The organism is Streptomyces sp. NBC_00239 (assembly GCF_036194065.1).
Lineage (GTDB): Bacteria > Actinomycetota > Actinomycetes > Streptomycetales > Streptomycetaceae > Streptomyces.
In genome coordinates this window covers 3,834,955-4,061,511 of record NZ_CP108095.1, presented here as the reverse complement: position 1 = coordinate 4,061,511, position 226,557 = coordinate 3,834,955, and the positions used below count along the sequence as shown (strand labels likewise).

At 71.8% G+C, this 226,557-nt stretch carries 217 protein-coding genes, 3 tRNA genes, 1 pseudogene and 1 riboswitch (2 of these 222 cut by a window edge); of the genes and pseudogenes, 111 read left to right on the top strand and 110 right to left on the bottom strand.

Annotation, left to right across the window (positions count from 1 at the left end; all coding sequences use genetic code 11):
- Window positions 1–194 carry the final stretch of a DUF5994 family protein gene (locus OG764_RS17895; RefSeq protein ID WP_328969422.1) on the top strand. Its footprint begins 310 nt before the window's first position, so only the last 194 of its 504 coding nucleotides appear in the window; its start codon lies beyond the left edge, outside the window; the stop codon is at window positions 192–194.
- A gap of 164 nt (window positions 195–358) precedes the next feature.
- Here OG764_RS17895 and OG764_RS17890 read toward each other — a convergent pair whose 3' ends face one another.
- The 6 genes from OG764_RS17890 to OG764_RS17865 form a co-directional block, all read right to left on the bottom strand.
- A complete protein-coding gene (locus OG764_RS17890; protein WP_328969421.1) occupies window positions 359–559 on the bottom strand; it encodes a hypothetical protein in 201 nt (66 codons plus the stop codon).
- 142 nt (window positions 560–701) lie between these two features.
- Window positions 702–1,907 (bottom strand): NAD(P)/FAD-dependent oxidoreductase, encoded by a 1,206-nt coding sequence (locus OG764_RS17885; protein ID WP_328969420.1) that lies wholly within the window; start codon window positions 1,905–1,907, stop codon window positions 702–704.
- A gap of 161 nt (window positions 1,908–2,068) precedes the next feature.
- Window positions 2,069–3,013, bottom strand: coding sequence for an RNA polymerase sigma-70 factor (locus tag OG764_RS17880; protein ID WP_328969419.1), 945 nt, complete (start codon window positions 3,011–3,013; stop codon window positions 2,069–2,071).
- A 275-nt stretch (window positions 3,014–3,288) separates the two neighbouring features.
- A complete protein-coding gene (locus tag OG764_RS17875) occupies window positions 3,289–3,579 on the bottom strand; it encodes a hypothetical protein (RefSeq protein WP_328969418.1) in 291 nt (96 codons plus the stop codon).
- A gap of 69 nt (window positions 3,580–3,648) precedes the next feature.
- Entirely contained in the window at window positions 3,649–4,725 is a 1,077-nt protein-coding gene (locus tag OG764_RS17870; protein ID WP_328973053.1) for a cobalamin-independent methionine synthase II family protein, read from the bottom strand.
- 526 nt (window positions 4,726–5,251) lie between these two features.
- Entirely contained in the window at window positions 5,252–5,590 is a 339-nt protein-coding gene (locus tag OG764_RS17865) for a MerR family transcriptional regulator (RefSeq protein WP_328969417.1), read from the bottom strand.
- A 935-nt stretch (window positions 5,591–6,525) separates the two neighbouring features.
- Here OG764_RS17865 and OG764_RS17860 point away from each other — a divergent pair.
- Complete coding sequence (locus OG764_RS17860) at window positions 6,526–6,885, top strand: hypothetical protein (protein ID WP_328969416.1); 360 nt, start codon at window positions 6,526–6,528, stop codon at window positions 6,883–6,885.
- A gap of 104 nt (window positions 6,886–6,989) precedes the next feature.
- Here OG764_RS17860 and OG764_RS17855 read toward each other — a convergent pair whose 3' ends face one another.
- From OG764_RS17855 to OG764_RS17840, 4 genes are all read right to left on the bottom strand, one after another.
- The gene (locus OG764_RS17855) at window positions 6,990–7,298 is read right to left on the bottom strand and encodes an SCO5918 family protein (RefSeq protein ID WP_328969415.1); all 309 of its coding nucleotides are present in this window, start codon (window positions 7,296–7,298) and stop codon (window positions 6,990–6,992) included.
- 52 nt (window positions 7,299–7,350) lie between these two features.
- Window positions 7,351–7,755, bottom strand: a complete 405-nt coding sequence (locus OG764_RS17850; protein ID WP_328969414.1) for a CBS domain-containing protein — start codon at window positions 7,753–7,755, stop codon at window positions 7,351–7,353.
- 46 nt (window positions 7,756–7,801) lie between these two features.
- Complete coding sequence (locus OG764_RS17845) at window positions 7,802–9,316, bottom strand: DEAD/DEAH box helicase (RefSeq protein WP_328969413.1); 1,515 nt, start codon at window positions 9,314–9,316, stop codon at window positions 7,802–7,804.
- 308 nt (window positions 9,317–9,624) lie between these two features.
- The gene (locus tag OG764_RS17840) at window positions 9,625–9,828 is read right to left on the bottom strand and encodes a cold-shock protein (protein ID WP_030647895.1); all 204 of its coding nucleotides are present in this window, start codon (window positions 9,826–9,828) and stop codon (window positions 9,625–9,627) included.
- Between the two features lie 638 nt (window positions 9,829–10,466).
- Between OG764_RS17840 and OG764_RS17835 the strand changes: the two genes are divergently transcribed.
- The gene (locus tag OG764_RS17835; RefSeq protein ID WP_328969412.1) at window positions 10,467–10,823 is read left to right on the top strand and encodes a PRC-barrel domain-containing protein; all 357 of its coding nucleotides are present in this window, start codon (window positions 10,467–10,469) and stop codon (window positions 10,821–10,823) included.
- Between the two features lie 31 nt (window positions 10,824–10,854).
- Window positions 10,855–11,022: a hypothetical protein gene (locus OG764_RS17830; protein WP_328969411.1), complete on the top strand. Its 168-nt coding sequence runs from the start codon at window positions 10,855–10,857 to the stop codon at window positions 11,020–11,022.
- Window positions 11,023–11,125: 103 nt separating this feature from the next.
- On the opposite strand, the pseudogene OG764_RS17825 reads toward OG764_RS17830, so the two are convergent.
- Window positions 11,126–11,281: pseudogene (locus OG764_RS17825) on the bottom strand (DUF6131 family protein).
- 127 nt (window positions 11,282–11,408) lie between these two features.
- On the opposite strand from OG764_RS17825, the gene OG764_RS17820 reads away from it, so the two are divergent.
- The 4 genes from OG764_RS17820 (at window position 11,409) to OG764_RS17805 (ending at window position 13,307) form a co-directional block, all read left to right on the top strand.
- Window positions 11,409–11,825: a hypothetical protein gene (locus OG764_RS17820; protein ID WP_328969410.1), complete on the top strand. Its 417-nt coding sequence runs from the start codon at window positions 11,409–11,411 to the stop codon at window positions 11,823–11,825.
- Between the two features lie 85 nt (window positions 11,826–11,910).
- Window positions 11,911–12,084 (top strand): CsbD family protein, encoded by a 174-nt coding sequence (locus tag OG764_RS17815; protein ID WP_328969409.1) that lies wholly within the window; start codon window positions 11,911–11,913, stop codon window positions 12,082–12,084.
- Between the two features lie 50 nt (window positions 12,085–12,134).
- Window positions 12,135–13,049, top strand: a complete 915-nt coding sequence (locus OG764_RS17810; RefSeq protein ID WP_328969408.1) for a DUF1206 domain-containing protein — start codon at window positions 12,135–12,137, stop codon at window positions 13,047–13,049.
- Window positions 13,050–13,079: 30 nt separating this feature from the next.
- Window positions 13,080–13,307, top strand: coding sequence for a hypothetical protein (locus tag OG764_RS17805; protein ID WP_443055967.1), 228 nt, complete (start codon window positions 13,080–13,082; stop codon window positions 13,305–13,307).
- A gap of 229 nt (window positions 13,308–13,536) precedes the next feature.
- Here OG764_RS17805 and OG764_RS17800 read toward each other — a convergent pair whose 3' ends face one another.
- From OG764_RS17800 to OG764_RS17770, 7 genes are all read right to left on the bottom strand, one after another.
- Window positions 13,537–13,929, bottom strand: a complete 393-nt coding sequence (locus tag OG764_RS17800; protein WP_328973052.1) for an STAS domain-containing protein — start codon at window positions 13,927–13,929, stop codon at window positions 13,537–13,539.
- A gap of 406 nt (window positions 13,930–14,335) precedes the next feature.
- A complete protein-coding gene (locus tag OG764_RS17795) occupies window positions 14,336–14,500 on the bottom strand; it encodes a hypothetical protein (protein WP_443055966.1) in 165 nt (54 codons plus the stop codon).
- A 275-nt stretch (window positions 14,501–14,775) separates the two neighbouring features.
- Window positions 14,776–15,336 (bottom strand): DUF7676 family protein, encoded by a 561-nt coding sequence (locus tag OG764_RS17790; RefSeq protein WP_328969407.1) that lies wholly within the window; start codon window positions 15,334–15,336, stop codon window positions 14,776–14,778.
- Window positions 15,333–16,055 (bottom strand): (2Fe-2S)-binding protein, encoded by a 723-nt coding sequence (locus OG764_RS17785; RefSeq protein ID WP_328969406.1) that lies wholly within the window; start codon window positions 16,053–16,055, stop codon window positions 15,333–15,335. Before OG764_RS17785 ends, OG764_RS17790 begins: the two co-directional genes overlap by 4 nt.
- Entirely contained in the window at window positions 16,049–17,119 is a 1,071-nt protein-coding gene (locus OG764_RS17780) for an ABC transporter ATP-binding protein (RefSeq protein WP_328969405.1), read from the bottom strand. The genes OG764_RS17785 and OG764_RS17780 overlap by 7 nt, the downstream gene beginning before the upstream one ends.
- Entirely contained in the window at window positions 17,116–18,228 is a 1,113-nt protein-coding gene (locus OG764_RS17775; protein ID WP_328969404.1) for a FecCD family ABC transporter permease, read from the bottom strand. Before OG764_RS17775 ends, OG764_RS17780 begins: the two co-directional genes overlap by 4 nt.
- The gene (locus tag OG764_RS17770) at window positions 18,225–19,463 is read right to left on the bottom strand and encodes an ABC transporter substrate-binding protein (protein WP_328969403.1); all 1,239 of its coding nucleotides are present in this window, start codon (window positions 19,461–19,463) and stop codon (window positions 18,225–18,227) included. Before OG764_RS17770 ends, OG764_RS17775 begins: the two co-directional genes overlap by 4 nt.
- A gap of 230 nt (window positions 19,464–19,693) precedes the next feature.
- A riboswitch (cobalamin riboswitch) is annotated at window positions 19,694–19,902 on the bottom strand.
- A gap of 201 nt (window positions 19,903–20,103) precedes the next feature.
- On the opposite strand from OG764_RS17770, the gene OG764_RS17765 reads away from it, so the two are divergent.
- Both OG764_RS17765 and cutA read left to right on the top strand, forming a co-directional pair.
- Window positions 20,104–20,580: a cupin domain-containing protein gene (locus OG764_RS17765; RefSeq protein ID WP_328969402.1), complete on the top strand. Its 477-nt coding sequence runs from the start codon at window positions 20,104–20,106 to the stop codon at window positions 20,578–20,580.
- Between the two features lie 1,393 nt (window positions 20,581–21,973).
- A complete protein-coding gene (gene cutA, locus OG764_RS17760; RefSeq protein WP_328969401.1) occupies window positions 21,974–22,291 on the top strand; it encodes a divalent-cation tolerance protein CutA in 318 nt (105 codons plus the stop codon).
- Here cutA and OG764_RS17755 read toward each other — a convergent pair.
- Window positions 22,288–23,571 (bottom strand): helix-turn-helix domain-containing protein, encoded by a 1,284-nt coding sequence (locus tag OG764_RS17755; RefSeq protein WP_328969400.1) that lies wholly within the window; start codon window positions 23,569–23,571, stop codon window positions 22,288–22,290. The two genes, cutA and OG764_RS17755, sit on opposite strands and share 4 nt — an antisense overlap.
- A gap of 237 nt (window positions 23,572–23,808) precedes the next feature.
- On the opposite strand from OG764_RS17755, the gene OG764_RS17750 reads away from it, so the two are divergent.
- The 6 genes from OG764_RS17750 (at window position 23,809) to OG764_RS17725 (ending at window position 27,740) form a co-directional block, all read left to right on the top strand.
- Entirely contained in the window at window positions 23,809–24,036 is a 228-nt protein-coding gene (locus OG764_RS17750; protein WP_037929703.1) for a hypothetical protein, read from the top strand.
- A gap of 201 nt (window positions 24,037–24,237) precedes the next feature.
- Window positions 24,238–24,369, top strand: a complete 132-nt coding sequence (locus OG764_RS17745; RefSeq protein ID WP_258054030.1) for a hypothetical protein — start codon at window positions 24,238–24,240, stop codon at window positions 24,367–24,369.
- Between the two features lie 19 nt (window positions 24,370–24,388).
- On the top strand, window positions 24,389–25,573 hold the full coding sequence (locus OG764_RS17740) for a cupin domain-containing protein (protein WP_328969399.1): 1,185 nt from the start codon (window positions 24,389–24,391) through the stop codon (window positions 25,571–25,573).
- Between the two features lie 29 nt (window positions 25,574–25,602).
- Window positions 25,603–26,463: an aldo/keto reductase gene (locus OG764_RS17735; protein ID WP_328969398.1), complete on the top strand. Its 861-nt coding sequence runs from the start codon at window positions 25,603–25,605 to the stop codon at window positions 26,461–26,463.
- Window positions 26,444–27,274 (top strand): hypothetical protein, encoded by an 831-nt coding sequence (locus OG764_RS17730; protein WP_328969397.1) that lies wholly within the window; start codon window positions 26,444–26,446, stop codon window positions 27,272–27,274. The genes OG764_RS17735 and OG764_RS17730 overlap by 20 nt, the downstream gene beginning before the upstream one ends.
- A gap of 28 nt (window positions 27,275–27,302) precedes the next feature.
- Window positions 27,303–27,740, top strand: a complete 438-nt coding sequence (locus OG764_RS17725; protein WP_328969396.1) for an NUDIX hydrolase — start codon at window positions 27,303–27,305, stop codon at window positions 27,738–27,740.
- 114 nt (window positions 27,741–27,854) lie between these two features.
- Here OG764_RS17725 and OG764_RS17720 read toward each other — a convergent pair whose 3' ends face one another.
- From OG764_RS17720 to OG764_RS17695, 6 genes are all read right to left on the bottom strand, one after another.
- Window positions 27,855–29,024 (bottom strand): helix-turn-helix domain-containing protein, encoded by a 1,170-nt coding sequence (locus OG764_RS17720; protein ID WP_328969395.1) that lies wholly within the window; start codon window positions 29,022–29,024, stop codon window positions 27,855–27,857.
- Window positions 29,011–29,715 carry a hypothetical protein gene (locus OG764_RS17715; RefSeq protein WP_328969394.1) on the bottom strand — a complete coding sequence of 235 codons (705 nt, stop codon included), beginning with the start codon at window positions 29,713–29,715 and terminating at the stop codon, window positions 29,011–29,013. The genes OG764_RS17720 and OG764_RS17715 overlap by 14 nt, the downstream gene beginning before the upstream one ends.
- 308 nt (window positions 29,716–30,023) lie before the next feature.
- Complete coding sequence (locus OG764_RS17710) at window positions 30,024–31,679, bottom strand: relaxase/mobilization nuclease domain-containing protein (protein ID WP_328969393.1); 1,656 nt, start codon at window positions 31,677–31,679, stop codon at window positions 30,024–30,026.
- Window positions 31,680–32,210, bottom strand: a complete 531-nt coding sequence (gene mobC / locus OG764_RS17705) for a plasmid mobilization relaxosome protein MobC (RefSeq protein WP_328969392.1) — start codon at window positions 32,208–32,210, stop codon at window positions 31,680–31,682.
- A gap of 253 nt (window positions 32,211–32,463) precedes the next feature.
- On the bottom strand, window positions 32,464–33,213 hold the full coding sequence (locus tag OG764_RS17700) for a DUF2637 domain-containing protein (RefSeq protein WP_328969391.1): 750 nt from the start codon (window positions 33,211–33,213) through the stop codon (window positions 32,464–32,466).
- 445 nt (window positions 33,214–33,658) lie between these two features.
- A complete protein-coding gene (locus OG764_RS17695) occupies window positions 33,659–34,795 on the bottom strand; it encodes a DUF3631 domain-containing protein (protein ID WP_328973051.1) in 1,137 nt (378 codons plus the stop codon).
- 369 nt (window positions 34,796–35,164) lie between these two features.
- Between OG764_RS17695 and OG764_RS17690 the strand changes: the two genes are divergently transcribed.
- The 3 genes from OG764_RS17690 (at window position 35,165) to OG764_RS17680 (ending at window position 37,099) form a co-directional block, all read left to right on the top strand.
- The gene (locus OG764_RS17690; protein WP_328969390.1) at window positions 35,165–35,449 is read left to right on the top strand and encodes a helix-turn-helix domain-containing protein; all 285 of its coding nucleotides are present in this window, start codon (window positions 35,165–35,167) and stop codon (window positions 35,447–35,449) included.
- Window positions 35,450–35,660: 211 nt separating this feature from the next.
- Window positions 35,661–35,888, top strand: a complete 228-nt coding sequence (locus OG764_RS17685) for an excisionase family DNA-binding protein (protein ID WP_328969389.1) — start codon at window positions 35,661–35,663, stop codon at window positions 35,886–35,888.
- Window positions 35,888–37,099, top strand: coding sequence for a tyrosine-type recombinase/integrase (locus OG764_RS17680; protein ID WP_328969388.1), 1,212 nt, complete (start codon window positions 35,888–35,890; stop codon window positions 37,097–37,099). The genes OG764_RS17685 and OG764_RS17680 overlap by 1 nt, the downstream gene beginning before the upstream one ends.
- 160 nt (window positions 37,100–37,259) lie before the next feature.
- Here OG764_RS17680 and OG764_RS17675 read toward each other — a convergent pair.
- Window positions 37,260–37,330: transfer RNA gene (locus OG764_RS17675), tRNA-Gly, on the bottom strand.
- A gap of 549 nt (window positions 37,331–37,879) precedes the next feature.
- Here OG764_RS17675 and dcd point away from each other — a divergent pair.
- Both dcd and OG764_RS17665 read left to right on the top strand, forming a co-directional pair.
- Window positions 37,880–38,467, top strand: coding sequence for a dCTP deaminase (gene dcd / locus OG764_RS17670; protein WP_328969387.1), 588 nt, complete (start codon window positions 37,880–37,882; stop codon window positions 38,465–38,467).
- On the top strand, window positions 38,464–38,961 hold the full coding sequence (locus OG764_RS17665; RefSeq protein ID WP_328969386.1) for a phosphoribosyltransferase: 498 nt from the start codon (window positions 38,464–38,466) through the stop codon (window positions 38,959–38,961). Before dcd ends, OG764_RS17665 begins: the two co-directional genes overlap by 4 nt.
- 75 nt (window positions 38,962–39,036) lie before the next feature.
- Here OG764_RS17665 and OG764_RS17660 read toward each other — a convergent pair whose 3' ends face one another.
- Complete coding sequence (locus OG764_RS17660) at window positions 39,037–39,978, bottom strand: Yip1 family protein (protein WP_328969385.1); 942 nt, start codon at window positions 39,976–39,978, stop codon at window positions 39,037–39,039.
- 277 nt (window positions 39,979–40,255) lie between these two features.
- Here OG764_RS17660 and OG764_RS17655 point away from each other — a divergent pair, with 277 nt between their 5' ends.
- Entirely contained in the window at window positions 40,256–41,371 is a 1,116-nt protein-coding gene (locus OG764_RS17655; RefSeq protein ID WP_328969384.1) for a hypothetical protein, read from the top strand.
- A 141-nt stretch (window positions 41,372–41,512) separates the two neighbouring features.
- Here the strand turns inward: OG764_RS17655 and OG764_RS17650 are convergent, their stop codons facing one another.
- Window positions 41,513–43,774 carry a (Fe-S)-binding protein gene (locus OG764_RS17650; protein WP_328969383.1) on the bottom strand — a complete coding sequence of 754 codons (2,262 nt, stop codon included), beginning with the start codon at window positions 43,772–43,774 and terminating at the stop codon, window positions 41,513–41,515.
- Between the two features lie 119 nt (window positions 43,775–43,893).
- Window positions 43,894–44,571, bottom strand: coding sequence for a sugar transferase (locus OG764_RS17645; protein ID WP_328969382.1), 678 nt, complete (start codon window positions 44,569–44,571; stop codon window positions 43,894–43,896).
- A gap of 347 nt (window positions 44,572–44,918) precedes the next feature.
- Between OG764_RS17645 and dnaK the strand changes: the two genes are divergently transcribed.
- Genes dnaK through OG764_RS17625 form a run of 4 tightly spaced genes read left to right on the top strand, consistent with a single transcriptional unit; the run spans window position 44,919 to window position 49,083 of the window.
- Window positions 44,919–46,781, top strand: coding sequence for a molecular chaperone DnaK (gene dnaK, locus OG764_RS17640; RefSeq protein ID WP_328969381.1), 1,863 nt, complete (start codon window positions 44,919–44,921; stop codon window positions 46,779–46,781).
- Window positions 46,778–47,413 carry a nucleotide exchange factor GrpE gene (grpE, locus tag OG764_RS17635; RefSeq protein WP_328969380.1) on the top strand — a complete coding sequence of 212 codons (636 nt, stop codon included), beginning with the start codon at window positions 46,778–46,780 and terminating at the stop codon, window positions 47,411–47,413. The genes dnaK and grpE overlap by 4 nt, the downstream gene beginning before the upstream one ends.
- 34 nt (window positions 47,414–47,447) lie before the next feature.
- Window positions 47,448–48,626 carry a molecular chaperone DnaJ gene (dnaJ, locus tag OG764_RS17630; protein WP_328969379.1) on the top strand — a complete coding sequence of 393 codons (1,179 nt, stop codon included), beginning with the start codon at window positions 47,448–47,450 and terminating at the stop codon, window positions 48,624–48,626.
- A gap of 10 nt (window positions 48,627–48,636) precedes the next feature.
- Window positions 48,637–49,083, top strand: coding sequence for a heat shock protein transcriptional repressor HspR (locus tag OG764_RS17625; protein ID WP_328973050.1), 447 nt, complete (start codon window positions 48,637–48,639; stop codon window positions 49,081–49,083).
- Window positions 49,084–49,221: 138 nt separating this feature from the next.
- Here the strand turns inward: OG764_RS17625 and OG764_RS17620 are convergent, their stop codons facing one another.
- Window positions 49,222–50,238 carry a helix-turn-helix transcriptional regulator gene (locus OG764_RS17620; protein ID WP_328969378.1) on the bottom strand — a complete coding sequence of 339 codons (1,017 nt, stop codon included), beginning with the start codon at window positions 50,236–50,238 and terminating at the stop codon, window positions 49,222–49,224.
- 348 nt (window positions 50,239–50,586) lie between these two features.
- Between OG764_RS17620 and OG764_RS17615 the strand changes: the two genes are divergently transcribed.
- Window positions 50,587–50,901 carry a (2Fe-2S)-binding protein gene (locus OG764_RS17615; RefSeq protein WP_226731654.1) on the top strand — a complete coding sequence of 105 codons (315 nt, stop codon included), beginning with the start codon at window positions 50,587–50,589 and terminating at the stop codon, window positions 50,899–50,901.
- Between the two features lie 184 nt (window positions 50,902–51,085).
- Here OG764_RS17615 and OG764_RS17610 read toward each other — a convergent pair whose 3' ends face one another.
- Complete coding sequence (locus tag OG764_RS17610) at window positions 51,086–51,490, bottom strand: pyridoxamine 5'-phosphate oxidase family protein (protein ID WP_328969377.1); 405 nt, start codon at window positions 51,488–51,490, stop codon at window positions 51,086–51,088.
- Between the two features lie 206 nt (window positions 51,491–51,696).
- Here OG764_RS17610 and clpB point away from each other — a divergent pair, with 206 nt between their 5' ends.
- The 3 genes from clpB to OG764_RS17595 all read left to right on the top strand — a co-directional run bounded on the left by clpB (window position 51,697) and on the right by OG764_RS17595 (window position 55,681).
- Window positions 51,697–54,282 (top strand): ATP-dependent chaperone ClpB, encoded by a 2,586-nt coding sequence (gene clpB, locus OG764_RS17605; RefSeq protein WP_328969376.1) that lies wholly within the window; start codon window positions 51,697–51,699, stop codon window positions 54,280–54,282.
- A 138-nt stretch (window positions 54,283–54,420) separates the two neighbouring features.
- Window positions 54,421–54,957 (top strand): YbjN domain-containing protein, encoded by a 537-nt coding sequence (locus OG764_RS17600; protein WP_328969375.1) that lies wholly within the window; start codon window positions 54,421–54,423, stop codon window positions 54,955–54,957.
- Window positions 54,958–55,195: 238 nt separating this feature from the next.
- On the top strand, window positions 55,196–55,681 hold the full coding sequence (locus OG764_RS17595; protein WP_328969374.1) for a prevent-host-death family protein: 486 nt from the start codon (window positions 55,196–55,198) through the stop codon (window positions 55,679–55,681).
- Window positions 55,682–55,999: 318 nt separating this feature from the next.
- On the opposite strand, the gene OG764_RS17590 is transcribed toward OG764_RS17595, so the two are convergent.
- Window positions 56,000–57,211, bottom strand: a complete 1,212-nt coding sequence (locus tag OG764_RS17590; RefSeq protein ID WP_328969373.1) for a pyridoxal phosphate-dependent aminotransferase — start codon at window positions 57,209–57,211, stop codon at window positions 56,000–56,002.
- A 677-nt stretch (window positions 57,212–57,888) separates the two neighbouring features.
- Between OG764_RS17590 and OG764_RS17585 the strand changes: the two genes are divergently transcribed.
- The 7 genes from OG764_RS17585 (at window position 57,889) to OG764_RS17555 (ending at window position 64,958) form a co-directional block, all read left to right on the top strand.
- Window positions 57,889–58,407, top strand: a complete 519-nt coding sequence (locus tag OG764_RS17585) for a DUF2617 family protein (RefSeq protein WP_328969372.1) — start codon at window positions 57,889–57,891, stop codon at window positions 58,405–58,407.
- Window positions 58,408–58,531: 124 nt separating this feature from the next.
- Window positions 58,532–60,289: a polyamine aminopropyltransferase gene (locus tag OG764_RS17580; protein ID WP_328969371.1), complete on the top strand. Its 1,758-nt coding sequence runs from the start codon at window positions 58,532–58,534 to the stop codon at window positions 60,287–60,289.
- Window positions 60,290–60,334: 45 nt separating this feature from the next.
- Window positions 60,335–61,381, top strand: coding sequence for an SRPBCC domain-containing protein (locus tag OG764_RS17575; RefSeq protein WP_328969370.1), 1,047 nt, complete (start codon window positions 60,335–60,337; stop codon window positions 61,379–61,381).
- A gap of 59 nt (window positions 61,382–61,440) precedes the next feature.
- On the top strand, window positions 61,441–62,220 hold the full coding sequence (locus tag OG764_RS17570) for an aldose epimerase family protein (protein WP_328969369.1): 780 nt from the start codon (window positions 61,441–61,443) through the stop codon (window positions 62,218–62,220).
- A 36-nt stretch (window positions 62,221–62,256) separates the two neighbouring features.
- Window positions 62,257–62,796: an orotate phosphoribosyltransferase gene (gene pyrE, locus OG764_RS17565; RefSeq protein WP_328969368.1), complete on the top strand. Its 540-nt coding sequence runs from the start codon at window positions 62,257–62,259 to the stop codon at window positions 62,794–62,796.
- Window positions 62,797–63,091: 295 nt separating this feature from the next.
- Window positions 63,092–64,114 carry a class II fructose-bisphosphate aldolase gene (fbaA, locus tag OG764_RS17560; RefSeq protein ID WP_328969367.1) on the top strand — a complete coding sequence of 341 codons (1,023 nt, stop codon included), beginning with the start codon at window positions 63,092–63,094 and terminating at the stop codon, window positions 64,112–64,114.
- Window positions 64,115–64,544: 430 nt separating this feature from the next.
- On the top strand, window positions 64,545–64,958 hold the full coding sequence (locus tag OG764_RS17555; protein ID WP_328969366.1) for a DUF3151 domain-containing protein: 414 nt from the start codon (window positions 64,545–64,547) through the stop codon (window positions 64,956–64,958).
- A 134-nt stretch (window positions 64,959–65,092) separates the two neighbouring features.
- Here OG764_RS17555 and OG764_RS17550 read toward each other — a convergent pair whose 3' ends face one another.
- The 4 genes from OG764_RS17550 to OG764_RS17535 form a co-directional block, all read right to left on the bottom strand.
- Window positions 65,093–66,364, bottom strand: coding sequence for a cation:proton antiporter domain-containing protein (locus OG764_RS17550; protein ID WP_328969365.1), 1,272 nt, complete (start codon window positions 66,362–66,364; stop codon window positions 65,093–65,095).
- A 134-nt stretch (window positions 66,365–66,498) separates the two neighbouring features.
- The gene (locus tag OG764_RS17545; RefSeq protein WP_328969364.1) at window positions 66,499–66,684 is read right to left on the bottom strand and encodes a hypothetical protein; all 186 of its coding nucleotides are present in this window, start codon (window positions 66,682–66,684) and stop codon (window positions 66,499–66,501) included.
- A 67-nt stretch (window positions 66,685–66,751) separates the two neighbouring features.
- A complete protein-coding gene (locus OG764_RS17540; RefSeq protein ID WP_328969363.1) occupies window positions 66,752–67,591 on the bottom strand; it encodes a methyltransferase domain-containing protein in 840 nt (279 codons plus the stop codon).
- Window positions 67,588–68,931, bottom strand: a complete 1,344-nt coding sequence (locus tag OG764_RS17535; RefSeq protein WP_328969362.1) for a cytochrome P450 — start codon at window positions 68,929–68,931, stop codon at window positions 67,588–67,590. The genes OG764_RS17540 and OG764_RS17535 overlap by 4 nt, the downstream gene beginning before the upstream one ends.
- A gap of 393 nt (window positions 68,932–69,324) precedes the next feature.
- On the opposite strand from OG764_RS17535, the gene OG764_RS17530 reads away from it, so the two are divergent.
- The 10 genes from OG764_RS17530 to OG764_RS17485 all read left to right on the top strand — a co-directional run bounded on the left by OG764_RS17530 (window position 69,325) and on the right by OG764_RS17485 (window position 79,122).
- Window positions 69,325–69,711 carry a hypothetical protein gene (locus OG764_RS17530; protein ID WP_328969361.1) on the top strand — a complete coding sequence of 129 codons (387 nt, stop codon included), beginning with the start codon at window positions 69,325–69,327 and terminating at the stop codon, window positions 69,709–69,711.
- A gap of 39 nt (window positions 69,712–69,750) precedes the next feature.
- Window positions 69,751–70,698: an ABC transporter ATP-binding protein gene (locus OG764_RS17525; RefSeq protein WP_328969360.1), complete on the top strand. Its 948-nt coding sequence runs from the start codon at window positions 69,751–69,753 to the stop codon at window positions 70,696–70,698.
- Window positions 70,695–71,606, top strand: a complete 912-nt coding sequence (locus OG764_RS17520) for an ABC transporter permease (RefSeq protein WP_328969359.1) — start codon at window positions 70,695–70,697, stop codon at window positions 71,604–71,606. Before OG764_RS17525 ends, OG764_RS17520 begins: the two co-directional genes overlap by 4 nt.
- A 61-nt stretch (window positions 71,607–71,667) precedes the next feature.
- Entirely contained in the window at window positions 71,668–72,900 is a 1,233-nt protein-coding gene (locus tag OG764_RS17515) for a cytochrome P450 (RefSeq protein WP_328969358.1), read from the top strand.
- The gene (locus OG764_RS17510; RefSeq protein ID WP_328969357.1) at window positions 72,893–74,116 is read left to right on the top strand and encodes a flavin monoamine oxidase family protein; all 1,224 of its coding nucleotides are present in this window, start codon (window positions 72,893–72,895) and stop codon (window positions 74,114–74,116) included. The genes OG764_RS17515 and OG764_RS17510 overlap by 8 nt, the downstream gene beginning before the upstream one ends.
- Window positions 74,113–75,063 carry a Rieske 2Fe-2S domain-containing protein gene (locus OG764_RS17505; protein ID WP_328969356.1) on the top strand — a complete coding sequence of 317 codons (951 nt, stop codon included), beginning with the start codon at window positions 74,113–74,115 and terminating at the stop codon, window positions 75,061–75,063. The genes OG764_RS17510 and OG764_RS17505 overlap by 4 nt, the downstream gene beginning before the upstream one ends.
- On the top strand, window positions 75,060–75,914 hold the full coding sequence (locus tag OG764_RS17500; RefSeq protein WP_328969355.1) for an alpha/beta fold hydrolase: 855 nt from the start codon (window positions 75,060–75,062) through the stop codon (window positions 75,912–75,914). The genes OG764_RS17505 and OG764_RS17500 overlap by 4 nt, the downstream gene beginning before the upstream one ends.
- A 185-nt stretch (window positions 75,915–76,099) precedes the next feature.
- Window positions 76,100–76,888 (top strand): hypothetical protein, encoded by a 789-nt coding sequence (locus OG764_RS17495; protein WP_328969354.1) that lies wholly within the window; start codon window positions 76,100–76,102, stop codon window positions 76,886–76,888.
- Window positions 76,834–77,496 carry a VOC family protein gene (locus OG764_RS17490; RefSeq protein ID WP_328969353.1) on the top strand — a complete coding sequence of 221 codons (663 nt, stop codon included), beginning with the start codon at window positions 76,834–76,836 and terminating at the stop codon, window positions 77,494–77,496. Before OG764_RS17495 ends, OG764_RS17490 begins: the two co-directional genes overlap by 55 nt.
- A 207-nt stretch (window positions 77,497–77,703) precedes the next feature.
- A complete protein-coding gene (locus OG764_RS17485; protein WP_328969352.1) occupies window positions 77,704–79,122 on the top strand; it encodes an NAD(P)/FAD-dependent oxidoreductase in 1,419 nt (472 codons plus the stop codon).
- 71 nt (window positions 79,123–79,193) lie between these two features.
- On the opposite strand, the gene OG764_RS17480 is transcribed toward OG764_RS17485, so the two are convergent.
- Entirely contained in the window at window positions 79,194–81,716 is a 2,523-nt protein-coding gene (locus OG764_RS17480; RefSeq protein WP_328969351.1) for a helix-turn-helix transcriptional regulator, read from the bottom strand.
- A 290-nt stretch (window positions 81,717–82,006) separates the two neighbouring features.
- On the opposite strand from OG764_RS17480, the gene OG764_RS17475 reads away from it, so the two are divergent.
- From OG764_RS17475 to OG764_RS17425, 11 genes are all read left to right on the top strand, one after another.
- Window positions 82,007–84,259: a TOMM precursor leader peptide-binding protein gene (locus OG764_RS17475; protein ID WP_328969350.1), complete on the top strand. Its 2,253-nt coding sequence runs from the start codon at window positions 82,007–82,009 to the stop codon at window positions 84,257–84,259.
- 115 nt (window positions 84,260–84,374) lie between these two features.
- Entirely contained in the window at window positions 84,375–85,880 is a 1,506-nt protein-coding gene (locus OG764_RS17470; protein WP_328969349.1) for a SagB family peptide dehydrogenase, read from the top strand.
- Window positions 85,881–85,895: 15 nt separating this feature from the next.
- Window positions 85,896–86,714: an HlyD family efflux transporter periplasmic adaptor subunit gene (locus OG764_RS17465; RefSeq protein WP_328969348.1), complete on the top strand. Its 819-nt coding sequence runs from the start codon at window positions 85,896–85,898 to the stop codon at window positions 86,712–86,714.
- Window positions 86,715–86,766: 52 nt separating this feature from the next.
- On the top strand, window positions 86,767–89,073 hold the full coding sequence (locus OG764_RS17460) for an NHLP family bacteriocin export ABC transporter peptidase/permease/ATPase subunit (protein WP_328969347.1): 2,307 nt from the start codon (window positions 86,767–86,769) through the stop codon (window positions 89,071–89,073).
- Window positions 89,070–92,075, top strand: a complete 3,006-nt coding sequence (locus OG764_RS17455) for an NHLP bacteriocin export ABC transporter permease/ATPase subunit (protein WP_328969346.1) — start codon at window positions 89,070–89,072, stop codon at window positions 92,073–92,075. The genes OG764_RS17460 and OG764_RS17455 overlap by 4 nt, the downstream gene beginning before the upstream one ends.
- A gap of 189 nt (window positions 92,076–92,264) precedes the next feature.
- Window positions 92,265–92,450, top strand: coding sequence for a hypothetical protein (locus OG764_RS17450; protein ID WP_328969345.1), 186 nt, complete (start codon window positions 92,265–92,267; stop codon window positions 92,448–92,450).
- A gap of 118 nt (window positions 92,451–92,568) precedes the next feature.
- Window positions 92,569–93,438 (top strand): DUF3152 domain-containing protein, encoded by an 870-nt coding sequence (locus OG764_RS17445; protein ID WP_328969344.1) that lies wholly within the window; start codon window positions 92,569–92,571, stop codon window positions 93,436–93,438.
- A gap of 134 nt (window positions 93,439–93,572) precedes the next feature.
- Entirely contained in the window at window positions 93,573–94,415 is an 843-nt protein-coding gene (locus tag OG764_RS17440; protein WP_328969343.1) for a tryptophan 2,3-dioxygenase family protein, read from the top strand.
- Window positions 94,408–95,613, top strand: coding sequence for a kynureninase (gene kynU, locus OG764_RS17435; protein WP_328969342.1), 1,206 nt, complete (start codon window positions 94,408–94,410; stop codon window positions 95,611–95,613). The genes OG764_RS17440 and kynU overlap by 8 nt, the downstream gene beginning before the upstream one ends.
- A gap of 176 nt (window positions 95,614–95,789) precedes the next feature.
- Window positions 95,790–96,698 (top strand): alpha/beta hydrolase, encoded by a 909-nt coding sequence (locus tag OG764_RS17430; RefSeq protein WP_328969341.1) that lies wholly within the window; start codon window positions 95,790–95,792, stop codon window positions 96,696–96,698.
- 276 nt (window positions 96,699–96,974) lie between these two features.
- On the top strand, window positions 96,975–98,954 hold the full coding sequence (locus OG764_RS17425) for a YncE family protein (protein WP_328969340.1): 1,980 nt from the start codon (window positions 96,975–96,977) through the stop codon (window positions 98,952–98,954).
- A gap of 77 nt (window positions 98,955–99,031) precedes the next feature.
- On the opposite strand, the gene OG764_RS17420 is transcribed toward OG764_RS17425, so the two are convergent.
- A complete protein-coding gene (locus OG764_RS17420) occupies window positions 99,032–100,315 on the bottom strand; it encodes an adenylosuccinate synthase (RefSeq protein WP_328969339.1) in 1,284 nt (427 codons plus the stop codon).
- A gap of 163 nt (window positions 100,316–100,478) precedes the next feature.
- Here OG764_RS17420 and OG764_RS17415 point away from each other — a divergent pair, with 163 nt between their 5' ends.
- Window positions 100,479–101,381, top strand: a complete 903-nt coding sequence (locus OG764_RS17415) for a diacylglycerol kinase (protein WP_443055960.1) — start codon at window positions 100,479–100,481, stop codon at window positions 101,379–101,381.
- 11 nt (window positions 101,382–101,392) lie between these two features.
- Here the strand turns inward: OG764_RS17415 and OG764_RS17410 are convergent, their stop codons facing one another.
- From OG764_RS17410 to OG764_RS17380, 7 genes are all read right to left on the bottom strand, one after another.
- Entirely contained in the window at window positions 101,393–102,610 is a 1,218-nt protein-coding gene (locus OG764_RS17410; protein ID WP_328969338.1) for a cytochrome P450, read from the bottom strand.
- Between the two features lie 27 nt (window positions 102,611–102,637).
- Entirely contained in the window at window positions 102,638–103,297 is a 660-nt protein-coding gene (locus OG764_RS17405; protein WP_328969337.1) for a response regulator transcription factor, read from the bottom strand.
- Window positions 103,294–104,646, bottom strand: coding sequence for a sensor histidine kinase (locus OG764_RS17400; RefSeq protein ID WP_443055959.1), 1,353 nt, complete (start codon window positions 104,644–104,646; stop codon window positions 103,294–103,296). Before OG764_RS17400 ends, OG764_RS17405 begins: the two co-directional genes overlap by 4 nt.
- An 87-nt stretch (window positions 104,647–104,733) precedes the next feature.
- Window positions 104,734–105,423, bottom strand: a complete 690-nt coding sequence (locus OG764_RS17395) for a response regulator transcription factor (protein WP_328969336.1) — start codon at window positions 105,421–105,423, stop codon at window positions 104,734–104,736.
- Window positions 105,420–106,775, bottom strand: a complete 1,356-nt coding sequence (locus tag OG764_RS17390; RefSeq protein ID WP_328969335.1) for a sensor histidine kinase — start codon at window positions 106,773–106,775, stop codon at window positions 105,420–105,422. The genes OG764_RS17395 and OG764_RS17390 overlap by 4 nt, the downstream gene beginning before the upstream one ends.
- A complete protein-coding gene (locus OG764_RS17385) occupies window positions 106,768–107,973 on the bottom strand; it encodes an acyltransferase family protein (protein ID WP_328969334.1) in 1,206 nt (401 codons plus the stop codon). Before OG764_RS17385 ends, OG764_RS17390 begins: the two co-directional genes overlap by 8 nt.
- Window positions 107,966–108,922 carry an alpha/beta hydrolase gene (locus OG764_RS17380; protein ID WP_328969333.1) on the bottom strand — a complete coding sequence of 319 codons (957 nt, stop codon included), beginning with the start codon at window positions 108,920–108,922 and terminating at the stop codon, window positions 107,966–107,968. Before OG764_RS17380 ends, OG764_RS17385 begins: the two co-directional genes overlap by 8 nt.
- Window positions 108,923–109,100: 178 nt before the next feature.
- Between OG764_RS17380 and OG764_RS17375 the strand changes: the two genes are divergently transcribed.
- Entirely contained in the window at window positions 109,101–109,532 is a 432-nt protein-coding gene (locus OG764_RS17375; protein WP_328969332.1) for a GNAT family N-acetyltransferase, read from the top strand.
- A gap of 56 nt (window positions 109,533–109,588) precedes the next feature.
- On the opposite strand, the gene OG764_RS17370 is transcribed toward OG764_RS17375, so the two are convergent.
- The gene (locus OG764_RS17370; protein ID WP_328969331.1) at window positions 109,589–111,442 is read right to left on the bottom strand and encodes a serine/threonine-protein kinase; all 1,854 of its coding nucleotides are present in this window, start codon (window positions 111,440–111,442) and stop codon (window positions 109,589–109,591) included.
- Between the two features lie 249 nt (window positions 111,443–111,691).
- Between OG764_RS17370 and OG764_RS17365 the strand changes: the two genes are divergently transcribed.
- The 4 genes from OG764_RS17365 to OG764_RS17350 all read left to right on the top strand — a co-directional run bounded on the left by OG764_RS17365 (window position 111,692) and on the right by OG764_RS17350 (window position 117,214).
- The gene (locus OG764_RS17365; RefSeq protein ID WP_328969330.1) at window positions 111,692–113,053 is read left to right on the top strand and encodes an aspartate aminotransferase family protein; all 1,362 of its coding nucleotides are present in this window, start codon (window positions 111,692–111,694) and stop codon (window positions 113,051–113,053) included.
- A 136-nt stretch (window positions 113,054–113,189) separates the two neighbouring features.
- A complete protein-coding gene (locus tag OG764_RS17360) occupies window positions 113,190–113,870 on the top strand; it encodes a GntR family transcriptional regulator (RefSeq protein WP_328969329.1) in 681 nt (226 codons plus the stop codon).
- Between the two features lie 98 nt (window positions 113,871–113,968).
- Window positions 113,969–116,434, top strand: coding sequence for a dolichyl-phosphate beta-glucosyltransferase (locus OG764_RS17355; protein WP_328973047.1), 2,466 nt, complete (start codon window positions 113,969–113,971; stop codon window positions 116,432–116,434).
- A 129-nt stretch (window positions 116,435–116,563) separates the two neighbouring features.
- Window positions 116,564–117,214: a hypothetical protein gene (locus OG764_RS17350; protein WP_328969328.1), complete on the top strand. Its 651-nt coding sequence runs from the start codon at window positions 116,564–116,566 to the stop codon at window positions 117,212–117,214.
- Window positions 117,215–117,300: 86 nt separating this feature from the next.
- On the opposite strand, the gene OG764_RS17345 is transcribed toward OG764_RS17350, so the two are convergent.
- The gene (locus OG764_RS17345) at window positions 117,301–118,023 is read right to left on the bottom strand and encodes an SLATT domain-containing protein (protein WP_328969327.1); all 723 of its coding nucleotides are present in this window, start codon (window positions 118,021–118,023) and stop codon (window positions 117,301–117,303) included.
- Between the two features lie 247 nt (window positions 118,024–118,270).
- Here OG764_RS17345 and OG764_RS17340 point away from each other — a divergent pair, with 247 nt between their 5' ends.
- The 8 genes from OG764_RS17340 to OG764_RS17305 all read left to right on the top strand — a co-directional run bounded on the left by OG764_RS17340 (window position 118,271) and on the right by OG764_RS17305 (window position 125,303).
- Window positions 118,271–118,615 (top strand): YbaB/EbfC family nucleoid-associated protein, encoded by a 345-nt coding sequence (locus tag OG764_RS17340; RefSeq protein WP_328969326.1) that lies wholly within the window; start codon window positions 118,271–118,273, stop codon window positions 118,613–118,615.
- A 54-nt stretch (window positions 118,616–118,669) separates the two neighbouring features.
- Window positions 118,670–119,269, top strand: coding sequence for a recombination mediator RecR (gene recR, locus OG764_RS17335; protein ID WP_328969325.1), 600 nt, complete (start codon window positions 118,670–118,672; stop codon window positions 119,267–119,269).
- Window positions 119,262–119,918: a DUF5063 domain-containing protein gene (locus OG764_RS17330; RefSeq protein ID WP_328969324.1), complete on the top strand. Its 657-nt coding sequence runs from the start codon at window positions 119,262–119,264 to the stop codon at window positions 119,916–119,918. The genes recR and OG764_RS17330 overlap by 8 nt, the downstream gene beginning before the upstream one ends.
- Window positions 119,919–120,080: 162 nt before the next feature.
- Entirely contained in the window at window positions 120,081–121,355 is a 1,275-nt protein-coding gene (locus OG764_RS17325) for an aspartate kinase (RefSeq protein WP_328969323.1), read from the top strand.
- The gene (locus OG764_RS17320; RefSeq protein ID WP_328969322.1) at window positions 121,352–122,428 is read left to right on the top strand and encodes an aspartate-semialdehyde dehydrogenase; all 1,077 of its coding nucleotides are present in this window, start codon (window positions 121,352–121,354) and stop codon (window positions 122,426–122,428) included. The genes OG764_RS17325 and OG764_RS17320 overlap by 4 nt, the downstream gene beginning before the upstream one ends.
- Before the next feature lie 206 nt (window positions 122,429–122,634).
- A complete protein-coding gene (locus OG764_RS17315) occupies window positions 122,635–123,324 on the top strand; it encodes a SigE family RNA polymerase sigma factor (protein WP_328969321.1) in 690 nt (229 codons plus the stop codon).
- Window positions 123,321–124,454 carry a hypothetical protein gene (locus OG764_RS17310; RefSeq protein WP_328969320.1) on the top strand — a complete coding sequence of 378 codons (1,134 nt, stop codon included), beginning with the start codon at window positions 123,321–123,323 and terminating at the stop codon, window positions 124,452–124,454. Before OG764_RS17315 ends, OG764_RS17310 begins: the two co-directional genes overlap by 4 nt.
- Before the next feature lie 30 nt (window positions 124,455–124,484).
- Complete coding sequence (locus OG764_RS17305) at window positions 124,485–125,303, top strand: SURF1 family protein (protein ID WP_328969319.1); 819 nt, start codon at window positions 124,485–124,487, stop codon at window positions 125,301–125,303.
- Here OG764_RS17305 and OG764_RS17300 read toward each other — a convergent pair.
- On the bottom strand, window positions 125,284–127,089 hold the full coding sequence (locus OG764_RS17300; protein ID WP_328969318.1) for a S9 family peptidase: 1,806 nt from the start codon (window positions 127,087–127,089) through the stop codon (window positions 125,284–125,286). The two genes, OG764_RS17305 and OG764_RS17300, sit on opposite strands and share 20 nt — an antisense overlap.
- Window positions 127,090–127,219: 130 nt before the next feature.
- Here OG764_RS17300 and codA point away from each other — a divergent pair, with 130 nt between their 5' ends.
- The 4 genes from codA (at window position 127,220) to corA (ending at window position 131,207) form a co-directional block, all read left to right on the top strand.
- Window positions 127,220–128,554 (top strand): cytosine deaminase, encoded by a 1,335-nt coding sequence (codA, locus tag OG764_RS17295; protein ID WP_328969317.1) that lies wholly within the window; start codon window positions 127,220–127,222, stop codon window positions 128,552–128,554.
- 47 nt (window positions 128,555–128,601) lie between these two features.
- Window positions 128,602–129,222 carry an HD domain-containing protein gene (locus OG764_RS17290; protein ID WP_328969316.1) on the top strand — a complete coding sequence of 207 codons (621 nt, stop codon included), beginning with the start codon at window positions 128,602–128,604 and terminating at the stop codon, window positions 129,220–129,222.
- Between the two features lie 73 nt (window positions 129,223–129,295).
- Window positions 129,296–130,033 (top strand): flavodoxin family protein, encoded by a 738-nt coding sequence (locus OG764_RS17285; protein ID WP_328969315.1) that lies wholly within the window; start codon window positions 129,296–129,298, stop codon window positions 130,031–130,033.
- 91 nt (window positions 130,034–130,124) lie between these two features.
- A complete protein-coding gene (corA, locus tag OG764_RS17280; RefSeq protein ID WP_328973046.1) occupies window positions 130,125–131,207 on the top strand; it encodes a magnesium/cobalt transporter CorA in 1,083 nt (360 codons plus the stop codon).
- A gap of 72 nt (window positions 131,208–131,279) precedes the next feature.
- Here corA and OG764_RS17275 read toward each other — a convergent pair whose 3' ends face one another.
- On the bottom strand, window positions 131,280–131,894 hold the full coding sequence (locus OG764_RS17275) for a hypothetical protein (protein WP_328969314.1): 615 nt from the start codon (window positions 131,892–131,894) through the stop codon (window positions 131,280–131,282).
- Between the two features lie 196 nt (window positions 131,895–132,090).
- Between OG764_RS17275 and OG764_RS17270 the strand changes: the two genes are divergently transcribed.
- The gene (locus tag OG764_RS17270) at window positions 132,091–132,585 is read left to right on the top strand and encodes a DUF6083 domain-containing protein (RefSeq protein ID WP_328969313.1); all 495 of its coding nucleotides are present in this window, start codon (window positions 132,091–132,093) and stop codon (window positions 132,583–132,585) included.
- Window positions 132,586–132,637: 52 nt separating this feature from the next.
- Here OG764_RS17270 and OG764_RS17265 read toward each other — a convergent pair whose 3' ends face one another.
- Window positions 132,638–133,744: a sulfite oxidase gene (locus tag OG764_RS17265; RefSeq protein ID WP_328969312.1), complete on the bottom strand. Its 1,107-nt coding sequence runs from the start codon at window positions 133,742–133,744 to the stop codon at window positions 132,638–132,640.
- A 148-nt stretch (window positions 133,745–133,892) separates the two neighbouring features.
- Here OG764_RS17265 and OG764_RS17260 point away from each other — a divergent pair, with 148 nt between their 5' ends.
- A complete protein-coding gene (locus tag OG764_RS17260) occupies window positions 133,893–134,291 on the top strand; it encodes an SHOCT domain-containing protein (RefSeq protein ID WP_328969311.1) in 399 nt (132 codons plus the stop codon).
- Window positions 134,292–134,396: 105 nt separating this feature from the next.
- On the opposite strand, the gene OG764_RS17255 is transcribed toward OG764_RS17260, so the two are convergent.
- The 3 genes from OG764_RS17255 to OG764_RS17245 all read right to left on the bottom strand — a co-directional run bounded on the left by OG764_RS17255 (window position 134,397) and on the right by OG764_RS17245 (window position 137,207).
- Entirely contained in the window at window positions 134,397–135,830 is a 1,434-nt protein-coding gene (locus OG764_RS17255) for a SulP family inorganic anion transporter (RefSeq protein ID WP_328969310.1), read from the bottom strand.
- Between the two features lie 241 nt (window positions 135,831–136,071).
- Window positions 136,072–136,145, bottom strand: a tRNA-Pro gene (locus OG764_RS17250).
- A 123-nt stretch (window positions 136,146–136,268) separates the two neighbouring features.
- Entirely contained in the window at window positions 136,269–137,207 is a 939-nt protein-coding gene (locus OG764_RS17245) for a metallophosphoesterase (protein ID WP_328969309.1), read from the bottom strand.
- Between the two features lie 68 nt (window positions 137,208–137,275).
- On the opposite strand from OG764_RS17245, the gene OG764_RS17240 reads away from it, so the two are divergent.
- Window positions 137,276–137,737, top strand: a complete 462-nt coding sequence (locus OG764_RS17240) for a GatB/YqeY domain-containing protein (protein ID WP_328969308.1) — start codon at window positions 137,276–137,278, stop codon at window positions 137,735–137,737.
- Between the two features lie 98 nt (window positions 137,738–137,835).
- Here OG764_RS17240 and OG764_RS17235 read toward each other — a convergent pair whose 3' ends face one another.
- Window positions 137,836–140,118, bottom strand: a complete 2,283-nt coding sequence (locus tag OG764_RS17235) for a transglycosylase domain-containing protein (RefSeq protein ID WP_328969307.1) — start codon at window positions 140,116–140,118, stop codon at window positions 137,836–137,838.
- Window positions 140,119–140,769: 651 nt separating this feature from the next.
- Here OG764_RS17235 and OG764_RS17230 point away from each other — a divergent pair.
- Complete coding sequence (locus OG764_RS17230) at window positions 140,770–141,120, top strand: WhiB family transcriptional regulator (RefSeq protein WP_328969306.1); 351 nt, start codon at window positions 140,770–140,772, stop codon at window positions 141,118–141,120.
- A 73-nt stretch (window positions 141,121–141,193) separates the two neighbouring features.
- Here OG764_RS17230 and OG764_RS17225 read toward each other — a convergent pair whose 3' ends face one another.
- On the bottom strand, window positions 141,194–142,543 hold the full coding sequence (locus OG764_RS17225; RefSeq protein ID WP_443056224.1) for an ArsA family ATPase: 1,350 nt from the start codon (window positions 142,541–142,543) through the stop codon (window positions 141,194–141,196).
- Window positions 142,544–142,563: 20 nt separating this feature from the next.
- The gene (locus OG764_RS17220) at window positions 142,564–143,544 is read right to left on the bottom strand and encodes an ArsA family ATPase (RefSeq protein ID WP_328969305.1); all 981 of its coding nucleotides are present in this window, start codon (window positions 143,542–143,544) and stop codon (window positions 142,564–142,566) included.
- Window positions 143,545–143,622: 78 nt separating this feature from the next.
- Between OG764_RS17220 and OG764_RS17215 the strand changes: the two genes are divergently transcribed.
- The 5 genes from OG764_RS17215 (at window position 143,623) to OG764_RS17195 (ending at window position 146,566) form a co-directional block, all read left to right on the top strand.
- Window positions 143,623–143,778, top strand: a complete 156-nt coding sequence (locus tag OG764_RS17215) for a hypothetical protein (protein WP_328969304.1) — start codon at window positions 143,623–143,625, stop codon at window positions 143,776–143,778.
- Window positions 143,775–144,239 carry a RidA family protein gene (locus tag OG764_RS17210; protein ID WP_328969303.1) on the top strand — a complete coding sequence of 155 codons (465 nt, stop codon included), beginning with the start codon at window positions 143,775–143,777 and terminating at the stop codon, window positions 144,237–144,239. The genes OG764_RS17215 and OG764_RS17210 overlap by 4 nt, the downstream gene beginning before the upstream one ends.
- Before the next feature lie 136 nt (window positions 144,240–144,375).
- Window positions 144,376–145,380 carry an NUDIX hydrolase gene (locus tag OG764_RS17205; RefSeq protein WP_328969302.1) on the top strand — a complete coding sequence of 335 codons (1,005 nt, stop codon included), beginning with the start codon at window positions 144,376–144,378 and terminating at the stop codon, window positions 145,378–145,380.
- Window positions 145,377–146,225, top strand: coding sequence for an MBL fold metallo-hydrolase (locus OG764_RS17200; protein WP_328969301.1), 849 nt, complete (start codon window positions 145,377–145,379; stop codon window positions 146,223–146,225). The genes OG764_RS17205 and OG764_RS17200 overlap by 4 nt, the downstream gene beginning before the upstream one ends.
- Before the next feature lie 56 nt (window positions 146,226–146,281).
- Window positions 146,282–146,566 carry a hypothetical protein gene (locus OG764_RS17195; protein ID WP_328969300.1) on the top strand — a complete coding sequence of 95 codons (285 nt, stop codon included), beginning with the start codon at window positions 146,282–146,284 and terminating at the stop codon, window positions 146,564–146,566.
- 142 nt (window positions 146,567–146,708) lie between these two features.
- On the opposite strand, the gene OG764_RS17190 is transcribed toward OG764_RS17195, so the two are convergent.
- Window positions 146,709–147,383 (bottom strand): Crp/Fnr family transcriptional regulator, encoded by a 675-nt coding sequence (locus OG764_RS17190; RefSeq protein ID WP_030027155.1) that lies wholly within the window; start codon window positions 147,381–147,383, stop codon window positions 146,709–146,711.
- A gap of 365 nt (window positions 147,384–147,748) precedes the next feature.
- Between OG764_RS17190 and nth the strand changes: the two genes are divergently transcribed.
- The 3 genes from nth (at window position 147,749) to OG764_RS17175 (ending at window position 150,836) form a co-directional block, all read left to right on the top strand.
- The gene (gene nth / locus OG764_RS17185; RefSeq protein ID WP_443056223.1) at window positions 147,749–148,714 is read left to right on the top strand and encodes an endonuclease III; all 966 of its coding nucleotides are present in this window, start codon (window positions 147,749–147,751) and stop codon (window positions 148,712–148,714) included.
- A 93-nt stretch (window positions 148,715–148,807) separates the two neighbouring features.
- Window positions 148,808–149,623 (top strand): NUDIX hydrolase, encoded by an 816-nt coding sequence (locus tag OG764_RS17180; RefSeq protein WP_328969299.1) that lies wholly within the window; start codon window positions 148,808–148,810, stop codon window positions 149,621–149,623.
- A gap of 13 nt (window positions 149,624–149,636) precedes the next feature.
- Window positions 149,637–150,836, top strand: coding sequence for a MarP family serine protease (locus tag OG764_RS17175; protein ID WP_328969298.1), 1,200 nt, complete (start codon window positions 149,637–149,639; stop codon window positions 150,834–150,836).
- Between the two features lie 78 nt (window positions 150,837–150,914).
- On the opposite strand, the gene OG764_RS17170 is transcribed toward OG764_RS17175, so the two are convergent.
- The 6 genes from OG764_RS17170 to OG764_RS17145 all read right to left on the bottom strand — a co-directional run bounded on the left by OG764_RS17170 (window position 150,915) and on the right by OG764_RS17145 (window position 158,866).
- Window positions 150,915–151,094, bottom strand: coding sequence for a hypothetical protein (locus tag OG764_RS17170; RefSeq protein ID WP_328969297.1), 180 nt, complete (start codon window positions 151,092–151,094; stop codon window positions 150,915–150,917).
- Window positions 151,095–151,254: 160 nt separating this feature from the next.
- Window positions 151,255–152,214, bottom strand: coding sequence for an alpha/beta fold hydrolase (locus OG764_RS17165; RefSeq protein ID WP_328969296.1), 960 nt, complete (start codon window positions 152,212–152,214; stop codon window positions 151,255–151,257).
- Window positions 152,211–152,669 carry a phage holin family protein gene (locus OG764_RS17160; RefSeq protein WP_328969295.1) on the bottom strand — a complete coding sequence of 153 codons (459 nt, stop codon included), beginning with the start codon at window positions 152,667–152,669 and terminating at the stop codon, window positions 152,211–152,213. Before OG764_RS17160 ends, OG764_RS17165 begins: the two co-directional genes overlap by 4 nt.
- Window positions 152,670–152,721: 52 nt before the next feature.
- Window positions 152,722–154,131 carry a Na+/H+ antiporter NhaA gene (gene nhaA / locus OG764_RS17155; RefSeq protein WP_328969294.1) on the bottom strand — a complete coding sequence of 470 codons (1,410 nt, stop codon included), beginning with the start codon at window positions 154,129–154,131 and terminating at the stop codon, window positions 152,722–152,724.
- Between the two features lie 218 nt (window positions 154,132–154,349).
- Complete coding sequence (gene acs, locus OG764_RS17150; RefSeq protein ID WP_328969293.1) at window positions 154,350–156,305, bottom strand: acetate--CoA ligase; 1,956 nt, start codon at window positions 156,303–156,305, stop codon at window positions 154,350–154,352.
- Window positions 156,306–156,499: 194 nt separating this feature from the next.
- The gene (locus tag OG764_RS17145) at window positions 156,500–158,866 is read right to left on the bottom strand and encodes a SulP family inorganic anion transporter (protein ID WP_328969292.1); all 2,367 of its coding nucleotides are present in this window, start codon (window positions 158,864–158,866) and stop codon (window positions 156,500–156,502) included.
- A 249-nt stretch (window positions 158,867–159,115) separates the two neighbouring features.
- Here OG764_RS17145 and OG764_RS17140 point away from each other — a divergent pair, with 249 nt between their 5' ends.
- Entirely contained in the window at window positions 159,116–160,435 is a 1,320-nt protein-coding gene (locus OG764_RS17140) for a hypothetical protein (protein WP_328969291.1), read from the top strand.
- Here the strand turns inward: OG764_RS17140 and OG764_RS17135 are convergent.
- Complete coding sequence (locus OG764_RS17135; RefSeq protein ID WP_328969290.1) at window positions 160,392–161,432, bottom strand: ATP-binding protein; 1,041 nt, start codon at window positions 161,430–161,432, stop codon at window positions 160,392–160,394. The genes OG764_RS17140 and OG764_RS17135 overlap by 44 nt on opposite strands.
- 102 nt (window positions 161,433–161,534) lie before the next feature.
- Here OG764_RS17135 and OG764_RS17130 point away from each other — a divergent pair, with 102 nt between their 5' ends.
- A complete protein-coding gene (locus OG764_RS17130; protein ID WP_328969289.1) occupies window positions 161,535–162,389 on the top strand; it encodes an oxidoreductase in 855 nt (284 codons plus the stop codon).
- Between the two features lie 463 nt (window positions 162,390–162,852).
- On the opposite strand, the gene OG764_RS17125 is transcribed toward OG764_RS17130, so the two are convergent.
- Complete coding sequence (locus tag OG764_RS17125; protein ID WP_328969288.1) at window positions 162,853–163,713, bottom strand: HAD family hydrolase; 861 nt, start codon at window positions 163,711–163,713, stop codon at window positions 162,853–162,855.
- A 455-nt stretch (window positions 163,714–164,168) separates the two neighbouring features.
- On the opposite strand from OG764_RS17125, the gene ssd reads away from it, so the two are divergent.
- The 7 genes from ssd to OG764_RS17090 are packed head-to-tail and all read left to right on the top strand — an operon-like array spanning window position 164,169 to window position 169,474.
- Window positions 164,169–165,413: a septum site-determining protein Ssd gene (gene ssd / locus OG764_RS17120; protein ID WP_443055957.1), complete on the top strand. Its 1,245-nt coding sequence runs from the start codon at window positions 164,169–164,171 to the stop codon at window positions 165,411–165,413.
- Window positions 165,410–166,576: a TadA family conjugal transfer-associated ATPase gene (locus tag OG764_RS17115; RefSeq protein ID WP_328969287.1), complete on the top strand. Its 1,167-nt coding sequence runs from the start codon at window positions 165,410–165,412 to the stop codon at window positions 166,574–166,576. Before ssd ends, OG764_RS17115 begins: the two co-directional genes overlap by 4 nt.
- Window positions 166,573–167,457: a type II secretion system F family protein gene (locus tag OG764_RS17110; protein WP_328969286.1), complete on the top strand. Its 885-nt coding sequence runs from the start codon at window positions 166,573–166,575 to the stop codon at window positions 167,455–167,457. Before OG764_RS17115 ends, OG764_RS17110 begins: the two co-directional genes overlap by 4 nt.
- Window positions 167,454–168,230: a type II secretion system F family protein gene (locus tag OG764_RS17105; RefSeq protein WP_328969285.1), complete on the top strand. Its 777-nt coding sequence runs from the start codon at window positions 167,454–167,456 to the stop codon at window positions 168,228–168,230. Before OG764_RS17110 ends, OG764_RS17105 begins: the two co-directional genes overlap by 4 nt.
- Window positions 168,231–168,274: 44 nt before the next feature.
- Window positions 168,275–168,547: a DUF4244 domain-containing protein gene (locus OG764_RS17100; protein WP_328969284.1), complete on the top strand. Its 273-nt coding sequence runs from the start codon at window positions 168,275–168,277 to the stop codon at window positions 168,545–168,547.
- Window positions 168,534–168,887 (top strand): TadE family type IV pilus minor pilin, encoded by a 354-nt coding sequence (locus OG764_RS17095; protein WP_328969283.1) that lies wholly within the window; start codon window positions 168,534–168,536, stop codon window positions 168,885–168,887. The genes OG764_RS17100 and OG764_RS17095 overlap by 14 nt, the downstream gene beginning before the upstream one ends.
- A complete protein-coding gene (locus OG764_RS17090; protein WP_328969282.1) occupies window positions 168,779–169,474 on the top strand; it encodes an Rv3654c family TadE-like protein in 696 nt (231 codons plus the stop codon). Before OG764_RS17095 ends, OG764_RS17090 begins: the two co-directional genes overlap by 109 nt.
- Here the strand turns inward: OG764_RS17090 and OG764_RS17085 are convergent.
- A complete protein-coding gene (locus tag OG764_RS17085) occupies window positions 169,413–171,893 on the bottom strand; it encodes a DEAD/DEAH box helicase (protein ID WP_328969281.1) in 2,481 nt (826 codons plus the stop codon). The two genes, OG764_RS17090 and OG764_RS17085, sit on opposite strands and share 62 nt — an antisense overlap.
- Before the next feature lie 81 nt (window positions 171,894–171,974).
- Here OG764_RS17085 and bldG point away from each other — a divergent pair, with 81 nt between their 5' ends.
- The 10 genes from bldG to OG764_RS17035 all read left to right on the top strand — a co-directional run bounded on the left by bldG (window position 171,975) and on the right by OG764_RS17035 (window position 187,940).
- Window positions 171,975–172,316, top strand: coding sequence for an anti-sigma factor antagonist BldG (gene bldG / locus OG764_RS17080; RefSeq protein ID WP_328969280.1), 342 nt, complete (start codon window positions 171,975–171,977; stop codon window positions 172,314–172,316).
- A gap of 97 nt (window positions 172,317–172,413) precedes the next feature.
- The gene (locus OG764_RS17075; protein ID WP_328969279.1) at window positions 172,414–172,854 is read left to right on the top strand and encodes an ATP-binding protein; all 441 of its coding nucleotides are present in this window, start codon (window positions 172,414–172,416) and stop codon (window positions 172,852–172,854) included.
- Between the two features lie 314 nt (window positions 172,855–173,168).
- A complete protein-coding gene (locus OG764_RS17070) occupies window positions 173,169–175,568 on the top strand; it encodes a sodium-translocating pyrophosphatase (RefSeq protein ID WP_328969278.1) in 2,400 nt (799 codons plus the stop codon).
- A 138-nt stretch (window positions 175,569–175,706) separates the two neighbouring features.
- Window positions 175,707–176,273, top strand: coding sequence for a small secreted protein (locus OG764_RS17065; protein ID WP_328969277.1), 567 nt, complete (start codon window positions 175,707–175,709; stop codon window positions 176,271–176,273).
- A gap of 108 nt (window positions 176,274–176,381) precedes the next feature.
- Window positions 176,382–177,902, top strand: coding sequence for a DUF7059 domain-containing protein (locus tag OG764_RS17060; protein WP_328969276.1), 1,521 nt, complete (start codon window positions 176,382–176,384; stop codon window positions 177,900–177,902).
- Window positions 177,903–177,992: 90 nt separating this feature from the next.
- On the top strand, window positions 177,993–178,190 hold the full coding sequence (locus OG764_RS17055; protein WP_328969275.1) for a hypothetical protein: 198 nt from the start codon (window positions 177,993–177,995) through the stop codon (window positions 178,188–178,190).
- A 229-nt stretch (window positions 178,191–178,419) separates the two neighbouring features.
- A complete protein-coding gene (gene topA / locus OG764_RS17050) occupies window positions 178,420–181,278 on the top strand; it encodes a type I DNA topoisomerase (protein ID WP_328969274.1) in 2,859 nt (952 codons plus the stop codon).
- Window positions 181,279–181,446: 168 nt separating this feature from the next.
- Window positions 181,447–184,824 (top strand): dTMP kinase, encoded by a 3,378-nt coding sequence (tmk, locus tag OG764_RS17045; protein ID WP_328969273.1) that lies wholly within the window; start codon window positions 181,447–181,449, stop codon window positions 184,822–184,824.
- A gap of 154 nt (window positions 184,825–184,978) precedes the next feature.
- Window positions 184,979–186,190, top strand: coding sequence for a DNA polymerase III subunit delta' (locus OG764_RS17040; RefSeq protein WP_328969272.1), 1,212 nt, complete (start codon window positions 184,979–184,981; stop codon window positions 186,188–186,190).
- 199 nt (window positions 186,191–186,389) lie between these two features.
- Window positions 186,390–187,940, top strand: a complete 1,551-nt coding sequence (locus OG764_RS17035; protein ID WP_328969271.1) for an alpha/beta hydrolase — start codon at window positions 186,390–186,392, stop codon at window positions 187,938–187,940.
- A gap of 74 nt (window positions 187,941–188,014) precedes the next feature.
- Here the strand turns inward: OG764_RS17035 and OG764_RS17030 are convergent, their stop codons facing one another.
- Complete coding sequence (locus tag OG764_RS17030) at window positions 188,015–189,541, bottom strand: MFS transporter (protein ID WP_328969270.1); 1,527 nt, start codon at window positions 189,539–189,541, stop codon at window positions 188,015–188,017.
- Between the two features lie 189 nt (window positions 189,542–189,730).
- On the opposite strand from OG764_RS17030, the gene OG764_RS17025 reads away from it, so the two are divergent.
- A tRNA-Thr gene (locus OG764_RS17025) sits at window positions 189,731–189,804 on the top strand.
- 44 nt (window positions 189,805–189,848) lie between these two features.
- Here the strand turns inward: OG764_RS17025 and OG764_RS17020 are convergent.
- Together OG764_RS17020 and OG764_RS17015 are read right to left on the bottom strand one after the other, a co-directional pair.
- Window positions 189,849–191,411, bottom strand: a complete 1,563-nt coding sequence (locus tag OG764_RS17020) for a site-specific integrase (protein WP_328973042.1) — start codon at window positions 191,409–191,411, stop codon at window positions 189,849–189,851.
- A 131-nt stretch (window positions 191,412–191,542) separates the two neighbouring features.
- Entirely contained in the window at window positions 191,543–192,241 is a 699-nt protein-coding gene (locus OG764_RS17015; RefSeq protein ID WP_328969269.1) for a hypothetical protein, read from the bottom strand.
- 116 nt (window positions 192,242–192,357) lie between these two features.
- Here OG764_RS17015 and OG764_RS17010 point away from each other — a divergent pair, with 116 nt between their 5' ends.
- Window positions 192,358–192,603 (top strand): integrase, encoded by a 246-nt coding sequence (locus OG764_RS17010; RefSeq protein ID WP_328969268.1) that lies wholly within the window; start codon window positions 192,358–192,360, stop codon window positions 192,601–192,603.
- Window positions 192,604–192,823: 220 nt separating this feature from the next.
- On the opposite strand, the gene OG764_RS17005 is transcribed toward OG764_RS17010, so the two are convergent.
- Window positions 192,824–193,207 carry a hypothetical protein gene (locus OG764_RS17005; protein WP_328969267.1) on the bottom strand — a complete coding sequence of 128 codons (384 nt, stop codon included), beginning with the start codon at window positions 193,205–193,207 and terminating at the stop codon, window positions 192,824–192,826.
- Between the two features lie 170 nt (window positions 193,208–193,377).
- Here OG764_RS17005 and OG764_RS17000 point away from each other — a divergent pair, with 170 nt between their 5' ends.
- Window positions 193,378–193,656, top strand: a complete 279-nt coding sequence (locus OG764_RS17000) for a winged helix-turn-helix domain-containing protein (protein WP_328969266.1) — start codon at window positions 193,378–193,380, stop codon at window positions 193,654–193,656.
- A 119-nt stretch (window positions 193,657–193,775) separates the two neighbouring features.
- Here OG764_RS17000 and OG764_RS16995 read toward each other — a convergent pair whose 3' ends face one another.
- The 6 genes from OG764_RS16995 to OG764_RS16970 all read right to left on the bottom strand — a co-directional run bounded on the left by OG764_RS16995 (window position 193,776) and on the right by OG764_RS16970 (window position 200,093).
- Complete coding sequence (locus tag OG764_RS16995; protein ID WP_328969265.1) at window positions 193,776–194,324, bottom strand: NUDIX hydrolase; 549 nt, start codon at window positions 194,322–194,324, stop codon at window positions 193,776–193,778.
- A 14-nt stretch (window positions 194,325–194,338) separates the two neighbouring features.
- Complete coding sequence (locus tag OG764_RS16990) at window positions 194,339–195,466, bottom strand: adenosylhomocysteinase (protein WP_328969264.1); 1,128 nt, start codon at window positions 195,464–195,466, stop codon at window positions 194,339–194,341.
- Between the two features lie 573 nt (window positions 195,467–196,039).
- A complete protein-coding gene (locus tag OG764_RS16985) occupies window positions 196,040–196,477 on the bottom strand; it encodes a hypothetical protein (RefSeq protein WP_328969263.1) in 438 nt (145 codons plus the stop codon).
- A 55-nt stretch (window positions 196,478–196,532) separates the two neighbouring features.
- On the bottom strand, window positions 196,533–197,762 hold the full coding sequence (locus tag OG764_RS16980) for a helix-turn-helix domain-containing protein (RefSeq protein WP_328969262.1): 1,230 nt from the start codon (window positions 197,760–197,762) through the stop codon (window positions 196,533–196,535).
- A gap of 211 nt (window positions 197,763–197,973) precedes the next feature.
- Window positions 197,974–198,696, bottom strand: a complete 723-nt coding sequence (locus OG764_RS16975) for a very short patch repair endonuclease (RefSeq protein ID WP_328969261.1) — start codon at window positions 198,694–198,696, stop codon at window positions 197,974–197,976.
- Window positions 198,697–198,773: 77 nt separating this feature from the next.
- Entirely contained in the window at window positions 198,774–200,093 is a 1,320-nt protein-coding gene (locus OG764_RS16970) for a DNA cytosine methyltransferase (protein ID WP_328969260.1), read from the bottom strand.
- A 118-nt stretch (window positions 200,094–200,211) separates the two neighbouring features.
- Here OG764_RS16970 and OG764_RS16965 point away from each other — a divergent pair, with 118 nt between their 5' ends.
- Complete coding sequence (locus OG764_RS16965) at window positions 200,212–201,015, top strand: GIY-YIG nuclease family protein (protein WP_328969259.1); 804 nt, start codon at window positions 200,212–200,214, stop codon at window positions 201,013–201,015.
- Between the two features lie 114 nt (window positions 201,016–201,129).
- Here the strand turns inward: OG764_RS16965 and OG764_RS16960 are convergent, their stop codons facing one another.
- The 34 genes from OG764_RS16960 to OG764_RS16795 form a co-directional block, all read right to left on the bottom strand.
- The gene (locus tag OG764_RS16960; protein WP_175291938.1) at window positions 201,130–201,381 is read right to left on the bottom strand and encodes a hypothetical protein; all 252 of its coding nucleotides are present in this window, start codon (window positions 201,379–201,381) and stop codon (window positions 201,130–201,132) included.
- The gene (locus OG764_RS16955; RefSeq protein WP_328969258.1) at window positions 201,378–201,641 is read right to left on the bottom strand and encodes a hypothetical protein; all 264 of its coding nucleotides are present in this window, start codon (window positions 201,639–201,641) and stop codon (window positions 201,378–201,380) included. The genes OG764_RS16960 and OG764_RS16955 overlap by 4 nt, the downstream gene beginning before the upstream one ends.
- Before the next feature lie 71 nt (window positions 201,642–201,712).
- Window positions 201,713–202,591 (bottom strand): peptidoglycan-binding protein, encoded by an 879-nt coding sequence (locus OG764_RS16950; RefSeq protein ID WP_328969257.1) that lies wholly within the window; start codon window positions 202,589–202,591, stop codon window positions 201,713–201,715.
- Window positions 202,592–202,662: 71 nt separating this feature from the next.
- Window positions 202,663–204,594, bottom strand: a complete 1,932-nt coding sequence (locus OG764_RS16945) for a hypothetical protein (protein WP_328969256.1) — start codon at window positions 204,592–204,594, stop codon at window positions 202,663–202,665.
- 37 nt (window positions 204,595–204,631) lie between these two features.
- Complete coding sequence (locus OG764_RS16940) at window positions 204,632–205,510, bottom strand: hypothetical protein (RefSeq protein WP_328969255.1); 879 nt, start codon at window positions 205,508–205,510, stop codon at window positions 204,632–204,634.
- Window positions 205,510–206,613: a hypothetical protein gene (locus OG764_RS16935; RefSeq protein ID WP_328973041.1), complete on the bottom strand. Its 1,104-nt coding sequence runs from the start codon at window positions 206,611–206,613 to the stop codon at window positions 205,510–205,512. The genes OG764_RS16940 and OG764_RS16935 overlap by 1 nt, the downstream gene beginning before the upstream one ends.
- Window positions 206,614–206,627: 14 nt before the next feature.
- Complete coding sequence (locus OG764_RS16930) at window positions 206,628–207,611, bottom strand: hypothetical protein (RefSeq protein ID WP_328969254.1); 984 nt, start codon at window positions 207,609–207,611, stop codon at window positions 206,628–206,630.
- A gap of 13 nt (window positions 207,612–207,624) precedes the next feature.
- The gene (locus OG764_RS16925; protein WP_328969253.1) at window positions 207,625–208,530 is read right to left on the bottom strand and encodes a phage distal tail protein; all 906 of its coding nucleotides are present in this window, start codon (window positions 208,528–208,530) and stop codon (window positions 207,625–207,627) included.
- Window positions 208,531–208,533: 3 nt separating this feature from the next.
- A complete protein-coding gene (locus OG764_RS16920) occupies window positions 208,534–210,951 on the bottom strand; it encodes a phage tail tape measure protein (protein WP_328969252.1) in 2,418 nt (805 codons plus the stop codon).
- A 33-nt stretch (window positions 210,952–210,984) separates the two neighbouring features.
- The gene (locus OG764_RS16915) at window positions 210,985–211,185 is read right to left on the bottom strand and encodes a hypothetical protein (RefSeq protein WP_190026906.1); all 201 of its coding nucleotides are present in this window, start codon (window positions 211,183–211,185) and stop codon (window positions 210,985–210,987) included.
- Window positions 211,182–211,664 (bottom strand): DUF7426 family protein, encoded by a 483-nt coding sequence (locus OG764_RS16910; RefSeq protein ID WP_328969251.1) that lies wholly within the window; start codon window positions 211,662–211,664, stop codon window positions 211,182–211,184. The genes OG764_RS16915 and OG764_RS16910 overlap by 4 nt, the downstream gene beginning before the upstream one ends.
- The gene (locus OG764_RS16905) at window positions 211,664–212,197 is read right to left on the bottom strand and encodes a phage tail tube protein (RefSeq protein WP_328969250.1); all 534 of its coding nucleotides are present in this window, start codon (window positions 212,195–212,197) and stop codon (window positions 211,664–211,666) included. The genes OG764_RS16910 and OG764_RS16905 overlap by 1 nt, the downstream gene beginning before the upstream one ends.
- Before the next feature lie 11 nt (window positions 212,198–212,208).
- The gene (locus OG764_RS16900) at window positions 212,209–212,640 is read right to left on the bottom strand and encodes a minor capsid protein (protein ID WP_328969249.1); all 432 of its coding nucleotides are present in this window, start codon (window positions 212,638–212,640) and stop codon (window positions 212,209–212,211) included.
- Complete coding sequence (locus OG764_RS16895; protein WP_328969248.1) at window positions 212,637–212,984, bottom strand: hypothetical protein; 348 nt, start codon at window positions 212,982–212,984, stop codon at window positions 212,637–212,639. The genes OG764_RS16900 and OG764_RS16895 overlap by 4 nt, the downstream gene beginning before the upstream one ends.
- Window positions 212,981–213,301: a hypothetical protein gene (locus OG764_RS16890; RefSeq protein WP_328969247.1), complete on the bottom strand. Its 321-nt coding sequence runs from the start codon at window positions 213,299–213,301 to the stop codon at window positions 212,981–212,983. Before OG764_RS16890 ends, OG764_RS16895 begins: the two co-directional genes overlap by 4 nt.
- The gene (locus OG764_RS16885; protein ID WP_328969246.1) at window positions 213,295–213,693 is read right to left on the bottom strand and encodes a hypothetical protein; all 399 of its coding nucleotides are present in this window, start codon (window positions 213,691–213,693) and stop codon (window positions 213,295–213,297) included. The genes OG764_RS16890 and OG764_RS16885 overlap by 7 nt, the downstream gene beginning before the upstream one ends.
- Window positions 213,694–213,696: 3 nt before the next feature.
- Window positions 213,697–213,915 carry a hypothetical protein gene (locus OG764_RS16880; protein WP_328969245.1) on the bottom strand — a complete coding sequence of 73 codons (219 nt, stop codon included), beginning with the start codon at window positions 213,913–213,915 and terminating at the stop codon, window positions 213,697–213,699.
- Complete coding sequence (locus OG764_RS16875; protein WP_328969244.1) at window positions 213,915–214,925, bottom strand: major capsid protein; 1,011 nt, start codon at window positions 214,923–214,925, stop codon at window positions 213,915–213,917. Before OG764_RS16875 ends, OG764_RS16880 begins: the two co-directional genes overlap by 1 nt.
- A 20-nt stretch (window positions 214,926–214,945) precedes the next feature.
- Complete coding sequence (locus tag OG764_RS16870; protein WP_328969243.1) at window positions 214,946–215,566, bottom strand: hypothetical protein; 621 nt, start codon at window positions 215,564–215,566, stop codon at window positions 214,946–214,948.
- 42 nt (window positions 215,567–215,608) lie between these two features.
- Window positions 215,609–215,764 carry an Rmf/CrpP family protein gene (locus OG764_RS16865; protein ID WP_328969242.1) on the bottom strand — a complete coding sequence of 52 codons (156 nt, stop codon included), beginning with the start codon at window positions 215,762–215,764 and terminating at the stop codon, window positions 215,609–215,611.
- Between the two features lie 12 nt (window positions 215,765–215,776).
- Window positions 215,777–218,029: a phage minor capsid protein gene (locus OG764_RS16860; protein WP_328969241.1), complete on the bottom strand. Its 2,253-nt coding sequence runs from the start codon at window positions 218,027–218,029 to the stop codon at window positions 215,777–215,779.
- A gap of 15 nt (window positions 218,030–218,044) precedes the next feature.
- On the bottom strand, window positions 218,045–219,523 hold the full coding sequence (locus tag OG764_RS16855) for a phage capsid protein (RefSeq protein ID WP_328969240.1): 1,479 nt from the start codon (window positions 219,521–219,523) through the stop codon (window positions 218,045–218,047).
- Window positions 219,510–219,932, bottom strand: coding sequence for an HNH endonuclease signature motif containing protein (locus tag OG764_RS16850; RefSeq protein ID WP_328969239.1), 423 nt, complete (start codon window positions 219,930–219,932; stop codon window positions 219,510–219,512). The genes OG764_RS16855 and OG764_RS16850 overlap by 14 nt, the downstream gene beginning before the upstream one ends.
- Before the next feature lie 73 nt (window positions 219,933–220,005).
- Window positions 220,006–221,235, bottom strand: coding sequence for a PBSX family phage terminase large subunit (locus OG764_RS16845; RefSeq protein WP_328973040.1), 1,230 nt, complete (start codon window positions 221,233–221,235; stop codon window positions 220,006–220,008).
- Window positions 221,235–221,678 carry a helix-turn-helix domain-containing protein gene (locus OG764_RS16840; RefSeq protein ID WP_328969238.1) on the bottom strand — a complete coding sequence of 148 codons (444 nt, stop codon included), beginning with the start codon at window positions 221,676–221,678 and terminating at the stop codon, window positions 221,235–221,237. Before OG764_RS16840 ends, OG764_RS16845 begins: the two co-directional genes overlap by 1 nt.
- A gap of 167 nt (window positions 221,679–221,845) precedes the next feature.
- Window positions 221,846–221,986, bottom strand: coding sequence for a hypothetical protein (locus OG764_RS16835; RefSeq protein ID WP_328969237.1), 141 nt, complete (start codon window positions 221,984–221,986; stop codon window positions 221,846–221,848).
- Between the two features lie 205 nt (window positions 221,987–222,191).
- Window positions 222,192–222,950, bottom strand: coding sequence for a hypothetical protein (locus tag OG764_RS16830; protein WP_328969236.1), 759 nt, complete (start codon window positions 222,948–222,950; stop codon window positions 222,192–222,194).
- 14 nt (window positions 222,951–222,964) lie between these two features.
- Window positions 222,965–223,300 (bottom strand): hypothetical protein, encoded by a 336-nt coding sequence (locus tag OG764_RS16825; protein WP_328969235.1) that lies wholly within the window; start codon window positions 223,298–223,300, stop codon window positions 222,965–222,967.
- A complete protein-coding gene (locus tag OG764_RS16820) occupies window positions 223,297–223,482 on the bottom strand; it encodes a hypothetical protein (protein WP_328969234.1) in 186 nt (61 codons plus the stop codon). The genes OG764_RS16825 and OG764_RS16820 overlap by 4 nt, the downstream gene beginning before the upstream one ends.
- Window positions 223,479–223,769, bottom strand: a complete 291-nt coding sequence (locus OG764_RS16815) for a hypothetical protein (RefSeq protein WP_328969233.1) — start codon at window positions 223,767–223,769, stop codon at window positions 223,479–223,481. The genes OG764_RS16820 and OG764_RS16815 overlap by 4 nt, the downstream gene beginning before the upstream one ends.
- Window positions 223,766–224,587: a zinc finger domain-containing protein gene (locus OG764_RS16810; protein ID WP_328969232.1), complete on the bottom strand. Its 822-nt coding sequence runs from the start codon at window positions 224,585–224,587 to the stop codon at window positions 223,766–223,768. The genes OG764_RS16815 and OG764_RS16810 overlap by 4 nt, the downstream gene beginning before the upstream one ends.
- On the bottom strand, window positions 224,584–225,399 hold the full coding sequence (locus tag OG764_RS16805) for a hypothetical protein (RefSeq protein WP_328969231.1): 816 nt from the start codon (window positions 225,397–225,399) through the stop codon (window positions 224,584–224,586). The genes OG764_RS16810 and OG764_RS16805 overlap by 4 nt, the downstream gene beginning before the upstream one ends.
- A gap of 12 nt (window positions 225,400–225,411) precedes the next feature.
- Window positions 225,412–226,488, bottom strand: a complete 1,077-nt coding sequence (locus tag OG764_RS16800; protein WP_328969230.1) for a DNA cytosine methyltransferase — start codon at window positions 226,486–226,488, stop codon at window positions 225,412–225,414.
- Window positions 226,485–226,557, bottom strand: partial view of a hypothetical protein gene (locus OG764_RS16795; RefSeq protein WP_328969229.1) — the 3' end only. The gene runs 284 nt beyond the window's last position; 73 of the gene's 357 nt are visible here — the last part of the coding sequence; the start codon falls outside the window, past its right edge — the gene reads right to left on this strand; its stop codon occupies window positions 226,485–226,487. The genes OG764_RS16800 and OG764_RS16795 overlap by 4 nt, the downstream gene beginning before the upstream one ends.

Here is a 226,557-nt window from a genome sequence, read left to right as displayed (position 1 = left end):
ACACCGTCCTCGTCACCCGTGGCGACAACGACCACTTCGCCCTGCTGGTGGTCCCCCCGGACACCACCGCGGAGGCCGCCCGCGAGGCGATGGCCCGCGCCGTCCGCGCAGACAACATCACCGAGGCCGCCCAGATCCTCATCGCCGCCACGCCCGACCCCGCAGCCGGCGGGGCCGGCGGCCCGGCGGCCTGACCGGGAGTCCCGGCGGCCGGGGCAGCGCTCGGTGGCCGGATCGTCCTTCACCCGTTCGCCGTCGGACCGGTACGCATTCGGCGTCGGACCCGTACGCAACAGAGCCCGGCCGGGGTCACTGCGGGCCGGCCGGGCTCTGGGCGTGTGGACGAGTGCCGCTCTGCTCAAAGCGACTCGTCGTGCAGGTCCTCTTCGCGCAGCAGGTCGTCCTCGCGGCGGCGCGAGGTCTCCTTCTGACCCTGCTTCTGTTCCCGTTCGCGGGACTGCCTGCCCGGCTGGGGGTGGGCGGGGTCTCCGGGTCGATGGTGACCCTGTGCCTCGCGCCCCTTGCCCGGCTCCTGGTGCTTGTCCTGCGTACCGCCCATGACAGCGACTCCTCTTGATGCGTGGGTACGGATTCCTCTCGGATCACGCTCACACGCACCGTGGCGGTCTGCATCATGTCGACCGCGAAGCGGGGCACACGGGTGACGCCCAGCCGATGGCCGCGGTTCGGCCGCGGCGAGGTCAGGCCGCCGTCGCCGCCGCGCGTGCGCCGCTGCGGGTCTCCTGCCGTACGACGTGCCGGCGCCGGGACGGCATGCCCACGGTCGGGTGGGCGACGCCCCAGGCCGCGCCCTTGCAGATCAGCTCCTTCAGGAGGGTGGCCGCGCGCCCCGTCAGGGCCTTCTCCACCGCCCGGTCGTCGGGGGTGACGGACTGGATCAGGGCCTCCTTGCGGCCGAGGGAGATGCACTGCACGGAGTAGTGGATGGCGATCCGGGGCACCTTGGCGCCGGCGAGCCGGGCGGAGATGGCGTCGGCGGCCTGCCAGGCCATGGGGACGCCCGAGGCGCAGGACATGCGCAGGGGCTTGTCGCCCGGGCCCATCGCCATCGCCGCGTCGCCCACGGCGTACACGTCCGGGTGGGAGACCGAGCGCATCGTGCCGTCGACCACGATCCGGCCGTGATCGGCGAGTTCCAGGGCGGTGGCTCCGGCGATCGGGTGGACGGCGAAGCCGGTGGTCCAGACCGTGACGTCGGCGGGGAGGGTGCGGCCGTCGGCCGTCGTCACGCGGTCCGCCGCCACGTCGGCGACGGCGGTGTGTTCGTGGACCGTGATGCCGAGCTTGTCCACGACCTTCCGCAGGTGGGTGCGGCCCTTCTCGGAGAGCCAGTCGCCGAGGGCGCCGCGGGCGGCCAGGGCGACGTCGAGGTCGGGGCGGGCCTCGGCGATCTCGGTCGCGGCCTCCAAGCCGGTGAGGCCGCCGCCGACCACGACCACGGGCCGGCCGGCGTCCAGGGCGGCCAGGCGGTCGCGAAGACGCAGGGCGCCGGGGCGGCTGGAGACCTCGTGGGCGTGTTCGGCGGCGCCGGGGACGCCCCCGTCGTTCCAGTTGCTGCCGAGGGCGTAGACGAGCGTGTCGTACGCCAGCTCCACCCGCTCGGGGCCGTTCGCGGCGGTGACCGTCACCGTCTTGCGGTCCACGTCCACGGCGGTGACCTTCGCGAGCTTCAGCTCCACACCCGTGCCCGCGAGCATCTCGTCGAACGGGCGGGGCCTGAGCTCCTGCCCGGCCGCGAGCTGGTGCAGCCGGACGCGCTCGACGAAGTCGGGCTCGGGGTTCACGAGGGTGATGGCGACGTCCTCGCGGTGCAGCCGCTTCGCGATGCGGCCGGCGGCGGTGGCTCCGGTGTAGCCGGCTCCGAGGACGACGATGCGGTGCTGCATGTCCGTGCTCCTGTCTGGGAGGGTTCCGCCGCTGTCTTGCGCGGTGTCGTCCCTTGAACCGGACAGCCCGGGGTTTCCTGACAGGACCGGGTGTGAAGCACGTCACACGAAATCGGAGGGGTGGGGGCGGCGGGGCCGGCGAGGCCGGAGGCGTTGAAGGTTCAGAGGGTGTGGAGCGGCGGATTCGGGTGGTCCGCGGCCGCCCACTGCTCGGTCGCGCGGACGAGCTTGTCGGGATTGACCTGGTGGCGGACCGCGGCGATGCCCTCCGCGGTGACCTCCAGGCAGCTGATCCCGACGACCCGGCCGTCCACGACCGCCACGATGGCGGGCCCGCCGTTCGCGGTCGTCGCGTAGATCTCGGCCACGCCGCCGACATGGGCCCGCTTGGCCGGGCCGGGCTTGAACAGACCGCGCAGGAACGTGGCGACGGCGCGCGCGCCCTCGAACGCCTTCGCGCGGGCCAGGACCTTCCCGCCGCCGTCGCCGACCGAGACGGCGTCCTGGGTGAGGAGGCGTACGAGGGGCTCGGTGCGGCCCGTGGTCGCCGCGGCCAGGAACTCCTCGACGATCATCCGGGCGGCGGCCTCGTCGATCTCGGTGCGCGCCTTGCCGTCCGCGATGTGCTTCTTGGCCCGGTGGTAGATCTGCTGGCAGGCGGCCTCGGTGATCTCCAGGATCTCCGCGATCTCCCGGTGCGGATAGGCGAAGGCCTCGCGCAGCACGTACACCGCCCGCTCGCCCGGCGACAGGCGCTCCAGCAGGACGAGGACGGCGTACGACACCGACTCGCGCTGCTCGGCGGTGTCGGCGGGGCCGAGCATCGGGTCCCCGGCGAGCAGCGGCTCGGGCAGCCACCTCCCCACGTACGTCTCACGGCGGGCGCGCGCCGAAGTGAGCATGTTGAGGCACCAGTTGGTGAGGACCTTCGTCAGCCAGGCCTCGGGGACCTCGATCCGCTCGACGTCGGCGGCCTGCCAGCGCAGGAACGTCTCCTGCACGGCGTCCTCCGCCTCGCTCGCCGAACCGAGCATCCGGTAGGCGATGGCCTCCAGCCGGGGCCTGGCGGTCTCGAAGCGCTCCACGTCACTGGTCATCAGGGCCATGTCAGCGATCCTAGTGCGGTCACAGCACTGGGCGCCCGGTTCGCCGGTGAGGTGTCCCGGTGGGAGCCGTCGGCCGTCCTCGGCCGGCAAACGGTCCAGCACGGCGGCCGGTTCGCGGCGTTCGGCTGCGATCGCGGCCCTGATCTCCGCGGGACTCTTCCACCTCAACCGGAACACCAAGCCCTAGCCGGCGAAGAAGGCCCAGGTCGCCGACCTGGGCCTTCTCGTACGAGCTGATGACGGGCGCCCGGCCGTCGGGGGGATGCTCGAAGGCTCTAGCCGGCGCGGAGCGGCCTCGTCAGGAGGGGCAGTACAGCGGGGACTCCGGCGGCGGTCTGCTTGACCGCGGCGCCGAGCGTCTCGCCCTGCCTGTCGACGATGCCGCCGGCCAGCCCGCCGCCCAGTGCCGCGGCGCCGGCGGGGCCTGCCAGGAGCTTCTCGGAGGCGGCGGGGCCCGTCGGGAGCGACCCGTTCTCGGCCGATGCGGCCGATGCGGCCGGAGCGATGGCCAGGGTCATTCCGGCCACGACCACGCCGGTGGTCACGATCTTGTGCAGCATGCCCATCAGAACTACCTGTTCTCTTGCTGGTTCTCGGTCTTCACGGGTTCTCGGCCGCTCGGGGCGGTCTGACGGCTACGCCCCGAGGCGCTGCTCGGCCAGGCGGGTGCCCTCGATTCGCGCCCGGATCTTGGCGAACGCGGTGTCCCGCGGAGTCGACTTGTCGTCGGCGAAGGGAGCGAAGCCGCAGTCGTCGCAGGTGCCGAGCTGCTTGAGCGGGATGAACTCCGCGGCCTCCAGGACCCTGTCGCGTACCTCCTCGGGCGTCTCGACCCGGGGGTTGATGGGGTCCGTCACCCCGATGAAGACACGCTGATTGGGCTTCAGGTGATCCCGTACCAGGGCCAGCACGCTGCGGCGGTCGGGCTCGCTGGCCATCTGGAGGTAGAAGTTCCCCGCGTGCAGGTCGAAGAACCTCGGCAGGAACTTCTTGTAGTCGACGTCCGCGCTGTGCGTGGAGTCCTGGTCTCCGCCGGGGCAGGTGTGCACGCCGATGCGCTGCCGCTCTTCGGGGGAGAAGCGGTCGAGGACCTCGTTGTTCAGGGCGACGAACTGCCGCAGCATCCCTCCGTCCGGGTCGAGCTTGAAGGAGATCCGGCCTTCGGTGAAGTCCATCTGGACCTTGTGGGCGCCCCCTTCGAGGCAGCCGCGCAGGTCTGCCTCCGCCTCGTTCACGAGGTCGTCGTGGAACTGCTCCTTCGAGTACCCGCTGATCCCCAGGGGCGGGTAGAACATGCTCAGCATGGACGGTGCGATCACCGCCTGCTTCACCGGCAGGTCGGTCATCGACCGGATCGTCCGCAGCACCTCGCGGGTCTTCTTCAGGTAGTCCCCGCCGTGCGCCTGGTACCGGAAGTCCCGCTCCGTCAGCAGGGGCAGCTGGCGGGTGTGCCCGTCGGCGAACGGCACGACCTGGCCGCCCGGATTCAGCTTCAGCCCCGCGACCGGATAGGTGGCGAAACTCGGCTTGCTCTGCTCGCCATCGGTGATGACCGGGGAACCGGTCGCGATGAACCTCTCGATCGTGTCGCGTAACGCGCGGTCACGGTGCTTGTCGAGTTCTCGCTGGGTGATCCGTCCCTCGGCGAAGTCCTGGTTCGCCCGGATCAGGTGCGCCGGGCGCGGAATGCTCCCGATCGGCTCGGTCGGCAGGGAGACCTTCGACGGCGAGCCGCCCGCCGTCCTGGTACGGGTTTGCGCGGCGGCCTCGTCTCCTCCGAGCCCGAGCCCACCACCGACCGCCACGGCTCCCGTCGCCACGGCGGCGAAGCCGGCGGACTTGAGGAAACTGCGTCGATCGCTGCCGTTACCGGAGGACGACGGATTCGCCCCGTTCAACGTGCTCACAAGTTGCTCCTTCGCTGAGGTCCTGAGCGGCCCCCGGCGACTGGGGACTGGGGACCGGAACGGCAACGCGCTGGAGCAACTCAAGGAACCGGCCCAGGAGTTGGGCTTCACCCGATGGTGTGGAGAGGTGGCCGAGACCCATGGTGGAACTGGCCGAGACCGTTTGGCGGAAGGTCGCACCCGATGGGTGCCCGATGGGCGCCCAAGGCGGCCTGATGGCGGCCGGCAAGCCGCAGGGGCGGACCTGGCGGAGGGTCCGCGCCCGAATGGCACTCCCGAATCGCACTCTTTCGGCGACCGAGGCCCGCCGATTCCGACGGGCACGCTCGGTTCAGGCCGAGGGCGGCGGCGCGGATGATTCGGCGGCGCGGCGGTACTCGGCGTTGATGCGCTGGGCTTCCTCGAGCTGGTCCTCGAGGATGATGATGCGGCAGGCGGCCTCGATGGGAGTGCCCTGGTCGACGAGTTCCCGGGCGCGGGCTGCGATGCGCAGCTGGTAGCGCGAGTAGCGCCGGTGGCCGCCGTCGGAGCGGAGCGGGGTGATCAGGCGGGCCTCTCCGAGGGCGCGGAGGAAGCCCTGGGTGGTGCCGAGCATGTCTGCCGCCCGGCCCATCGTGTAGGCGGGGTAATCGTCGTCGTCGAGACGGCCGAACGAGTCGTCTGCTGTCATTGAACCTCTCTCATGGAACGCATGGAGGGGCCCTGGTGCCGTACGGCACCAGGGCCCCGAAGGAACTACTACACCATCCGTCGGCCCTGATACTGCGCCGACCCTGTGTTTCCGCCTACCCGGCCGAGATGCTGCCGGGAGTGCGGGGATCGCGGTTGCTTGACCGGAGACCACCTCACTATCGATGTCCTGCGGTACCCGGGCTCAGCCTTTCGGCCCGGGCGATCCTGATGGTGCTCGGCTCCTCCGTTCTTCCCTCGGTGATCAACTGCTTACTGCTGGTACTGCTGGTACTGCTGGTACTGCGTACTGCTGGTGGCCTGCGTCAGCGCCACTCTTCGACAGCCAGCCCCGTCGCCCGTCCTGCGTCTGCTCTGGCTTGGAACCCCACTGCCGAACTTCCCGGTGCGCGCGCCCGCAGCCGACGCCTTCACCGAGGTACCGCTCACTGACTTCACTGCTGGGTACTGCGCACTGCACTTGCGGGTACTGCCACTGCGCTAACTGCTGGTACTGCTCACGGCGGCCCCTGATCACTGCGGGCCACCCGGCCCGGTCGTCAGTCCCGTCGCCGTCCTGCAACAACCCTGGCTTCGGAACTCCACCACCGCGCCGTCCTGCGCACTGCAACTGCGGGTACTGCGGGTACTGCTGCCCGGCAGTTCGTCTCTGCCAGGCCCTTCTGTCTCCCTGGGCTACGAGAGAAACCATAACCACGCCACAGGCCAATGTCTACTCCGGCCGTCATAGATTTTCGTGCGCGTCGAGGAGAGCTAGACCGTCGCGGTCGGCCCGGACGCGCAGAGCGGCCTGCACAGCAGGTCAGGGGCTTCGGGAGACGTGACCGAGCGCGTGGAGCCCCCCGGGGCTCGTCGATCGGCGTCGTGCTCCGCCGGTTGAGAGAACGGGACTACCGGTGCATAAAATCGGCTCCCATGTCGAAGCCTGACGAGCTGCTCGTTGACGTTGCCACCCTGGTGGAGTCCGGGCAGAGCAATCAGATGTCCCTGACCGTGGTCACCGGTGGCGCTGTCATCACCGGTCGGCTGGCACCCGAAGCCGTGTGGAGGCAGCGGGTGTCGGAGGTCCTGACGGATTCCGCCCACCTGGGCGAGTTCGCCGCCATCTTCACCGCCACGACACCCCACGAGGGACCGCCCACTCATCTGCACTTCCATGTGGCCCGCATCCTTCAGGGCACGGTGGGGATCCCGGAGACGGGTGGGATGTACCGCGTCTCGATCGCGGATGTCAGCGCCTGGACCATGGGCGATTTCAGCTACTCCGACCACTGACCCGACATCGCGTAAGAAGTCCTGGTACGCGGGAGGACCCGACCGGCTTGTGCCGGTCGGGTCCTCCTCGCTGTGCGGGTGCCGGCTTGCGCCGGTCCTGTCCGTCAGGCGGTCACCGGGACGCCGAGCATCGCGGAAGCCTGCTGGAGTGGGCTGAGGACGCGCGTGGGCATGGCGGTCCGGGGGCCGCGGCAGGTGAACCCGAGCCGGGTCATGGCCCGGAGGACTTCACCGGCGCTGAAGTCACGGCGGTCCTGCCGAGTGATGACCTGGCCGACCTGCTTGACGGGGTAGGTACGGCGCCCGATGATCACTGACTCGCCGACGACCTGCTCGGGCTTGATGCCCTTCATCGACTCCAGGACACCGGCCTTGGTCAGGTCGAACGGGAAACGGGCGATGACACAGCGCATGTTGCCTCACAGGAAGAAGAAGAGGGGGACGGTCGTGCCGTGGTGAGGCGGTTCAGCGGGCAAGGGCGAGGACGCCCAGAGCACTGCCCTGGTCATTGACGACCGGCAGGGCATTGACTCGGCGGTAGCGCATCGCGTGTTCGGCTTCGGCCATCGTGGTCACGGGTGAGGTGACCGGCCCGCGGTCACCCAGCAGGTCGCGGAGGCGGACCTGGTCGGTGTACGCCGCGCTGTCGCGGATGGCGGCGAGCTGGGCCTGCGTGACCAGCCCGGTGCACAGGCCGTCCTCGTCGCAGACGAGCAGATGACCCGCGCGGGCGCCGGCCATGACGGCCAGGGCCACCTCGACCGTCATGTCGTCACAGACCTGGGGACCGGCCGCCTCCATCGCGTCGCCCACCGTGCGGTGCACGGGGTCGGCGTTCGCCGAGCGGGGCTGCATCTGGATCATCGTCAAAACGTGCCTCCTGCAGAGATGGGTCAGTTTCCTGATCACGTGCTTCTCAGGCCGCCGCATCGAAGGCGGACTGCCGCACGCTCGCGCGCCGGACTGTCGAAGCGGGCCGACGCCTGCCACGGGAGGCCGCACTGCGCTTGGCGCGTTCGACGACCGGCGCGGTGATGACGACGGGGATGCCGGAGGGGGCCTGGGCGCCGGTGATACGGCTCAGGGCCTCTTCGCCGGAGCGCACCTGGGTGGTCTGCGGGGTGATGCCGGCGGCCTGCATGAGGCGGGTCATGTCGCGGCGCTGGTTCGGGGTGACGAGGGTGACGACGCTGCCGGACTCGCCGGCGCGGGCGGTGCGGCCGCCGCGGTGGAGGTAGTCCTTGTGGTCGGTGGGCGGGTCGACGTTGACGACGAGGTCGAGGTTGTCGACGTGGATGCCGCGCGCCGCCACGTTCGTCGCGACCAGCACGGTTACGTGTCCGGTCTTGAACTGGGCGAGGGTGCGGGTGCGTTGGGGCTGCGACTTGCCGCCGTGCAGGGCGGCGGCGCGGACACCGCTGTTGAGCAGGTCCTCGGTCAGCCGGTCCACGGCGTGCTTGGTGTCCAGGAACATGATCACGCGGCCGTCGCGGGCGGCGATCTCGGTCGTGGTGGCGTGCTTGTCGGTGCCGTGGACGTGCAGTACGTGGTGCTCCATCGTCGTGACCGCACCGGCGGACGGGTCGACGGAGTGCACGACCGGGTCGGTCAGGTAGCGGCGCACCAGCCGGTCCACGTTGCGGTCCAGGGTCGCCGAGAACAGCATCCGCTGGCCCTCGGGGCGGACCTGGTCGAGCAGGGCGGTGACCTGCGGCATGAAGCCCATGTCGGCCATCTGGTCGGCCTCGTCGAGGACGGTGATCGCGACCTGGTTCAGCCGGCAGTCGCCCCGGTCGATCAGGTCCTTCAACCGGCCGGGCGTGGCCACGACGACCTCGGCGCCTCCGCGCAGCGCTCCGGCCTGCTTGCCGATGGACATGCCGCCGACGACCGTGGCCAGCCGGAGCTTCACGGCGCGGGCGTACGGGGTGAGCGCGTCGGTGACCTGCTGGGCGAGCTCGCGCGTCGGTACGAGGATCAGCGCGAGCGGCTGCCTCGGCTCGGCGCGCTGTCCGGCCGTACGGGCCAGCAGCGCCAGGCCGAAGGCGAGGGTCTTGCCGGAGCCGGTCCGTCCGCGGCCGAGTACGTCGCGGCCCGCGAGGGTGTTGGGGAGGGTGGCGCCCTGGATCGGGAACGGCACGCTCACGCCCTGCGCGCCCAGGGCCGCCAACAGCTCGGCCGCCATGTCGAGATCGGCGAAGGCCTCGACGGCGGGCAGAGCGGGAGTGATCGTCTTCGGCAGGGCGAACTCGCCTTGGATCGCGGCGGGCCGGCGGCCGTAGCCGCCGGAGCGGCTCGGACCTCCGGAACGGCTCGGGGCCGACGAGCCGAAGCGGCTGCCCCGCTCCGAACCGGCGGCAGCGCCGAAAGCGGGGCCGCCGGTGCGGCTGCGGGTGCGAGAGGAACGGTCGTTCGTACGTGTGCGGTTCATTCAGAACCTTCCTTGATGCGGCACATATCAAGGAATTCCGCAGCGGAAACGCAGTGCGAGGAATCACGAGAACGGGCCGAATGGAATGCGAAAGCGACTCTGCCCTACAGGGATTCTGTACGGGCGCAAGCGCCGAGACGGGATGGCGTCATGCGGACGCGAAACCAAGAAAAATCGAGGGGGTGAAGCGCCGAGCGGGCTGTAACCCAAATGCTTCGTCACGCAGGTGACACCACTGCGGGAAAAGTGTGCAGCTGGGGCCCGCACCCCGAGGGATGCGGGCCCCAGCTACGAAATGCGCGTCAGCGTCAGGCGGGAACGATGTTCTCGGCCGTCGGGCCCTTCTGGCCCTGCGCGATGTCGAAGGTGACCTTCTGGCCTTCCAGCAGCTCGCGGAAGCCCTGGGCGGCGATGTTCGAGAAGTGGGCGAAGACGTCGTCGCCGCCACCGTCCTGCTCGATGAAGCCGAAGCCCTTGGCCGCGTTGAACCACTTCACGGTGCCAGATGCCATGTCATATCTCCTTTGGGGCAGTACACCGGCATCCGCACTGTACGGACACCGTGTCGCCGCGATGATGCCCCGCCGGAAAATGACCCGGAAATATGAAGCACTCGAATGTGGCGCGGAGGCCGACTGGAGCGCTTGAAGTTTGTGGGTACCAAAACTGCAACCGAGATCGACAGTAGCACGCCGCAGCGCTTTTCGTGCGGTAAATTTCTCCACCGTGTGCCGTGCGGAAAAACTCTCCCCGCGGGGTCCGTTAAATTCTCCGACCGCGGGGACAGATATTGATTCCCCCCGAGTGCAGCGTTACGTGAGCAAGGGCGTCCGCCGGGCTGCGACGTGCAGGCCGGGGGACCGCGTCTCGCGGCGCGGGACCGGCGCGAGCCCGGTGGTGCAAGTGGTGCGCGAAGAGCCCTCCGGCCAGGGAGTACCTGCGATTTGGGGCACGCGGAGGGCGCGGCGAGGGCGGTGGGGTCGAGACAACTACGCCGGGTCGTTCGTCTGGCGAGAGTCCCATCGGAGCAGACTCACGGAACCGGTGTGACTGGCGGGGGTGTCGAGCAGCCGAGCTGGTTGCCTCGGTCAGGCGGGGGCAGGCTAAGCAGTGCACCGGCCGTGCTGTGATCGTGCGAAGGGACCTGAGGATGATCCAGGCAGCGGACATTCGCGAGTGGCGTACCCACGAGGTGGTCGACTCGGGCGGGCACAGGATCGGCGCGCTGGAGGCCGTCTACGTGGACACCAGCACGGACGAGCCGGCCATGGCCACCGTGCTGGTGGGGCTGCCCACCCGGCACCGGCTGGTCTTCGTTCCGCTGGACGGCGCGATCGTCGGGCCGGGGTACGTCAAGGTCGACTACGACAAGGCGCTGGTGAAGAAGAGCCCTTCGATCGGCACGGACGACGTCCTGCCCGCCGAGGAAGAGGCGGCCGTCTTCCAGCACTACGGCCTCACCTACCGGCCCGGTGCGGGCGGCGAGCGGCAGCTCGCCCGCCGCTGAGCCCCTACCCACCCGAGGAGGCGTCGGCATCGTGAAGATTTTCTTGATCCTGGTCATCGTGGCGATGGTGCTGGGCATCATCGGCGCTGTCGCCGAAGGCCTGCTCTATCTGCTGTTCATCGGCATCCTGGTCTTCGTGGCGGCCTTGGTGTACCTGGGTATGCACGGGCGTCGCTCCGGACGCCGCCACCTCCGCTGAGAAGGCAGGGTGGGGGCAGGGTGGCGTGACGGCCGTCATGCACACGTCCCCGGTCTCGGAGGTGCGGGAGTGGTCTTCCCCCCCCCCCGCTGGGCCACGGCGGCTACCAGTAGTGCCGTCGACCGCCCCACCTTGTGTCCGACGGATCCCAGGAGCCACAGGATGACGCCGATGACGACCAGATGATCCCGATGGTCCACAGGATGGAGATGCCGACCACGTAGCCGACGACCAGCAGGATGATTCCGAGGACGATCATGATGTGCCTCGATCTCGCGTAGTGACGCAAGCCTCCTGCACCCAGGCTAGATCCGCCCTCGACGGTGGCTTCCCGGACAGCGCGGTCCTACCGTGGAGAGACAGCGAGCGTACCTATGGAGCGCGCCATGCTCGTCATCCTCGGACTCATCCTCTTGATCGCCGCGCTGGTCGTCGGCGTGACCGGCGTCGTCACCAACGACGGCAGCGTCCACGAGCTGACCGGTGCATTCTCCGTATTCGACTACCACGTCACCGGCTCCACCGGCTCACTCTTCCTCTACGGCATCGTCGTCGGGGCAGTGGCCATGCTCGGGCTGAGCCTTCTCCTGGCCGGTGCCCGCCGCACCTCTCGCCGCGGCCACGACGCATACCCCAAACGCACGGCGCGCCGCGAGACGGCCGCTGTCGGCAACGACCGCGAAGACGTCGTAGACCAGCGCGGTATCTCCCGCCCGCAGACGACGAGCGCGCGAGAGCCCAACCCGGAAGGCGAGCGCCGCAGGGGGCTCAACCCGTTCAAGCACCGATCCGAGCCGCGGTAGACCGGCAGGTCGATCGCCGGCCAACCAACCGCGGAGGTGCCCCTGGACGGGGCATCCCCGGCAGAAGAACGAAGGGTGGCGACCCGTGAGTATCGGCAAGAAGATCGCGCACAAGGCCGAGGCGGTCAAGGGCGGCGCCAAGAAGACCGTCGGCCGTGTCACCGGCAGCTGGCACCTGCGGGCCGAAGGCCGTGGTGACCAAATCAGGGGCAACGCCAAGCAGGCTGGGGCGAAGATCAAGGACGCTTTCAAACACTGACCACTGCGCCCGCCCTGTCGACTCACGGCTGGGCCCCGGAGGTGCCAGATATGGCCATAAGGAACGGCAGTGCCGCCCAGGCCGGATCCCGGGGGCGGCGTCTGTCCAACAGCCGTGTCATGGAGGTCCTGTCCAGGGTCGGACTCTGCGCGCGGGGTGTGATCTACGTACTGGTGGGGGCGCTGGCCGTGCAGATGGGGTTCGGCGGCGACAGTGGCAAGGAGGCCGACCGGTCCGGCGCGGTGCGGACCATCGGCGAGCAGCCGTTCGGCCGGGCGCTGCTGTGGGCGCTGGTGGTGGGGCTGGCGGCGATGGCGCTCTGGCGGCTGTCCGAGGCCGCGTTCGGACAGGCGGTGACGGGCGGCGACAAGTGGACCCGGCGCCTGGGCTCTGCAGGGCTGGCGGTCTTCTACGCCGTGATCTGTATCGGGGTGGTGCAGACCGCGCTGGTCGGCGGGTCCGCCGGGGGCCGTCCCGGCGATGAGACGTCGAAGGACTACACCGCGAGGGTGCTGACCTGGCCCTTCGGGCGGGTTCTCGTCGGTGTGGTCGGAGCCGTCCTGGTCATCGTCGGCGTGGTGATCGTGGTCCGGAGCCTGATGCGGAAGTTCGAGCAGAATCTCCGGACGGACGAGATGAGCCCGACGACGCGGCGGGTCGTCGCGGGGCTGGGCATCGTCGGCGGCGTGGCGACCGGCGTGGTCGCGGCGGTGGCCGGGCTGTTCGTCGTGCTGGCCGCGGTGCGGTTCGATCCCGGCGAAGCCAAGGGCATGGACGAGACGCTGCGTTCGTTCGCCGCCACGCCCGCCGGCCCCGTGCTGCTGATCGCCGCGGCGGTGGGCCTCCTGCTTTTCGGGCTCTACTCGTTCTGCGAGGCCCGCTGGCGCAAAGCCCCTGAGCACGGCACCTCGGCAGAGGAGCCGACCGAAGCCCCGGGCTCAAAGACGCGCCCAAGTGCGCCCTAGCGAGGGCATCGCGTCGATGCCGTGGGCCGCTTGACTCCGTTCGGGCGCTTGCGCAGCGCGATCCGCCGCTCGCGGGCCGGGCGCAGGTGGGGGTGGGGCAGCGGCATCGACCTGTCGCGGCGTTCGCTGGGTTTCGCGGCGCTCGGGTTCCTGACACCGGTGCCGCTGCTGATCGTCGTGTCCGCGGTCGATCCGGCGAGCGGTCGGGGCTTCGCGCAGTGGCCGACGACGAGCTCCCCCGTCTGGCACGGGCGCTGAAACGGCGAGGGTGAGGCTCGGATCTCCCGCAATCTTCTCCGCTCAGGGTGGTGCGGACCGTTCCGGACTCCGGTCGTCCCACGGGAGCAACGTGTGCCGCCTGATGTGTCGTCGGGAGACAGCCGTGGAACAGCAACCCGCCTTGGGCAGGGCGCCGGTCAGCCGCTGGATCGCTCTGAGCGATCCCGCCGGGCCAGGGGCTTGGCACGGCTCCGCCCCGGTGTAGTGATCAACACCGACGAGTCGTGACGTCGACGGCGTGTGCGGCTGTATGCCTCAAGGCCGGCGTCGGGAGGCACCCCAACTCCAGGACGACTGGCGGGAAGATGACGTTGCGTGGCGGGGTGCAGCGGAGCTGCAGGTGCTCGCTGGAGGTGAGGGTGAGGAGCCGCGTTGGCTGCCGCTGGAATCCGCTGATGGTCAACGATGCCTGACGCCGCTGGAAGTCGTGCTGGAGGTCGAGCAACAGGTGCAGTGCGAAGACGTCCATGAAGGGCACACCGACGAGGTCCAGGTGTAAGGGGGCGCCATTGGCTGCCGCGGTGGCGGTGGCCTGGTGGAGGGGGCGGGCAGGTGTCCATGTCCAGTTCGCCGGCCACCGTGATGACTGTGCCTTCTGGATCGTGGCTCGTGGTGACGCGGATGCCGTCGTTCATGGTTCGCCCCCGTTCAGGGGTCGAGCCCATCACGGTCGCCCGCAGATGCGGGAGAGAAGGCCGCTGAGCGCGTGGCGTAGGGCCGCGCGCAGCCGAGCGAGACCACCCGTACCAGGCCTTGGCCACTGATATGGCCGTAGGGGCGGCGCGGGGTCTCCCACCAGACCAGGCTGGTTGTCCCCCTTACGGTCCCGAAGCCATGGCCGTAGTCCAGACGACGCCCGGCCGTTCTCAGAGCCCGGCAGGGGCGAGTGTGAACCGGCTGGGCTCTGCGTGCGTGGGTGAGTGGTGCTCTGCAGACGCCGAGGAAGAGTTCCACGCTCCCGCCGGGGCTGGGGTACGGCAGGTCGAGGGCGGTGGCAACGATGGGGTTCACCGGCGGCCTCCGGGGTTCTCCTCGGAGAGGCGGGAGGTCTCGATGCCTTCGCCGGAGCGGTACTTGAGGCCGTGCTGCCGGTAGCTGGCCGGGGCGCCGTGGGTGCGGAGGAAGACGATCTTGCCGAACGTCAGGCGGGAGTTGGGGCATGCGGAGGGCACGGCAGACCCTGAGAGGTCTAGGCGACGCGAAAGCCCCAGGTCGCTGACCTGGGGCTTTGTCGTGGAGCGGATGACGGGAATCGAACCCGCGCTATAAGCTTGGGAATCACCCGGCACTTGGGCCTGCGTATGGCTCCTGACCTGCGGAAACGTTCAACGACGGTCCCGTTGAAAGTGTCTCGAAGGGCTGCTTGTTTACCGCTGCTTACTGCCTCTACTGGCACGTTATGGCACGGCTCCCTGCCCTGCCCGTGGATGCAATGGCTGCCCCTACTTCATGAGCTGTGCCGGAAACCCTTGCCGGTGCAGTCGAGGGGGTCGGGTGAGAGGCCGAGGAAGCGGTCGCGGAGGGCGTCCCAGGCGGCGAGCCGGGTGAAGTCGGGGGCGTCGAGGATGTCCTGGCGGTCGGTGAGGAAGGGGTTCGGCAGGAGGACGGTCATCATCTGCTCGTCGCGGCCGTTGAAGAGGCGGGCTCCCCAGCTGACGGGGGCTCCGTCGGAGCCGATGCTGCGGTAGAGCTCGGCGCGGGAGCAGCGTCGGATGCGGCCGAGTTCGGGGCCGGAGGCGGTGTGCTCGCCGATGCAGAGGTGGAAGTGCCAGGCGCCGAAGTCGACGGTGGCGTAGCCGTCGTTCATGGTGATGGCGGTGGGGGCGCCCGGGGCGCCGACCTCCCAGGCGGCGCCTTCGATGATGGGCCCGAAGTGGATGTGCTGCCAGTGGTCGGTGAAGACGGTGGTGACGAGGTCGAGGAGGGTGGCTTCGTCGACCGGGAGGGGCCAGACGTGCTGGGTGCCGCCGCCGGGGGTCTCGATGACGGTCGGCTCGGTGGTGGTCATGAGGTCTTCTCCTTGGGGTTGAGGACGCAGTCGCCGCAGGTGCCCGCGCCCGGCACGCGGTAGTACAGGCAGCAGTTGCGGCGACGGAAGGCGAGCGGCCCGTCGGGGGTGGCGGTGCGGCAGGTGCCGGTGCCCGCCAGCGGCGGGCGGTCCAGCAGCCCGCGGACGAGGGGTACTGCGGCGTACGGGGCGTGCGGCTCCCTGGCGAGCAGGACGCGGTGGGCTCCGATCAGCGCGGATGCGGCGTTGCCGCCAAGGGTGTGCGGGGAGACGCCGGACACGCGCCGTACGGCCTCGGCCCACGGGGCCAGGTTCTGGACGGCGACGGTGTGGTGCAGGGCCGGGAGCGGCTCCTCGTCCACCTCCCGCGGGTCGGGCAGCCACAGGTCGAGGGGGCCGGAAGCGGGCAGCCGCCACCACAGCCGGTCGGTGCCCAGGTCGGGCACGCGGCCGGTGAGGGCGGCGCAGGCCAGGGCGATCGACCAGAGCCGGGAGGCGGTGCCCAGGTGGAGGGTGGACGCGGCCACCCGGGGCTGGTCGGTGCCCAAGCGGCCGGAGACGACGCGTAGGCACTCCGCCAGTACGTCCGAGTCGCCGTACAGCTCCGCCAGCGGCCGGAAACCGCCGCCCACGGGGCGGGCCCCGGTGGTCACGGCGAAGTACGGTCCGATGCCGGAGACCCGTGCCAGGACGGCGGGGGTGATGACGGAGGTCACCATGTCCGCACCGTCCGTGTCAGCTCGTGGAAGCTGCGGGTGCGGACGACCTGCCCGTCCGGTCCGGTGAGGGTGAGCCGGTCCTCTCCGTCGCAGCTCACCCGTGTGAGCGCGTCCGGGTCGCCCGGGTCCGCGACGGCCAGTCCTTCCCGGGCCAGGGCCCGTTCGAGGAGCGGGAGCACATCGGGTGGCGCGTCCACGGCTACGTCGGCCCGCGCGGTGCGGCGCAGTCCGAAGCTGCCGGAGACCGGATCGAAGGCGAGGTGGTCGGCGTCGAAGGCGCCGGCGACGGCCCCGCTGCGGATCAGGTCCTCGGGTGCTCCCGCGTGGACGCGGGAGCCGCGGTCGACGAGCCAGACGGCGTCGGCCACGCGCAGCGCCAGCTCCAGGTCGTGGGTGCTGACCACGACAGTGAGGCCCTTGTCCCGGGCGAGGTCGCGCAGCAGCACGGTGAGGGCCACGCGTGAGGGCACGTCGAGGAAGGCGGTCGGCTCGTCGAGGAGGACGACCTCGGGCTCCTGGGCCAGTGCCCGGGCGGTCAGGACGCGCTGGCGTTCGCCGTCGGAGAGTTCGGCGGCCGGCCGGTCCGCCAGATGTTCCGCGCCCACCGCCTTCAGCGACCAGTCGACGGCGGCGTGGTCCGCGGCCGTGAGGCGGCCGGTGAACCCGGTGTGCGGGTGGCGGCCGAGCCCGGCCAGTTCGCGTACGGACAGCAGCCCGGGGTCGACGCGGTCGGTCAGGACGACTGCCAGCCGTCGGGCGAGAGCGGCCGGCGGCTGGTGCGCCAGGTCGGCCCCGCCGATGTGTATTCGGCCGTCGAGTGGCGGCAGGAGCCCGCACAGGGTCCGCAGCAGCGTGGACTTGCCCGCGCCGTTGGGCCCGAGCAGTACGGTCAGTTCACCGGCCCGCGCTTCCAGGTCGAGCCCCGACAGCACGGCCCGTCCGGCTCGCCGTCGGCGCGGTGACCGGGTGCGGTAGCCGACGGCGAGCCCCTGGGTGGCCAGGCCGCCGGGGTGGTCCGGTCCGCCGGCCGTGTCCTGGACGGGTTCGGTCATGGTGTCGGTCACGAGGCCACTCCTTGTACGCCGCGGCGGCTGCGGATCAGGAACGCGATGACGACGGGGGCGCCGAACAGTGAGGTGATGGCGTTGAGCGGCAGTACGGAGTCCGTGCCGGGTGGCTGGCTCAGCAGCGCGCACGCCAGGGCGAGGAACGCTCCCGCGAGCATCGACGCCGGGATGAGCGCCCTGTGGTCCGAGGTCCCCAGCGCCACCCGGGTCAGATGCGGCACGGCCAGGCCCAGGAAGGCGACGGGTCCGCAGAACGCGGTCGCCGCGCCCGCCAGCAGCGAGGTGCCGAGCAGCGCCAGATCGCGGCTGCGGCGGACGTTCAGCCCCATGGTGCGGGCGTAGTCCTCGCCCAGCAGCAAGGCGTTGAGACGCTTGGCGGTCAGCAGCGCGGTCAGCAGACCCGCGCCGATGACGGGCAGCATGACGTGGAGGTCGGGCCAGGTCGTGGCGCTGAAGCTGCCCAGGCCCCACATGACGAACTGCTGAGCGCGCTCGGGCCGGGCGTAGACGAGCATCACGCCGACCACCGCGGTGGCCGCCGAGCCGATCATGACGCCGATGACGAGCAGGGTGACGGCCGACTGCACCCACCGAGAGAGGAGCAGGACGAGGGCCAGTACGGCGGCGGCGCCGAGCGAGGCGGCGAGTACGACACCCAGGCGCCCCAGGCCGGCCAGGTTTCCGGTGAAGCTTCCGGCGACGCCGCCCGTGCCGACGACCACTGCGGCGACGCCCATGCTGGCGCCCGAACTCACCCCGAGGGAGAACGGGTCGGCCAGCGCGTTGCGGAACAGGGTCTGCATCTGTACGCCGGCCACCGCGAGGGCGGCGCCGACGGCGGTGGCGGTCAGCGCGCGCGGCAGTCGGACCTGCTCGACGATCACCGTCCATCGCGGGTCCTCGGCGGTGCCGCCGAACAGGACCCGGACCACGTCCGCGACCGGCACCCGGTGGGAGCCGGTCGCGATGGTGAGAACGAACAGCGCGGCGGTGCCGGCGGCGAGGGCGAGGACGACAGCGAGGCGCCGCCGCCCCGGCCGTACCGTCACCGGGGTGTCCGGGGCGTCCGGCGAGGCGGTCGGCGCGGTTGCCATGTGAGTCGTCACGCCTTGGGCACCTGCGTGTAGAAGGTGAAGGCGTGGTCCTTCGCCTGGTCCGGGTGGATGAGCGCGAAGAGGTCGGCGAGGACCAGGTCGGGGCGCAGCACGCCGCGCTCGAAGTAGTCGTTGCCGCCGCCGGGGCCCAGCGCCTTCGTGTTCGTCCAGACCGCACCGCCGGAAAGGGCCTTCAGCTGCCCGTAACGGTTGTCGGCCTTGACCGCGTCTGCGGTGGACGTCCACTTCTGGTCGGCTATCCAGACCGGGGACGCGCCGCCCTTGGCGTACACGGCCTCGAAGTTCAGCTGGAGGTTGCCGGTTCCCGCCTCACCGGCCCAGGGGTACGTGCCGCCCGCATCCTTGATCAGCTGGGCGGCGTAGCTGCCACCGGCTGGCATGTACCAGGTGCCCTGGTACATCGTGCCGGGCAGCACCTCGACGGGCTTGCCCGCCGCGACCGCCTGCGCACCCTTCTCGGCGACCTTCCGGTAGTCGCCCTCGATGGTGTCGAACACCTCGCCGGCGCGCTTCTCCGCTCCGGTGAGCGCGGCCATCGCCTTGACCCACTCGGCGCGTCCGAGCGGACTGGACTCCAGCCACTCGGCGTTGGCGACCACGGCGATGCCGGCCTGACGCAGCTTCGGGTACTGCGGGTCGTCGGTGCCCTGGGTCATCAGCACGTCCGGCTTGGCGCCGATCACTGTCTCGGCGTTGAGGGTGCGGTCCTTGGCGTACTCGGTGACCTTGCCCGCCTTCACCCGCTCGATCACCTGGGCGGAGGAGATGTTCGCGGCGCTCGCGACACCCGTCAGGACGTCCAGGGTGCCGGTCTCGGTGAGCAGCGGCAGGTGGGTGGTGGACGCGGAGTACAGGCTCTTGACCGGAACCGTGACCTGCTGCGCGGACGCCAGCTCACCCGTCAGCTCCGGCTTCGGCGCACCGCACTTGACCAGCACGTACGACTCCGGCTTGCCCTTGGGATAGGGCTCGTTGACCGTGAGGACCTGATAGCTCTTCTCGTACCGGAGCGTGAAGTTCTTGGCGTGCTCCACCGTCGACTTGACCGGGAAGTAGTCCTTGGCCGGGTCGAAGTCCTTGACGCAGCCCTCGCCGGCGGCGGTCTGCGCCTTGGCGTCGGCGGGCGGGCCGGTGTCGCTGCCGCACGCGGTGAGCGTGAGGGCGACCGTGAGGAGGGCTGCCGCGGCGGCCTGACGGCGGCCGGGCGTAACGGATCGTACGGACAAGGTGACTCCTGGTGGCATGCGTGGACAGCGCGCACCGGCACTCCGGGGCGCGCGTGATGCGGCGTACGGGAAGGGACCCGCCGAGGAAGGGGGTCGTCAGAACCTGAGGGAACGGGCCCGTGCGTCAGGCCGGGCAGGCCCGGCCCCACAGGGCCACGAGCAGCGCAGAGCCGCCGTCATTGGTACGCAGGCACACGAGTGCCACCGCCTCTCCTGGGGAAATCCGCCCCGTACTTCGAGGTGCGACGGCGTGAGTCTCCTGACTCGGGATCAACGCTTCTCCGGCCTTCCCACCCCCGGATGGGGCGGTGGCCATGGCGGAGTTACTCCCCCTACACAGTGGCGGTACCGTGCCGGAATCTCACCGGCTTCCTCGTTCCGCCGTCGCTTGTCAGGCGGAAGCATCGCAGAATCGGCCACGGCCACGCCAGACCCACAGCTGTGCGACCAGCCACAGGAGGTCACGCCTTGAGGCGCCCCGCGGTAACGGGATGTGGCGTCCATCCGCTGTCCCGGCGTCACTCGTGTGTGGTAGCGGCTCGTGTGCTTGTGGTCAGAAAGGCCTGGGGCTCTGGGAACGTTGACGCGGGTCGGCGCAGGACCGCCACCGCGTAACGCCTTCGTCGACAGGGAGAGACGGATGACCACCAAGGACATCGGGCCGGAACCTCAAAGCTTCGACCTGGAGAAGGCGACGCTCGAGAACACGCACTACCGCGCGGTCGCCTGGACGGGGAAGTACCTTCAGCTGACCCTCATGTCGATCCCGGTGGGTGAGGACATCGGCTTGGAGGCGCACCCGGAGACCGACCAATTCCTACGACTCGACGCAGGCCGGGGCCGCGTCCAGATGGGCCGTACGGAGGATCGACTCGACTTCGACCGGGAGGTCGAGGACGGCTGGGCCATCTTTGTACCGGCCGGCACTTGGCACAACGTCACCAACATCGGTGACGAGCCCCTGCAGCTCTACGCCGTGTACGCGCCGGTCCACCACGCGTCGGGCAAGATTCATGGGACAGCCGCCGACGCGGAGCGCGATGAGGACTCCGGGGACGACGAGCCGGCAAGCTGGTCGGTCCAGCGCGCCCAGCAGCCGCCGGACGAGCACGCCTGACCGGCGAGGGCGTCTCGCGACACTACTTCCCGGCCCCGACGCGAGCAGCCCGGCGGAGCCGCGCATGGCACGCTGGCCCCGAAAGGTCTGGACAACGAACAAGCCCCAGGTCGTTGACCTGGGGCTTTGTCATGGAGCGGATGACGGGAATCGAACCCGCGCTATAAGCTTGGGAATCTATGGCGCGCAAGACAGCGGTAAGGCGCCTGAACTGCGAAAACGGCCTACCGAGCCAGCTGTCGCGAGGGCCTGCCCATACTCGTATTGACCGCTGTGCACCGCTCCAAAGGGCACGGATGGGGCACGGCTCGGTTGGTGTAGTGGAGCGGAGCGTTCTGGCCCTTCGAACCGCGGAGAGCTCCAAGTCTCGACATCCTGTCCCAGAGCCGACTTCGCGCACGCAAGTGGCTTCTTCCTGAGCCTAGCTCGGAGGGCGACCACGCTGGTGTTTCTCCATCGGATGGCTGTGACAGTCCTTCCGCGTGAGGCCGTGACCCGTTCCACAACCGGTGCTCCGAAAGAAGTACGGCCGGGGGTTCCCAGGTGGAGGTTCCGGAATGTTGGCTTCCTGGTGTCTCAGCGGAGCGGTGGCCGCCGCCGGCGAGGGCGGCGGCCACTGGTTCCCCGCTTCTCTTCCGATGGCGCGCACCGTTGACGGGATGGGGCCGGAAGTGACTGCGGCCGCATCGGCCAGGGCCGTGGCGATCCGTATCCCATTGGCGGTATCGCAGCGAGCGAGGGAGCCGGACGATCGGGGCGCCCTGACGAAACGCCAGGAGAGGACTTGCTTCACGGCCTACGGCATCACTTGGCATAGCTAGGCCGTCACGTACTGCCTTGCGCCGGTGCCCACGGCTTCACTCCCCGTGTCCGCACCATAGCTTGACATAACGAGACCGTCACATACGCCGATTTGTCCCTGCCGCGTACTCGGCTGAGGCCCTACGGTCCAGGAAGCGCAAGAGGGGATCACTGCGGCCGATGTCCTGGACAGATGGCGACCACGGTGAACCCCTCTGCAGCCTCAGTGCCCGATAACAAGCAAGGAGGCTCCGTTGGAGCGTATGACGGTCCCCGCTGGCCACACCACACCACCATGCGATGAGTGCACGAACCGTAATCTTCGGCGGGCTCGAGTGGCCGATACTGTCCGGCTATTCGCGTTGGCCACATCAGTGATCCTCGCAGTGCTCGGAGTCGTCGTCGCTGTCGTGTCCGTCATCCAGGGGGACTCGGACCTGGCAAAGACGACCTGCACGATCGCCGGAGTGGGAGTGGCTGCTGCCGCAGCACTGCACCACACCGGCAGGCAGAGGTGAGGACGCGACGATGAAGTTCGGCGGTCCACATAGTTCCTTCCCAGGTGCGCGGCGGGGGCGGGTACGTTGCCGCCATGGCTGACTTCTTGATCGTGATCACGACCGTGGACAATCAGGACGCCGCGCGGAAGCTGTCGCGCTCGGCGGTGGAGGCGAATCTGGCGGCCTCCGGGCAGGTGACGGGGCCCATCGAGACGACGTACCGCCATCTTGGCGAGGTCTCCGAAGGCGCCGAGTTCCAGGTGGCCTTCCGTACGGCTGGTGACCGGCGCGAAGCGCTGGAGAAGCACTTGGTGGACAACCACCCCTACGACTCGCCGGAGGTCATCGCCTTCACCATCGACGCCGGCCGCGCTGAGTATCTGGACTGGATCACCCGGGCCACCCGTTAGCCCTTCGCCCGTTCCAGCAGCGCACCGACCGGGGCGAGCGACCGGTGGGGCTCCAGCCGCTTGACCATCAGGCGGGCCCGCCCCATCGGTCTGATCGATGCGAGTCCCTCGGAGAGGTCGAACACCCGGGTCGTGATCGCGGTCGCGTGCTCGATCTCGCCGGCGTCTAGATAGGCCGCCGCCAGCCACGACAGGTACAGCGCCTTGTCTCGGGACCGGGAGTCGTCGTACCGGCCCAAGGCGTCCTCCAGTGCCGGGATCGCCCTCAGGGGCCGGTGCAGCTCCGACCAACACCGACCCGTCATGATCGCGATCTCGTCGCGGTCCACCCAGTACGCCCAGTCGGGGCCCGGCTCGTCGCCGGGCTCGTGGATCGCCTCTTCGGCGAGGCCCAGCGCGTAGTCCGCTTCCCGGGCGTTCCCGGAGGTCGCGTGCTGCCAGGCCAGTCGGTCGGCCAGTAGCGCCCGTACGACGGGTGCCGTCCCCGAACCGAGCGCCTCGTACGCGGCCGTGGCGAAGCGGATCCCGGAGTCGCCGCCCACGGTCCATTCCAGGTAGGCGAGGAAGGCCAGCGAGTTGCCTTCCAAAGAGCTGTCCTCGGCGGCGCGTGATGCGGCCAAGGCGGTCATGTAGTGCCCGCGGGCCTCCTCGTACTGGCCCGCGTCGTATGCCGCCCAGCCTGCGAGTTGGGCCTGTTCGGCGATGATTCCCCGCAGCCCCCTGCCGGTCGTCTCGCTGTAGACACCCTCGTCGGCCAGCCGGGTCGTGGTCGCCAGCTCGCGGACGTACATCTGGTAGGTGTCGCCACCGCCCACGAAGTCGTCCAGGCGCCGGAGCCGGGCGGTGCGCTGGCTCAACTGCCTCGGAACGTCTGCTCCGATCCTCTGTCCTGACGAGAGCAGGGAAGAGGGCTGTATGACGGCGATCCCGGCGCCGGCCGAAGCCGTCATGAATCCGCGGCGGTCGAACACTTCGTTCTCCTGGTCGGTCTGGTCCTTCTGCTCCTGTCGGCGAAGGCGACGGGCGAGAGCGACGGCCCGGCGGAGCTCCTCCTCGGGTACGCCGAACTCCGCGGCCAGCAGTGCCCGTGAAGCCGGGTCCGGCAGCCGCTCGTGGGTCTCCCACCTGGAGACCGCGCCCTGCTCTAGCGGGTACCCCCGCCGCGCGGAGAGATCCGCCGCCAGACCCTCCTGTGTGCGTCCGCCGGCCATGCGCAGGCGCCGCAGCAGCGGCCCGATCGGCTCCACGCCGTCGCCCTCGTTCGTGGTCATCATCGCCATCCCCCGACCGTCGGCAGAGCCCTGATCCCAGCCTGGCCATAAAACCTGGCCATGTCCCCGAAATGGCCATGCCTTCTGGCCCATCCATCCAAACGCGTACGGCAGTTGACTGGTCACAGCCGCCCGGAAATGGCGGCCTCCCCCTCGCAGCGGGCCGCAAGGCCGTACCCCATGTCGCACCTGCGGCCCGCTGCGTCCCCCGGAGCGAAGAGCCAGCCCGAGCCCAAGGAGAGAGCCGTGGCCCCTCAGATCCGTCCGCGCCAGCGTCAGACCGTGCCCGGCTGGGTCAGCGAAGGAACGCCGGTCTTCGACCCGCTGGAAAACCGGCGGGGCATCGTCCAGTTCATCGGCGAGTACGAAGACCCGGCCACCCGTGTCTCTTACGCGAACGCGGTCTTCGCCCGGCCCGAAGGCGGCGGCTCGGAGTGGATCGTCAAGGACCCCTCCAGCCTGGAGCGGGGCTGAACCGCAGGGCCCTGCGGGGATGGCGCCAGCAGCTCGCAGTCCTGCTCTACATCGCAGCCACCTGCGTCCTGGTGGTCACTCTCGCCCTCGCCGGCGATACGGGGCGCTGACCCCACAGGTGCACGCGCAGCACCATCCCCACCCCCAGATTTCCCGCAGGAACCCCTGCGGGCCACATCAAGGATCAGGAAGGAGTACGGGATGAACGAGAACGCTCCCACCGAGCAGGCCAGCGGTCTGCTGATCGGTGTCCGCCGGATCAACGCGGCGCGGTCGCGCGCCGAAGAGGCTTCGGACAACACCGGTGGCAAGTCGGACATGAACGACACCTGATCGACCGAGGAGACCCACGGTGATTGATTCCGCATCGTGGGCGCAGCGTCTGGGCGGGGACACGTTCCTCGCCCAGACGTGTTTCCGCGCCCACGCAGTGATCCGTTCAGCCGGCACCACGGTCCCTGATCTCCTGACCTGGGACGACATCAACGAGATCGTCGCCGCGCACCGGCTGGAGCCGCCCCGCATGAGACTCTCCCGCGCGGGGGAGGCCGTCCCCGCGACGGCGTACTCCGTCCTGCGCACGAACCGGCGCGGGGTGTCCTGGTACCAGCCGCAGCCGACGGAGTTCCACGCGCGCCTGGCCGAGGGCGCGTCCCTCGTCATCGACGCGATCGACCAGATCCACCCGCCCGTCCGGGCAGCCGCCGCTGGCCTCGAACGGTTCTTCCGGACCCCCGTCCAGGCCAACGCGTACGCCTCCTGGACGTCCGAAGAGGGCTTCGGTACCCACTGGGACGATCACGACGTCGTGGTCCTCCAACTTGAAGGCTCCAAGCGGTGGAAGATCTACGGACCCACCCGGCAGGCACCAGCCTGGCGCGACGTCGAAGCCCCCGAGGCCCCGACGGGCGAGCCGATCGCGGACATCGTCCTGACGCCCGGCGACCTGCTCTATCTGCCGCGCGGTTGGTGGCACGCGGTGAGCGCCGACCAGGGCACCGCATCGCTCCACCTCACCTTCGGGCTGGCCACGCAGACCGGCGCGGAGTTCCTCGGATGGCTGTGCGACGACCTCCGGACCAGCGCAACCGTCCGCTCCGACGTCCCTCGCTTCAGCACCCCCGAAGAGCGGACGGACTACCTGGGTGCCGTACGCAAGGAGGTGCTGGCCGCTCTGGAGGACCCGGCGGTTCTGGACCGGTGGGAGAAGTCGCTGGCCACCACACACCCGGGGCACCCGCGCCTTTCCCTGCCGCACCTGACGACGGTTTCGCCCGAGCCCGGGATCACCGTCCAGGTCACCGTGCCCCGCGCCCGGGTGGACCAGGACGCCGAGACGGTGACCTTCTCCGGCGCCGGGCGCGAGTGGACCTTCGCACTGCCCGCCGCACCGCTGCTGCACCGCCTGGCCGGCGGGCAGCCTGTCACGCTCGGGGACCTCGCCGCCGCATCCGGTCTCACCGTTGCCCAGAGCGCCGAGGTCGTCTCGGCCCTGGTCGGTGGACAGGCCGCCGCAGTGATCGGGGCGCCCAGGTGACCGCCGCCCTCGGGCTCGGGACGTATCGGGTGCGCGCTGTCGAGGAGCCGGCGCGCACCGCGTGCTCCGACGGGCTGGTCTGGCTGGACACGGCACCCAACTACGCCACGGCCCACCGGACACTTGGCCCGGTCATTGCCGACCACCCCCGCGTGATGGTCGCGACGAAGACCGGGTTCTTCACCCGGCAGGAAGGCGAGGCCGCGGTGGCGGCCGGAGTCCTTACGCCCGAGGAAGCCGCCGTCGGCCACAGCCTCCACCCCGGCTTCGCACGCTGGCAGACCGATCGCTCCCTCGCGGCCCTGGGCCGCGCCGACATCGTGTTCGTGCACAACCCCGAGCACGCTGACCAGGACCGTGCGGTGCTGCACGCGCGGCTGCGCGGTGCGTTCTCCGTGCTGGAGGAGTACGCCACCGCAGGCCGCATCGCCGGATACGGAGTGGCCACCTGGTCCGGCTTCCAGCACGAGGCATTCACTGTCCCCGAACTCCTCGCCCTGGCCAAGGAAGCCGCCGGATCGGGTGAACACCACCTCGGCGCCATCCAGCAGCCGGTCAGTCTCGTCATGGTCCGCCCGATCGCGCTCGCCCTCGGCGGGCGGGGCCCGCTCGTCCAGGCTCGCGCCGCCGGCCTGCTGACCTTCGGCTCCTCTCCCCTGCACGGCGGCGAACTCCTCGACTTGGCCACACCCGAACTCGCCGAGTTCATCCGACCCGGCACCAGCACGGCCGCCGCCTGCCTCCTGGCTGCGGCGTCCTGCCCGAGCCTGGACGTGGTACTGCTGTCCGCCAGTACGCCGCAGCACTGGAAGGCCGCCAAGGAGGCCATCGCCTCCCCCCTCGAACCGGACCAGCTCAGGAGGGTCACCGATGTACTCGCCCAAGGATGAGACCACCAGGGCCCGCATGGAGGACGCCCTTGCCACCGCCTCCTCGCATCTGGCGACCGCTCCGACGGGTCCGCTGTCCTGGGGATGGCTCGGTCGGACCATCGGCTCACGCACCGAGAACGGCCACTGGCTCCGCGTCCACTGCGGTGAAGCTGCCAAGACCCCCACCACCCGGAACGAGGGCATCGCGCTCGCCGAGGAACGGGTCTCGGACAAGGTGTCCCGACCCCACCTCCACGACCTGTACCGATGGCAGGGTGGGGAGTACGTCTTCGAGGCCGAGCTGATCGACTACGTCGCCCAGCCCGTCATCTCCCCGGAAACCCCCGACCTTACGGAGGACCCAGGTCTCCCAGACTCCTGGTGGGCGACGCTGCGGGAGAGCCTGGACGCCCTCAGCGCTGCCGAGCCGCCCCGCGAGACCATCCGCCAGTCCTGGGCGGACCGCGTGTTCCCCGAATTCCTCGGCATCCCCGCGCCGACCATCACCGAGCGCGTCACCGGCCACGCCGATCTCCAGTGGGCCAACCTCACCCACTACCCCCTCGTCATCCTCGACTGGGAACGCTGGGGCGCCGTCCCCGTCGGCTACGACCCGGCCATGCTTTACGTCAACAGCCTCCGGGTCCCCGCCGTCGCCGCACGCATCCGCATCGAATTCGCCGACGTCCTGGACACTCCCGCCGGCCGGATCGGCGAACAGATCGCCCTCGCCGAAATGCTCCAGGCCGTCGGCCGCGGTTGGTACAGGGAGCTGGCTCCACTGTTGCGCCAGCGCGCGGGGGAAGTGACGGGCGTCCTTCCTCGCTGAGCGTCAACAACGAAGGAGACAGACCAACATGATCGAACGAGTCCGAGCCGTCCTCGTCACCGCGGACGACACGATGCTGGTCATCCGCCGCACCAAGCCCGGAACCCCCGTGTACTGGGTGCTGCCCGGTGGAGGGGTCGAGGAGAGCGACGAGTCCCGGGAGGCCGCCCTCCACCGGGAGATCCACGAGGAGATCGCGGGGAAGGCCGACATCGTCCGACTCCTGCACACCATGGAGTCCGACACCGACCGTCAGCTCTTCTACCTCGCCCGCATCGCGACATGGTCCTTCGAAGACCGCACCGGCCCCGAGTTCAGCGCCGAGGGGCGCGGCGAATACGCCCTGGAGGAGATCCCGCTGACCGTGGAGGGGGTCGACAGCATTGACCTCATGCCTGAGGAGATCGCTCACGTCCTGCGGGGTGCCATCAGCTCCGGAAGCCTCGGGGGCGAGGCAACGCGCTGAGCCCTCGACACGTCAACGCATCGCTGGGGCCGGCACTGAGATGAGCCGGCCCTGGCGGCATTGCACATGCGGTGCTCGGCCTCGCCCGCGGCTTCTGAGGCCGAGCAGCGACCGCTACTGGACCAGCCGGAGCACCGGCCTCTGTTCCTGGACGCCCAGCAGGTCCTGCACCCTCTTGCTAGTCCAGGCCAGTTCATGAGCCAGTTGGGCGACGGAAAGTCCCGCTTCCTTCGCAGCCAGGTCGAAGGCCTGTCCGAGCAGCGAAGGTTGTTCACCCGGGAAGCTCGATACCGATTCCGCGGTGAACCCCGGCTGACCGTCGAGAGCGCGTAGGCGCTGGTAGGTCCTGCTGGCCGTGGCGTCGGAGATCAGTCCCAGCTCGCGGCAGCGGTAGACGAGCGAGTGGAGGGAGACTCCCCAGACCTCTCTGAGCTCGGCCAGCCGTGCAAAATCCATTCGCCGTGGCAGGAGCGGCAGGATGCTGTCCTGAGGGGTCAGGAACTCGGCCGCGAAGGCGTCGGCCTCCTTTTCCTGGCGACTGTCACCGGTGGCATCGCCGTGAAGCACCAGGTGGCCCAGTTCATGCGCGGCGGTGAACCGGTGCCGGTAGATGTCGTCTGCCCGGTTGGCCGTTAGTACGACGAGTGGGCGCGCGGCCCGGGTGGAGAAGGCGTCCACGCTCGCCGCGGAAGGATCGCTAGCAGGCGGCATGACCACCACGATCCCGTGGGATTCCATCCGCCGCACGAGGTGCGTGACAGGGCCGTCACCGAGGCCCCAGCGCCTGCGCAGCTCGCGGGCGGCGGACGCGGGGTCGGTGGACAGCTCTTCACCGGGGTGGACCTCCCCGCCGGCGAAACCGGGCAGATCGACGAGAGGCAACTGGATCCGCTGTTCCAGCGCGTACGTGAGCTCCCAGACCTGCTCGGCGAAGGCGAGCGCTCGCTCTCGCTGGGACTTCGGCGTGCTGCGCAGGCTTCGGAAGTGCGCCATGGACGCGTCGAGCCGATTGGCCGGTCGTCCCAGCAGGAAGAACGTCACCGGAACCCCGAGGATCTCGGCGAGACGGGGAACCAAGTCAGGTCGTGGCTTCGACACACCCGTCTCGTACTGACCCACCGCGGCAGGCGTTACCCCGAGCTGTACCGCCACGTCCTTCTTCGTCATCTCCGCCAACCGACGGGCTTGCGTCAGCCGGGTGGGATCGAAGCCGTCGGAGATGGCACGCGGCGTGGCGCCTCGTTCTTCCGTACCGGGAATCAGGTCTTGCTTAGTGAGTCGCATCGTCTTCGCTGGTCTGGTCCTCGACGGGTTCTGCCTCGGTCTGAGCGGGCACCTGCAGGGCCCGGTCCGAGGCGGTACGAGAGGACAGCGTAAGGGTGGGTTCGGTTCCGTCGGCGAAGCTGGTGTGCGCCGTGGCCTGGCTCGGAATGCTGATCGGCTGCGGAGTGTACGAAGTGACCGACTGCGGCAGGTGGAGCGCTTCAGGATCGGTGGCCCACTCCAGCTGCCGGTTCACTCCGAGCGCCGCGATGCCCCAGTACGCCTCGAGGAGCTCGGAGGCGTTGCACGCGAAGGGCACCAGGATCAGCTGGGTGCCCTGAGGGACGGTTGCCAGAGCGCCGCGCGGTTCGGCGGTCGAGACGGTCGGCCCGAAGTCGAGGTCGAACGGGTCCTGAGCATGCTTCGGAGCCGGGGCGAAGGTGAAGAGCTCCTGTACCAGCCGGGACTGGCTAGGGATGCGTGCGCTGCGTACGTCCGACTTGGTCTTGGAGTACCGGAACGGATAGAGCAGTCCGTTGCCGATGAGCATCAGTTCGAAGGGGAAGCCGAAGGGCTGGACCGCGCGGGCACCGGGCAGCTCTTTGAGCTCGTCCTGCAACCGCTCGTACTGGTTCTGCCACCTGGTGGTGCCGAAGGTGTTGTAGGTGCGGGACGCGGCTTGGTCCTGTGCGGCCTGGGCGTTGGCCTGCATGTTGCGAAGACCCTGCCCGACGCCGAGACGGACAGCGGCTGCTTGCTTCCCAAACACGTCAGTCGCCCACGACGACGAAGGCATACTCATGCGGACGACTCCTAGGGTCGGACTACGCATCGAAGCATTCCAGTGCGGCTCTGACTTTAGTTGATGTCGCAGATTTTGCACAACTGCTTCAGAGCTCGGCGTGTTCGCAGCGCTCCAGCCTCTCGGGAACATCCTCTTCTGCTGCTACAGCGCCCTACGGGGCCAACGCCGTGATGCGTTGGCCCCGTAGGGCTCTTCCCTGCGGCGAGGTGTTGGGCTCAGCGAATACGGCGCTGCTGGGTGCGTTCGGCTGACCTGACTGGGGGAGGAGCAGCTATCGACTGCCTTGGGGCGGGTTGCGGTGGCAGGTCGGCGAGGCGGCGCAGGCGCCAGACGAGGACGTCGCTGATGGAGGTGGCGGTGTCGAGTTCCCTTCGGGTAGCGGCCTCGGTGAGGAGGGCGGCTGGGTCGTGGCCGGCAGCCTGGGTGTCGGCGAGGGAGGCTGCGAGGGCGGGCCAGGTGGGCTCGGTCAGGATCTGCTCGGCCAGTTCAGGCAGCGCGTGGCGGAGGATGGCCATCTGCCGCTGCTGAACCCGTACGGCCAGGCGTCGGCCCCGCTGGGCGAGCAGGGCGGTGGGCTGGGATGAGGCTTGCTGGTAGGCGGCGTACAGGTGCTCTGCCGTCTGGCGGGCGGCTTCGGCTTGCTGGTCGTGCTGGCGGACCTGGTGCCAGTGCCGGGCCGCGATGGCCGCGAGGCAGATCACGTCGAGCATGATCGCCAGGGCGGCTGCGTCCTTCGGGGCGGGTTCCCGCACGATCGCCTTGACCGCCCGCCGGGTGGCCTGTGCCTGTTCGTGGCGGGCTCGGATGCGGGATCGGTTGGCGCGCTCGAACGCGGCTGCTGCCTGGAGGAGCTGCGGCTGTAGGTCGACGGGTGCGATCAACGGGAGGGCGTCGAGGGTTTCGGCGAGGACCGCGATGTGTGCCTGCGCTACGCCTTCTTCGCTGCGGTCGAGGAGGTCGGGGAGGCGGTCGGTGGCGTCGGTAACCTGCTGCCACGCCGGACGGCTGTTGTCGCTCTCCGGGCTGGCCGGTGCGAACATGCTGGTGAAGCGCTCTGCGATCTTGGGGTAGGAAAGGTCCGGGGCGAGGGTAGAGCCGGAGAACCACACCGGGTGCCCGTCCTTGTTGGTGTCGCCGTCCAGGGCGACCTTGTAGCCGCGCACGTCCCCCGAAGGGAAGTGCTGGACGTCCACCAGCACCCCGGCGCCGGCTAGGACCTGGAAGAACTCCTCCGTGCTCGTGGCTGCGGAGAGCGCGGTGCGGACGGTGGTGCGCAGCCTTTCCCTGGGCGTGGTGGTGCGGCCGGTGCGGCGGGCCTTCTCCTGCTCGGCGCGTGTGGGCCGCTTGGCGGCGGTCCGGTCGCCGCGTATGACCTGGCGGAGCCCGTACTCCTTCTCGATGGCGGCGAGTTCCTTGTCTGCACGCGCGTAGTCGTTCCAGTGGCGGGGCTCGCGGAGGTCTCCGCGGACCTTGGTGGCGACGATGTGGATGTGGTCGTCGGCGTGGCGGACAGCGACCCACCGGCAGGCGTCGGGGTCGCCGGCCGGGGCGATGCCGGTGGCGTTCAGGACCCGGCGGGCGATCACCGCCCATTCGTCGTCCGTCAGGGTCCGGTCCTCGGGTGCGGCCCGGACCGAGCAGTGCCACACGTGCTTGTCGGGGGCGCGGTCGCCTGCCTGCTTGACGCGAAGGTCGAGAACCGTGGCGAGCTGGGTGCGGGTGGCGGTCTCGTCGCGGCCAGGGTCGGGGGCGAAGCCGTCGAAGGACGCCACGAGGTGGGGGTCGGTGTGTTCGTTGGCACGGCCTTCTCCGTAGAGGTAACGCAGGACACCGCGGGTGTCGGCGCCGGCCTTGCTGATCTTCGCGATCAATCAGGCCGCCCGTTTCGATGTGGCGGCCTTGTCCGCCACGATATCGACTGACGTGGCGGCGTCGCGGGCGAGGGCGAGGACCTGCCGGGCCTCCGTGAGGACGGCGGCGTCCCCAGGGTGTGGATGGTCTCCGGAGTTCAGCCGCTTGGCGATCTGGTTGACGTTGTTGCCGATCGCGGCGATCTCCGTACGCAGGGCGGCTAGCTCGTCGATCAGGTCGTCGTGGCTGGTGCGCTGGGCGGGCAGGGTGAGGTCGCCGTCGAGGTGGGCCATGACGACGGCGCCGACGTAGTGTGCACCGGCCAGGTTGAGTCGGCGGGCTTCGTCGGTGATCGCGGTGTGCTCGGCGAGGCTGTAGCGCACGTCGACGCGCTCCTTGCGCTGCACCTTCTGGCGGGCGCGACGGCGGGCGACGCGGTAAAGCGCGGCCTCGTCGGCTGCCCGTACGGCGACGGGCAGGCCGGCGTCGGCGGCACCGGCCACCTCCTCCTGCCCCGGTGCGCCCTCGCGCCGGGGTTCTGCCTCCGCCACCCCCGGGGCGGAGGCAGCGTTGGACCGGCCCTTGGACGGTCCAACGCCATACCTTGCTGCCTGGTCTGGGGCTGGGGTATGGGCGTTGTGCTCCTGGTGGACAGTGGGGTTGGGGTTGGGGTTGGGGTTGGGGTTGGGGTTGGGTCGGTCGGGCATGCCGGACCTTTCTTCGATGGTGGGGTTGCCTCAGCGAGCGGAGTGCGGGAAGGCCCCTCGGCCCACCCGCGGCGCCAGTGCGGGTGGGCAGGCCGGATCACTGGACGGCGGAGGTGTGCCCGTCCAGTTCGGCCTGGATGATGTCTTTGGCCTTCTCTGCAAGGTCCTTGTTGATGGTGAAGCCCTTGTCGCGGACGGTGTCCTCGATATGACGGCGGGAGGCGTTTCCGGCCCGGCCATGCTGAGCAGTGCGGCCGATCTCGACGGCCTGCTCCAAGGTGGCGCTGGGCTTGCTTCTCGCCAGCTTGGCCGGGGTGTCGATTTCCGCCTCTTGTTTCCGCGGGGGATCGGCCCCATCCAGGCTCGCCGCCAAGGGGGTTGGCGCAGCAGGGGCGGGTGCCGGCGCCTGGCTAGGTTCGGGCACGGGGGCGGACTTGTGGCGCGTGAAGGCTTGCGTGTCCGCGGTGTTGTGGCGGGCGGCGGGTTGGCGTTGGACGAGCAGGTAGAAGTGGACCGCGCCTGCCAGCGCGAGCGGGGCGATGGCGGAGATGGCGCCGACGGTGATGTCGTCCAGTGGGAGCCCGGTGTGGCGGGCTTGCTGGTTGAGGCGGATCGCGTGGAGCACGTTGGCCCAGATGCTGGTGACGGTGGCGAGTGCGACCAGCGTGGCCACGTAGAGGCGGGCGCGCAGGGGGCTGGCGTGCAGGACCAAGAGCGCGCCGATGCCCAGGGCGATGAAGCCGTCCACGAGGAGGGGAAAGACGTAGGTGAGGGCTGGGTGGACGTGGCTGGCGGCGGCCATCTGGCGCAGGGCGTCGTAGGACAGTGCGAAGGCACCGAGAGACATGAGGGCGACCCCGGTACGGATCGCCAGGGCCAGTCGGGGTTGCGCCGGGGATGGGGTGGGGGAGGACGAGATGGCGTGCGAGGGCAAGCGTGAAGCTCCAGGGAGGGTGGCGGGGTTCGCAGGGGTGGTGGCCGTGATGGGTGTGGACTCGTCCCACCCGTCCCCGTGCTGGTCAGGGCAGGTACGGGTTGATCACCTGATGTCGAGTCGACTCGTTGCACGGGTCGGAGACCGTGCACGGGGGCGGTAGGCGAGACGAGTGGGTACGAGTCGGTACGGGTGCCCACCGGTCCCATCACGAGGACCGGTGGGCGGGCAGGCGCGGACTTTGCCTGGGGCGGTTCGGCGAGGTCAGTGGCTGCTGATGTCGAGTCGACTCGTTGCGGCGTCTTGACCCGTCCCCGTGCTGACCTGCGCGGGGACGAGTGGGACGGGACGCGGAGGGTCAGGCGCCGGTAGCGGGTTGGGCCTCGGCTGTGGGCTTGTCTGGAGGGCAGTACCGGCTCCAGGCGTCCGCGAACTGCGTCGGGGCGAAGCCCTTGGCCTGGTTCCCGTCCGGGAAGCGGCGGTTGGCCGAGCGGATGCCGTAATCGTCGAGCAGGATCTGCAGGCCGCGCGGGGTGAGTCCCCTGGGGCTGTGCTCGGACCACGGCGCCTCCGGGTCGGCGTTGAGCAGCTCCAGCAGGCGGCCGGTCCGTAGAGCCGACGGATTGCCTTCGCCAGCGAAGATGCGGCGGATGTCCGTGAGGATGCGGATCTTAAGTCCACCGTCCCCGTCGCGTCCGGACTCGTAGTCGGTCATCACCTTGCACGCGACGCGGGATATCCGGGGCCATTTGCCGCCCGCGAGGTCGGCGACGCTGATCAACGGCTCCCACGTGTCAGCGGCGCGGTCTTCGACGGGAAGCTTGGGTTCAAGGGCCCTGGCCTCCTCGTGCAGGCCGCCCAGCCAGGCCGCGAGCCGCTCGCGAAGTTCCTGGACCACCAAGTCGTCCCGGCCGTTTCGCCAGGGAGCAACCTCCTCGCCGTCGAGGCGGCGGCGCATGCGGATGACCACTGACCGGTCCATGAGCGTGTCGGGCAGGTCCCCGATTCCGGCCAGGGCTGCCATGGCGTAGGTGGAGAACTTCTGCACCTCGTGATTGGGCCCGGACACCCGCAGGGTGGGTCGGTTGCGGCTGTGGCCCGCGTTGAGCAGGCCGCGCATCTCCTCGTTCTTCTCCGCGACCTTCGCCGACCCGAAGATCGTGTCGATCTCGTCGACCATCAGGGTGGGCGGGTTGCTTCCGTCGATCGAGCGGAAGATCGCCGCAGCTGACGCGCTGACGGTGATCAGCGGTTCGTGGACGGACTCGTGCAGGACCTCCAGTAGCCGCGACTTCCCGCATCGCTTCAAAGGTCCCACCACCGCCAGACGTGGGGCGTGCTGCCATGCCGTCTGCAAGTGGGTGGCTGCCGCCCACAAGGTGGCTGCGGTCAGGGCCTCCTCGCTCGGCATGACCACGTAGCGGCGGATCGTGGCCCGCAGCTCGTCCAGGAGTTGTTCCCCGATCGGTGCCTCGTCAGGATCCTGCGCGTCCATCGGCGGATCGTTCGGGCGGCCGGGGACGGCGACGGGCGGCCATATTTCCTTGGACGGCGTCTCAACGAGGGCAGGGGGCGTCGGCTTCAAGAGGGCGGCTCCTTTGCTGGTGGCCGCTTTGCTGGGCCACCTTGTGGAAATTGGGCAGGAAACCCGGCGAGGCCGGGGGTGTGGACAACACAGCCACACCCCATGCGAAAAAGTCCAGGGTTCACTCTGCTTTCTCTCAAAACTTATGCTCGGCACATGGTGGTGGTTCCGGAATACCGGATGAGGAATCGGGCCGCAGAGTCGGTGATGGTCGGCCCATCGCTCACAGCAGACGGGAAACTGTTCCCATATGGCTGCGGGGCAAGCTACAACACACCAATGCCTCCACGCTCACTTGAAATCGGCCCTGCCGGACGGGCCGCGGCCCGCGCCATCGAACGCACCCGCGTCGCCCTCGGCTACTCGCAGCGCCAGCTCGCCGCCCGGGTCGTCGCGCTCGGCCGGCCCATGACCTTCACCGCGCTCTCTCGCATCGAACGCACCGTGCGGCGCTGCGATATCGACGACCTGGTCGCCATAGCCGCCGCCCTCGGAACGCCGCCACAGGCACTCCTCGCCGACTGGCCCACAGACCTCCTGTCGGCTGGCGAGGCCGCAACATAGCCGACGATCCCCGGTCAGCCAAACCGGGGATTCTCCGGACCATTGGTGTTCCCGGTGCACCTTCTCGCTCCGGCCCGAGTCAGAACTCTTTCCACTTTTCGATAGGAAGCTCTTGCGTCGATCTCCGATACCCCCTGCCCGAAAAGACCTCGTTGCCATCCAGGGGATAGGTGAGGTGGGAGGGAATGCCGCGTCCAGTGAAACCCCTACCGTGAAGGGAGCCAATTCCGCCGACCGTCTGCTCACGGTCGACGAGGCCGCGGGGCGCCTTGGAACCGGTGTGCGCTTCATTCGACGCCTCATCTCCGAGCGCCGCATCGAGTACGTCAAATTGGGCAAGCACGTCCGCATAGCCGACAGCGTCCTGACCGCCTACGTGGCGGTGCGCACGGTCGCGCCCGTCCGCACCCGGCGGGTGGGCTACGGGACGGCTGCCTGATGCCTCCTGCCCGCAAACGAGTTCCCCGCCGTAGCTTCGGTGCGATCCGGAAGCTGCCCTCGGGGCGCTACCAGGCCCGCTATCCCGGAGCGACCGGCATCCTCCGTGCGGCCCCTCAGACGTACGAGACCAAGCGCGATGCCGAGGTTTTCCTCGCTCAGATCCAGGCCGACCAGTCACGCGGTGACTGGATCGACCCGACGGCCGGCGAGGTGCTGTTCGCCGAGTACGCCCGGCGCTGGATCGATGAGCGCGGCATCGCCCCGACCACCGATGAGCTGTACCGGCGGCTGCTGCGCCTCCACCTGGAGCCTGCCTTCGGCAGTCAGTACGTCAACACCATCAGCCCTGCCAAGGTGCGGACTTGGCGTGCGGAACGGCGTACGGCGACCGGTGCGACCACCACGGCGAAGTCTTACCGGCTACTGAAGGCGATCATGCAGACCGCCGTCGAGGACGAGTTGATCCGCCGGAACCCCTGCTCCATCCGCGGCGCGGGCCGCGAGGACGCCGACGAGCGGCCAGTCGCCACCATCGACCAGGTCTTCGCGCTCGCCGAAGCCATAGGTATCCGCTGGCGACTGATGGTGCTGCTGGGCGCCTTCGCCTCCATGAGGCCCGAGGAGCTGGCCGAGCTGCGCCGCGGCGACATCGACCTCGACACCGGATCCGTGCGCGTCCGACGTGCGGCTCCGGAGCTGAACACCGGACGCCGGGTGATCGGAGATCCCAAGTCCCGGGCGGGCAAGCGGGAGATCATGCTGCCCGGCTTCGTCCTCCTCGACGTACGCCGGCACCTGGACTGGTACGCCCAGCCCGGACCCGAGGGTCTGGTGTTCGTGGGGGAGAAGGGCGCCGCCCTGCGCGGCACCACCTTCGGCCGCAAGTGGCGCAAGGCCCGGGATGCCGTCGGCATGCCGAAGGAGTTCCGCTTCTACGACCTGCGCCACACCGGAAACACCCTCGCGGCGGACACCGGCGCCAAGCTGAAGGACCTCATGGTCCGCGCGGGCCAGTCGTCCGAGCGGGCCCAGCTGATCTATCAGCACTCCACCAAGGCGCACCAGCGCACGCTCGCAGACAACATCGACGCCGACGTCCGTCGCCAGCGCACGCAGCCGGACCGGCAGAAGGGCGGGACCACGGCAGCCACCGTCCACAAGCTGGTGCCACGACTTCCGGCTCCCGGTGGGGCCGCTCGGAGGAGGTGACGCTCCAGCGTGTGACGTAGGCCCCCATCGCGGGCCGTGGCAGATCAGCGATCAATCTGACGCCCCGTGAGGGGACTTATGGCACGCGAATGGCACGCGGGCTCTTAGAGGTCTAGACAACGAAGAAGGCCCAGGTCGTTGACCTGGGCCTTCTTGTAAGAGCGGATGACGGGAATCGAACCCGCGCTATAAGCTTGGGAAGCTCATGTTCTACCATTAAACTACATCCGCATTGCGGGACAGGTGACTGTGCCGCGTGCTCGGACACTGTACCTCATGATCGGCCCCCGGTGTTTTGCGCCGTGGGGTCGTGCTTGTTTTCGGGGTGGGATACGGGTGCGGGGAGCGGGAGTTGAGGCGTAGCGTGGGTGTTCGGAGCGGCGGATGGAGTGGGCTCCTGTTCATCCCCTAATGTGGCGATTCGTCGCAGCCTGGTTTGTTGGGGAAAGGGACTCGATGGAGCACACCGTCGTCCGTTGTGCCGAAGGGCACGTGTTCAGCACCGCTTCGTTTCCGTTGCAGCACCTCGGTGCCGGCCGGATCGGGCCCGGGAGGCTGCTGCGCTGTCCGCGGTGCGCGCGGCTGCGTCATGCCGTGCCCGTGGGGGCGGTGAAGCGCTAACCGGGTCGGTCTCCTCCTCCGGATCTTGCGCGTCGAGCGGGATCCGGGGGATCCGGGAGGTCCGGAGGATCCGGGTCCGGCCCGGCGTCGGGAGGTCGGCGGGCGCGCGCGGGCGGCTTCGATTGGGGGTGGCCCGCGCGCTCTGCGTATCCTCGGGACGTGCTTCTCTCAGACAAGGACATCCGGGCCGAGATCGACAGCGGACGGGTTCGCATCGACCCGTTCGAGGAATCGATGGTGCAGCCCTCCAGCATCGACGTACGTCTCGACCGGTTCTTCCGGGTGTTCGAGAACCACCGCTACGCGCACATCGACCCCGCCACCGAGCAGCCGGACCTCACCCGGCTGGTCGAGCCGGAGGGGGACGAGGCGTTCATCCTCCACCCGGGCGAGTTCGTTCTCGCCTCGACGTACGAGGTCATCTCGCTCCCCGAGGACATCGCGTCCAGACTGGAGGGGAAGTCCAGCCTGGGCCGCCTCGGTCTGGTGACGCATTCGACCGCCGGCTTCATCGACCCCGGTTTCTCCGGGCACGTGACGCTGGAGCTGTCGAACCTCGCCACCCTGCCGATCAAGCTGTGGCCGGGCATGAAGATCGGGCAGCTGTGCTTGTTCCGCCTCAGCTCGCCCGCCGAGTTCCCGTACGGGAGTGAGCGCTACGAATCGCGGTACCAGGGCCAGCGCGGCCCGACGGCGTCGCGGTCGTTCGTGAACTTCCACCGCACCCAGGTGGGAAGGCCGGAATGACCCAGGTACGCGAATCCCTGACGTACGACGGCTTCGGGCGGGCCGTCCGCGAGCTCGCGCAGACCATCGCCGACGACGGCTACGAGCCCGACATCGTGCTGAGCATCGCGCGCGGCGGCGTCTTCGTCGCCGGCGGCCTCGCCTACGCGCTGGACTGCAAGAACATCCACCTGGTCAACGTGGAGTTCTACACCGGCGTGGGCACCACGCTGGAAATGCCCGTGATGCTGGCTCCCGTCCCCGAGGCGATCGACTTCACCGACAAGAAGGTGCTGATCGCCGACGACGTCGCCGACACCGGCAAGACGCTCAAGCTGGTGCACGACTTCTGCCTCGGCCACGTCGCCGAGGTGCGGTCCGCGGTCGTCTACGAGAAGTCCCACTCGCTCGTGAAGTGCGAGTACGTGTGGAAGCGCACGGACGACTGGATCGAGTTCCCGTGGAGCGTCGAGCCGCCCGTGGTGAAGCGGGCCGGTCAGATCCTCGACGCCTGACGTCCCCGCAGCCGTACGGCGAAGGGCCCCGGTGCGCAGTGCGCGCGCCGGGGCCCTTCCGTATGCGTGTCGGGGCTACAGGGTGCCCAGCTTGATGATCGAGAGCAGGGCGACCAGCTGGATGGCGGAGGCGCCCAGGGCCTTGGGCCACGGCAGGTCGTGGGTCTTGCTGACGAGCGAGGTGAAGAGCGCCCCCGCGGCCAGCCAGGTGATCCAGCCCAACACCTGGACCAGGCCGTTCTCGCCGCCGAGGAAGATCGCGAAGATCAGGCGGGGCGCGTCCGTGACGGACATGACGAGCATGGAGAGGCCCACGGTGGGCTGCCAGGCCCCGTCGCCGCCCAGCTGGCGCGCCAGGGTGTGCGTGACGGCGCCCAGGATCAGCCCGCAGATGACGAAGGCGACACCGGCCGACAGGACGACCGGTACGGCCTTCGAGAGGGTCGCGTTGATCGCGTCCTCACGGGCCTCGTCCAGGCCGAAGACGGCCAGCAGGCCGTAGAGGAACGTCACGACGAGCGCGGGTCCCCAGACGGCGTAGTCGCGCATCTGCTGGAACGTGGGGCCCGGGCGCATCACGATGCCGCTCAGGAGCTCCTTCCAGGGCAGCCGCGGGCCCGCGGGCGCGGCGGCGGGGCCGCCTGCCCGGTACGTCGCGCCGTCGCCGTACGGGTCGTCGCCGATGGAGAACGCCCGGGTGTGCCCCGGATCGTTCGCCTGCCCGCCGAACGGGTCGTGCCCCGCCGGTCCGCCGTACGGCTGCTGCTGAGGCGGGTAGCCGCCCGGCCGTCCCTGCTGCGGGTGCTGCGGGTGCTGTTGCGGGTACGGGTCCGCGAAGTACTCCGGCTCGCCGTGCTGCCCGCCGCCGGTGGCGCCCTGCTGGGGCCACTGCTGCTGCGGGGGGTAGGGCTGCTGACCGTACGGCGGCGGCGACTGCTGCTGTCCGTACGGCTGCTGCCGCGGGGGTTGTTGGGGAGTGCGGTTGTCCCGGCCGCGTCCGATCCTGAATCCAGCCACGTGATCGAACGTACCTGGTCGGGCGGGGGTCGGTGGGCGGGCGGCGGGAACACGCGGGCTTTGCGGCTGACCTGTGACATCCCCTAGGGGAACCCCGGGGGGCTGGCCCCCGGGGCGACCAGTAGTCCGGTTTATGGCTGTTTACTCGGTTGCGTGGCAGTCTGCGGTTGACCGTTACATTGCCTACGGATTACCCACATATGGCACCCGTAGCTTCGTTTCTGCCGCCAGCCAGTACCGACATCCGTCACGCAGCAGGAAGCCACGAGGAACAGTCATGCGCGTCACCCGCCGCACCGCCCGTACCGCCGCCGTCGCCGCCGGAGCCCTCGCCGTCCTGGCCTTCCCGGCCGGCGCCGCCTTCGCGGACTCGACCGGATCCCCCGCCCCGCAGGCCGCCCCCGGCGCCGACCGGCCGGCCCAGCCCGACGAGCAGGGGAACCCCGACGAGCAGGCCAAGCCCGACGAGCAGGCCGAGCCGGACGGGACCGAGCGCGACGAGCAGAACAAGAACACGGACGAGCAGAAGAAGGACGAGTCCGGCCGGAAGGACGAGACCGGTCAGAAGGACAAGTCCACGCTGCGGTCCTTCGTGACCACGGTGAAGCTCGCCGACGGGTCCGTCGCCAAGGTCTACTCCTTCGGCGACGAGCACTTCGAGGCCGAGATCCTCGCCGCCGGCGCCAAGCTGGACACGCTGGTCAGCAAGGGCGGCGAGCCCGCGTACGGGCAGCACAACGGCCTGCACGTGGTCCTCCAGCCGAACGGCACCGTGACCTCCTGGATCGAGGGCGGCGACAAGAAGGACGAGTCCGGGAAGGACGAGTCGAAGAAGCCGCGGCCGAAGCAGGACGAGAACCGCCGCCAGGCGTCCTCGGTACGGATCACCCTGCCGGACGGCCGCATCGCGAAGCTGGTCAAGGGCGGGTCGGCCGGCCCGCGCGTCGAGATCTCCATGCCGAACGGCAGCTTCCTCGGCGCCGTCGACCTGAAGCACCCCAGCACCGTCAACGACGGCTGGACGTACAAGCTCGTCATGGACGGCAAGGTCGCCACGTTCGTCGTCATCGACGGCAAGCACGGCGGCTCCAGCCGCGTCTACGCCTTCGACGGCCGCCTGATCGAGAAGTACGACGTGCAGCGCGACGGCCGCCACCGGGACCACAGGAAGGCCACCGGCGACGCGCGGACCACCGCCAAGGCCGCGGACGGGACCGCCGCCGCGGACCGGCACGTCATGCCCAGGGGCGGCGTGAAGGCCGGGGCCGAGGGCGTCGAGACCGGCTCCTCCGAGGCGCCGGTGCTGCTGGCCGCGGGCGGCGGCATGGCCGCCGTCGGCGCCGCGGGCCTGGGCTTCGCCCTGCTCCGCCGCGGCCGCAACCAGCAGGGCTGACCCGCCCCGCTCCACACACGGCGAACGGCCGGTCTTGCCACGGGGGGCAGGACCGGCCGTTCGTCATGTCGTCAGCCGTACGTCACCGGGCGCGCCGCGCGTCACCGGCGCACGGCTCGACCGTCGGCTCGCGCCGCCCGCTCAGGCGGCCGGCTCCGGCTCGGGCTCCGCGGCCGGCTCGGGCTCCGGGTCGGCCGGGGTCTTGACCGAGTCCAGCAGCAGCTGGGCCACGTCCACGACCTGCACCGACTCCTTCGCCTGGCCGTCGTTCTTCTTGCCGTTGACCGAGTCGGTCAGCATGACCAGGCAGAACGGGCAGGCCGTCGAGACGATGTCGGGGTTGAGGGACAGGGCCTCGTCGACGCGCTCGTTGTTGATGCGCTTGCCGATCCGCTCCTCCATCCACATCCGCGCGCCGCCGGCGCCGCAGCAGAAGCCCCGCTCCTTGTGGCGGTGCATCTCCTGCTGGCGCAGGCCCGGGACGGCCGACATGATCTCGCGCGGCGGCGTGTAGACCTTGTTGTGGCGGCCCAGGTAGCACGGGTCGTGGTAGGTGATCAGCCCGTCGACCGGGGTCACCGGCGTGAGGCGGCCCTCGTCGATGAGGTGCTGGAGCAGCTGCGTGTGGTGGATGACCTCGTACTCGCCGCCGAGCTGCGGGTACTCGTTCGCGATGGTGTTGAAGCAGTGCGGGCAGGTCGAGACGATCTTCTTCGCCGACTTCGGCTTCTTCGTCGACTCGTCCTCGTCGTCCTCGCCGAACGCCATGTTCAGCATGGCCACGTTCTCCTGGGCGAGCTGCTGGAACAGCGGCTCGTTGCCCAGGCGGCGCGGGGAGTCACCCGTGCACTTCTCGTCGCCGCCCATGATCGCGAACTTGACGCCCGCGATGTTCAGCAGCTCCGCGAAGGCCTTCGTGGTCTTCTTCGCCCGGTCCTCCAGCGCGCCGGCGCAGCCGACCCAGTAGAGGTAGTCGAACTCGGAGAGGTCCTCCGCGTCCTTCCCGATGATCGGGACCTCGAAGTCGACCTCCTTCGTCCACTCGACGCGCTGCTTCTTGGCCAGACCCCAGGGGTTGCCCTTCTTCTCCAGGTTCTTGAGCATCGTGCCCGCCTCGGACGGGAACGCGCTCTCGATCATCACCTGGTAGCGGCGCATGTCGACGATGTGGTCGATGTGCTCGATGTCGACCGGGCACTGCTCCACGCACGCACCGCAGCTGGTGCAGGACCACAGCACGTCCGGGTCGATGACGCCGTTCTCCTCGGCGGTGCCGATGAGCGGGCGCTCGGCCTCGGCCAGGGCCGCGGCCGGGACGTTCGCCAGCTGCTCCGGCGTCGCCTTCTCGTTGCCCTCCATGTCCTTGCCGCCGCCGGCCAGCAGGTACGGGGCCTTGGCGTGCGCGTGGTCGCGCAGCGACATGATCAGGAGCTTGGGGGAGAGCGGCTTGCCGGTGTTCCAGGCGGGGCACTGCGACTGGCAGCGGCCGCACTCGGTGCAGGTGGAGAAGTCGAGGATGCCCTTCCAGGAGAACTGCTCGACCTGGGAGACGCCGAAGACGTCGTCCTCGCCCGGCTCCTCGAAGTCGATCTCCTTGCCGCCGCTGGTCATCGGCTGGAGCGCGCCCAGCGCGGTGGACCCGTCGGCGTTCCGCTTGAACCAGATGTTCGGGAAGCCGAGGAAGCGGTGCCAGGCGACACCCATGTTGGTGTTCAGCGAGACCGTGATCATCCAGATCAGCGAGGTGCCGATCTTGATCATCGCGGTGAAGTAGATGGCGTTCTGCAGCGCGCCGAGCGAGAGCCCCTTGAAGGCCAGGACCAGCGGGTACGAGACGAAGTACGCCGGCTCGTACGAGTCCACGTGGTGGATCGCGCCTTCGAGGCCGCGCAGCGCGAGGATCGCCAGGCCGATGGTGAGGATGACGTACTCGACGAAGTACGCCTGCCAGGCCTTGGAGCCGGCGAAGCGGGACTTGCGGCCGGCCCGCGAGGGCAGCGACATCAGGCGGATCGCCATCAGGACCAGGATGCCGAGGACCGTCATCAGGCCGATGAACTCGATGTACAGCTCGAACGGCAGGAAGCCGCCGATGACCGGCAGCGTCCAGTCGGCCTGGAAGAGCTGCCCGTACGCCTGCGCCAGCGTCGGCGGCAGGGTCAGGAAGCCGATGGCGACGAACCAGTGCGCGAAGCCGACGATGCCCCAGCGGTTCATGCGGCTGTGGCCGAGGAACTCCCTCACCAGGGTGAGCGTGCGCTCCTTCGGACGGTCCGTGCGGCTGCCGGCCGGGACGGGCTGGCCGAGCTTCACGAACCGGTAGATCTGCGCCACGGCTCGGGCGAGCAGCGCGACGCCGACCACGGTCAGGACCAGCGACACGATGATCGCGGCGAGTTGCATGCGGGGGCTCCTCGGGCGGGCCTGCGAAGGGATTACTAAGCAGTAACTTATTCAGTCAAGCCTGAGGTTACCCACTTATAGGGCCGCACTGTAGTTGTGCCGGCGGTGATCTGTGTCGCTCAGGCAACCCTTTGCCGCGTGGCCGCCTGCGCGGACGCGGGTGCGGACACCTGCGCGGATGCCTGCGCGGATGCCTGCGCGGGCGCTTGCAGGGGCGGGCGCGCGGTCGCCTGCGCGGATGCCCGCGCGCGCGTGCGGAGGGCCGCCCGGGGGGTCTGCGCGAGGATCGCCAGGTCCATGCCGAGCCAGTGGTGCTCGACGTAGTGAAGGTCCAGCAGGGCCATTTCCTCCCACGGCAGGTCGGAGCGCGCGCTCACCTGCCACAGCCCCGTCATCCCGGGCCGTACGAGCAGCCGGCCGCGGGGCTCGGGGCGGGCGTCGGGGCGCGGCCCGACCAGGGACATCTGGCCGCGTACGACGTTCAACAGCTGCGGGACGCCCTGGAGGCGGTGCTCGCGCAGCCAGCTGCCGGCGGCGCCGTCGGTGCGCAGCAGCCAGCGCCGGTACGGCCGGCCCCCGAGGCCGGCCGCGGGGGTCCGCACGAAGGGGTTCGCCAGGGGGCCGCCGGGTGCGGTCGCGGCGACGGCGGCCGCGGCGAGCAGCAGCGGTACGGCGGCCAGCGCGAGCAGGACGAGTGCCGCGGCGGTGTCGCACACGCGCTTGGCGGACGGGGGGCGCGGGGCTCGGGCGGGCCGGGCGGTGCGGGGGGCTCGGGCGCGGGGGCTGGAGACGGGCATGGCGGAACGATGCAGCCGTGGTCGAGGTCGGCTCGCGCTGGCGCGCGGCACGGTCGCCCGCTCGGGCGGGTTTTCTCCCCCACCCCGCCCCTTCCCGAAACCGGGGCTCCGTCCCCGGCTCCGCCCGAGGGGCCGCCCGCCGAACCCAGCCCCGCCGGCGTTTGAGGCGCGGGGTCCGGGGCGGAGCCCGGGAGGGCGGCCCGCGGGCGCCGGCTGGGCCTCGCCGGGCGGGGTTGCGCGTAAGCCGTACCTAAAGGTTGAGCCGAGCCGACTCAGCTCTGTTGACGCCGGCGCAGCGGTACGGCATCCTTGAGCCTGTTCCACTCAAGTCATATGGAGGCATTGAAATGGCACGTGCGGTCGGCATCGACCTGGGCACGACTAACTCCGTCGTCAGCGTTCTCGAAGGCGGCGAGCCCACCGTCATCACCAACGCAGAGGGCGCCAGGACCACGCCGTCCGTCGTCGCCTTCGCCAAGAACGGCGAGGTTCTGGTCGGCGAGGTCGCCAAGCGCCAGGCGGTCACCAACGTCGACCGGACCATCCGTTCGGTCAAGCGCCACATGGGCACCGACTGGAAGATCGAGCTCGACGGCAAGAGCTTCAACCCGCAGCAGATGAGCGCCTTCATCCTGCAGAAGCTCAAGCGCGACGCGGAGGCCTACCTCGGCGAGAAGGTCACCGACGCGGTCATCACCGTGCCGGCGTACTTCAACGACTCCGAGCGCCAGGCCACCAAGGAGGCCGGTGAGATCGCGGGTCTGAACGTCCTGCGCATCGTCAACGAGCCGACCGCGGCCGCCCTGGCCTACGGCCTCGACAAGGACGACCAGACCATCCTCGTCTTCGACCTCGGCGGCGGCACCTTCGACGTCTCGCTCCTCGAGATCGGTGACGGTGTCGTCGAGGTCAAGGCCACCAACGGTGACAACCACCTCGGTGGCGACGACTGGGACCAGCGCGTCGTCGACTACCTGGTGAAGCAGTTCGCCAACGGCCACGGCGTGGACCTCTCCAAGGACAAGATGGCGCTCCAGCGCCTGCGCGAGGCCGCCGAGAAGGCGAAGATCGAGCTCTCGTCCTCGACCGAGACCACGATCAACCTGCCCTACATCACGGCTTCCGCCGAGGGCCCGCTGCACCTGGACGAGAAGCTCACGCGCTCGCAGTTCCAGCAGCTGACCGCGGACCTCCTGGACCGCTGCAAGACGCCGTTCCACAACGTCATCAAGGACGCGGGCATCAACCTGTCCGAGATCGACCACGTGGTCCTGGTCGGCGGCTCCACCCGCATGCCCGCCGTCGCGGAGCTCGTCAAGGAGCTGACCGGCGGCAAGGACGCCAACAAGGGCGTGAACCCGGACGAGGTCGTCGCCATCGGCGCCACGCTCCAGGCCGGTGTCCTCAAGGGTGAGGTCAAGGACGTCCTGCTCCTCGACGTGACCCCGCTGTCCCTCGGTATCGAAACCAAGGGCGGCATCATGACCAAGCTCATCGAGCGCAACACCACGATCCCGACCAAGCGGTCCGAGATCTTCACGACGGCCGAGGACAACCAGCCGTCCGTGCAGATCCAGGTCTACCAGGGCGAGCGCGAGATCGCGGCGTACAACAAGAAGCTCGGCATGTTCGAGCTGACCGGCCTGCCGCCGGCCCCGCGTGGCGTCCCGCAGATCGAGGTCTCCTTCGACATCGACGCGAACGGCATCATGCACGTGACCGCGAAGGACCTCGGCACGGGCAAGGAGCAGAAGATGACCGTCACCGGCGGCTCTTCGCTCGGCAAGGACGAGGTCGACCGGATGCGTCAGGAGGCCGAGCAGTACGCCGAGGAGGACCACCGCCGCCGCGAGGCCGCCGAGACCCGCAACCAGGGCGAGCAGCTCGTCTACCAGACCGAGAAGTTCCTCAAGGACAACGAGGACAAGGTCCCGGCCGACGTCAAGGCCGAGGTCGAGTCCGCGGTCGCCGAGCTGAAGGACAAGCTCAAGAACGAGTCCGCCGACGGCGACAACTCGGCCGAGATCCGCACCGCGACCGAGAAGGTCGCCGCGGTCAGCCAGAAGCTGGGCCAGGCGATCTACGCGGACGCGCAGGCCGCCCAGGGTGCCGCCGGCGCCGAGGGTGCCCAGCAGGCCGCCGACGCCGCCGACGACGTGGTCGACGCCGAGATCGTCGACGACGAGAAGCCGAAGGGCGGCCAGGCGTGACGGAGGAGACCCCGGGCTTCGAGGAGAAGCCCGAAGTCCCCACCGGCGCCACGCCCGAAGACGCCGAGCCGAAGGCCGCCGAACCCTCCGAGGAGGGCGCGGCGGCCCCGGCCGGGGACGCAGCACAGGATGTCGCTCTGCTGGCGCAGCTGGACCAGGCCCGTACCGCGCTCGGTGAGCGCACCGCGGACCTCCAGCGGCTCCAGGCCGAGTACCAGAACTACCGTCGCCGGGTGGACCGGGACCGCGTCACGGTCAAGGAGATCGCCGTGGCGAGCCTCCTGAGCGAGCTGCTCCCGACCCTCGACGACATCGGCCGCGCCCGCGAACACGGCGAGCTGGTCGGCGGGTTCAAGTCGGTGGCCGAGTCCTTGGAGACGGTCGCCGCCAAGATGGGCCTGCAGCAGTTCGGCAAGGAGGGCGAGCCCTTCGACCCGACGATCCACGAGGCCCTGATGCACTCGTACGCGCCGGACGTCACCGAGACGACCTGCGTGGCGATCCTGCAGCCGGGGTACCGGATCGGTGAGCGTACGATCCGCCCCGCGCGGGTCGCGGTGGCCGAGCCCCAGCCGGGCACGGCCGCCAAGGCGGAGGGCTCCGAGGAGTCCTCCGAGCAGGACGGCGAGTAACGAGTAACACCCGGAAGCGGGAGGAGGGACGTCGATGAGCACGAAGGACTTCGTCGAGAAGGACTACTACAAGGTTCTCGGCGTCCCCAAGGACGCCACCGAGGCCGAGATCAAGAAGGCGTACCGGAAGCTCGCCCGCGAGTTCCACCCGGACGCCAACAAGGGCAACGCCGAGGCCGAGGAGCGCTTCAAGGCGATCTCCGAGGCGAATGACGTCCTCGGCGACCCGAAGAAGCGCAAGGAGTACGACGAGGCCCGCGCGCTGTTCGGCAACGGCGGCTTCCGTCCCGGGCCCGGCGCCGGCGGCGGATCCTTCAACTTCGACCTGGGCGACCTCTTCGGGGGCGCCCAGGGCGGAGCGGGCGGATTCGGCGGCGGCGGGCTGGGCGACGTGTTCGGCGGCCTGTTCAACCGCGGCGGGGCGGGCGGTCCGGGCACCCGGAGCCAGCCGCGCCGCGGCCAGGACATCGAGTCCGAGGTGACGCTCAGCTTCACCGAGGCGGTGGACGGGGCCACGGTCCCGCTGCGGATGTCCTCCCAGGCACCCTGCAAGGCCTGCGCCGGCACCGGCGACCAGAACGGCACCCCCAGGGTGTGCCCGACCTGCGTCGGCACCGGCCAGGTCTCGCGCGGCGGCGGTGGCGGATTCTCGCTCACCGACCCCTGCGTGGACTGCAAGGGCCGCGGCCTGATCGCCGAGACCCCCTGCGAGGTCTGCAAGGGCAGCGGCCGGGCCAAGTCCTCGCGCACCATGCAGGTCCGCATCCCGGCGGGCGTCTCCGACAAGCAGCGGATCCGGCTGCGCGGCAAGGGCGCGCCCGGCGAGCGCGGCGGCCCGGCCGGCGACCTCTACGTGGTGGTCCATGTGGACGGCCACCCGGTCTTCGGCCGCAAGGGCGACAACCTGACCGTCACCGTGCCGGTCTCCTTCGTGGAGGCCGCGCTCGGGGCCGAGGTCCGGGTGCCGACCCTGGGCGGCCCGTCCGTCACCCTCAAGCTGCCCCCGGGCACGCCGAACGGGCGGACGATGCGGGCCCGCGGCAAGGGCGCGGTCCGCAAGGACGGCACCCGCGGCGACCTGCTGGTCACGGTGGACGTGGCGGTGCCGACCGAGCTGTCCGACAAGGCCCGCGAGGCCCTGGAGAACTTCCGCGCCGCCACCGCGGGCGAGGACCCGAGGGAAGAGCTGTTCCAGGCCGCGAAGGGAGCATGACGCCATGACCATGGATGGTCGCCGACGCAATCCGTACGAACTGACCGACGAATCGCCGGTGTACGTCATCTCCGTCGCGGCGCAGCTCTCCGGGCTGCACCCGCAGACCCTGCGCCAGTACGACCGCCTCGGCCTGGTCTCCCCGGACCGTACGGCCGGCCGCGGCCGGCGCTACTCGGCCCGCGACATCGAACTGCTGCGCACGGTGCAGCAGTTGTCGCAGGACGAGGGCATCAATCTGGCCGGAATCAAGCGGATCATCGAACTGGAGAACCAGGTCGCCGCGCTCCAGCAGCGGGTCGCCGAGCTGTCGGCGGCCGTGGATGGCGCCGCCGTCGCGATGCAGCAGCGGGAGGCCCAGGTGCACGCCTCGTACCGGCGCGACCTGGTCCCGTACCAGGACATGCAGCAGACGAGCGCGCTGGTGGTGTGGCGGCCCAAGCGGTCCGCCGACTGACCGCCTCCTGACCGCCGGTCGACCGCCGACCGGACCGGCACCCGTCGGGCCCGTGACCTTCCGGGCCCCTGAGCGGCCGCCTCGCGGCCGTTCGCGTACGGATCTCAAAGGGCCCCGACCGGTTCGCCGGCGGGGCCCTCAGCCGTCCCCGGGGGCTTCGAGGATGCCCGACTGGGCGATCAGGTAGCCGAGTTGGGCGCGGCTGCCGCTCCCGAGGTGAGTGGCCAGCTTGGCGATGTGCGCCCGGCAGGTCCGTACGTTCATGCCGAGCCGGCGCGCGATGGCCTCGTCCACGTGACCCTCCACGAGCAACTGGGCGATCGAGCGCTGCACCCCCGAGATGCCCGACGGGGTGCGGTTGTACGGGATCTGGTCGAGCAGCGGGATGCCCCGCGCCCACAGCTGTTCGAACACCTTGATGAGGTAGGCGACCACGCCCGGGTGCCGCAGCTCCAGCGCCACCTGCCGGTCGTCGCTCGCCGGGATGAAGGCGACGGTCGTGTCGAAGATGATGAGCCGCTCGAACAGCTCCTCCAGCGTGCGGACTTCCACCTTCCCGGCGGAGATGCGCTCCACGTAGGCGAGGGTGCCGCGGCTGTGCCGCGCGGTGTGCTGGTAGAGAGTCCTTATGCTGACCCCGCGGTCGGTGAGCGGCTGGTCGCGCTCCAGTGCCTCGGTGAGGGCGATGACGGGCCGGGCGCCGCCGGGCTGGATCGTCAGCATCTCCGTGTGGCAGTCGGCCGTGGCGAGGTTGAGGGCCGCGTTGATGCGGTCGATGCCCTCCAGGACCGTGATCGCGTGGGTGCTGGCCGGATTCTGGGCGCTGATGGCCAGGAACGGCTCGAAGGCATCGGTGAGCTCCAGCGAATCGCGTCTGCGATCTTGGATCTCTCGCTCGATCGGGTGAAGGCGCTGTGCGAGTGCGACGCTCGGGGGAACCGGACGGAGAGAGTTAACGTCATCCGGGTCAGGCTGCAGTAGGGCGAATTCGAGTAGGCACGGAGCGTTTTTCACGTCCGCACGTGCGATGCGGCCGGTGCGCAGCGCGCTGGCATAGAGGCGCGTCCCCTCGCCGCACAGGGCACTAACAGGGTGGGGATGTGTCGGCTTTGTGCTGTTTATAGGCAAAACTCCACCCCCCAGGGTCCTGAACATGCAAGAACATGATGCATCGTCCCTGTGGCATTGACGTGCCCGAATGAGCCATCGTCTTGTCTCGCGGGGGAGAGGATTTCATCAAGTGAGGACGAAGCCGACCATGAACAAGAGAATGCTTCGCTCGGCGCTTGCCACTGTCATCTTCTCGGCTGTGGCCTGCGGGGGGTTTGTCGAGGCAGCCACCCTGGGTGTGGCTGGAACCCATCATGCCGAGGCAGGTGGCCCTCCGGACAGCGGATGGCACGCGAGCCCTCTGGACAGCGGCTGGCGTCCCGCGGCCCCGGTGGAGGGTTCCGACGGCGCGGCGGACGCGGATGCGGCCACCTCCACCACCGGGATGACGGCATGACTCCTGACGATCGCTCCTTCCGCAGGGAAATGGCTTCCGCGTACCGCTCCGGCTGGCAGTTCGTGGATCTCGTGACGGCGATCCCCCACGCCGGCGACTCCCTGATGGTGACGTTGTTCGGCCAGCCGATCGTCGTCGTCCGCGAGGAGGACGAAGACGTCCGCGCCTACCGGTGCCTGCGCAGGCCCCGCGGCGCACCGCAGCCCGTCCGGTGTGAAATCCGGTACGGAATGGTCTTCGTCAATCTGGATCAGCGTGACCACCAGCTCTTCGAACCCGACATCACCACCGCCACCCCCCGCAGTGCCTGACGCGATTCCCCCGTCGTTCCAGATCGCTCAGGCGCTTCCCCCACACAACGGCGCCATCGTGGACCTGACCACGATGGCGCCGTTGTGATGTCCCCGTCCATGCGCGGACCGGCCATTCTTCCGGCCCGGTAGATCGTCCGGAGGCCGTCGTCGTCCGCTCCGGGCGGCCCTTTGCGTACGGATGTCAGGCGCGGCCCATCGCGCGGTCGAGCGTGATCTCCAGGACCACCCGGTCCGGATTGGGCGAGGGGGTCCGCCCGTACCGCACGGCGTAGCGCGCGACCGCCTCGGCGACCGAGGCCTCGTCCGTACGGATCACCGCGCGGCCCTCCAGGGTCGCCCAGCGCCGCCCCTCCATCTGGCACACCGCGACCCGGGCCGGGCCCGGGTGCGCGGCCAGGACGTTGCGGACCTTCTTGCTGTGCTTGTTGCTGATCACCCGGGCCAGTCCGGCCTCCGGGTCGTACGTCACGCCCACCGGCACCACGTGCGGGGTGCCGTCGGGGCGGGCGGTGGTCAGCGTGCAGACGTGCCGCTCCCGCCAGAAGGCGAGGTACTCGGGCGTCGGGTTGAGTGGATCCAGGGCCATGCGGCCGAGCCTAGTGCCGTGGCCGGGAAGGTCCACCGGCCTTCGCGGCCACGGCACCGGGGCGGTCGCACGGCGTCCGGCGGTCTCCCGCGGATCGGGCCGCCCGCGCGCTCCGATTTCGGCCTTGAGTGGAATAGACTCAACTTTGTGCACGTTGATCTAGTCAGTTTTGTCTTGCTGATCGTCTGAGAGAGGAGAAGCCGCACGTGGACGCCGAGCTGACCAACAAGAGCCGTGACGCGCTGAACGCCGCCACCAGCAGGGCCGTGAAGGACGGGCACGCGGACCTGACCCCCGCCCACCTGCTGCTCGCCCTGCTCACGGGCGCGGACAACGAGAACCTCACCGACCTGCTGGCCGCCGTCGACGCCGACCAAGCCGAGGTGCGCGCCGGCGCCGAGCGGCTGCTCGCCGCGCTGCCCAGCGTGACCGGCTCCACCGTGGCGCCGCCCCAGGCGAGCCGCGACCTGCTGGCCGTACTCGCCGAGGCCGACCGCCAGGCCGGCGTGCTCGGCGACGACTACCTCTCCACCGAGCACCTGCTCATCGCCATCGCGGCCAAGGGCGGCCCGGCCGCCGAGGTACTGGAGCGGCGCGGCGCCACCGCGAAGAAGCTGCTGGACGCATTCGAGACTGTACGAGGAGGACGGCGGGTGACCACCCCCGACCCGGAGGGCCAGTACAAGGCCCTGGAGAAGTTCGGCACGGACTTCACGGCCGCGGCCCGCGAGGGCAAGCTCGACCCGGTCATCGGCCGGGACCACGAGATCCGCCGGGTGGTGCAGGTGCTGTCCCGGCGCACCAAGAACAACCCGGTGCTGATCGGCGAGCCGGGCGTCGGCAAGACGGCCGTCGTCGAGGGCCTCGCCCAGCGGATCGTCAAGGGCGACGTCCCGGAGTCCCTGAAGAACAAGCGCCTCGTCTCGCTGGACCTGGGCGCGATGGTCGCCGGGGCGAAGTACCGCGGCGAGTTCGAGGAGCGCCTCAAGACGGTCCTGTCGGAGATCAAGTCGAGCGACGGCCAGATCATCACCTTCATCGACGAGCTGCACACGGTCGTCGGCGCGGGCGCCGGCGGCGACTCGGCGATGGACGCGGGCAACATGCTCAAGCCGATGCTGGCCCGCGGCGAGCTGCGGATGGTCGGCGCGACCACCCTCGACGAGTACCGCGAGCGGATCGAGAAGGACCCGGCGCTGGAGCGGCGCTTCCAGCAGGTGCTGGTCGCCGAGCCGAGCGTCGAGGACACCATCGCTATCCTGCGCGGGCTCAAGGGCCGCTACGAGGCCCACCACAAGGTGCAGATCAACGACAGCGCGCTGGTCGCCGCCGCGTCCCTGTCCGACCGGTACATCACCTCCCGCTTCCTGCCCGACAAGGCCATCGACCTCGTCGACGAGGCCGCGTCCCGGCTGCGCATGGAGATCGACTCCTCGCCGCTGGAGATCGACGAGCTCCAGCGCTCCGTGGACCGGCTGCGGATGGAGGAGCTCGCGCTCAAGAACGAGTCCGACCCGGCCTCGCGCGAGCGCCTGGAGCGGCTGCGCAAGGACCTCGCCGACAAGGAGGAGGACCTGCGCGGCCTGACCGCCCGCTGGGAGAAGGAGAAGCAGTCCCTGAACCGGGTCGGCGAGCTCAAGGAGCGCCTCGACGCGCTGCGCGGGCAGGCCGAGCGGGCCCAGCGCGACGGCGACTTCGACGCCGCGTCCAAGCTGCTGTACGGCGAGATCCCGGCGCTGGAGCGGGAGCTGGCGGAGGCCTCCGAGGCGGAGGCCGAGGCCGTCCGGGACACCATGGTCAAGGACGAGGTCGGCCCCGACGACATCGCGGACGTGGTCGGCGCCTGGACCGGGATCCCGGCCGGCCGGCTGCTGGAGGGCGAGACCCAGAGGCTGCTGCGCATGGAGCAGGAGCTGGGCCGCCGCCTGATCGGCCAGGAGGAGGCCGTACGGGCCGTCTCGGACGCCGTCCGGCGCACCCGGGCGGGCATCGCCGACCCGGACCGGCCCACCGGCTCGTTCCTGTTCCTCGGCCCCACCGGCGTCGGCAAGACCGAGCTGGCCAAGGCGCTCGCCGACTTCCTCTTCGACGACGAGCGGGCCATGGTCCGCATCGACATGTCGGAGTACGGCGAGAAGCACAGCGTGGCCCGGCTGGTCGGCGCGCCGCCCGGCTACGTCGGCTACGAGGAGGGCGGCCAGCTCACCGAGGCCGTCCGGCGGCGCCCGTACAGCGTGGTCCTGCTGGACGAGGTGGAGAAGGCGCACCCGGAGGTCTTCGACATCCTCCTCCAGGTGCTCGACGACGGCCGCCTCACCGACGGCCAGGGGCGGACGGTGGACTTCCGCAACACCATCCTGATCCTGACCTCGAACCTGGGCTCGCAGTACCTGGTCGACCCGCTGGCCGGCGACGACGAGAAGCGCGAGCGCGTGATGGAGGTCGTCAGGGCCTCCTTCAAGCCGGAATTCCTCAACCGCCTCGACGACCTGGTGATCTTCTCGGCGCTGAGCCGGGACCAGCTGGCGCACATCGCCGAGCTGCAGATCGCCGCGCTGGCCAAGCGGCTCGCGGAGCGCCGGCTGGCCCTGGACGTCACCCCGGCGGCGCTGGCCTGGCTGGCCGAGGAGGGCCACGACCCGGCGTACGGCGCCCGCCCGCTGCGCCGCCTGATCCAGACGGCGGTCGGCGACCGGCTGGCCCGCGAGATCCTCGCCGGCGAGGTCAAGGACGGCGACACGGTCCGTGTCGACGTGGCGGGCGACGGCCTCCTGGTGGGTCGGGCGCTGTAGCCGTCCCGTCACCATCGGACAGGATCCGGCCCTTGCGGGCCGGATCCTGTCCGCCCGCAGCGGATAGGTCTGCCAGGGGTTGCCACGATGCGGCCGGGATGGGGGAGGATGGCGGTATCCGCACGAAGGGAAAACACGGTGAGCATCGACCCGGCCTCGATTCCGAACTTCGGAGGGCAGCAGCCCGATCCGCAGGCCTCTGGACCGGCGGGTCCCGTCGTGCCCGATCAGGACCTCGTCAAGCAGCTTCTCGAGCAGATGGAGCTGAAGTACGTCCTCGACGACGAGGGTGACCTCGCGGCGCCGTGGGAGGAATTCCGCACGTACTTCATGTTCCGTGGCGAAGACGAGCAGCAGGTCTTCTCGGTGCGGACGTTCTACGACCGCCCGCACAAGATCGAAGAGAAGGGTCACCTTCTCGAGTCGATCGACGACTGGAACCGCCGCACCCTGTGGCCCAAGGTCTACACCCACACCCACGACGACGGCTCGGTCCGTCTGATCGGTGAGGCGCAGATGCTGATCGGCACCGGCGTCTCCCTGGAGCACTTCGTGTCCTCCACGGTCAGCTGGGTCCGCGCGTCGATCGAGTTCGACAAGTGGCTCGTCGAGCAGCTCGGCCTGGAGCAGGAGATCGACTCCACGGACGGCGAAGAGGGCGACTCCGAGGCGTAAGCCCGCCCGCCCCCCCCAGCACCACCCCGGAGCCCGGTCGCACCCCGCGACCGGGCTCCGCACCGTTTCCGGGCCGGCCCGCAACGCCCCGCACTGCCCCGCCGCCGGGCCCTAAAGGCGGCGCAGGCGGGCGGCGGCTTCCTCCAGGACCTCTTCCTTCTTGCAGAAGGGCAAGGCATGAGCGCGGAGCATCAAGGGAACTCTGGCACTCAGAACACAATCTGAGTATAGTCTGAGTATGAGCCTTGCTTACCTGGGAGCCGCGCCCGAGTCGGTTTCGTTCACGGATCTGTCGAGGAACCCGAAGGCCGTAGCTGCCCGGGCCGCCGCCCTCGGTGCTCTGCGCGTCACGCATCGGGACGCACCCGACATGGTGCTGACGACCGCCCGGCATGCGGAGCGCACCGAGGAGAACCTCACGACGGCGTCCCGGCTCTTCCTCGCGCTCATGAAGCACGATGACGGAGCCCGGTCGCTCCTGCTGGCGCTGCCGGAGGTCTTCCCCTGGGTGCGGCATCTGGATGACGAGGAGATGCGGGCGTTCACCGTGGAGCTCCTGGAAGCGCTGTCCGACGCGGCGGAGCTGGGTGCGCGGGAGGCCGTGCACCGCGCGCTCGTTTCCTGGCGGGCCACGGCTCGCATCAACTCTGATCCGGATCAGCTCAAGGAAGCGCTGCGTCCGCTCGACGGGGACGACCTGGGTTCGGTCGAGGTGAGCGGGTGAGCCCGAAGAAGGGCGATCGTGTCAGCGTCCCGCCTCTGAACGGGTGGAACGTGGTCTTCGGGACCACGGAGGCGGTGGCACCAGCTGCGCGGGAGGCTCTCCACCAAGGAGTGGAAGGGCTCCGCGCTGGAGCAGTGGGAGTTCGAGGTCACTAGCGGCGGCCGCGTGCGCTACCTGGTCAGCTCGGAGACGTCGACCGTCATCCTGGTCTACGCGTCCACGAGGCACCCCAAGGACACCGAGTAACTCGTGGTGCCCGTGTGGCACGGGCCCGGGTGAAGGCCGGGCCCTGTGCCCGCACGTCCATCCGGCTCGCTCTCAGCGAGCCAGCCGACCGAGGCGGTCCACCGCCTCCTCCAAAACATCCGTTCGCTTGCAGAAGGCCCAGCGGACGTGGGTGCGGCCGGCGGCCTTGTCGTCGTAGAAGACGGCGTTGGGGATGGCGACCAGGCCGCAGCGTTCCGGGAGGCGGCGGCAGAAGTCGATGCCGTCGCTCTCGCCGAGCGGGGAGATGTCGGTGGTGATGAAGTACGTGCCGGCCGGGGCGAAGACCTCGAAGCCGGCGGCGGCCAGGCCCTCCGAGAGGATCGCGCGCTTGCGGGTCATGTCCGCGAGGAAGCCGGCGTAGTACGAGTCCGGCAGGGCCAGCGCCCGGGCGATCGCGTACTGGAACGGGCCCGAGGAGACGTACGTGAGGAACTGCTTCGCCGAGCGGACCGCGGTGACCAGCGCGGCCGGGCCCAGGGCCCAGCCGACCTTCCAGCCGGTGAAGGAGAACGTCTTGCCGGCGGAGGAGATGGTGACCGTGCGCTCGCGCATGCCGGGCAGCGAGGCCAGCGGGATGTGCGCGGCGCCGTCGAAGACCAGGTGTTCGTAGACCTCGTCGGTGACGACGAGCAGGTCCCGTTCGACGGCCAGCTCGGCGACCGCGGTCAGCTCGGCGGCGGTCAGCACGGTGCCGGTCGGGTTGTGCGGTGTGTTCAGCAGGAGCAGCCGGGTGCGCGGGGTGACCGCGGCGCGCAGCTCGTCCAGGTCGAGCCGGAAGGCCCCGTCGTGGGGGCGCAGGGTGACCGGGACGCGGGTGGCGCCGGCCATCGCGATGCAGGCCGCGTACGAGTCGTAGTACGGCTCCAGGGCGATGACCTCGTCGCCGGGTTCGAGGAGCGCCAGCAGGGCGGCGGCGATGGCCTCGGTGGCACCGGCGGTGACCAGCACCTCGGTGTCGGGGTCGTAGTCCATTCCGTAGAAGCGCTGCTGGTGGGCGGCGATCGCGGTGCGCAGCTCGGGAATGCCCGGGCCGGGCGGGTACTGGTTGCCGAGGCCGGTGCGGACGGCGTGCGCGGCGGCCTCGGCGATCTCGGCGGGGCCGTCCGTGTCGGGGAAGCCCTGGCCGAGGTTGAGGGAGCCGGTGGACACGGCCAGGGCGGACATCTCCGCGAAGATCGTCGTGCCGAAGGCGGCGAGGCGGCGGTTGAGGAACGGGCGGCTGCTCGCCTGTGAGGCGGGGCGCGGTGCGGTCATGGGCGCCATCCTGGGCCGAACCTCTGGACTTGCTCAAGTGTGCTTTGGGCCGTGACGCGCCCGGGAATCCCCCTGTCACGCGGGACGCGGGGATCCCGCCGCCCCGGGGGACCGGGGCATCACGGAAGGGGGCGACGATCATGATCGTGGCCTTTGTGGTACTTGTGGCACTTCTGCTCGGCGGACTCGTCTGGGTGATCGTGCGGGGCGCCCGAACGACGGCGTCCGGCGGGTCGCGGTCCGGCCGGTCCGGCCGGCGCGGCAGCTGGTGGAGCGACGGGGGTTCGTCCGGCTCCTCCTGCTCGGGCTCCTCGTCCTGCGGGTCCTCCTCGAGTTGCGGTTCATCCGGTTCGTCCGGATCCTCGTGTGGTGGGGGAGGGTGTGGATCCAGCTGACAAGGAGCAGCGGGCATATGCCCGGAACGAGGCGTCCGGTAGTACCAACTACTGCCGGGCGTCTTCCTGTTGAACAGGTGAACTGGATAGCCCCCGAGGGGATGTAAACCCCGTCAAGTTGGGTAAAAACGCTGTGAGTGCCGTGCCTTTCATGATTCCCTCGGTTGAGTAGACCAGTCCTCGGACCTCCTGGACTTTCCTGCTGGATCCGAGCCGGCGAGACCCCCACCCGACTGATTCCGGCCGGGGCGAGTCCGGCCCACCTCCCTTGCGCGTTTGCGGAGCCGACTCATGCTCACGACCCTCAAGACCACCTACACCGACACGCGTGCCGCCGACCTTGCCTGGGCCCTGGGTCGCGAGCCGCTGCCCGCGCTGGCGGTCCTCCATCTGGAACTGGCGGAGGCCAGGGTGGAGTTGCGCCTGCTGGGCGCTTCCCACCAGGTGCTGCTGGAGGAGGGTGACGTGCTCTGCTCGGAGACGGTCGCCTGCATCCCCGGCAGCAGCACCCCGCTCCCGCTCGGGGTGGCCAAGCGGGTGGGCGACTGGGAGTACGAGTTCGCCGCGCGCGTGGAAACCCTCTCGCAGGGCCAGTTCGCGGGGCGCGCACAGGAGCTGCTCGCACTGGTGGCCGATCACCCGAACGGCCTTGCGGGCACGTTTCCGGGCAGTCCCTATGCCTTCACCGCGATGCTCGCGCAGCGGATCGACGGCCAGGTGCGCTGGCGGACCTGGCACGCGTACCCGCAGGAAGGCCAGCTCGTGGCGACGCGCACCCGGGTCGGGGTGCGCATGACCGCGGCGGCCTGACGGGTACGCGTCGGGACGGGCGGGCGCCGCAGCGCAAAGGTTCCGCCAACTGGGGGGAGTGGAACGCCACTTGCACCCATGTGGGTGACGGGGTGTGGGCATGCCGTGACGTACGGTTCGCTCCATGATCGACCGTTCCTCTCGCTACGGCGGGGAAGCCGCGAGCGGTCGCGGCACCCGCGGCGCGCCCGGCACCCCCGGCGCGGGCGCCCCCGCCACGCCGGTCGCGTCCGCCGACCCCGAGCCCGGCAGCCCCGCCGCCGCGGCGCCCGGCCCCGGCGCGCCCGGCCGGCGGCCGGAGCCGCGGACCGACCGGTCGCTGCCCGTACGGCCCGACACCGCCCGGCTGCTCGTGCTGGCCACGGTGTTCGTCTGCGCGGCCTGCGGACTCGTGTACGAGCTGGAACTCCTCGCCCTGGCCTCCTACCTGATCGGCGACTCCGTCACCCAGGCCTCCGTCGTGCTGTCCGTGATGGTCTTCGCGATGGGCGTCGGCTCGCTGCTCGCCAAGCGGCTGCGCGAGCGCGCCGCCGCCGGCTTCGGCGCCGTCGAGGCGGTGCTCGCCCTGGTCGGCGGCCTCTCCGCGACCGCCCTCTACGCCAGCTTCGCCTGGCTCGGCGAGTCCCGGCCCGCCCTCGTCGCCTTCTCCCTCGCCATCGGCATCCTCATCGGCGCCGAGATCCCGCTGCTGATGACCCTCATCCAGCGGGTCCGGCGGCAGGACGCGGGCGGCGCCGTCGCCGACCTGTTCGCCGCCGACTACGTGGGCGCCCTGGTCGGCGGGCTCGCCTTCCCCTTCCTGCTGCTCCCGGTGCTGGGCCAGCTGACCGGCGCGATGCTCACCGGCACCGTCAACGCGGCCGTCGGCGGCGCGCTCGTGCTGTGGCTGTTCCGCCGCGACCTCAGCCGCCGTGCCCGCTGGCTGCTGCTGACCGCCAACCTCGCCGTGCTGGCCGTACTCGGCTGCGCGACCGTCCTAGCCGACGACTTCGAGGAGGTGGCCCGCCAGGCGGTGTACGGCGACGAGGTGCGGGTCGCCGTCCAGACCGACGTACAGGAACTGGTCCTCACCGGCCCCGACCGCGGCTCGCCGCGCTCCCTCGACCTCTACCTCGACGGCCGGCTGCGGGTCAGCGGCTACGACGAGCACCGCTACCACGAGGCCCTCGTCCACCCCGCGATGTACGGGCCGCACGGCCGGGTGCTGGTCCTCGGCGGCGGCGACGGACTCGCCGCCCGGGAAGTGCTGCGCTACCCGGACGTCCGCTCCGTCACCGTCATCGAACTCGACCCCGGGGTGGTCCGGCTGGCCCGCACCGACCCGATACTGGCCGCGCTCAACGGGCACGTGTACGCCGACCCCCGGGTGCGGGTGGTCACCGCGGACGCCTTCCGCTGGCTGCGCGGAACCGGCGGCCGGACCCCGTACGACGTGATCGTCTCCGACCTCCCCGACCCCGGCATCACCCCCAGCACCAAGCTGTACTCCCAGGAGTTCTACGGGCTCGCCGTCCGCGCGCTGCGGCCCGGCGGCCGGATCGCCGTGCACGCCGGCCCGCTCTCCACCCGGCCCCGCACCTACTGGACGGTCGAGGCCACCCTGCGCGCCGCGGGCCTGGCCGCCGTCCCGTACAGCGCCGGCGGGCGGCTGTCCGGCTTCGCGGCCGGCCCCGACCGGTCCACCGGCACGGCCGGATCGCCGCAGGACTGGGGCTTCCTGCTCGCGGCGCCCGGCCGCGCGCCGCAGCTGCGGGTCGGCCAGGAGGCGGCCTGGCTGCGCTCGCTGTCCACCGAGGCGCTGCGCGCGGCCGCCCGGGACGCCGAGCGCCTGCGGATCCGCGGGCTGCCGCCGTCCACGCTGCCGCATCCGCGCTACACGTGAAACGGTGCGGGTGCAGGAGGGGCACTCGTCGGTAGGCTCGTTCTCATGGAGCATCAGGTGTTCGTTCCGGTACCGGCAGCCAACCTCCGTGCAGTGCTTCGCGACCCCGCGCGCGTGTCCCGGTGCGTCCCCGGGCTCCAGCGGGACGCGGACGCCGAGTCCGGCCCGCTGGCCGGCCGGCTCAAGCTCCGCGTCGGCGGCAGCACCGTCACCTACCGCGGCGCGCTGCACCTCGCGGAGCGCGACCCCGACACCTTCGAGCTGACCGGCGAGGGCACCGAGGCCCGCGGCACCGGCACGGTCAAGCTGTCGCTGACCGTGTCCCTGCGCCCCGTGGCGGGCGGCACCCAACTGGAACTCGTCGGCACCGGCCGCGCCGACGGCCGCGCGGCCGCCTTCGACCCCGACGCCGTGGGCACCGCCGCGCGCCGCGTGCTGGACCGGGCGGTGAGCCACCTGTCCGCCCTGGCCGCCGCCGACCTCCAGGAACCGGGTGCGGCCACGGACCCGCTCCCGGGGGCGGAGAGCCCCGATGCGGACGGGCCCGGGACGGAAGGCCTCGGGGCGGTCGCCGCCGGTACGGACTCCGCCGGTACGGACGGCCCCGGCCCGGACGCGGACGCCCTGCTCGGCCCGGCGGACCTCGATACCGCTGATCTCGGCCCTGCGGACCCGGGCCCCGCCGATCTCGGCCCGGACGGGGTCGACGCGGCCGACCTCGACGCGGCCGACCTGGACGCGGCCGGTGCGGACCGGCCCGGCGGGGACGACGTGTCCGGGACCGGTCCGGATGCCGCCGAAGGGGCCTCCGTGTTCGACGCCGAGGTGCCGCCGCCCTCGCTGGACCCGTTCCTCGACGACGAGTTCACCGAAGCCGTCCGGCCGCCCGCCGAGGCCGCGCACGCCCGCCGCACGATGATCGGCCGCAGTGCCGAGGAGGTCGACCACGCCCCGCCGCGCGGCCGGTACGCGCCGGTCCCCGGACCCGACGCGGGCGCGTCGGGCGGCCAGTTGCGCTGGCTCGCCCCGGCGGCCGCCCTCGCGCTGGCGTCCGCAGTGGTCGCGGCCCGCGCGCTGCGCCGACGCCGCTAGGAGGGTGTCCGGGTCCACCGGACGCTCCCTGACCGCCGCGCCGCCGTAGGGTCGGGTCCATGAGTACCCAACTGACGGCGGGCGGCGCCGAAGTGGTCGTGGACCAGGAGAACGGCTGCCGGATCAGCAGCCTGCGCATCGACGGGGTGGAACTGCTGCGGCAGGGCCCGAAGTACGGCGCGTTCCCGATGGTGCCGTGGTGCGGCCGGACCCGGGACGGCGAGTTCCGCAACGGCGGCGCCCTGCACCGGCTGCCCCTCAACGCCCCGCCGCACGCCATCCACGGTTTCGGCCGGGACGCCGCCTGGCGGCCGGCGCGGGTCGAGAAGGCGGAGGCGGCCTTCACCTACGACCTGGCGGACCCCTGGCCCTACCCCGGGCGGGTCACCCAGACCGTCGTGCTCACCGAGGACGCGCTCACCCTCGGCATGGGCATCGAGACGTACGCGGACTCGTTCCCGGCCCAGGCCGGCTGGCACCCGTGGTTCCTGCGCAACCTCGGAGGGCAGGACGTACGGCTCGACTTCGACGCCGAGTGGCAGGAGGAGCGCGGCGACGACCACCTCCCGACCGGCCGGCGCATCGACCCGAAGCCCGGCCCGTGGGACGACTGCTTCGGCATGCCGTACGGCGTGGACGTCACCCTGACCTGGCCGGAGCAGCTGGAGCTGAAGGTCGCCAGCCGCGCCGAATGGGTGGTCGTCTACGACGAACAGGCCGAAGCCGTCTGCGTGGAGCCCCAGTCCGGGCCGCCCAACGGCCTCAACACCCTGCCGCGGCTGGTCACCCCGATCGACCCGCTGGAGGTCGCGACCACCTGGACCTGGCGGAGGCTGTGACGGCCGGGGGCGTACCGGCCCCCTAAGCTCATGGGCATGAGTGACATGCGTGGTGAGCTGCTGCAGCAGATCAAGGACAAGGCCGTCGTGCACGGCAAGGTGATCCTCTCCTCCGGCATGGAGGCCGACTGGTACATCGACCTCCGCCGGATCACCCTGGACGGCGTCGCCGCCCCCCTCGTCGGTCAGGTCATGCTCGACCTCACCGCCGAGCTGGACTTCGACTGCGTCGGCGGTCTGACCCTCGGTGCAGACCCGGTGGCCACCTCGATGCTGCACGCGGCCGCCGCCCGCGGCTCCCGCCTGGACGCCTTCGTCGTCCGCAAGGCGCAGAAGGCGCACGGCATGCAGCGCCGCATCGAGGGCGCCGACGTCAAGGGCCGCCGCTGCCTGGTCGTCGAGGACACCTCGACCACCGGCGGTTCGCCGCTGACCGCCGTCGAGGCGGTCCGTGAGGCGGGCGGCGAGGTCGTGGCCGTCGCGACGATCGTCGACCGGGGCGCCGCGGACGCCATCGCGGCGGCCGGTCTGCCGTACCTCACGGGCTACCGGCTGCCCGAGCTCGGCCTGTCCTGACCTCCCTTCGGCGCCAGACCGCCGAAGTCCGTCCTGAACGCGGCGCCCCGGATCCGGAATGTGGGATCCGGGGCGCCGCGTCGTGCGGAGCGGAAGTGGTGACTCAGGTCCCCGGTGTGCCGTGGACAGCTGTTGACCTGCTCTTTTCCCGGCGGGGGGAATGTTTCACGTGAAACGCTCCACACGGCACGGGTGGAGTGTCGCGCGGAGTCTGGAAAGATAGGCCCGACGGTGACGTCGCACCCAGGTCAGGGCCAGCAATCGCACACTCCCCGCACATCCAAGGAGCGGACAGATGCCCATCGCAACCCCCGAGGTCTACAACGAGATGCTCGACCGGGCGAAGGCAGGCAAGTTCGCCTACCCGGCCATCAACGTGACCTCGACCCAGACCTTGCACGCTGCCCTGCGCGGCTTCGCGGAGGCCGAGAGCGACGGCATCATCCAGATCTCGACCGGTGGTGCCGAATTCCTGGGCGGCCAGCACAACAAGGACATGGTGACCGGCGCGGTCGCCCTGGCCGAGTTCGCGCACATCGTCGCCGCCAAGTACGACATCACGGTCGCGCTGCACACCGACCACTGCCCCAAGGACAAGCTGGACGGCTACGTCCGCCCGCTCCTGGAGGTCTCCGCCGAGCGCGTGGCCAAGGGCCTCAACCCGCTGTTCCAGTCGCACATGTGGGACGGCTCCGCCGAGACCCTCGCCGACAACCTGGCCATCGGCCAGGAGCTGCTCGCGAAGGCCGCCGCCGCCAAGATCATCCTTGAGGTCGAGATCACCCCGACCGGCGGTGAAGAGGACGGCGTCACCCACGAGATCAACGACGAGCTGTACACCACCGTCGAGGACGCGATCCGCACCGCCGAGGCCCTGGGCCTGGGCGAGAAGGGCCGCTACCTGCTCGCCGCCTCCTTCGGCAACGTGCACGGCGTCTACAAGCCGGGCAACGTCGTCCTGCGCCCCGAGCTGCTCAAGGACCTCCAGGCCGGTGTCGGCGAGAAGTACGGCAAGTCCTCGCCGTTCGACTTCGTCTTCCACGGCGGTTCGGGCTCCACGGCCGAGGAGATCGCCACCGCCCTGGAGAACGGCGTCGTGAAGATGAACCTCGACACCGACACCCAGTACGCCTTCACCCGCCCGGTCGCGGACCACATGTTCCGCAACTACGACGGTGTCCTGAAGGTCGACGGCGAGGTCGGCAAGAAGTCCACCTACGACCCGCGCACCTGGGGCAAGCTCGCCGAGGCGGGCATGGCCAAGCGCGTCACCGAGGCGTGCGCGAACCTGCGCTCCACCGGCACCAAGCTGAAGTAACACCGCCGCCCACAAGGGGTCATTGCCGCCGGGTCCCGGCGGGAATGACCCCTTTCGGCCGTCTTGGCCGACTTGACGGAGTCCGGGGCGGACGTGGCGCGCGGGGCCGTGCGGCAGCGATCGTTTTCCGTGTGCCCCGGGGAGCGCCTGTCCAGGGGAGGGCGCGGCGCCCCCCGGAGCACGCGGGTCCCTCGCGGGTCCGCACGCGAGCGGTGGCGCCCGCCGGGTACGAGGGTTCCCGGTGGGCGTGCCGTTCCGTGCGGGTGGGGCGGCCCGGCTCCGCCGCGCACCGGGCTCCGCCCGGACCCGCGCCTCAAACGCCGGCGGGGCTGGGTGTGCGCCTCAAACGCCGGCGGGGCTGGGTGTGTGCCGCTGGAATCCGTGGTGGCCGGGTGCGTCGGGTGGGTGGTCGGCGGGGCAGACTGGGGCCATGTCCATTCACGAGAACCTCCTCGGGGGTCCCGCCCCGACCCACCTGCCCGACGACCCGGAGCCCCGCGAGCTGCTCGCCGCCGGCACCGACCCGGCCGAGGTCGCCGCGAAGTACCCGTCCTCCTCGCTCGCCTGGGCCCGCCTCGCGGACGACGCCTTCGAGGCCGGCCGCGCCGTCGAGTCGTACGCGTACGCCCGCACCGGCTACCACCGCGGCCTGGACGCGCTGCGCCGGGCCGGTTGGAAGGGCCACGGCCCGGTGCCGTGGGAGCACGAGCCGAACCGCGGCTTCCTGCGCGCGCTGCACGCCCTGTCCCGGGCCGCCCAGGCCATCGGCGAGCAGGCCGAGTACGAGCGCTGCTCGACCTTCCTGCGGGACTCCTCCGCCACGGCGGCCGACACCCTCGGCTGATCCGCATCCGGCCCCCGCGCGGCGCGTCGGCGCGGCGCGGGGGCCGTTGCGCGTCCGGGCCGCAGACCGCAGCCGTCGGGCCGTAGACCGCGGGCTGTGGCAGCCGTCCGCCGTCAGCCCTCCGCCGTCAGCCGTCAGTGGTCAGCGGCTGCGTCCTCCTGTGCGCGGATGTCCGGGGCCGGGGCCGGCCGGCCGGTGAGCTTCAGCAGCGGTCCGGTCATCAGGGTGGTGACCAGGGCGACCACGGTGAGTATCGCGAGCAGCGGGCCGTCGATGATGCCCGCCTCGTGGCCGATCTGGAGGACGACCAGCTCGGTCAGTCCGCGGGTGTTCAGCAGCACTCCGAGGGTGAACGACTCCCGCCACGGCAGGCCCGCGTACCTCGCGACCAGCCCCGCGCCGCCGATCTTCCCGATGACGGCCACGGCCAGCAGGCCCAGCAGGACCAGCCCGCCGCCCGAGGAGAGGTCCAGGCTCGACAGGTCCACTCCGAGCCCGAAGCCCAGGAAGAAGAAGGGCAGCAGCACGGTCTTGGACGTGGTGGCCAGCGGCTCGGCGGCGGCGACGGCGAACGGGTTGCCGGCCGGCCACACCAGGCCCACCAGGAACGCGCCGATGAGCTGGTGCACGCCTAATGCGGCGGTCAGCGCCGCGGAGGCGGCGATCGCGGTGGCGAGCACGACCCGGAGGGTGGCGAGGTCGGCGGTCTCGCCCTTGCGCGCGAACCACCCGGCCGCCGCCCGGCGCACCGGCCCCAGGTAGACGGCGACGACGACCACCACGATGAGCGCGCGTACCGCCGCGTCCCGGTGGTCCGAGCCCTGGGACAGCGCGAGGATCGCCGACAGCGCCAGCCAGCTGCCGCCGTCACCGACGGCCGCGGCGAACAGGCTCAGCCGGCCGGGTCGGGTGCGGGAGAGGTCCAGGTCCTCCAGCATGCGGGCCAGCACCGGGAACGCCGTGATGCTGATCGCGCATCCGACGAACAGGACGAAGACGGACTCCGGCAGCCCCGCGGGCGTGTAGCGGTCCGCGAGCGGCAGCGCGGCCAGGGCGCCGCCGACGAACGGCACGAACAGGGAGGCCTGGCTGACCAGCAGGCCCTGTCGGGCGGTGCCGCGCACCCGCATCGAGCAGAGCTCCTGCCCGGTGAAGAACATGAACACCGCCAGGCCGATCTGCGCGAGCCCGGAGAACATGGGCAGCACGTCCTTCGGGAACAGCCACGCCGCCGCCTCCGGGGCGAGTGCGCCCAGGAGCGAGGGGCCGAGGGCGATGCCCGCGATCACCTCGCCCATCACGCGCGGCTGGCCCACCCGGACGGCGAGCGCGCCCGCGGCCCGCGACAGGGCGAGGACGGCGGCCGCGCCGAGGAAGAAGTGGCCGATGGTGTCGAGAGGAAACATGGGGTTCCGTTCTGCCGGGCTCCCGGCCGGGCGGGTGCGGTACGCCGGGGGCAGTGCCGTGCGGTACCGACATGATCCGCACGACCCGGCCGGGGCCGGTCCTCGGGGGCGGTGGGGCCGGGTCCCGGGGGCCGTCAGTGGCGGGGGCGGCGGCCGAGTGCCATGCCGCCGAAGAGGAAGACCACGCCGAGGACGCCGGAGATGATGGCCGTCGTGGTCCCGGCGGGCTGGTCGCTGGCGTGCAGGACGGCCGTCACGAGGCCCATCACGCCGCTGATGTAGCAGAAGATCGTCAGGAAGATCTTGAGGTTCGGATTCATGGGGGGCGGGTCCAATCGGTGGTGGGTGGTGCCGGCCGGTCGGCCGTCCGGCGCCGGACGGGCCGGATCAATGGGGGGCGGTGCCCGTGGCGGTGAAGCCGAGCAGCATCACGTACGCGTCCGGGTCGGTGCGGAAGCGGTTCCACCGGTCGGCGGCCAGCGCGAACTCGGCGAGGCTCACCACACCGGCGGCCACGAGCGGCTGGAGGCGGCCGGGGCCCAGGTGTGGGGCGAAGGCCTCGACCGGGTGGTCGTCGTTGGTGCTGGCGAACGGGCGCAGGGCCACGTCCTCATAACCCGCGCCGCGCAGCAGCCGGGTCAGGCGCCGCCCGACGGTGCGGTCGCCGCCCGCGGAGGCCTGGGCCTGCGAGAGCTTCCCGTGGATCGCGGCCAGTTCGGGGTACGCCGGCTCGGCCAGGCCCCAGCAGGCCGCGTCGACCTCGGTCACGGCGATCCGGCCGCCGGGCCGCAGGATGCGCAGCGCCTCGGCGAGCACGGCCTGCGGGTCGGCCAGGTGCTGGAGTACGTAGCGCAGCAGGACGAAGCCCGCCGAGTCGTCCGGGAGCGGCAGGGCCGCGCCGTCGGCGACGAGGAGTTCGGCACCGCAGCCGTCGGCGTGGGCCAGCAGGTCGCCGTCGATGTCGACGGCGGTGTGGGTGAGCCCGGGCAGGGCGGCGCGCAGCCTGCGGGTGACCGCGCCGGAGCCGGCGCCGATCTCGACGAACGGACCGGCCTGCGCGTCCAGGCCCGCCTCGCGCAGGATGCGCAGTTCGGCGCCGAAGGACAGCTCCGCCTGGGCCTCCAGGCGGGCCAGCTCGCCGGCGAGCCCACCCGCCGTGGTCGCGGCGGGGTCGTACGAGCCGCCGACCGGGCCGGCGGCGGGGGAGGTCGGGGTGGACGTGGTCATCGGGGCCTCGCAGTCATCCGCATGCCGTGCTTGGGTCGCAGGGTCACCAGGGCCTCCGGCTCCACCGGGAAGCCGGGCTCCAGTTCGAGGCGGGTCGCGCGCATCAGGACGGCGAGCACCAGCGTGGCCTCGACCAGGGCCAGGTGTTGGCCGATGCAGATGCGCTCGCCCCCGCCGAAGGGCAGGTAGAGGTGGCTGGGCAGGTCGGCGTCCTCGAAGCGGCCGGGTACGTACGCGTCGGGCCGGTCCCAGTGGTCGGGGTGGCGGTGCAGCACCCACTGGCTGACGCACACCAGCGCGCCGGCGGGGATGTCGTAGCCGTCGATCGTGTCGGGGCCCTTGGCGCGGCGGGAGATCAGCCACACCGGCGGGTAGAGCCGCATCGCCTCCTCGATCGCGCGCCGGCAGTGCACCAGGTCGGGCAGGTCGGCGGCGGTGGGCGTGCGGTCCCCGAGGACGGCGTCGATCTCCGCCCGGACCTTCTCGGCCTCCTGCGGGTGCCGGTCGAGGAGGTACAGCGTCCACGTCAGGGCCTTGGCGGTGGTCTCGTGGCCCGCCATGACCAGGGTGAGCACCTGGTCGCGCAGCTCCTCGTCGTCCAGTTCGCCGATCATCGCGTCGAGCAGGGACGCGGACCCGTGCGCGGGGGACTGCCCGCCGCCGGCCGCCCGCCGCGAGGCGATGACGGTCCGGGCGATCAGCTGGAGGAACATGCGCGCCTGTACGTATCCCTTGCGGCGCAGCGCGGTGTCCGCGGGATCGGGGTCGGGGTTCGGTACGTAGTGCCCCATGAAGCGGTTGGCGGCGTCGACGGCGCGGCCGAAGCCCTCGCCGGCCGCGCCCATGTCCACGCCCAGCACGGCACGGGTGAGGATCGCCAGCGTCAGCGAGGTCAGGTGGTGCTCCACGGGCAGGGCGGTGCCTTCGGCCATGGCGTCCCGCCAGCGCTCCAGCAGCGCCTCGGTCTCCTCGGTGATGATGCCGTCGAAGGTGGCGACCTCGGTGCGGCGGAAGGCGGGGGCGCACTGCTTGCGCTGGCGGGCCCAGTCGGCGCCGTTGCTGGTGAGCAGCCCGTTGCCCAGCAGCGGGCGCAGCATGGCGTCGTCGGGGGTGCCGGCCTTGGTGTAGTTGCCGGTGTTGTCCTTCAGCACGTGCCGCACCAGGTCGGGCCGGTGCAGCATGAACACCCGCTCGCCGTCGCTGACATGACTGGTGATGTCGCCGTACGTACGATGCATTCCGGTCACGAAGGCCAGCGGGTCGGCGCGCATCAGCTCCATGTCCACGGGGGTGTCGGGCCCTGGTGGGACGGTGCCCGCCGGTGCGTGGGTCGCTGTCACGTGAACCTCCGTGGGTGGCTGGATCCGGTGTACGCAATCCCCTGCGCGAACCGGCCCTGCGTTACGTATCGGCTGTCGGTAATTCCGTAATCGCCGGGGGAATTCCTCCGGCAGTGCTCCGGGCCCGCGCCGGACGGGGACCGGCGTGAGAGCATGCATATGCGCAGGCCAGGGCAACCGGGCCTGCGGGTGCGGGTGGTTGGGTCACAGTAACGCCCGGAAAGAATTGGCTCAATGCTTATCGGTGGGGCCCGGATACTCATTGGCCGGGCGTCTTCGGATTACGTTTCTTTGCGTCTTGGCGGACGGTTCCCCGCCGTGTGATTGTTTGCTCGTCGCCGGCACAACGACTGAATCGAATCCGAAGCAAACCGAAGGAAGAGGAGAGTTCACATGGCGCTCGACCCGCAGCAGCGTGCTGAGTTCGTGAACTGCTACACCCGGGTTCTCATCAGCGCCTGGTCCGACGAGGCGTTCTCCGCGAAGCTCGCCAACGAGCCGCGGACCGCGCTCGCCGAGTCCGGCCTCGAACTCCCGGCCGACGCCGAGATCGTCATCGTCACCCAGGCCCCCGACGGCCACGAGCAGGGCAACCTGGACGTCCAGGTCGACCTGTGGGAGGCGGGCCTGGCGACCGGCCGCTACGAGTTCCACATCCCCGCGACCCCGACGGTCGACCCCGTCGAGCTCAGCGAGGGCGAACTGTCCGACGTGGCCGGCGGCGTGGACGACATGTCCGAGTGCACCTACTGCTGCTGCCCCTGCTGCTGCTGCACCTGACAGGCGCTCGCAACCCTTCCCACTTTGCCGGAGCGTCCCATGCCCACTGCGCTGACGGAGCATCCCGTTTCCGTACGCGGACTTTCCAAGCGATACGGTGACGTCCAAGCGGTTCGCGACATCAGCCTCGACATTGTTCGCGGTGAAGTGTTCGCACTGCTCGGGCCCAATGGCGCAGGAAAGACCACGACCGTCGACATTCTGACGGGAGTGCAGTGGCGTACCGGTGGAGACGTGCGGGTCCTCGGCCATGATCCGGCCGAGGATCCGCGGGAATGGCGAGCGAGAATAGGCGTGGTGCCCCAGACGACGGGCACCTACTCCGATCTGACCGTAAAAGAAGTCGTCACGCATTTCGCCGCCATGTATCCGGCCCCGCTGCCGGTCGGCGAAGTGCTGGAGATGGTGGGGCTCGGCTCCCTGCACTCGCGTCAGGCCACCGCACTGTCCGGCGGCCAGCAGCGCCGTCTGGACGTAGCGGTCGGGGTCGTCGGCGACCCCGAACTGATCTTCCTGGACGAGCCGACCACCGGACTGGACCCGGTGGCCCGCCGCGAGGCCTGGGAGCTGGTCCGCTGGTTCGCCGACCGCGGCCGTACGACCGTCCTGACCACGCACTACCTCGATGAGGCGGAGGAACTGGCGCAGCGGGCGGGCGTCGTCGTCGGCGGCAGGCTCGTCGCGTGCGGGCCGCTGGCTTCCCTCGGCGGCCGCGACCAGACCCCCGCCACCGTGAGCTTCGGCCGCGGCGAGGCACTGGCCGACGTCCCCCTGCCCCCGCTGCCGCCCGACACCGAGGTGGCGCCGTCCGGTCCGTGCACCGTGTCGCTGCGCACTTCCGCGCCCTCGCACGTGCTGGGCCTGCTCCTGCCGTGGGCGCACGCGGCGGGCGCGCCCGAACTCGCGGACCTTCGCGTGCACCGTCCCACCCTCGAGGACATCTACCTGAGCCTGATCGACAGGGAGAGCAGGGAGAACGCCGCATGACCGCGCTCGTGCCCGAAACCAGGTCCATGAACCCGTCCCCGCCCCGGTACGACGGCGGAGCGGCCCGTACGGTCTCGGACGTGCCCGCACGCCCGGCCGCCGCGCGTGCGGCCCGGGGGTACGCGCGGGCCTGCGCGGCGCGCTCGTCCGTCGAGCTCAGAGCGTTCTTCCGCAACAAGCAGTCGCTGGTGTTCACGCTGCTCTTCCCGGTGATGCTGCTCGTCGTCTTCGGCTCGATCTTCGAGGGGAAGGTCGAGGGCACCGACACCGACTTCCGGCAGGTCTTCATGGCCGGGGTGATCGCGGCGGGCGTCATGAGCACCGCGTTCTCCGGCCTGGCCATCAACGTGGCCATAGAGCGGGACACCGGAACGATCCGCCGCCTCGCCTTGACGCCGATGCCCAAGTCGGCCTACTTCGTGGGCAAGCTGGTCCGCGTCGTGGTGACCACGGCCCTCGAAACGCTGCTGCTCATCGGCATCGCCGTGGCCGCGTTCGGACTGCCGCTGCCGCAGACGGCCGAGCGGTGGAGCACCCTCGCCTGGTGCCTCGCGCTGGGCACCGCGGCCTGCGCGCTGGCCGGCACCGCCTACAGCGCGCTGATCCCCAACAGCCGTTCCGCCGCGGCCGTGGTGACGCCCGTGTTCATGGTCCTGCAGTTCATCTCGGGCGTGTTCTACCCGTTCGAGAAGCTGCCGCTGTGGATGCAGAACACGGCCGCGCTGTTTCCCGTGAAGTGGATGGCGCAGGGCTTCCGCTCGGTGTTCCTGCCGGACTCCTTCACCGCCGTGGAGCCCGCCGGCTCCTGGGAGTTGGGCCGGATCGCCCTGGTTCTGGCGCTGTGGGCGGTCGGCGGGCTGCTGGCGACCGGCCTGACGTTCGGCTGGCGCGGTCCGCGGGTGCGCTGAGCGGCCACGACCCACGACAGCGGCCGGGCGAGAGCAGTGCCGTGAACAGGAGAACGCGTAGATGACCGAGACCGCCGGGCTGCCCGCCCACCTGGCCCACCCCTTCAGCCCCGCCGGGCGCATCGACCCGTACCCGGCCTATGACTGGCTGCGGGCCCACGACCCCGTGCACCGCGACCCGATGACCGGCGTGTGGCTGGTCACCGGGTACGCCGACTGCGCGGCGCTGCTCAAGGACCCGGCGTTCTCCGCGGCCGCGGGCCAGCGCGAGCGGTCCCGGGACGACGACCTGCCGGTGTCCATGCTGACCACGGACGGCGCCGACCACACCCGGCTGCGCGCGCCCGGCGCCCTGCTGCTCGGCCCGGCCGCCCTGGCGTCCGTCTCCGACGCGATCGCCGCGGACGCCGACGCCCTGCTCGACCGGGCCGTGGAGCGCGGCATGCCCGTCGATGCCGTGGAGGAACTCGGCGCGCCGCTGGCGACCGCCGTCCTGGCGAGGCTCTTCGGCCTCGCCGAGGACCAGCGCGCGACGCTGGCCCAGCTGGCCCGCGCCGCGTCCGTCAACCTCGACCCGCTCGCCCCGCCGCACGTCGCCCGCCTGGGCCGGGCCGCCATGGGCGAGCTGACCCGCTTCCTCGACGCGCACGCCGCGTGGGCCGACCCGGGCTGCCCGCTCGGCCGGCTGGCCGCCGACCCCCGGCTGACCCGGCCCGAGATGCTGGGCGTCCTCGGTCTCGCCGTCGTCGGTGGCTGGCAGCCGCTCGCGGAAGCCGTCGGCAACGCCCTGTACTGGCTGCTGCCGCGCCCCGACGTACGGGCGGCCCTGCGCACCGCCGGTCCGGACGCGGCCGAGACCGCCGTGGACGAGCTGCTGCGGCTCGAAGCGCCGATCCCCTTCACCGCCCGCGTCACCGCCCGCGACGCCGAGCTGCCGGGCGGCCCCATCCCCGCCGGGCAGCGGGTCCTCGCGGTGGTCGCCGCCGCCAACCGGGACCCGGCCGTCTTCGCCGACCCCGGCGAGCTGGTGTGGGACCGGCGGCCCAACCCGCACCTCGCCTTCGGCGGCGGCCCGCACTTCTGCCTGGCCGCCCGCCTGGTCAAACAGTCCGGAGCGGTGCTCCTCGGCAGGATCGTCCGACGCTTCCCCGAGGCCGTCATCGCGGGCCCGGACCCGCGCTGGGCCCCGTCCCTGATCCCGCGCCGCCTCGCCGCCCTCCCCGTCGCCCTGGGCACGGACGTACGGGACGCGGACGTACGGGACGCGGCCGGACTGGAGGGCGCACATGCCTGAGGTGGTCGTGATCGGAGCCGGAGTCGCGGGGCTGGCCTGTGCCCAGCGCCTCGCGCAGGCCGGCGTCGACGCCCTGGTCCTGGAGGCCCGGCCCCGGATCGGCGGCCGTGTCCGCACGTTCCGCCCGGCCGACGGCGGGCCGGCCCTCGAACTCGGCGCGCAGATCGTGCACGGCGACCGGAACCCCGCCCACACCGTCCTCGGCCCGCTGCCCGCCGCGCCCCGCCCGTCGGCCGCGTACGTCGTGTCCGGCCGCGTCGCCCGCCCCATGGGCCTCCTCGCCCGCGGCGCGAACCCGCCGTGGGCGCTGGAGGGCAGGCTCGCCGCATACGCCACCCCCGGCGGTCTCAGCGTCGGCGGCTGGCTGGCGGCGAGCGGTGCCACACCCGCCGAGGCGGCCACCGCCCGCGAGTGGCTGCGCCAGACCTGGGCCGCCGACCCCGACCGCCTCGACGCCGCCGACGTGGCGGCCGCGGTGCGCCAGGACGGCGGCGGCCGCGGCGAGTTCACCGTCCCCGGCGGCATGGAACTGCTGCCCCGCGCCCTCGCCGAAGGCCTGGACGTGCGTACGGGCGTCCCCGTCCGCCGGATCGGGACCACCCCCGAGGGCGGCGTACGCGTCGTCACCGGTGACGGCGAACTGACCGCGGACCGGGCGGTCCTCGCGGTACCGCCGGTCGTGGTCGACGGCGGCCTGCTCACGGTCGACGGGCTCGGCCCGGACAAGACCGCGGCGGCGCGGACGCTGGCGCCCGGCGACGGCTTCTGCGCGGTGGTGACCCTGGCGGGTCCGGCCCCGGAAACGGCCTCCGTGTTCGACGCGGACGGCGTCGGCGGTTTCGTCTCGTGCCGGCAGGGCCGTCCCGAAGTGCTCATCGTCGCCAAGTCCGCCGCGGCCGCGTGCGTCCGCGAGGCGGCCGGGTCGGCGGTCCACCTCGCCGCGCTGCTGGCCGTGGCGCTGCCGTGGACCAGGGGCGTCGAGGCGGTGGACGTCGAGACCGCCGACTGGGCCGCCGACCCGTACAGCGGCGGGGCGTTCTGCGCGCCGGGACCGGGCTCGGACCGGGCGGCCCGGGACTGGGCCCGTCCCCTGGGCGGGCGGGTGTTCTTCGCGGGGGAGGCCGCCACGACCGGGCGCGCCTTGCCGTGGCTGCAGGGTGCGTACGCCGACGGGCGGCGCGCCGCACAGGAAGTTCTGGAAGCGGGGAAGCAGTGACAGCAAAGATCCACTCGGGGTGGTACCTGGCCGCGTTCGCATCGGACCTGGACGGCGAGGTGGTCCCGCTGGCCATCGGCGCCCGCCGTCTGGTGGCCGTGCGCAGGGAGGGCGGGCTGCGGGTCTACGACGCCGACTGCCCGCACCGCGGCGCCCATCTCGGGTACGAGGGCCGGGTGGAGGGCGGCTGCCTGGTGTGTCCGTTCCACGGGCGGCGCATCGGAATGGGGCAGCCCTCGGGCGGGGGCAGCCGGCCCTGGGTGCGGGAGCACGAGGTCGTCGTGTGCGGTGACGCCGTCTTCGTGCGCCTCACCGACGGGCCGGACGACGACCGCGGGCTGCGCACCGTGCTCAAGGAGATGGCCGAGTCGATGCCGCTGGTCAAGGCGGTGGAGCGGCCGGTGAACGCGCCCGTGGACATCATCGTCGAGAACGTCTTCGACATCGAGCACTTCCAGGCGGTGCACAAGGTGTACCGGGTCTGCGGGATGAAGCATTCCACCGGTGCGCACGGCGAGTTGGTGATGGACGGGGAGTTCCCGATGCCGTCGTCGCCCTGGCGGCCCGACCGTGGTGAGGCGGCTCCGGAGGCCGGGCCGTACGTGCCGCGCTTCCACGGCCGTGCGTACAGCCCGGGCGTCGTCGTCACCGAGTTCGGCCCCGCCGACGAGGTGCACGTCATCGTCACCGGCGCGGTGCCCGACGGGCAGGGGGGCTGTGTGGTCCGGGTGGCCCTCGGCGTCCGCGAGGGCCGCGAGGACCAGCTGCCCATGCTGGTCGCCGGCAGCGAACGGGCCGTGGCCGAGGACGTGGTCGTCTGGGAGAACCTCAACCCGCGGATGGCGCCGCGCTTCGACGCGGCCGACGCGGCGGTCGTCGCCTACCGGGAGTTCTGCACGGGGTTCGCCGAACTGGGAGACGTGCCGGTGGCCGGGGAGGCGCCGTGACGGGGGCCGACCCGGGCGCCGGCCGCCACGTCTGCCGCGAGCCGCTGCCCGGCGAGCGGGAAGGCGCCTACGACGGCCTGCGCACCCTCGCGTACGGCAGTGGCCCCACCGTGCTGTGGGTGCACGGCTACACCATGGACGCCACCTTGTGGCGGCCCTTGTGGCGGCTGCTCCCCGGACTGCGCCACGTCGGCGTGGACCTGCCGGGGCACGGCGGCTCCGAGGCGCTGCGCCCGGGGGTGACCATGCCCGAACTCGCGGCACGCATCGCTGGGTTGGCTCGTGCGGAGGGGGCCCGGCGGTGGGTGGGCCTGTCCTTCGGGTCGACCGTCGCGCTGGAGGCGGCGCTCGCGTACCCGGACGAGGTGGAACGGCTCGTCGTCGGCGCGCCGACCCCCGCCGGGGGACCGCCCGACCCGGCGGCCCGCAAGCGGTACATCGAACTGCTGATGCTCCGCCGGATGCGGGGGGCGGAGGCGGCCGAGCAGCTGGCCGACCTGTGGATGACGGCGCCGCCGGACATCTTCCGGGGCACCGAGGCGCATCCGGTGCTCCGCGCCGAGCTGCGGTCCGTCGTGGCCCGCCACTCCTGGGCCGAGCTGGACGACGGGTCGATGGCGGGGCTCGGAGCCCGTGTGCACTCCGGGGAGGAACTGGCGCGGATCACGGCGCATGTGCTCGCAGTGACCGGAAGCGACGACATGCCCGTATTCCATGACAATGCCGCCCTGCTGTCCCGGGTGGTGCCGCAGTGCCGCACCTTTGTGGTGCCGGACGCCGGACACCTGCCCTTTCTGGAACAGCCGTGGACGGTGGCGCCGCTGCTGCGGGAGCACCTCTTGGCCGGTTAGACGCTTAATGGGCGCGTCGGCGCCCATATAAAGTGATCATGGAAAGCTAATTGGGGGTCTGGGGGGACATGCCGATTTATGCGCTTGAGTTCTTTGGGTCGATCCTCCAAGTGATGGGGCTGGTGGAGGGGCCTGACCTTGCCTTTTACTTCGGCCGGCATCTGATCGAGGAACGGTCGAAGCCGGTGGGGAACGCACTGACCCTGCATTTCGCCCCGCACGCCGGGGTGGGGCAGGCGAGCCGTGAGGTGCGCGTACTCGACGGCGAGGGGCGCCTACTACGCCGCTGGGCCTACCACGGCATAGGCGGAATCCCGCCAGTCTTGCCACCCTTCGCCGTCCTGGAGCACCCGTACGCGGTCGTGCAGGCCGCCGTGCTGGCCAAGGGCGCCGGCGTGGTCGCCCTGGTGGGCGGTATCGGCTCGCCGCGGAACTCCGTTGCCCTCGCCCTGGGCGCTCGCGGCTGGCGCATGGTTTCCGGCCAGTACCTGGTGGTCGACCGCGTCACCGGCGAGACGCTGCCCTACCAGCTGCCGCTCGAACTGCGCGGCCCCGCCCTGGAGGCCGCCCGCGCGGCCGGCCTCACCGACTGCCCCGGCACCGACGCGCGCCCGGTCCGCTCGCCGCTGACGGGCTCGTCCGTCATGGTCCGCCCGGAGCGGCTGATCGCCACGGCGGCCATCGGCGAACGGCTGGGCCCGGCCACCCTGGTCCGCCTCTGCAGCGCGGGCGCGCAGCGCTCCCGCCTGGAGGACTGGGACTTCGCCGCCTCGGTGTGGCCCACGGAGGCCTCGGCCGACCCGGCCTTCGCGGCCGCCCCCCGGATGCGCCTGCTGATGCCTGAATCGGGCGGCGCCGAAGAGGCCGCCGACCTGCTCGACGCACGACTGAACGCGACCGCCCCGAAGGGAAACGCACCGTGCCCCGCCGTACCTCCTACGTTGACGGAACTCCTTGCTGGATCGACCACGTAGGCGTCGATCCCACCGGTGCCAAGGACTTCTACGCGGCCCTCTTCGGCTGGGAGTTCCGGCCCGAGGGCGGCCACGGCTACCACCTGGTGCTGCTCGGCGGCGAGATCGTCGGCGGCCTCGGGCCGAGCCCGGCCGGACCGCGCTTCGGCTCCGCGTGGACCGTGTACCTCGCGGCGAAGGACCTCGACGCCGCACGGCAGCGGGCCGAGAAGCACGGCGCCCACGTGCTGGTGCCGGGCGTCCCGGCCGGCGGCAACGGCCGCCTCAGCCTCGCCGTCGACCCCCTGGGCGCGGCCTTCGGGCTGTGGCAGGGCGCCCACGACGAGGGGGTGGTGGTCGTCGACGAGGCCGGTGCGATGACCGGCGCCGTGCTGCACACGCCGCAGCCGGGGGAGTCCGGCGACTTCTACCGCGAGGTCTGCGGCGCCCGGCCGGAGACCGGGGAGGCGGCGGACGCGCGCTGGGTGCCGCGGTTCGGTGTGGCCGACATCGGCGCCTTCGAGGACCTCGCCCGCGCGGCGGGCGGCCGCGTCCTCGCCCCGGGACTGCTGAGCGACCCCTGGGGTGCGGTGTTCGGAGTGACGGAGGGCTTCGGCCCGGCCCGCTGAATCCCGGTCCCTTCGATTACGCAATCCGCCCGGTACTTAATCCCCCGCTGCGCATCGCCGCCTGTTCATTCCGGCCGCGTGCCGTGCGAAGGTCGTTGCGGCCGATGAAAAACCGATGCGAGGCATCCGCCGCAGACAATTCCTGTGCGTCCGTCGGCGTAATGGAATGCGGCGGAATTGCGTCGGGGGAAAGGGGAGGGTAACGCGATGGCATCCGAGATCGTGGTCATGGGTGGTGGGCCGGCCGGCTCCATCGCCGCGACGCTGCTGGCCCGCCAGGGCGCGCGCGTGAAACTGCTGGAGCGCGCCCATTTCCCGCGGTATCACATCGGGGAATCCGTGGCGACGTCCTGCCGGTCCATCATCGAGCTGGCCGGCGCGCTGGAGAAGGTGGAGGAGCGCGGCTACCAGGTCAAGGAGGGCCTGCTGCTGCGGTGGGGCGCCGAGCGCGACTGGGTCGTCGACTGGCCCGAGATCTTCGGTACCGACGCCCAGACGTCCTGGCAGGTCGACCGCGCCGACTTCGACGACGTACTGCTGCGCCACGCCGCCTCCCAGGGCGTCGAGGTCGTCGAGGGCGCCCAGGCCCGCAAGGTGCTCTTCGAGGACGGCCGCGCGGCGGGCGTCGAGTGGACCCACGAGGGCCGGGAGCACACCACCCGCGCCGACCACGTCATCGACGCCACCGGCCGGGCCGGGCTGATGTCGGTGCGCCACCTCGACAACCGCACCCCGCACGACGTGTTCCGCAACGTGGCCGTCTGGGGCTACTACCGGGGCGCGACGCTGCTGCCGAGCACCCCCCGAGGCGGCATCAACGTCATCTCCGCCCCCGAGGGCTGGTACTGGGTCATCCCGCTCAAGGACGACGTGTACAGCGTCGGGTTCGTGACCCACCAGGACCACTTCCTCAAGCGCAAGCAGCGCCACGCGAGCGGCGCGGAGGGCATGGAGGCCCTGTTCCTGGACGCCGTGCAGGAGTCGGAGACGGTGCGCGAGCTGGTCGAGGACGCCGTGTTCCAGCACGACGTGCGCGTGGAGCAGGACTTCTCGTACACGGCGGACAGCTTCTGCGGCCCCGGCTACTTCCTCGCCGGCGACTCCGCGTGCTTCCTGGACCCGCTGCTGTCGACCGGCGTCCACCTGGGGATGTACAGCGGCATGCTGGCCGCCGCGTCGATCCTCGCGGTCGACGCGGGCGAGGTGACCGAGGACGAGGCGCTGTCGTTCTACGAGGCCCTCTACCGCAACGCGTACGCCCGCATGTACTCGATGGTGTCCGGCTTCTACGAGCAGTACCGCGGCAAGGCCACCTACTTCTGGCTCGCCCAGCGGCTCGCGCGCGGCCGCCACCCGGAGCTGATGGACCGCGAGGCGAACGCGGCCCCGCTGCGCTCCGCGCCGGACAGCGAGGCCTTCGCGGCGCTCACCGCCGGGGCCCTGGACCTCGACGACGCGCAGCGGGCGGGCGGCGCGGGTCCGCTGCCCGCCGAGGTCCTGGCCGAGCGGATGTCGCCGCGGCGCGGCCTCGTCGGCCGGGACGCGGCGACGGGGCTCTACCTGGTGACCAGCCCCCGGCTGGGCATCGGCCGGGCCGGCCGGTCCGCGCAGGCGGCGCACGCCTGATCCCGGGGGCCGCGGGCGGGGGCGTGGGCGGGGCGGTGGGCCGGGGTGGCGCCGCCGCCCACCACCCGTGGTCACAGCGGCATTTCCTCGCCGATCGCGCCCGCCAGCTCCCGCCGGCTGTGGATGCCCAGCTTGCGGTAGATGCGGCCCAGGTGGGTGTCGACGGTGCGCTTGCTGAGGAACAGTTTTTCCGCGACCTCCAGGCTGGAGCTGCCGCGCACCACCAGCTCGGCCACCCGCTGCTCCGCCGGGCTCAGCAGGGTGCGCTCGCGGCCCGGCGCGGGCTGGGGCGCCGGGCCCCGCTGCTGGGGCACGCCGTCCAGGATCGTCGTCGCGGCGGCCTCCTCGCCCAGCGCCCGGTACGAGGCGGCCGCCTGGGCGCGCCAGGTCACGCAGGCGGGGTTGGTGATGCCGCGCAGCGCGAGCCGGTGCCCGCAGTCGAGGAACAGCAGGACGGCGGTGGTGTGGTCGCCGCGGGCCGCGGCGACCGTGGCGTGCGCCTGGAGGGACAGCGCCTTGATGAACGGGTGCGCGTCCCCGACCACCGGCTCCTCGGCCAGCAGGGCGGCCGCTTCGGCGGTCCGGTCCAGGCCCACGAGGGCGCGGGCCGCGGCCGCGCGGGCCGCGGCGGCCAGTGCGGCGGCGCCCAGTCGGTGGGCGAGGTGCAGCGCGGTCTCGGCGTCGGCGTGCGCGCCGGCGTGGTTGCCGCGGCGGTGGCGGACCTCGCTGCGGACGAGGTGGGCGAGGAGCGCGGTGGCGAGGTCGCCGGCCGCGCCCGAGATGCTGATCAGCCGGTCGGTGAGGGCCGCGGCGCCGTCGAGGTCGCCGGTCCAGGTCAGGGCCAGGGCGGCGCCCACCGGGCCGGCCGCCGCCCCGGGCGCCGACCGCTCCCCCAGGCCGGTCGTGCCGGTCGCGACCCGCAGGGCCATCCGGCGAGCGGTGCGGAGCCGGCCGCTCGCGGCGGCGGCCGCGGCGAGCGCCCCGGCGAAGGTGTGCGCGGCCGGGTCCGACGGGTTCGCGGCGGCCAGCCGGGCCGCCCGGCGCAGACCCGAGCGGTGCCCGGTGAGCAGGGTCTGGGCGGTCAGCCGCAGCAGGTGCTCGCGCGGCGGGGCGGGCAGCGCCGCCAGTTCCCGGCAGACCCGGACGAAGGGCTGGGCGCCCTCGATGCGGGAGACGAGCGCGGGGGAGGCGAGCCGGGCCAGCGCCTCGGCGCGCCGGACCGGGCCCAGCGGGCTGTCGGCGGCGGCCGCGGCCTGGCGTGCACAGGCGTCGAGGTCGCGGTGGAGTTCGACGGCGCCCAGCCGAACCGTCAGGTCGAGAAACGATTCCTCTCGCTCCTGGGCCTCCTTCACCGCGTTCTCGTCGTCCTCGGCCGCGGGCGCGCCGCGCTCCTCCAGCAGGGCGAGCGCGCGCCGCAGGTAGCGGGCGGCGGACTCGTGGTCGCCGACGCCGGCGGCCTGCGAGCCCGCGCCGCGCAGCACGTCGATGCCCCAGTCGCAGCCCGCCAGGAGCAGCTGCTCCGCCGTCTGCCGGGCCGGGGCGCCGAGCCGTGCCATCACGGCCGCGGCGCGCCCGTGCAGCAGCAGCCGCTCGTGCGCCTTCACCCGGGCGAGCACGGCCGGCCGGACCGCGGCGTGCGTGAAGCGGCCCGGGGCGCCGGCCTCCAGGAGCCCGGCCCGTACGAGCGTCTCGCGGGCCTGCTGCTCGTGCACCTCGCCGTGCTGCGAGAGCGCGCCGCACACGGCGGGGTCGGTGTCGGGGCCCAGGACGGCCAGCTGCGTGAGCAGTTCGCTCGCGCACGGGTCGTCCTCGTCGAGCCAGGCCAGCACGGTCTCCGACAGGGCCTGCGCCCCGATCGGCAGCACCTGCTCGGGGTCGGGCGAGCCGGGCGGCACGTGGGTGCGCCGCAGCCGGGTCACCAGGTCGTGCAGCACGAGCGGGTTGCCGTGCGCGAGGGTGTGGCAGAGCGCCGCCAGCTCCTGGTCGACGGGGCTCTCGAAGGCGCGGTCGACCAGTTCGGTCGTACAGGTCGGACACAGCGGCTCCGGCCACAGCCGCAGCAGGTACGGCAGCGGGCCGAGCTCCTCGGCCACCTGCGCGGCGGCGGAGGCCGGCAGCGTGGCCACCATCAGCACCGGCAGGTCGTCGAGCCGCCGGGCGATGTACGAGAACCAACGCATCGAGTGCGGGTCGGCGTTGGTCAGGTCGTCGACGAGGATGGCCACCGGCCGGTCGACGGCGAGGGCGCGGGTGGTGCGCAGCAGACCCAGCAGCGCCTCGTGGGTGGGCCCGGCCTCCCCCGGCCCGGGTACGGGCGTGCCGTGGCCGCCGGCGCCGCCGAGCACCGGGTCGAACAGCTGGCTCACCATGCTGTACGGATACTGGCTCTCGCTCGGATGGCAGCGTGCCCGCAGCACCAGGGTTCCGGGCGGCAGCAGCCGGGGCACGGCGTTCAGCAGCGCGGACTTCCCGATTCCGTGGGACCCGTGAATGGTGGCCACGGTCGGGCGTCCCAGGGCGAGTTCGGCGATGGCCCTCTGGAGGAGATCCATCTCGCGCTCACGGTGGTAGAGGTCCCCGGTGGGTGAATGCATTGGGTCAATGTCGCATTCCGTAGGGTGCAGATCAAGACAAAGGGCAGTCGGATCAGTGCAGTTGGCCGCGGTGCTCGCGGAATAACCGGATGGATCAATTCCGTGCGAGGTCGTGTGTGTCCCGGCGCTCTCCCCGGCGCCCGTCCCGGTACGTACGAAACACCTTCGGACTACGTATCCGGAAGGGTCTTCCTGCGTATCAGGTGAAGCATTTACCCGCGGTCGGCCTCGTGTTTGTGTAGCCGGTGCGATGCCACGTCAGGCCCGATCGCGAGAACCAAGGGGGACAGATGGAAAAGCCGCGGCTCAAGGCCCATTTCCACGCCGAAGTGCTGGAGGGCGAGCGGGTCTTCCTCTACGCGGAGGGCCAGAACTACCTGGTGCCCGGGAAGGCGGCCGCGGCCGTGCTGCCGCACCTGGACGGCCGCAAGACGGTCATGGAGATCGTGCAGGCGCTCGCCGGCACGCTCCCCGTACCGGCCGTGTTCTCTGCGATCAAGCGGTTCGGCGCCGCCGGTCACCTGGCCGAGGGCCGGCCCGACCTGCCGGAGGCCACCCTCGCCTACTGGGACGCCCTGGGCATCGACCCCGCCCGCACGGTCGCCGCCGCGCCCGTCACCGTCTCCGCGGCCGAAGGCGTCGACCCCGGCCCGGTCCTCGAAGCGCTGAGCGCGCTCGGACTGGCCGCCCGCACCGGCGACTTCGACGCCGTGCCGGAGGAGGGCATCTCCGTCGTCCTCGTCGACGACTACCTCGACCCGGCCCTCGAAGTCCGCAACGAGCGCCAGCTGGCGGCCGGCCGGCCGTGGCTGCTGGCCCGCACCGGCGGCGTCGCGCCCTGGATCGGCCCCTTCCTCGACCCCGACCACACCGGCTGCTGGACCTGCCTGGCCCAGCGCCTGGCCGGCAACCGCCAGCTGGAGCGCTACCTGGCCGGCAAGCGCGGCGAGACCGTGCCCCGCCACCCGGTCCGCGCGGGCATCGCGGCCGGACCGCTGGCCGCCGCCGGCCTGATCGCCGCCGAGGCCGCCCGGATCTCCGCCACCGGCGAACCCGGCGCCCTGTGCGGGCAGATGGTCACCCTGGACCTCGGCACCCTGAAGACCGAGAACCACCCGCTGATCCGCCAGCCCCAGTGCCGCTCCTGCGGCGACCCGGCCGTCTTCAGCGGGCGCAGCCCCAAGATCGTGCTGGCCTCCGGCGACGCCGTCCACACCAGCGACGGCGGCTACCGCGTCAACAGCCCCGAGGCCACCCTCGCCCGCCTGGAACGGCACATCAGCCAGCACCTCGGCGCCATCACCAAGCTGGCCTCGCACACCCCCGAGTCCAACACCCTGACCTACAGCTACGCCGCGGGCCACAACTTCGCGATGGTCAACGACAGCATGGACCTGCTGCGCCGCAACCTGCGCGGCCAGAGCGGCGGCAAGGGCCGATCCGAGATCCAGGCCAAGGTCAGCGCCGTCTGCGAGGCCATCGAGCGCTACGTCGGCGTCTGGCGCGGCGACGAGCCCGTGCAGCGCTCCGCCTACCGCGACCTCGACCCGGCCACGGTCGTGCACCCCCGCAGCCTGCTGCACTTCTCCGACGCCCAGCTCGCCGACCGCGCGGCCTGGAACAAGGACCCCGCCAACCGCCTCCACAAGGTGCCGGACCCGTTCCCCGAGGACGCCGCCATCGACTGGACCACCGGCTGGTCCCTCACCCACGACGAGGAGCGCCTCGTCCCGGCCGCCTACTCCTGGTACGGCCACCCGGACCTCCAGGACCACTTCTTCTGCATCGCCGACTCCAACGGCACCGCCGCCGGCAACTCCCTCGAAGAAGCGATCCTCCAGGGCCTGTGCGAGCTCACCGAACGCGACGCCGTCGCCGTGTGGTGGTACAACCGGCTGCGCGTCCCGGCCTTCGACATGGACTCCCTCGACGACCCGTACGTGGACCGGCTGCGCGCCTTCTACGACGCCATGGACCGCGACCTGTGGATGATCGACATCACCACCGACCTCGGCATGCCCGTGTACGCGGCCGCCTCGCGCCGCCGCCACAGCGTCGAGGACGTCATGGTCGGCTTCGGCGCCCACCCGGACCCGCGCGTCGCGGCCTTCCGGGCGCTCACCGAGCTCAACCAGTTCCTGCCGATGATCGACAAGCGCGACGCCGACGGGGAGACCGCGTACCTCGTCAGCGACCTGGAGACGCTGACCTGGCTGAAGACGGCCACCGTCGCCTCGGAGCCCTGGCTGCTGCCCGACCCGGAGCTGCCCGCCACCAAGGTCGGCCCGCAGGCCGGGTTCGACCTCGCCGAGCGCATCCGCGACCAGGTCGAGCGCATCAAGGAGGCCGGCTCCGAGGTCATCGTCGTCGACCAGACCCGCCCCGACCTCGAACTCAACGTGGTCAAGGTGATCGCCCCCGGCCTGCGCCACTTCTGGCGCCGACTGGGCCCCGGCCGGCTCTACGACGCCCCCGTCCGCATGGGCCGGCTCGCCGAGCCCACCGCGGAGGCCGACCTGAACACCTGGAACGTCTTCTTCTAGACGCCCTCCCGGCACGCTCCCTCCGCGCCGGCCCCCCCGGGACCGGCACCGATCACCCGCCACACCGCCGCGGGCCGGGGCACGCCCCGGCCCGCGCCACCTCAGGGCTGGAGCCATGACCCTTACGAGCACACTGACGAGCGGGGTGCCGGCCACGGCCGCCTACACCCTGACCAGCCGGCTGGCCCGGGGCGGGGCCTTCGCGGACGGACAACTCACCACCCGTGCCGGCACCGTGCGCCTGGGCACCCTCAGCCCGGGGGCCGCGGCCGCGCTGACCGCCCTCGGCGAGGCCGACCGCGACGAGGCCGCGGTCGGCGCGCTCGTCACCGCGCACGACGGCGAGACGGGCCTGCTGCGCTGGCAGCTGCTGCGGGCCCGGCTCGACGCCGGCGGCATGTTCGAGCACGCGGTGACCGGCCCCGACGGCACCCCGGTGGCCCGGCTGGTGCCCGTCGGCCGCGGCGGCACCACCCTGGCACCCGCCCCGCGCGGCCCGGTCCGGCTCAGCCGGCACGCCCTGCTGACCCCCGCCGACGGCACCCTGTCGCTGCGCGCCCCCGGCAGCCCGCTGGCCGTCGAACTCGGCGCGGGCGCCACCGCCCTGCTCCCGCTGCTGACGACCTGGACCGAGGAGGTCCCGGCCCCGCTGCTGCGGCTGCTGGCCACCGCCGGCGCGCTGGCCCCCGGCGGACCCGGCAGCGACCCGCAGGCCGAGGAGCGCGGCAGCGTCCAGTGGGACCCGGTCGACCTCGCCTTCCACGCCCGCACCCGGACCCCCGCGTCCGCCCCCGGGTACGGCGGCACCTACCGGCACGCGGACCGCTTCGGCCCCGAGCCGGCCGTCGCGCCCGGCGGTGGCGGGCTGCGGATCGCGCTGCCCGTACCCGACCTCGACGCCGTCACCGCCCGGGACCTCACCCTCACCGAGGCCATCGAGCAGCGCACCTCCACCCGCGCGCACGACGACGCCAGCCCGCTGACCGTCGCCCAGCTCGCCGAGCTGCTCTACCGGACCGTCCGGATCCGCGGCACCTCCACCGGCAGCGACGGCCAGGAGCTCGCCGACCGCCCGATGCCCAGCGGCGGCGCCGTGCACGAGCTGGAGGTCTACCCGCTGGTGACCCGCTGCGAAGGCCTGGAGCCGGGGCTGTACCGGTACGTCGCCGACCGGCACGAGCTGGAGTTCGTCTGCGCGCCCGGCCCGGCCACCGCGTCCCTGGTCAAGGAGGCCCGGGGCGGCACCATGATGGACGCCGACCCGCAGGTGGTCCTGCTGCTCGCGGCCCGCTTCGGCCGCGTCATGTGGAAGTACGAGACGGTCGGCTACCCGCTGATCCTCAAGCACGTCGGCGTGCTCTACCAGACCGTCTACCTGGTGGCCACCGCCATGGGCCTGGCCGTGTGCGGCCTCGGCGGCGGCGACACCACCGCCTTCGCCGCCGCCACCGGCCGCGATCCGCTGCTGGAGGGCACCGTCGGCGAGCTCGTCCTGGGCAGCCGCCCGGCCGGCCGGAGCGCCACCGGCAGGGCCGCGGCCGCCGTGGCAGCCGTGGACACCCCGGACACCCCGGACACCCCGGCCGCCCCCGCCACCGAGCCCGCCGCAGCGGGCTCCTGACGGCGAGGGGGAAACATGGCCATGAAGTTCCGCTACCAGGCGCTCCAGCGCAAGCGGCAGCCCGACGAGCTCGACGCCGCCGTCATGCTCGCGGCCCCGCGCGGCTGGATCGCCGTCTTCGTCGTGCTCATCGTGATGGTCGGCGCCTGCGTATGGGCGGCGGTGGCCCGCCTCGACGTCACCGTCGAGGCCCCGGGCGTCCTGAGCCACCCCGGCGGCACCAGCCAGGTCCAGAGCCCGTACACGGGCATGGCGCAGGACCTGCTGGTCCGCCCCGCGGACCTGGTCCGGGCCGGGCAGCCGCTCGCCCGCCTCACCGGCGAGGCCGGGACGGTCCGTACGATCACCAGCCCGTTCGCCGGCAAGGTCATCAGTGCCACGCTCACCACCGGCCAGTTCGTCCCGGCCGGCGCCACCGTCGCCACCATCGAGCGCACCGACCTGCCCGGCGACCGCCTCGTCGCGCTCGTCTTCGTGCCCGCCGACCGGGCCGCCCGCCTGGTGCCCGGCCGGCCCGTCGACCTGAACGTGTCGACCGCGCCCCCGGCCGTGTACGGCCTGCTGCGCGGCACGGTCACCCGTGTCGACCCGTACCCGCTGACCCGCGAGGGACTCGCGGCGATCGCCGGCGGCGAGCTGGCCGCCCGGAGCTTCCAGCAGGACCAGGCGCCCCGCCTGGTCACCGTCGACCTGATCCCCGAATCAGGCTCCAGCTCCGGCTACGCCTGGAGTTCCGCCAAGACCCCGCCGATCCGGCTCAGCTCGCAGACCTCCGTGTCCGCGTCCATCGCGCTGCGCACCCAGTCGCCGTTCGACCTGGTGCTGGGGCGCTGAGCGGCGCCGCCGGCGCCGAGACACCCGACGACAAGCTGAGGAAACGGCAGCCATGAGTGACACCAGGACCCGACCCCCCGTGGCCGCCTCCCGTCGGGACGCCCGCCGCACCAGGCGCAACGCCGCCCGCACCCGCCGCTGGGCCCGGCGCCGCGCGCACCGGGTGCCCACCGTCCTCCAGATGGAAGCGGTGGAGTGCGGCGCGGCCAGCCTGTCGATGATCCTCGCCCACTACGGGCGGCACGTCCCGCTGGAGGAGCTGCGCGCCCTGTGCGGCGTCTCCCGGGACGGCTCCCGGGCCAGCGCCGTCCTGGCGGCCGCCCGCTCGTTCGGGCTCGTCGCCAAGGGCTTCCAGGCGGAGACCGACCAGTTGGCGGAGAAGCTCCGCATCGGGCCGGTCATCATCTTCTGGGCGTTCCAGCACTTCATGGTGGTCGAGGGCATCAGCACCCGGTTCGGCCGCACCCAGGTCGCCGTCAACGACCCGGCCAGCGGTCCCCGCCTGATGGAGTGGTCCGAGTTCGACTCCGGGTACACCGGCATCGCCCTCACCTTCGAACCCGGCCCCGACTTCACGCCCGGCGGCCGCCGCAGCAGCACCGCGGCCGCCATCCTGGACCGCCGCCTGCCGTCCGGGCGCGCCCTGCCCCTGGTCCTGCTGGCCAGCCTGCTGCTGGTGGTACCGGGCATCGTCGGCGCCTCCTTCTCGCGGGTCTTCCTCGACCGGGTGCTCGCCTCGGACTCGCCCACGGCAGTGCTGCCGCTGGTCGCGGCGATGCTGGTCACCGCAGTGATGGTCTTCGTCCTCACCTCCGTGCAGCAGCACTACCTGCTGCGCATGGAGATCCGTACCGGCCTGGTGGCGTCGGCCCGCTTCTTCCGCCACCTGCTGCGGCTGCCCATCGAGTTCTTCCTGCAGCGCCGCCCTGCCGAGGTCGCCAGGCGCGTCGCGAGCAACGACACCGTCGCGATGATCCTCTCGCGCGACGTCGCCGCCACCACCATCAACCTCGCGCTCGTCGTCTTCTACGGCGGCCTGATGGTCCGCTACGACGTCCTGCTCGGCCTGCTGGGCCTGGCCACCGCCGCCTTCAACGTGCTGGTCCTCCAACTGGTCGCGCGCTCCCGCAAGGACGCCGTCAACGTGCTGCGCGCCGACCGCGGCAACCTGGTCAGCACCACCTTCGCGACCCTGTCCACCATCGAGTCGGTCAAGGCGACGGGCGCCGAGCCGGACGCCTTCACCCGCTGGGCCGGCTTCCTCGCCAAGGTCACCACCGCCCAGCAGCGGCTCGGCCAGACCACCGCGGTGCTGACGGTCCTGCCGCCCCTGCTGGCCGTCGTGAACATCGGCGTCATGCTGCTCGTCGGCGGCCTGCGGGTGGCCGACGGCGTCCTGAGCGTCGGCATCCTCGTCACCTTCCAGACCTTGCTGGCGGCCATCAGCCGCCCCGTCACCCAGCTCACCAACCTGGGCAGCCGGCTCCAGGAGATGAACGCCGACCTCAAGCGCATCCACGACGTGGAGAGGTACCCGCAGGCCCGCGGCTTCCGGCCGGGCGCGCCCGGCACGGACGACGCCCCGGACGGCCGCGCCGACGTGCCCGCCAACCGGCTCGACGGCGAACTCGCCCTGCAAGACGTCACGTTCGGATACGGCCCGCTCGCCGCGCCCGTCGTCACCGGACTCACCCTCACCGTCGCCCCCGGCTCCCGCACCGCGATCGTCGGCGGCTCCGGCAGCGGCAAGTCCACCGTCGGACGCCTCGTGACCGGCCTGTACGAGCCGCGCTCGGGACAGATCCTCATCAGCGGACGGCCCACCGAGGAGATCCCCCGCACCGTCCTCGCGGCCTCCATGGCCTACGTCGACCAGGACGTGGCGCTCTTCGCCGGCACGGTGCGCGACAACCTCACCCTGTGGGACGACACCGTGCCCGACGAGGTCGTCCTCGCCGCGCTCCAGGACGCCGCCGTCTTCGACGAGGTCATGTCCCGCCCCGGCGGCCTCAACGCCAAGGTGTCCGAGCAGGGCAGCAACTTCAGCGGCGGCCAGCGCCAGCGCCTGGAACTCGCCCGCGCGCTCGCCGCCCGCCCCACCCTGCTCGTCCTGGACGAGGCCACCAGCGCCCTCGACCCGGCCACCGAGCGCACCGTCATGGACAACCTGCGCCGCCGCGGCTGCGCCTGCCTGATCATCGCCCACCGGCTCTCGACCGTGCGCGACGCCGACGAGATCATCGTGCTCGACCGGGGCGTGATCGCCGAACGCGGCAGCCACGACGAACTGCTGACCGCCCAGGGCCGCTACGCCGCCCTGTTCGACTCCAGCCGCTCCGAGGAAACGGACACGCTGTGAACCCTCCCACCTCCGCGGCCGCCCCCGCCCGGACCCTCTGCCTCGACGACCCCGCGACCCTGCTGTACGTGGAATCCGGCGCGGCCGACCTGTTCGCAGTGGAACGCGGGCCGGACGGCGGCGACGGCGACGGCGAGGAGCACGGCCGGCGCTACTTCCTGTGCCGCGCGGAGGCCGGCATGATCGTGGTGTGCGGGACCGGCGGCGAGAGCCGCCACACCGTCATCGCCCGGCCCGTGCTCGACGCCCGCCTCAGCCGGCTGCCGCTGACCCTGCTCGACGACGTCCGCCAGGGCCGGGCCACGCTGCCCCGGCCGGACGGCGTCGGCGGCGGCCCCGCCGTACTCGACCACGCCCGGCTCCTCGGCGGCCTCACCCTGGGGCTCACCGCCCTGGCCGACGCGCTCCCCGGCGCCCTCGCGCCCCGCCAGTTCACCTCCCTGAGCACCACCGACGCCACCGAACTCGACCAGGGCGACGTGGCCCGCTCCGTCGACGGCGTGCAGTTCGTCCGCGTGGAGTCCGGCCTCCTCGACCCGGGCGACCCGGCCACCGAGGGCGCCGCCGGCGACCTCGACGGCGAGGAGGGGACCGGTGTCCTGGAGCCCGTCGGCCCCGGCGTCGAGCTGGTCCTGACCGAACAGGACTGGGTCCGGGCCCGCGGCGCCGCCCGCCTCACCACCGCCTCCCTCCTCGCCGTCTACCGGGAGGGCCGGCTGACGGCCGCGCTGGTCGAGCACGCCGCCCGGCTGCGTACCACCGTCGACCACCGCATCGCCGTCCAGCGGGTCCGCGAGCGCGCCGAACTCGCCGCGCGCCAGGCCCAGGACGGCCGGGTCCTCGCCTCCGCGGTCCGCGCCTTCGACGCGGTCCTCCAGGACACCGGCACCCGGGTGAAGCTCGCGGACGTCGCCGACGACACACCGATGCTCGCCGCCGTCCGGCTCGTCGCCTCCAAGCAGGGCTTCTCGGTCCGCCCCCCGGTCCGCGGCGGTGGACCGGGCCGCCGCAGCGCCGCCGCGGACCTGCGGGCCATCGCCCTCGCCTCCGGGTTCCGCACCCGCGGCATCCGGCTGGAGGACCGCTGGTGGACCCGGGACGTGGGGCCGGTGGTCGGCTACCACGTCACGGGCAGGCCGGTGGCGCTGCTGCCCCTCGGCCAGGGCTACGTGCTCGTCGACAACGGCGAGGTCACCGTGCTCGACGCCGAGAAGGCCGCCCGGGTGCGCCCCACCGCCGTCGTGCTGTACCGGCCGCTGCCGGCGGACGTGCGCGGCGTGGCCGGGCTGCTGCGGTTCGGTTTCTCGCCGTCCCAGGGCCACGGACGCGACATGGCCCGGCTCGCCCTCACCGGCGCACTCGTCGCCCTGATCGGCCTGATCATCCCGGTGATGACCGGCAAGGTGCTCGGCGAGTTCGTCGCGGACGCCGATCGGAACCTGATCGTGCAGGGCTCCCTGGTCGTCATCGGCTCGGGCCTGGTGACCGCCGCGCTGTCGGTCGTGCAGAACCTCGCCGTCCTGCGGCTGGAGAGCCGCTCCGGCGCCGCCATGCAGGCCGGGCTGTGGAACCGGCTGCTGTCGCTGCCGGCCGGGTTCTTCACCCGCTACTCCACCGGCGAGCTGGGCACCACCGTGCTCGGTGTCACCGCCGCCCAGGAACTCCTGTCCGGAATGCTCACCACGGCCACGCTGGCCCTGCTGACCGGCCTCGCCAACCTGGCCCTCGTCTTCTGGTACGACCTGACCCTGGCCCTCGTCGCCGCCGGCCTCACGCTCGTCGGCGTGCTGGTCGCCGCGGTGGCCGGCCGCCTGCAACTGCGCTGGGCCCGCCGCGAGTACACGCACGAGCAGGCCATGTCCGCGATGGTCTTCCAGATGCTCACCGCCATGCCGAAGCTGAGGGTGGCCGCGGCCGAGGAGCGGGCCTTCGCCGAGTGGACCCGGCTCGCCGCCCGCGGCCACGGCCTGTCCGCCCGCGTCCGCCGGGTGCAGAACAGCGTCACCACCTTCAACGCGGGCTTCCCCCTGGTGTGTTCGGCGGTCGTCTTCGGGGTGACCGCCGGCCCCCTGCACGGGGAGGTGCCGATCGCGACCTTCCTGCCGTTCTTCGCGGCCTTCAACCTGCTCCTCGCGGCCGGCCTGCAGTTCACCGCCTCCGTCGTGAGCGCCGTCGGGACCGTCCCCATGCTGGAGCGGCTGAAGCCCATCCTCGAAGCGGAGCCGGAGAACGACGGCACCAAGGTCGACCCCGGCGACCTGTCCGGCCGGATCGCCGTCTCGCACCTGTCGTTCCGCTACGGCCAGGACGGCCCGCTCGTCCTCGACGACGTCAGCTTCACCGTGCAGCCGGGCGAGTTCATCGCCGTCGTCGGCGCCTCCGGCAGCGGCAAGTCCACCCTGCTGCGGCTGCTGCTCGGCTTCGAGACCCCCCTGTCCGGCAGCCTGTTGTACGACGGCCAGGACCTCGCCGAGCTGGACGTCTCGGCGGTCCGCCGGCAGTGCGGAGTGGTGCTGCAGAACGGCTCGCTCCAGGCCGGCGACATCCTCGCCAACATCGTCGGCTCCGGCGGCCACACCACCGACGACGCCTGGGCCGCCGCCGAGATGACGGGGCTGGCCGACGACATCCGGGCCATGCCGATGGGCATGAACACCGTGCTCTCGGAGGGCACCAACACCCTCTCCGGCGGCCAGCGCCAACGCCTCATGATCGCCCGCTCCCTGGTGGCCCGGCCGCGCCTGGTCTTCTTCGACGAGGCGACCAGCGCCCTCGACAACCCGACGCAGGGCCTCGTCGCCGAGAGCACCCGCCGCCTGAACGCCACCCGGATCGTCATCGCGCACCGGCTGTCCACCGTGGTCGACGCGGACCGCATCGTCGTCATGGACCGGGGCCGGATCGTCCAGCAGGGAACGTACGAACAGCTCGTCGCGGAAACGGACGGCCTCTTCGCCCGGCTGGCGGGCCCGCAGATGTCCACCAGCGGGAACCGGCCGTGAGGCGACCTGAAGTGACGGCGCGTCGTCTCCTGGTGCGGGCGTCGCGCCGCGCGCCCGTCCGACGGCTCCCGGCATCCGCCGCCAGGTGAGATGATCCTTCCGGAACGATACGCTCCACGACCAACCCGCCCGCACCGCAAGGGACTTGTGGCCGGGCGCGACCGAACCACCGAGCAGGGGGAACCCACCATGTCGCAAGGCCCGAGGTCGGCCATCACCAACCTGAACGTGCTGCTGCCCGTGGCGTACGCGCTGGCCGTCGCCCTCACCGCGATCCTCACCTCCGGCAAGCCCCTCACCGTCGTGGCCGTGGCCGGCGGCCTGGGCCTCGGCCTCTGGTTCGCCTTCGGCCGCCGCCGCGCCACCCGCGGCTGACGGGCGCATTCCAAGATCCGCACCTCCGCGGTGAACCGCGGAGGTGCGGAACGCCTCTTACCTCTTGTACGGACCGCCCGTCGACCGGCGGGCGGCCGGGCGGCGAAGGGGCGGACGCGTGGGGAAACGCGGTCTGAAGCGCAGTACGGGAAGCGGTGCCGGGCGCGGGGCGCGACCGGGCCGGTCCCGGCTGACGTCCCGCGGCAGGGGAGTGCTCGGCCTCGGCCTGGCCGTCCTCGCCGCCGCGGCCCTGTACGGCGCCCGGGGCGGCGCGGGCGCCCCGTCGGACGCGGCCGGCGCCCGCCTCGACGCGCACGGCCGCCAGGACGCGGGGCAGGAAGGCCGACCGGAAGACGAGCGGGCCGGGCAGCCCTCGGCCGCCCCCCGTGCCGCGGGCCAGGACCGCGCCAGCCGCTCCACCGTCCCCCACCAGGGCCCCGGCACCTTCCGGACCGCCCGTGCGGCCGGCGGCCCCACCGGCAGCGGGCAGCCGCGCCGCTACGCGGTCGAGGTCGAGGACGGCTCAGGCCTGGACGCGGACCGCGCGGCCGACGAGATCCGCAAGATCCTCGCGCACCGGCAGAGCTGGGCCGCGCACGGCCGGGCCGCCTTCCTGCTGGTCGACGAGCGGCCCGACTTCACCATCAAGATCGCCACCGCGGACACGGCCGACCGGCTCTGCGCCGCCGAGAACATGGACACCGGCGGCGAGCTGAACTGCGAGACCTCGTTCGGCGTGGTCGTGAACCTCAAGCGGTGGGTCACCGGATCGCCGCGTTTCGACGGCCCGCCCGCCACCTACCGGCACCTGATCATCAACCACGAGGTCGGCCACGCGATCGGCATCCGCAACCACCTCGGCTGCGCCGGCCCCGGCCGCCCCGCGCCCGCGATGATGCAGCAGATCAAGGGCCTGGACGGGTGCGTCTCGAATGCCTGGCCCTACGACGCCGAGGGCCGCTACATCGAAGGTCCCGAGTTGCCGTAGTCGGCGGAAGTGCCCCAGATCACTCTAGAGCCGACCCGTAGGGGCAGGTTTATGATGCCCGGAGGGGACCGGGGCTCCACAGCCTTCAGGAAGGAGCGGACCGCTACCCGGAAGCTCGTATCGAGGAGACAGCGATGTCGCACAGCCTTGATGCCTCCGGAGCCGGTTCGGACACCCCGAATCTCGACTTCGCGGGCACGACGCCCTACGAGGACTACGTCCAGGCGGACGTCCTCACCCACCTCCAGCACCTGCGCTCGGACGACCCGGGCGAGATGGTCTTCCTGGTCACCACCCAGGTCATGGAGCTGTGGTTCACCGTCATCGTGCACGAGTGGGAGACCGCGGCCCGCGCCCTGCGCGAGGACCGGATCACCGTCGCGATGGACGCGCTGAAACGATCCCTCCGCGAGCTGGAGGCCCTCAACGCCTCCTGGCGCCCGCTCGCCCAGCTCACCCCCGCCCAGTTCAACTCGTACCGCGGCGCCCTCGGCGAGGGATCCGGCTTCCAGTCCGCGATGTACCGCCGCATGGAGTTCCTGCTCGGCGACAAGTCCGCCTCGATGCTCGTCCCGCACCGCGGCGCCCCGCGCGTGTACGCCGAGCTGGAGAAGGCGCTCTGCGAGCCCAGCCTCTACGACGAGGTGCTGCGCCTGCTGGCCCGCCGCGGCCACGCCGTCCCCGCCTCCGTCGTCGAACGCGACCTCTCCCAGAAGTACGAGCCGTCCGCCGAGGTCGAGGCCGTCTGGACCGAGATATACCGCGACGACCAGCACGGCGAACTCGTCCGCCTCGGCGAGGTGCTGACCGACGTCGGCGAACTCGTCTGGCGCTGGCGTAACGACCACCTGGTCGCCACCCGCCGCGCGATGGGCTCCAAGGTCGGCACCGGCGGCTCCGCCGGCGTGGCCTGGCTGGAGAAGCGCGCCACCAAGAACGTGTTCCCCGAGCTGTGGACGGCGCGCAGCCATGTCTGAGACGACTCCCGCGCTCGCGGACCGGGCCGCGGCCCTCGACGCCGCCGACGAACTCGGCAAACTGCGCGAACGCTTCACCCTCCCCGACGGGGTCGTCTACCTCGACGGCAACTCGCTGGGCGCGCTCCCCGCGTCCGTCCCCGGCCGCCTCGCCGACGTGGTCGCCCGCGAATGGGGCGAGCTGCTCATCCGCTCCTGGGACGAGAGCGGCTGGTGGACCGCGCCCGAGCGGATCGGCGACCGGATCGCACCGCTGGTCGGCGCCGCCCCCGGCCGCGTGGTCGTCGGCGACTCCACCAGCGTCAACCTCTTCAAGGCGCTGGTCGCCGCGGCCCGCCTGGTGCCCGCCGGCGAGGGCCGCGACGAGCTCCTCGTCGACGCCGCGACCTTCCCCACCGACGGCTACATCGCCGAGTCGGCCGCCCGGATGACCGGCCTGCGGGTGGTCCCCGTGGAGCCCGGCGCCCTGCGCGCCGCGCTCGGGCCCCGTACCGCGGTCGCGCTCGTCAACCACGTCGACTACAAGTCCGGACGCCTGCACGACCTGCCCGGCCTGACCGCCGCCGCGCACGCGGCGGGCGCGCTGGTGGTCTGGGACCTGTGCCACAGCGCGGGCGCCCTGCCCGTCGGCCTGGACGAGCACGCCGTCGACCTGGCGGTGGGCTGCACGTACAAGTACCTCAACGGCGGCCCCGGCGCGCCCGCCTACCTGTACGTCAACGAGCGCCACCAGGCGGACTTCGACACCCCGCTGCCCGGCTGGAACTCGCACGCCGAGCCCTTCGCCATGACCCCCGGGTACGTCCCCGCCGAGGGAGCCGTGCGCGGCCGCGTCGGCACCCCGGACATCCTCTCCATGCTCGCGCTGGAGGCCGCCCTCGACGTCTGGGACGGCGTGTCCGTCGAGGCCGTCCGCGCCAAGTCGCTGGCGCTGACCGACTTCTTCCTCGAATGCGTCGCGGCGTACGTGCCGGCCGGCGCGGTCGAGCCGGTCACCCCGGCCGCCCACGCGGAGCGCGGCAGCCAGGTCTCGCTGCGCACCGAGAACGCGGCGCAGGTCATGCGCGAGCTGATCGCGCGCGGTGTGATCGGCGACTTCCGCAGCCCGGACGTGCTCCGGTTCGGCTTCACGCCCCTGTACGTCGGATTCGCCGACGCGGAGCGTGCGGCCCGGACACTGGGTCACATTTACGAGTGACCGCCGCCGCCCCCGCGGGGCGGCGAGGCGAAACGATGCGCCAAGGGGGCGGGCGGGTGCGGGAGCATCCGCCCGCCCCGGGGCGCCCCCCATCCCCCCTCCGACGCCTGGTACGGTCCCGCTGCCCGGATCTATTCGATCTCCGCGCCGAGAGCCGTACGAGAGGTTGAGCCCGCTTGACCGACCCCGCAGTGGAACGGGACGCAGCCGAAGCCGAATCGGCCTTCTCGCACCCTCCCGTCGCGCCGGACGCCACCGCCTCCTACGGCGAACACCCCGACCACGTCGTGGACTTCTACGCCCCGCGCGGCGGCCCGGGCACCGGATCCGCCCCGCTGGTGGTCCTGCTGCACGGCGGCGCCTGGCGCGCCCCCTACGACCGCGCCCACGTCACGCCGCTCGCGGACTTCCTGGCCCGCAGGGGATTCGCCGTCGCCAACGTCGAGTACCGGCGCGGCAGTTCCGTACCGCACCAGGCCGCCGGGGACGGGCCCGGGGACGGCGCCGGCGCGGGCCGTCCGGTGGCCGGCCGCTGGCCGGAGACCTTCGACGACGTAGCCGCCGCCATGGACGCCCTGCCGGAGCTGGCCGCGGCCGCGCTCCCCGCGGCCGACCCGCGCCGCACCGTCGTCACCGGGCACTCCGCGGGCGGCCAGCTCGCCCTGTGGGCCGCAGCCCGCCACCTCCTGCCCGCCGACTCGCCCTGGCGGACGGCGTCCCCGCCGCGGCTGCGCGGGGTGGTGGCGCTGGCCCCGATCGCGGACTTCACGGTCGCCGAGCAGCTGGACGTCTGCCACGGCGCGTCCGGCCAACTGCTCGGCGGCCCGGCGCACTTCCGCGCCCGGCTGCCGTACGCGGACCCGGCCGCGCTCGTCCCCACCGGGATCGCCACGACGATCGTCCACGGCCGCGAGGACATCGTCGTACCGCCGAAGGTGGCCGAGTCGTACGTGGCGGCGGCCGCGAAGGCGGGCGAGATGGTCGGCCTGACCCTGCTCGACGGCGTCGGCCACTTCCCGCTGATCGACCCGGCCGCGGACGCCTGCGCGGTGGTCGCCGAGGAACTCGCCCAGCTGGCCTGGTAGCGCTCGCGAGAGCCGCAGCGGGAGCCGGAATCCCGAGCCCGTCGGCGCGTGCGGGCCGCGCGTCCGCGCCTCCGGCCCGCCACGCGTCGGCGCCCCCCCTCGACGGCACGACAACCCGATGCCGAGGTGTCACCCGAATGGCTTACCCTGCGGGCACGGACCGCCGTCCGGACACCGCGCCGACCTGCCCTGACCGGGCGTCGGCGACCGGCGGACGGCGGCCCTGTCACTGCACCCGCCGGATCCCGGCGGGTCCTTCAGGGGGGTATCCACATCGTGCGTACGCGCACCCTCACGGCCGCGACCACTCTCGCGACCGTCTTCAGCTCCGCCGTGCTCGCGGCGGTTCCGGCCGCCGCCGACAGCCGGGTCGAGGTTCCCGTCAGCAGCTTCACCGACACCGTTGCCGACGGCGTGCACCAGCGGCTCTTCCTCAGCGACGGGTACGGGAGCGACAACATCGTCGTCACCGACTTCGCCGGCAAGACCGTGGGCAAGGTGCCCGGGCTGCGAGACGTCACCGACCTGGTGCTCAGCACCGACTCGGCAACGCTCTACGCCGCCGTCCGGGGCGCCGACAAGATCGTCGCGGTGGACACGGCCACGCTCGAGGTCACCGCCGAATACCCGACCGGCGACGGCTCCGAGCCGTTCCAGGTCGCCACCGGCGAGGGCGGCCGCATCTGGTTCAGCTTCGGCGACCAGTGGGACTCCGGTCTCGGCCTCATCGACACCACCGACCCGGCCGCGCCCGTGGTCACCAAGTACGACGACGAGCAGGCCGGCCACAACTTCGCGACCCCGCCGCTGCTGCGCACCGACCCGAAGGCGCCCGGCCGCCTCGTCGCCCTCGACCACGGCATCAGCTCCGGCCCGGTCGTCGTCTACGACACCACCGGCGCGGCCCCCGCGGTCAGCGTCAAGGAGGACAAGGGCGGCTTCTTCAACGACGCCGACATCACCCCGGACGGCGCGAACATCGTCATCGCCGGTCCCGGCCGCGGGCTGGCCGAGTACCGGATGTCCGACCTGAAGCAGGTCGGCACGTACCCGATGGAAGAGGAGGCGAGCAGCGTCTCCGTCGCCCCCGACGGCACCGTCGCGGCCGGCTCCCGGGGCTTCGGTGAGACCACCCCCAACCTCGCCGTCTTCACCCGCGGCGCCGGGAAGCCGGCCAGCCTGCGGAAGATCCCGCACCAGCACGGTGTCGCCGAGCGCGGCCTCGCCTGGTCGGGCGACGGCCGGACCCTGTTCGCCGTCAACGACTCGTGGGGCTCGCCGACCACCCCGTTGAGCGTGCTCACCAACCCGCGCCAGTACGTGACCACGGCCACCCTGACCGGCCCGGCCAAGGCCAACCGCGGCGCCGCGCTCACCCTCACCGGCAAGATCGGCGCGAGCATGGCGCTGCCCGCAGGGACCCCGGTCACGGTCACCCGGACCGACCTGGAGTCCCCGCAGGGCAAGGCGCTCGCCCCGGTGAAGGTCGACGCGAAGGGCGCGTTCACCGTCAAGGACACCCCGCCCGCGGGCGGCAAGGTCACCTACAAGGTCGCCTACGCCGGCGACGCCACGTACGCGGGTTCCGCCGCCTCGCTGCCGGTGGAGGTGTCGCGGGCCACGGCCACGCTGACCCTCGACCGCAACAACCAGACCTTCGAGTACGGCGCGGGCGTCTGGTTCACCGCGCACCTGGGCGCGACGTACAAGAACCGCACGCTGGAGATCTGGGCCGACCCGTGGGGCGGCGACAAGCCGAACAGGCTGCTGCGCAGGGCCGCGGTGAACGCGAACGGCGACATGGCCGCCAAGCTGGAGATGACCCGCGACACCACACTGGTCGCGGTCTTCGCCGGGGACGCCCGCTACGCGCCGAGGACCGTGAAGATCACGGCGAACACGAAGGCCCGCGTGTCCACCGCGCTGACCGGCTACTACAAGACGGCGAAGATCGGCACCGTCTCGTACCGCTGGTACCGCAAGTCGGTCTCGCCGGTCGCGACCAGCACGATGACCTACTTCCCGGGCCGCAAGGCGCGCTTCGAGCTGGAGGTCTACTACAACGGGCGCTGGTACCCGTCGAGCCCCGAGTTCTTCAAGCTGGGCACGAACGGCAAGGTCGCCGTGAAGCTCGGCGCCCCCGGCGAGTCGGGCATCCGCGCCCGCGTCCGCTCCGCGTACGTCAACAACGACTCGGGTGACTACGTGAACTCCACGGCGATCTCGGCCTGGCAGTACATGTACTTCACCAACTGACGCCCGGCCCCGGGCGTGCCGAAGGGGTGGGTCCGCCGGTCCGGCGGGCCCACCCCTTCGTGGTCGTGCGGTGCCGGCTAGACGAACGAGTTGATCTCGATCGTCTCGGTGCGGCCGGGGCCGACGCCGATCGCGGAGATCGGGGCGCCCGACATCTCCTCCAGGGCCTTCACGTAGGCCTGCGCGTTCTTCGGCAGGTCGGAGAAGGTCTTGGCCTTGGTGATGTCCTCGGACCAGCCGGGGAGGTTTTCGTAGATCGGCTTCGCGTGGTGGAAGTCCGTCTGCGAGTACGGGAGCTCCTCGACGCGCTTGCCGTCGATCTCGTACGCGACGCAGACCGGGATCTGCTCCCAGCCGGTCAGGACGTCCAGCTTGGTGAGGAAGAAGTCCGTCAGGCCGTTCACACGGGTGGCGTAGCGCGCGATCGGCGCGTCGAACCAGCCGCAGCGGCGGTCGCGGCCGGTGGTCACGCCGCGCTCGCCGCCGATGCGGCGCAGGGCCTCGCCGTCCTCGTCGAACAGCTCGGTCGGGAACGGACCGGCACCGACGCGCGTGGTGTACGCCTTCAGGATGCCGATGACCCGGGAGATCTTGGTCGGGCCCACGCCGGTGCCGGTGCAGGCGCCGCCCGCGGTCGGGTTCGACGAGGTCACGAAGGGGTACGTGCCGTGGTCGACGTCGAGCAGGGTGCCCTGGCCGCCCTCGAACAGCACGACCTTGTCCTCGTCGAGCGCGTTGTTGAGGATCAGCGTGGTGTCGGCGACGAACGGCTTGATCTGCTCCGCGTACTGGAGCATCTCCTCCACGATCGCGGCGGCGTCGATCGCGCGGCGGTTGTAGAGCTTGGCGAGCAGCTGGTTCTTGCCCTCCAGAGCCGCCTCGACCTTCTGGGTGAGGATCGACTCGTCGTACAGGTCCTGGACCCGGATGCCGACGCGGTTGATCTTGTCCGCGTAGGTCGGGCCGATGCCGCGGCCGGTCGTGCCGATCTTGCGCTTGCCGAGGAAGCGCTCGCCGACCTTGTCGAGGGTGACGTTGTACGGCGTGATCAGGTGGGCGTTTCCGCTGACGAGCAGCTTGGAGGTGTCGACTCCGCGCTCGTTCAGGCCGCGCAGCTCCGAGAGCAGGACGGCCGGGTCGATGACCACACCGTTGCCGATGACCGGCGTGCACTCAGGGGTGAGGATTCCGGAAGGGAGAAGATGCAGCGCATACTTCTGGTCGCCTACGACAACCGTGTGGCCGGCGTTGTTGCCGCCCTGGTAGCGCACCACATAGTCAACGGAACCACCGAGGAGGTCGGTGGCCTTTCCCTTGCCCTCGTCACCCCACTGAGCTCCGAGCAGCACAAGAGCGGGCACAGGCGTACACCTCTTCCGGATGGGGCATGTCCAAGGTCAGGGGGCGTACCACGATGTACACCGCAGGCTGAGCCGTCGGACCGGTGCCCCGGAATAGACGAAGGCCCTGGCGCAATAGCGCAAGGGCCTCTTGCACAAAGATGCTACCCGAGGAAGGACCGAGGTGTCGGCTCCAGAGCCCACCATGAGCCATGCGGGCGCGGCGGAAGCCGCCCTGCTGGTGCTCGTCGACCCGGTCGCCCGCCGCCTCGACGGCGAGTCCGTACGGATCGCGAAGGACGTGTTGTGTGCCGGGGCGGCGGCGAAAATCTGCCTCCCCGAGGGACCCGAGGAGTTCGCGCGGGCACTTGCCCGCCGGGGTCATCGCCGCCCGGTGATCGTGGGCGACGACCGGGCGCTGGTGCGTGCCGTGTCGCTGCTGTACCGGGACCGGGAGCTCGCGGACGGCGCTCTGGCGCTGGTTCCGGTGGGGGCTCCGAGCGCGCTGGCGCTGGCCCGCTCGCTGGGCGTGCCGACGGGTGCGGTGGCCGCGGCGCGGGCGGTGCTGGACGGCCGGGTGCGCCGCTGTGACCTGCTCGTCGACGACAGCGACGGGGTGGTGCTCGGCGGGCTGCGGCTCGCGCCGCCGCCCGCGGTGGCCCGGGCGCGGGTCCGGCAGGGCCCGGGCGGCGGCGGCGTCGGCGCGGGCGGGCCGGCCTCGGTGTGGAGCGCCTGCCGCTCGCTGGTACGGACGCTGGTGCGGCCCCCCGTCGGCGGGGCGGGCGGGCCCGGCGGGTCCGGCGGGGTCGGCGTGGGCACCCACCGGCTGCGGATCGAGGCGGACGGCGTGGTGATCAGCGATGTGGACCGGCTGGTCCGGGACGTCTCGGTGGTGAGCCGCGGAGGAGCCGCCGAGGTGATCGTCCGTACGGGTGACTCGGCGGCGCCGGTGACGGCGCGGGCCCTGTCCGTGACGGTCTCGGGCGCGGATTTCCGCTACCGGGCCGACCACCACCTGACCGGCCCGGTCCGCCGCCGCACCTGGACCCTCCGCGCGGGTGCCTGGGGGCTGACGCTGCCGCGGTAGGCGCGGGGGCGTCAGCACTCGACGAGGAGCTCCCGCAGGCCCCGGATCACATAGCCCTCCTGCCACTGCGGCTCGCGGACGAGCCGCAGTGGTGGCCGGTCCGCCGCGAGCAGCGCCCCGAACGAGGCCGCCAGCTCCAGGCGGGCCAGCGGCGCCCCCAGGCAGTAGTGGATCCCGGCGCCGAAGGTGATGTGCGGATTGTCGGTACGGACGAGGTCCAGCTCGTCGGGACGGGCGAACCGAGCCGGGTCCCGGTTGGCCGACCCGAACAGCAGCGCCACCTCGCTGCCCCGCGGCAGCACGGTGCCGCCCACCTCGATCTCGTCGAGGACCCAGCGCTCGAACATCTGCAGCGGGGTGTCGAAACGCATCAGTTCTTCCACAGCTGTGGACAACACGGCGGCCGGATCCGCCCGCAGCGCCGCGAGCTGCTGTGGATGGCGGAACAGGGTCCACCAGCCGTTGGCCGTGGTGTTGACCGTGGCCTCGTGGCCCGCGTTGAGCAGCAGCACGCAGGTGGACACCATCTCCTGCTCGCTCAGCCGCCCGCCCTCGTCGTGGGCGGCGATGAGCGCCGAGATCAGATCCTCGCCGGGGTCGCGGCGCCGCTCGGCGATCAGCCCCCGCAGATACCCGTCGAACTCCACACAGGCCCGCACCGCCCGCTCCGCCGTCGCCTCGTCGGGCTTCAGCTCGAACATCCCGCAGATCGCCGCCGACCAGGGCCGCAGCAGCCCCCGGTCGCCCTCCGGGATGCCCAGCAGCTCGGCGATCACCGCCACCGGCAGCGGCTCGGCGACCGTGCTCAGCAGGTCCCCGCCGCCGTCCGCGAACAGCCGCCCGGCCAGTTCCCCGGCCATCCGGTGCACGGCCGGCGCGAGCCGCTCCACGGTCCGCGGGGTGAAGGCCTTGGCGACCAGCCGCCGCACCCGCCCGTGATCGGGCTCCTCCAGGTCGAGCAACCCGTGCCCGTTCAGCACGTGGAAGGGCTCGTGCTGCGGGGGCGGGGCGACCTGCCCGAACTCCTCGTGACCGAACCGGTGCAGGTAGGTCCGCGCCAGCCGCCGGTCCCGCAGCAGCGCGCTGACGTCCGCGTAGTGCGGGATCAGCCACTGCCCGGTCGCCTCGCACCACAGGGCCCGCCCCTGCCCGCGCAGCTCCCGGTAAGCGGGATAGGGATCCGCGACGAACGCCGCCGACCACGGATCGAACCGCACGCCATCGTCCATACCGCCGACGCTAGCGGACCCCCGCCCTCAGGAGGGCGTCACGAGCCGGGTCTCGTAGGCGAACACCGCCGCCTGGGTCCGGTCCCGCAGCCCCAGCTTGACCAGGATCCGGCTGACATGGGTCTTGATCGTGGACTCCGCGATCACCAGCCGGTCGGCGATCTCCGCGTTGGACAGGCCCTGCGCGATCAGGACCAACACCTCCGTCTCCCGCTCGGTCAGCTCGTCCACCGACGCCCGGTCGGCGGGCCGGCCGGCGTCCGACAGCTTCGAGAACTCCGAGATCAGCCGCTTGGTGACGGACGGCGCGAGCAGCGCCTCCCCGGCCGCGACCACCCGGACCCCGTCCGCCAGCTGCCGGGCCGAGGCGTCCTTGAGCAGGAACCCGGAGGCCCCGGCGCGCAGCGCCTGGTACACGTACTCGTCGAGGTCGAAGGTGGTCAGGACGAGCACCTTCGCCGTACCGTCCGCCGCGATGATCTCCCGGGTGGCCTCCAGGCCGTTGAGCACCGGCATCCGGATGTCCATGAGCACCACGTCCGGGCGCAGCGCGGCGACCTGGGTGACGGCCTCGCGCCCGTCCACGGCCTCGCCGATGACCTCGATGTCCGGCATGGCGTTCAGCAGGACCGAGAAGCCCTCCCGGACCATCATCTGGTCGTCGACGATGAGGACCCTGATCGTCATGCCGATTCCCTCTCACCGGCCGTCGTGCGCACCGGTATGAACACCGCGACCTCGTACCCACCGTCGTCCGTCGGCCCGGTCGTCATCTCGCCCTGCAGCATGGCCACCCGCTCCCGCATCCCCGTGATCCCGTGTCCCGCCCCGGGCGAGGGGCGTACGTCGGCCGTCGGCGCGGCATTGTGGATCCGCAGCCCGAGCCCCCCGAGAACGTACGACACCTCCACCCCGGCCCCCGCGCCGGGCGCGTGCCGCAGGGTGTTGCTCAGGGCTTCCTGGACGATCCGGTAGGCCGACAGCTCCACGCCCTGAGGGAGCTCCCGCACGGCCCCCGTGACCGTCTTGTCGACCTGGAGTCCGGCCTCCCGCACATTGGCGAGCAGCCCGTCCAGCGAGGCCAGGGTCGGCTGCGGGGCGTCCGGCGCCTCGTAGTCCGCGGACCGCACGACGCCCAGCACCCGGCGCAGCTCCGTCAGGGCCGCCACCGCGTTCTCCCGGATGGTCGCGAACGCCGCCTCCAGCTCCGGCGGCGGGTTCTCCACGCGGTACGGCGCGGCCTCCGCCTGGATGGCGACCACGGACATGTGGTGCGCCACCACGTCGTGGAGCTCCCGCGCGATGGTGGTCCGCTCCTCCAGCAGGGTCCGCCTGTCCCGCTCGACGGCCGTCACCACCTGCTGCGCGGTGACCTCCTGGTCCGCCTCCCGGCGGATGTGCAGGACGCTGACGATCAGCAGGGCCATGCCGGAGACGATGCCCATGCCGGCGGTGTTCACCGGTCGGCCCGAGCCCGCGAAGAAGTCGAGCGAGGCGCCGAGGACGATCGTCAGGAACCACATCCAGCCCGCCACCCGCTGGTTGGTGCGCAGCGCCACGACCACCATCACGGACAGGTGGGCGAAGAAGGTCGCCGGGGTCCAGGGCCAGGTCCAGCCGTCGCCCACGAGAGCCGCGAGGACCGTGGTGCTGCACACCGACAGCCACCAGGCGCCGACGGGACGGACCAGCGTGGTGAGCACCACGGCCGCCGGCACGAGGCCCGTGAGGGCCCACCCCACCGGCGACAGCGAGAACCCGCCGAAGACGTATGCGAGGGCCAGCGTCGTCAGCGCCGCGCCCGCCACGATCACGTGCGGTGCCCAGGCCAGCTGCCCGCTTCTCCAGGGAGGCGGCCGGTGGCCGGTCGGTGCGGTGGCCGCGGGCGCCGGGGTCGGCAGCGGGAGGAGCGGCCGGTAGGCGAAGGCGTCGGTGAGCATTTCTTTGCGGAAGCTGGCCGTCAGGCCCGCGACGATGCGGGCCTCTGAAGGCCGTGTGGGCTGGGTCCGGGTCCCCCCGGTGGTCGTCTCGGTCACCCTTGAACCGTAGGCTCCGCGGAGCGTGGTCCGCGTCGCCGCTGAGCGGGATCCTTGCGGGTCCCTCTCAGGTACTACGTGGTCCGCTCAGTAGCCCGAAGGGCGGATCAGCCCCGTCTCGTACGCGAATACCGCCGCCTGGGTGCGGTCCCGCAGGCCCAGCTTCACCAGGATCCGGCCCACGTGGGTCTTGACCGTCTGCTCGGCCACGATCAGCTGCCCGGCGATCTCGGCGTTGGACAGGCCCTGGGCGATCAGCGCCAGCACCTCGGTCTCCCGTTCCGTCAGCTCGCCGATCCGCTCCTTGAGCGGGCCCCGCGGTGCCCCCATCCGGGAGAACTCGGTGATCAGGCGCTTGGTGATGTTCGGGGAGAGCAGGGCCTCGCCGGCCGCGACCACCCGGACAGCCTCCGCCAACTGGTCGGCGGAGGCGTCCTTGAGGAGGAACCCGGACGCGCCCGCGCGCAGCGCCTCGTACACGTACTCGTCCAGGTCGAAGGTGGTCAGGACCAGGACCTTGACGGTGGCCCCGGGCTCGGCGGTGATGGTGGCGGTGGCCTCGATGCCGCCGACGCCGGGCATGCGGATGTCCATCAGCACCACGTCGGGCCGCAGCTCGGCGACCTTGGCGATGGCGTCGGCGCCGTCCACGGCCTGCCCGACCACCTCGATGTCGGGCTGCGCGTTGAGCAGCACGGTGAAGCCCTGGCGGACCATCATCTGATCGTCGGCGATCATCACGCGGATGGGAGCGGTGGCGGGGGCGGGGGTGCTCATGCGGGCTTCTCCGTGTCGGTGGGCGAGCCGGGCGGCTCGGTGGGCAGGACGGCCGTCACCTCGTACCCGCCGCCGGGGCGGGCACCCGCGGCGAGTTCGCCGCCCAGCATGCCCGCCCGCTCCCGCATGCCGAGCAGCCCGTGCCCGGCGCCGGGGGAGGGCGGCACCGGTCCGGTGGGCGCCGTGTTGGCCACGCACAGGTGCAGGTCACGCGGCCCGTAGGCGATGCCGACCTCCACCCGGGAGCCGGGCGCGTGGCGCAGACAGTTGCTCAGCGCCTCCTGGACGATCCGGTACGCGGTGAGCTCGATGCCGGGCGTGAGCGGCCTGCGGATGCCGGCGATCTCGGTGGTGACGGTCAGGCCGGCGCCGCGCACGTTGTCCACCAGGGCGTCGAGGTCCGCCAGGGTGGGCTGCGGGTGGTGCGGGTCGGCGGGGTCTTCGGGATTCTCCGAGCGCAGCACGCCGAGGACGCGGCGGAGTTCGGTCAGGGCCTCCAGCGCGTTCTCCCGGATGCCGGCCAGGTTCTCCTTCAGCTCCTCGGACGGGTTCTCGACGAGGTGCGGGGCGACCTGCGCCTGGATGGAGATCACCGACATGTGGTGGGCCACCACGTCGTGCAGCTCGCGGGCGATCCGGCTGCGCTCCTCCAGCAGGGTCCGCCTGGCCCGCTCCTCCTCGGTGAGGGTCTCCTGTTCGTGCAACTGCCCGCGGGCCACCCGCAGGCCGCGCAGCGCGTACCCGATCAGGGTGGCGGCGCCGAACAGGACGGGGACCTGGAACACCGACCATGTGGCGTGCAGGGGGCGGCCGATGGTCTCCATCAGCACGGTGACCAGGAGGCTGCTGCCGAGCAGGGCGAAGGCCGCGAGCGGAGACACGCGGAGCGCGGCCAGCAGGAGGACCGCCGCGAAGGCGAACATCCCGGCCGGCGTCCACATCCAGTTCTGCCCCTGGTCGACGGAGTCGTAGATGACGAACGCGGTCGCCAGGGCGGTACCCAGCCCCAACCACCAGGCGGCGACGGGCCGGAACATGGCGAGGACGATGGACGCACCGGTGAGCGCGGTCAGCAGCAGGACCTGGCCGCCCTCCAACCCGTACTGGTTGAAGAGGTTGTTGGAGACGAGACCGCTGAGCAGGGCGGCCAGGAGCACGACCAGGACGTGCGGCAACCGGGCCAGCCAGCGCGGCCTGCGCATCGGGGGCAGCGGGTCGCGCCCGAGCGTGAACAGCTCGGCCGCCAGACCCGCCAGGACGGCCTTCCCCGGGCGCCGGCCGCCGGATTCCGGATTGCGGCCCGCTGTTTCGCGCCTGCTCTGATGGTCCTTCACGAACGTCACCCTAGGCACGACCGGCCTCCTTGACCGTCATGGGCCGCAGGCGGCCGACCGCCGTGCCCCGCGGCCGGGTCCGCCGACGGGGCTTCTGCTCGTACGTGCGGAACGCGGACCAGCACACCGACAGCGCGAGGGCGAACAGCGGAAGCCACAGCAGCCGGGCTGCTATCCAGGCCGGGCCGTCGGGCGCGCGGTGCAGCCCCGGCAGGTCGGACGACACCAGCAGGCCCAGGGCGGTCACGGCCATCATCGCCGTCTGGTGCCACAGGAACACCGTCATCGCGGACAAGTTCACCAGCGCCACCGCCGCCCAGGCGAACGGCCTGCGCATGGTCCGCGCCAGCGGCTCGCGCACCAGCAGGGCCAGTCCGCACTGGGCGAGCCCGAAGGCGACGGCCGCCAGCGTCGGCGGGCTCAGGTTGGATATCGCGCCCCCGGGCACGCCCACCATCGAGGCCGGATACCCGGCCCACAGGACCAGCGAGGCGGTCGCCGCCGTGCCACCCGCGAGCAGCAGTGCGGCCGGCGTCCTGCCGCGGGTGAACGCGCCCCGCGACCAGGCGGCGCCGAGGCAGAAGGGAACCAGCCAGCCCGCGGCGACATTGACCCAGCCGAGCCACTCGGGCCCGCCGAGACCGAACCGCGCGAGATCGGCACCCGCCACCACGGCCGCCGGCCACAGCGGATTCAGCCGCGCCACCAGCGGGGTGGCGGCCGTCAGCGCCGCGAACACCAGGAGGAACCACAGGGGTGACAGGACCAGTTTCAGGAGGTTCTGCACGGTGTCCGGCCCGACCCCGCCGGCCAGCATCCCCGCGGACGCCACCGCCCACAGCGCGAGGACGGCACCCACCGGCCGGAACAGCCGGGCCAGCCGGGCCGCGGCCCACTCCCCGTACCCGGTCCCGCGGGCCCGGGCGGATGCGTACCCCTTCGCGGCGACGTGCCCGCCCACCAGGAAGAACACGGCCAGGGTCTGGAACGCCCAGGAGACCGGGGCCAGCCACGGCATCTGCGCCAGCGGGCTCGCCGTGTGCAGTGCCCCGTCCCGGGTGGTCAGCGCGGTCACCAGCCAGTGGCCGAGGACCACGCCGGCTATCGCGACGGCACGCAGCGCGTCGAGGGAACGGTCCCGGCCGGCGGGTGTCGCCGCCTCGATGCGGGCGGCGCCGGCAGTGAGTGCGGCGAAGCGCACGCGCGGTTCACGCACGGGAGGCCTCCGGCTGCGGGGTCTGCCCGGCGGCGATGCGGGCAAGGCTGTCGAGGGAGGTGGAGCCCGGCTTCAGATAGTCGCTGTGACCACCCGCACCGGCGTCGAACACACGGGCACCGAAGGCGGAGTCCACCGGATCGGTGCCGAACCCGATTGCCAGGCCGGGCAGTTCGAGCCGGGTGTGCGGCACGCCCGCGATCCAGTCGTCCGCACCCCGGCCCGCCCATATCCGGGCGGTGCCGGGAAGCTCGGCCGCCGACCCGGCGCCCGTGCCCGGGCTGCCGAACAGGGCCACATCGGTGACGGCGGGCCCGGTCTCGGTACGCGCGCAGACCACCGATCCGTACGAATGGCACAGGAGGGAGATGCCGGCGCGGCTGTTCATGCCGTGCAACCCCCGCAAGAACGGGCCCAGCGCGTCGGCGGCCTCGTCGGCGCGGCCGGAGGTCAGCACGGACGGGCTGACCGTGCCCGGGGTGTCGTACCCGAGCCAGGCGACGACGGCACTGCGCGGGTGCGCGGCCCGCATCCGCTCCTGCAGGGCGACGGCCCCGGAACGGAACCGCTGGTAGGTGTCGAGCGTGGTGTCGGAGCCGGGCACCACCACCGCGATCCGGTCGGCGTCGCCCAGGTCTCCGAGCACCTCGACGGCACGGCCGGAGCCGCGCCCGTCGAACGCGAGGAACTGCGCCCCGCCGGCCGCCATCCTCCGCAGCCCGGCGGCCCGCGTGTCCCGCCCCGCCTCGTCGGCCATCCGCGCCGCCTCCCGGAGGTTGGCGTGACTCGCGGCGTACCGCTCGGGAGCACCGGTGGCCGCGGCGAAGCGGGCCGGGGCCGGGGCGGGTGCCTCGGGAAGCGCCGCGGCGGACACGGGGACGGCCACCGCGGCGGCGACGAGCGCGGCCAGGACGGTGCGGCGGAGGCGTGCGGTGCGGCGGCGGGTCATGGCGGTCGGCCCTCTCGGTTCCTGGCGGCAGCGCTTCTGCCTGATACCGAAAGTAGGAATCCGCACCCGTGGTCCGCGTCACGCTGCGGAGCCGCCTTCACGCGTAGCTCTCAGGTATGACAGCCCCTACCTGAGAGCTGGCCTAGGGTGAACAGCCCATCTCCCTGAAGGGTTTGACGTGCAGTCCTCACCTGCCATCCCGGATTCTCCCGCTTCGCTGAGCATCCGGCCCGAGCTCGGGGACGACGAGCTCAACGCCCTCTTCGCGGTGGCCTGGCCCGGCCACCGCCCCGCCCCCTTCGGCCCCAAGCTCGCCCGCAGCCTGCTCTGGGTCGCGGCCCACCGGGACGGCCGCCTCGTCGGATACGTCAACGTCATCGGCGACGGCGGCGCGCACGCCTTCGTACTGGACACCACGGTCCACCCCGACGAGCGCCGCCGCGGCCTCGGGGTCCGGCTGGTGAAGGAGGCCGGCGCGGCGGCCCGCGCGCAGGGCGCCGAATGGCTCCACGTGGACTACGAGCCCGAACTCGACGCGTTCTACCGGCAGTGCGGGTTCCGTCCGACCGCGGCCGGCCTCATGAACCTCAGCGACCCCGACCAGGCCTGACTCGTCCTCAGGTATCCCCGTCCTGAGCTATCCCCGTCCTCAGGTATCCCTTGTCCTCAGGGTGACTTCGTGTAGAGCACCGGGGGCTTGCCGCTGCCCACCAGTTCGCGCTCCAGCGTGCCGTCGGGGCGCAGGGTCAGCCGGCTCCACTGGCCGGGCGAACAGTGGGCGGGGTCCCCGGAGACGACCTGGGACGGCTCCAGTTCCACCGGCGGGCCGGCCGCGCGCAGGGCTGCCGACCAGGTGCACGCGTAGTCCGTGCCGGTGCCCGTCAGGGTCATGACCGTGTCGCCGATCCGGCCCCCGGACAGGGTGATCCGCCAGGTGCCGGCGCCGGCGGAGCCGTCCCAGGTGCCGAGGTACGCGTCCGGCACGCGGTCCGCCCCCGTGGGGCCGGTCGCCGGGGTCTGCGGTTCCGTCGTGCCGCCGGTGGCCGTGCCGGAGCTCTGCCCGCCGCCCTTGGGGTCCTCGCTGCCCCCGGCCGGGCCCGCGGTGGTGCCGCGGCGGGCGTCGTCCCGGTCGCCGGTGGAGGTCATGAACGCGTAGACCGAGCCGCCGGCCAGCAGCGCCACCACCACGGCTATCGCCACCAGGAACACGCTGGAGGCGGTCCGCCGCGGCGGCTGCTCGTACACCGGCGGCGGCCCGAACCCGTAGCCCGCCTGGCCGTACCCGTACGGGTACCCCTGCCCCGAGGCGCTCCCGGGCAGGGGCCCGGAGTCCGCCGACGGCGCGATCAGCGTCGCCCGGTCGGCAGGCGGCACGGGCCCGTGCGGACCGGCCGGCACCTCTGGGACGTAGGAAACAGCCGGGACCTGTGGGGTCTGCGGGACGTGCGGAGCGGGCGGGAGGGCCGGGACCTGCGGGACACGAGAAGCGGGCAGAGTGGGCAGAGCAGGCGGAGCGGGCGGGACCTGCGCCGCCGGCCGGGCCGGCCGCGGGTCCTCGCGGTCCAACAGCTCCACCGCGTGCCGACCCAGCTGCGCCACCAGAGCGGCCGGCAGCCAGGGCTCCAGCGCCTTCCCGTCGGCGACCGTGTCACCCGCCCCCACCCGCGCCAGCAGGTCGGCCGGGGCGGGCCGGGCCGCCGGGTTCTTGTGCAGGCAGTCCCGCACGAGATCGCGCAACGACTCCGGAACCCGGGACAGGTCCGGTTCCGAATCGGCGATGCGCAGCAGCAGCGCGGCCGCGCCGCCCTCGCCGTCCGCGTCGCCGAAGGGCAGCGCCCCGCCGGCCGCGTACGCGAGGACCGAGCCCAGGCAGAAGACGTCGCAGGCGGCCGTGACGGCCTCGCCCCGCAGCTGCTCGGGTGCCATGAAGCCGGGGGAGCCGATGAGTTCGCCGGTACGGGTGTAGGAGGCCCCGAGCCCGACGGCCGCGTCACCGGCGGAGCCGTCCGGCCCGGCCGAGCCGTCCGCCGGTTCGAGGGCCCGGGCGATCCCGAAGTCGATGACCCGCGGCCCGTCGAGCGTGATCAGGACGTTGGACGGCTTGAGGTCGCGGTGGATCAGCCCGGCCGCGTGGATGTCCTGCAGCGCGTACGCCAGCCCGGCGGCGAGGATGCGTACGGAACGTTCCGGGAGCGGCCCGTAGTTGTTGGCGACGACGGCCTGCAGGCTCGGGCCGGCCACGTACCCGGTCGCCAGCCAGGGCACCTCCGCCTCGGTGTCCGCGTCCAGCACGGGCGCCGTCCACTCGCCGCCCACCCGGCGGGCGGCCGCCACCTCGTGCCGGAAACGGGCCCGGAACTCGGCCCGCTCGGCGAGGTCCCGGCGGACGAGTTTCACGGCGACGGTACGGCCGCGCTCGGAGCGCGCCAGGAACACCTGCCCCATGCCGCCCGCGCCGAGGCGGGCGAGGAGGCGGTACGCGCCGATCTGCTGCGGGTCGCCTGGTGACAGCTGTTCCATCGCCGCGAGGTCCCTCCCCCTAGGACTGGCCGAACGGGCCGAGGATAGTGGCCGACAGCAGTCCGTCGCAGCCCGAGGTGTACGGATGGCCCGCCGGGGGCGGACGTACGGTCCGGCAGGGGTTCGACGCACCCGGGGGTCCCGACACGCAGAGGGTCGCCTCGGCAGACACACTGCCGAGGCGACCCCCTTCCGCTCTTACCGGATGCCGATGTCGTGTCCAACCCGTGGACTTTTAGCCTTGCCCGCATGACCCCTCATGCCGATCCCCAGGCCGGGGCGGCCGTCAAGGCCGCCGACCGCGCGCACGTGTTCCACTCCTGGTCTGCCCAGGCCCTGATCGACCCGCTCGCCGTGGCCGGCGCGGAGGGCTCGTACTTCTGGGACTACGACGGGAACCGGTTCCTCGACTTCTCGTCCCAGCTGGTCAACACCAACATCGGGCACCAGCACCCCAAGGTCGTCGCCGCGATCCAGGAGCAGGCCGGCAAGCTCTGCACCCTCGCCCCCGGCTTCGCCGTGGACACGCGCTCCGAGGCCGCCCGGCTGATCGCCGAGCGCACCCCCGGCGACCTGGACAAGATCTTCTTCACCAACGGCGGCGCCGAGGCCGTCGAGAACGCCATCCGCATGGCCCGGCTGCACACCGGCCGCGCGAAGGTGCTCTCCACGTACCGCTCGTACCACGGCGCCACCGCCGCCGCGATCAACCTGACCGGCGACCCGCGCCGCTGGCCCTCCGACACCGCGTCCGCCGGTGTCGTGCACTTCTGGGGCCCGTTCCTCTACCGCTCCCCCTTCCACGCGGAGACCGAGGAGCAGGAGTGCGAGCGCGCGCTGCGCCACCTCGCCGACACCATCGCCTTCGAGGGCCCGCAGTCCATCGCGGCGATCATCCTGGAGACCGTCCCGGGCACCGCCGGCATCATGACCCCGCCGGCCGGCTACCTCGCGGGCGTCCGCGAGCTCTGCGACAGGTACGGCATCGTCTTCATCCTCGACGAGGTCATGGCGGGCTTCGGCCGGACCGGCAAGTGGTTCGCCGCCGAGCACTGGGACGTCACCCCCGACCTCATCACCTTCGCCAAGGGCGTCAACAGCGGTTACGTGCCGCTCGGCGGCGTCGCGATCTCGGCGGCGATCGCCGAGACCTTCGCCACCCGCCCCTACCCGGGCGGACTCACCTACTCCGGCCACCCGCTGGCCTGCGCCGCCGCAGTGGCCACCCTCACGACCATGGCCGAGGAGGGCATCGTCGAGCACGCCGCCCACCTCGGTGAGAACGTGATCGGCCCGGCCCTCGCGGAGATCGCCGAGCGGCACCCGAGCGTCGGCGAGGTCCGCGGCCTCGGCGCCTTCTGGGCGCTGGAGCTCGTCAAGGACAAGACGACCCGCGAGCCCCTGGTCCCGTACAACGCGGCCGGTGCCGACAACGCGCCGATGGGCGAGTTCGCGGCGGCCTGCAAGAAGTCCGGTCTGTGGCCGTTCGTGAACATGAACCGCACCCACGTGGTGCCCGCCTGCAACATCACCGAGGCGGAGGCCAAGGAGGGGCTGGCGCTGCTCGACGAGGCGCTCCTCGTCGCGGACCGCCACACCACCTCCGGCTGACGCCGGCCGGCCGCAGCCGATCGCAGCCGCAACGGTTCCACGCCACCGGGGCGGCAAGGATCACAGGACGGTTCCAGGAACTCCGCTGCCCGGCCTGGCCTAAGGTGTCCGAAGCCTTACTAAGGAGACGGACCCCATGGCCGGCAGCGGAGCTGTCACCCGCAACACACTTCGCCAGCAGATCGCGGACGCGCTGCGTGACGAGGTGCTGGCGGGGCGTCTGCCGCCGGGCACCGAGTTCACGGTCAAGCAGATCGCCGAGCAGTACGAGGTCTCCGCGACCCCGGTGCGCGAGGCGCTGGTCGACCTGTCCGCGCAAGGACTGCTCGATTCCGTGCAGCACCGCGGCTTCCGCGTGCGCGTCTTCACCGTCGACGACTTCCGCGGCATGGTCGAGGCCCGCACGCTGATCGTCGACGGCATCTTCCGGCGGCTGGCCGAGCGGGCCTCGGGTCCCGGCGCCGGCGAGGCGCTGGTCTCCGTACGCCGCCGCGCGGACGAGGCGCGGCGGGCGGCCGAGAGCGGCTCCCTCGAAGTGCTGATCGGCTACGACCTGCGCTTCTGGCGGGAGCTCAGCGGGCTGGTCGGCAACGCCTACATCACCGAGTTCCTGCACCGGATCCGCGTGCAGTGCTGGGTCTTCGCCGTCCCGCACCTCAAACACGAGGCGGGGATGCGCGGCGACCTGTGGACCGGGCACGGGGCGCTGGTCGACGCGGTCACCCGCGGCGACGCCGACGAGGTGCGCAGACTCGTGCGCGAGTACAACCAGCACGCCCTGGACTGGGCCGACACCCTCCCGCAGGAGGGCAAGTGACCACCCCCGCCGACCGCGGCACGCCGGCCCCCGCCGACCACGGAAGGCCCGCACACGCGCCCGCGCCCACTCCCGCATCCGCACCGGCATCCGCCTCCGTGCCCGCCCCCGCGCGCCCGCCCGGTGAGGCGCGCTGGCTGGGCGCCGTCGAGCTGAGCGTCGTGGTTCCCGCGTACGACGAGGAGGCCCGCATCGGGCCCACCCTGGACGCCGTGCGCGCCTACCTCGACGGGCACGTCGGCACCGGGCGCGGCGACTGGGAGCTCATCGTCGTCGACGACGGTTCCGCCGACCGCACCGCCGAACTGGTGCGGGCCGCCGCGGCCGCCGAGCCCCGGATCCGCCTCGTCGTCTCCGAGCACAACCGCGGCAAGGGCAATGCCCTGCGGCTGGGCGTGCTGGCCTCGGCCGGGCAGCGGGTGCTGCTCATGGACGCCGACCTGGCGACGCCGGTCGAGGAGCTGGAGCGGCTGGAGAAGGCCTTCACGCAGGCCGGGAGCGACCAGGTGGAGGCGGCGATCGGCTCGCGCGCCCACCCCGAATCCGAGATAGAACGCCACCAGGGCCGGCTGCGCGAGCTGATGGGCCGGGCCGGCAACAAGGTCATCCGCGCGGTGGCCGTCCCGGGGATCCGGGACACCCAGTGCGGCTTCAAACTGCTCGACGGCGACCGGGCGCGCGCCGCTTTCGCCGCCTCCCGGCTCGACGGCTGGGGCATCGACGTGGAGGTCCTGCGCTACTTCCGGCAGCAGAAGTGGGCGGTCGCGGAGGTTCCGGTGCGCTGGGCGCACCAGGAGGGCTCCAAGGTCCGGCCCGCCGACTACCTGCGGATGCTGGGTGAGCTGGGCCGGCTGAAGGCGGGCGGCCTGGCGGTCGCCGCGCTGTACCTGCTGGGCGCGTTCCTGCTGTACAAGGGCCTGTGGGCGGACCTGGACCGCCGCTACCTCGCGGACGCCGGCCAGGACCAGAACCAGTGGGAGTGGTTCTTCGCGGTCACCGCGGACAACGTCTCCCACCTGCGCAATCCGCTGTTCTCGACGTTCCAGGGCATGCCCGACGGCGTCAACCTGATGGCGAACACCGTGATGCTCGGCCTGTCCGTCCCGCTGACGCCCGTCACCCTGGCCTTCGGACCCACCGTGACCTGGGCGATCGTGCTGACCTTCGGGCTCGCCGGGACCGCGCTGGCCTGGTACTGGCTGATCCGGCGGTGGCTGGTGGCCGGCCGCTGGGCGGCGGCCGTCGGCGGCGCGCTGGCGGCCTTCGCGCCGCCGATGATCTCGCACGCCAACGCCCATCCGAACTTCTGCGTGCTCTTCATGATCCCGGTGATCGTGGACCGCGCGCTGCGGCTGTGCGCGCCGGGGCACGAGCGCAACGTGCGCCGGGACGGGGTGCTGCTCGGGCTGTTCTCGGCGTACCAGGTCTTCCTCGGCGAGGAGCCGTTCCTGCTGGCCGCGCTGGGCATGCTGGCCTTCGCGGCGGCGTACGGGGTGATGCGCCCGGACGTCACGCGCGAGGTGTGGCGCCCGCTGCTGCGCGGCCTGGGCATCGCCGCGGCGGTCTCGGTGCCGATCGTGGCCTTCCCGCTGTACTGGCAGTTCTTCGGGCCGCAGAGCTACCACTCGGTGCTGCACGGGGACGCGGCCGGCAACAGCCCGCGGGCCTTCGTGGAGTACGCCCAGCGCTCGCTGTTCGGCGACGAGGCGCAGGCGGACAAGCTGGCGCTGAACCGCACCGAGCAGAACGCCTTCTACGGCTGGCCGCTGCTCGCCCTGTGCGCGGGGATCGCGGCGGCCCTGTGGCAGCGGACCGCGGTCCGCGCGCTCACCGTGACCGCGGTGGTCGCCGCCTGGCTGTCGCTGGGGCAGCGGATCCAGATCCCGGGCACCGAGGTGGTGCTGCCGGGTCCCTGGAAGCTGCTCGCCGACAAGCCGCTCTTCGAATCGGTGATCGAGGGGCGCGTGGGCATGGTGTGCGCTCCGGCGCTCGGCATCCTGGTCGCGCTGGGGCTGGACCGCATCCGGACCGTTCCCGTCCGCAAGCACCGGATCCTGGCCCTGGCCGTGGTGGCGGCCGCGCTGCTGCCGATCGTCCCGACGCCGTTCGCGGTGCGCGACCGCGCCGCGGTGCCGATGTTCGTGGCCGAGGGCCGCTGGCGGGAGTACGTGCCGCCCGGCCGCACCCTGGTCACGGTGCCGCTGCCGGACCCGGGCTCGGCCGACGCCCTGCACTGGCAGGTGCGGCAGGACTTCGGCTTCCGCCTCCCGGGCGGCTACTTCAACGGCCCGTGGGGCCCGGACCGGATCGGCATCTACGGGGCCACCCCGCGCCACACCTCGAACATGCTGGGCGACGTCCGGGGCGGCAAGGAGCCCCCGCAGATCGGCCCCGACTGGCAGGCCCAGGCCCGCGCGGACCTGGACTGGTGGAAGGCGGGCGCGCTGGTGCTGCCCGACGGGGAGGAGCGCGCCGAGGAGCTCAAGCAGGTCGTCACCGAGCTGCTGGGACGGCCCCCGGAGCGCGTCCTGGACTGCTGGGTCTGGCGCTACCACTTCACGTAGCAGGTGCCCCGCTCCCCGGCGGCCGGGTCCCGGCACCGCGCCGGTAAGGGCCGCCGGGCCCGGACCCCTTCGCGCACGGTGCCCGGCACACTACGCTGGGCCGATCGGCGGACAACGATGGGAGCCCGTGTGGCCTGTGACCTGTGGCTGGTCCCCCTTGTCGACGTGCTGTGCCACAGCCCCGACAACCCCTTCGCGGAGGAGATCTCCGCCTACGACCGTGCGCTGGGCGAAGCCGGACTGCCTTCCGTGCCGGTCTTCGCGTACATGCCGGGGCTCTCGGGTGATGTCGCACCCGTCGCCGGCTTCGACTACGACGCCCTGCATTTCCTGCGGCGCGCCTACCTGCTGCACATCTGCGGGCTGCCGGTGACCCCGGTGGACGAGCTGGGCGGCGACTACGAGCAGCTGCTGGAGATGTTCGAGGCCACCGCGCAGCAGTCGCACCTGGTCTGGCACTACGACCACGCGGGCGCGTACGTGCCCGTGGACTTCGCGGCGCCCCTGGCGAACGAGGAGCTGCTCGGCGGCGGCGGCCCGCTGGGGTCCGCGCAGGGCCTGCTGCGGGAACTGATCTTCGTCGCCCCGGTCATCGGCATAGACCCGGGCAACCCTCCGATGGCACCCGCCCCGCCGGGGCGGCCCACCGCGCTGGAGGAGCCCGCCCCCTCGATGCCGCACGACGACAGCCCCTTCGCACGGGAGCGCCACGTCTGGCTGGGCCTGCACGCGGCCGCGACGCGCAGCCTCGGCCAGGGCTCGATGATCATCTTCAGCTGATCCGGCCGACCGGGACCACACCCGTCGGCCGTCCCCGGCCGACCGGGATCACGCCCGGCCGGCCGGGGCCGGTCCCCCCGGGCCGCTCAGCGCGGCTGCTCGGGGGGACGCTGGCGGGGCATGTTCGGCCGGGTGCCCGGCGGCAGCGGGAACCGGCTCGGGTGGCTGCCCGGCTCCGGGCGCGGCGCCGTACCGGCCAGGGACTGCATCAGCAGGGGCGCCGGGCCGGCGCGGAACTCCACCATCCAGTCCGCGGTCTCGGAGCGCACCAGTTCGGTCACGTCCTCCGAGAAGCGCCGCAGCACGGTCAGGCAGCGCTCGGCGGCCTCGCTGGCGGTGCCCTCGGTCGGGCCGAGCACCTCGCGCACGTTCTCCGAGGCCCAGTCGAACTGGAGGGTCTGCAGCCGCCGCTGCACCGCCTGCGCGGTGGCCACGTCCCGCATCCACCCCGAGGTCAGGCCGAAGAACCGGTCACAGGCCAGCGCGGCGGCCGCGAGCAGCAGCGAGAGGAATCCGTACGAGGCGGCCCCCGGCACCGCCCCGGCCAGCTCCAGCAGCGGCAGGGCCGCGCCCGTCACGGCGCCGACCGCGGCCGCGCCGCGCAGCACGCGGGCACCGCGACGCTTCCACGCGCGGTCGGAGAGGTACCACTCGGAGGTGCGCAGCGCGTCGGCCTCGACCCAGCGGTAGAGCTCGTCCAGGCGCTCGGCGGGCTCGCCCCAGTCGCCGAGGGGGAACGGCCTGCCGGTCAGATCCTCCCCGCCCTCCTCCCGGGGCGGCCCCTCGGGCTGCATTTCCGGCTGGCTCACCCGGCACTCCCTCTGCCTGCGCTGACGTGTGGTGGTGCGCGTGTGCGCAATCATGCGCCACCCCTTCCTACCGCCGAACGGCGGGGGATGGGCGACGAATCCCGGGTTTTCCGCCCTCAAGGAGGTCTTGATCAGGTACGGCAGGGCGGCAACTCTCACTCGAAAGAGTTGGTCCTCACGGCGTAGGGCGCCGCGCGCGGGGAGCACGTAGGCTCGGTTTGAGCGAACGACAAGGAGTGTGTGACCCGTGAATTTCGGTGGCGGTCAGCCCAACATGCAGCAGTTGCTCCAGCAGGCCCAGCAGATGCAGCGGGACCTCGCGGCGGCCCAGGAGGCGCTGGCTGCGACCGAGGTCGAGGGCCAGGCCGGAGGCGGTCTCGTGAAGGCCACGGTGACCGGTTCCGGTGAGCTGCGCGCGCTGGTGATCGACCCCAAGGCGGTCGACCCGGAGGACACCGAGACCCTCGCCGACCTGGTCGTCGCGGCCGTCCAGGCGGCGAACGAGAACGCCCAGCAGCTCCAGCAGGAGAAGCTCGGCCCGCTGGCCCAGGGTCTCGGCGGCGGTTCGGGCATCCCGGGTCTCCCCTTCTGACCCGCCGCGCCACTACCGTACGTACGTCACCCGTAGCAGAGAGAAGGCAGTCCGTTGTATGAAGGCGTGGTCCAGGACCTGATCGACGAACTGGGCAGGCTGCCCGGCGTCGGGCCCAAGAGCGCCCAGCGGATCGCCTTCCACATCCTGCAGGCGGAGCCCACCGACGTCCGCCGACTCGCGCACGCGCTGCTGGAGGTCAAGGACAAGGTCCGGTTCTGCTCGGTCTGCGGGAACGTGGCCCAGGACGAGCAGTGCACGATCTGCCGGGACCCGCGCCGCGACCCCACGGTGATCTGTGTGGTCGAGGAGCCCAAGGACGTGGTCGCGGTCGAGCGGACCCGCGAGTTCCGGGGCAAGTACCACGTGCTCGGCGGGGCGATCAGCCCGATCGAGGGCGTCGGCCCGGACGACCTGAGGATCCGCGAGCTGCTCGCGCGCCTCGCCGACGGGGCGGTGACCGAGCTGATCCTCGCCACCGACCCGAACCTGGAGGGCGAGGCGACCGCCACCTACCTCGCCCGGATGATCAAGCCGATGGGCCTCAAGGTCACCCGCCTGGCCAGCGGGCTCCCCGTCGGGGGAGATCTGGAGTACGCGGACGAGGTCACGCTCGGGCGGGCCTTTGAAGGAAGGCGACTACTCGATGTCTGACGCAACGCTGCACGCCCTGGGCCTGGATCCGGACGATTTCGCCGTCCAGATCGCCGATCAGATCGAGTCCTTCATCGTCGCGGTCACCGAGGTGGCCAAGGGCGAGGACCCGGACAGTGCGGTGCCCTTCCTCCTCCTGGAGGTCTCCCAGCTGCTGCTGGCGGGCGGGCGGCTCGGTGCGTACGAGGACGTGCTGCCGGACGAGCGGTACGAGCCCGACCTCGGGCCGGAGCCGGACGTCGACGAGCTGCGCGAGCGGTTCGCGTACATGCTCGACCCGGTCGACGTGTACTCCGAGGTCTTCGACCCGTACGAGCCGCGGAAGGCGCCGGTGGCGCACCGGCTCTCCGACGACATCGCCGACATCGTCGCGGACCTGCGGCACGGGCTGGCCCACTACCGGGCCGGCCGGGTCACCGAGGCGCTGTGGTGGTGGCAGTTCTCCTACTTCACCAACTGGGGTCCGACCGCGTCCGCGGCCCTGCGCGCCCTGCAGTCGCTGGTGGCGCACGTGCGCCTGGACCAGCCGCTCCAGGAGCTGGACGGGCTGGACACGGACGAGGACCTCACCGAGGACGACCTCGCCGAGCAGGCCGGACGGGTGATGGCGGAGGAGATCGCCGGACCGCTGGGGCTGCAAGGCCGCTGATATCGGGACGTTCCGCCCGGATCGGGGCGGGCGGAACCTTTGCCGCTGCCCGCGCGTCTCTTCTGCTGAAGATCGCATCTCATGATGTGGTACGTCACGGTCGGATTGCGGTCGCTCGTTAGACTGAGCCGACCGCAGTAATGGACTGAGCGAGGAGCGCACGTGGGCCTTGTCGTGCAGAAGTACGGAGGCTCCTCCGTAGCCGATGCCGAGGGCATCAAGCGTGTTGCCAAGCGGATCGTCGACGCCAAGAAGAACGGCCACCAAGTGGTCGTCGTGGTGTCCGCGATGGGCGACACGACGGATGAGCTGATCGATCTCGCCGAGCAGGTGTCTCCGATGCCTACCGGCCGGGAATTCGACATGCTGCTGACCGCGGGAGAGCGCATCTCCATGGCCCTGCTGGCCATGGCGATCAAAAACCTGGGCCACAAGGCCCAGTCGTTCACCGGCAGCCAGGCGGGCGTGATCACCGACTCGGTCCACAACAAGGCGCGCATCATCGATGTCACGCCGGGCCGGATCCGCACCGCGCTGGACGAGGGCAACATCGCCATCGTCGCCGGTTTCCAGGGGGTCTCCGCCGACTCCAAGGACATCACCACGCTGGGTCGCGGCGGTTCCGACACCACCGCGGTCGCGCTGGCGGCGGCGCTGGACGCGGAGGTCTGTGAGATCTACACGGACGTCGACGGTGTGTTCACCGCCGACCCGCGCGTGGTCAAGAAGGCCCGGAAGATCGACTGGATCTCCTCCGAGGACATGCTGGAGCTGGCCGCGTCCGGCTCCAAGGTGCTGCTGCACCGCTGCGTGGAATACGCGCGCCGTTACAACATCCCGCTCCACGTCCGGTCGTCCTTCTCGGGACTGCGCGGCACGTGGGTCAGCAACGAAAAGCCGCAAGGGGACGAGCAGGTGGAGCACGCCATCATCTCCGGAGTCGCTCATGACGTCTCCGAAGCGAAGGTCACGGTCGTCGGCGTCCCGGACAAGCCGGGCGAGGCCGCCGCGATCTTCCGCGCGATCGCCGATGCCGAGATCAACATCGACATGATCGTGCAGAACGTGTCGGCCGCGTCCACGGGCCTGACCGACATCTCGTTCACGCTCCCCAAGGCCGAGGGCCACAAGGCCATCGACGCCCTGGAGAAGGCGAAGTCCACGATCGGCTTCGAGTCGCTGCGCTACGACGACCAGATCGGCAAGATCTCCCTGGTCGGCGCGGGCATGAAGACCAACCCCGGGGTCACCGCCTCCTTCTTCCAGGCCCTGTCCGAAGCGGGCGTGAACATCGAGCTGATCTCGACCTCCGAGATCCGCATCTCGGTCGTCACCCGCGAGGACGACGTCAACGAGGCCGTCCGCGCCGTCCACACGGCCTTCGGCCTCGACTCCGACAGCGACGAGGCCGTCGTCTACGGAGGCACCGGACGATGACCGACGCCCGGTCCGCCCCGGCGCTCGCCGTGGTCGGGGCGACCGGAGCGGTCGGTTCGGTCCTGCTCCAGATCCTGTCCCAGCGGGCGGACGTCTGGGGCACCATCCGCCTGATCGCCTCCCCGCGCTCGGCCGGCCGCCGGCTGGCCGTGCGCGGCGAGGAGACCGAGGTGCTCGCGCTCACCGAGGACGCCTTCGACGGCTTCGGGCCGGGCGACGTCGCGGTGTTCCTCACCCCCGAGGACATCTCGGCCCGGTGGGCGCCCGTGGTCACCGCGCGCGGCACGGCCGTCGTGGACCGCTCCGAGGCGTTCCGGCTGGATCCCGAGGTGCCCCTCGTGGTGCCCGAGATCAACCCGCGGGCGGTACGGGTGCGCCCGCGGGGCATCGTCGCGGGTCCCGGACCCGCGACCCTGTCGATGATCGCCGCCGTCGCCGCGCTGCACGCCGCGTACGGCCTGGAGGAGCTGACGCTCGCCACGTACCAGGCCGCCAGCGGCGCGGGCCGGGCCGGCACCGAGGCGCTGCGCCGCCAGCTCTCCCTGGTCACCGGCGCCGATCTGGGCCGGCACACCGGCGACGTACGGCGGGCCGTGGGCGCCGACCCCGGCCCCTTCCCGGCGCCGCTGGCCCTCAACGTGGTCCCGTGGACCGGCGGTCCGCCCGAGGACGGCTGGTCCCCGGAGGAACTGCTCGTGCGTGCCGAGACGCGCAAGGTGCTGGGCCTGGAGTCGCTGCCGGTGGCCGTGACCTGTGTCCTGGTCCCGGTGATCGCCGGGCACTCGGCGACCGTACGGGCCCGGTTCCGCGACGAGGTGACCCGCGCCGGGGCGCACGACGTGCTGGCCGCCGCGCCGGGTGTCGTGCTCGTCGACGACCCGGCCGCGGGGGAGTTCCCGACGCCCGTCGACGCCGCGGGCACCGACCCGGCCTGGGCGGGCCGGGTGCGCCGGTCGCTGGACGATCCGAGGGCCCTGGAGTTCTTCGTCTGCGCCGACAATCTGCGCAAGGGCGCGGCCCTGAATACCGCTCAGATCGCGGAACTGCTCGCGGGCGAGTTCGCGTCCGCCTGAGTGGAAGGCCTGGGGGGCCTGCACCGCACATCCCTTTGTAGGATCTTGTGTGATCCCGAGATCAAGGTGATGGCCCGACTGCCGCCTGGACAAATGGGGCAATTGGGAGAGCGGGTGCGCATGAGGGTAGTTGAGGCAGCACACATGCCCTCACCGGGGTTGCCCCGCGCGTACAACCTTGACGGGGGGATGTGTGTCCAACTGGCGTGGCACAGGTTCTCGACATTGCAGTCATGCCGGTCGGCGGGGCGATCGCCCCGCCGCGCTTGCGGCCCCGCGGCTCACGAGGCACCTCCCAGGCCCCACGGCCAGGGGGAGGCATGCCGGTGATCGCCCCGCTGGGGTCCACGCGCACCGGCCGCGTCCCCGCTCCGCGTGAGAGCGCGGACGACGCGGCCGCCGTCGGCACGACGGTCGACCACCTCACCGAGACCTACCGGGCGCACTACCGCTCGCTGCTCGGTCTCGCCGCGCTGCTCCTCGACGACACCGCCTCCTGCGAGGACGTGGTCCAGGAGGCCTTCATCCGGGTCCACTCGGCCCGCAGCCGCGTCCGCGACCCCGAGAAGACCCTCGCGTACCTGCGCCAGACGGTGGTCAACCTCTCCCGCTCCGCCCTGCGCCGGCGCATCCTCAGCCTGAAGCTGCTGTCGAAGCCCATGCCGGACATGGCCAGCGCGGAGGAAGGCGCCTACGACCAGCTGGAGCGCGACGACCTCATCAAGGCGATGAAGGGCATCCAGCGCCGGCAGCGGGAGGTCCTGGTGCTGCGCTACTTCGCCGACATGACGGAGGCTCAGGTGGCGGAGACGCTCGGGATATCCCTGGGGTCCGTGAAGGCCTACGGATCCCGCGGGATCGCGGCGCTGCGGGTGGCCATGGAGGCGGGGCAATGAGCGACGAACCGAACCAGACGGAAAGCAGCGGCGTGAACAGCAGTCCCGGTCCCGACAACGAACTGGCACTGCGGAGCCTGTTGCAGGGCGCGGTCGCGGACCTGGCGCCCTCCGACGACGCGCTGGAGCGGCTGCGGCACGCCGTACCCGCCCGCCGGGCCCGCAAGCGCCGCACCGCCATCGGCGCGGCCGCGGCAGCGCTGCTGATCGGCATCTCCGTCCCCTCCTTCGTCAAGGTGGCGGCGAGCCCCGACGGCTCCGACGACCGCCCCGCCATCGCCGGCCACGGCGAGCAGGCGCACGGCGGCACCGGCGGCATCACCGACCCCGACCTCAGCTGGCCGGGCCTGCCCGACCCGGTCGCGCGCCCCGCCAAGACCGACGGCCCCGGCCGCGGCCAGCCGGACCAGGGCCGGCCGGTCGCCGGCAAGACCGGGGATCCCGGCCGGACCGCGGGCGGCTCCGGCGGCCCGGGCGACGGCACCGGCCCGTTCCCGCCGTCCTCCGCGGCCCCCGCGCCCGTCTGCCAGGCCGACCAGCTCGGCGTCGCACTGGAGGAGACCCGCTCCCCGGACGCGGACGGCAAGGTCTACGGCACGTTCCGGATCACCAACGTCTCACAGGGCGACTGCAAGGTCTCAGGCCCGGGCGCCGTGACGGCGGTCGCGGCCGGCAGCGCCGACTCCGCGAAGATCACCGTGGCCGACCACACCGCCGGAGACCCGGCCACCGGCCTGCCCAGCCCCGCCGAGGAGCAGACCGGCCTGGTCCTCCAGCCGAACACCGCCTACGAGATCCGCTTCGCCTGGGTGCCGGAGCAGACCTGCCCGGCCCGCCCCGGCCCGGACCCCACCATCTCCCCGGACCCCGCCAGCGGCGGCTCCGGCACCACGGACGGCGGCACCGATCCCGATACGGGGACCGGCACGGGCGACGCCGACGGCGACGGCGTGGACGACACCGATCCGCTCGGCGAGGGCAGCGACCCGTCCGGCGAGACGGGCGGCGCCGGCGTCGAGGTCACCCACATCGCCGACCCGGGCGCGCCGATCGCCCGCACGGTGATTCCGGATGCATGCGCGGGGACCCTCTACCGCACCGGAGTGCTCCCGGCCGAGCCCGCCTCCTAGCCGCGGGCGGCGGGCCCGTACGGTGGAGGGGTGCACCGGTTTCTGCTGACCCCGCGGTGGTGGGGGATCAACATCTTCGTCGTGCTGGCCGTCCCCGTCTGCGTCTTCATGGGGTCGTGGCAGCTCGGCCGGTTCGAGGACCGCGTCGACAGCCACCGCGAGGCCACGGCAGAGCGACCGGCCGAGGAGCGCGCCGCGCGGCCCCTCGACGCGCTGCTCCCGGTGGACAAGAAGACCTCCGGCGCACTCGCACGGGCCGCCGGCCGGTACGCCGACCAGCTGCTCGTGCCCGAGCGCAGCCTCGACGGGCGGACCGGGTTCTACGTCCTCACCCTGCTGCGGACCGACGGCGGCAAGGCGATCCCCGTGGTGCGGGGCTGGCTGCCCGGCACCGCGGACCCCGCGAAGGCGCCGGCCCCGCCGGCCGGCCGGGTCGAGGTCACCGGCGCGCTGCAGGCCTCCGAGAACTCCTCGTCCAAGGGCGTCCGGGCGCAGGGCGGCCTGCCGGCCGGGCAGCTCGGCGTGATCGGCGCCGCCTCCCTGGTGAACCTGGTGCCGTACCCGCTGTACGACGCGTGGCTGACGCTGCCCCAGGTGCCCGGCGGGGTGCCCGGGATGGAGCCGGTGCCGGTGACCGCGCCCACCAACACCGGCCTGGACCTGAAGGCCTTCCAGAACCTCGGCTACACCGGCGAGTGGTTCGTCTTCGCCGCCTTCGTCGTCTTCATGTGGTTCCGGTTGTACCGCCGGGAGGCGGAGGCGCTCCGGGACGCGGAACTGGGCCTCGTCCCGGAGCCCGCCGCGGAAGCGGAGCCGGAGCCGGAGCCGGCTACGCCGGCAGGTGCTTGAGCGCGAACTCCAGCTCCATCCGGACCTGCTTGATCCGCTCCTCCACCACCAGGGAGCCGTGGCCGGCGTCGTACCGGTACACGTCGTGGACCGCGCCCCGCGCCGCCAGCCGGTCCACGTAGTTGTCGATCTGCCGGATCGGGCAGCGGGGGTCGTTGACACCCGCCGCGATGTGCACCGGCGCCCGCACCTCGTCCACGTACGTCAGCGGTGACGAGGCCTCGAAGCGGTCCGGGACCTCCTCGGGCGTGCCGCCGAACAACGTCCGGTCCAGCGCCTTCAGGGCCTCCATCTCGTCGTGGTACGCGGTCACGTAGTCCGCGACCGGCACCGCGGCCAGCCCCACCGCCCACACATCCGGCTGGGTGCCGAGACCGAGCAGGGTCAGGTAGCCGCCCCACGAGCCGCCCGACAGCACCAGCCGCGCCGGGTCCGCGAGCCCCGAGGAGACGGCCCACTCCCGGACCGCCGCGATGTCCTCCAGCTCGATCAGCCCGACCCGGTGCTTGAGCGCGTCCGTCCACTCCCGGCCGTAGCCGGTCGAGCCGCGGTAGTTCACCCGGACCACCGCGAAACCGTGGTCCAGCCAGGCCGCGGGAGCCGCCGCGAAGGCGTCGCTGTCGTGCCAGGCCGGACCGCCGTGGATCTCGAAGACCGTCGGGAAGGGGCCCTCACCGGTCGTCGGTCGCTGGGCCAGCGCGTGGATCCGCCCGCCCGGGCCCTCCACCCACACGTCCTCGACCGGCACCGAGCCGGGCGCCTTCATGCCCGGCGCCTCCAGGACCACGCCGCCCGCGGTGGAGCGTACGGAGGACGGCTCGGCGGCCGAGGACCACAGGTACTCCACCGTGCCGTCGGGGCGGGCGGAGGCGCCCGAGACGGTGCCGGGCGGGGTGTCCACCCGGACCAGCTCCCGCGTCGCCAGGTCGTACCGGAACAGCTCGCTGCGCGCCTCGAAGCTGTGCTCGATCAGCAGCGCGGAGCCGTCCGGGTACCACTCGGCGGCCACGTCCCCGGGCAGCTCGACGTCGAGCGGGCTCTGCGTGCCGCTCGCCACGTCCCACACCATCGGCTCCCAGCGGCCGCGGCGCTGGTGGCCGATGAGCAGTCGGGTGTCCCCGGACACGGGCGCGAAGCCGAGCACCTCCAGGCCGAGCTCCTCGGCGCCGCCCTTGGTGTCGTCGAGCTCCGCCACGGTGGTGCCGTCGAGCGTCAGCACGCGCAGCGCGGAGTGCATCGCGTCGCCGTGCTCGGTGTGCTCGATCGCGATCAGGGTGCCGTCCCGGGACAGGTCCCCGACGCCCGCCGACTCGCGGTGCCGGTAGATCTCCACGGGGGCGGCGCCCGGACGTACGACGTGCACGGTCGAGCCGTCCTCGTCGGTGGACCGGCCGACGACGGCCGTACCGTCCCGGGCGATGGCCAGACCGGCCGGGTAGGAGGGTTCGAGACCGGGGGTGGCGGGCTCGTCGTCGCCGCCCGCGAAGGGCTGGCGGACCCAGACGCCGAACTCGTCGCCGTCGGTGTCGGAGAACCACCAGATCCACTCGCCGTCGGGGGAGAGGGTTCCGTCGGTGGTGCCGTTCGGCCGGTCGGTGGCCTGGCGGCGACCGCCGGTGGCCCGGTCCCAGGCGTACAGCTCGTAGGTTCCGGTGGCGTTGGAGACGAAGAGGGAGCGGTCCGGGGCGTCCTCGGCCCAGTCCGGCAGCCCGACCCGCGGGGCCCGGAAGCGCTTCTCCCAGTCGGGCATCCCGGTGGTCACGGACGTGCTGGTGTCATCGGTCATGCGCTCATTCTGTCCGGATTCCCGGCAACGGCTGGGCCATCCGGGCGGTACCGGCCGACCGGCCCGCTGTTTCACGTGAAACATCCCGCGCCCCGGGCCCCACGGCCACCCGATCCGTAGGGTGAAAGCCATGCAGATGATCGTGCGCGGGGCCAGGCTGCATTCCGGCGAGGGCAACACGTCCGCCGGGCTGCACGACGTCGAGTGCGAGAACGGCCGGATCACGCGGGTGGCTCCCTGCGACGACCAGAAGGAGCCGCCCGCCGTCGGCACGGTGATCGAAGCGCACGGCGCGCTGCTCACCGCGCCCTTCGTCGAGCCGCACATCCATCTCGACACCGCGCTCACCGCGGGCGAGCCGCGCTGGAACGCCTCCGGCACCCTCTGGGAGGGCATCGCCTGCTGGAGCGAGCGCAAGCAGACCCTCACGCGGGAGGACGTCGTCGACCGGGCCACCGAAGTGCTCCGCTGGCAGGCCGCCCAGGGCGTCCTGCACGTGCGCACGCACTGCGACGTGACCGACCCCCGGCTGATCGCGCTCGACGCGCTGGTGGAGGTCCGCGACCGGGTCCGCGAGGTGATGGACCTCCAGATCGTCGCCTTCCCGCAGGAGGGCGTCCAGTCCTTCCCGGGCGGCGCGGAGCTGCTGGCCGAGGCGGTGCGCCGCGGAGCCGACGTGGTGGGCGCGATCCCGCACTTCGAGGACACCCGCGAGGACGGCGTGGCCTCGCTGCACACCGCCTTCGCGCTCGCCGAGCGGCACGGGCTGCGGATCGACGCGCACTGCGACGAGATCGACGACGAACAGTCGCGGTTCGTGGAGGTGCTGGCCGCGCTGGCGCTCCGTACCGGGCTGCGGGACCGCGTCACCGCCTCGCACACCACCGCGATGGGCTCCTACAACGGCGCCTACAGCCACAAGCTGCAACGGCTGCTGGGGCGGTCCGGGATCAACCTCGTCTGCAACCCCTTCGCCAACCTCAACCTCCAGGGCCGCTTCGACGCCTACCCGAAGCGGCGCGGGCTCACCCAGGTGAAGGAGATGCTCGGCGCCGGGGTCAACGTGGCCTTCGGACACGACGACGTGATGGACCCCTGGAATCCGCTCGGCACCGGCAACCCGCTGCAGACCGCGCTGACCGGCGTGTACGCGGCGCAGCTCACCGGTGTGACGGAGGTGGCCACCGCCTTCTCGATGGTCACCGACCGGGCCGCCCGGGTGCTGGGCCTGGGCGAGGACTACGGGCTGGCGGCCGGGCGGCCCGCCAGCTTCGTCCTGCTGCCGGCCGACTCCCCGGCCGACGCGATCCGCCGGCAGGTCCGGCCGCGGTACGTGGTCTCGCGGGGACGGGTGCTCGCGGAGACCCCGCCCACGCCGACCCGGCTGTACTGGCCGCAGGAGCCGGCACTGGACGTGGACTTCGTACGACGGGGGGACACCGGGGCGGGGCGCACCGGCGCCTAGAGTGAGCCCGTCGTGATCAACATGTGTGATCAACAGGGGGAACGCTCGTGACATCCACGGCTCTCGATTCCGTCGGCGGCATCGGTGCGCCGCGCACCGCGGCGGCGGAGGCGGCCCGGCTGGTGTGCGCGGAGTACACCGACCAGGCGCTGTTCAACCATTCCGTCCGCTCGTTCCTCCTGGGCGCCGCGTACGCCCGCACGCACGGCCTGGACTTCGACGACGAGCTGTTCTACGTCTCCTCGCTGCTGCACGACCTGGGGCTGGTGGAGCCCTTCGACAGCCACACCCTGTCCTTCGAGGAGGCGGGCGGGCACGTGGCACGGGTCCTCACGGCGGGCCTGGGATGGGACCTCGCGCGGCGCGACCGGGCGGCGAAGGTGATCGTCCAGCACATGCGGCAGGACGTCACGGCCGCCCAGGACGTGGAGAGCCACCTGCTCCAGGTCGGTACGAGCGCCGACGTGTCGGGGCTGCGGGTGGCGGAGTTCGACCCGGACTTCACGTCAGCGCTGGTGAAGGCGTACCCGCGGGCCGGGTTCGGCGCCGCGTTCCTGGAGCTGGTCACGGACCAGGGCGCCCGCAAGCCCGGGTGCGCGGCGGCGGACCTGGTCGCCGGCGGGGCGGCCGCCCGGATCGCAGCGAACCCCCTGGAGCGGATGGCCTGAGGCCGGCCGGGGCGGCCGTGCCGTACGGGTCACCGGGGTGGCAGCGCCCTCCGGTGACCCGCAGGCTGGACGGGTGCCCACGACACCGCCCACGCCCCCGGAATTCCGGTACGAGGACCTGCGCCTGCGCGCCGTCTACGTGAACTGCACCCTGAAGCGGTCGCCCGAGGTGAGCAACACCGAGGGCCTGATCGACAAGAGCCGCGCCGTCATGGAGGCGAACGGCGTCACGACCGAGCTGATCCGCGCCGTCGACCACGACATCGCCACCGGCGTCTGGCCCGACATGACGGAGCACGGCTGGGAGAGCGACGACTGGCCCGTCCTCTACTCGCAGATCATGGCGGCCGACATCCTCGTGCTGTGCGGCCCGATCTGGCTCGGCGACAACAGCTCCGTGATGAAGCAGGTCATCGAGCGGCTCTACGCCTGCTCCAGCATCCTCAACGAGCAGGGCCAGTACGCGTACTACGGCCGGGCCGGCGGCTGCCTGATCACCGGCAACGAGGACGGCGTCAAGCACTGCGCGATGAACGTGCTCTACAGCCTCCAGCACCTCGGGTACGTGATCCCGCCGCAGGCCGACGCGGGCTGGATCGGCGAGGCCGGGCCGGGACCCTCGTACCTCGACGCGGGCTCCGGAGGCCCGGAGAACGACTTCACCAACCGCAACACGGCCTTCATGAGCTGGAACCTGATGCACCTCGCGGCCCTGCTCCGGCGGGCCGGCGGCATGCCCGCCCACGGCAACCAGCGCGCGCTGTGGGACGCGGGCTGCCGCTGGGACTTCCCCAACCCCGAACACCGCTGAGCGGGCGCGGGCCCGCGGGGCCCGTCCGGCGTCATTCGCGCACACGGCTGGCACACTGTGCGTCGAACCGCCGAAGGAGCCCGCAGTGTCGATGTTCAGCCAGCTTCGCCGTGCGGTCCGCCGGGCCCACCGGCGGGCCGTGGACCTCAGCCATCCCGCCCGCTCACCGCTCGGATCCGCGGTGGTGAACTGCGTGGTCTACCGGGACGGCGTGCGCCAGGACGGCTGCCAGGAAGCCGAGGAGGCACTGCGCCGGGTCCGCCGGACGGGTGACGGATTCGTGTGGATCGGCCTGCACGAGCCGGAACAGGAGGAGTTCACCGGCCTCGCCAAACTCTTCGGCCTGCACCCGCTGGCCGTGGAGGACGCCGTCCACGCCCATCAGCGGCCCAAGGTGGAGCGGTACGACGACACGCTCTTCGCCGTGTTCAAGACGGTCCGCTACGTCGAGCACGAGGAGCTGACCGCGACCAGCGAGGTCGTCGACACCGGCGAACTGATGGTCTTCGCCGGCACCGATTTCGTCATCACCATCCGCCATGGCGGCCACGGCTCGCTCGGGCCGCTCCGCGAGGCGCTGGAGACCGATCCGGAACAGCTCGCGAAGGGCCCGGCCGTGGTGCTGCACGCCATAGCGGACCACGTGGTCGACGAGTACCTGGCCGTGTCCGACGCCGTGCAGAGCGACCTCGACGCGGTGGAGTCCGCCGTGTTCAGCGAAGAGGGCAGCCGGGGCGACGCGGGACGGATCTACCAGCTCAAGCGGGAACTGCTGGAGCTGCGGCGGGCCGTGGCCCCCCTGGACCGGCCGCTCCAACAGCTCGCCACCCAGCCCATGCCGGTGATCGGGCCGGACATCCGCGCGTACTTCCGCGACGTCGCCGACCACCTGACCCGGACCACCGAGCAGATCGCGTCCTACGACTCGCTGCTCGACTCGATCCTCCAGGCGCACCTGGCGCAGGTGACGGTCGCGCAGAACGAGGACATGCGCAAGATCACGGCCTGGGCGGCCATCGTTGCCGTGCCGACCATGGTGTGCGGGGTCTACGGCATGAACTTCGAGCACATGCCCGAGCTGAAGTGGACGTACGGCTACCCGGCGGTGCTCGTCCTGATCACGGTGGCCTGTGTCGTGATCCACCGGGGCTTCCGCCGCAACGGCTGGCTGTGAGCCGCGCCCGGTCCGCGTGAGCGACCCCGGCACCGCCGGGACCAGGCCGGGCAGACCGGGTACCGGCCGGGCTCAGAGCAGCCCCGACACCTTGAAGACCGTACGGGCCGCCTCCCGGTCGATCCGCTCCGCGAGCCGCCGCAGCGCCGTCGCCCCGCACAGCAGGGTGCCCCGGTGCAGGGCGGTGCGGGAGTCCGTGTCGAGCCGGTGCCACAGCGGCGGATTGCGCACGAGGACGTCCGGGTCGATCTCGACCCGCCCGCCGTCGAGGTCCCGCAGCACCAGCCGCCGGGCGACCCCGTCCGACCAGCGGACCGAGACGAGGGCGTCGGTGCGCACGGAGTGCGTCGTGCACAGGCCGCGCGAGGTGAGCCGGCCGGGCCGCGCGCGGACGCGGGGCGGCAGCAGGATCACGAAGAAGAGCGCGGCGAGGCCCGTCCAGAGGGCGGCGCGGACGGCGGTCAGCCGGCCCGCGCCCGTGTCGAGGACCAGCAGCGAGGTCAGCAGCAGTACCGCCGCCCCGACCGCCGAGCGGCGCTCGCCCGCCCAGTGGACGTCCTCGGCGGTGTCGCCGGGCGCCCCGCCGCGCTGCCCGAGGGTGGTGCGCCGTCCGGTCGTGCCGCGCCGTCCGATGGTGCTGCGCCGTCCGGTCGTGCCGTGTCGTCCGGTCGTGCTGCGTCGTCGCATGAGGCGAGGCTAGAAGCGCCCGGAGCCCTGACCGGCGGTCCTGACGGAGTCCTGACGGTGCTTTGGCACAGCCGATACGCGAGCCCGGCGGCTTCCGGCCGAGGCGCGCTCGGCCCGCATGGCTGTCGGTGCCGGGTGGAAGGATCGTCATGTCGACTGTTCACGGTTGTTCACGGTCTGTGGGGGGTGAAGTGTCGTGGAAGCGGCCTGCGATGCCTGCGCCGGTCCGGGCGGGCGCTGGACGGCGAGTCGCGGCATGGCGCTGTGCGGGCCGTGCGACCGGGCGGAGGCGGGGCAGCCCTCCCGGGAGCCGGTGCTGCTGGCCGAGGTGCTGGCCGGCGCCTCCGCCGCGCTGCGGTACGCGGACCGTACGGGCGCACCGGTGCGGGACGACCGGACCCCGGCCGGGAGCTCCTGCCGTCGCTGCGACGCGCCCGCCGCCTGGCACCGTACGACCGGGGGCAGTTGGATCCTGATCGAACCGGGCACGTTTCCCGTCACCCACCTTCCGCCCGGCAAGCGCTGGCGGATCGCGGGTGACGGCACCGCGGTCAATCTCGGCGGCGCAGTCCCCGCGGACCTCTGCCGGATCTCCCACTTCGACGTGTGCCCCGGCAATCCGGCGCCCGCCGGGTCGCTCACGCTGCTGTCCCTGTGGTGGCGCAACGCCCGCCACCGTGCGCCGGATTAGGGACCGGCGGCGGAGGGGTGGGAGGTGGCGGGAGGGACTGTTCGCGCACTGGTCAGGCGGGGCAGCACAGCACGTCGACGACCTGGACCTGGTTGTTGCGGAACCCGCCGAGGTTCCAGGCCTGTTCGAGAGGCTGGGTGTGCCCGGCCGCGTCGGTGGCCCGGACCGCGAGTACGTGACGGCCCGGCTCCGCCACCCAGTCGGCCTGCCAGCCCTGCCACGCCCAGGCGTGCAGCCCCTGCGGCTCCACCTCGGCATCGGCCCAGCTGCCGCCCCCGTCCGCACTGAACTCCACCCGCACCACCGGCCCGTACCCCGACCAGGCGCGCCCGGCCGGGCGTACCGGCCCGGGGCGCACCACCCGGGTGCGGGACATGAAGTCGGGGAAGCCCGGCGGGATCATCAGGGCGCGCGGCGCGATCCGGGTGACCGGTTTGCCGTCCTCTCCGGGATCCTGCCGGACGCGGTAGGCCACGGCCTGCTGGAAACCGGTGAACGGCGCGTCCACCAGGGTGATCTCGCGCAGCCACTTCACGTGCGCCATGCCGTACCAGCCGGGCACGACCAGCCGCAGCGGATACCCGTGCTGCGGCGGCAGCGGCCGGCCGTTCATCGCGTACGCGAGCAGGGCGTCCGGTGCCACCGGGAGCGGCAGGCTGCGCCGGTAGTCCTGCTCGACGCCCCGCTCGACCCCGTGGTCGGCCCCGGTGAACACGGCCTCCACGGCATCCGGAGCCACCCCGGCGGCCTCGAGTACGAGATGCAGCGGCACGCCCGTCCAGTCGGCGGTGCCCACCGCTTCCACCAGCCAGGGCTGGCTGACCGGGCGCGGGGACAGCCGCGCCCGGCCGTTGCCCGCGCACTCCATGGTGACCCGCCGGGTGACGGCCGGCAGCCCGGCGAGCGCGGCCAGGTCCAGTGACAGGGGGGTCCGCACCCGGCCCCCGACGTCCAGCCGCCAGTCGTCGGCGTCCGCGGCCGGGATGTCGTAGTGGACCAGTACGTAGTGCAGTCCGGGCGGTGTCACCTCGTAGCGCAGCGCTTCCAGGGGCAGTCCGTGGTTGCGCGCCGCGAGTCCCAGCTCGGCCGCGCTGATGCCCTCACCGTCGGCCGCCACGCGCCCGGGGGTGCTGACATCGCCGAGGGACGCCTGCTCCATCCCTCCATGGTCGCGCGCCCGCCCCGGCCCGGCACGTCGCCGCGGACGGGCACACTCCGGGCCGTCCCGCACCCCGGGAATACATCGAATGCGGCATTAAGGGTCAACCGGTATGAATGGAAAGTCGAACCGATGATCGGAGTGCCGCATGGACGACTATCCGCTGCTCAACCTGTTCTGGACGATGCTGTGGCTGTTCCTGTGGGTCATGTGGTTCTTCCTGCTGTTCAAGGTGATCACGGACATCTTCCGCGACCACGAACTGAACGGCTGGGCCAAGGCCGGCTGGCTCGTCCTCGTGCTCCTGCTGCCCTACCTCGGCGTTTTCGTCTACCTGATCGTCCGCGGCCGCAGCATGGGCAAGCGTGACGTGAAGGAGGTCGAGGCACGCGAACAGGCCTTCCGTGACTACGTCCAGAAGGCGGCGGGCACCGGGGGCGGCGCCACCACCGCGGCCGAAGAACTCGGCAAGCTGTCCGCACTCAAGGAGAAGGGCCACCTCACCCAGGAGGAATTCGACCGCGCGAAGGCCAAGCTCCTCGCCTGACGCGCCCGCCCCGCCGGCCGCAGATCGGTTTCCACGGTCTCCACGGTTTCCTCGGTCTCCTGAGTCTCCGTGGTCTCCTCGGTCTCGCCGGACCGCGGCCGGGGCTCAGTGGCCGGGGGAGAGCTCGCCGCTCAGCCGGCCGTGGATCCGGGCGCTGTGCTCGTTCAGACCGGTGATCTCGACGGTCTTGCCGAGCCGGGCGTACTTCGTCTCGACGGCATCGAGTGAGGCGACGGTCGAGGCGTCCCAGATGTGGGCCGCGGACAGATCGATGACGACCGTGTCCGGGTCGCCCGCGTAGTCGAACCGCGTCGCCAGGTCGTCGGACGAGGCGAAGAACAGCGCTCCGGTGACGGAGTAGACCACCCGGGTGCCGTCCGGATCGGTGACCGACGTGACCTGCGCCAGGTGCGCGACCCGCTGGGCGAAGACGATCATCGCGGTCACGGATCCGGCGACGACACCGACGGCCAGGTTGTGCGTGGCCACCACGCACACCACGGTCACCACCATCACGGTGATCTCGCCGGCGGGCATCCGCCGCAGCGTCTTCGGCGCGACCGAATGCCAGTCGAAGGTCGCGAAGCAGACCATCACCATGACGGCGACCAGCGCGGCCATCGGGATCTCGGAGACCACCGGCCCGAAGACGATGCACAGCACCATCAGGAAGGCGCCGGCGAGGAAGGTCGACAGCCGCGTCCGCGCTCCGGACACCTTCACGTTGATCATCGTCTGGCCGATCATCGCGCAGCCGCCCATACCGCCGAAGAACCCGGTGACGATGTTCGCGATGCCCTGACCGACCGACTCGCGGGTCTTCGAGGACCGGGTGTCGGTGATCTCGTCCACGAGCTTCGCCGTCATCAGCGACTCCATCAGCCCGACCAGCGCCATCGCGAAGGCGTACGGCGCGATGGTCGCCAGGGTGTCCGCCGTGAACGGTACGTCCGGCAGCCCTGGCACCGGCAGCGCCGACGGCAGCTCGCCCTTCGCCCCGACCGTCGGCACCGCGATCCCCGCCGCGACCGTGACGGCGGTGAGGATGGCGATCGACACGAGCGGCGCGGGCACGGCCCTCGTGATCCGCGGGAAGAACACCATCAGCGCCAGCCCCGCCGCCACCAGCGGATACACCGCCCACGGCACGTCCCGCAGCTCCCGCACCTGCGCCATGAAGACCAGGATGGCCAGCGCGTTGACGAACCCGACCATCACCGAGCGCGGCACGAACCGCAGCAGCCGGGCCACCCCGAGCGCGCCGAGCACGATCTGGAAGACACCCGCGAGGATGACCGCGGCCACCAGATGGCCGAATCCGTGCTCCCGGTTCAGCGGGGCGATCACCAGGGCCACCGCCCCGGTCGCCGCGGAGATCATCGCCGGCCGCCCGCCCACGACCGCGATCGTCACGGCCATGGTGAACGACGCGAACAGCCCGATCGCCGGATCCACCCCCGCGATGATCGAGAACGAGATGGCCTCGGGTACCAGCGCCAGCGCCACGACGAGCCCGCCGAGCACCTCGGTCCGCAACACCTTCGGAGTGCACCAGGACGGCCGACGGGAGAGAAGGGCGGCAGAGGGCATGGCGGAGCGGACCTGTCCTGTCGAGAGCACGAAGCAGCGAACGCCCCGCGCACGCCGGGCGATTACCAAAGGGAGCCACCCCGAAAGCCCCGGCCGAAACCGCCCCCGGACCTCTCCCCAACGACCACCGAAGACGCAGGAAGGGCCTGATCCGCAATGCGGATCAGGCCCTTGACCTGGTCTTACGAAGTCGGGGTGGCGGGATTTGAACCCACGACCTCTTCGTCCCGAACGAAGCGCGCTGCCAAGCTGCGCTACACCCCGATCGCCGCCCTGGCCAACTTGCTGCCGTGGCGACATCGATTACTTTAGCGGACCCGCGCCCGGAGACGAAATCCGGTTTTCGCGGGGGCGGGGGCCGGGCCGGAGGCGGTCGGCCGGACGGGGTCAGCGGGCGGCGGTGAGCGTGAGGAGCGTCGCCTCGGGCGGGCAGGCGAACCGGACCGGCGTGAAACGGTTGGTGCCGCAGCCGGCCGAGACGTGCAGGTAGGACCGGTGGCCCGCCGCCTCGTGCGTGGACAGCCCCTTCACCCGGTCCGTGTCCAGGTCGCAGTTGGTCACGAGCGCCCCGTAGAAGGGGACGCACAGCTGGCCGCCGTGGGTGTGGCCGGCCAGGACGAGCGGGTACCGGTCGGCGGTGAAGGCGTCCAGGACCCGCAGGTACGGGGCGTGCACCACGGCCATCGAGAAGTCCGCGTCGGCCTCCGGACCGCCCTCCACCGCCGCGTACCGGTCCCGCTTGATGTGCGGGTCGTCGAGGCCGGTGAACGCCAGGTCGAGGTCGGGGAGCTTCAGGCGGCCGCGCGTGTTGGTGAGGTTGACCCAGCCGGCCGCGTCGAACGCGTCGCGCATCGGCTGCCACGGGTTGTGCACCGCGCCGACCACCGGCTTGTTGCCGTTGAGGCCGTGCCGGCCCTGGAGCTTCTCGATCAGGTAGCGGCCGGGATTGCGCAGCCGGGGCCCGTAGTAGTCGTTCGAGCCGAAGACGTACACGCCGGGGAACGACATGAGCGGGCCGAGCGCGTCGAGGACGTCCGGCACGCCCTCGGTGTCGGAGAGGTTGTCGCCGGTGTTGACGACGAAGTCGGGGCGCAGCCCCGCGAGCGACTGCAGCCAGCGCTTCTTCTTGTGCTGTCCGCGCACCATGTGGATGTCGGAGACCTGGAGCACCCGCAACGGGCGCATCCCGCGCGGGAGCACCGGGACGGTCACCCGTCGCAGCCGGAACGACCGGGCTTCGAACCCGGCGGCGTAGGCCACTCCGGCGGCCCCCGCCGCGGCGATTCCTGCGGTGACCTTCAGCGGTAGTCCGTAACGCGCGTGCATCCCCCCATGGTCGCAGACGCCGAAAACCGGTGGGCGCCACCGGCCCGGCACCTGGCAGACTCGGAGCCATGACCACGCTCAAGGCCAAGCTCCAGGAAGACCTCACCACTGCCATCAAGGCGCGCGACGAGCTGCGCTCGTCCACGCTCCGGCTCACCCTCACCGCGATCACCAAGGAGGAGGTCGCGGGCAAGGTGGCGCGCGAGCTCTCCGACGACGAGATCCTCAAGGTGATCACCAAGGAGGCGAAGAAGCGCCGCGAGGCCGCCGACGCCTTCGCGCAGGGCGGCCGCCCCGCCCAGGCCGAGCGTGAGACCGCCGAGGGCGAGATCCTCGCGGCCTACCTGCCCAAGCAGCTCTCCGACGACGAGCTGCACGCGATCGTGGAGCAGGCCGTGGCCGAGGCCCGCGCCGCGGGCGCCGAGGGGCCGCGGGCCATGGGCGCCGTCATGAAGATCGTGAACCCGAAGGTGGCCGGGCTGGCCGAGGGCGGCCGCGTCGCCGCCGTCGTCAAGCAGCTGCTCTCGTAGCTCCCGCGCCGCGGGTAAGGAGAAGGGGGACCGGCCGTTGTGGCCGGTCCCCCTTCTCCTCTTCCGTACTGCTTCTCCGCCGGAGGCGTCCCGGCGGGTCAGCCGTTCGTGCCGCCGAGCAGGCCCGGGTCGAGCGGGATGCCCGGGAAGGGGACCTCGCCGGTCCCGTTCCCGTCGCCGCCGGTCAGGCCACCGGTGAGGCCGCCGGTGTCCGCGCCGCCGGGCCGTCCGTCGCCGGGCTTGCCGTCACCGCCGCGTCCCTTGCCGGGCTTGCGTCCCTTGCCCGGCTTGCCCTTGCCGCCGGGGGCGGGCTTCTGCGCGTCGGGGATGAAGACGGTCGTGAAGCCGGGGGCCTCGCGGCCGGCCAGGGCGCCGGACACGGCGTCCTTCCAGATCGGGCCGGGCAGCCCGCCGCCGAAGACCTTCTCGTAGTACTCGCCGCCGATGGTGATGTCCTCCATCGAGACCTGCTTGGTGCCGGGCGAGCCGACCCAGGTCGCGCCGGCCATGTTCGGGGTGTAGCCCACGAACCAGGCGTTGTGGCGGGAGTCGGTGGTTCCGGTCTTGCCCGCGCTGTCGCGGTCGGTCAGACCCGCCGACAGACCCGTACCGGAGTCGACCACGCCCAGCAGCAGCGTGTTGACGGTGTCGGCGGTCTTCTCCGACATCACCCGCTCGCACGTCGACTTCGGCACGTCGAGCGCCTTGCCGCGCGAGTCAGTGATCGATTCGATGGCGACGGGCGAGCAGTACGTGCCCCGGTTGGCGAAGGTCGCGTACGCGTTGGCCATGGTCAGCGGGGACATGCCCTCGGTGCCGAGGGAGATGGCCGGGCTGTCGGGGAGCTTGGCGCCGTCGGCGCGGATCACCCGGAGCTTCGTGGTCATGTCCTTCAGGGGGCACAGGCCGATCTCGCCGATCATCTCCACGAAGTACGTGTTGACCGACTTGGCCATGGCCTCCTTCATCGCGTACGGGCCGACCTCGGACTCCGACTCGTTGGGGACCCGCTCGCCGTTGGTGTTGACCCACGGGTCGCCGCTGCAGGTCTGCACCGGGCTCGGGTACTCCATCTCGTACGGAGAGGCGTACATCTTCGTCGCCGGCATGCCGCGCTCCAGGGCGGCGGCCGCGACGAACGGCTTGAAGGTCGAGCCGGTCGGGAAGCCGAAGTTCGAGCCGCCCATCTTCCGGTCCACCGAGAAGTTGATCTGCGTCTCGTTGGTGCCGAATCCGTACGGGCGCGACTGGCCCATGGCCAGCACCCGCCCGGTGCCGGGCTGTACCAGGGTGACGGCCGTGGCGACCTTGTCGCTCTGGTAGACGTGTTCCTTGATCGAGGAGTTGACGGACTCCTGGGACTGCGGGTCCAGCGTGGTCCGGACGGTCAGGCCGCCCTGGTTCCAGATCCTGGCCCGCTCCTCCTTCGTCTTCCCGAAGACCGGGTTGGACAGGAAGGTCGCGCGGACGTAGTCGCAGAAGAACCCGGCGCCGCTGACGGCCGTGATGCAGCCGTTCTTGGGCTTGGTGACCTTCAGCTTGATCGGGACGGCCTTCGCCTTGTCCGCTTCGGCCTGCGAGATGTCCTTTATGTCGGCCATCCGCTGGAGCACGGTGTTGCGCCGGAGCGTGGCCTCCTCCGTGTCGTTCACGGGGTCGTACCGGCTCGGCGACTGCACGAGGCCGGCCAGCAGCGCCGACTCGTCCAGGGTGAGGTCCCGGGCGGGCTTGCTGAAGTAGCGCTGCGCGGCGGACTCGATCCCGTACGCCTGCTGCCCGAAGAAGGTGATGTTGAGGTAGTTCTCCAGGATCTTCTTCTTGCCGAGCTCTTCCTCGACCTGGATCGCGTACTTCAGCTCGCGGACCTTGCGGCCGAGGCTCTTCTGCTGGGCCTCGGCCACCTTGGCCGGGTCGTCGCCGGCCTCCTCGACGAAGACGTTCTTCACGTACTGCTGGGTCAGCGTGGACGCGCCCTGGGCCGCGCCGCCCTCCTGGGCGTTGCGGTTGACCGCGCGCAGGATGCCCTTGAGGTCGATGGCCCCGTGCTCGTAGAAGCGCGAGTCCTCGATCGCGACGATCGCCTTCTGCATGTACGGCGAGATGGCCGTGAGCGGGACCACCCTGCGGTCGCGCGAGTAGACCTGGGCGATCAGGCCGCCCTCGGCGTCGAGGATGGTGGTGCGCTGACTGAGCGGCGGGGTCTTCAGGTTGGCGGGGATCTCGTCGAATCCCTCGACGGTTCCCTTCGCCGCCAGACCGAGCGCGCCCGCGGCGGGGATCGCGATACCGGCCAGCACGACTCCGGAGAGAACGGAGACCCCGAGGAACTTGGCGGCCTGCTGGCTCCCCGTGAGCCCTCCGCCCGAGCGCTTCTTTGGCATGGGGGCAGCCTACGTTCTCCTCCGCCGGACATGCGTGTATGCCTTGGTCTGAGGCAAGGAAATGTCCGACTCGTCTAGATATCTACCTATATGCGCGGCATCTTCTCGCACCCCGTGCGGGCAGGGCATTTCCGCGTTCGCCGGACAGCGGCGGGCGCCATGCCTATAGTGACAAGAGGTTCAGTTGTGGCCACGGCTTGACGGCCCCTGTCGTGACCCTGCAGGCGCGAGTCTGTAGGCGTGACTCCGCGCTACTCCCCCCGCGCGCGCAGGCACAAGTCACCTGCGGGGCAGGAGCCTTGGCCTTAGCTGCTCCCAACTGTCACAGCAGCGCCGCCGTACATCAACCCCTCGATGCGACTTTCACCCTTCCCGAAAAGGGTGGACTGATGTCCGAATTTGCCGGATCCGGCGGTCGTCGCCCGATCCGAGTGGGGTAGTACGCCCCGGATCGCGCCAAGAGTCCGGCATGTCTCCAGGTCACTCCGTCGGGTGATCTCACGCTCACGCATAGTCCGTTCGGACCATTCAAGATTGGGCCCGTCGGGGGTGTTGCGCTGTGCCTCCCTTCCGTAACGTCCTCAACTGGCAGCGGTGAATATGCCGCTACCGCCGTGGGGGAGCCTCGATTCGGGAGAGGACGGCGCCGAGATGGGCTGGGTAACCGACTGGAGTGCGCAGGCAGCCTGCCGCACTACCGATCCGGATGAACTGTTCGTTCAAGGTGCAGCGCAGAACAGGGCCAAGGCGGTGTGTACCGGTTGCCCGGTGCGGACCGAGTGCCTGGCCGACGCGCTGGACAATCGCGTCGAGTTCGGCGTGTGGGGTGGAATGACCGAGCGGGAACGGCGTGCGCTCCTGCGCAGGCGTCCAACGGTCACCTCCTGGCGGCGGCTGCTCGAAACCGCTCGTACGGAATACGAGCGCAGTACGGGCATCCTGACCGTGGACGTCGACGCGGACTTGGACATCGACTACGACACGTACGCCGCAGCCGGGTAGACCGGGCGTACGGCCGCGGTACCACCGGCGGCACTGCAGCACCTCACACCCGCACGCCCCGCGCGCGTGCGGCTCACACTCCGGTCGGACCGCCGGCCGCGAGTCGATCACCGATGGCCCGCAGCCCGGCGAGGTCGTGCACATCGCCGGGCAGGGCGGCCACCTCGGCCACCGCCACTTCGGGGTGCAGCGAGGTGAAACGGTCGCGCGTGTGCTGTTCGCGTGCGATCACCTGCATCCGTTCGGCATGCAGGCGGAGCAGTCCGGCCGTGATCTCGTCCACTGCGGCGGGGGAGCCGTCCTCGGAATCAGGATCACAACCGGGCTCGGAATCGGCAGACTCCTCGGAGGCGACTCCGGGCGCTTCGGAGTCACGAAGTCCAGCTTTCCCGGGCTCCTGATCCACAATGCGGCCCTCGTCAAGATTCTCTGCGGCCGCCAGCGCGCGCTCCGCGGAGAGCTGCGTCGCGCCGCTCCCGTGCACCCGGTTGAGCACCAGCCCCGCCAGCGGCATGTCCTCGGCGGCCAGCCGCTCGACGAAGTACGCCGCCTCGCGCAGCGCGTCCGGCTCGGGCGCCGCGACCACGAGGAAGGCCGTGCCCGGAGCCTGCAGCAGCCGGTACGTGGCGTCCGCGCGGGTCCGGAAGCCGCCGAACATGGTGTCCATGGCCGCCACGAAGGTCTGCACGTCCTTGAGCAGCTGCCCGCCCATCAGCTTGCTGAGCGTCCCCGTCATCATCGACAGGCCGACCATGCCGAGGTTGACGAACTTCATCCCCGCCCGGCCGCCCACCTTCGCCGGCGCCATCAGCACCCGGATGAACTTCCCGTCGAGGAAGGACCCCAGCCGCTTCGGCGCGTCCAGGAAGTCCAGCGCCGACCGGCTCGGCGGCGTGTCCACGATGATCAGGTCCCAGTCGTCCTTCGCGCGGAGCTGGCCCAGCTTCTCCATGGCCATGTACTCCTGCGTCCCGGCGAAGCCGGCCGACAGCGACTGGTAGAAGGGGTTCGCCAGGATCGCCCGGGAGCGCTCCTCGTCCGCGTGCGCCTCGACGATCTCGTCGAAGGTCCGCTTCATGTCCAGCATCATGGCGTGCAGTTCCCCGCCGCCGGCTTCCTTCTTCCCGGTGCCGGTGTCACCGGCACCGCCGCGGTCGCCGTCACCGGCGCCGTCACCGCAGACGCCGGCGACCCGCCGCGGCGTGTTGTCCAGCGAGTCGATGCCCATCGACTGGGCGAGCCGCCGGGCCGGGTCGATCGTCAGGACCACCACCCTGCGGCCGCGTTCGGCCGCCCGCACTCCCAGCGCCGCCGCCGTGGTCGTCTTCCCGACCCCGCCCGAACCGCAGCACACCACGATCCGGGTCTGCGGGTCGTCGAGCAGCCGGTCCACGTCCAGCCGCGGCCCGATGTCCGCGCCCATCGCCGCCTCCATCGCCCCGCTCACGCGGCGCTCACCTGCTTCCGCAGCTCCGTGGCCAGCTCGTAGAGCCCGGCGAGGTCCATCCCGCCGCCGAGCAGCGGCAGTTCGTACGTCGGCACGCCGAGCCCGTCCAGTACGGCGCGCTGCTCACGCTCCAGGCCGACCCGCTCCGCGTGCGCCGCCGCCTGCTCCAGCAGCGGGTCCACCAGCCGCTCCGCGAGTCCGCCGCGGCGCGCGCCGCCGAGGCCGGCCCGGGACAGCGCCTGCGCCACCTCGGCCCGCCGCTCGCCCGCCGCCGCCCGCAGCGCGGCCTCGTCGAGGTGGTGCGGGCGGACCATGTTGACGATCACGTGCCCCAACGGAAGCCCTGCTTCCGCCAGTTCCTGCCGGCCGTCCGCGGTCTCCTGGACGGGCATCTCCTCCAGCAGCGTCACCAGGTGCACCGCCGTCTGCGGGGACTTGAGCACCTTCATGACGGCCTGTGCCTGGTTGTGGATCGGGCCGAACCGGGCCAGCCCGGCCACCTCGTCGTTGACGTTCAGGAACCGGGTCACCCGGCCGGTCGGCGGCGCGTCCATCACCACGTGGTCGTAGACGGGCCGACCCGCCTTGTCCTTGCGCCGCACCGCCTCGCAGGCCTTGCCCGTCAGCAGCACGTCCCGCAGCCCCGGGGCGATCGTCGTCGCGAAGTCGATGGCGCCCAGCTTCTTCAGGGCGCGCCCGGCGGAACCGAGCTTGTAGAACATCTGGAGGTAGTCCAGCAGCGCGCGTTCCGCGTCGATGGCCAGGGCGAACACCTCGCCGCCGCCCGGCGCCACCGCGATCCTGCGCTCCTCGTACGGCAATGGCTCCGTACCGAAGAGCTGCGCGATGCCCTGCCTGCCCTCGACCTCCACGAGGAGGGTCCGCCTGCCCTCGGTCGCGAGGGCGAGCGCGAGTGCGGCGGCGACCGTGGTCTTACCGGTACCGCCCTTGCCGCTGACCACCTGGAGCCTGCTCACGCACCGAGCCTAACCACTCGGATCCACGGGCGTGCACGAGGTCTCGTTGAGCACACCGCAGCGGCTACCCTCCCCTGCATGAAGAAGTTCGAATACGTGACTGTCCCCCTGCTCGTCCACGCCACGAAGCAGATCCTCGACTCCTGGGGCGATCAGGGCTACGAGCTTGTCCAGGTCGTGCCCGGGCCCAACCCGGAGCAGCTCGTCGCCTACCTGAAGCGGGAGAAGGCATGAGTGCGGTAGAGGCCAGGCTGGCCGAGCTCGGACTGAACCTCCCCGAGGTCGTGCCGCCGCTCGCCACCTACCAGCCGGCGGTGCGCTCGGGCGCGTACGTGTACACCGCGGGCCAGCTGCCGATGGTGCGGGGCAAGCTGCCGGTCACCGGCAAGGTCGGCGCCGAGGTGTCGGCGGAAGAGGCGAAGCAGCTCGCGGCGACCTGCGCGCTCAACGCCCTGGCCGCCGTCAAGTCGGTCATCGGTGACCTCGACAAGATCGTGCGTGTCGTCAAGGTCGTCGGCTTCGTCGCCTCCGCCCCCGACTTCACCGGCCAGCCCGGCGTCATCAACGGCGCCAGCGAGCTGCTGGGCCAGGTCCTCGGCGAGAAGGGCGTGCACGCCCGCAGCGCCGTCGGCGTCTCGGTGCTGCCGCTCGACGCGCCGGTCGAGATCGAGTTCCAGGTCGAGGTGGCCGGGTAACACCCCGCCTCCCTGCCGTGTGGCGCCGGACGGCCGTCCGGCGCCACTGTGCTGTCCGGGGCCGCCCGGCCGCTCCGGCACCGGGCGCGGCCGGGCGGCCCTCGAACATCGGGGCGGATGCCCGTAGCATCCGGCCATGCCGAATGGTCAGAACGGTCACGCGCAGGGACAGGGCCAGGGTCAGGGCCCGGAGCAGGGCGAGAGCCCGGGTCAGGGCGAGGCCCGGGCCCGGGAACAGGCTCGGGAACAGGCCCCGGCCGGGGGCGGGGAGACCGCCGGCGGCCAGTGGTACCCGCCGGAATGGCCGGACCGGATCCGCGCCCTCGCCGACGGCTCCCTCACGCCGGTGGCCCCCAAGCGCGCCGCCACCGTCATGCTGCTGCGCGACACCCCCGACGGTCCCGCCGTCCACATGCTCCGCCGGCGCGCCTCCATGGCCTTCGCCGGCGGCGCGTACGCCTACCCGGGCGGCGGCGTCGACCCCCGCGACGACGACCACCTCGTCGGCTGGGCCGGACCGGACCTGGAGTCCTGGGCCGCGCTGCTGGGCACCGACACCGCGTCCGCGCAGGCCCTGGTGTGCGCGGCCGTGCGGGAGACCTTCGAGGAGGCGGGCGTGCTGCTCGCCGGACCCACCGCGGACACCGTGGTCGGCGACACCACCGGCGAGGACTGGGAGGCCGACCGGCAGGCGCTGGTCGCCCGGGAGATCTCGTTCGCGGACTTCCTGGACCGGCGCGGGCTGCTGTTGCGCTCCGACCTGCTGGGCGCGTGGGCCCGGTGGATCACCCCCGAGTTCGAGCCGCGCCGCTACGACACGTGGTTCTTCGTCGCGGCGCTGCCCGAGGGCCAGCGCACCCGCAACGCCTCCACGGAGGCCGACCGCACGGTGTGGACCCGGCCCGCGGACGCCGCCGACGGCTACGACAAGGGCGAGCTGCTGATGATGCCGCCCACCATCTCCACCCTGCGTTCCCTGGAGCCGTACGGCACGGCCGCCGAGGCCCTCGCCGCGGCCGCGGGCCGGGATCTGGAGCCGGTCCTCGCGCAGGCCTCGCTGGAGAGCGGCGAGCTGGTGCTGAGCTGGCCGGGGCACGACGAGTTCACGAAGCGGGTGCGGCTGGGCAGGGGCACCGTATGACGAACGCAGCCGCACTGCCCGGACAGCCCCGCGGGATCGTGACCTCGGGGCCCGCCACCGCCCGCGCGCGCAACGTGCTCGCCCCCAACGCGTCGGCGATGACCCTGGACGGCACCAACACCTGGATCGTCTCCGAGCCCGACTCGGACCTGGCCGTGGTCGTCGACCCCGGCCCCCTGGACGACGTACACCTGCGGGCCGTCGTCGCGGCGGCGGAGGAGGCGGGCAAGCGGGTCGCGCTGACCCTGCTGACGCACGGCCACCCGGACCACGCGGAGGGCGCCGGCCGGTTCGCGGAGCTCACGGGCACGAAGGTACGGGCCCTCGACCCGGCGCTGCGGCTCGGGGACGAGGGGCTGGGCGCGGGCGACGTGGTCCGGGTCGGCGGCCTGGAGCTGCGGGTGGTCCCCACCCCCGGGCACACCGCCGACTCGCTCTGCTTCCACCTGCCCGCCGACCGGGCGGTGCTGACCGGGGACACCATCCTCGGCCGCGGCACGACGGTGGTGGCGCACCCCGACGGGCGCCTGGGCGACTACCTGGACTCGCTGCGGCGGCTGCGCTCGCTGACCGTCGACGACGGCGTGCACACGGTGCTGCCGGGGCACGGGCCGGTGCTGGACGACGCGCAGGGCGCGGTCGAGTTCTACCTCGCGCACCGGGCGCACCGGCTCGCCCAGGTCGAGACGGCCGTGGAGAACGGCTTCACGACGCCGGAAGCGGTCGTGGCCAAGGTGTACGCGGATGTGGACCGGTCGCTGTGGCCGGCCGCCGAGTGGTCGGTGCGGGCCCAGCTGGAGTACTTGCGCGAACACGGGCTGATCCCCGGCGGAGAGGCATTCTGACGAGGCGGCCGGAAACAGTCGCTCGACGCCTCTGACCTGCGGATAGTGTGCCCGCCATGGGGTTCTTCATATTGTTCGTCGTCATCATCGCCGCGAGCTCGGTCATCAGCGCGCTCACCGTGCGGATCCGTGCCGTGGAGCGGAAGGCCGACCGCCTCGACCGGCGGCTCGGCCTGGTGCTCCACCACCTCGGCATCGAGGAGCCCGAGCCCGACGGCCTGGGCCGGGTCCGCGAGCTGGTCCGCGAGGGCAAGACGATCGAGGCCATCAAGGTCTACCGGTCGGTGACCGGGGCCGGCCTGCGCGAGGCCAAGGAGGCCGTGGAGGCGCTGGCGCTGTAGCGCCGCTCGTACGCGCCTGCCGCCCGGGGGCCGAGGCCCTCGGTGCACGCGGCCGCGGGAACGGCGAAGGGGCCCCACCGGGCAGGTGGGGCCCCTTCGAAGACTCCGGCCCGGCCCGTTGGGCCGAACGGGTGGTACCGGGTCAGCGGGACCGCTTCGCCAGCCGCTCCACGTCCAGCAGGATCACGGCGCGCGCCTCCAGGCGCAGCCAGCCGCGGCCCGCGAAGTCCGCGAGCGCCTTGTTGACCGTCTCGCGGGACGCGCCGACCAGCTGGGCCAGCTCTTCCTGCGTGAGGTCGTGCACGACGTGGATGCCTTCCTCGGACTGGACGCCGAAGCGGCGCGACAGGTCCAGGAGGGCACGGGCGACACGGCCCGGCACGTCGGAGAAGACCAGGTCGGACATCTGGTCGTTGGTCTTGCGCAGGCGCCGGGCGACCGCGCGCAGCAGCGCGGTGGCGACCTCGGGCCGTGCGTTCAGCCACGGCTGCAGGTCACCGTGGCCCAGGCCCAGCAGCTTGACCTCGGTCAGCGCGGTCGCGGTGGCGGTGCGCGGGCCCGGGTCGAACAGCGACAGCTCGCCGATCAGCTCACCGGGGCCCAGGACGGCCAGCATGTTCTCGCGGCCGTCGGGGGAGGTGCGGTGCAGCTTCACCTTGCCGTCGGTGACCACGTACAGCCGGTCGCCGGGGTCGCCCTCGTGGAACAGGGCGTCACCGCGTGCGAGGGTCACCTCGCCCATGGAGGCGCGGAGCTCCGCGGCCTGCTCGTCATCGAGCGCCGCGAAGAGCGGGGCGCGCCGCAGAACGTCGTCCACGAGTCTCTCTCCTATGTCGACCTGCTCAGGGGACCATGCCCCATTCTGACAGGACGCTTAAAACGGTGGGATCGGTCACAAGGATGCCGGACGTACGGGTGTGCTGTGCTGCCCGGGGCCAATCGGGGTGGTGTTACCTCTGGTCCGGGCGGCTTGTCAGCGACTGCCCTTAGGCTGGCCGAGTGTCCAATAAGCCGGTGAGAGCACAGGCCAAAGGGCCCGCGGGCGTGACCGCGGCCCCCGATTCTGCTGTGGGCGAACAAGGGGTGGAGAAGGCCCTCGGACGCCCCGCGAAGAACCCTCCGGCGGCCCGGAAGGGCGCCGCGAAGACCGACGGCAAAGTTTCGGCCAAGGCTTCGCCCGCCGTGTCCGCGAGCGCCGCCGACACCCCTGCCGGGCCCCCCGCGAAGCGCCCCGCCAAGAGCCCGAAGCCCGCCGCCGAGCGCGCCCAGGCCCCCGCCGAGCCTCCTGTGAGGGCGGCCAAGGCTCCCGCCCGGACGGCCAAGGCGGCCACGGCACCCGTGAAGGCCGCCAAGCCCGAGTCGCACCTCGCGATGGTGCGCCGGGCCCGCCGGATCAACCGGGAGCTCGCCGAGGTCTATCCGTACGCCCACCCCGAGCTCGACTTCCGCAATCCCTTCGAGCTGCTGGTCGCCACGGTCCTGTCCGCCCAGACCACGGACCTGCGGGTCAACCAGACCACCCCGGCCCTGTTCGCCGCCTATCCGACCCCCGAGGACATGGCGGCGGCCGCCCCGGAGGCGCTGGAGGAGATCATTCGGCCGACCGGGTTCTTCCGGGCCAAGGCGAGGTCCCTGCTGGGGCTGTCCGCCGCGCTCCGCGACAATTTCGGCGGCGAGGTGCCCGGCCGGATCGAGGACCTGGTCACCCTGCCCGGCGTCGGCCGCAAGACCGCCAACGTCGTGCTCGGCAACGCCTTCGGCGTCCCCGGAATCACCGTGGACACCCACTTCGGCCGCCTGGTGCGGCGCTGGAAGTGGACGGAGCAGGAGGACCCGGAGAAGGTCGAGGCGGAGATCTGCGCGATCTTCCCCAAGAGCGAGTGGACGATGCTCTCGCACCGCGTCGTCTTCCACGGCCGCCGGATCTGCCACGCCCGCAGGCCCGCCTGCGGCGCCTGCCCGATCGCCCCGCTGTGCCCCGCGTACGGGGAGGGCGAGACGGACCCCGAGAAGGCCGCCAAGCTGCTGAAGTACGAGAAGGGCGGGCTGCCGGGCCAGCGGCTGAGCCCGCCTGCCGACTACCCGGGGCTGCCCGCACCACCGCTGGGCGGCGCGGGCGGCCCGGGAGACGACGGCGCGACGGGCTGAGCCGGCGCCGCGCCGCCGTCGGCCGCCGTCAGGAACGAATCCGGTCCCGGGCCGCGTTGTGCCGGTCATGGGGGAGAACAGACAGGGGTGCCCATGACCCGGGCGATGCGGGACGAGACCACAGGCACCACGGGTGCCGCGGGGGCAGCGGGTGCGGCCCCCGCGAGCCCGCCGGAGCCCGCGTACGGCCGCCCGGAGCCCTCGTACGGCGTCCCGGGCGGCGCGGTGGACGGTGACGGCGGCCCGGTCGTCGTCACCACGCACGGGCTGCCCGAGTGGCTCGCCCCGGTCGCCGAGGCCGCCCGTACCGTCCGGCCCCGCCAGCTGAGCCGCTTCCTGCCGCCCGCGGACGGGGCGGGCCGCCAGTCGGCCGTGCTGATCCTCTTCGGCGAGGGGGAGCGCGGCCCCGAGCTGCTCCTGATGGAGCGCGCCGGGACCCTTCGGTCGCATCCCGGCCAGCCCTCCTTCCCCGGCGGCTCGCTCGATCCGGAGGACGGCGATCCGGCGACCACCGGACCGCTGCGCGCCGCCCTGCGCGAAGCCGAGGAGGAGACCGGGCTCGATCCCGCCGGGGTGCAGCTCTTCGGCGTGCTGCCCCGGCTCTACATCCCGGTCAGCGAGTTCGTGGTCACGCCCGTGCTCGGCTGGTGGCGCGAGCCCAGTCCGGTCGGGGTCGTCGACCCGGCCGAGACGGCGCGTGTCTTCACGGTGCCCGTGGCGGATCTCACGGATCCCGCCCACCGCGCCCTCGCCGTCCACCCGAGCGGCCACGAAGGTCCCGCATTTCTGGTCGAATCGTCCCTGGTCTGGGGTTTTACCGCCGGGGTGATCGACCGGATCCTGCATTACGCGGGCTGGGAGCGGCCCTGGGACAGGTCCCGGCAGGTCCCGATCGACTGGCGCGCATGAGACGGTGGCCCACGTGAACGTGCTGGACATCCTGTTGCTGGTCGCCGCCGTGTGGTTCGCGATCGTCGGCTACCGCCAGGGCTTCGTCGTCGGCATCCTGTCGGTGATCGGCTTCCTGGGCGGTGGCCTCATCGCCGTTTCCCTGCTGCCCCTGATCTGGGATCAGCTGACCGACAAGGCCGAGGTGTCCACCACGGCCATCGTCGTGGCGGTGGTCGTCGTCATCGTCTGCGCCTCGATCGGGCAGGCCTTCACCACGCACCTGGGGAGCAAGCTGCGGCGGCACATCACGTGGTCGCCCGCGCGGGCCCTCGACGCGACCGGCGGCGCCCTCGTGAACGTGGTGGCGATGCTGCTGGTGGCATGGCTGATCGGTTCTGCACTGGCCGGGACCTCACTGCCCACCCTGGGCAAGGAGGTCCGCAACTCCAAGGTGCTGCTCGGCGTGTCACGGGTGCTGCCCGAGCAGGCCAACACCTGGTTCACGGACTTCAGTTCCGTGCTCGCCCAGAACGGCTTCCCGCAGGTCTTCAGCCCGTTCTCCAACGAACCCATCACCGAGGTCCAGGCACCCGACCCGGCGCTCGCCGCCGGCCCGGTCGCCCAGCAGGCCAGGCGCTCCATCGTGAAGGTGGTCGGCACCGCCCCCAGCTGCAGCAAGGTGCTCGAAGGCACCGGCTTCGTCTTCGCCGACGGCAAGGTCATGACGAACGCGCACGTGGTCGGAGGCGTCCAGGAGCCCACCGTCCAGATAGGCGGCGAGGGCAGGCTCTACGACGCCAAGGTGGTGCTCTACGACTGGGAACGCGACATCGCGGTCCTGGACGTGCCCAGGCTCCAGGCGCCCCCGCTCCGGTTCGCCGACGCCGACGCCCGCAGCGGAAACGGCGCGATCGTCGCCGGCTTCCCGGAGAACGGCTCGTACGACGTACGGGCGGCCCGGGTGCGCGGCCGCATCAACGCCAACGGACCGGACATCTACCACCGCGGCACCGTGCGCAGGGACGTCTACTCCCTGTACGCGACCGTCCGCCAGGGCAACAGCGGCGGCCCGCTGCTGACCCCCGACGGCAAGGTGTACGGAGTCGTGTTCGCCAAGTCGCTCGACGACCCGAACACCGGCTACGCGCTGACCGTGGACGAGATCCGTGACGACATCCGGATCGGCAAGGAAGCCGAGAGCCGGGTCAACACGCAGGGCTGTGCCCTGTAGCTCTGCGGATTCCGGGCTGCCCGGTGGATCCGTGGCCCGCCGGCCGGGTGCGCGTCCGGCGCCGGGCGCCGGGCGGGTCTATGGCCGCGGATGCCGCAGCCGGGCGGAGACCCAGCGGGCCCGGCGGCGGAGGATGCGCGGGATCCCGAGGTGGTGGTCGTCGCCGTGGTGCGAGCGGCCCGACCTCTCGTAGCTGCCCGGCGAAGGCGCCGTGCGGCGGTTGCGTGCGGAGTCACCGTAGTCGTGCGTCCAGCCCATACTTCGACGTCTGCCCGGGCCCCAAGGTCGGTAATCGCCCTGGGGAGGGCCAATTGGCCTATGCGCCGGGCAATTGAACGTTCGTAGGACAGGCGTTCCCGTGAGGTCACGCACCGTCAGCGGGCCGTGGACAGCGCGCCGAAGGGCGGTCGACGGAGCGTCAGCGGTCGGGTTCGGGGTCCTTCAGCCAGTTCACGAGTTCGGTGGAGAAGGCGACCGGGTCCTCCTCGTGCGGGAAGTGCCCGAGTCCGTCGAACAGCCGCCACCGGTAGGGGGCTTCGACGTACTCGCCGGAGCCCGCCGCGCTGCGGGTGCGCATCACCGGATCCAGTGACCCGTGCAGGTGCAGGGTGGGGACTCGGACCGGCCGCTTCATGCGCCGGTTGAACTGGAGGCCGTCCGGGCGGGCCAGCGAGCGGACCATCCAGCGGTACGGCTCGATCGAGCAGTGCGCGGTGGACGGGATGCACATGGCCCGCCGGTACACGTCGATGTCGGCCTCGTCGGGCAGCCGCGGGCCCGACCACTCCCGGATCAGGTCGCCCACCAGCGCGCCGTCGTCCGCGACCAGCCGCCGCTCGGGGAGCCAGGGCCGCTGGAAACCCCATACGTACGAGCCGGCCCGGCTCTGCGCGAAGTCCGACAGCATGGCCGCGCGCCAGCGCCGCGGGTGCGGCATCGAGGAGACCACCAGCCGGCGCACCAGCTTGGGGCGCATGACCGCCGCGGTCCAGGCCAGGTAGCCGCCCAGGTCGTGGCCGACGAGCGCGGCGTCCGGCTCGCCGAGGGACCGTACGACCCCGGTGATGTCGAGCGCGAGATTGGCGGGGTCGTAGCCGCGCGGGGTGCGGTCGCTGCCGCCCACCCCGCGCAGGTCCATGGCCACCGCGCGGAACCCGGCGTCGGCGAGGGCGGTCAGCTGGTGCCGCCAGGTCCACCAGAACTGGGGGAAGCCGTGCAGCAGCAGCACCAGCGGACCGTCACCGGCCTCCGCGACGTGGAAGCGCGCGCCGTTGGCCGCGACGTCCCGGTGCGTCACCTTGTGCGCGCCGGGGATGTCGAGGCGCACCGCCGTCGCGGCGGTGGGCGGAGTGCTGGGTTCCGGCGTGGACGCTGTCATGCAGACGAGCGTGCCACACCCACTGCCTTGTCACTGACCGGCCGCGGGTGCGGCTTGACGGTCCCGACCACGGCCGCGGTCTGCTTGACGGAGGCGATGGTCTTCTCCGGCGGCTTGACCTTCTTGAACTTCGACACGGCGAGCATCGCCAGCAGACCCGCGATGAGCAGGAACGAGACACCGACGATGAGGAACGACCAGGCGAGCCCGAGGCCGAGGTTGTGGATCCCGTAGGCCGCGGCGAAGCTCAGCACCGGGAGGGAGAAGAGCGCGAGCACGCCGGCGATCCCGATCGCCGCGCCGCCGATGCCCGCCCGCTTGACGTCCTGGCGCAGCTCGGCCTTGGCGAGCGCGATCTCGTCGTGCACCAGGGCGGACATCTCGGCGGTGGCCGAGGCGACCAGCTGGCCCAGGGTCCGCTCGGTCCCGGGGGTCCCTTGGTCCGCTGCGCTCATCGCTCTCTCCCTCTGTTCGACTGTCCGTCAACGAATCCGGTGTGCTGTCAGATCATGCCGGACTGTCGCCGTCGCCGCTGGACCCGGCCGCGACTTCGGCCCTGCGGCGGTGCTCGGCGGCCTTCGCCTCGTGGATCAGGGCCATCCGCAAGTGGTAGTCGGGTTTGTCCTGCTCGTAGACGTCCGGGATGCCGTCGAGGTCCTCGTCGCGCTCCTCGGCCTCGGTGAGGTCCCGGTAGCGGCTGTTGCGGATCTTGAGCATGATGCCGGCCACGACCGCGGCGATGAACGAGCCCATCAGGACGGCCGCCTTGACCTCGTCCACGAGCACGTCGTCGCCGGCGAAGGCGAGCTCGCCGATGAGGAGCGAGACGGTGAAGCCGATGCCGGCGAGGGAGGCCACGGCCAGGACGTCGGGCCAGGCGAGGTCCTCGTTCAGTTCGGCCTTGGTGAAGCGGGCGGCCAGCCAGGTGCCGCCGAAGATGCCGACGGTCTTGCCGACGACCAGGCCGAGGACCACGCCGAGGGTCTCCGGCCGGGTGAAGACCTGCCCGATCGCGTGGCCGGAGAGGGAGACGCCCGCCGAGAAGAGGGCGAAGAGCGGCACCGCCAGGCCTGCGGAGACGGGCCGCACCAGGTGCTCGATGTGCTCGCCCGGCGAGTGCTCCTCGCCGTCCTCGCGGTTGCAGCGCAGCATCAGGCCCATGGCCACGCCGGCGATCGTGGCGTGCACGCCGCTGTTGTACATCAGGCCCCAGATGGCCAGGGCCAGCGGGATGTAGACGTACCAGCCGCGGACCCGCTTGCGCAGCAGGAACCAGAAGAGGACCAGGCCGACGAACGCGCCGCCGAGCGCCACGAAGTCGATCTCGCTGGTGAAGAACACCGCGATGATCAGGATGGCGAAGAGGTCGTCGACCACGGCGAGGGTCAGCAGGAAGGCGCGCAGCGCAGAGGGCAGCGAGGTGCCGATGACGGCGAGGACGGCGAGCGCGAAGGCGATGTCGGTGGCGGTGGGGACGGCCCAGCCGTCGGTCGAGCCGTTGCCGAGGGTGCTGACGAGCGTGTAGACGAGGGCGGGGACGGCCATGCCGCAGAGCGCGGCGATGACCGGGAGGGCGGCGGCCTTGGGGTCGCGCAGGTCTCCGGCGACCAGTTCGCGCTTGAGCTCGATGCCGGCGACGAAGAAGAAGATCGCGAGCATGCCGTCGGCGGCCCAGTGCTGCACCGAGAGGTCGAGGCCGAGGGCCCCGGGGCCGATGTGGAAGTTCCGGACGCTGTCGTAGCTGCTGGTCAGCGCGGGGATGTTGGCCCAGAGGAGGGCGGCGATGGCGGCCGCGAGGAGCAGGACACCGCCGACGGTCTCGGCGCGCAGGGCGTCGGCGACGAACCGCCGCTCGGGCAGCGAGAGCCTGCCGAGGAGCTTGCGGTTCCGCTGGTCGGTGGGGCTGGGCGCGGCCACGTGAGGGCACCTCCGGGGCGAGTTGGACGGCATGGCATGGCAAAGCTGTTGCCGACCAGACTTCCCGGCGCACCCAGAGATATTTCTTTACGCTTTGAGTACTTTACAGGGGGTACGCGCAGGACGTATCCGGTGATCGTCACTTTAATTGCGCGAAGGGCATCCGGCGCGCTTGCCGGATGCCCTTCTCACGTGGCGGGCACGGGTGCCCGCACGGCTCAGTCCTCGCTGCCCGCGGCCGGCAGCTTCGTCTGGATCAGGTCCATCACGGACGAGTCGGCGAGCGTGGTGACGTCACCGACCGCGCGGTTCTCGGCCACGTCCCGCAGCAGACGACGCATGATCTTGCCCGAGCGGGTCTTGGGCAGCTCCTGGACCGGCAGGATCCGCTTGGGCTTGGCGATCGGGCCGAGCGTGGCACCGACGTGGTTGCGCAGGTCGGCGACGAGGCCGTCGTTCTCGGAGGCGGTGCCGCGCAGGATGACGAACGCGACGATGGCCTGGCCGGTGGTCTCGTCGGCGGCGCCCACGACGGCCGCCTCGGCGACCGAGGGGTGCGAGACGAGGGCCGACTCGACCTCCGTGGTGGAGATGTTGTGGCCGGACACCAGCATCACGTCGTCGACGCGGCCGAGCAGCCAGATGTCGCCGTCGTCGTCCTTCTTGGCGCCGTCGCCGGCGAAGTACTTGCCCTCGAAGCGGGACCAGTACGTGTCGATGAACCGCTGGTCGTCGCCCCAGATGGTGCGCAGCATCGAGGGCCACGGCTCGGTGAGGACCAGGTAGCCGCCACCGCCGTCGGGCACCTCGTTGGCCTCGTCGTCGACGACGGTGGCGCCGATGCCGGGCAGCGCGCGCTGGGCGGAGCCGGGCTTGGTCTCGGTGACGCCCGGGAGCGGCGAGATCATCATCGCGCCGGTCTCGGTCTGCCACCAGGTGTCCACGATCGGGCAGCGGCCGCCGCCGATGTGCTCGCGGTACCAGATCCAGGCTTCGGGGTTGATCGGCTCGCCGACGGAGCCGAGCACGCGCAGGGAGGACAGGTCGAACTTGGCGGGGATGTCGTCTCCCCACTTCATGAACGTGCGGATGGCCGTCGGCGCCGTGTAGAGGATGGTGACGCCGTACTTCTGCACGACCTCCCAGAACCGGCCCTGGTGCGGGGTGTCGGGGGTGCCCTCGTACATGACCTGCGTGGCGCCGTTGGCCAGCGGGCCGTAGACGATGTACGAGTGCCCGGTCACCCAGCCGATGTCGGCGGTGCACCAGTAGACGTCGGTCTCCGGCTTGAGGTCGAAGACGGCGTGGTGGGTGTACGCGGCCTGGGTCAGGTAGCCGCCGGAGGTGTGCAGGATGCCCTTCGGCTTCCCCGTCGTCCCCGAGGTGTACAGGATGAAGAGCGGGTGCTCGGCGTCGAACGCCTGTGGGGTGTGCTCGGCGGACTGGCGGCCGACGATGTCGTGCCACCAGACGTCGCGGCCCTCGGTGAAGGCGGTGTCCTGGCCGGTGCGCCGCACCACGAGGACGTGCTCGACCTGCGGGCACTTGGCCACGGCCTCGTCGATGGCGGGCTTGAGCGCGGAGGGCTTGCCCCGGCGGTAGCCGCCGTCGGCGGTGATGACGAGCTTGGCGTCGGCGTCCTGGATGCGGGAGGCGACGGCGTCGGCGGAGAAGCCGCCGAAGACGACGGAGTGCGCGGCGCCGACGCGGGCGCACGCGAGCATCGCGACGACCGCCTCGGGGATCATCGGCAGGTAGACGGCGACCCGGTCGCCGGCCTGTACGCCCAGCTCGGTGAGGGCGTTGGCGGCCTTGGAGACCTCGTCCTTGAGCTCGGCGTAGGTGATCGCGCGGCTGTCGCCGGGCTCGCCCTCGAAGTGGAGGGCGACGCGGTCGCCGTTGCCGGCCTCGACGTGGCGGTCGACGCAGTTGTACGCGACGTTCAGCGTGCCGTCCGCGAACCACTTCGCGAAGGGCGGGTTGCTCCAGTCGAGCGTCTCCGTCGGCTCGGTGGACCAGGTCAGCCGCCGGGCCTGCTCGGCCCAGAAGCCCAGCCGGTCCGCCTCGGCCTGGGTGTATGCCTCCGCCGTCACGTTGGCGTTGGCGGCCAGATCGGCGGGCGGTGCGAACCGCCGCTCTTCCTTGAGCAGGTTGGCCAGGCTTTCGTTGCTCACGACATCTCCCTTTCCCAGGGTGTCCGTTGTGTCCCGGGCATAGCTCATCAGTCAGATGCCCTGGTGACAAGGGGTAACCGGAAATTGGTTTAGACCTATTGAGGCGGTCGGGGTCCGCGCATGCGGACGGCCCCTCCCCGCTGCAGGGTGCGGGAAGGGGCCATACGGTCTCACGGACGGGGACGCGCTCTGGTTCAGGCCGGTGCCTCTTCCAGCTCGGAATGGCGCAATTCAGTCGTTCCGCGCTGCTCCGGGCGGCTGAGGGGGAAGGCTTCGCCAGAACCGGACTCACATGCTCCGGTATCCGGCTTCACCTGGTCGAAGACGTGGTTGTCGAAAAAACCGTCACCTTCGGTGAGCAGGTAGGCCTGGGCTTCACCCACGTGGAAGTACATGCCGTGCAGCTCCAGCGTGCCCTCGGCGAGCCGCCTGGCCACCGACTCGTGGGCCCGCAGGTGCTCCAGCTGCTGGACCACATTGGTCAGGCAGAGCTGCTCGACCGCGTCCGCCGGCAGTCGCCCGGAGATCCGGGCCCACGGCTCGTGCCGGCTCGTCATGCGCCGCAGACTCGGCAGCCCGTGCCGCAGCCAGCGCCGCAGCGGGGTCATCGGCGCGCCCGGCGTGGAGTTCAGCAGCGCCTGCATCGCGCCACAGCCCGAGTGCCCGCACACCGTGATGCTGTCGACCTGGAGCACGTCCACGGCGTACTCGATGGCGGCCGCCACCGAGTCGTCGGTCGACTCCGCGCCGGGCGGCGGCACCAGATTGCCGACGTTGCGCACCGTGAAGAGGTCGCCCGGGCCGCTCGCCGTGATCATGCTCGTGACCAGCCGGGAGTCGGCGCAGGTCAGGAACAGCTGGGAGGGCCGTTGCCCCTCGCGGGCCAGCCGGGCGAGCTCCCCCCGCACGTGCGGGGCCGTGTCCCGCTGGAAGGCGCCGATCCCGCTGGCGAGCCGGCCCGCCCCGCGCCGGGGCGCCGCCGCGGCGGTGGCGACCTCCACGGCCGGGGCGCGATGGTCGCAGTGGTTCTGCCAGGGGGTCCACGGGCGGCAGCACTGGTGCGCTCCGCGGGGCCTCCGTCCCGCCCCGGCCAGCGGAGTGCCGGAGCGGCCGGTCACCTCGATCGTGCCGCCGTGCGCGCGATGGGAGTCCTGCCAGTCCTGCAAGGTCTCGTACGCGGCATGGTCCATGAAGGAGCCGTCCAGCTCCACGACCACCTTCGCGTCGTGGGGGATCTGGTTCAGCTCGCGGCTGAGCCGGGGTACGGCCAGGAAGGTCAGCTGGCCGCGAGCGCGCAGCCGGTGGATGCCGTGCTCATGGGTGACGGTGATGCGGGTGCGGGCCAGTCGGTGGAGGGCCACCGCGACTGCCACCGCGATTCCGACGGCCACCCCCGCCAGGACGCCGAAGACGACCACGGCGGTGGTGGTCACCGCGTAGACCAGTACTTCCCGGTGGCGGGTGACGCTGCGCATGTGGGTGATGCTGACCATCTGCACGCCGACGGCCAAGACCAGCGCGGCCAGCGCGGCCAGCGGGATCAGGTCGAGCGCGGGGGTGAGCAGAGCGGCCGCGGTCAGCATCCAGGCGCCGTGGAGCATGGTCGAACGGCTACTGACGGCACCTGACTTGACGTTGGTGATGCTGCGGACCGCACCGCCGGCCACCGGGAGCCCGCCGAGGGCGCCGGAGACCATGTTGGCCACGCCCTGACCGCGCAGCTCCCGGTTGAGCGAGGCCCGCGGCGGCCGCGCCACGGCCGGCCGTTCGGCTGCGATGAGCTTGTCGGTGGCCACCGCGGACAGCAGCGACTCCACGCTGCCGACCAGGGTGACGGCCACCACGGCCGTGAGGATCCCCAGCACCGGGCCGTCGGGCACTTCGGGCAGGGCGTGGCTGCGCCAGGAGGGGAGGTCCACCCGGGCCAGGCCCGGCCCGGCGACTGCGGCCACCGCGGTGGCCAGTGCCACCGCCGCCAGTGCGGCGGGTGCCTTGCGCAGTGCCCGCCCTGCCCGCCCGGGCAGCCGCGGCCAGGCCAGCAGTACCCCGAGGGTGAGCGCGCTCACGGCCAGGGCTCCGGGGTGCAGGTCTGCCAGCTGTGCGGGCAGTTCGCGGACGTTGGCCACCGCGGAACTCTGTGGTGTGCCGCCCAGGACGATGTGCAGCTGGGCGACCACGATCGTCACGCCGATGCCCGCGAGCATGCCGTGCACGATGGCGGGGCTGACCATCAGGGCGGACCGCGCGGTGCGCAACAGGGCCAGGGCCAGTTGGGCCGCGCCGGCGATCACGGTGACGGCGCAGGTGGTGCGCCATCCGTAGCGCTGGATCAGCTCGGCCGTGACCACGGTGAGCCCGGCCGAGGCGCCGCTCACCTGTAGGGGGGCGCCGCCCAGGCGGCCGGCCACGATGCCGCCGACGGCCGCGGCCACCAGGCCCGCCTGCAGGGGGGCTCCGGTGGCCAGGGCGATGCCGAGGGAGAGCGGCAGCGCGATCAGGAACACGGCGACGGAAGCGGAGAGGTCCGCGGAGAGGGGTGAGCGGTCGTTGCGGGTGGACATGGTTCCCGTCTCCTCCAGGCAGGGGGCGCAGCGGCGGGAGTATCAACACTCGGTAAACGGATCGTAATGGAGAGTAAAGAAACGGGTAGGGCGATGGGGGCAAATGGTGCAGTAATTGACCCTCAAGAATGAATAGGCATTTTTTACGGCTTGTCATACCAATTCCGATCGCACCCTCGTGCGACGTTGCAGCGACCCGCCTGGTAGGCGGCACTCACGCGGACGACCTGCAAGGAAGAGGGTGGGCGGATGATGGCCGCCTCGAAGAAGATCGCCGGTGGCCTGGTGGTCACGGCACTCGTCATGGCAGCGGCGGGCTGTTCGACCCCGGAGAAGCCCGCCACGCGGCCCGCCGGGGGGAATCCCGGCACCCTGCCCAAGGGCGCCGCCGCTCCGGCCGCGCCCGGCAGCGTGCTCCGGCTGATCGGCGACGGCTCGACCTCGTACACCGGCTCCCAGCCCAACGTGTCCCCGGTCAGGAAGCTCGCGCCCGGCGAGAAGCCGCCGCAGTTCGTGGTGTTCTCGTGGGACGGCGCCGGCGAGGACAGCCAGCAGCTCTTCTCGCACTTCCGCGAGGTCGGCAAGAAGTACAACGCCCGCATGACCTACTTCCTCAGCGGCGTCTACATGCTGCCCGAGGAGAAGCGGAGCCTGTACGAAGCGCCCCAACACGGCGCCGGCCGCTCCGACATCGGCTTCGGCGACCTCAAAGGCATCAAGGACACCGCCGCCCAGCTGCGCGGCGCCTGGCTGGAGGGCAACGAGGTCGGCACGCACTTCAACGGCCACTTCTGCGGACCCGAGGGCGGCGTCGGCACCTGGTCCGTCGACGAGTGGAAGAGCGAGATCAACCAGGCCAAGTCCTTCGTCAAGAACTGGAAGACCAACGCGGGCCTGCCCCAGGAGAAGGCGCTCCCCTTCGACTACGACAAGGAGCTGATCGGCGCCCGCACCCCCTGCCTGGAGGGCCAGAAGAACTTCATGCTCGCCGCGAAGCAGATGGGCTTCCGCTACGACTCCAGCGGCATCAGCAAGCAGGTGTGGCCGCAGCGCACCGCCGGGCTGTGGGACCTGCCGCTCCAGCTCGTCCCCATGCCCGGCCGCGCCTTCGAGACGCTGAGCATGGACTACAACTACATGGTCAACCAGTCGGGTACGACCTCGCAGGGCGACCCGTCCCAGCACCGGTACTGGGGCGACCAGATGCGCGACGGCCTGCTGAAGGCCTTCGACCGGGCCTACCAGGGCAACCGCGCACCGCTGATCATCGGCAACCACTTCGAGTCCTGGAACGGCGGCACGTACATGCGCGCCGTCGAGGAGACCATCAAGGGCGTCTGTACCCAGAAGGACGTCCGCTGCGTGCCCTTCCGGGAGCTCGCCGACTGGCTCGACGCCCAGGACCCCAAGGCCCTCGAATGGCTGCGGACCCTGGACGTCGGCGAGGCGCCGAAGGAGGGATGGGCGAAGTTCCTGACGGCCGGCCCGGCCGCCAGGCCCGTCGCTCCCGCGGCGCCCCCCGCGGTCAAGCAGGCTGCGGAGCAGGCCGGGGAGAACGAGGAGGGCTGACCGCGCCCGGCGCCCCGTCGAGCTCCCCGCTCAGCTCCTCGTGCAGCACGAAGCCGGGGTCCACCTGCGCCGCCAGGTCGGCCCCGGTCTTCGCGTTGCCCCAGCTCTCCGCGTTCCGCAGGTGGAAGTGCACCATCTGCTCGGTGTACTTCGCCCAGTCGCGCAGCCCGTACCGGTCGTCCGCGGCGTCCTGCAGGGCTTGCAGCGCCAGCCGGTTGCCGGCCTCCAGCAGGTCGAAGTCGGCCGGCCGGCCCTTCTCCATCGCCCGCACCCAGTCCGAGTGCCCGACCGCCACCAGCAGGTCGTCGCCGACCTCGGCGCGCAGGAACTCCACGTCGTCGGGCCCCTGGACCTTGTTGCCGACCACCTTCAGCGGCACCCCGAAGTCCCGGGCGTACTCCTTGTACTGGCGGTAGACGGACACCCCCTTCAGGGTCGGCTCCGCGACCAGGAAGGTCATGTCGAAGCGGGTGAACATGCCCGAGGCGAAGGAGTCCGAGCCCGCCGTCATGTCCACCACGACGTACTCGTCCGGGCCGTCCACCAGGTGGTTCAGGCACAGCTCCACGGCACCCACCTTGGAGTGGTAGCAGGCCACCCCGAGGTCGGCCTCGGTGAACGGGCCGGTGGCCATCAGCAGCACCGGCCCGCCGTCGAGCGCGATCCGGCGGCCGCAGGCCTCGTAGACGGGGTTGTCCTCGCACACCCGCAGCAGTCGGGAACCGGTGCCGGGCGGGGTCGTCTTGATCATGGTCTCGGCGGAGGCGATGCGGGGATTCGAGCCGCGCAGGTAGTCCTTGATGAGCGGCAGGTGCGCACCGAGCGCGGGCATCGCGGCCGCGGCCTCGGGATCGAGGCCGAGCGCGGCCCCCAAGTGCTGGTTGATGTCGGCGTCCACCGCGACGACGGGGGCCTCATTGGCTGCGAGGTGGCGGATGAAGAGGGAGGACAGCGTCGTCTTGCCGCTGCCGCCCTTTCCCACGAAAGCGATCTTCATGTTCACCAAGCGTAGTGGTTTGCTTGCACGCCGTGGTCGAGGTGAGTGAAGAAGACCACTCCAAGGTGGGGCGGATGCTATGGGTGCGTAGGCTCCCTACCTATGAGTACGTCAGCCGATCCCCTGGCCGCTCTGGCTTCTCTGCCGGGCGTGGCCGAGTCCGTGGATTCCATGCGCAAGGCCGTGGACCGGGTCTACGGCCACCGCGTGATGCGCCGCCGCAGTGCGGAGATCACTTCCGAGGCCGCCCTGCGCGGGGCCCGCGGCAGTGCCGCGCTCTCCGGCGCCGACTGGGCGCTGGAGGAGGTCCGCCGACGCACCGACTTCGGCGCCGAGGCCGAGGCGCGCACGGTCGGCGCGGCGCTGCGGATGACGGCGGAGGCCGGACAGCTGCTGAGCATCTGGCGGCAGTCGCCGCTGCGGGTGCTGGCCCGACTGCACCTGGTCGCCGCGGGCGGCGCGGCCGGCGCTGCCGACGGCCAGGCGGCCGGCGCCGCCGTGGGAGACACCGTCGGCCGGCCGCGGCTGGCGGGCGAGCCCGTGGACGAGCCGCTGGTCGAGCTGCCACTGCCGGACGCCGGCGAGGTGGCGGGCCGGCTGGACGGCCTCTCGCGGCTGCTGCTGGCCGGAAGCAAGGCTCCGGCGCTGGTCACGGCCGCGGTGGTACACGGCGAACTGCTCGCGCTGCGCCCGTTCGGCACGTACAACGGGCTCGTGGCGCGGACGGCCGAGCGGATCGTGCTGATCGGCAGCGGGCTCGACCCGAAGGCGATCTGCCCGCCGGAGGTCGGCCACGCGGAGCTGGGCCGGGCGGCGTACGTCGCCGCCCTCGATGGCTACGCCTCCGGCACCCCGGAGGGGATGGCGGCGTGGATCGCGCACTGCGGCCGCGCGGTCGAGCTGGGGGTGCGGGAGTCCACGGCGGTCTGCGAAGCACTGCAGCGCGGCGCCGCCTGAGGTCCGGGCGGCCCGGGCGCCGGGCGATCTGGGCCGGGCTATCTGGGGCACGGCGTCGTGGGTGCCGGGAAAGTCGCAGGTGCCGGGAAAAGGGTTGCGGCGACACCGTCTTGCTCATGGTGTCGCCGCTGGCATTCACGCCCAGGTACCAAGCGTCCTCGAAAGTTGCCCATCAGGCCGGGGACTTTGCCCGTTGCCTGGTGCGGCTGGCCCGTAATCGACGGGTCGACGTCGCGTGGGTGCTCGGCGTTCATGCTTCGGTCCGTGGGGCCTTGCTGCGTTCTAAGATGATCCTCTCGGATGTCCTTAGGTCTCGCGGGCCGTGAATCCTTTGTACCTCCGTTGCGAGGTAAGCGGAACCCCTTACCGCACTTCTTTACTTTCCAGGACGCTTCGGGACGAATCGGGCGCGAGGTGTCGGTGCAGGTCGGAGGGGCGGCCCGGGCGGCAGCGGGGAGCTGCGTCAGAGCGCGCCGGAGGCGAGCGCGCTCGCGCGACGCCTGCTCGCGTACCAGACCAGGCCCGCCGTGGCCGCCGCCGCTCCCACCGCGGCCGCCGCCACCAGGGCGGGCCGGGCGGGCATCGACAGCCCCGGAAGCCGCTGCTTGAGCCGTACCGGCCGGTTGAAGACCAGAACGGGCCAGTCCCGTGCCGCCGCCTCACGGCGCAGCGCGCGGTCCGGATTGACGGCGTGCGGGTGGCCGACCGCCTCCAGCATCGGGAGGTCCGTGGCCGAGTCGCTGTACGCGTAGCAGCGCGCCAGGTCGTAGCCCTCGGACTCGGCCAGCTGCCGCACGGCCTCGGCCTTCGTCGGGCCGTACGCGTAGTACTCGATCTCGCCGGTGAAACAGCCGTCCTCGCCCACGACCATGCGCGTGGCGACGACCCGGTCCGCGCCCAGCATCTCGCCGATGGGTTCGACGACTTCGGCGCCCGAGGTCGACACGATCACCACGTCTCGGCCGGCGGTGTGGTGCTCCTCGATCAGCGAGGCGGCCTCGTCGTAGATGATCGGGTCGATGAGATCGTGCAGTGCCTCGGCGACGATCTCCTGCACCTGCTGCACGTTCCACCCCTTGCAGAGGGCGGACAGGTACTCGCGCATCCGTTCCATCTGATCGTGGTCGGCGCCGCCGGCCAGGAAGACGAACTGTGTGTACGCGGTGCGCAGGACGGCGCGGCGGTTGATCAGACCGCCCTGGTAGAAGGACTTGCTGAAGGTCAGTGTGCTCGACTTCGCAATGACCGTCTTGTCCAGGTCGAAGAAGGCGGCTGTGCGGGGCAAGGAGTGGTTTTCCACGCCCCGAGCATATGCGCCAACCATTCGGCGTAAGGTGTGGCGCGTGGGTTTGCCTGAGAAGGCTCTCGGGTACACCATGGAAGTCACGGATCGTTCGCGACCGTGCTAACCCGGTCTGGCTCCTCCCCCCCCGAGTCGGACCGTGGGGACGACCCCCGCTCTCCCCCCCGGCGGGGGTCGTCGCATGTCCGGACGCGTTTTCGTCCGCTTCTGCGAGGCCCGGAAATCGCTCGCATGTCTCCTCCTCCGCTTGTGCGGCCCGCTGTGGCGCGCGCCCTCACCCTGTCTGACTCGTGACAGAGCGTGATCGTTCCGGCGCGCAGTGGAAGCTCCCGTAAAGAGTGACGGAGTTATTCACAGCTTCTCCACTGTCCACAGATTTCGAGCAAGATCCACTTCTTTTTCCGGATCCCTGCACGGTGATTCCGGGCCGCGAAGTCCGCGGCCTCGGGATTTGCGGTGAGAAGGGGGCGGAGATCGTGTCGCGATCGAAGTCGAGTGAGCCGAGCGGGCAGTGGACCGGGCCGGCTGCCGCCGAGGTGCGGGCGGGCGCACCACTGATCATCACGGAGGACCCGGACCTCCTCGACGACCTGCTCAGGCTCTGCGCGGCCGCCGGAGCCGAGCCGTGGGTGCACCACTCGGTGCCGGAGCAAACGGCGTTCGGACGCGCGGGCGCCCGCTCCGGTACGGAATCCGGAGGCGGCGGCGGGGGCGGTTCCGGAGACGGGCCCGCACGCGGCCGCGGAGGCGGCGGTGGAGACGGCGGAGGCGGAGCGGGGTCCGGGTGGGACCTGGCGCCGCTCGTGCTCGTCGGCGACGACGCCGTCGGACGGGTCCGGGGGGCGCCGCGCCGCCCCGGCGTGCTCCTCGTGGGCCGGGACCAGGACGATCCCACGGTCTGGCAGCGGGCGGTCGAGATCGGCGCCGAAGAGGTGCTCACGCTGCCCGAGAGCGAATCGTGGCTGGCGGACCGGATCGCCGACGTCGCCGAGGGAGTGGGCCGCCAGGCGCTGGCCGTCGGGGTGATCGGCGGCAGCGGCGGCGCCGGGGCCTCCACCCTCGCCTGCGCGCTCGCCGTCGCCGCGGCCCGCGCCGGGGAGCGGACCATGCTGATCGACGGCGACCCGCTCGGCGGCGGGCTGGACGTGCTGCTCGGCGGCGAAGGCGTCGAAGGCATGCGGTGGCCGGACTTCGCCGCCTCGCGCGGCCGGGTCGGTGCCGGCGCGCTCGAAGAGTCCCTGCCCGAACTGCACTCCCTGCGGGTCCTGAGCTGGGACCGCGGGGACCGGGTGGTGGTGCCGCCCGCGGCCATGCGGTCCGTGCTGGCCGCTGCCCGCAGGCGTGGCGGAGCCGTGGTCGTCGACCTGCCCCGCCGGATCGACGAGGGCGTGGGCGAGGCCCTCGCCCAGCTGGACCTCGCCCTGCTGGTGGTGCCGGCCCGACTGAGGGCGGTGGCCGCCGCCAGCCGGGTCGCCGGAGCCGCCGGCATGGTGGTCCGCGACCTCCGGGTGGTCGTGCGCGGCCCGTACGCCCCGGGGCTGGACGCGGATGCCGTCGCCGGACTGCTCAAGCTGCCCCTGGCCGGGGAGCTTCCGCCGGAACCGGGCCTGCGCGAGGCCCTGGAAGCCGGCGAGCCGCCGGGATACCGGCCCCGCGGACCGCTCGCCCGGTTCTGTACGGAGTTCTGGACGCGTGCCGGCGCCGGGGCGGGTGCGGCATGAGCGCCGGCCTGCTGGACCCCGCGGGCCTGCTCGACGCGGTGCGCCAACGGCTCGCCGAAAGCGGCGCGGAACCGACTCCGGCGCGGGTCGCGGCCGCGCTGCGGGCCCAGGGGCGGCTGCTCGGCGATGCCGAAGTGCTCGGCGCCGCCCGCGAGCTGCGCTCGGAACTGGTCGGGGCGGGCCCGCTGGAAGCGCTGCTCGCCGATCCTGCCGTCACCGACGTGCTGGTGGCCGCACCGGACCGGGTCTGGGTGGACCGCGGCGGCGGGCTGGAGCTGACACGGGTGCGGTTCGCCGACGCGGAGGCGGTGCGCCGACTCGCGCAGCGGCTGGCCTCGGTGGCCGGGCGGCGGCTCGACGACGCCCGGCCCTGGGTGGACGCCCGGCTGCCCGACGGGACCCGGCTCCACGCGGTGCTGCCGCCGGTGGCCGTGGGTTCCGCCTGCCTGTCGCTGCGGGTGGTGCGGCCGAGGGCGTTCACGCTGGAGGAGCTGGTCGAGGCGGGGACCCTGCCGCCGGGCGGCGAGCGCGTGCTGCGCGCCCTGGTCGAGGCCAGGCTGTCCTTCGTGATCAGCGGCGGCACCGGCACCGGCAAGACCACCTTGCTCAGTGCCCTGTTGGGGCTGGTGGGAGCGGGCGAGCGGATCGTCCTCGCCGAGGACTCCGCGGAGCTGAGGCCCGACCACCCCCACGTGGTGCGGCTGGAGACACGGCCGGCGAACCAGGAGGGCGCGGGTCTGGTCACCCTCGCCGACCTCGTCCGCCAAGCCCTGCGGATGCGTCCCGACCGGCTGGTGGTCGGCGAGGTGCGAGGCGCCGAGGTGGCGGACCTGCTGGCCGCCCTCAACACGGGCCACGAGGGCGGCTGCGGCACGGTACACGCCAATGCCGCGGTCCACGTGCCGGCCCGACTGGAGGCGCTGGGTACGGCGGCCGGACTGGACCGGGCGGCGCTGCACAGCCAGTTGGCGGCCGCCCTGTCGGTGGTGGTGCACCTGGCGCGGGACCGGACCGGGCGCCGCCGGGTGGCCGAGGTGCACGTACTGGAGCGGGACCCGGTCGGCCTGGTCGTCACGGTGCCCGCGCTGCGCTGGGCGGCCGACGGCTTCGCCCCCGAGCGGGGCTGGGAACGGCTGGGTCCGCTGCTGGGCGGGATCCGGTGAGCGGGCCCGGGGTGGCCGGAGCGCTGCCGCTGCTCTTGGCGGTGCTGTGCGCGGCCGCGCTCTGGCTCCCGGACGCCCGGGACGGGCTGCCCCGGAGGGCCCGGCTGCTCCTGGTGGGCGGCGGCCCTGTACCCGAGCACAGGCCCGGGTGGAAGCCGTGGGCCGACCGGCTGCGGGAGCGGGCGAAGGGTCGGCAGGAGTGGGCCTGCCCGGTGGCGGGGCTGCTGCTGGGAGGGGCCACGGGATCCGTGCTGCCGTTCCTCGCCGGGGTGGTGGCCGTGCCGCTGGTCCGCCGGTGGCTGCGGACCCGTGAGGCGGCCGTACGGCGGCGGGAGCGGGCCGCCGAGGTGGTGGCGGTGTGCGGCGCGGTCGCCGGCGAACTGCGGGCCGGCCTGCAGCCGGGACAGGCCCTGACCGCCGCGCTGCGCGATGCGGTCGGCGGGCCCGCGGGCTCGGGTGGGACGGACTCGGCGGTGCTGGCGGCCGCGGCGTTCGGCGGGGACGTGCCGCAGGCGCTGCGGCAGGCTGCCCGGGAGCCGGGCGCGGCCGGACTCGCCGGCATGGCGGCCTGCTGGCGGGTGTCGGTGGACGGCGGTGCGGGGCTCGCTGCGGGACTGGACCGGCTGGAGCGGGCGTTGCGGGCCGAACGGGACCAGCGCGAAACGCTGCGGGCCCAGTTGGCCGGGGCGCGTTCCACGGCGGTGGTGCTGGCGCTGCTGCCGGCCGTGGCCCTGCTGATCGGCACGGCGCTCGGCGCGGACCCGTTGCGGGTGCTGCTGCACACCCCGCTGGGACTCGGGTGTCTGTGCGTGGGCGCACTGCTGGAGGCGCTGGGCTTCGCATGGGCCTGGCGGATCGTCCGGACGGGGGAGCGGGCGTGACCGGCGTGGCGGTCCACAGCCTGGGGACAGTGCTCGCCCTCGCGGCGGCGGTCCTCTGTCCGGCCTGGGCGGTGTCCGGGTGGCTGCGGGAGCGGGCGGCGGGCCGCCGGCCGGCCCGGCTGCTGGCCGCTCCGCCGACGCCGTGCGGGCCGCGGCCCGCGCTGGCCCGGCTGGCGGTGGTGCGGTCCTGGTGGGGGCCGGTGGGTGCGCTCGCACTCGGCTGGCTGCTGATCGGAGGGGCGACCGGGCTGCTCGTCGGGGGCGGCGCGGCCTGGCTGGTCCGTCGCAGGCAGGCAGCCGTGGTGGCGCGGGCCCGTCCGGACCCCGGGGAGACGGCGCGTCAGCTGCCGTTTGCCGCAGATCTGCTGGCGGCCTGTCTGGCCGCCGGAGCGGGCCCGCGCGAGGCCGCGGAGGTGGTCGGGGAGTCGCTGGACGGGCCCGTGGGCGAGGTGTTGGCCCGGGTCGGGGCCGAACTCCGGCTCGGCGGCGATCCGTCCACCGCCTGGGCCCGGCTCGCCGGGATACCGGGGGCGCGGCCGCTGGCGGCCTGCCTGGAGCGGGCGGCCCGGACCGGCGCCCCGGCCGCCGAGCCGGTGGCCCGGCTCGCGGCGGGACTGCGTGAGGACCGCGCTCGCGCGGCCGCGGCGCAGGCCCAGCGAGCCGCGGTGCTGATCACGGCTCCGGTGGGGCTGTGTTTCCTGCCCGCGTTCCTCGCGGTCGGGGTCGCCCCGGTGGTCATCGGACTGGCGTCCGGGCTGCTCACCGGTGGCTGAGTGCAACTGGCAGGACGACCAAGCGAAGGAGATGGGGGCTCGTCATGGAGAGGGAGATCGAGATGGGGACGACGGTGGGGATGCGGACGCGGGGCCGGTCGTGGACGGGACCGCGGGCGCGGGCCTGGCTGGGGCGGCGGCTGGGGTTGGTGCGGCGAGGCGGGCGCCGGGACGCCGGGATGTCGACCTCGGAGTACGCGATGGGGACCATCGCGGCCTGCGCGTTCGCCGCGGTGCTCTACAAGGTGGTCACGAGCGAAGTGGTGTCGGCTGCCCTGCAGTCGACGATCGGGAAGGCGCTCGATGCGCCGTTCTGACCGCGGCTACGTGACGGCCGAGACGGCCCTCGTGCTGCCGGCGCTGGTCGTCTTCGCCTCGCTGCTGGTGTGGGCCCTGCTCGCGGCGGCCGCGCAGATCCGCTGCGTGGACGCCGCCCGGGCCGGCGCGCGGGCGGCGGCCCGTTCCGAACCCGCCGAGCGGGCCCTGGCCATCGCCCGTGAATCGGCGCCCGCCGGCGCCCGGATCGTCCTGGAGCGCGAAGGCGAGCTGTGGCGGGTGCGGGTGGACGCGCCCGCTCCCGGCCCGGCCGCGCTGCGGGTCCGGCTCGGTGCGCAGGCGGTGGCGCTCGCCGAGGACGCGGTGGAGGTGGCGCCGTGAGCCGTCGGGGCGACGCGGAGCGGGGGTCGGCCACCGTGTGGGCGGTACTGGTGGCCTGCCTGCTGTGCGCGGTCTTCGGCGGGGTGCTGACGCTGGGGCAGGTGCTGGTGGCACGGCACCGGGCGGCCGCGGCGGCCGACCTGGCGGCGCTCGCCGCGGCCGGGAGGTGGCAGGACGGCGAGGAGGCGGCCTGCGCCGCGGCGGCCAGGGTCGCGCGGGGGCAGTCGGCGGGGCTGGTGCACTGCGCCGTGACGGGCGAGATCGCCGATGTCACGGCCCGTTCGTCGGCCGGGCCCTTCACCCCGCGGATCCGCGCCCGCGCGGGCCCCCCGGAAGCCGCCGTGGCCCCACCACCCGGGCCGGCACCAGTGCCCGGGCCGGCAGCCGTACCCGGCTCGCCACCGCCCAGCCCGGCAGCCGTACTCGCCTCGCCACTACTCGGCCGGCCACTACACGCCCGGCCACTACTCGGCCGGCCACTACCGGGCCCGGCAGCGCTACCCGGCTCGGCGCCGCCCGGGGGTGTTACTCCGGAGCGGGTTGGGGCGGGGCGGGCGGTGTCGGGGCTTCGGAGAGGAGGCGGGTGAGGAGGCGGACGGCGCCGCGTTTGTGGAGGGGGTCGTTGCCGTTGCCGCACTTGGGGGACTGGATGCAGGACGGGCAGCCGGCCTCGCACTCGCAGGCGGCGATGGCGTCCCGGGTGGCCGTCAGCCAGGCGTGGGCGGTGTGGAAGGCGCGCTCGGCGAATCCGGCGCCGCCCGGGTGGCCGTCGTAGACGAAGACCGTCGGAAGGAGGGTGTCCGGGTGGAGCGGCACGGAGACACCGCCGATGTCCCAGCGGTCGCAGGTGGCGAAGAGCGGGAGGAGCCCGATGGAAGCGTGTTCCGCGGCGTGCAGGGCGCCGCCGAGGATCTCCGGGTTGATCCGGGCGGCGTCGAGCTGGTCCTCGGTGACCGTCCACCACACGGCCCGGGTGCGCAGGGTCCGGGGCGGCAGGTCGAGCTTGGTCTCCCCGAGCACCTCGCCGGTGATGAGCTTGCGGCGCAGGTAGGAGACGACCTGGTTGGTCACCTCGACCGAGCCGTAGCAGAGCCGGCCGTCCCCCCAGGGGATCTCCGTATCGGTTTCCAGGACCGAGATGGCGGTCGTGTCCCGGGCGGTCGTGGAGAAGGGCGGCGACGCCTCCTCGACGAGGGCGACCGAGTCCTCCAGGTCCAGGTGCTTCACGAGGTACGTGCGGCCCTGGTGGAGGTGGACGGCGCCGTCGTGCACGGCGGTGTGGGAGGCGGACTCGTCCACCGTGCCCAGCAGCCGGCCCGTGCCGGCCTCGACGATCTGCACCGGGCGGCCGCCGCCGCCCCGGATGTCGGCCAGGTCCGCCGCCCTCTCCCGGCGGGTCCAGTGCCAGGCCGTGGCCCGCCGCCTGAGCAGTTTCGCGGACTCCAGCTGGGGCAGCAGGCCGGGGGCCGCCGGGCCGAAGAGGGCCAGGTCGGCCTCGGTGAGGGGCAGCTCGGAGGCGGCCGCGCACAGGTGCGGCGCGAGCACGTACGGATTGTCGGGGTCGAGCACCGTGGCCTCGACCGGCCGGCGGAACAGCGCCTCCGGGTGGTGCACGAGATACGTGTCCAGCGGGTCGTCGCGCGCGATCAGCACGGCCAGGGCGCCCTGGCCGGAGCGGCCCGCCCGGCCGGCCTGCTGCCACAGGGAGGCCCGGGTGCCCGGATAGCCGGCGATCAGGACGGCGTCCAGGCCGGACACGTCCACGCCGAGCTCCAGGGCGGTGGTGGCGGCCAGGCCCAGGAGCTCGCCCGAGTGCAGGGCGCGCTCCAGGGCCCGGCGCTCCTCGGGCAGGTAGCCGCCGCGGTAGGCGGCGATCCGACCGGGCAGGGAGCGGTCCACCGCGGCCAGGCGCTCCTGGGCGATCAGCGCGATGAGCTCCGCCCCCCGGCGGGAGCGGACGAAGGCGACCGTACGGACCCCCTGTACGGCGAGATCGGAGAGGAGCTCGGCGGTTTCGGCGGTGGCGGTGCGGCGCACCGGGGCGCCCTTCTCGCCGTGCAGCTCGGTGAGCGGCGGCTCCCACAGGGCGAAGACGACCTCGCCGCGGGGCGCCGCGTCCTCGGTGATCTCGGTGACGGGCAGGCCGGTGAGGCGGGTGGCGGCGAGCGCGGGCGCGCTCGCGGTGGCGGACGCCAGGAGGAAGACGGGGTCGGCGCCGTAGCGGGCGCAGATCCGGCGGAGGCGGCGCAGGACCTGGGCGACGTGGGAGCCGAACACGCCGCGGTAGGTGTGGCACTCGTCGATCACGACGTACCGGAGGGAGCGCAGGAAGGAGGACCAGCGGGGGTGGGCGGGGAGTATCCCGCGGTGCAGCATGTCGGGATTGGTCAGCACGTAGTTGGCGTACTGGCGCACCCATTCGCGTTCCTCGACCGGCGTGTCGCCGTCGTACACGGCGGGCCGTACCGCCCTGCCCAGGGGCGCGGCGAGTTCGCGTACGGCGCGTCGCTGGTCGGCGGCAAGGGCCTTGGTGGGGGCCAGGTAGAGGGCGGTGGCGCCGCGTCCGTTGGCGGCCTCGGCGCCCTCGGCCAGGGCCGACAGGACGGGGGCCAGGTAGGCGAGCGACTTCCCGGAGGCGGTTCCGGTGGCCACGACCACGGAGGTGCCGTCGAGGGCGAGCTCGGCGGCCGCGGCCTGGTGCGCCCACGGGTGTTCGATGCCGGCCCGCGCGATGGCGGCTACGACATCAGTTCGGATGCGGTCCGGCCAGACTGCATGACGACCCGCCCGAGGGGGCAAATGCTCCGTATGGGTGATGCGCGCAGCCCGGCTGGAGCCCCTCGTCAGCCGGTCCAGAACGGTGCCGGGAGAGGGCCTCGGGTCCTCGGCCGCCGTGGGCCGACGGGGTGGTTGAGTGCTGGCCATGGGTATCGAGTGTGTCACCGGCGTGCACGACAATGGACCGAAGGCGTCGTGCGCGCCTGCCGGTAAGTGATTGAATGCCATCGCGGCTGCCAATCCGTCCCCTACCTTCGGATGGGGAGGCCCCTGGGGGGCGCCGCTCGATAGCAAGGTGCTGGAGGATCCGTGGACCTGTCCCTGTCGACTCGCACTGTCGGCGACCGTACGGTCGTCGAGGTCGGTGGCGAGATTGATGTGTATACCGCGCCCAAGCTGCGCGAGCAGTTGGTCGAGTTGGTGAACGACGGCAGCTACCACCTGGTTGTCGACATGGAGCGGGTGGACTTCCTCGACTCCACCGGCCTCGGCGTACTCGTGGGTGGGCTCAAGCGCGTCCGCGCGCACGAGGGCTCCCTGCGCCTGGTCTGCAACCAGGAGCGCATTCTCAAGATCTTCCGGATCACCGGTCTGACCAAGGTGTTCCCGATCCACACCACGGTCGACGAAGCCGTCAGCGCCACCGACTGACGGTTTCCCGGCGCAGCCGGCGAAGAGGAAGCGGGGGCATCGGGCCGACCAGGCCCGGGCCCCTGCCGAGCACGCCCGAATGTCCGAGGGGGAGCCCATGGCCACCGTTGAACTCCGCTTCAGCGCCCAGCCCGAGCACGTCCGGACGGCCCGCCTGGTCGCGGCTGCCGTGGCGCGCCGGTCCGGGGTGGAGGAAGCCCTCCTCGACGAGGTCAGGCTCGCCGTGGGCGAAGCCTGCTCCCGTGCGGTCGGGCTGCACCGGAGCAATGGCATCACCGCGCCGGTGCGCGTCGTGCTGACCGACGAGGAGAAGGTCTTCTCCATCGAGGTCGGTGACGAGGTGCCCGGCCCGCCCGCGGGTGCGGGCCCCGGCGGCCGGCTGGGTGCCGGCGGTCCGGACGCGGATGCCGAAGGCGACGACGAGATGGGCCTCGCGGTCATCAGCGGGCTGGTCGACGACGTCGAGGTCACCAGCGGCGCCGCGGGCGGCGTGATCCGGATGAGCTGGCCGACGGCCATCCCCCTGGACCTTCCGTAGAAAAATTCTTTGGATCCGTGCCGGGGTCCCTGAGGGGGGTCCCGGACTTCCGAGATCACTTCGGTGAGATCATTTCCGGTCCTACATTCCGATCTTATTCAAGGCCCTGCTGAGCAGGGCCTTTTTCATTTACCTAGATCATTGATCGGGCGTCAATGCTTTTGCCCCGTTACCGCTTTCGAGCGTAATGAAGCCCGACGATCAATTGCTGAGGAGCGAGACTGCGCCAATTCCGTTTCCCGCGTACTGTTTTGATCAGGTGACGCTCCCTACAATCCGTCCACATCTTGAGCTCTTCGCGTCAAGGAGGACGAATGACGGGGCTCTTCACCCCTCACGAGCAAGCCCATGCTGCCGGGCTTGCCGCTGCAGTACTCACCGATGACAATCGGGTCATCGTGATGGTCATCGCGGCCGTGGCCGTGGCCGCACTCGTCGTCGCACAGCTCCTGGTCCGCCAGGTGCTCGCCGCCGACGAAGGCACCGACAAGATGAAGGAGATCGCAGCCGCGGTACAGGAAGGCGCAAATGCCTATCTGGGCCGCCAGTTGCGCACCCTCGGCGTATTCGCCGTCGTGGTGTTCTTCCTGCTCTTCATGCTTCCCGCGGACAACTGGTCCCAGCGGGCCGGACGTTCCGCATTCTTCCTGGTCGGTGCGCTGTTCTCGGCGGCGACCGGATACATCGGCATGCGGCTGGCGGTGCGCGCGAATGTCCGCGTCGCCGCGGCCGCACGCGAGGCGACTCCCGCCGAGGGAGAACCCGCAAAGGACCTCACGGCCGTCGCGCACAAGGCGATGAAGATCGCTTTCCGTACGGGCGGCGTGGTGGGCATGTTCACGGTGGGCCTCGGCCTGCTGGGAGCCTCCTGCGTGGTCCTCGTCTACGCCGCGGACGCCCCCAAGGTGCTGGAGGGCTTCGGTCTCGGCGCAGCGCTCATCGCGATGTTCATGCGTGTCGGCGGCGGCATCTTCACCAAGGCCGCCGACGTCGGCGCCGACCTGGTCGGCAAGGTCGAGCAGGGCATTCCGGAGGACGATCCGCGCAATGCCGCGACCATCGCCGACAATGTGGGCGACAACGTCGGCGACTGCGCGGGCATGGCGGCGGACCTCTTCGAGTCCTACGCCGTCACGCTCGTCGCCGCGCTCATCCTCGGCAAGGCTGCCTTCGGCGACCTGGGCCTGGCCTTCCCCCTGATCGTGCCCGCCATCGGCGTGGTCACCGCGATGATCGGCATCTTCGCGGTCTCCCCGCGCCACAGCGACCGCAGCGGGATGACCGCCATCAACCGCGGATTCTTCATCTCGGCCGCGATCTCCCTGGTCCTGGTGGCCATCGCGGTCTACGCCTACCTGCCGGCCACGTACCAGGAGCTGAAGGGCGTCACCGAGACCGCGATCATCGGCCACGACGGCGACCCGCGGATCCTCGCGCTCGTCGCCGTCGCCATCGGCATCGTGCTCGCCGCCCTCATCCAGCAGCTCACCGGCTACTTCACCGAGACGAACCGGCGCCCCGTACAGGACATCGGCAAGTCCTCGCTGACCGGGCCCGCGACCGTGGTCCTGGCCGGCATCTCCATCGGGCTCGAGTCCGCCGTCTACACCGCGCTGCTCATCGGGCTCGGGGTCTACGGCGCCTTCCTGCTCGGCGGCACCTCGATCATGCTCGCGCTGTTCGCGGTCGCCCTGGCCGGCACCGGCCTGCTCACCACCGTCGGCGTCATCGTGGCCATGGACACCTTCGGCCCCGTCTCCGACAACGCCCAGGGCATCGCCGAGATGTCCGGCGACGTCCAGGGCGCCGGCGCCCAGGTCCTCACCGACCTCGACGCGGTGGGCAACACCACCAAGGCCATCACCAAGGGCATCGCCATCGCCACCGCCGTGCTCGCCGCGGCCGCGCTCTTCGGCTCGTACAGCGACGCGATCGCGGGCGCCATCAAGGACGTCGGCGCCAAGGGCGACGACCTGGCGCTCAGCCTCGACATCGCGCAGCCGAACAACCTGGTCGGGCTGATCCTCGGCGCCGCCGTGGTGTTCCTGTTCTCGGGCCTGGCCATCAACGCGGTCTCCCGGTCGGCGGGCGCGGTGGTCTACGAGGTGCGCCGGCAGTTCCGCGAGCACCCCGGGATCATGGACTACACCGAGAAGCCCGAGTACGGGCGCGTCGTGGACATCTGCACCAAGGACGCCCTGCGGGAACTCGCCACGCCCGGACTGCTCGCCGTGATGGCCCCCATCGCGGTCGGCTTCTCCTTCGGGGTGGGCGCGCTCGGCTCCTACCTCGCCGGTGCGATCGCCTGCGGCACCCTCATGGCGGTGTTCCTCGCCAATTCCGGCGGTGCCTGGGACAACGCCAAGAAGCTCGTCGAGGACGGTCACTACGGCGGCAAGGGCAGCGAGGCCCACGCCGCGACCGTCATCGGCGACACGGTCGGCGACCCGTTCAAGGACACCGCGGGTCCGGCCATCAACCCGCTCCTCAAGGTCATGAACCTGGTCGCGCTGCTCATCGCCCCCGCGGTGGTGCAGTTCAGCTACGGGAAGGACGCCAGTCCCCTGGTCCGCGGGGTGGTCGCCGGCATCGCCATCGTCGTCATCGTCGGCTCCGTGTACGTCTCCAAGCGCCGCGGCATCGCGGTCGGCGACGAGGAATCCGGCACGGCGGAGCGGGTGACCCAGCAGGCCGATCCGGCCGTCGTGTCCTGACCTCAGGGCCCCCGGGGCCGGTGCGCCCGAACGGCGGACAGGCGGCGCGCTCTGACGCGCCGTCTGTCCGCCTTTCTGCGTACCCGCAGGGATGACGTGTATGTTCCGGGGCCGAGAGCCTTGGAAGGGACCAATCCGGTGAACAAGAAGCTTGCGGCCGCGGTGTCCGGCGGTGCGGTGCTGGTACTCGTGCTGTCCGGCTGCGGAGACGACAGCGAAAAGAAGGTCAACGACTGGGCCAAGAAGGTCTGCGACCAGGTGCAGCCGCAGGTCAAGAAGATCGAGGACGCCAACGCCGCGATCCAGAAGGAGACCACCGACCAGAGCAAGGCCGAGGTGGTCCAGAAGACCGACTCGGCCGCGTTCCAGGCGATGTCCGAGGCCTACAGGTCCATGGGCGCGGCCGTGCAGGGCGCCGGGGAGCCGCCCGTCAAGGACGGCAAGACGACCGCGGCCGACGCGGTCGCCGAACTCAACGGCATCTCCGCCTCGTACGCGAAGCTGAAGACCAAGGTCGACGGCCTCGACAGCAAGGACCAGGCCAAGTTCGCCGACGGTCTCAAGGACATCGCCGGCGAGCTCGACAAGCTCAGCAAGAGCGGCAACGAGGCCCTGACGAAGCTTCAGTCCGGTGAGCTCGGCAAGGCGATGAAGAACCAGAAGAGCTGCCAGCGCACCGAGGCCCCGGCCCCGGCGCAGAGCTGACCGGCCCGGGCGGCCGCCGGTGTTCCGGCATCCGGCACACCGGCGGCGGTCATACGAATCGGCGGGCCTGTGGACACGTCGCGCCGATCGGCAGGGCGAGCCGACACAATGGGAACCGTGAGTACCACCAGCCTTCCCTCGCCCGACCGTGCCGCCCAACTGCGCGCCGCCCTGCTCTCCGCCGGCTTCACCGCCGACGGCCTGCTCGACCTGCTCGGCGCCCCCGCCTACGCCGCGCTCGCCCGCAGCGAGACCGTTCCCGCCCTGCGCGCCACCCGGGGGGACGGGCCGCTCCACACCCTCGTCCGGCTGTTCCTGCTCCAGCGACCGGTGCCCGCCGTCCACGCGGCGGCCGCGCTGCCCCTCGAAGACGCCCTCGCCGACGGCTGGCTGCGCCGCGAGGGCGACGAGGTGCACGCGTGCGTCGACGTGCGGCCGTACGGCGGACCCGCGGGCGAGGACTGGTTCATCGTCTCCGACCTCGGCTGCGCGGTCGGCGGCGCCGGCGGCATCGGCAGCCGCGAGGAGGGCGTGGTCCTCGGTGTCGGCGGGGCGTCCACCACCCTGGCCGCGATCACCGTGCGGACCCCGGTCGGCTCAGCCCTCGACCTCGGGGCCGGTTCCGGCATCCAGGCGCTGCACGCCTCGCAGCACGCGACCCGGGTCACCGCCACCGATGTCAATCCGCGCGCCCTCGACTTCACCCGGCTCACCCTCGCGCTCTCCGGCGCGCCCGAGGCCGAGCTGCTCACGGGCTCCCTCTTCGAGCCGGTCGGCGCGGCCACGTACGACCTGATCGTCTCGAATCCGCCGTTCGTGATCTCCCCCGGAGCCCGGCTGACCTACCGGGACGGCGGGATGGGCGGCGACGACCTGTGCCGGACGCTGGTCCAGCAGGCCGGCGCCCACCTGAACGACGGCGGGTACGCGCAGTTCCTGGCCAACTGGCAGCACGTCGAGGGCGAGGACTGGCGGGACCGTGTGCGGTCCTGGGTGCCGCGCGGCTGCGACGCGTGGATCGTGCAGCGCGACGTACAGGACGTCACCCAGTACGCCGAGCTGTGGCTGCGCGACGCGGGTGACCACCGCTCCGGGCCCGAGGAGTACGCGCAGCGGTACGAGGACTGGCTGGAGGAGTTCGAGGCGCGCAAGACGAAGGCCGTCGGATTCGGCTGGATCACGCTGCGGAAGTCGGGCGCCGAGGAGCCGTCCGTGGTGATCGAGGAATGGCCGCACCCCGTGGAGCAGCCGCTGGGCGACACGGTGCGGGCGCACTTCGAGCGCCAGGACTACCTGCGCGACCACGACGACGCCGCGCTGCTGACGGCCCACTTCCGGATGGTCGCGGAAGTGGTCCAGGAGCAGGTCGGCATGCCCGGCGCGGAGGACCCGGAGCACGTGGTGCTGCGGCAGAACCGCGGGATGCGGCGCGCCACGAAGGTCGACACGGTCGGCGCGGGCTTCGCCGGGGTGTGTGACGGGTCACTGAGCGCCGGCCGGATCCTCGACGCCATCGCACAGCTGGTCCAGGAGGACCCGGTGCTGCTGCGGGACCGGACCCCCGAGGCGATCAGGATGCTGGTCGAGCAGGGCTTCCTGGATCCCGTACGGACCACGGACGCCGGCTGAGTCCACCTGAGTTCACCTGGGGTTCGCGCCGATTTCGGCAGTCCGTCCAGCGGCCCGTGCCACGCTCCCGGCGAGAGAAGGGGGCGTGGCATGGAGAGCGGACCCGCGGTCTTCGCCGGGATGACGTTCGTGCTGTTCGGGGCCGGGCTGCTGGCCTGGACGGGGACGCGGGCGGCGCGGCGCCGGCCGGTGGCGGACGGGGTGCGCCCGGCCGTGGCGGTGCCCGCCGCGCTGCTGGCCGGAGGTCTGTCGCTGACCCTCGGGGTGTGGTGTTTCACCCGGATGTGACGTAGTCGGTGAAGGCCGGATGGAGAGGTCGAGAATGGTTCGTGGACGGGTGGGGAACCACTGGTCCGGTGCCGACGGCGGCATCCGGGCGGCAGGAATGGCACTAGTCGGGTTACCGTTCGAGTGGCCGTTGCGGGCTTCTGCCGTTTGACACGGGGGCGGGTTGTACCGTCACACTCCGCAGCGTCGCCGTACCGCGACCGAGTGCCGACCGGAGAGAAGAGCCAAGTTGTCCCCGACTAGCGAGACCGCAAAGGGCGGCCGCCGACTCGTCATCGTCGAGTCTCCTGCCAAGGCGAAGACGATCAAGGGCTACCTCGGACCGGGGTACGTCGTCGAGGCGAGCGTCGGGCACATCCGCGACCTCCCGAACGGCGCCGCCGAGGTGCCCGACAAGTACACGGGCGAGGTGCGCCGCCTCGGCGTGGACGTCGAACACGACTTCCAGCCCATCTACGTCGTCAACGCGGACAAGAAGGCGCAGGTCCGCAAGCTCAAGGAACTGCTCGCCGAGTCCGACGAACTCTTCCTCGCCACCGATGAGGACCGCGAGGGCGAAGCCATCGCGTGGCACCTGCAGGAAGTCCTCAAGCCCAAGGTTCCCGTCCACCGGATGGTCTTCCACGAGATCACCAAGGACGCGATCCGCGACGCCGTCGCCAACCCGCGCGAGCTGAACCAGCGCATGGTCGACGCCCAGGAGACCCGCCGCATCCTCGACCGCCTCTACGGCTACGAGGTCTCGCCGGTCCTGTGGAAGAAGGTCATGCCGCGCCTGTCGGCGGGCCGCGTGCAGTCCGTCGCCACCCGCCTCGTCGTCGAGCGGGAGCGCGAGCGCATCGCCTTCCGCTCCGCCTCGTACTGGGACCTGACCGGCACCTTCGCCACCGGCCGCGCCGGTGACGCGTCCGACCCCTCGAACCTGGTCGCCCGCCTGAACACGGTGGACGGCCGGCGCATCGCGCAGGGCCGCGACTTCGGGTCGAACGGGCAGCTCAAGAGCGACGTCCTGCACCTGGACGAGGCGAACGCCCGGGCCCTGGCGGCCGCGCTCGCCGAGACCTCCTTCGCCGTGCGTTCGGTCGAGTCGAAGCCGTACCGCCGCTCGCCGTACGCGCCGTTCCGCACGACCACGCTCCAGCAGGAGGCGAGCCGCAAGCTCGGCTTCGGCGCCAAGGCGACCATGCAGGTGGCCCAGAAGCTGTACGAGAACGGCTTCATCACCTACATGCGTACGGACTCCACGATCCTGTCCGACACCGCCGTGACGGCGGCCCGGGCGCAGGTCACGCAGCTGTACGGCGCCGACTACCTGCCGGAGAAGCCCCGCGTCTACGCGGGCAAGGTCAAGAACGCGCAGGAGGCGCACGAGGCGATCCGTCCTTCGGGTGATCGTTTCCGCACTCCGGCCGAGACCGGCCTGACCGGCGACCAGTTCCGGCTGTACGAGCTGATCTGGAAGCGCACCGTCGCCTCCCAGATGAAGGACGCGGTCGGCAACTCCGTCACCGTGCGGATCGGCGGCACGGCCTCCGACGGCCGCGACGCCGAGTTCACGGCCTCCGGCAAGACGATCACCTTCCACGGCTTCATGAAGGCCTACGTCGAAGGCGCCGACGACCCGAACGCCGAGCTCGACGACCGCGAGAAGCGGCTGCCGCAGGTCGCCGAGGGCGACGCGCTGACCGCCGAGGAGATCACGGCGGACGGGCACTCGACCAAGCCGCCGGCCCGCTACACCGAGGCCTCGCTGGTCAAGGAGCTCGAAGAGCGCGAGATCGGCCGCCCGTCGACCTACGCCTCGATCATCGGCACCATCCTCGACCGCGGGTACGTCTTCAAGAAGGGCACGGCCCTGGTGCCGTCCTTCCTGAGCTTCGCCGTGGTCAACCTGCTGGAGAAGCACTTCGGCCGGCTCGTCGACTACGACTTCACCGCCAAGATGGAGGACGACCTCGACCGCATCGCGCGGGGCGAGGCGCAGTCCGTGCCGTGGCTCAAGCGCTTCTACTTCGGCAGCGAGGGCGGCGGCGCCGCCGCGGCCGCCAAGGGCACGGCCGCCGAGGCCGGCAACGGCGACGGCGACCACCTGGGCGGCCTCAAGGAGCTGGTGACGGACCTCGGCGCGATCGACGCGCGCGAGATCTCGTCGTTCCCGGTCGGCGAGGGCGTCGTGCTGCGCGTGGGCCGCTACGGCCCGTACGTCGAGCGCGGCGAGAAGGACACCGAGGGCCACCAGCGGGCCGACGTGCCCGACGACCTGGCGCCCGACGAGCTGACGGTGGAGTACGCGGAGGAGCTGTTCGCGAAGCCGAGCGGCGAGTTCGAGCTCGGCAAGGACCCCGTCAGCGGCAACGAGATCGTCGCGAAGGACGGCCGCTACGGCCCGTACGTCACGGAGATCCTTCCCGAGGGCACCCCGAAGACCGGCAAGAACGCGGTGAAGCCGCGCACGGCCTCGCTCTTCAAGTCCATGGCGCTCGACACGGTCACCCTGGACGACGCGCTCAAGCTGATGTCGCTGCCGCGCGTGGTCGGCGCGGACGCCGAGGGCGTGGAGATCACGGCCCAGAACGGCCGCTACGGCCCGTACCTGAAGAAGGGCACGGACTCGCGGTCCCTGGAGACCGAGGACCAGCTCTTCAGCATCACGCTCGACGAGGCGCTGGCGATCTACGCGCAGCCCAAGCAGCGCGGCCGGGCCGCCGCCAAGCCGCCGCTCAAGGAACTGGGCACCGACCCGGTCAGCGAGCGCCCGGTCGTGGTCAAGGACGGCCGCTTCGGGCCGTACGTGACGGACGGCGAGACGAACGCGACGCTGCGCCGGGACGACGACGTCGAGACGATCACGCCGGAGCGCGGCTACGAGCTGCTGGCGGAGAAGCGGGCGAAGGCTCCGGCCAAGAAGACCGCGAAGAAGGCGCCCGCGAAGAAGACGGCGGCCAAGAAGACCACGGCCGCCGCCAAGAAGACGACCGCCAAGAAGACGACGGCGGCGAAGAAGACGACCACGGCCGCCGCGGCCAAGACGGCCACGGCGAAGAAGACCGCGGCGAAGAAGACGGCGGCCGCGCCGGCGGACGAGTAGTCCGGCCGGCCACGGCAGCACAGGACGAGGCCGAGGGCCCCGGGACCGTTCGGTCCCGGGGCCCTCGGCCCTTCCCGGGGTACGGGCGCGGGGCGGGCGCGGCAGGGGTGGGGGTGCGGGCGTCAGCACCGCGCCCGCACCACCGGACACAGCGGATAGGCTGGGCGGATGACGCGAGCCGAGCAGCCAACGGTCGTGAACCCCACCTACGACGAAGCCCTTGCCGCAGACTCACGCGAACGCGCGGTGCGGTCCCTGCTGCGCATCCCACCGCTCCGGCGGCTGTGGAGCGCGCAGCTGGTGAGCGGAGTCGGCGACGCCCTGGCGCTGTTGGTGCTGGTTCTCCTGGCCTTCCAGGCCGCCGTCGCGGAGGACTCCTTCGGCGGCGGATACCGCGGCGCCGCCTTCGCGGTCGCCGCCGTCTTCGGCGTACGCATCGCCGCCACCCTGCTGTGCGGGGCCGCACTCCTGGGCCCGCTGGCCGCGCTCACCGCGGCGGGGGGCAAGCTCGACCGCCGCTGGACGATGATCGGTGCGGACGGTTTCCGCCTCGCGCTGTTCGTCGTGGCCCCGCTGTGGCTCGACTGGGTGCCCGCGCAGGCACTGACCCTGCTGCTGGTCACCGCCTTCGTGTCCGGCGTGGCCGAGCGGCTGTGGACCCTCGCCAACGAGAGCGCGGCGCCCGCGCTGCTGCCCCCGCCGCCCCCGGAGGGAGCGACCGTACGGCCGCTCCCCGACCACCTGGACGCGCTGCGGCGGCTGTCGCTGCGCACCGGATTCGTCGCGCTGCCGCTCGCGGCCGCGGCGCTGGTCGTGGCCGGGCTCCTCGGCAAGCTGCTGGGGCTGGGCGTGGACTGGTTCTCGCTGCACCAGGCGGCCCTCGGCTCGTACATGGCGGCCGGGCTGTTCGCGGCGTCCGTGTCGCTGCTCGTACCGCTGCTCCTGCCGGACGGCTCGACGCCGCGGCCGCGCTCGCCGCTGGCCGGGCTGCGGCCCCCGGCGTACGCGGACCGGCCCGACAAGGGCCGCACCGGGGCGATTCCGCTCCTCGTCCTCGCCTGCGCGGCGGTCGCCGGAGCCATCGCCTCCGCGGTGGCGCTCACCGCACTGCACGCCGACGACCTGGGCGGCGGCCCCGTGGCGTTCGCGCTGCTCGTGCTCGCCCTCAGCGGCGGCACCGTACTCGGGATCCGCGCCGCGCAGGCCGGCAAGGTGGTGCCCGGGCTCTCCCGGCGGCGGCTGCTCGCGCTGGCGATAGCGCTGACCGGCTTCGCGCTGCTCGCGACCGGGCTGGTCGCGGACACGGCCACCGTGCTGTTCCTGGCGCTGGTCGCCGGTGTGGGAGCGGGCGTCGCCGCCAGCACCGGCCACGCGCTGCTCGACCAGGAGACCGAGGAGTTCCGGCGGGCCCGGCTCACCGAGCACCTGCACGCCGTCGTACGGATCGCCGTGGCGGTCGGCACGGTCGCCGCGCCGCTGCTCGCGGCCGCCATCGGCCCGCACCGGCTGGCCGACGGCGACGTCGTCTTCGCGCACGGCGGCGCGGCCTTCACCCTGATGCTGGTCGGCGCGCTGCTGCTGCCCGTCGCGGTGATCGTCCTGGCGCGCGCCGACGACCGACAGGGCGTGCCGCTGCGGCGCGACCTGCGGGACGCGCTGCGCGGCGGCGAGCCCGCCCAGCTGCCGTCGCCGACCGGATTCTTCATCGCCCTGGAGGGCGGCGACGGCGCGGGCAAGTCCACGCAGGTCAACGCGCTCGCCGAGTGGATCCGCGGCAAGGGACACGAGGTGGTCGTGACCCGCGAGCCGGGCGCCACACCGGTCGGCAAGCGGCTGCGGTCGATCCTGCTGGACGTGTCTTCGGCCGGCCTGTCGAACCGTGCGGAGGCGCTCATGTACGCCGCCGACCGCGCCGAGCACGTGGACACCGTGGTGCGGCCCGCGCTGGAGCGGGGCGCGGTCGTCATCTCGGACCGGTACATCGACTCCTCGGTGGCGTACCAGGGCGCGGGCCGCGACCTGTCGCCGACCGAGATCGCGCGGATCTCGCGGTGGGCGACGGACGGCCTGGTCCCGCACCTGACGGTGCTGCTGGACGTCTCGCCCGAGGCGGCGCGCGAACGCTTCACGGAGGCCCCGGACCGGCTGGAGTCGGAGCCCGCCGAATTCCACCAGCGGGTCCGGTCCGGGTTCCTGACCCTGGCCGCCGCCGACCCGGCGCGCTACCTGGTCGTGGACGCGGGCCAGGACCCCGAGTCGGTGACCACGGTCGTGCGCCACCGCCTCGACCGGGTCCTGCCGATGTCGGAGGCGGAGCTGGCCGCGCAGGCCGAGGCGCGCCGGCTCGCCGAGGAGGAGGCCCTCCGCAAGGCGGAGGAGGAGCGGGCCCGGCTGGAGGCGGAAGCCAAGGCCAAGGCCGAGGAGGAAGCCCGCCGCAAGGCCGAGGAAGAGCGGCTGCGCGCCGAGGAAGAGGCGCGCAAGGCCCGCGAGGCCGAAGAGGCCCGGCAGCGCGCGGAGGAAGAGGCGCGCCGCAAGGCGGAGGAGGAGCGGCTGCGGGCCGAGGAGGCCCGGCTGCGTGCCGAGGAAGAGGCGCGCCGCAAGGCCGAGGAGGAGAAGGCCAGGCTGGAGGCCGAGGAGAAGGCCCGGGCCGCGGAGCACGAGCGGTTGCGCAAGCAGGCCGAAGAGGAGGCGCTGCTGGCCGCGGAGGCGGCCGAGCGGCGCCGGGAGAAGCAGCGCAAGGCGGAAGAAGCGCTGCTGAAGGCGGAGGAGGCGCGCCGGCTGGCGGAGGCGTCCGCGGCCGCGGCGGCTGCTGCCGCGGCGACGGCCGCAGCGGCTTCGGCTGCGGGACCTGGTGCCGGCGGGGCCGTCGGAACGGCCGCGGCCTCTGCTTCGGCGCCGGTGGCCGAGACGGCTTCGGGTACGGGGACGGCCGCCGGTGTGGGTACGGCCGGCGGTGCGGCCGCCGCGCCGAAGGTGCCGATGACGAAGGCCGCCCCGGCCGACGCCCCGGCCCCGTCGCCTTCCCCGGCCCCTGCCGAGACGCAGGCTGCCGCGCCCGCCGCCCCGGTCGGGGCGGGCGAGTCCGTTCCGGCGGACGAGGCGGTGACGGTCGAGACCCCGCTGGTCCGGCCCGACGACATCACGCAGACCGTCCCGGTGCCGCAGGTGGACCCGCGCGCCGTCGACGAGACCGCCGTGCTGCCGCCCGTACGGGATCCGCGCGGGGTCGAGGAAACCGCCGTGCTGCCGCCCGTAAGGGACCCGAGGGGTGTGGACGAGACGGCCGTGCTCCCGCCCGTGCGCACGGACGACGGGCCGGCGGACCGGTTCCCGCAGGGGATCTTCCGGGATGAGTCGCCCGCCGCCCCCGAGGGTGCCAACGACCGGACGCGCGAGCTTCCGCAGGTCGACGAGTCGGGCCGGCCCCGGCGCCGTTCGGACTGGGCGGAGGAGACGCCGCTCGACGACCTGCCGAGCCTGGCGGACGAGCTGCTCGGGCCGCACGACCCGGACGAGGACCCGCGCGGCGGCCGCCGGCGCCGCTGACGTACGGGCCCGGGCCCTGGCGCGTCGGCGTCGGGGTCCGGGCGCGCCGACGTACGGCCCGGGCGCGCGGTGGCGAGGTGCGGGTCGGCGGCGCGGCGCCCGGTGTCGGTGCCGGGCGACACAATGGTGGGGACGCAGACGAAAGGGGCGGCGCATGCCCGTATGGGACGACCTGGTGGGCCAGGAGCGCGTGCAGGAGCAGCTCGCCGCTGCCGCCCGTGACGCGGACGCCCTCGTCACGGCGGTGGCGACCGGGCAGCCGGTGCCCGCCGCCTCGAAGATGACCCACGCGTGGCTGTTCACCGGCCCGCCCGGCTCCGGCCGGTCGACCGCGGCCCGCGCCTTCGCCGCCGCCCTGCAGTGCACCAGCCCGGACCGGGCGCTGGGCGGCGAGCCGGGCTGCGGTTTCTGCGACGGCTGCCACACCACGCTGGTCGGCACCCATGCCGACGTCGAGATCGTCCGTACGGACCTGCTGTCGATCGGCGTGAAGGAGACCCGCGAGCTGGTGCGCCGGGCGCAGCTGTCGCCGGCCGTCGGACGCTGGCAGGTGATCGTTCTGGAGGACGCCGACCGGCTCACCGAAGGCGCGGGCAACGTCCTGCTGAAGGCGGTCGAGGAGCCGGCGCCCAGGACGGTGTGGCTGCTGTGCGCCCCGTCCCTGGAGGACGTGCTGCCGACGATCCGCTCCCGCTGCCGGCACCTGACGCTGCGCACCCCGTCCGTCGGGGCCGTCGCCGACGTGCTGGTGCGCCGGGACGGCATCGAGCCGGCGGTGGCCGCGGCCGCCGCCCAGGCCACCCAGGGCCACATCGGGCGGGCCCGCCGCCTGGCCACCGACGACCGTGCCCGAGAGCGGCGCGCGGCCGTGCTGCGGCTGCCGCTGCGCGTGGACGACGTGGGCGGCTGCCTGAAGGCCGCGCAGGAGCTCGTCGACGCGGCCGCGGAGGACGCCAAGCAGGTCGCGGAGGAAGTCGACGTCAAGGAGACCGAGGAGCTGCGGGCCGCGCTCGGCGCCGCGGCCGGCACCGGCGGCCGGATGCCGCGCGGCACGGCCGGGGCCATGAAGGAGCTGGAGGACCGGCAGAAGCGCCGCAAGACCCGCACCCAGCGCGACAGCCTCGACCTGGCGCTGACCGACCTCACCGGCTTCTACCGCGACGTGCTCGCCCTGCAGCTCGGCTCGCGCGTGGGCCTGGCCAACGGCGCGCTGCGCGACGACCTCGACCGGATCGCCCGCGGTTCGACCCCGGAGCGGACGCTGCGCCGGATCGAGGCGGTCATCGCATGCCGCGACGCCCTGGACCGGAACGTGGCCCCGCTGCTCGCGGTCGAGGCGATGACGATGGCCCTGCGCGCGGGCTGACCGATCCGGTCCGCGGGGACGCACGGCGTTCGGGGGCGGGTGACCGCGGGGACGGCCGGCTTTCGGGGGCGGGCGACCGCGGGGCCGGGCGGTTCGTGGACGGGGTGGCCGGGGACGGCCGGCCGCGGGGCGTCACTCGTACGGGCCAGGAGGCGCCCGCAGCGGGCGTCGGCCGGGTGCGGAAGGCTAGTCTCCGGGCATGGACACCAGGCGCCTGCTGCGCACCACCGGAGTCGTGATCGCGGCCGCCGGAATGCTCGTCTCCGGTTGTACGTCGGGGGATTCCGGACCGCACGCGGCGGCGTCCTCCGACCGGCCGCAGCCGCGTTCCACCGCCGCGGCCGCCGCCCTCAAGCCGTACTACGAGCAGCGCCTGACCTGGCGGGACTGCGGTGTGCCCGGCTTCGAGTGCGCGACGATGAAGGCGCCGCTCGACTACGCGGACCCGGGCAACGGCAAGGACATCGAGCTCGCCGTGTCCCGCAAGAAGGCCACCGGCCCCGGCAAGCGGCTCGGCTCGCTGCTGGTCAACCCGGGCGGCCCGGGCGGTTCTGCGATCGGCTACCTCCAGGCCTACGCGGGCATCGGCTACCCGGCGCCGGTGCGCGCGCAGTACGACATCGTGGCCGTCGACCCGCGCGGGGTGGCCCGCAGCGCGCCCGTCGAATGCCTCGGCGGGCCGCAGATGGACGCGTACACGCAGGTCGACCAGACCCCGGACGACGCGGCGGAGCGCGCGGCGCTGGTGAAGGCGTTCAAGGAGTTCGCGGCGGGCTGCGAGCGGCGCTCGGGCAGGGTCCTGCCGCACGTCTCGACGGTCGAGGCGGCCAAGGACATGGACCTGCTGCGGGAGATCCTCGGCGACGAGAAGCTGACGTACGTGGGCGCCTCGTACGGCACCTTCCTCGGGGCCACGTACGCGGAGCTGTTCCCGCAGCGGGTCGGGCGGCTGGTGCTGGACGGGGCGATGGACCCGGCGCTGCCGGCCATCGACCTGAACAGGGATCAGACGGGCGGCTTCGAGACGGCGTTCCGGTCGTTCGCGAAGGACTGCGCGACCCGGAGCGACTGCCCGCTGGGCACCGGCGGCCCGGACGAGGCGGCCCGCAGGCTCCAGGAGCTGTTCACCAAGCTCGACGCGCAGCCCGTCCCCACCGGGGAACGCCGCACGCTCGGCGAGTCCCTGGCCACGACCGGGGTGATCGCGGCGATGTACGACGAGAGCGCGTGGCCGCAGCTGCGCGAGGCGATCCGCCAGGCGATGGACGGCGACGGGGCGGGGCTGCTGGGGCTGGCCGACAGCTACTACGAGCGCGAGCCGAACGGTAAGTACGCCAATCTGATGTTCGCCAACGCGGCGGTCAACTGTCTGGACCTGCCCGCGGCGTTCAGCGGCCCGGACGCCGTCGAGGCGGCCCTGCCGTCCTTCGAGAAGGCCTCGCCGCTCTTCGGGGCGGGTCTCGCCTGGGCCTCCCTGAACTGCGCGTACTGGCCGGTGAAGGCGACCGGGACACCGCACGCGCTCAAGGCCGAGGGCGCGGCCCCGATCGTGGTCGTCGGCACCACCCGCGATCCGGCGACCCCGTACAAGTGGGCCCAGGCGCTCGCCGGCCAGCTCGACTCCGGTGTGCTGCTGACGTACGACGGCGACGGGCACACGGCGTACGGGCGCGGCAGCGCGTGCATCGACACGGCGATCAACCAGTACCTGCTGACGGGCGAGGCCCCGAAGGACGGCAAGCGCTGCTGAGCGCGACGCCGGGCGGGTGACGCCGGACGGATGACGGGTGACGGGTGACGGGTGACGGGCGGCGGGCGTCGGGCTCAGTGGCCGCTGCCGGTGACCTTGAAGCCGCGCGGCACCATCCACACCACCAGCAGGGTCACGGCCGCCACGATCCCCGCCGAGACGTACGAGGTGACGGTCAGCGCGCTGTCGAAGGCCCCGCGGGCGGTGGCGAGCACGGCGGCGGAACCGGTCTCCGCGGCCCCGCCGATGGACTCCCGGGCCTCCTCGGGGACGCCGTCGGGCATGTGCCGGGCGTAGACCGCGCCGTGGACCGAGCCGAGCAGCGCCACGCCGAGGCCGACCCCGAGTTCGTACGCCGTCTCGGAGACGGCGCCGGCCTGCCCGGCGCGTTCGGCGGGGACCGAGGAGACGAGCACGGACGCGGCGGTGGTGATCGCGAGGCCGTCGCTCACCCCCAGCGTCACGAGGAACACGGCCACGTACCCGTACGCGGTCGGTTCCGGTGACAGCGCGAGCAGCAGGAAGCCGGCGACCAGGCCGACCAGCCCGAGCCCCATCACGGCGCGCACGCCCACCCGGTGCATCAGGTGGGGCGTCAGCAGGGACGCGACCAGCATGGCGATCGCGGTCGGCAGGGTCCGCAGGCCGGCCTCGAACGGGCTGTAGCCGTGGACGTACTGGAGCCACAGCGACACCAGGAAGAGCGCGGCGCCGGCCGCCAGCATGGCCATCAGGGTGACGAGCGCGGCGGCGGTGAACGGCGGGTTCAGGAAGAGCCGTACGTCGAGCAGCGGATCGGGCAGCCGCAGCTGGCGGTGCGCGAACCAGGCGAGCGCGAGCAGCCCCGCCGCGAGGACCGCGAAGTCGGCGGCGCCCGGGCTGCCCTTGGCCACGTGCTTGATGCCCCAGGCCAGCGCCACGATGCCGACGACCGAGAGCACGGCGCTGGGCCAGTCGAGTGCGTGCGGGCTGCGCGCCTTGAACTCGGGCAGCAGCCGCAGGCCCGCGACGACGGTGACGACGACGACGGGGACGTTGACCCAGAAGGCCGCGGCCCAGCCGTAGCGCTCGACGAGGAACCCGCCGACGAGCGGCCCGATGGCGGCCCCGGCGCCGGCCACGGCGGCCCAGAAGCCGATGGCGAGGGCGCGCTCGTGGGGGTCGGTGAAGATGTTCCGGATCAGGGAGAGCGTCGAGGGCATGACCATGGCGCCGCCGATGCCGAGCAGCACCCGGCCGGCGATCAGCTGCCCGGAGCCGGTCGCGGTCGCGGCGACGACGGAGGCCACGCCGAAGAGCACGAAACCGATCAGGAAGAGCTTCTTGCGCCCGTAGCGGTCGCCCACCGCACCCGTCGTCACCAGCAGCCCGCCGAGCACCAGGCCGTAGATGTCGATGATCCACAGCTGTTGCAGGGCGTCCGGGCTCAGATCGGCGATGAGGGAGGGGAGGGCGACGTTGAGGATGGTGGCGTCCATGGCCACGAGCAGCAGGCTGGCGCAGAGGACGGCCAGCATCGCCCACCGCCCGGCTCCGGCCCCGTCGCGTCCTTCACCCTCCGGGGCGGTTGACTCCTCGGCTCGGGCCACGTGACGTCCCATCCCTCCGGGATGCCGACACCGCGGCCCGACGCCAATCGTCTGACCACATTTGCTCCAGTATGCCCCGTGTCATCCGCCCCACCGCAACCGCGCACACGCCCTGGTCAGGTGCACTCCGAATAACCCTGTAGACTTGGCGCCGCTGCTGATGCGAACCTCTCCTTCACGGAAAAGCTCCCTCCGCAGCTTGCCGCCTTAGCTCAGTTGGCCAGAGCAACGCACTCGTAATGCGTAGGTCTCGGGTTCGAATCCCGAAGGCGGCTCTGTAGAACCCCCAGGACTCACTCGCCGTGACCTGGGGGTTTTGCTATTTCCGGACCAGGCGGGGGCGGAACAAAATGATCTTCGCACCCCCCTGCGTGCCCATTGCGTGCCCATCTGCGTGCCCGGCATCCGGTGTGACCTCGGCGTTCGAGGGTTCGGCCTCGACCTCTGCCTCGACCTCGGCGACGATCGGCTCGGCCTCGGGTTCGGCGGTGACCTGAACGGGTCGACGCACAGTGCCTCTCGGGACCATGGCGGCCGTGGCCTCGGCGGCGTCGCGCGCGGCCTTGGGCATGACGGACTGATAGATGTCCCGCGTGATCCGGCTGTCGCTGTGCCCGAGCGTCTCGGACACGATCTTGACATCGACGCCGGCGGCGAGCATGAGCGAGGCGGCGACGTGTCGCAGGTCGTGCATACGGATCGGCGGCAGACCCGAGAGCTCGACCAGCCGCTCGAACTGATCGGTCAGCGTGCCGGGGTGCAGCCACTCCCCGTTTTCCTGCGTGAACATGCGACCGCTGTCGGTCCATGCCTCGCCCCATTCAAGACGCTCGGCCCCCTGCTTGATCCGGTGCGCTTCGAGAACCTCGGCGGTGTACTCGTCGAGCGAGATGATCCGCTCGCCGCTGTCGGTCTTCGGCGCCGACTCGACGACCTCCCAACCGTCCTGCACGAGCTGCGTCGCGACCGTGAGCTCGCTCGTCGCGGCGTTGTAGTCGGACCACCGAACGCCGCACGCCTCGCCCCGCCGCAGGCCCCGGAACGTGATCAGGTGGAACAGCGGCAGCAGCCGCTGATCGGTGTCGGCGAGGAAGTCCAGGAAGGCGCCCGCCTGCTCGGGAGTCCAGACCATGACCGAGCTCGGCTTGTCGCCGGTCCGCAGCCACTCGGCGATACGGGCGTCGGTCCACACCATCGCCTTCGGACGCTTGGCGGCGGCGAGCTCGACGTGCTGCGCGGCGTTGAAGGTGATCGAGCCCCGGGCTATCGCGGTGTTGAGCGCGGCCCGCAGCGTGGCCCGGATGTGCTGCTGCGTCGAGGGCCCGGTGACCCGCCGGAACGGAGCCATCGCGTCGATGGTGTCCCTCATCACCTTCCGGCGGGCGCGGTGCTCTCCTCCCTTCCACGGGGTTGCCTTGAGCTCGGCGAGTGCCGCCCGGCGGTCCGCGTTCGCCTCGGTGATCTCGATGTTCGTCTCGGCGATGCCCTCGAACATGGCGTCGAGGTGCGGCACGGTGAGGCGGTCGAGGCGGATGTGCCCGATCCGGGGGCGCAGGTGGTACCGGATGTCGAGCTCGTATCGGTCGTGGCCGCTCTTGCGCAGCGCCTTCTTGCCGGCGAGCCAGAGGTCGAGCCACTCGGCGACGGTCATGTGCTGAGTGAGCGACTGGCCGGTGCCGAACCGTCGCTTCGTCTCGTCGAGATCGGGGATGCTCTCCTTCCCGGACCCGACCAACGCGAGCAGGTCGCCGAGGCGGGCGCGGCCGTCCTGGTCGTCCGCGTCGGCGATGTTCAGCAGGGCGCGCACCTTGTCGAGGTCGCCCTGCGCCTCGGTCTGCGTGTCGTATCCGGCGCGGCGGAACAGGCGGCGGTCGCCTTCCATGGTCGGCGGCAGTTCCTGCCGGATCGACCACACGCCGTGCGTGCGCTGCTTGAGCTTGGGGCAGGAACTGCCCAGCGGCTTACCGTCCTTGCGGCGGCAGTAGCAGCGCTTTGTCGTGGTTCCCTTCGCGGTCACTCGATACCTCTCGGGTTGGTCTGGTCGGGGTTGTCGAGCAGGTCGAGCCGCTTCAAGTCCTCGGCCAACTCGGTTGGCAGGTCCGGGACGGTGAGGCTCGCGCGGTGCATGTCGTTGACGATCTGCGCGAGCTCGTCGAGGCGGTCGACGTACTCGGTCTGTGCCGATGGATCGAGCGCGGCGCGTAGCCGGGCCTTGTGGGCCCTTTCGCGGCGCCGCGCGAGCTCGGGATACAGCGAGACCGGATAGGCCGCTGTGGCCCACGCGGCGGCCCACGTCTGCCCGGAACCGGCGATCGGCCGAGTGTCGGCGACGTACCGCCCGTCGAGGGGGCCGTCGAGCGTCGGCGTCGCCTCGCCGGTCATCCACTGCCACACGGTGTAGGGGTCGCGCGGGACCGCGCTTGGAACGGTGGGGATGGTCTCCTCGGTCCCGAGCGGGACCATAAGGAGCAGTGGGGGAGTGGCGAGCGCGAGGCCGAAGACGAGCAGCTCCTCGGCGGTCACCTGACGGCGCTTCTTGGCGTTGCCGTCGCCGCGGCCGGTCTCGATCGTGACGATCACGGCGTAGGAGAGATCGGGGCGGCCGAGGCGCGCGCACTCGGCGGCCAGGTCGTGCCGGTTCATTCCGAGCCGCTCGCGGTGCCGGCGGATCTGCGCGGCGATGACGTCGCCCGCTGTCTGGTGACTGTGCATATCGCAAAGCTAACTTTGTTGGTTGCAAAGCGCCACCCTTGATCGTAAGTTGCTGATCTAGGCATCGCTCGGCACCACCGGGCCGATGTGCACACCGATGTCACTGGGGGCAGATGATGAGCACGACCGAGAACGGGATGACACACGACGAGCTGATGACGCTTCCCGTCGCGATCCCGCTTGAGACGGCCAACCGTGCGTTGCACCTTGGCCGAACCACCGGCTACCACCTCGCCCGGACCGGGCGGTATCCCGTGCGAGTCCTGCGCCACGGACGGGCGTACAAGATTTCGCGCTACGACCTGCACCGGCATCTCGGCGTCGTCGCGTCTGCCCCGCCGGCGCTGGATGCTGACGAGTAGGCGCCGCAAATGGCAGGCCCCGCCCGGAGAGTCCGGGCGGGGCTTACCGCTATTCAGAGCCCTCGACGTCTCACGTGCTCGCCGTAGGTCGGGGCGGGGTTGTAGCGGGGGGCGCAGTCGGGGCAGGCGGAGATCGTGACGGGGGGGCCGCTCTGGCGCTCGATGGAGCGCACGGGGATGGGGGCGTGCGTCTCCCGGTGGCAGCCGCAGCAGGTGGCGCTCATACGGCGGCGCCCGCGTGGGCCGGCGCTCCGGGGTAGCTGTACGGGTAGTCCATGCCTGCGGCGGCGAAGGCTGCTGCGCGGCGTCGCTCGCGTTGCCAATCCTGCTCGGTCCGGGGCCGGGGGAAGCCTGCGACGTAGGGTCGGACGACGTTCGGCAGGTCATCCTCGAACGGCGCGCTTCGCTCGATGACGTGCGGTGCGGGCGGTGTGTTCCACGGCTTGAGCCAGATCGACGGGGAGAGCTGGACCGGCGTCGGCCGCGCCGTGAAGTGCTCGGCGGAGTGCCGGCCCGGCTTCCTGGTGCGGAGAGGGAGCAGGAGTAAGGGGGCGGCCCACAGCAGCCATAGCAGCGGGTACAGGGGGGCGATAAGGTCGCGCATGTCGTCAGCTCCTCGAAAGCTGGTGATGTTCGGCCCCCGGCGGGCCGGGCCTAATCGGCCTGCCGGGGTTCTTCGTTGGCGACGGTAGCCAACTTGTCTACCTACGTCTACCGACGTACGGCAACGATCGGCGACGCTCGGCGATGTGGCCAGTTGTCTACCCTCTTGGCATGGCAGTGACTGAAGGACCCGCGCGAGAGGTCGACCATGGGTCGGCGACCCCGGTTTACGTGCAGATCGCGCGATTCGTGATCGAGGACATCGAGAGCGGGAAACTGCCCGTCGGGCGGCGAATCCCGTCCGAGTCGGCGATGAAGGGCGAGTTCGGGGTCGCGCGAGATACCGCTCGCCACGCCGTCGACTACCTGCGCACCGAGGGGTATGTGCACACCGTGCCGCAGCGCGGAACGTTCGTCCTCGACCGGAGCGCAGCACCCAAGGCCGAGTAACCGTCCGCTCGCCACCCTCGGGGGATGGGGCGACGAGCGGACGGGCACGGCGGGACGCCGCGGCCCCGTGGGGGAGCACGAGTACGGCCGCAGCGAGCCCGGTCGGGGGCGCTGCTCGGTCAGCCGCGCGCGGCAGCGAGGACGCGACTACGCAGGGGCTCTGCGGTGAGCGTGTCCGCGAACTGCCACGAGAAGTTGGTGACTTCCTCCTCCTGGAGCTCGACCGCCTCCACCGTGGTGCGGAACAGGAACCGGAAGTCGAAGTGCATGTGCTCGGGTTCACCCTTGGCGTCGTTCGCCGGGATGACGTGAGCGTCGATGTGCAGCGGACCGTCGCCGACGACCTCGACCTGCTCGGCCCGGATGCCCGTCTCTTCGGTCAGCTCGCGCAGCGCTGCGTCGAGCAGCGTGTCGTCGTCCGTCTCGATGTGGCCACCCGGCAAGAGCCACTTCTGTAGGGCGCGGTGCTCGATGGTGAGCACGCGACCGTCGGCGCGGAGCAGGATTGCGCCGGCCGTGGCGTGGCCTCGAAACTCCTTCCGTGACCCGATGGTGTCGCCCGCGACGTCGAGCGTCTCGGAGAGAGGCGCAAGCGGGTCCTTGTCCGCCGGGTGCTGGTCGAGATAGGCGTCGAGGGTCTCGCGTACGTGCTGTGCCGTGATCGGCATGGTGCGGTGTCTCCCTACTGATTGCGGTTGAAGAAGTCGAGCCACGTAGCGGCGATGGTGGCCCTGTCGGCGGCGCCGACCTCGTGCATACCGTGGCCGAGCTCCCCGTGCGTGAGCTTCTTGATTCCGGCGAGTATTTCGGCCTGAACCAAGAAGATGAACGGGCCTACGCTCGCGCCGTGCAGGAAGTTGACGGCGTTCCCTCCGTTGAGGAGGTAGAAGAAGTGCCCGGTGGTCTGGTACTTCGTGACGTGATCCGCGCTCGGGGTCTGCTGGTAGACATCGGGAAGCGCGGCGAGGTCGAGCTCGTCCTCGCTTGAGGTCACCGTTGCGACGTAGGCGCCGTTCCTGAGCGTCGCGAAGTCCTCCCCGCGTAAGGAGACGCTGCCCGTCGCGCACAGCACGAGTCCGGCGCCGTGCAGGGCTGTGTCACGGTCCCGGGCGACGCCGAACCCCTGTGAGAGCGCCTGTGTGGTCCGAACGGGGTCGATGTCGTACACCGTGACCCTGATGCCCTTGGCGTGCAGCAGGCGAGCGATGCTCGAACCCAGTTTGCCGAACCCCAGGACCAGAGCGTTCCTGCCGTGCAGGATGTCGCCGCGGCTGCGCATGAGCGCCTCGGTGGAGAACACCACGCTCTGACCAACGAGGTAGTCCTCGGGGTCCTTGAGCGGTGAGCGGGCCACGGACACGACTGGGCACGGCAGCTTGTCCCGCTCGGCGTAGCGACGGTGCCCGTTCTCGGTGTCCTCGACGACGCCGAGGATGCGACCGGAGAAGCGATCACACAGGGCGTCGAGGGCGGGCGCGAAGTAGCCGCCCACGTCGCACAAGACGACGTCCTCGCCGGCGGCTCGGGACTCCAAGTAGTCAACCGCAGTGTCGGGGTCCTCGAACATCTCCCGGGTCAGGGTGTCGCACTGCGTCATCTTCTCGACCGTGCGGCGGGCGGCCGGGTCGATGCTCTTGGGTTTCGGCAGGACAACGCGCAGGTCGGTTGACGTGCCGATGCCCCGGACGAACGAGGGGCGCTCGGGGAGCAGGTGGGTGATCAAGAAGGACGCGGGGCGCTCGCGAGGTGCGAAGGTGCGCGAGATGCGCGCGAAATACGAGTCGAGGCGGGCACGCTCGAACTGTTCCATGGACTCACTTCCCTTGGGGGGACGGTAAGGGTCAGGACAGGTGCGGTGGGGGTGGGGAGCGTGGCGGTGGTTAGGCGCGAAACGGCGCTCGGCGATGACGGCCCAAGCCCCCGAGTGTGAAGCGGGGACGCGCTGCGGGCGCCGGTGGGGCGGACGGCCCGCGAGCCGGAACGGGGTAGACGTTCAGGCAGTACCGGGCGTCGTAGTCGCTGACGCTGATCAGATAGGCGTCGCCGGCGCTGAGCACGCGTATCGCCCGCTCGTACTCGGTTTCGCTGTGGCGCCAAGCGCGTAGGGCATCGTCGGGCCGTGGATAGGCCGGATCGACAATCGAGAGCGGGGCGTCCCGCAGGGCCGATGACTGAGGATCGAGAGACAATCGGCGCGCGAGCCGTTCAGCCTCGACTCGCAGCCATCGGGCGGCGAGGCGCGGTGTACTAGCGCGATAGACAGCGAGCAGTACCTCGCGGGAGCCAGTGAGGTCAGTTGCCGTTGTCTCGCACCGGTACGCGAGGGCGGTCTGCGCAAGTGGTCGTGCTGACGCCGGCGGGGCGAGCGTCAGCACGCGCGCGCTCACCGCGCGCCCCTCGCTTCTTCGCGGCGCTCGATGAGCTGCCCGAGCTGGATGTAGTACAGCTCGACCTGACTCGGGGTGAGGATGAGTACGGACTCAGTAGAGCCGCCGTCCTCGTTCTGGATCACAACCGGTAGGGCGGCCTGCTCGGCCCTGTGGTCGTAGATCACATCACCCTGCATGGGCGTGATGTGGGTGGGCTTCGCCGGAACGGGGCGCAGCGTCGTACCGTCTGCGCGGGCGGACCATTCCGGGCCACCGCCCGGGGGACGCAGGTGGTACGACGCTGAGGTGTCGCTCGGCAGAGTGACCACGACACCGATGTTCCCGCCCTTGGCGAGGTCGGCGGCGAGGTCACCCAAGCGTGGATGGAACGGGTCGCCCGCGCGTAACTGCGCTTCATGCGCCGGGCGTTGCACTGCGGTCTGTTCGGCCATGCCCCGAAGTTAGGACGCGGATAGCAGCCCAATATGAACCGGAGGAATACCGCACTCAGCCGTCGAGGTGGAAGCGGTCCGACATGCGGCGCAGCTTCTCGCGAGTGACTGCCCGTTCGGCGTACACGATGCCACGCAGGGTTGACCGGGCGATCGGATGGTTGCGGATGAGCTGCGGGGCGATCCGCTCGGCGGTCTCCAACTCGGTCAATGCCTTGTCGCGGTTGCCATCCCAGAGCCATGCGCGGGCAAGGTCCATGTGGTGGTGACCTTGTCGCGAGTTGGGAAGCGCCGCGATCAGTGCCGGGTCGGTGCGCCGGCTTATGGCCAGGGCGTCCCGCTGCTCGCGCATCTCCAGCGCCACGCTGATGGCGTGGATCTGCACGTTGCCCGGGGAGAACGTCAGTGAGTGACGGTCGTACACCGGTGGACCTGCGTACTGCCCCAACCGCTTTGCGGCAGTTTTGGCGTGCTTGATTCGGTCCTTGGCCTCGGACTTCCGACCGCCGCGCGCTGCGGAGACGGCGGCGCGCAGTTGCAGTGATCCCCACGCGCGGAGGGCTAGCGGCTCGCCTTGGTCGAAACCTTCCTGAACACTGCTGATCGCCTTGTCAGATAGGGCAACGGCATCTTCCCAATCGGCAGTTGCCCACATGTCCCATACCCGCATCCAATCGGCGACGGCGGGCATGACGGAGTCTCCGGACAGCCGAGCTGACCATGCGGCGCGCTCGCACGACATGGCGACGAGCTCGGGGTGGCCGAGGGCGTGAGCGGCTGTGTGCGCGAACTTGCAGCACACGGCGTAGATGGCGTACGCCTCTTCCTGCTCGTGGCCGGTGGTCGCCTCGGCAAGGGCGCGTGATTCGCGGAACAGGTCGGGGAGAACCTGCATGATCGCGGTGTTGGCCGCGGCGTCTCGCAGACGGTGCAAGCGGGTTGCTTCCTGCCACAACTCCCGCGCAGGTCGTGGCGTTCCTTCGAACACCGGCGCAAGGTCGTAGCGGCGCAGCTCACGCAGGATGGACGAAGCCGCGACCTGCCACTGATTCTCATTCGGTGAGCTGCTGTACGGGCGCCCGATGAGGTCATTCGGATGTACGTGTAGCTCAGCCGCAACCAGATTAAGCAGGCCGACGCGGTCAAGCTCGATCAGGCCGCGTTCCATCTTCGATACCCACCCCTGAGACTTCCCCAAGGCGACGGCGAGGTCGGCCTGGGGCATCCCGAGACGGAGCCGTGCGCGACGGGCGCGGCGGCCGATCTCCTCGGCTTCTTCCAACATCAACGCGCCCCCCTCGCGGTGAGGCGACGGCGGCGTTCAAGCGGTCGGCGAGGCATCCGTTCTCCATCCGTCGGGGCTCATACCTCAGAACGGTACCCATGGCGCGCCGCAGGTGTGGAGGTCTGGCGGGTGGAAACCGTAGGACAACAACAAGAGGCCCCGCTTTCCGACACGGGGTCGGAGAGCGGGGCGCGCTGAGAGCTGGTGAGGGTCAGCCTTGGTCGTCGACGCTCAGCGGTGCCTTTTCTCTCGACCGCACTGCCTCGATCACCTGCTGCGCGGCTTGCTGCGGATCTTCGTGTTCCCAGACCCGGACGACGAGCCAACCGGCCTTCCGCAGCGCCTCGTTGGTCTCGGCATCCCGGGCTCGATTGCCGGCGATCTTCTCCTGCCAGAACGCCGCACCCTTTTTGGCGGGCCGGTGGTGTTCCGGGCAGCCGTGCCAGTAGCAGCCATCGACGAAGACAGCCACGCGAGCTTTGGTGAAAACTACGTCGGCGGTCCGGCGCAGGTCGGGAATCGGCCTGACGCCCACGCGGTATCTCAGTCCGTGTCTGTGGAGTACGGACCGCAACAGCTTCTCGGGCTTTGTGTCTCGTCCCTTATTGGCGGACATGACGGCACGGGAAGCGGGGGAGGACGCCCACGACTGGGGGGGAACGGTCTCGGTCGTCACGTAACCGGCGGCATGAGCTATCTCCCATGCCTGCGCGAGGTTCGCAGCGCGAGTCGCGGCGTCCACCTCGCCGACATACCGTTCGTGTGTCTCGCCCTCCTGCGACCACCGTAGGTAGGCACGGATGCGGCGGGTGCTGCGGTAGAGACGCAGCGCGACAGACGCACGCGCGTACCGGCCTTTGCCGATGTCGACCGCACGGGTGAGGCGGCCGCCAGCGGCACGGTCCTGCTCAGCCGCTCGGGCGTCCCGGCTCATCCCCTCTCTCGGCTTCCACGCCCGATCGGGAGGCATCTGATCCTTCCAACGCCTCTGCTGATCGCCTGCGGCTTGAGTCACTTCCGCTTCTCCGGGTCCTCCAGAGCCCCGACCGACTTGAGAGCGTTGGCAACAGCCTTTGAGAAGGCCGCCCCGAGCTTGACGGGCACGGCATTACCCAACTGCCGCATCTTCTCTCCCCGCGGCCCGTCGAGAATCCAACGGTCCGGGAACGTCATGACTCGTGCGGTCTCCCGCACGGTCATGTATCGGTATCCGTTTCCGCCGCCGGCGTTGACGAAGTTGACGTCGTCGAGCTGCATGACGGACTCGCCGCCCGGCACACCATGCACACCCGCCTTTACGGTCTTCGCGGGCCGATCCAGCACGTTCGGGGTGTGCCCGGCGTAGGTTCGAGCTCCGGGCCACCCAATGTGGTCGGCGATGTCGCCCACTGAGAGCTTGTCCTTGACAGCGGCTTCCGTGACGTACGGAAGCGGCTTGCCCTCGTTCTCGTCGATTCCCGCGATGGCGTCACGCAGGGTGAGCCACGGCTTAAGCTCCAGCTTTGCCTTGGTCTTCTTGTTCTCGTAGTCGAGTTTCGGAAGGTTCGCGATTACACGCTTGCGGACATCGGCAGGCACGTTCTTGTGCCGTTCCGTCCAGTAGGGTCCGCCTTCGCGCATGGAGTGAATCATTGATTCCTCGGAGTGCGTCTCCTTGGGCATGAACTCCTCCCAATCGACGCCGAGGTCGGCGCGGAACGCGACGATGATTACTCGGTTCCGAATCTGCGGAACACCGTAGTCAGCCGCGTTGACCTCCATCTCCTTGACGTCGTATCGCTCCGACAGTTCAACCGAGTCGTTGGCGATCAGCTTTTCAAGGATGTCATTGTGGTCTTCCCACGTCGAATCATCCTTGTCGCGCTGCACGAACGGCAGGCGCATTTCGTTCAAGATGTATTTGAAATAGGGTTTGAAAGACGGTCGAAGTAGCCCGCGCACGTTCTCGCAGATGACCGCCTTCGGTCTCATCTCGCGAATGGCGCGGAACATTTGCGGGAACATGTTCCGCTCGTCTTCCATGCCTTTGTGGACGCCCCCCAGGCTGAACGGCTGGCAGGGCGGTCCACCGGCGAGGACGTCGACCTCGTCCGTGACGAGGTCGGTGAAGTCGATGTCACGCACGTCACCCGGGATGAGCGGCCAACGCTTCTCCGGCTCGTCGGGGTCCGGCGGATTGTTCTTCAAGGACTCGCACGCCCGCTTGGCGTACTCATTCACCAGGAGCGGGCGGAAGCCCGCAGCGTGTACAGCCATCGCGAGCCCCCCGCCGCCGGCGAACAGCTCGACACACGTCCCCACCTCATGGCGTTCTTCTCGCAGCTCAGGCATGTGCGAAGCATACCGCGGAGTTGACGATCATCAGGTCACTTCAAGAAAGACGCGCCACATGGCCACCAGTGCCACCCATTAAGGTGACAGCGATCACTCACGGAAGGGGCCGTCACTCATGACGCTCGGCGACCAGGCAGGCCTGGGCAACTACGCGGAGTTCAAGCTCAGCATCACCCAGGCACTCGGCGATCAGCTCGCGGAACACCTCGCCGCCCTCATCAAGGCCCCCCTCACGCGGGACAACATCGCGAAGCTTCCGCCACGCAAGGGCGTGTACCAGCTCTACCGCCACGACAAGTTGGTTTACATCGGCAAGGCGGACAAGACGCTGCCTCAGCGCCTGGCCAGACACTTGGCGAAGCTGGAAGGTCGCGAGAATACAGAACTCGACCAGATCAAGTTCACTGCACTATCTGTCGATGAAGATTTCAACGCCATCACCCCTGAAGAACTATTGATCAAGAAGCATCAAGGCGCTGGGGAAGCGCCTTGGAATAACAATGGCTTCGGGATTAATGATCCAGGGCAGAATCGGGACACAACCTTCTTCGAGCCCGACCATTTTGACCAGCTGTACCCAGCACGCCTGGATTGGCTGATAGAAGGGCTGCCCGTCGGGAAGTCTGACCTAAAGAGCCTGCTTCACATCGCGAAGACGAATCTTCCCTACCTCTTCCGCTACGCCTATTACCGAGACAAGGTCAAGGTCGAGTTCTACTCCGACTTCGAGGTAACTCTCGATACGCCGGCGATGACTGCCGATGAATTCTTCCATCTCGTGAGCGCTCAACTGCCATCCCCTTGGCGGATCATGGTCCTGCCGGGCTATGTCGTGATGTACCCAAAGGCACTGACCTCAGAAAGCGCGCGCAAGTATTACATTGAAGGCGAGTCGTTCGCCCCTGACGACTTGATCTGACAAGACGAAGCGAGCCCCGCTCACGGCCACAGCCGTGAGCGGGGCTCCCTGCGTTGCGGACTGGTGTTTAGCCGTGCGGGATGACGATGGCGGCCACGGCGCCAAGGCGGCGAACTACCGGAGTTGGGCAAGCACGGCGAGGAGGAGACCAGCGAGGCCGACCAGGGCGCCGATGCTCGGGAGTGGCCACCGATTCCCTTCGAGGGAGTCAAGGCGCTGCTCGTGGTCGGCGAGGCGGGTGTCGAGTTGGTCGGACCGTTGCACGAGCAGGGCGAGCGCCCCGTCGAGACGGGCGAACCCGGTCTCGACGGTCGCCCGCAGCCTTTCGAGTTCGAGGGCGACGTCGCTTGGGGTCGGGTCGGTCACGGGCGCCCGTCCCGGCTGCGGTCGAGGGCGAGCAGCTCGTCGTCGGCGCTCGGCGCGCTGCGCAGCCATCCGGGCAGCAGGTTCTCGACGACCGGGAGGGCCATCACCCGGGTTACGCCGCCCGCCACGGCGAGGGCCAGGCCGACGCCAGCGGCGGCCTGCGGGATGCCTGCGGCGTCGATGATCAGCGGGAGACCGGCGGCGAGGGCGAGCACGGTCTGAACGACGGTGCGAAGGGTGCGACGCGACGCGTCAGTCATGGGCGATTCCTTTTTCGAATGGGGGTGGGGCGAGGCGCCCGCCCGCGGGTGCGGGCGGGCGCGGGCGGGTGTCAGACCTTGGGGACCTTGAGCGCGGCCCATGACGTCGGGCCGGGCCAGCCGTCGGCGTCGTCGCCGGAGTAGCCGAGCTGTCGCTGCCACCGGGCGTAGCTCTGTCGGTCGGACTCGGTCCACTGCGGCCCGGGGCCCTGGCGGTACGCCGAGCACCCGACGGCGACGAGTCGGCGGCCCATCGCCGTGACGATCGGCGAGCGCGGGTTCGCCTTGAACCAGCCGACGCCGGGGAACGGCTCGAAGCGCGCCGCCGGCGGCGGGGTCGGCTTGGGCTGCTCGGGCTTTCCGCCGAGGCGGCGCTCGATCCGGGCGCGCATGTCCGCCATGCTGAATCCGACGGGGTCGACCTTCTGAGAGGTCCATTCCTTGTGGCCGATGACGCTCGCCGAGCTCCATCCGTACGCGCGGCAGATCGCCGCCGAGGCGCGTTCGATCGCGTCGAGCTGCTCGGCAGGCCAAGGGTCGCGACCGTTGCCGAGGTTGATGCACTCGAACCCGTAGAAGTGCACGTTGCCGTCGGCGCTGCGGTCGTTGGGGGAGGGCAGCGCCCGCTCGTCGGTGACGGCGGCGAGCACGTCGCCGTCGCCCGCGCCCGCGTGATTCGCGCGGCCCGAGCTGATCAGGTAGACGGTGCCGTCCTTGGCGATCACTCCGTGACAGAGAGGGCCCGGCAGGTCGTCGTACCCGTCGTAGCAGAGCCGCACCGACGACTCGGTGCCCGAGCTCACGGTGTGGTGGATGATCACGCCGTTGATCGGGCCAAAGCTGCCCCTGTGGTTGCGGTTGTGGGTGCGCCACTGGCCGTACTCGACGACGCGCACACCCTCGGCTCGAAGGATCTCGACGAGCCGATCGGGGCTGAACGGGGTTGCCATGGGTGGGTGTCTCCAGACATGAAAAAGGCCCCGGCCAACAGGCACGGGGCGTAAGAGAGGCGAAGGGGGAGTTAGGACAGGGCGACCCAGAAGCGGTTAGCGCCGTTCTCCATGGCGCCGACGTTGATGGTCGCGGGGGCGGCGGCGGCGCCGGTCGTGTAGACGCCGAAGCGCTTCACCGGGGTCTGCCCGAAAGCGTTGGGTGGGGCGCCCGCGCCACTTTCCGAGGCGAGGAGCATCGGCCCGTCGCCCGTGCCGACGTTGTACTGCCACCGGGCGGCGACGTAGTAGATGCCGGCGGGCGCCGCGTACGGCGCGGTCAGGGGCGAGCTGATCGTCGCCCCGCCGGCGGTGTGGACCTCGGCCGGCTCGTACGTGGCGGTGGACATGTCGCCCGTCGCGGCCACGCGGGTACCGGCCGAGTCGTAGAGCGCTGCCCACGATCCGGTGGTGAGTCCGCCCGCGTAGCCGGTCGCGAACCAGACGATCCGGTTGACGGTGACGGGCACGCGCAGGATCACGGCCGTGATCCGGATCGGGCCGCTGCCGGGGTAGAGGGCGGTTGATGCGCCGAGCGCGGGGTCGAATGCCCACGTGAGCAGCCCGTGATCGCTGGGCAACCACTCGCCGCCCCCGAGTGCATCAACGTAGCTTTTGCGGGTCAGATGGTTCGCGGTGGTCGGCGCGGCCGAGCTCGACGGAATGCTGCTGAAGGTTTTCGACCCGCTGATCGTCTGCGTTCCGGCGAGCAGGACGGCGGCCGAGGTCTGCGCGTACCGGATATCTGCTGCCGTTTGATCGAGGGCGCCGACATCGGCCGCGACGAGCGATACGACGCCGGTCTTGCCGTTGACGGACGCGACCGCACCGCCCCCGCCCGCGCCCACGGTGACGACCTGGCCGTCACTCTGGCGGACCTTGGCGACGCCGCCCTCGCTGTAGAGGATGGCGGCGCCGGCCGCGGCGGCGGTCGGCACGGTGGCGGCGTCCTTGACGACGATCACGCCGTTTCCCCCGCCTGTGTCGGCGGTCGCGTCGCCGATCCGCAGGTTGCGGTCGAGGTAGACGTTTCCGGTCTGGACCCGGATGGACCCGCTCGCCCGGATCTCCAGAAGGTTCGTCGCCTTGTCCTCGGCCTTGACCGTGAACGGCAGCTCGGACGATCCGGCGGGCAGCGTGACGACTGCGGGACCCGTCGCGGGGACGGCCCCGACGTCGGCGGCGGACAGGGTCACGGCGGCGGTGGCCTTGCCGTTGACGGACTGGACGACGCCGCCCGGTCCGGTCGGGCCGGCGTCGCCTCGGTCTCCCTTCGGCCCGCGAAGGTTGCCGACCGCCGTTCCCCACCCGCTTCCGGTGCGCTGCCAGATGTCGCCCGTGTCGGTGCGCAGCAGCAGGTCGCCGGGGCGCGTCGAGGTGCTGGGGGTCGTCGTGTTGTTGAGGTACCAAGCGGCGCCCCGGACGTCGCCGCCAAGCTGCGCCCACACACCGGCCGTTCGTTGCCACGTCGATACGGTCGTGCTGGTCACGTTCAGGAACGTGGTGGTCTCGTACCGCACGTAGACGTCGCCGTCGACACCGAGACCGGCAGTCGGCGCGGCGGTGCCGCTGTAGATCCGCGATCCGGGGGCGCCGGTCGGGCCGACGTCTCCCTGAGGCCCCGGCACGCCCACGTAGTTGGGCTTCGCGGGGTCGGTCGGGGCGATGTCGGCGAGGGCGACCTCGGGCAGCGCCTTGGGTAGGACGATGTTGTACGAGCGGCCCACGGGGATTCCTGAGAGCTGCTCGGTCACGATGTACGCCCACCCGGTCGGGTCCATGGCGGGCGAGTCGGTGGCGGGCAGGGTGACCTCGATCGAGCCCTGCGCGTCGAGAACGGCGCTCACCGGTCCGCCGAGGATCACGTCGGCGGCGGGGAAGGTGAGCTGAGCGGGAGCGCGGAAGACAACCGCCCCCGACAGCGGAGTGCCGTCGGGGGCGAGGTAGCGACCGCGCACGGTCACGGTGGGTATGGACGGGGGCAGCAGTGCGGGGCCCTCCTTAGTCTTCGACCGTGCGCAGCCCTGATGGGGCGCGCACGGAGTCAGGCCGCTTGGGTTCGGCCGACGTCTCGCTCGCCGCAGGACCCGTTCCCCGCTGTGCGGTGGCGGTGGCCGTCGGGGGGCGGGTCGGCACGCGCGGGGCCTCGTCGGGGGTATAGGTGTGGCGGTAAAGAGCCGAGTAGAGCCGGGTCTCGACGTCGCGGCCCGCTTGAACGTTGCGGTGCTCGACCATCCACTCGACCCACTGCAAAAACTCGACGTCGTGCATGGGCTGCGTGATGAACTTGTTGGTCCACGTGCCGGCCGGACAGTCGTACTCGGCGACCGTGATCGCGCTCCCGCCCTCGGGCCGCATGGTGACCCTGACCTGCCCGCCCCCGGCGTTGGCGTAGGTGTGCAGCTCGATCTCGGCGACCGCGTGGGTTGCCGGACCTGACCCCCACCACGCCGGTTGAAAGCTGGTGTCGGATGTGTTCTGCCGTTGGGTGGGGTGAAGTTGTAGGGGCAGCATGGGGCGGCCGAGAAAACGGTCGCTGAACGCGTCATCCATCAGGATCGGGGTCGGCCGTTCCTTGTCACGGCTCCAAATGCGGATCATCTGATCCTCTGCGAGGACGTCGTCGCCGACCGTGAGGGCTCGCGTTCCGGTGGCACGACGGATGAAAACGCCCCAGTCACCTTGGGGCGTCTGGCCGACCTTGAAGGTCGCGATGCCCTCGGGTGTCTGGGCGATGAGCTGTCCGCCCTCGCCGATGGTGATGTCGCCGTGCAGGATCTGGTCGAGGGCGGGGCGGATGTTGGCGCGGCCGGCGAGCTCGCGCACCCGCCGTTCGAGCTCGCGGATACGGTCGAGCAGGTCAAGGGGGATCGCTGCCATCAGGCGGCCTCCAGGAAGAGTTTCGCGGTCTCGGGTCGGCCGCGTAGGGGTGGACTGATGGCGAGGCCGACGACGCGGTACCGGTGGTCGAGTCCCTCGGTCCACCAGTCGTCACGGATGCGCACGCGGACGGTGGCGCCGAGCAGGGCCGGCGACAAGGGGGTGCGGTCGAGCGCGACGGTCACCTCGGGGATCGTCTGCGGGCGCAGGGCGGCGGCCAGGTCGGCGCGTGCGTGCGCGTCGAGGGTGGGCTGCTCGGTCACGGTGGAGTAGTCCGAGGTGCCGTCCAGCCGGGGCCATCCGGCGCCGAGCTGTTCGTCGGCGACGAGCAGCTCGCTCATCAGGGGGAGCGACTCCGCCGTCTGGTTCTTGTTGTCGGACGCGCCGCGGCTCTGCCAGACGTTGGCCTGCACGGTGGCGTCGATGGGCCACCCGTAGGAGAGGAGCGGGCCGGGGTGGTCGAGGACGACCTCGCTCGCGCCGGTGCGGATGACCGGGGCGCCGAGCTGCAAGCGCTTGACCCGTCGGCCGCTGGTCGGCTCGCGGTACGACATGATGCGCCACTCGAACCCGCCTTCGGTGGCGGCGAGTTGGTCGATCACCTCACGGATGCGGGGGACGTCGTAGCGGCGAAAGGTGCGGTCTCGTAGGACTCCCGAGAGCTGCTCGGCGTCGGTCTCGATGCCGATGTCGCCGCCGGGGAGACTGGCCGAGTAGTCGATCAGACCTCGGACGATGTCGTACTGGTCGACCTGCACCGCCTGCTGCGTGTGGAGGATCGCGCGGTGATCGAGGTAGGACGCCCACCCGCCAGCCTGTACTTGGAGGCTGAGGAATCCGCGCGCGTTGCTGGTCAGGTTGGCGGTCCACAGGACGCCGCCCCACCAGATTTCCGAGCCGCGCTCGATCCACATCGCGGTACGGCCCGGCTCGACGGCGGCGCGGGCGCGCGCGGCGACCGCGCGGTTCGGGAGGGGGATCGTTGCCGAGGCGCTGCCGATCTTGCCTATGTAGTCGTCGAGCGACACGTCGGTGATCGGCAGGACGTCGAGCACCTGGTCGGACCGCAGGTCGCACAGCAGCACCCGGTATATGGGGGCGATCAACCCTCACCCCCTCACGCGTCGAGCGGGTAGATCAACCCGCTCAACGCGGCCCACGTGGTCAGGGACGGGCTACCGATGAACTTCAAATGCCCGTTGGTCTGGCAGTCGACCTTGATCGGTACGCCGCCGGCCGCGATCGACGCCGAGGTGTGCAGCGCGGGGCGTGCGGCGGCGGGGAGCGGCGCGGCGAGGGGCTGTCCACTGGCCGGTGGGGTGGCGTTGGTCGTCCATGAGACGCCGCCGCGCCATTGCAGGTGGAGGACGCCGCCGAGCAAGATCCGCCGGTACCGCAGCGTCCCCTGAGAGTTGCCGCCGTTGGTGTAGCCGGCGGCGAGGGCGGGGGCAGTCCACCCGATGACGGGATCGAGGGTCTGCCATGCGGTGCCGTCCCACCGGTCGAGACCAGAGCCGTTGTCCCGGTACTGGCCCGGATAGGCACCGTTGAAGCTCAGCCCCCACCCTCGGGGGATGATCCCGCCATAGGCGGCGGTGAAACGGCGGCGGTCGGCGAGGGCGCTCGCCCACGTGATGCCGCCGGTTCCGGCGGACACTCCGGCGGGAACAGTGATGTCCCACAGCCTGAGTGCGGCCGGGGGCAGGGTGGGCGGGTTCGGGCTCGCGTTCGCGGCGCCTTGCACGAGCTCGATCCGGGCGAGGGTCTGCCCGCTGGTGTCGTACAGCTCGTCGTACACCCGCAGCACCACGGAGTCGATGCGCGCGTTCGCGGCGTTTCCGTCGGCGACGGTGAGGGTTTCCGGAGCGGTGACCACCACGGGATACGAGCCTTGCGGCTCGGTCCCCTGCACCACGGCACGGCCGACCGCGATCTGCACCTGCATGGCGCCGGCGCCGGTCGCGTTCAGCGCGGTTCCGCCGGCGATCACGCCGTCGCGGGTGGTCATCGCCGTCTCGGGAGCCATGGCGCCGAGGGGGGACAGTCGGGTGTCCTCGCGGGTCTGGCCGTTGGGGAGCAGCCATCCGGTACGCACGGTCAAGGGAGGGTCCTCCTTACCAAAAGGCGGAGCGCCAACGGATCGACGCCGCAGCGCGGGGGTCGGTGGAGCCCGGGGCCGCGCGGAAGAGCAGCGACGTCGGCCCCGGGTCGAGGTCGAGGGACTGCTCGGGCACGCTGCGGGCCGTCGCGGTGTAGAGGCGCGAGGCGGACCGGTTGAGCGTGACTGTTCCCTCTCGGGTGTCGACGAGCAGCTCGTCGTCGGCGGCGAGGTCGATGTCGTACTCGATCACCTCGCCCGTGCGGACGTTGGTCACGGACGGGAGGGAGACCGGCCCGCGAAAGGTGATCACGGGGTGTGAGGGGGCGTCGCCGTCGTTTACGGCGATGACGGTTCCGGTGCTGCCCGGGGCGCCGAAGCGAAGCGGGTAGGTCAGCCGCTCGGGCCCCGGGGGCATCCCCCATTCGAGGCCCGGCTCGGGCGCGGGAAGGCTCGTCGCGACCTGCTGCTCGATCACGCTGTACCGGCGCGGGTCGGTGGCCTCCCACTGAATCGCCGCCCCGGTCACGAGCCCGATCGCGTACCCGCCCGCCCCGACGGGGACGGCCCGGCGGATGCACCGCGCCCACGAGAGCAGGGGCGGGGAGTCGTCGAGCTGGATCACGAGCGGCAGCTCGTCGTCGCGGAGCGCGGTCGCCGTCGACAGCTCGCGGACGGCGGCGCCCATCCGACCGGGCTCGCTCCGGATCGCCACCCCGTCGAGGGTGATCGTCCGGACCTGCGCGAGCAGCCGGCCGGGATAGGCGCCGTGCCCGTCCGACCGGGGAACCGTCCCCGAGTCGATGCCCGGGGAGTCCTCCCACCCGGTGAGCGACTCCCACCCGTACGGGGTGGTCGGGCCGAGCAGCAGGTCGCCGAACTGGACGTGTCCGGCGCGGGCGACGCGATCACCGGGGGCCATGGATCACCCCCTTGCCTTCATGTGCCACGCGAGCGCGGTCGCGTTCTGCTCGGGGCTCTGCTCGCCGCCGTGCCAGTTCTCGATATGGACGCTCGGCCCCCAACCGCCCGCCGTGGCGGTGCCGTTGCCGGACGCGCCGGCGGTGGCGAACTGCGGGCGGGCCGGTACGGATACGAGGTTGCGCATCGTCCGGTCGACGGCGGACGATCCCGCCTTGATTCCCTCGACGATTCCCGCAGGAATGAAGCGGCCGATCTTGTCTCGCATGAGACGCGACGGAGAGTGAATTCCGAGCGCCTTAGCGATCGGTCCCGGGATCAAATTCTTGGCCCAAGACATCAGCGTTGAGCGCAGCCACGAACCCATGCCCTTGATGCCGTTCCATAGGCCATAGATCAGATCGCGGCCCTTGTCGTAGAGCATCGAGCCGAAGTCGCCGAAGTAGCTTCCGATCATGCCCGGCAAGCCGCGCACCCAATCGAGCATCTCCCCGGCCTTTCGGACGGTACCCGACTTGATCGAATCCCAATGCTTGATAATCAGGCCGACCAAAGTCCAGTTGAGGAAGAAGTCGACGATGTGGCCCGGGATGCCCCGGACCCAATCGACCGTGGCATTCCATGCGGATATGGTGCCGCTCTTGATCGAGTCCCAATGCTTGATTATGAGGCCGACCAAGGTCCAGTTAAGGAAGAATTGTAGAATCCTTTCTCCAATGGCCTTGAGCTTGCCCCACACCCAATCCCACGCGGCCTTTGTCGCGCCGACAATGGTGTCCCAGTTGGCGACGATCAGGGCGACGATCGCGACCACGGCAGCGATCACGAGCGCGATCGGGCCCATGGCGAGCAGCCACGCCGCGGCCATCCGGGCGCCCTGTATCAGGGACTGCGTCCCCATGAGGACCCAAGAGGCGACCACCCGCACGGCAGCCGCGGCGGCGCCCGCTCCCTGCGCGAGCCAACCCGCCAACATTGTGGCGTTGAGCAGGACAAACCGTCCTGCAGCGGTTACGCCCGCGACGGTTTGCGTTGCCCATCCGGTGACAACCGCGATGGTCGTGGTCGTGGCCGTGACACCCAACGCGATGAGCGTCGGGAGCATCAGGACCAGGATCACGCCGGCGGCGATCGACAGCGCCGTCGAGTGCTCGGAGACGAACGCGGCGCCTGCGCTGAACGCGCCGCCGAGCCCGCCCGCGCCGAGCCAATTCACGAGCTTCTCAATGACCGGGATCGCGTAATTCCCGATGGCGCCGACGAGCTTCTGCTCGATCCCGCGCTTGAACGCCTCGATCTTCGTCGCCGCATTATCATGCAGCGCGGTACCGGCGGCATCCGTGGCGCCCTTGACATCCCCGAGCGCCTTTACCGCATTGGATGGGTCGAGCGAGAACATCGCTTTTTGCATGTCCTCGGCCTTGGTGCCGAAAAGGCCGAGCGCGAGCTCGCTCTGCTTCGCAGGGTCCTTAACGCCCCGCAGCTTGTCGAGGACTTGGTCGAGCGCCTTCGCTGCTTCCGGTCCCCCCTTCTGGAAAACCTTCTGCATCTTCTCGGCGTTGAAACCGAGAGAGGTGTACGCGTCGGCCGTCGCCTCTTCCATCGACTGAGCCATCAAGGTGAATTCCTTGAGGCTGTCGGCGACGGTGTCAGCGTCCCGCGCGCCACCCTTTAGGCCCTGTTGCAGCAGACCCATAGAGGTCTGAGCGTCGAGGCCGAGCTGCCGAAATTCGGTCGGGTATTCCGCGAACGTGTCGAGCAAATCCTCGGCGGCATCGACGCCGTTCTGCGAGCCCTTCACCAAGACGTCGAGCGCTTCCTCGGCCGACTTGGCTAGGCCGTTCTTCATCATGACGCCGACGGACCGGGACACCTTCGAGACGTCCTCGCCCATGACCGAGGCGGCGCTAGCGACCTGCGTCGCCAACGTCTTGACCTGCCCCTGTGTGGCCTCAGGCGGGAGCAAGCCATTCCGTGCGATGCCCTTGACGATCTCCGCGCCGTCACTGACCGACTCGACGATCGCCCCGGCGTAGAGATCGCCCGCCACCTGGCCGTACTGCTTGGCGACCGGGCCGGTCGCGCCGAGCTGCGCCTGCAACTGTCCGGGGATCTTGGACTGTTCGAGCGCTTCGCCGACTCCGGCCATGAGGGCGGCGCCGATACCCGCGCCGATCGCCGCCGCAGCGAACCCCTTCAAGGCGGTGCCCATGCCGCGCGAGGCTTCCGCCCCGCCGTCGGCCGCGCCGTCGGCGAGCCCGTCGCCGAGGTTGTCGCCCGCCTGCTCGCCGGCGCGGTCGGCCTCGGCGGCGATCCGGTCGCCGCCCTGGCGCATCGCCTGCTCGGCGCGGGAGACCCCGGCGGCGGCGCCGGAATCGTCAACGGTGATGGTGGCGGCGAGCTCGCCGACCATGAGGGCCATCGCTCACCCCCGGTCGGTCGTGCGCCGCCCCGGTTAGGGGGAGGGCGAGTCAGGCGAGGGGTTGAGCAGACGCGCGAGGCGCGTCTCGGTGCTGAGCAGGCCGAGCACCCGCACCCGCAGCCATCGCCACGAGCGCGTTTGGAGCAGGCCGGGGGTGCTGAGGTCGAGCCCGTAGGTCTCGTGCAGGTCGGCCTCGACGAGCGGCCACTCGTCGAGAATCCGAGCCCAAGTCACTTCCGGCGCTTGCCCTTTGCCTTGGCGCGGGCGGGCGCCGACGGGGTGCTCGTACCACTCGTAGAGGCCGGATTCTTCGTCGTACTCGCCCCGCCCGACCGGCGCCGAGCGGCTCGGTTCGGGGCCAGTCGATTTGGGTCGCCGCCCGAGTTCCAAAACCGCTCGGCGGCGACGCGGTCCTGCGCGATCCACACCATGCAGGTGAGGGCCGCGTGCTTGAGCTCGGGCCAAGACACCCCGTCGGCGATCAGCTCGTCGTACGTCGGGCCGAGTACGTCCCGGTAGTGGTTGCGCTCGGCGGCATCGGCGAGCACCTGCTCGTCGGCGCGGCCCCCGTCGGCAGCGACCGCCGCAGCGTGCACGAGTGCCTGCGTGAGCAGGCCGACCTCGGCCGACGGCGCGGGCACCCGGTACGGCTTACCCCGGATGGGGAGGGTGAGCGCTTCGTCGAGTAGCTCGCCGAGTGCCTCGAACGCCATTAGCTGTCACCTGCCTTGGCCGTCTTGCCCTCTACGGACAGCAGGCCCGGGGTCGCGACCGGGTTCGTGATCGCGGTCAGGTTGCCCGAGCCGGTAAGGGTGATCTTGACGGTGTCGACCTCGGCGGCGTCGCCGCCGTCCGGCTCCCACTGCACGATGGCTCGGCCCTCGTACGCGTCCGGGAGACCGGTCCGGTCGAACCAGCGGACGCGCACGTAAGAGGCGGCGCCAAAGGACATGGACGCCTTCCGCAGGGCCTCTTGGGCGCTGGAGAACTTGAGGGTGACCGGGTTCGCCCGGTGGGCGACGGTGGTCTCGATGCTCCACTTGAGCATGGTCACGACCTGCTCGGGGTAGCCCTCGCCGTCGTAGAGGTTGAGCTCTTGCGCGGTCGGTTCGATCTTCGGCGCGAACTCCGAGACTCCGGGGACGAGCGTCCACACGGGCGTTCCGGGGACGGTCGGCATGTCGAGCTCAAGTCGGTACCGCCGGGCGAGCAGGGTCACGTCGTCAGGCGACGGCGGCGTGCTCAATGGGACCTCCCTTATTCGAGGTTGGGATGCGCCCGGTGGGCGCGACAGTGGTAGTTGGCGGTCCGTTCCCAGCGGCCCGAGGAGTCGGCGCCGAGCGGGCCGGCGGACACGCGAAAGATGAGCTGCACCCGGGCCTCGCCGAAGACGTGCGGGCCGGACGCGTGCAACACGTCGTGCACCCGGTCGGCGAGCACCTCGGCCTCGCGCGGGTCGGCGCCCGCACGCACCCGCACCTGTAGCCCGGTGGTCGTGTCCGTGAGCGCGGCCGACTCGGCGACCGGGTAGAGGGACAGGCACAGCACGCGGTCGGGGGACGGCGGCAGCGAGGCGATGGTGATCGCGGTGTCGCCCGCCACGTACACGCCGTCGGGCCGGTAGACGCCGAGCCCGGCGTCGGCGAGCAGCCGCGCCACTCCGTCGGCCAGGTCGACGCTGTACGTCACCGGAGCGCCCGGCGGACCTGCGCGGCGATCAACGCCTGTACCTCGCCAGCGCTCTCAGGCAAGACGCCTTCGAGGTACTTCGCGGTCCGCCCCGGGGCGTGCCGGGCGGTCATGTCTTCGTGGACGCGTCCCGCGTACGGGGTGTCGTACGAGACGGCGGCGGTCATCTGCTGCTCATCGACCGAGCTCGCCCCGCTCCGTTCGAGGGTTCCCTCGTTGATCGGGACGCGCTTGCGGCTCTCGGCGAGGACATGCTCGGCGCCGAGCAGCAGTCCGCGCGCCGCAGCCTCGCGGATCGCTCCGGTGGCAGCGTTGCCGTTCCAGCGCAGTCGGGCGCGGCTCATTCGCACACCACCTCCGTGGACGCGGGGACCGGTAGGCCCGGGGCGGTGTGCTCGGCGAGGCTGATCGCCGTGGTGACGCGACCGCGCGGCAGGGTCACCCGACTACCGGGCGGGCAGTCCAGCCCGGGGGCGGCGATCACCTGCGCGGTACTGGTGACGGTCCGACCGTCGGGGGCCCGGACCATACGGACGGCCTCGCCGACGAGCGCGGGAACCTCGACGTACGGGCCGTAGGTCGGGCCGTATGCGCCGTCGCCGAGGTAGGGCTCGACGCCGATCCGGTGGCGGAGCAGGGAGGGCGGGACGCGGGTCACCACGCCATCACCCGCCCCGGTTCGAGGCCAGCGCGCCGGAGTGCGCGGGCGGCCCGGGGCGCGAGCTCGACGCCGGACGCTCCGGCGGTCGAGGCGGCGCGGCCGGACAGAGATACGGGTCCGATCGAGACCGAGTCCCATCTGCCCGCCGCGCCCGTGCCGTCATCGCCGGACCCGAGCCAATACTCGATCTGCGCGCAGACCGCCGCGGCGAGGGCTTCGACGATCGGCGGGTCGAGGGGGTCGCCGTCGTCATCAACGGCGTAGATCGCGGTGAGCAGAGCCGAGTCGATGTCCTCGCCGGCGCGGGCGATCAGCCGCTCGGCCTCGGGCGGGGCGGGGTGCCCGAGCCAGACGGCGAGCTGTTCGGGGGTGGTGTAGGGCTGTCGGGCCACCGCTCACCCCCTCTTGTTGCGGGCAGCGGAACGGCCCGCCGGCTTGTCGTCCGGCGGTCCGTCGGGTTCGTCGTCGAGAGGCTCGACGGTGTAGCCGTGGCGGCGCAGGTAGAGCAGCACCCCCTCGCCCGGGTCGGTCGCGGTGGCGCGGCCGTCGGCGATGGTGACGCCGCCGATCTGCTCGTCGCCGTCGTGCGGGGCGGTGATCGCGTACCGGGCCATCACTGGACCTTGATGTTCCGCAGTACCGCCGCTGCCTTCGTGGCCTTGAGCGCCACGGCCACAGGTCCGAGCTCGACCTCGCCGGTCTTGACGGCGCCCGCCGTGGTGAAGTCCGGGAGCCACTGACGTACGAGCTGACCCCCGACGGTCGAGACGCCGTGGAATCCATCGGTGCCGAGGCGCACGGCGTACAGGTCCGAGAGACCGGTGATGTTGCCGCCCGCTCCGGCGCCGTCGACATCCCGGGTCTCGACCGGGATCACGGGGGCGATGCTGCCCGCCTTCTCGCCGAGGTCCACCAGGGCGATGCCGTTGTACGTCTCGACGTTCTGACCGAAGGAGTTCGGCGACCGGTCGTAGTAGCCGGCCCGGCGGGCGAGCGACCGCACCCGGGCGATCGTCTTCTTGTTCCCGAAGAGCGCCGACGGGGCGCCGTCGAGCAGGGACAGGAACTCGTCGAGGATGTCGAGCGCGTCGTTCGCCTTGCCCGCGTCCGAGCCGATGGCCGAACCGGTCCAGTCGAGGGACGCGCCCGCACCCATCTCGGTCGTGCTGCCGGCGAGCGCCTTGTCGAGACCGTCGAACCCAGCCTCGGCGCCCGGGGTCGTGACCCGCTTCCCGTTGATGACCTGATCGGAGAAGAACGCGCGAGCGCTCTTGATCGTCTGGTTCATCTGGAACTCGGTCTCATTGGTCGCCGCAGCGCCGAGGGCGGACAGGACCCGGTCGACCTCGAACGCCCCACCCAAGGGGCTGAGATCGACGGTGTAGCGCTGCCGCTTGGCCTGCGCCTTGGGGTACTCGGTGTTAAGCGCTCGGAACTGCGCCGGGCGCTCGGTGATCAGGCGCGTGTACCCGTACGTGAGGGTCGCGCCCCCACCAGCGGGGGACACGACGTCGTCGAAGACGAGATTGTCGAGCAGCCAAGACGACTTACGGAACTCGTCGATCACGGTCAGGTCGAGGTCGTCCTGCGTGTTGAGCTTGGCGTCGGCAAGAGTGATTGCCATAGGTGGGGATCTCCAGTTGTTCAGCCGCCGAGGCGGGCGGCGATGGCGTCGCGCAGGGTCGCGGGCTTGCGCTCACCGGTCGGGGCGCCGTTGAACTCGGCGCCCGCACGGGGCGGTGCGGCGGGGCCTGCGCGGTACAGGTCGGGGTCGGCGTCGACCGCCGTCTTGATCGCGGCGCCGAGCTGCTCCTCGAACCCCTTGTCGGCGGGGTCGAGGCCGGAGACGGCGGCGAGGAATGAGCGGCTGTTGAGCAGGCGGTCGCCACGTGCGCCCGCGTCGGCGGCGGCGCGGGCGACGGCGAGCTCGACTCGGGCGCCGCGCAGCTCGGTCGAGTGCTCGGCGAGCAGCCGGTCGCGCTCGGCGACGGCGGCGGCCAGGGCGGCCGGGTCGTTCTCGGCGCCGGGATCGTTGGGGTTGAGCGCCTTGGTCACGGCGTCGAGGGCGGCGCGCAGCTCGTCACGCTCGGCCGCGGCCTGCTCGGCGCGCGTGGTGGCCTCGGCGAGCTGCTGCGCGGCGGCGGGATCGGCGGACGGCGCCCCGGTCGGGGCGGGGTTCTGCTCACCCGTCGGAGCGGCCTCGACGGCGGGATCGGCGGTGTTCTCGGGCATGGCGGTGCGGCCCTCCGGGGCTCGTGCGGGCATGAAAAAGGGCCACCGGATCGGCGGCCCTACAGAAGGGAGGGGCTACGGCGCGGGCCGGACGGCGGCGGCGTAGCCACGGACCCAAGCGGCGGTGAGCCGGGGGTCGGTGAAGCGGGGGCATCGGGTCACCGGATGTCCGGCCCGCGCGGCGGCGAGCCCGTCCGCGCGGGCGCGCACGGCGTCCTCACGGAAGGCCAAGCGATCACCCCCTCACTGCTTGTTGCGCTGGTTGTCGCGTGCGCTGCGGGCGGTGGCGCCCGCGCCGTTGCGGACGCCGGTCACCTGCTCGGTGAACTCGGCGAGCGTCACCCTGGGGACGTCCTCCCAAAACCTGATCAGGTCCTCGGACGCTCGGGCGTAGGCCACGTGAGCGGGCCCGGTGAACAGCGTTCGCGGGTCGACGTCGGCGGCCTCGGCGCGGCGGTTGAGCATGTGACCCCGGGTCGCGTCCTCGGCGGCGAGCCACTGCACGTAGATGTGCTCGTCGTACATGGACCGGATCTCGTCGCGGCTGTACGCCTCGCGCGACGCCCTCGCTTCGAGCTCGCGCTCGTAGACCCATCGCTCGGCGGTGGACATGTGCTCGGTGCCGTCCGGGCCGCGCTCGATGTCGGCCCCGTACGGCCCCCATTCGTCGGGGTCGGCCGGGGGCGGGTCGTCGAGGCGCATCGGGTGCATGGCGGCGTCGAGGGCATCGTGCGCCGTGATCGTGGCCGTGGCGCTCGCCCCCGCCGGGGGCGGCGGTGGGACGGGCGGGTACCGACGGTCGATCTCGGCGGCGATCCGTATCGAGTCCTCGGGGCTCGCGTAACGCGTGCCCCACACGAGCAGGTCGTCGCCGAGCGCGGACAGGTCGGCGGCGAGGCGCCCGCCGGGAAAGAGGGCGCCGAGCATCCGGCGGCGGTGGACCTCGGCGCCGATCGCCGGCCGGTCCTCGGGGACATGGCGGGCACGGGTGGCGAGGTCCCGCTCGGACATGCCGAGCAGGTCGGTCCGGATCGAGGGCATAGTGGCGTCGAGGTCGCGCCGGTCGGCCTCGGCCATCACCCGCAGCATCCCCTCGTCGTCGAGGTGCAGCGCCATGCGGGCGAGCTCGTCGTCGGAGAACTCGGCGAGGCTGTCGACCATGCGACCACCGGGGCGGACCCGGTCGAGCAGGGCCTGCTCGTCGCGGCGGTCCGCCTCGGCGGCGATCCGGTCGCGGTCGCGTTCGTCCAGCACACCCGGGCGCAGCGCGGCGCCGAGCTGCTCGTCGCGCATCTCGGGCAGCGTGCGGTCGTCGCCCGCCCGCACGCGCGCCGCCTGCACCGCGTCGTGCGGCGGGGTCGGCGCGGTGTTCGGCAGGTTGCCGGCGCCCGGGGCTTCCCGTTCACGGCGGCGGATGAGCTCGGGGTGCGCGGCCAGGTGCTCGCGCATCCGGCCTTGGTACTGCCGCACCCGGGCCTCGGCCGCGCGCTTGGCCTCGGGGGTGACGGCGGCGGCGCTGCGGTTCTTCCACTTCCTGATGGCCCGCTCGATCGCACGCTGCCTCTGTGAGGCGGCGTACCCCGCCGGGTCCTCGGAGTGCTCGACCGGCGCCCGGGTCACCCCGGGCAGGAACGCCGAGGTGGAGTGCCGACAGTTGGGGTGCTGGAGCCCTGCGCGGCGGGCGTCGTCGAGTGATCCGGCGACGTCCACCCGCACGGTGCGCCCGTCCTCGATGGCGTGCTCCACCTCGATCGTTCGGGCGCCGCTCGGGCCGTCGAGCGCGAGCACCCGACCCTCGAAGGGGTCGCAAAGCTCGCAGTTGTGGGGCGCGTTGGACACGATCACCAGCCGGATACCGGCGGCCCGCAGGCGGTCGCCGTGCGCCTCGACGGCGGCGCGGCCGACCGCCGTCCGGGTGGCCATCTCCGCATAGCTCGTCATCTGCCACGACCGGCCGCGGCGGTCGACGAACGTCCGCAGACCGGCGTCGCTGAACCGCTCCATCGCGCGCTGTGTGGCCTGCCTGCGGGAGTCGATCCCGAGCAGCGGCGTCGCCGCAACCTCACTGATGATCTGCCGGTAAGAGTCTTCGACGCCCCGGAGAATCCCGCGATGCGTCGCCGTCACGAGATCGACGGTCTCGGCGGCGAGCCGGTCCACAGCCCGGGTGCCCGGGGTGCGCTCGGCGATCCGCCGGCCGTCGGCGTCGGACAGCGCGCCGAGCTCGGCGAGCCCGGCCCGCGCCCCAACGTCGTACGCCTCGGTGACCGCCGAGAACACCTCAAGCTGCGTGGCCGAGCCGAGGGCGTCGACCACCCCCTGAGCCGCGCGCCGCAGGGGCTGAATGTCGGCGAGCTTCGCGACCGCCCACCCGGGCGCCTCGAACCCGTCGGCGAGCTGCCTCGCTACGAGCGAGAGCAGGCGCGTCTCGGCGTCCGCGTACAGGTCGCGGACGGCCGCCGAGAGATCCTCGGCCATCGCGGGATGGATGGGCACGAGCACCCCCTCGCGTCAGAGCAACGCCCCGGCCTGCATCGGGTCCGGTACAGCGGCCCCGGTCTCGGTGAGGATGCGGTCGGTCTCCTCCTGTACTGCGGTCGAGTCCCAATCGGGGTGCAGCATCTGGACCTTGGTCAGCGTGGACACGGCCTGTGCCTGCTGGAGCAGCGAAAGGGTCTGCGCGAGCGAGGCCGAGTCCTCACTGACCACCGGGCCGAACGCGACCGTCGGCCGCTCCGGCGCGATGCGCGGAGTGAACAGCGCCCGGTCGAGCAGGAGCATCGCGTGCAGAATGTCGGCGAGTTCAGACGACCAATAGCGGATCTTCTTCTTGCGGGTGGTCATGGACCGCCGGTCGCGCGCCCGGATCTCGGTCGCGGTCACGGCGGCCTGATCGTCGAGGCCGAATGTGCCGAGACTGTAGCCAGCGGACTGAACGGCTTGCCGAGTGGTCGCGGCCGAGGTGCGCTCGTGCTCGTCGACCCTGATCGCGAACTGCGACAAGGTGATTCCCGCACCGCTCTGCTCGGTCGGCGGAATGTTGAGCAGGGTCCAGATTTCCCGGTCGTCGTCGAAGCTCGCGCCGCGGCCGGGGCCGTGGTCGCGCAGGTAGCCGTCGGGTACGAGCAACCTTGCTCGGGCGAGGCGGATGTCGCGCACCCACGACGTCCATGTCGTGTCGAGGGCGTCGAACAAGTCGTACAAGGGAGCGCCGAAATCGGAGCGGCCGAAGATGCTGCCCCGGTTGGCGCGGTCCGGGCGGATGTTGGGGATGTAGGCGGCGGTGAGCCGGTCGATCCCGGTCGGCAGGGCGTCGCCCTCGGGGCCGAGAGAGGCGGCCAGGTCGGCGACCTCGGGGTGCTCGGTGAGCGGGACCCGGGTACCGAGGCTGTCGGGTGATCCCTCGTAGAGGGCGTGCTCGATCCATCCCGGGGAGTGCCGTTCGAGGTGGCGCCACACGGTCGCCGAGGTCGAGGTGAGCTCGTGCCAGAACGTCACGGCCGACAAACGCCCCCACCGCATCTCAGGAACCGCGCTGTCCGGGTGCACGCTGGTGAGCAACGGGCGATCGGCTAGCGAACGGTCCCACGTGATCCGGAGATAGACGCCGCCGAGCGCGGCGCATACCTCGGCCGCCTCAAGCAGCGCGTTCGCGATGCCGTCGGACTCGGCGAGCTCGTCGAGGCGGTCCTGCGTGACCGGGTCGGAGACGCTGAGCACGGGCGGCTCGGCGAACAGGAGATCAGCACTCGCGCCAGCGATGTCACCGGGCAGGGGTATGTGCAGGCGCTGATCGGACATGGCCTGCTGCTGGTCGCGGTCGCGCCCCCACAGCCGGCGGCGCCCGTCCCGCCGGGTCGCACTGGTCCGGTAGACGGCGGCGAGCCGTTCGTGCTGACCGCTGTACCAAGCGTCGTCGATCCTGATCTGCTGGTACGGGCGGGCGAGGGCGGGCGGCGGCCAGGGGGCGCCGTTCTCAGGCAGAGGCACGGCTCACCTCCCGACGTCGTCGTGTGCGGGCACGTCCTGCTGCGCAACGGCGGCAGTGCCGGGTGCCGTTGGGGGCGGTGTACGTGTTCGCGTTGTCGAAGATGTGGCGACGGCCGCAGTGCGTCTGATGAGCGCGCCGCGCGGCGGGGCTCACCCCGCGCCGGATGTTGATCCGGTGGGTGACCGGTTCGAGGTGGTCGGGGTTCACGCAATGACGGCGTCGGCACAGGTGGTCGATCACGAGCCCGTCGGGGATCGGTCCCCGGGTCAGTTCGTAGGCGACCCGATGGACGTAGGCGGGGCGACCGTCCACCTTCACTTGGCCGTATCCGTTGGGCTTCACGTGCCCGGTCCAGTCCCAGCACCCGAGGGGCCCCGGGGCGACCTTGGCGAGGAACCGATCGGTCAACGTTTGCACGCGACCACCCCCTCGACACGTCAGGCCCGAGGCACGGCGCGGCGCCTCGGAGCGGGGGAGGGGATCAAGCGGGGGCGAGCAGGCCGCGCCATTCGTGCGCGGTGCTGTGCACGGCGTACCGCAGCGCGTCGAGGCTGTGGTCGGACGCCTTAACCGGCCGGTCCTCGCCATGCGCCGCGGCGGCGTCGTCCCATACGTACGAGGGGAACTCGGCGAGCAGCCCCTCGCACGAGCGATGGATGAGCAGGCGGCCGGAGTCGAGCAGGTTCGCCACGCTGCGGATGCCGTCGCCCACGGCATTGTTCGCGCGGGCGACGCCCGTGTACCCGTCGGCCCAAAGCTGCGTGGAGAAGCTCGCGGCCGAGGGGTCGATGAATGTCCACTCGGGGTGTACGTCCTGCGCGACGAGCCAGTCGCGGACGGCGCGGCTGTACGCGGCGTCGGTCATCTGCCGGCGCGCGGCGCGGGCATCGTGGCGCCACTCGCCCACCGCGTACAGGCGCCCGTCCTCGCCGAGTCCGAGCAGGACCATCGAGAACGGATTGCTCGTCCCGTAGTCCACGCCGGACCAGTACCGGCGCATCGCGGGCAAGGTGTCGACGACGTGCCGCTGCTCGTCGTACGCGTCGTAGATGGCGCCCTCGGCGACGCACCACTCGCCGAGGATCATCCGGCGTCGCCAAAGGCCGGTGTACTCAGCGGCCAGGGCGGCGACGTACTCGGGGGAGAGCGCGGGATTGTCGGCGAGTTGGAAGTGCCAGGAGCGAAGATCGAGTTCGTGCTGCCGGTCGAGGTACTGAGCTTTGAGCCAGTGCCGGGGCCCGTCCGGGTTCGTGGTCCCGAGCAGGATCGCCCCGGGGACGGACAGTCGGGCGAGGAGCTGCACGAAGAACGGTTCGGGCAGCAGCGTGATCTCGTCGGCGTAGGCGACGGACGCGGTCAGGCCGCGCAGCCTGCCCTCGGACCGGGCGTCGCTCGCGCCGATCAGGTGGACAACCCTGCCGAGGATCACGGCCGTGGTCGCGCCGCGAGTGTGGTGGACCTCGGCGGCGGTGTCGGTGAAGAGCAGGGGGTCTTGAAGCGGCTCGATCACGTTCCGCTCGATGGTGGCGAGCGACCGGCCGACGATCAGGATCAGGCCCGACGCCGGAGCGCGCCGCACCGCGAACAGGAAGCGGAGCAGGCTCGCGATCGTCTTCCCGGACCTGACCGAGCCGTGCCACACGTTGATGCGGGCGACTGACTCGCGGAGAGAGGCGAGTTGCTTGTTGGAGAGGTGGCCGTCCGAGGGGATCACCCCCCGTCGGTGTCACCGCCCGGCGGCCCGAGCAGGGCGTCGGCGAGGCGGTCGAGCATCCCGCCGGCGCTGCCGCCGCTGGTGTGGCGGGCGAGCTCGGCGACCTTGGCGTGTACCTCGGTGAGCGCGCGTGCGGCCGTCGCGTAGTCGCGTGCGTCCCTGGCGGACTCGGCCTCGACGACCCGCTCGATCTGAGCAAGAGCGCCGTCGAGCGCGTCGTCGGCGAGGCGCTCGCGCCGGGTGACGGCGTCGGCCGTACGGGCTTGCGTGGCAGCAGCCACCCGCGCCCCGCCGCTGAACGCGAGGCCCTGCTCGGCGGCGATCTTCGAGACGGTGGCGGCGCTGCGCCCGGTCTCTCGGGCGATGGCGTTGCGGGACCTGCCCTCGGAGTGCAGTCGGCGGACCGCCTCGCGGTCGGCGTCCGTGATCGGTTCGGCCACGGGATCACCTCCCGGACATGCCAACGCCCCGCCACCGGGGGGATGGTGGCAGGGCGTGAGTGCAGCGTTTGGGTTCCGGGCACGCCGGAGGCGCTCCCCACACTAGGTCACGAACAGATAACAATGCAACCTCAGTGCAGGTGATGCATGATCCCGCCGAGCTCCGGCTACAGGAGCCCGACGACGCGGGCCGCGAACATTAGCGCCGCGGCCGATGCCGCGGTGAAGCCCAGCAGGAAGACGAGCCGCAATGTGCCGTCGCCGCTTTGGAGCGCCTCGCGAATTACCCGCCCCCAATAGTTCTTCATCAGTAATTCGTCCTTCCAGAAGTTCAGCGCGAGTACAAGCCTAAATATTTACTTAGCTAAACTAAGTAAAATGAGGCCGAGCAGGGTCAAGAGATCCCGCTATGTGGTGAACTGTCGCGCCAACTGGAGGCCGGTGGGGTTGGTTTGCGTGCGGTGTTATCAAGTCGTGATGGTGGGGGCCGGGAGAACCGGCCCCCACCTACCCCTACGCCGCGGCGGCGATGTCCACGCCGAGCGCGGCGATCAGCTCGGGGAGGTCGCCCCACTCCCACACCCGCACCTGCTCCCCGCTGTCGAGGGGGACGGGCGCCGAGCATTCGCGCGCGCCCGAGCAGGTGACGCTCGGCGGCCCGTCGGGGGTGCTGTGCAGGGTGAGCTCGCCCTCGCACCACGGGCACGGCTCGGGCAGGGGAGTCTCGCGCCGGTCGAGGCCGAGGGCGCGCAGCACCCGGGCCTCGGCGATCCGCGCGGTACGTCGCGCTTCGTGCAGCAGGTAGAGCGGCAGCACCTCGTACGGCGGGGCGCTGATCGCCCCGTCGAGCTCGGCCTCGGGGGCGGTGTCCTCGTCGAGCACCCGGCCCTCGACCCACACGCACGCGAAGTGCAGCCCGTGCCGCCTGCTGCCCGCCGCGCGGTGGTTGTCGGGTGCGCCCGGGTCCGCGCTCAGCCACGCCCGGGGGTCGCCCTGCTCGGTGCGCTGGACGGCGGCGGCGAGCGTGTCGGCGAGATCGAAGATCAGGCGCTCGACCGCCCGCCCGGCGTCTAGCGCGCCGAGGTTGAGCGGGGCGGGGTGCTCGCGCAGCACGAGCGGCGCCCGGTCCTCGACGAGCAGCTCGTCGTCGTCGCGCATGGTGTGCGCGAGCTGCCGAGGCGGCCAGTGATCCGCCGGCGGTGTCTCGATCGCGAGCAGCAGGTCGGCCCACCGGCCCCGGACCACCCGCAGGGCGCGCACGGTCTCACCCACAGCCTGTGCGTAACTCACTGGTCCCCCTTGATGGTGCGCAGCGCCTCGACCTCGGCGGCGTACTGGTCGCGCTCGGCCTCGATCTCCTGCATGGCCTGCTCGGCGGCGTCGATGCGGTGGCGCAGCTTGAGCGCCGCCGTCTGCTGCCCGCCGGCGGACTGCCGGAAGCGGTCGCCCTCGGCGATCTCGGCCTCGGCCAGGTCGCGGAGTTGGGTCGCGTCCCCCGGGGTAAGAGCGCCTCGGTCAGCGCGGGCGAGCAGCAGCCGCAGCGCCGCGCGCCGCTGCTCGCGCACGCCCTCTCGGGCGGCGGTCCGGCCTCGCCGGGACCGGGTTCGGGTGGTGTCGTTCATCGGGTCTCTCCGTTCTCGGCTCGGCGGGTCGTCGAGCAGGCGGTGCAGGTGGTCGAGCAGGGGGTGCGGCCGAGGCGGCGTAGCTCGCGGTCGAGGCGGTCGTCGATCCGGACCATGTAGGCCAGGGACGCGCCGAGCGCGAGGGCGAGCACGACGGCGAGGGCGAGCAGGACCGAACTCATGGGGTCTTCCCCTCGTTCGTTCGGGCACGGCCGAGCAGCCGGTCGAGGGAGCGCCGAGCGCGCGGGATCTCCCGCGCGCGAGGCGCGACCGGTCGCGCGCCTTCGAGGTGCTGTTGATGGACATCGTGAGCACCTCGAAACAGTGGGAATTGGTCGGTCATGTGCCATCCCTCGATGGCGAGGCGGTCGGCGAGTGCGGCGACGACGGCGGTCGCGAGGTGCGGCTGCACGTCGAGCTCGTCGGTCAGGTGCGCGGCGATCACGGCTCGGGCGGCGGCGGGGATCATCGGTCGCCGCCCCCGCCGCTGGTGTGCCGAGCTCGGCCATCCCGTCGAGGTGCGGGCGGTTGGCACATGATCCGGGCGAGCCTGATCTGCTCGGCCTCGCCCTGCTCGTCGACCCCGAGGTGAGCGACCAGCGCATCGACGCGGGAGGGGTGGACGCCGGTCAACGGGCGCCGGCCCTTGCCCCTGTTGCGGAAGCTGCTCCGGCACTGCTCGTCGATGGCGGCGAGGCAGTAGGGGCACTTCACCCCGAGCGGGTCGGGGATGCCCTCGGCGACGAGCTGCTCGCGGTGGGCGCGGGCCTTCCGGAACGGGCGCAGCTCGGCCGCAACGTGCGCGGGCAGGTACCGGCGAGGCCCGGCGCCGACCCCGGACATGAGCGCGGCGAGACGTTTCTGCCCCGCGTCGTTGATCTCGGCCCGGTACTGCGCGGGCGGGATGTGTCCGACGGCAACCGCGGCTCGGGTTCCGACCAGTTCCTCGCGCCATGCGGCGACGTTGTCCGGGTCGACGTTCGGCACGGGGTCGGTGTGGCGGGCCATGAGCTCGGCCCGAAGCGGCCCCCACGCGGCGAGCAGGTCGTGCGGCTCGATCGGCCGGTACTGCGACGAGCGGTTGCCGCCCTGCTGCTCGTAGTACCGGCGGGTGGCGCGGGCGGCATCCCATCCGACGTCGGGCATCGTGGCGGGAACGTCGGCGACGGCGGCGGTCCACTCCGAGATGGTGCGGGCGGACTGCTGAGGGTCGGCGAGGGCGCGGCGCACCCGGGAGTCGAGCGTTCCGGCGAACGCGAGCAAGGCGGCGATCTGCTGCTCGTTCATGGGGTGCGCTCCTTCTGTGCGTTGAGCAGGGCGAGGCCGGCGGCCAAGTTGTCGGCGTAGGCGGCGGTCGACGACGTCGCCCTCGACGGGGTGCTCGACGGACGGTCGAGGTCGGACCAGACCTTGAGCCAGTAGCGGGCCGCTTTCGGGGCCTCGCCCGGGACGGTGCGGCGGGCGGCGAGGTCGACCAGGGCCTCGACGCCGTGCTGCTGCGTCAGCCGGTAGACGTCGCGCTGTTCCCCGAGTCCGAGCGACCACCGAACGGTGATCGAGGCCGCGGCGAGGGCGTCGTCGAGCGGGCGCAATTCAGGGATCAGAGCCGCCGAGCTCACGCGCGGCTGCTGCTCTTGTGGTGAGTAAGTAGGAAGTACGTTCTGGGGGCCGGTATCCGGCCCCCGGGGGGCCGATCTGCGGCCCTCCCCCGGGCCGGTGGCCGGTCCCCCCGGGGCCGATGTCCGGCCCTCCCCGGGGCCGCTCACCGGCCCCCCGGGGGCCGATTCCCGGCCCGGGTCGAAATCCGGTCCGGGCCGGTCCTCGGCCCGCCTCTCATCGAGGAGCGGCAGACGGTAGACCGTCTCCCCGCCGGGCCCGATCCGGCCCTCGACGACGGCGAGCTCACCCGAGGCGAGCAGGGCGTCGACCGCGTGGCGGACGGTGGAGCGGGCGGCCCGGGTCCGCTGCATGAGCGCGGCCGTACCGGCGTAGGCGACGCCGTCGGCGCCGGCGCGGTCAGCTACGGCGAGCAGGACCAGACGAGCGGCGCCTCGGGCGCGGGACCGGGTCCATACCCAATCCGTCGCGGCGAGGCTCAAGGGAACGTCTCCTTAAGGGAGTTGTGACGCCGGGTGCCTCGGGGTGTCCAGCGAGGGCGGCGGGGGTGTGGAGTGGGCAGCGGTTGCCGACGATGTAGCGGCGGGCGCCGATCGCCCGGCAGGCGCCTGCGAAGGGATGACCCCGTTGCCGAGCGCCCGCAGTTGTGCGGACCGGGAGAGGCCCGGGACGCCGGTCACGTGGTGGTCGGGTAGGCCCATGAGCCACTCGACGAATCTCGGGCTCAACCGTCCGTGATCGTCAGTTGGTCGGGGAGCGGGGCGGGTGAGCCGTTCCCACCGCTCGATGGCGGGGCGGAACTCTCCCCACTCGACGGCCGTCGCGGGGTCATCCTGGCAATTCTCGTCACCAAGTCGTCGCCCCCCGAGGCCGGACGACCCATGCGGGCGTAGTCCGGGCCCCGGTGTCCGTCCGCTGCTGCTGGCGTCGGCAGCAACTCCATCACCACGTTCGCGAGCCCATCCGAGAACCCCCGGCCCCGGTAGTCCCTCGCCCTCGGCGTCGGTAGGCACGGCGAGGATGAAGACGCGTCGTCGGATGTGCGGAGCGCCGATCTCCTCAGCGCGTACGCACGCCCAAGTCGCATCGAACCCGAGGCGGGCCAAGTCGCCGAGTACGGCGCCGAGTGCTCGCAAAGCAGGCTGATCGCTTCCGTCTCCCACACACCACGGGCAAAGTTCCACGTTGCTATGGGCGTGCGTCGAGAGGAGACCCGGGACATTTTCGATCACCACCAATCGGGGGCGTAGGGCTTCAAGGGCGCGGGCGACGTGCAGCCACAGACCGGATTGGGTACCGGGCGCGATACCGGCCATGCGGCCGGCGAGCGAGAGGTCGGTGCACGGGAACCCGGCGACGACTGCATCGACGGGCTCGACCGTGGTGAAGTCGACGGCGGCCAGGTCGCCGACGTTGGGCACCTCGGGCCAGTGATGCGCGAGGATCGCCGAGGCGTTCTCGTCGATCTCGGAGTGCCACGCGACCGAGCCACCGAACACCTGCTGCACGGCCATGTCGAGACCGCCGTACCCCGAGCAGAGACTGCCGATCCGCGGACCGGCCGCACTCACTGCTCGGCGCCGACGAAGCGGGCGTAGACCCGGTGCTCGACGCGTCCCTGCTCAACGACAGACCGGGCG

What these genes read in the sequence shown, in the direction of transcription:
- OG764_RS17890 (WP_328969421.1), bottom strand. Translation starts at nt 559, where the DNA reads ATGGGCGGTACGCAGGACAAGCACCAGGAGCCGGGCAAGGGGCGCGAG.
- OG764_RS17885 (WP_328969420.1), bottom strand. Translation starts at nt 1,907, where the DNA reads ATGCAGCACCGCATCGTCGTCCTCGGAGCCGGCTACACCGGAGCCACC.
- OG764_RS17880 (WP_328969419.1), bottom strand. Translation starts at nt 3,013, where the DNA reads ATGGCCCTGATGACCAGTGACGTGGAGCGCTTCGAGACCGCCAGGCCC.
- OG764_RS17875 (WP_328969418.1), bottom strand. Translation starts at nt 3,579, where the DNA reads ATGGGCATGCTGCACAAGATCGTGACCACCGGCGTGGTCGTGGCCGGA.
- OG764_RS17865 (WP_328969417.1), bottom strand. Translation starts at nt 5,590, where the DNA reads ATGACAGCAGACGACTCGTTCGGCCGTCTCGACGACGACGATTACCCC.
- OG764_RS17860 (WP_328969416.1), top strand. Translation starts at nt 6,526, where the DNA reads ATGTCGAAGCCTGACGAGCTGCTCGTTGACGTTGCCACCCTGGTGGAG.
- OG764_RS17855 (WP_328969415.1), bottom strand. Translation starts at nt 7,298, where the DNA reads ATGCGCTGTGTCATCGCCCGTTTCCCGTTCGACCTGACCAAGGCCGGT.
- OG764_RS17845 (WP_328969413.1), bottom strand. Translation starts at nt 9,316, where the DNA reads ATGAACCGCACACGTACGAACGACCGTTCCTCTCGCACCCGCAGCCGC.
- OG764_RS17840 (WP_030647895.1), bottom strand. Translation starts at nt 9,828, where the DNA reads ATGGCATCTGGCACCGTGAAGTGGTTCAACGCGGCCAAGGGCTTCGGC.
- OG764_RS17835 (WP_328969412.1), top strand. Translation starts at nt 10,467, where the DNA reads ATGATCCAGGCAGCGGACATTCGCGAGTGGCGTACCCACGAGGTGGTC.
- OG764_RS17820 (WP_328969410.1), top strand. Translation starts at nt 11,409, where the DNA reads ATGCTCGTCATCCTCGGACTCATCCTCTTGATCGCCGCGCTGGTCGTC.
- OG764_RS17810 (WP_328969408.1), top strand. Translation starts at nt 12,135, where the DNA reads ATGGCCATAAGGAACGGCAGTGCCGCCCAGGCCGGATCCCGGGGGCGG.
- OG764_RS17790 (WP_328969407.1), bottom strand. Translation starts at nt 15,336, where the DNA reads ATGACCACCACCGAGCCGACCGTCATCGAGACCCCCGGCGGCGGCACC.
- OG764_RS17785 (WP_328969406.1), bottom strand. Translation starts at nt 16,055, where the DNA reads ATGGTGACCTCCGTCATCACCCCCGCCGTCCTGGCACGGGTCTCCGGC.
- OG764_RS17765 (WP_328969402.1), top strand. Translation starts at nt 20,104, where the DNA reads ATGACCACCAAGGACATCGGGCCGGAACCTCAAAGCTTCGACCTGGAG.
- cutA (WP_328969401.1), top strand. Translation starts at nt 21,974, where the DNA reads ATGGCTGACTTCTTGATCGTGATCACGACCGTGGACAATCAGGACGCC.
- OG764_RS17755 (WP_328969400.1), bottom strand. Translation starts at nt 23,571, where the DNA reads ATGGCGATGATGACCACGAACGAGGGCGACGGCGTGGAGCCGATCGGG.
- OG764_RS17745 (WP_258054030.1), top strand. Translation starts at nt 24,238, where the DNA reads ATGAACGAGAACGCTCCCACCGAGCAGGCCAGCGGTCTGCTGATCGGT.
- OG764_RS17730 (WP_328969397.1), top strand. Translation starts at nt 26,444, where the DNA reads ATGTACTCGCCCAAGGATGAGACCACCAGGGCCCGCATGGAGGACGCC.
- OG764_RS17725 (WP_328969396.1), top strand. Translation starts at nt 27,303, where the DNA reads ATGATCGAACGAGTCCGAGCCGTCCTCGTCACCGCGGACGACACGATG.
- OG764_RS17720 (WP_328969395.1), bottom strand. Translation starts at nt 29,024, where the DNA reads ATGCGACTCACTAAGCAAGACCTGATTCCCGGTACGGAAGAACGAGGC.
- OG764_RS17715 (WP_328969394.1), bottom strand. Translation starts at nt 29,715, where the DNA reads ATGCAGGCCAACGCCCAGGCCGCACAGGACCAAGCCGCGTCCCGCACC.
- OG764_RS17700 (WP_328969391.1), bottom strand. Translation starts at nt 33,213, where the DNA reads ATGTCTCTCGGTGCCTTCGCACTGTCCTACGACGCCCTGCGCCAGATG.
- OG764_RS17695 (WP_328973051.1), bottom strand. Translation starts at nt 34,795, where the DNA reads ATGGACGCGCAGGATCCTGACGAGGCACCGATCGGGGAACAACTCCTG.
- OG764_RS17690 (WP_328969390.1), top strand. Translation starts at nt 35,165, where the DNA reads ATGCCTCCACGCTCACTTGAAATCGGCCCTGCCGGACGGGCCGCGGCC.
- OG764_RS17680 (WP_328969388.1), top strand. Translation starts at nt 35,888, where the DNA reads ATGCCTCCTGCCCGCAAACGAGTTCCCCGCCGTAGCTTCGGTGCGATC.
- OG764_RS17665 (WP_328969386.1), top strand. Translation starts at nt 38,464, where the DNA reads ATGACCCAGGTACGCGAATCCCTGACGTACGACGGCTTCGGGCGGGCC.
- OG764_RS17655 (WP_328969384.1), top strand. Translation starts at nt 40,256, where the DNA reads ATGCGCGTCACCCGCCGCACCGCCCGTACCGCCGCCGTCGCCGCCGGA.
- OG764_RS17650 (WP_328969383.1), bottom strand. Translation starts at nt 43,774, where the DNA reads ATGCAACTCGCCGCGATCATCGTGTCGCTGGTCCTGACCGTGGTCGGC.
- OG764_RS17645 (WP_328969382.1), bottom strand. Translation starts at nt 44,571, where the DNA reads ATGCCCGTCTCCAGCCCCCGCGCCCGAGCCCCCCGCACCGCCCGGCCC.
- dnaK (WP_328969381.1), top strand. Translation starts at nt 44,919, where the DNA reads ATGGCACGTGCGGTCGGCATCGACCTGGGCACGACTAACTCCGTCGTC.
- dnaJ (WP_328969379.1), top strand. Translation starts at nt 47,448, where the DNA reads ATGAGCACGAAGGACTTCGTCGAGAAGGACTACTACAAGGTTCTCGGC.
- OG764_RS17625 (WP_328973050.1), top strand. Translation starts at nt 48,637, where the DNA reads ATGGATGGTCGCCGACGCAATCCGTACGAACTGACCGACGAATCGCCG.
- OG764_RS17620 (WP_328969378.1), bottom strand. Translation starts at nt 50,238, where the DNA reads ATGTTCAGGACCCTGGGGGGTGGAGTTTTGCCTATAAACAGCACAAAG.
- OG764_RS17615 (WP_226731654.1), top strand. Translation starts at nt 50,587, where the DNA reads ATGACTCCTGACGATCGCTCCTTCCGCAGGGAAATGGCTTCCGCGTAC.
- OG764_RS17610 (WP_328969377.1), bottom strand. Translation starts at nt 51,490, where the DNA reads ATGGCCCTGGATCCACTCAACCCGACGCCCGAGTACCTCGCCTTCTGG.
- OG764_RS17595 (WP_328969374.1), top strand. Translation starts at nt 55,196, where the DNA reads ATGAGCCTTGCTTACCTGGGAGCCGCGCCCGAGTCGGTTTCGTTCACG.
- OG764_RS17590 (WP_328969373.1), bottom strand. Translation starts at nt 57,211, where the DNA reads ATGGCGCCCATGACCGCACCGCGCCCCGCCTCACAGGCGAGCAGCCGC.
- OG764_RS17585 (WP_328969372.1), top strand. Translation starts at nt 57,889, where the DNA reads ATGCTCACGACCCTCAAGACCACCTACACCGACACGCGTGCCGCCGAC.
- OG764_RS17580 (WP_328969371.1), top strand. Translation starts at nt 58,532, where the DNA reads ATGATCGACCGTTCCTCTCGCTACGGCGGGGAAGCCGCGAGCGGTCGC.
- OG764_RS17575 (WP_328969370.1), top strand. Translation starts at nt 60,335, where the DNA reads ATGGAGCATCAGGTGTTCGTTCCGGTACCGGCAGCCAACCTCCGTGCA.
- OG764_RS17570 (WP_328969369.1), top strand. Translation starts at nt 61,441, where the DNA reads ATGAGTACCCAACTGACGGCGGGCGGCGCCGAAGTGGTCGTGGACCAG.
- pyrE (WP_328969368.1), top strand. Translation starts at nt 62,257, where the DNA reads ATGAGTGACATGCGTGGTGAGCTGCTGCAGCAGATCAAGGACAAGGCC.
- fbaA (WP_328969367.1), top strand. Translation starts at nt 63,092, where the DNA reads ATGCCCATCGCAACCCCCGAGGTCTACAACGAGATGCTCGACCGGGCG.
- OG764_RS17555 (WP_328969366.1), top strand. Translation starts at nt 64,545, where the DNA reads ATGTCCATTCACGAGAACCTCCTCGGGGGTCCCGCCCCGACCCACCTG.
- OG764_RS17550 (WP_328969365.1), bottom strand. Translation starts at nt 66,364, where the DNA reads ATGTTTCCTCTCGACACCATCGGCCACTTCTTCCTCGGCGCGGCCGCC.
- OG764_RS17545 (WP_328969364.1), bottom strand. Translation starts at nt 66,684, where the DNA reads ATGAATCCGAACCTCAAGATCTTCCTGACGATCTTCTGCTACATCAGC.
- OG764_RS17540 (WP_328969363.1), bottom strand. Translation starts at nt 67,591, where the DNA reads ATGACCACGTCCACCCCGACCTCCCCCGCCGCCGGCCCGGTCGGCGGC.
- OG764_RS17530 (WP_328969361.1), top strand. Translation starts at nt 69,325, where the DNA reads ATGGCGCTCGACCCGCAGCAGCGTGCTGAGTTCGTGAACTGCTACACC.
- OG764_RS17525 (WP_328969360.1), top strand. Translation starts at nt 69,751, where the DNA reads ATGCCCACTGCGCTGACGGAGCATCCCGTTTCCGTACGCGGACTTTCC.
- OG764_RS17520 (WP_328969359.1), top strand. Translation starts at nt 70,695, where the DNA reads ATGACCGCGCTCGTGCCCGAAACCAGGTCCATGAACCCGTCCCCGCCC.
- OG764_RS17515 (WP_328969358.1), top strand. Translation starts at nt 71,668, where the DNA reads ATGACCGAGACCGCCGGGCTGCCCGCCCACCTGGCCCACCCCTTCAGC.
- OG764_RS17510 (WP_328969357.1), top strand. Translation starts at nt 72,893, where the DNA reads ATGCCTGAGGTGGTCGTGATCGGAGCCGGAGTCGCGGGGCTGGCCTGT.
- OG764_RS17485 (WP_328969352.1), top strand. Translation starts at nt 77,704, where the DNA reads ATGGCATCCGAGATCGTGGTCATGGGTGGTGGGCCGGCCGGCTCCATC.
- OG764_RS17480 (WP_328969351.1), bottom strand. Translation starts at nt 81,716, where the DNA reads ATGCATTCACCCACCGGGGACCTCTACCACCGTGAGCGCGAGATGGAT.
- OG764_RS17475 (WP_328969350.1), top strand. Translation starts at nt 82,007, where the DNA reads ATGGAAAAGCCGCGGCTCAAGGCCCATTTCCACGCCGAAGTGCTGGAG.
- OG764_RS17470 (WP_328969349.1), top strand. Translation starts at nt 84,375, where the DNA reads ATGACCCTTACGAGCACACTGACGAGCGGGGTGCCGGCCACGGCCGCC.
- OG764_RS17465 (WP_328969348.1), top strand. Translation starts at nt 85,896, where the DNA reads ATGGCCATGAAGTTCCGCTACCAGGCGCTCCAGCGCAAGCGGCAGCCC.
- OG764_RS17460 (WP_328969347.1), top strand. Translation starts at nt 86,767, where the DNA reads ATGAGTGACACCAGGACCCGACCCCCCGTGGCCGCCTCCCGTCGGGAC.
- OG764_RS17450 (WP_328969345.1), top strand. Translation starts at nt 92,265, where the DNA reads ATGTCGCAAGGCCCGAGGTCGGCCATCACCAACCTGAACGTGCTGCTG.
- OG764_RS17440 (WP_328969343.1), top strand. Translation starts at nt 93,573, where the DNA reads ATGTCGCACAGCCTTGATGCCTCCGGAGCCGGTTCGGACACCCCGAAT.
- kynU (WP_328969342.1), top strand. Translation starts at nt 94,408, where the DNA reads ATGTCTGAGACGACTCCCGCGCTCGCGGACCGGGCCGCGGCCCTCGAC.
- OG764_RS17410 (WP_328969338.1), bottom strand. Translation starts at nt 102,610, where the DNA reads ATGGACGATGGCGTGCGGTTCGATCCGTGGTCGGCGGCGTTCGTCGCG.
- OG764_RS17405 (WP_328969337.1), bottom strand. Translation starts at nt 103,297, where the DNA reads ATGACGATCAGGGTCCTCATCGTCGACGACCAGATGATGGTCCGGGAG.
- OG764_RS17395 (WP_328969336.1), bottom strand. Translation starts at nt 105,423, where the DNA reads ATGAGCACCCCCGCCCCCGCCACCGCTCCCATCCGCGTGATGATCGCC.
- OG764_RS17380 (WP_328969333.1), bottom strand. Translation starts at nt 108,922, where the DNA reads ATGACCCGCCGCCGCACCGCACGCCTCCGCCGCACCGTCCTGGCCGCG.
- OG764_RS17370 (WP_328969331.1), bottom strand. Translation starts at nt 111,442, where the DNA reads ATGGAACAGCTGTCACCAGGCGACCCGCAGCAGATCGGCGCGTACCGC.
- OG764_RS17365 (WP_328969330.1), top strand. Translation starts at nt 111,692, where the DNA reads ATGACCCCTCATGCCGATCCCCAGGCCGGGGCGGCCGTCAAGGCCGCC.
- OG764_RS17360 (WP_328969329.1), top strand. Translation starts at nt 113,190, where the DNA reads ATGGCCGGCAGCGGAGCTGTCACCCGCAACACACTTCGCCAGCAGATC.
- OG764_RS17330 (WP_328969324.1), top strand. Translation starts at nt 119,262, where the DNA reads ATGTCTGACGCAACGCTGCACGCCCTGGGCCTGGATCCGGACGATTTC.
- OG764_RS17320 (WP_328969322.1), top strand. Translation starts at nt 121,352, where the DNA reads ATGACCGACGCCCGGTCCGCCCCGGCGCTCGCCGTGGTCGGGGCGACC.
- OG764_RS17310 (WP_328969320.1), top strand. Translation starts at nt 123,321, where the DNA reads ATGAGCGACGAACCGAACCAGACGGAAAGCAGCGGCGTGAACAGCAGT.
- OG764_RS17300 (WP_328969318.1), bottom strand. Translation starts at nt 127,089, where the DNA reads ATGACCGATGACACCAGCACGTCCGTGACCACCGGGATGCCCGACTGG.
- codA (WP_328969317.1), top strand. Translation starts at nt 127,220, where the DNA reads ATGCAGATGATCGTGCGCGGGGCCAGGCTGCATTCCGGCGAGGGCAAC.
- corA (WP_328973046.1), top strand. Translation starts at nt 130,125, where the DNA reads ATGTTCAGCCAGCTTCGCCGTGCGGTCCGCCGGGCCCACCGGCGGGCC.
- OG764_RS17275 (WP_328969314.1), bottom strand. Translation starts at nt 131,894, where the DNA reads ATGCGACGACGCAGCACGACCGGACGACACGGCACGACCGGACGGCGC.
- OG764_RS17265 (WP_328969312.1), bottom strand. Translation starts at nt 133,744, where the DNA reads ATGGAGCAGGCGTCCCTCGGCGATGTCAGCACCCCCGGGCGCGTGGCG.
- OG764_RS17260 (WP_328969311.1), top strand. Translation starts at nt 133,893, where the DNA reads ATGGACGACTATCCGCTGCTCAACCTGTTCTGGACGATGCTGTGGCTG.
- OG764_RS17245 (WP_328969309.1), bottom strand. Translation starts at nt 137,207, where the DNA reads ATGCACGCGCGTTACGGACTACCGCTGAAGGTCACCGCAGGAATCGCC.
- OG764_RS17240 (WP_328969308.1), top strand. Translation starts at nt 137,276, where the DNA reads ATGACCACGCTCAAGGCCAAGCTCCAGGAAGACCTCACCACTGCCATC.
- OG764_RS17235 (WP_328969307.1), bottom strand. Translation starts at nt 140,118, where the DNA reads ATGCCAAAGAAGCGCTCGGGCGGAGGGCTCACGGGGAGCCAGCAGGCC.
- OG764_RS17230 (WP_328969306.1), top strand. Translation starts at nt 140,770, where the DNA reads ATGGGCTGGGTAACCGACTGGAGTGCGCAGGCAGCCTGCCGCACTACC.
- OG764_RS17225 (WP_443056224.1), bottom strand. Translation starts at nt 142,543, where the DNA reads ATGGGCGCGGACATCGGGCCGCGGCTGGACGTGGACCGGCTGCTCGAC.
- OG764_RS17215 (WP_328969304.1), top strand. Translation starts at nt 143,623, where the DNA reads ATGAAGAAGTTCGAATACGTGACTGTCCCCCTGCTCGTCCACGCCACG.
- OG764_RS17210 (WP_328969303.1), top strand. Translation starts at nt 143,775, where the DNA reads ATGAGTGCGGTAGAGGCCAGGCTGGCCGAGCTCGGACTGAACCTCCCC.
- OG764_RS17205 (WP_328969302.1), top strand. Translation starts at nt 144,376, where the DNA reads ATGCCGAATGGTCAGAACGGTCACGCGCAGGGACAGGGCCAGGGTCAG.
- OG764_RS17200 (WP_328969301.1), top strand. Translation starts at nt 145,377, where the DNA reads ATGACGAACGCAGCCGCACTGCCCGGACAGCCCCGCGGGATCGTGACC.
- OG764_RS17195 (WP_328969300.1), top strand. Translation starts at nt 146,282, where the DNA reads ATGGGGTTCTTCATATTGTTCGTCGTCATCATCGCCGCGAGCTCGGTC.
- OG764_RS17180 (WP_328969299.1), top strand. Translation starts at nt 148,808, where the DNA reads ATGACCCGGGCGATGCGGGACGAGACCACAGGCACCACGGGTGCCGCG.
- OG764_RS17170 (WP_328969297.1), bottom strand. Translation starts at nt 151,094, where the DNA reads ATGGGCTGGACGCACGACTACGGTGACTCCGCACGCAACCGCCGCACG.
- OG764_RS17165 (WP_328969296.1), bottom strand. Translation starts at nt 152,214, where the DNA reads ATGACAGCGTCCACGCCGGAACCCAGCACTCCGCCCACCGCCGCGACG.
- OG764_RS17160 (WP_328969295.1), bottom strand. Translation starts at nt 152,669, where the DNA reads ATGAGCGCAGCGGACCAAGGGACCCCCGGGACCGAGCGGACCCTGGGC.
- OG764_RS17145 (WP_328969292.1), bottom strand. Translation starts at nt 158,866, where the DNA reads ATGTCCACCCGCAACGACCGCTCACCCCTCTCCGCGGACCTCTCCGCT.
- OG764_RS17140 (WP_328969291.1), top strand. Translation starts at nt 159,116, where the DNA reads ATGATGGCCGCCTCGAAGAAGATCGCCGGTGGCCTGGTGGTCACGGCA.
- OG764_RS17135 (WP_328969290.1), bottom strand. Translation starts at nt 161,432, where the DNA reads ATGAAGATCGCTTTCGTGGGAAAGGGCGGCAGCGGCAAGACGACGCTG.
- OG764_RS17130 (WP_328969289.1), top strand. Translation starts at nt 161,535, where the DNA reads ATGAGTACGTCAGCCGATCCCCTGGCCGCTCTGGCTTCTCTGCCGGGC.
- OG764_RS17125 (WP_328969288.1), bottom strand. Translation starts at nt 163,713, where the DNA reads ATGGTTGGCGCATATGCTCGGGGCGTGGAAAACCACTCCTTGCCCCGC.
- OG764_RS17115 (WP_328969287.1), top strand. Translation starts at nt 165,410, where the DNA reads ATGAGCGCCGGCCTGCTGGACCCCGCGGGCCTGCTCGACGCGGTGCGC.
- OG764_RS17100 (WP_328969284.1), top strand. Translation starts at nt 168,275, where the DNA reads ATGGAGAGGGAGATCGAGATGGGGACGACGGTGGGGATGCGGACGCGG.
- OG764_RS17095 (WP_328969283.1), top strand. Translation starts at nt 168,534, where the DNA reads ATGCGCCGTTCTGACCGCGGCTACGTGACGGCCGAGACGGCCCTCGTG.
- OG764_RS17085 (WP_328969281.1), bottom strand. Translation starts at nt 171,893, where the DNA reads ATGGCATTCAATCACTTACCGGCAGGCGCGCACGACGCCTTCGGTCCA.
- OG764_RS17075 (WP_328969279.1), top strand. Translation starts at nt 172,414, where the DNA reads ATGGCCACCGTTGAACTCCGCTTCAGCGCCCAGCCCGAGCACGTCCGG.
- OG764_RS17070 (WP_328969278.1), top strand. Translation starts at nt 173,169, where the DNA reads ATGACGGGGCTCTTCACCCCTCACGAGCAAGCCCATGCTGCCGGGCTT.
- OG764_RS17060 (WP_328969276.1), top strand. Translation starts at nt 176,382, where the DNA reads ATGGGAACCGTGAGTACCACCAGCCTTCCCTCGCCCGACCGTGCCGCC.
- OG764_RS17055 (WP_328969275.1), top strand. Translation starts at nt 177,993, where the DNA reads ATGGAGAGCGGACCCGCGGTCTTCGCCGGGATGACGTTCGTGCTGTTC.
- tmk (WP_328969273.1), top strand. Translation starts at nt 181,447, where the DNA reads ATGACGCGAGCCGAGCAGCCAACGGTCGTGAACCCCACCTACGACGAA.
- OG764_RS17040 (WP_328969272.1), top strand. Translation starts at nt 184,979, where the DNA reads ATGCCCGTATGGGACGACCTGGTGGGCCAGGAGCGCGTGCAGGAGCAG.
- OG764_RS17035 (WP_328969271.1), top strand. Translation starts at nt 186,390, where the DNA reads ATGGACACCAGGCGCCTGCTGCGCACCACCGGAGTCGTGATCGCGGCC.
- OG764_RS17030 (WP_328969270.1), bottom strand. Translation starts at nt 189,541, where the DNA reads ATGGGACGTCACGTGGCCCGAGCCGAGGAGTCAACCGCCCCGGAGGGT.
- OG764_RS17020 (WP_328973042.1), bottom strand. Translation starts at nt 191,411, where the DNA reads ATGGAAGGCGACCGCCGCCTGTTCCGCCGCGCCGGATACGACACGCAG.
- OG764_RS17015 (WP_328969269.1), bottom strand. Translation starts at nt 192,241, where the DNA reads ATGCACAGTCACCAGACAGCGGGCGACGTCATCGCCGCGCAGATCCGC.
- OG764_RS17010 (WP_328969268.1), top strand. Translation starts at nt 192,358, where the DNA reads ATGAGCACGACCGAGAACGGGATGACACACGACGAGCTGATGACGCTT.
- OG764_RS17005 (WP_328969267.1), bottom strand. Translation starts at nt 193,207, where the DNA reads ATGCGCGACCTTATCGCCCCCCTGTACCCGCTGCTATGGCTGCTGTGG.
- OG764_RS17000 (WP_328969266.1), top strand. Translation starts at nt 193,378, where the DNA reads ATGGCAGTGACTGAAGGACCCGCGCGAGAGGTCGACCATGGGTCGGCG.
- OG764_RS16995 (WP_328969265.1), bottom strand. Translation starts at nt 194,324, where the DNA reads ATGCCGATCACGGCACAGCACGTACGCGAGACCCTCGACGCCTATCTC.
- OG764_RS16990 (WP_328969264.1), bottom strand. Translation starts at nt 195,466, where the DNA reads ATGGAACAGTTCGAGCGTGCCCGCCTCGACTCGTATTTCGCGCGCATC.
- OG764_RS16985 (WP_328969263.1), bottom strand. Translation starts at nt 196,477, where the DNA reads ATGGCCGAACAGACCGCAGTGCAACGCCCGGCGCATGAAGCGCAGTTA.
- OG764_RS16980 (WP_328969262.1), bottom strand. Translation starts at nt 197,762, where the DNA reads ATGTTGGAAGAAGCCGAGGAGATCGGCCGCCGCGCCCGTCGCGCACGG.
- OG764_RS16975 (WP_328969261.1), bottom strand. Translation starts at nt 198,696, where the DNA reads ATGAGCCGGGACGCCCGAGCGGCTGAGCAGGACCGTGCCGCTGGCGGC.
- OG764_RS16970 (WP_328969260.1), bottom strand. Translation starts at nt 200,093, where the DNA reads ATGCCTGAGCTGCGAGAAGAACGCCATGAGGTGGGGACGTGTGTCGAG.
- OG764_RS16965 (WP_328969259.1), top strand. Translation starts at nt 200,212, where the DNA reads ATGACGCTCGGCGACCAGGCAGGCCTGGGCAACTACGCGGAGTTCAAG.
- OG764_RS16955 (WP_328969258.1), bottom strand. Translation starts at nt 201,641, where the DNA reads ATGACTGACGCGTCGCGTCGCACCCTTCGCACCGTCGTTCAGACCGTG.
- OG764_RS16950 (WP_328969257.1), bottom strand. Translation starts at nt 202,591, where the DNA reads ATGGCAACCCCGTTCAGCCCCGATCGGCTCGTCGAGATCCTTCGAGCC.
- OG764_RS16940 (WP_328969255.1), bottom strand. Translation starts at nt 205,510, where the DNA reads ATGGCAGCGATCCCCCTTGACCTGCTCGACCGTATCCGCGAGCTCGAA.
- OG764_RS16925 (WP_328969253.1), bottom strand. Translation starts at nt 208,530, where the DNA reads ATGGCCCCCGGTGATCGCGTCGCCCGCGCCGGACACGTCCAGTTCGGC.
- OG764_RS16920 (WP_328969252.1), bottom strand. Translation starts at nt 210,951, where the DNA reads ATGGCCCTCATGGTCGGCGAGCTCGCCGCCACCATCACCGTTGACGAT.
- OG764_RS16910 (WP_328969251.1), bottom strand. Translation starts at nt 211,664, where the DNA reads ATGGCGTTCGAGGCACTCGGCGAGCTACTCGACGAAGCGCTCACCCTC.
- OG764_RS16895 (WP_328969248.1), bottom strand. Translation starts at nt 212,984, where the DNA reads ATGAGCCGCGCCCGACTGCGCTGGAACGGCAACGCTGCCACCGGAGCG.
- OG764_RS16880 (WP_328969245.1), bottom strand. Translation starts at nt 213,915, where the DNA reads ATGGCCCGGTACGCGATCACCGCCCCGCACGACGGCGACGAGCAGATC.
- OG764_RS16875 (WP_328969244.1), bottom strand. Translation starts at nt 214,925, where the DNA reads ATGGCAATCACTCTTGCCGACGCCAAGCTCAACACGCAGGACGACCTC.
- OG764_RS16870 (WP_328969243.1), bottom strand. Translation starts at nt 215,566, where the DNA reads ATGCCCGCACGAGCCCCGGAGGGCCGCACCGCCATGCCCGAGAACACC.
- OG764_RS16835 (WP_328969237.1), bottom strand. Translation starts at nt 221,986, where the DNA reads ATGAAGAACTATTGGGGGCGGGTAATTCGCGAGGCGCTCCAAAGCGGC.
- OG764_RS16825 (WP_328969235.1), bottom strand. Translation starts at nt 223,300, where the DNA reads ATGAACGACACCACCCGAACCCGGTCCCGGCGAGGCCGGACCGCCGCC.
- OG764_RS16820 (WP_328969234.1), bottom strand. Translation starts at nt 223,482, where the DNA reads ATGAGTTCGGTCCTGCTCGCCCTCGCCGTCGTGCTCGCCCTCGCGCTC.
- OG764_RS16815 (WP_328969233.1), bottom strand. Translation starts at nt 223,769, where the DNA reads ATGATCCCCGCCGCCGCCCGAGCCGTGATCGCCGCGCACCTGACCGAC.
- OG764_RS16810 (WP_328969232.1), bottom strand. Translation starts at nt 224,587, where the DNA reads ATGAACGAGCAGCAGATCGCCGCCTTGCTCGCGTTCGCCGGAACGCTC.